This is a genomic window from Dyella sp. M7H15-1 (assembly GCF_004114615.1).
Taxonomy (GTDB): domain Bacteria; phylum Pseudomonadota; class Gammaproteobacteria; order Xanthomonadales; family Rhodanobacteraceae; genus Dyella_B.
Window position 1 is genome coordinate 342546 of record NZ_CP035300.1, and the last position, 230686, is coordinate 573231.

Below are 230686 nucleotides of genomic sequence, written 5' to 3' on the forward strand. Positions count from 1 at the left end.
ACGAAGCGAAGAAGATCATCATGCGCCGCCTGACCATCGACGCGCCGGGCCCGGGTTACATGCATACCCCCGTCGGGCGCTCGCGTGATTGGTACGACCAGCTCACCGCCGAAAAGCTGGTGACGCGCTATGTCAAAGGTCAGCCCGTGCGCGAATGGCGCAAGTCGGACAAGGCGCGCAATGAAGCTCTGGACTGTCGCGTTTACGCGTATGCGGCATTGAAGATCGCCCAGCCGAATCTGGCCAAGCGCGCCGAGCGCCTGGCCATGCTGACGCCAGGCACGCCGCCACCACGCCAACGTGCTGCACCTCAGCCGGAAATCCCGCCAGAGGCTGCGCAAGACACCGCCCAGAACAATGCGGGCAAAACTCGGCCAGCACGCACCCGCAGTGCAAAACGAAGAGCGGGGACGTGGGCCACGAACTGGTGAATCATGGCTTGCTGTTCCGGGTCGAACTCTTTTCCTGCAGTCATCGTCAGCGGTATGCCGCTGGCGCTTACCCTGATGCTCGATGCGTACGCGGCGCCCGATTGGTTGGCGCAGTGGGTGTTGCGCGGACCGCAAGCGATCGATATCGATGCGGCGCCTGACGGTCGCGCACATGTGTTCCGCGCGTCGGCGGATGAAACGGCCCCCTGGAGATCCGGGCGCTACTGGTACCGTTTGCGTATGCGCCGTGGCGAGGAACTGCGCGAGGTCGAGCGCGGCGACATCGATATCGAACCGGATTTCGCACAGTTGCCGGAAGGCTACGATGGCCGCTCGCCGTTCGAGCTGGCGCTGGCGGCAATCGATGCCGTGCTGGCCAAGCGCGCCACGCAGGATCAGCTGCGTTATCGCATCAACAATCGCGAACTGTGGCGCACACCGATCCCGGACCTGATTGCACTGCGTACGTACTACGCCGCGCGCGTGCGGCATGAATGCGCCAAGCGCAAGGGTCAGAGCCGTTTCGGGCGCAACATCGTCGTGAGGTTTTCGTCGTGAGGGTGTGGGGGCGGTCATCGGCCGCGGCCACCACCTTGGCAACATCGCAGCTAGGCGTGGCGGTGGAGCGTGCCATGCAAGCCGCGGTCGCACCGGCACCATCGCCGCCGCGCCGGATGGCGCGCAACGTCGGCCGTGTGCCAGGTGCCGCGGGCGGCATGTTCAAAGGCAGCCAGGTTGACCCGAACGACCGTTGGGCCAGCATCGCCGTATCGCCCGATCAGTGGCTGACGTGGCGCCAGCCGGTGCTGGTGGCGCGCATGCGCGAGCAGTGGTCGAACAACGACCACGTGAAGCGCTATGTGGACATGTGCCGACAGAACATCGTCGGGCCACTGGGTATCCTGCTGCAGGCCAAAGCGAAGAAGCGGGGCGGGCAGTTGGACACGGAGTCCAACGACGCGATCGAGGCGTGGTGGGCACAGTGGGGGCGTACCGGGCATTGCGATGTCACCGGCACCTATTCCTGGCGCGAGATCCAAGACGTATGCGTGGCCACCTGCGTGCGCGATGGTGAATTTCTCGCGCGCAAGATTTACGGCAAGCACGCTGGGCCAATGGGTTTTTCCTTGCAACTGATCGACCCAGCGCGCTTGCCGATTCGGTATGAGGCGTTGAAGTGGGGCGACGAGGGCGGTTTTGTTCGCCAGGGCATTGAGTTCAACCGCTACGGGCGACCGGTGGCCTATCACTTTTCCTCGCTGGATGAGCGCGACGCGTACTACTACACCCTCAACGGCAAGGGTTATGTGCGCGTGCCGGCCGAAGAGGTGATTCACGTTTTCAAAAAGGAAATGGTGGGGCAGCGCCGCGGGTTGCCGTGGGCGGCGACATCGCTGTTTGGTCTGCACCACCTGCAGGGTTTTCAGGATGCCGCCGTGCAGAACGCACGCGCGTCCGCCGCCAAGATGGGCTTTTTCGAGTGGGACGCCGGCATGGGGCCGGATTGCGACGGTGACGACGAAGGCGAAATCTACGTCGATGCCGAACCGCTGTCGTTCCACGAACTGCCACCCGGTGCGCGGTTGAAGGATTGGAACCCGACGTATCCGTCCGGCGAATACGCCGTGTTCGCCAAGCAGGTGCTGCGCAGCATCGCCGCCGGCATGAATGTGTCGTATCACTCGCTGACGGGTGATCTGGAAAAGGTGAATTTCAGCAGCATTCGCAGCGGCACGCTGGAAGAGCGCGAGCGCTGGAAGCAAGACCAGCAGTTTGTGATCGAGCAATTGTGCACGCCGGTGTTCGAGGAAGCGCTGAAGCTGGCGCTGCTCGCTGGCCGCATCACCGTGCGCGGGCGTCCTTTATCGGCGGAGAAATACGCCGAATACCGCAAGGTGAGCTGGCAGGGCCGGCGCTGGGCGTGGGTTGACCCGCGCGCGGATGTGGAAAGCGCGCTGTCGTCGATTCGTGGCGGGCTGACGTCGGTCAGCCAGGTGATCCGCGAACAAGGCCGCGACCCGCAGGAGGTGTTCCGCGAGTTGGCGGAGGATCTGGTGGCGATGCGCGAGGCGGGATTGCCCGAAGCGTTCATTACGCAGGTGTTGATCGGCAAGGTGACGGGCGGCAACGCGCCACCGGCCAATGATGAAAACGATGAGGACAACGACCATGCCGATGCTGCGTGACAAGATCGCCACCCGCCTGCAGGAAATCCAACAAAAGGGCGGCTTGTGGCGCGAGGCGGAGGTGCTGGGCGTCGATGTGGAAGCCCGCACGGTTGAGCTGTCGTTTTCCAGTGAAGTAGAGGTGGAGCGCTGGTTCGGCATCGAGGTTCTGGGCCACGACCGGGGCGAATATGACTTTGCCCGCTTGAACGACAGCGCACCGATTCTGTGGAACCACGATTTGGACGACATGCGCGGGGTGGTGGAGCCGGGCAGCGCACGGGTGGACGTGGACCGCAAGGGCCGCCTGCTGGCGCGCTATGCCAAGGATGAAGCGGGCGAGCAGATGCTGCAGCGGATCAACGACCGCATCGTGACCAAGGTCAGTGTGGGTTATCGCGTGAAGGGCATGAAGCTGGTGGAGGAACGCAACGATGTGGATGTGTATCGCATCAATGCCTGGGAACCGTTCGAGGTGTCGATGGTGAGCGTGCCGGCGGATATCACGGTAGGCGTGGGGCGGTCGCTGGTGGCACGCGGGGAGGGGCCATGGACGGACCCGGGTTTGAGGAGCGAGGAAATGCCGCCAGAGGATGCTGCTCCGTCGAGCGGGAACACTGCGCCCGTTGCAGCCGATACCGGTACACGGGCGAGAAACATCATGATTGAGAAAGTGACGCGGGATGCAAAGGGCAACCTGGTGCGTGCGCACGTTGACGAAAATGGCGCGATTGTGGAAGTGCTCGAAGTGATCGAGCCGGCCACGGATGAGGTACGCCAAGGTCAGCAGCGAGGGCAAGAGGCCGAGCGCACGCGCATGCGCTCGATTACTGAACTCGGGCGCCAGTACGGCCAGACCGAGCTGGCGCTGCAGGCCATTGCCGACGGCAACACGGCCGAAGAATTCCAGCGCATGCTGCTGCAGAAAGTGACCGAACGGTCCGGTCAGCCGCTGGGCGAGCAGATGCGCGATGCCGAGATCGGTTTGTCCAACCAGGAGGTTCGACAGTTCAGCTTTATCCGTGCGATTCGCGCGCTACTGCCGAACGCGACGGCGGACGACCGGAAAGCGGCTGCGTTTGAGTTGGAGTGTTCGCGCGCTGCCGAACAGAAATACACCAAGCGCGCCAAGGGCATTCTGGTGCCCGCTGACGTGCTCAACCGTGCGTTCTCGACCACCAACCCGGACGCCGGCCCGGGCTCCAACATTGTGGCGCAGCAATTGCTGGCCAGCAGCTTTATCGAGCTGTTGCGTAACCGTGCGTGGGTGATGCGTCGTGCCACCACACTGGGCGGCCTGGTCGGCAATATCGACATCCCGCGACAGAAGGGCGCCGCGCAAGCGTATTGGGTCGGCGAGGGTGGTGCACCCAACTCGTCTGAGCCGGCACTCGATCAGGTGTCCTTCACCCCCAAGTCGCTGGCCGCCTTCACCGACATTACCCGCCGCCTGATGCTGCAATCGACACCGGATGCGGAGTTGATTGTGCGCGCCGATTTGCTACAGGTGATGGCGCTGCAAATCGACCGCGCTGCGATCTACGGCAACGGCAGCACCAACCAGCCAAAGGGTGTGACGCTGCAAACCGGCATCAATGCGGTGCCCTTTGCCGCTGCCGGCAAGCCCACGTTCGAAGAGCTGGTGGAGATGGAAACCAAGATTGCCTTGGGGAATGCCGACGTGGAATCGATGGCGTATGCCTTCAACGCGGGTATTCGTGGTTACGCCAAGACCGCGCTTAAATTTCCGGGCACGGCGGCCAGTGGCACGATCTGGGAGCAGGGCAACACGGTCAATGGCTACGCCACCAGCGTGTCCAACCAGATTGAGCCGGGCGATGTGCTGTTTGGTAACTGGGCGGACCTGATCATTGCGATGTGGGGCGGCCTGGATCTGACCGTGGACCCGTACAGCCTGAGCACCAGCGGCGGTACGCGCATCGTGGTGTTCCAAGATGTGGACTTCAACATCCGCCACCCCGAAAGCTTCTGCTACGGCACGGCTGCGGCGGCGCACTGAGATATCGATATGACGCAGACCACGAAGGAAACCGTACGTATCACCAGCGCCATCATGCTGCTTGGCAAGCTGTGCGATGCTGGCGCTGTGATGGACTTGCCTGCGCGCGATGCGCAGGAGTTGTATCGCTGTCGCGTGGCGGAGCCGTTCAAGGTGTCACAGGCGCCCAACGATCTGCCGCCGGCCGCCGAGGTCGATGCTCAGACGGGCGAGCCTAACGCCGAGCCGACCGACACCGCGCAGACGGTGGCTAAACGCCCGCGCAAATGACCCACCCCGCCTGGGACAATCTCGACGAGTTCCTGGACCCGGACGATTTCGCCATCATGGTGACGTTCGTGTCCACGCCGGACGGCAGCGCGACCGGCGTGCAGCGCAAGCTGCCGGTGATCTTCGATGACCCCCATTACGATCAGGATCTGGGCGAGTATCTGATGAATGCCAGCGAGCCGCGTTGCACCTGCAAGGCGGTGGATGTGATCGGCTTCAAGAAGCGCGACCGGGCGATGATCGACGGCCGTGCGTATCTGCTTGAACACGACCCGCAACCCGATGGTGTGGGCATGGCCGTGGTCACGTTTGCGCCGGACCTGGACGACGTGCCGTGATTGATGTCGATATCCGTGCCGAGGGCATGCAGACGCTGATTCGCGAATTGCGCGCCACTGAATCGCAAGCGGAGCGAGCGTTGCGTTCCACCATGTCGAAAATGGCGGCGTGGTTGCGCGTGCGTTCGGTGAAGGGCCTTTCAGGCCATCTAAAGATTCAGCAGAAGGTGCTGCGTCGCCGTCTGCGCACCTATCGCATGCAGTCGAGCCTGGGTTCGGCATGGCGTACCGGCAATATGAAAGTGTGGTACGGCCTGAATCCCATCCCGTTCGCGGATCTGCATCCCAAGCAAACGGCCACCGGTGTGCGTGCCGATGGCGGCCGGGAGGTGAAGGGGGCGTTTATCGCGCGTGTGCGTGGCAGGCCGCGGGTGTTCAAGCGAACAGGCACCGCGCGCTTGCCGTTGGTGGAAGAAAAGGTGCCGCTTTACGATCCGGCCATCGTCTATATCGAGGATGTGCTGATCGGTACAGCGCTGTTCGATGCGCACTTCATGACACTTTTCGAGCATGAGTTGACATGGCGGACCTCGACACGCACGTAACCCTGGACGCCTTGCACGCGGCAATGCGCGAGCAGCTGGCGGAGCAATTTCCCGGCTTTCGCCTGGTCGCGTTTTACCGTGAGGATGAAAGCGAAAAATTGCCGGCGCCGGCATGTCTACTCGAACTAACCGAAATTGAGCCCGCACCGGTAGACGATGCCGGTACCGGCCAGTTTCCCGCCTTGCTGCGCTGGGAAGCGCACGTGGTGCTGGGGTTTGCCGACCCCGCCGTGCAGCTGGAAGTGCGCAAGGCTGCGGCTGCATTGGCGACGTGGCTGCATTTGCGGCGCTGGAAGGGGATTCGCGCCGATGCGTGCCAGGTGATCGGGTGCTACAAGGACGAGTTCAAGCCGGGCCTGGACCGCTACGCGGTGTGGACGGTCGAATGGGTGCAGTGGGTGTTCCTGGGCGAAAGCGCGTGGGACAACGACGGGGTGATTCCCGAGCACGTGTATTTTTCGTTTGCGCCGGATGTTGGCGAGGCGCATCGCGAGAGCTATCAGCCGGCCGTGCCTGATGAGCGCTGAGATTCTGGGCGAGTTGCAGCGGCGCCTGTGCAATCTGTTGCAGCAGGGCACGGTGCAGGAGGTGGATGATCAGCAGGGTTTTGTGCGCGTGGCGTGCGGCGAATTGCTCACGCCGTGGCTGCGCTGGTTTGTGCCGGCGGCCGGTGAAGACAGCGCCTGGTGCGTGCCATCAGTCGGCGAGCAGGTGATGGTGCTGTGTCCGTTTGGCGACCCCGCTTTGGGCTGGGTGTTGCGCGGGATTTACAGCGATGCATTCCCGCCGCCGGCTGATAAGGTAACGCTACAGCGCGCGCGGTACCGCGATGGCACGTTGATTACCTACGACAGCGCCGCGCACGTGTTGACGGTGGATGCTTCGCAGTCATCGGCGACGGTGACGGTGGTGTGCAAGGCCGCCACCGTGAAGGCGGACGACAGCATTACGCTGGATACGCCGAGTGTGCATTGCACGCAGGATCTGTGGGTGGAGGGCAGCGTGTATGCCGATAGCGTGGCCGCAAAAACCGAAGTCAGCGCCGGCAACGTGAAGCTGACGCAGCACGATCACGTCAGCGGCGAGCCCGGGCAGCCGACTTCGCCGCCGCGCGCTTAGTGCCGCTCACGCTGCGGCCAGTTCGATTTTTACGCGGTAACCTAGCGCTTGCGCGGCCCGGCTCAAGGTTTCCACCGTGAGCCCGGTGTCATCTTCGTCCAGCAGGCGATCCAGTAGCGAACGGCTGGTGTGCATGCGCTCGGCCAGTGCCTTTTTGGTCATACCTCGCGCTTTCATGGCTTGGGCAATTTGCCAGGCAATGACGCGCTTGATGGCCACGGCGCTGCTCGCTTCGAGCATCCCTTCTTCTGCCAGGAATTCATCGAAGTCAGAGCCGATATGGGGGTTGTGCTTAGTCATCGTGCACCTCTTGCTTGCATTTCCACTATCGGTCCAAATTGAGCCGATAGGTACAGGTTGTGCTTAGTCATCATGCACCTCTTGCTTGCGTTGCTGTGCCAGCTTCAGGTCTGCCTTGGGTGTCTTGTCTGACTTCTTAACAAAGCCGTGCAGTAGCACCATCGTGGCGCCCACGGTGGTGAATAGCACACGGGCGATGCCGTCAGAGATATGGCTGCGCACTTCCCACAACCCTGCCTCCATCTTGCGCACCAGCGGCATGCCCAGCGGCCAGCCGTACTGCACGGTTTTGATGTCCTCGCCGATCGCCTTGCGATCTTCGGCCCGCAGGCTCTTTAGCCAATCACGGACTGGCTCGTTGCCTTGGCCGGAGACGTAAAAGCGGACGGAGAGGGTTATGGATATGGGCAGGGTTGGCATGGGTGCAGTGTACCTAAAAAAGTACATTTGTCTAGCCCCCTCCACTCGCTTTTTAGGGCGCGGAAATATCGCCAGAGGCTGCCAGAGGGCGCCATTTCGATACTCCCCGCATGCTTGGTACCGACGCGAACACAGGTAAACCGCTGGAAGGGCTGGCGCATTTGCGCCAGTCCGTGCGCGATATTTTGACCACGCCGCTAGGCAGCCGGGTGATGCGCCGCGATTACGGCAGTGAGTTGTTTGCGCTGGTGGATAAGCCGCTGACGCGCTCCACCGTAATGGATATCTACGGCGCCACGGCGAAGGCGCTGGCCAAGTGGGAGCCGCGCATGCGGCTTAAGGCGGTGAGTGCCGATGTGCCGGCGCCGGGTGAGTTGGTGATTTCCATCACTGGCGTGGTGGATGGCCGGCTGGTGCGCCTGGATGGCTTGCAGGTGGCGTAATGGATTACACGCCTACCACGTCGGCCATCGATATCTCCAAGCTGCCGCCGCCGGATGTGGTGGAGCCGCTGGATTACGCGACGATTCGCGAGCAATACATCACGGACCTCTTGGCGCGTGATGTGGATTTTGATGCGCTGGTGGAGTCGGACCCGGCCATCAAGATTCTGGAAGTGGCCGCGTATCGGGAAATGATGCTGCGCCAGCGCGTGAACGATGGGGCACGCAGCGTGATGCTGGCGTACGCGATGGGCAACGACCTGGAAAACCTGGGTGCGTTGTTTGGGGTGCCACGCTGGGTGCTCGATCCGGGTGATCCGCAGCACGGCATCGCGCCCACGCTGGAAGATATCGAGGATTACCGCCGCCGCATTGTGCTGGGCGTGCAGGGGTATTCGGTGGCGGGGCCGGAAGGGGCGTATATCATCCACACGCTCAATGCCGATAAGCGCGTGCTGGATGCCAGCGCGTACAGCCCTGCGCCGGGCGTGGTGGTGGTGACGGTGTTGTCACGCGAAGGGGATGGCACCGCACCGCCGGATCTGCTGAACGTGGTCGCCGCGGCCGTCAATGGCCAGTACGTGCGACCGATGACCGATCAGGTGTTGGTGCAAAGTGCGCAGATTGTGCGCTACGCGATCGAGGGCACGGTCTATACCTACGGTGGTCCGGATAGCGACCTAGTGATGGATGAATCGCGGCGCCGCGCGCGGAAATATGCCGACAAGACGTGCCGGCTCGGGCGCAGCGTTGCCCTGAGCGGCGTGTATGCCGCCGCGCACGGCGATGGTGTGCAAGACGTTGAACTGCAACAGCCCGCCGCCAACATGCCGATCGATCGCACGCAGGCGGCGTATTGCACCGACATCGTTTTGCAGTGGGGTGGCGTGAGTGAATGATGCGCTGCTGAACAACGCGCGCGCGGTGACGAACGAACCGTTCGGTACCGGCGCCAGCCTGCTGCCGCCGAACGCCACGAAAGCCGAACGCGCGCTGGAAGCGGTACCGGCGCGCATCGACGCTATCCCCACCGCGTTTCGCGATCTGTGGAATCCGCAGACATGCCCCGTCGACCTGCTGCCCTGGCTGGCCTGGGCGGTGTCGGTGGATACGTGGGATGCGGCGTGGCCGGAGCATACCAAGCGTGCCCATGTTGCCGCGGCGATTGAGATTGCGCGGCACAAAGGCACCGTGGGCAGCATTCACGATGTGGTGGCCGCTTTTGGCGGGCGTGTAGACATTAAAGAGTGGTGGGAAATGGACCCGCCCGGCCCGCCGCACACCTTTGCCTTGCAGCTGGTGCTGTCCGGCGTCGGCGTGGACGACAGCGCCAAGTATGTGGATGACGTGATTGCGGCGATCTGGCGCACCAAGCCGGTGCGCGCGCATTTCGAATTTACCCAGCTCGCCACGCTTGGCGCGAAGGTGGGCGTAGCCGCGGTGCTGCGTCCGCTGGTGTTTGCGCGGCTGGTGTTGCAAGCGGACGCGGAGGCCGCATGACATGGCGGGTTTGACGATGATCGTGACCAAGGCCGGCCGTGCCGCCTTGGTGAATGCGCGAAGCGATGGCACCAAGGCGGTAACGGTGGTGTCGGTCGGCGTGACCGCGCAGGTGTTCACCCCGGACCCGAACATGACCACGCTGCCCGGTGAAAGCAAGCGGCTGGCGACCATCAGCGGCGGCGCGACGGCACCGGATACCATCCATGTCACAGTGCGCGACGATAGCAGCGATGCGTACGATGTGCGCGGTATCGCCTTGTATCTGGCCGATGGGACGTTGTTTGCGTTGTACGGGCAGTCGGCGGTGCTGGTCCAGAAATCGGCACAGGCGGTGATGCTGCTGGCGACGGATACACAGTTTGCGGATATCGATGCGACGCAATTGGTGTTGGGTGATACTGATTTCCAATTGAACATGGCGACGGAGCAGACGCCCGGCGTGGTGCAGCTGGCGGCCGTGGAAGAAGTGTTGCAAGGGCTTGAGGGCGACAAGGCGATCACACTGACCACGTTGATCCACGCGCTGCTGGCGCACCCGCGTTATGCGTCCGGGCAAATCGTGTGGACGGCTGGGCGGCGGGCGCTGCCGGGCACGCTGTTGTGTGATGGCTCGGCGGTTTCGCGGGTGCAGTTTGCGAACCTATTTGCCGAGATTGGTGTGACGTACGGTGTGGGGGATGGATCGTCCACGTTCAGCCTGCCGAATCTGGCGGAGGATGTGACGGTTGTCCATGCCGGCATGCCAGACAAGGTGGGTACGTTCACGGGCGGGTCGATCTTGTCGCATGGACATGCCGCAAGCGTTGGGGCCGTGACCGATCATGCCCACGTGATCACCGTGGAGGCGGGGGGCGACCATGGGCATAACGCCAACACGGACGCGCAAGGTAATCACGCGCACGTTACATGGACAGATGCGCAAGGCAGTCACGCGCACAGCGGGAATACCGGCGGGCAAAGTGTCGATCACAGCCACCAATTTGAAATGCGATCGATGGCCCTCACGTCAGGTGGCCCCAGTGTCAACGTGTTGCAGACGGGGGGTATTGTGTCGGCGAAGTGGAGTACATCTGGTGCTTCGAATGACCATTATCATGGATTCGTCACGGATTGGCAGGGCATTCACGCCCACAACATCGGCATGAGTGACGCGGGTAATCACGCGCATAACGTGTTTGTGGCCATGGGCGGCAATCATTCCCATGTGGCAAATAGTCAAGCGGCGGGTGGGCACACGCATCCCATCACGGTGAATAACACGGGTAGCCAATACAACCTGGCGGCCGGTGTGCGCATGTTGGCCTGCATCGCGTATTGAGGGCGGCTTATGAGCGAGCGCAAAGTGATCGAAGGCGGTATGTATGACCCGGCGACGCGTGAGTGGTTGGGGGCGGTGCGGTTGAAGGCGGAGCCTGACGGGCGTTATGCCTTGCCGGATAACGTGGTTGCACATACGCCGCCAGGATCGGCACCCACGCATCATGTGTATGTGCTCAATGCGGCTGGTGATGCGTGGGAGCTGCATGCGGATTATCGGCGCATTCTGCTGTGGGACACGGCGATGGTGATGCCGGTACCCAATAGGCTTGCGCTGGGTGATGACGTGCCTGCGGGATTCACCATCTTGCCGCCGCCACCGATTCCGCCGGGTGAACGCAAGCGGCATGTATGGAGCGGTGCGCGCCAGGCGTGGGATGTTGAGGACCTGCCGCCGCTGCCCATGCCTGCCACGGAAATGCCGCCAGAGGATCAGCCCTAACCCGTACGCCATGCTGCACCCGACTTGTAGCAATCGGGTGAACCATGGCGGTGGATCAGTTTCTGCACGGGGTCGAGGTGGTGGATGTCGATGATGGTGTGCGCACCATCTCGACCGCATCGAGCAGTGTTATCGGCATCGTAGGCACCGCGCCCTGGGCAGACCCGGCGGTGTTTCCGCTCAATACGCCGGTGCTGGTGGCCGGCAGCGAAGCCAAGCTGGCGGCACTGGTGGCGAACCCCGAAGCGGGTGCGTCGCGCGGCAGTCTGCCTTACCAATGCGCCAAGCTCTACGATCAGGCCAAGGCGGTGCTGGTGGTGGTGCGTGTGGCGGATGCCGGCGAATGGGACGATACCGTTCGGAATGTGGCCGGCGGTGCGGGGATGTTTGGCCAATTCAGCGGCGTGTATGCGCTGTTGCTGGCGCAGAGTGTGACAGGTGTGAAGCCGCGTATTCTGATTGCGCCTGGCTGGACGGCACCCGCTTTCGGCGTGCCGGGAATGCCGATGCTTAACGAGGTGGTTTCGGCGCTGCAGGTCGTGGCTGGCCGATTGCGTGCGGTGTATGTGCATGATGGCCCCAATACCACCGACGAGGATGCGCTCAAGCTGGCGCAGCTCGCAGCGCACCACCGCGGCTACATGGTGGAGTCGGTGGGGCTCAACGGTCGCGATGGCGAGCCGGCATGGGGCAGCACGCTGGCGGCGGGTGTGATGGCAGCCACGGACAATAACCTGGGCTGGTGGCACTCGCCGTCGAACAAGATTGTTTCGGGTATCACGGAGATTTCGCGACCGGTGGCGTTTGCCATGGGGGATACGGCGTGCTCGGCGAATGTGCTCAATGCGGGCAATGTGACGTGCCTGATTCAGCAGGATGGTTTTCGCTTGTGGGGCAATCGGGTGACGGGCGCGCAAGCGGACCCGAAGTGGAAATACCTATGTGTGGTGCGCACGGCGGACATTATCGCCGACAGTCTGCAGGCGGCCCATCTCTGGGCGGTGGATCGCGGCATTACCAAGAATTATGTGACGGACGTGCAGGAGGGCGTGAACGCGTTCCTGCGTCGCTTGAAATCCCTGGGTGCGATTGTCGGTGGCATGTGCTGGTACGACGCGGCGTTGAATACCCCCGAATCCATCGCGGATGGCAATTTCTACTGGGACTTTGATTTCACACCGACCTACCCGGGCGAACACCTGACCTTCCGCAGTCACCTGGTGAATAACTACCTGACGGAGATTGTGTAATGGGTGCTCCGCGCAGTGTGCTCAAGAATCTGAATCTGTTTGTGGATGGCCGTGGCTATGCCGGCCAGGTGGAAGATATCAACCTGCCCAAGCTCTCGTTGAAGACAGAGGAGTTCCGCGGCGGTGGTATGGATGCGCCGGTCGAGCTGACCATGGGCATGGAAAAGCTGGAGATGGATTTTTCCCTTATTTGCTACGACCGCGATCTGTTGATGCTGTTTGGCGTGGTGGAGGGCAAGCAGGTGCAATGCACGGTGCGTGGCTTTCTGGAATCGTTCGACGGCAGCACCAGCGCGGTGATGATCAATGTGCGCGGCAAGGTGAAGGAGATCGACCGCGGCACATGGAAGCCGGGCGACAAGGCGTCGCTGAAGATCAGCATGGCGCTGTCGTATTACAAGGAAGCGCACGATGCTGCGGTGATTAGCGAAGTGGATGTGGAAAACATGGTTTACAACAGCGGCGGCGTGGATCTGTTGCAGGCTGCGCGCCAGGCATTGGGGATGTGACGTGAGTGACGATTATCAGAAACCGGATTACATCGAGGAAGTGGACGGCGGCGTGGTGATTACGCTGGCGGCGCCGGCCACGATCAACGGGCAGAGCGTGCAAACGCTGTCGATGCGCGAGCCGTGCGGCCGTGACCTGAAGGCGGCGCAAAATGCCAAGGGCACGGATGCGGATAAGGAGTTTCGCCTATTCGCGAACTTGTTGGAGTGCACGCCGGCCGATGTGGAGGAACTGACGCTGCGCAATTTGCGCCGAGTGCAGGAGGCGTTCAAGTTTTTTCGCGGTAGCGATCAGTCTGAATGATCTGCGCCAGGGAGTGATTGCCCTGGCCTCTTATACCGGATGGGGGCGCGCCGAGATTATGGCGATGCCGCTTTCCGAATTGCTCTGGTGGGTGGAAGGGTTGCCGCGCGATGGCTAGCACGAAGCAATTTCATGCCAGCATAGTTCTTGGCGGCCTGGTTTCCGGGGCGCTGAAAAATGCGTTTCGCACGACCGAAAGCGCGCTGGGCAAACTCGGTACCGAACTGAAGACGCTCAGCAACCGGCAGAAGTTGCTGGGCGATTCCATCCGCACGTTCGGCCGCATGGGCAAGGACGTGGAGAGTTTGCGCAGCAAGTATGCGCAGGTGACGGGCGAGGTGGATCGATTGGCCACCGCGCACAAGCGTTTGCAGGCGGCCCAGAAGACTGCCACGGCCATGCGCGATGCGGGGCGTGGTCTTCAACATGCGGGCTTTTCGGCGGGCGTGGCTGGCGCTGCGGGGGCGGTACCGTTGGGTTTGATGCTGCGCGAATCCAACCAATACCAGACCGAGATGGCGCGCGTGCGTGCGTTGGGCTTTGGCGAGCAGGCGGGGCGTGATGCGCAGGCGTTTTCGTCGTCGTTGAAAACCGCCGGCACCAGTAAGTTGGAGAACCTGACGCTGATGCGCGATGCGATGAGCGTGTTTGGCGATGAGCACCATGCGCAGATGGTGTTGCCGTTGTTGGCCAAGATGAAGTATGGCAATGAAGCGGTGTTCGGCGCGGAGCAGGGGGCTCAGAACGAACAGGCGTTTATGAATATGCTCAAGACCATCGAGCTGCGCGGCGGTCTGGCCAGCCCGGTTGCGTTCGCCAAGCAGGCAAATATGGTGCAGCAGGTGATCGCTGCCACGGGTGGCCGGGTGAGCGCGGAGGACTGGATCGAGGTGATCAAGCGCGGCGGCTTGGCGGCCAAGGGGATGGACGATAAATCTTTCTATTACGGGCTGGAGCCGCTGGTGCAGGAGCTGGGCGGCTCGGCGGTGGGTACGGCACTCAATTCCGCGTACCAGAATTTGTATCAGGGGCGCACATCGGTGCGTGCCGCGCGCAACCTGGAAGACCTGGGGCTGATTGGCGATAAGAGCAAGGTGGTGGCGGACAAGGCGGGCCAGGTGAAGTTTCTGGACCCGGGGGCGCTGAAGGGTGCGGACTTGTTCCGCACGTCGCAATACGAGTGGATGAAACAGGTGTTGCTGCCGACGCTGGCTGAGAAGGGCATTACGTCCAAGGATCAGGTGCTGGATGCGATTGGCTCGATTTTCACCAACCGCAAGGCCGCCGATTTGTTCGGGACGATGTATCTGCAGCAAGCGAATATCGACAAGAGCGCGCGTGTTAACGCGGAGGCGTATGACATCGACCAATTGAGCAAGGAGGGCGCGCAGACGGCCGAGGGCAAGCAGCTGATGGCCATGAGCAAGCTGCATGATGCCTGGCTGGTGACGGGTGAAAAGGTGCTGCCGTTGTGGACGCGGGCGATCGAGCTGGCGTCGGGTGTGCTGGATCGGTTCAACGTGTTTGCGCAGAATAATCCGGGGACGGTGAAGGCGATTGCGGTGGGGCTAGGGCTGGTGTCGGGTGCGTTGCTTACGCTGTCGCCGGTGTTGCTTACGCTGGGTGCTGGCCTGCGCGTGTTTGCGTTCTTTCATGTGTCGGTGGTGCGGTTTTTGCCGGTGTTGCGGTTGTTGGGTAGTGCCCTGGGTTTGGTTGGGCAGGGTGTGCTGTGGTTGGGCCGCGCGTTCTTGATGAACCCGATAGGGCTCGCGATCACGGCTATCGCGCTGGGTGCGTATTTGATCATTAAGCATTGGGATGCAATCAGCGCGTTTATGGCGACGCTATGGCAGGGCATCACGCAGATTTTTCGTGGTGCGTGGGACGTAATTGCCGGCATCTTCACCTTGGATGGTGCGCGCATCAGCCAGGGCTGGAACACGATGTGCGACGGCTTCAAAAGCTACTTGTCGCACGTGTGGGAAGGCATCAAGGGCGTGTTTCAGGCGGGCATCGACTGGGTGGTGAGCAAGGTCGATTGGGTGTCGACCAAGTACCGAAGCTTCAAAAAGTTTCTGGGCATGGATTCGGGGCCAGCCGATATCAAGTGGTACACGGGAGCGCCGGGCGAGGAGGCGCCACGGTCTGGTGCCCCTGCTTTGGCACCCGTGGCGATGCGTGGCCGAGGTGCGATGACGCAGACCAATACGTTCAACATCGTGCAGCAGCCGGGTGAATCAAGCGATGCGTTGGCGCGCCGTGTGGCGGCGTTGACGAAGATGGAGCACCAGCAGTATCAGCGCACGGGCATGATGGATCCGGCGTGGGATGGGTGATGGCATGGCGACGAACTGGACAGAGCTGCGCACGGGTTTGCTGGATCTGACGATCGATACGTTTGTGCGCAACGACAGCGGCAATGTGCCGGTGTTGATGATGTTGGGCGGCTTTAAGTTCTCGATCGCCACGGCTGTGTATTCGGAGCTGTCGCGACATACGCAGTTCAGGTGGCCGAAGATGGAGCGCTACGGGAGGTTGGCCACGCGCCAGTACACGGGGCCGGATGAGGACAGCGTGACGTTGCCGGGTGTGTTGTTTCCGGATTGGCGCGGTGGCCATGGGCAACTGGATGATTTGCGCGTGCTGGCGGCGAAGGGGGAGCCGTTGCAGTGGATCGACAGTTTTGGCCGGGTGCTGGGCTGGTGGGTGATCGAGGGTATCGAGGAAAAGCAGGCGTTGCACAAGCAGGATGGCACACCGCGCAAGGTGGAGTTCACGTTGTCGATCACCCGCGTTCCAGACGATCAGATGGTGCCGGCATGAGACGCGAAGGGCTAGCCGTTGGATGCGCGCGGAATCACACGGCGCAGGATGTCGTCGTGGGTGGGCAGTGTTTTGAGATCGTAGGCGGCTTGCAGCGCCAGCCAGCTTGCGGCATCGCCGCCGAAGTAACGGGCGAGCCGCTCGGCTGTGTCGGCGGTGACGGCGCGGCGTTCGTTGACGATTTCATGTATGCGGGTGGCGGGCACACCAAGCGCCAGAGAAAGGGCGTTGACGCTCATGCTGATGGGGGCCAGGAAATCTTCCCGAAGGATCTCGCCGGGGTGCACGGGGCGCATGCGGTTGATGGGCTTGGTCATGGTGTTGCCTGCTTAGTGGTAGTCGACAATTTCAACGTGGGTAGGGCCTGCCTGGATCCACACGAAGCACAGCCGAAATTGGCCGTTGATGCGGATGCTGTGCTGGCCTTTGCGATCACCTTTGAGGGCTTCGAGCATGTTGCCGGGCGGGGAGCGCAGGAAGTCCAGTGTCAAGGCGGCGTCCAGTTGGCTGAGCTTGCGGATAGCAGCGTCTTCGAACGCCCGAAATTTGCGCGGGTGGCCGCCTTCGAACAGGGCTTGCGTGTGTTTGCAGGCGAAGGATTGGATAGCCATGTTGCGCATGGTATTGCGTGTTGCGTAATACGTCAAGCGGATAACGTGTGCGGAGGGGCGCTATGGCCGCATACGTGACGCGCCAAGGTGATGTGCTGGATGTGGTGGCGCTCAAGCATTACGGCCGGGTGTCGTCGAGCATTGTGACGGCGATTTTGGAGGCCAATTATGATTTGTCGGAGCATGGGCCGATCTTGCCCGGCGGGCTGGCCATTGATCTACCCGATATGACCTTGCCCAGCAGCGTGCAAAACGGGGTGTCGTTATGGGATTGATGCCGGCGTTTCGGGTGACGGCGAACGGCCAGGACATCACCGATACGATCCGCGCGCGGTTTGTCAGCTTGTCGTTGAACGATGCGACCGGCGTGGAGGGGGATTCGCTCGAACTGGTGTTGGATGACAGCCAGCCGGCGTGGCCGGTGCGCATCCCACCCACCGGCGCCGAGCTCGAAGTATGGCTGGGGTACGACGATACGGTGCGGCGCATGGGGCTGTATGTGTGCGACGGCGTGACGCTGCGGGGCTGGCCGGGTGAGATGGTGCTGCAGGCGCATGCGGCGCCGTGGGATGGCACGCCGAAGGGCAAGAGCGATCTGCAAAGCCAGAAAACGCGCAGTTGGCCGGATAACACCACCCTTGGTGACATGGTGACGCTTATGGCCGGCGAGCATGGTTTGGAGTCGGCCGTTTCGCCGTCGCTGGCGGAGGTGAAGTTGCCGCACACCGATCAGACCGACGAGAGCGACATCAATCTGTTATTGCGCCTGGCCAAGCGTTACGACGCGATCGCCAAGCCGGCCGGCGGCCGGTTGATCTTCGCCAAGCGCGGCGAATCCAAAAGCGTGACGGGTATTGAGCTGCCGCGCATTGTGTTGACGCCCGGTGATATCGATCAATGGGAGATGTCGCAAACCACCCGCGAGTCACCCGGCACGGTGGTGGCCTATTACCACCTCACCCGCGCGGCGGAACGCCATCAGGTGAGCGCCGGCAGCGGCGATCCGGTGACGCGCATTCGCATCCACTTCAGCGATGCGGATGCTGCCGCGGCGGCCGTGCGCGCCGAGTTGGCGCGCCGGGCGCGCAGGGAAATCCGCTTTTCCATCCACGACATGGCTGGCCGCCCGGATCTGACCGGCGAGGCGATGCTGGTGCTGCAAGGCTGGCGCGAGGATGTGGCCGGCGAATGGCTGGTATCGCACGTGCGACATAGCCTGGACACGCGCGGTTATCGTTGCGGCGTGGAAGCGGAGCGGCCGAATAGTAATCAGGAGGTGGCGGGGTTGATCAATGTGGAGGTGCGGGATGTGGTGGTTGGGCCTGAAGCGGGGTATGCGGCGGCGTAAGGCGTCTTGCGGGCTTTTTAAGCCATGCCAGCCGATGCTGACGCCAAGATACGGTGCTCACCGCTTTGATCGCTACGCGGTGCGGGCTAGCCTGCTTGTGTCGAGGGTGTTCTTCCCTCGGCAGCTAACCCTAGACCGCCTTCCCCCCTGTAGGCGGTGTAGTACCCCAAGGCCCCCGCAAAGGGGGCCTTTCTATCTCGATGAGTCAGTTTTCGACACGTAAGCGTTCAAATAGGCTCACTTGGTGAACGTCCATCATGTCCAAGCTTTCGATGTTGAAGTTGATGAAGTACTGCTGCTGTGATTCGGGAGCCGCTGCGTATTTGGGGTTGGGGACGACTTCCGGCGCGCCGTACACAAACAGGATGCAGTAGCCGCTGTCCTCTTTGACGGCCTTTTCAAGTCTTGTGGTAATGCGCTTCTTGTACGGGCACGATTCGATGATGTCATCACGCAGCAACAGAGAAGGGCTGTAAGCGGCGCCTTCTACCAGCATCTTGCTACTGAACGCCATGCGATATCCAAACTCTAGGCGGCGGGCACGTGCCTTTCCCCAATAGACGAGTTGCACCCCCGCATACCTGCTGGCGTCCTGATTGAAAATGCCCTTGAATAACTGCCCGTAGGCCAGCGTTTGCTGCACAAGCTGCACGCTTTCATCGTATAAACGCCCTTCATCGCGCAGGTGAAGCCAGCGCGATACTAGATTGCTGACCGCGTAGTGATGTCGGCGCCGGCTGCCGGACACTCCGGACGATGCCTCGGTGCGTGATCCCGCTGCGCCAGAGCTGCTGGTGCGGCTCAATGTTCTTTCCGTCGTGCGCACGACGAAATGGTCCTTGGGTCTGGCTGTATGAAATACGTCAGGTATGGCGGGGTTAAGGCTGGATGTCGGGTTGCCCTCTCTTGTCGAGCCGCTGCTGGTGGATGGCGCTTTGATATCGAATCGGCAGTCCTCGATATGGTCGCCATAGGGTCGATAATGCGGCTGGACCTTCAAGTCCTGTTCCGACGCATCCAAGTTGGCGCAGGTCACTTGTGCCGCGCAGCCGTCGCCGGGGCACCGAAAAGCGCGCTTATCATCGATGATCCCAGCCCAAAACAGCTCATAAGCCCGTTCGGCGCTGATGATCTCCCCAAACTGCATGCTGAAAGCTTCCTCAAGCCTCATCCTCTTGACCCTCCACCTGTCTATGTTGGACAGCTTGCCAGTGCCTCGCCACAAACACTCTCCCCAGCAGCGGCCACGCCGTCATCCCTCACCCCCGCACCGTGTCAGAATTCCACGGGTCCTTCCCAAAGGGGAGGGGCATGCGGGGGCCGTGACACCGCACCGTTTCAAGTGTGCGTGGCCGGTTGAAGTGGACTTTATTATTACTTCTGACTATTCATCTCCTGCAGGGCGGCTTTCACCCCGTAAAAATGGTGCCTAACTCTTTGATTGGATGATGCCCAAAGGCGCGTTTTTCCGTAAAAATAACGCGCGTAACTCTATGAATTGCCGCCAAAGTCTAACTAACTTGTAAGCGGTAGGTCGTCTGTTCGAGTCAGACTGTCGGCACCAGTATTTCCAAAAAGCCCGCTGCAAAGCGGGCTTTTTGCTGCTGATGGCCCGCTGGAAGGGTGCTGAATGGCCTCCTGCAAACGTGCCGATGGCGCTGTCGAGCAGCTAAACTTGGGGTTCTGAGTAGGAAAAATACGAGAAAAGCGGTATGAACAAGCAGGTGATTGCATTGGTCGGCGTGCCGACCGATATCGGCGCCGGGCACCGTGGCGCCTCGATGGGACCGGAAGCCTTGCGTGTGGCACAGCTTGGGGAGAAGCTGCGCCGTCGGGGTCTGGAGGTGATCGATCGCGGCAATCTGCATGGTCCGATGAATCCCTGGCTACCGCCTGAAAACGGTTATCGGCACCTATCTGAAGTGATCGCCTGGAACACGGCCGTGCACGTGGCCATCCGCCACGAACTGCAGGCCGATCGCTTGCCGATCATGCTGGGTGGTGACCATTGCTTGGCCATTGGTTCGATCAGCGCCGTGGCGCGCCATTGCCGCGAGCAGGGTCGTAAGCTACGCGTGTTGTGGTTGGATGCACACGCCGATTTCAACACCTCGCAGGTCACGCCTTCGGGCAATATCCACGGCATGCCGGTCGCTTGCCTTTGCGGCAACGGACCGCGTGAGCTGGTGGAGATTGGCAAGCGTGTGCCGGCCACCACGCCGGACGTGTTTCGCCAAATCGGTATCCGCTCGGTTGATGAAGGCGAAAAGCGGCTGGTGCGTGAGGCACAGGTGGATATTTACGATATGCGCCACATCGACGAGGTGGGCATGAAACGGACGATGGAAGAGGCGCTCGACGGCCTCGACGCCGATACCCATCTGCACGTGAGCTTCGACGTCGATTTCCTCGATCCCTCCATCGCTCCAGGTGTCGGCACCACCGTGCGTGGCGGCCCGACCTATCGTGAAGCGCAGCTTTGCATGGAAATGATGGCTGACACGGGGCGATTGGGTTCACTGGATATCGTCGAGCTGAACCCCGCTTACGACAAGCGCAACCAGACCGCGAAGCTGGCGGTCGAGCTGGTCGAATCGCTGTTTGGCAAGTCCACGCTGATGCGCGGACCGGATTGAAGTTGTAAAACGCTGATCACTTCGAAGATGCTTTACTCGTACACTGCTTGAATCGATGTCCGCGCGACGCTTGCGCGGACGTGTCATCTTCTTCGGCAGGAGCCTACTCCGCGCATGCAAACACGCGTCCTTACAGGTATCACCACGACCGGTACGCCGCATCTTGGTAATTATGTCGGTGCGATTCGGCCGGCGATTGCAGCAAGCCGCCGTGCGGATGTCGATGCCTTCTTCTTCATGGCCGACTATCACGCACTGATCAAGAGTGATGATCCGGCCCGCATCGAACGCTCGCGCCTGGAAATTGCCGCCACCTGGTTGGCTGCCGGGCTGGATCCGAACAAGGTCACCTTCTACCTGCAATCGGATATTCCGGAAATTCCTGAGCTCGCATGGATGCTGACCTGCGTCACGGCCAAGGGCCTGCTCAACCGCGCACATGCCTACAAGGCAGCGGTAGACAAGAACAGCGAAGAAGGGCAAGACCCGGATGCGGGTATAACGGCCGGCCTCTACATGTACCCGGTGCTGATGGCAGCCGACATCCTGGCGTTCAACGCGCAGCAGGTGCCGGTGGGCCGCGATCAGATCCAGCACATCGAAATGGCGCGCGATATCGCCCAGCGCTTCAATCATATTTATGGGCGTGAATTCTTCGTGCTGCCTGAGGTGTTGATCGAGGAGCAAGTGGCGACACTGCCGGGCCTGGATGGTCGCAAGATGTCCAAGAGTTACGACAACACCATTCCGCTGTTTTCCGGTGGGGTCAGGCAATTGCGCGAAACCATCATGCGTATCGTCACGGATTCGCGCGTGCCGGGTGAGCCGAAGGATCCAGACAGTTCCTCGCTCTTCACCATTTTTCGCGCCTTCGCCAGCGAGGCAGAGAGTACCGCGTTCCGTCTTGCGCTTGAGGAAGGCATCGGTTGGGGTGAAGCCAAGCAAGTGCTGTATGAACGTATCGAAGCGGACGTGGCGCCGATGCGCGAACGTTACGAGAGCCTGATTGCACGCCCTGCCACCATTGAGGAAATCTTGCGTGACGGTGCACGCAAGGCACGTGCCATCGCCGCGTCGAAGCTGTCCGAACTGCGTGAGGCGATCGGCTTGCGCGCAATGTCCTCGGTTACCGTGAATACGGGCAAGGCAAGGCAGGCTTCGAAAGCGGTGAAGTCACCGCGTTTTGCTAGCTTCCGCGATACGGATGGCAGCTTCCGTTTCCGCCTATTCTCTTCCGATGGCGACGAGTTGCTGCTGTCCAAATCTTTCCAGGATCCCAAGGCTGCTGGCGCTGTGCAGAAGAAGCTGAAAACGCTGGGAGGCACAGCCGCCACTTTGCACGCTCTGCCGCTTTCGCTAGTGCTGGAACTGGATGGCGAACCCGTTGCCAATACCCCGGACTACGTGGACGAGCCGACCCGCGACCATGCTCTTCAATACTTGCGGGGAGCGCTGGACGTACTTGCCGCACAGGAGAGTGAATACTAGAACTGCATGCGCAGAAAATGAATTGCGCGCATGCAGGCGTATCGCGATCGATCCGTGCTCTGATTAAAAAAGCGATCGCCGATGCAGCGGCGATCGCCAAGCTCATTCAGGTTAGAACGTCCGCTAAGTGCGGCTAACCGTGAGGCTTCATGGTTATGACTGAGAGGAACGGGTTGACGACACCGGGTGCTGCGCCTTGAACTGCTGCCATTGCGCCTTGCGGGCCTGGAAAGCAGCCTTCTGAGCGATGTACTGGCTCTGCTGGGCATTAGTCAGCACTGTGGTGTAGATCTGGGTGGTCACCGAAGCACGTGCCGTGATACGGGCCTGGGTGAGGCTAGCTTCAGCCTGGGCCAGGCTGGCGGCGGCGGCCTGGTAGCCCGAGGAGTTCGGGGCCAAGGCTTCAAACGCTTGGCGCTGTTGGCGGACCGCCTGGAACTGCGGCTTCAACTGAGTGAAACTCTGCCGCACGATCTGCTTGACCTGGGCCTTCTGGGCATCGGTCAGGTTCAGGCCGCGGAGTGCCATGAAACCGCCACCGTGATGGCCATGGAAGCCGGGGCCACCCTGTCCACCCGGGCCGGCGAGTGCCAGCGTGGAGCAGCCAAGGGCTGCGGCCAGGATAATCGACAGGGTCATTGTCTTGCGCATATCAAGCTCCTGCTTGTTGGGGGTTGTTGGTGACTATTGGATAGCATGGGCGCGTTTAAGATCTTTGCGGTCGTGTAAAGAAGGGTAAAGTCAAGCTTGCGCAAACACCTTGAAACCAATTGCAGCGGGTAATGAGATAGTAAGCACGTTCTTTTCCAAGGCTTGCTGCTGTCCATGTCCCGAATCCTGATTGGCGATGACGACCGCGAACTGTGCGCGCTGCTTTCCGAATACCTGCGCCGTGAAGGCCTGAAGGTGGATGTGGTGCACAATGGCGAGGCCGTGCTGGCGCAATTGCGTGATCCGGCATTGCGCCCAGATCTATTGATTCTCGATGTGATGCTGCCCGGTCGCAGTGGTCTGGATACCTTGCGCGAGTTGCGTGCGCAGCATCGCTTGCCGGTGATCATGCTGTCCGGGCGTGGGGAACCGGTGGACCGCGTGGTGGGCTTGGAACTGGGCGCAGACGACTATCTCTCCAAACCCTGCTTGCCGCGTGAACTGCTGGCTCGTGTGCGTGCCCAGTTGCGCCGGCATACGATGGAAGGTGCGGGTGTGCTCACGGCAGGTGTGTTGCGTCTTCTGCCGGGTGAGCGTCGCGCCTATGCGGGCGAGCACGAGCTCAACCTCACCGGTGCCGAATTCGCACTGCTGCTGATGCTGGTGCAGCGCGCCGGGGAGGTCATCGACAAAACCTCGCTCACACGTGTGGCACTGGGACGTGAGCTGGAGCGCTTCGATCGCAGCATCGATGTGCATGTCAGCCGTCTGCGTCACAAGCTGGCGGAGGCATCGCCGCACTCACCGCGTATCGATTCCATCCGCGGGGCGGGCTACGTGCTGTTGTCCAACGGCGGAGGGCTGACATGAATTCGTTCAAGAGCCCCTTCCGAAGCCCACTTTTCTGGCATCTGTTGATCTTCTTTTGCATCGCCAATCTGCTGGTGTTGGTGCTGGGAAGCTGGTTGACCAGCCGATTCATCGCGTTTTCGGCGGAGCAGCGCATCGACTGGCCGGCCATTGCGCAGGCGGCTGAAAATGCTTACCACACAGGTGGCGCTGACGGTCTTGACGCCTGGGTGCAACAGCAGCATGCCGAAGGTATTGAAGCGACGCTCTACGAAAATGGTCTGCCATTGCGCGAGATCCACCTGCCTCCTGCGATACGCGAGGCCTTGCCAGGGTGGCTGGCGGCGGGGAACAGCATCGAACTAAATCCGATGCATGGTTTCTACATCGCAGTGGAAGAAGTGAAAGAGCGTGACGGACAGGCACGGCAATTGGTCGCCATCAGCAGTTCACGTGCGCGCATTCCGCGTCACATGCGGGAAAAATCTTGCTTGGCGTGCAATTGGTGCTTTCGTTACTGCTGATCATTGCCATTGGTTGGTGGGTGGCGCGCAGTGTGTCGCGCCCCGTGGAGGCGATACGCGGCGCGACGCGCAAGATGGCCGCCGGTGAATTTGCGACGCGTGTCGACGAGCGCTGGAGCAGCGCGCATGACGAGCTGGGCCAGCTTGCTCGTGATTTCAATAGCATGGCCGAGCGCATCGAGGTCCTAGTTGCGCATGATCGTGGTGTGCTACAGGACCTTTCGCATGAGCTGCGTTCGCCACTGACGCGTCTGCACCTGCTTCTGGATCTCGCGCAGCACAGCCATGATCCCAAGGAGGCGGCGGCGCACTTCAAGCGGGCCGAGCGGGAGATCGCACGCATGGATCGTATGACCGCGGAAATGCTGGCGTTGTCGCGGCTTGAAGGCGATCTGCCTGGCATGGAACGGGAGTCAGTGGATTTAGTCAATCTTGCCCGGGAACGGTTGGATGCAGCACGCATCGAAGCCGAAGCAAGGAACGTACGGCTGCATTGGATCGACCATGGACCGGTGACGGTGTTGGGCAGTGGCATTTTGCTTGAGCGTGCGCTGGATAACGTGATCGCCAACGCGATCAAATTCAGTCCGGCGGGCGGCGATGTTGAAGTCAGAGTAGGTCATCATCGGGGACAGACCGAAATGCAAGTCCGCGATCACGGCCCTGGTGTTCCTGTCAACGAGCTGGAGTTGCTGTTCCGGCCTTTCTATCGCGGTACCAACGCCGTACATGCAAATGGCCACGGTTTGGGCCTGACCATCGTGCGGCGCGTCATGCACGTGCACGGTGGCGAAGTCAGCGCCAGGAATGGTGAAGGCGGTGGACTATGGGTCACCATGCGATTGTCGGGAAGCGTGACCTCGTAAGAGACGTAGCCGGGCGGTGAACTATGAAATCGTCGCCAGGCTCGCGTACGTGATGCGGTGCATGCGGCGATATCTGTTGCCTCAATGTGCTGCAAAGCAGCGGTAATAGTACGAAATTATTAGCATGTAATGTAGGTGTTTCAGTACATCGAGTGCTGAGTTTTACTCATGCCCATCTCAGAAAACCTCGATTCATCCGAGCACCACAACAAAAGCAAAATCGGTATATCGATAGATGGCTGAGTGGTAGGAAGAGATGAGCACGTCGGAAGGCAAGACGCTTTACATAGGTGAAGGATTCGAAGGTCCGGGCGTCAATCTCGCTCACATCAATGTGCTAATGGGGCCGCGCAATGGTCCGGTGGGCCAGGCATTTTCGACTGCGCTGGCGACCCCATCGGCAGGTCACGCACCGTTTGTCATCATCGCCAGGCCAGGGGTGCCGACTAAGCCGTTGACGCTGTATGTGAACAAAGCGCAGATCGCCAACGACTTTCACGGCAATGCAACGTGGGGCGCTTCGCAGGCAGGCATCGCAAAGGCTGTAGCGGAATCGCTGGAAGAAGGCGTGTTGCCGCCGGAGGCTGAAAACGACTGGGTCGTCGTGTCGGCCAACTGGGTCAATCCTGCCTGTGACGATTTGGACGCGGTCTACGAAAACAATTACCACGCCTGCAAGAACGCCATCCGCGCAGCCATGCTCAGTTTGCCACATCGCGATGAGGTGTTCGCCGCTGCGGCTGACGTCAGCAATCCGTTCTATACACCGAAAGTCTGAACGGCCGCACCCGACAGATCAGGAATCAATCGTATGGAATATGTGCGTCTTGGCCAATCTGGCCTGAAAGTATCGCGTCTGTGCCTTGGCACCATGAACATGGGCACGCCACGCTGGAAGCCGTGGATTTTCGATGAAGCGCAGAGCGAGCCGATTGTGCGTCATGCATTGGAAGCGGGCGTCAACTTCATCGATCTGGCGGATTTCTATTCCACGGGCGTGGGCGAAGAAGTAGTCGGTCGCATCCTCAATCGCCTGGTGCGTCGCGAGGAAGTCGTGATCACCACCAAGGTCGGCTACGACATGGGCGCCTATCCCAATGCGGGTGGTCATTCGCGCAAGCACATCATGGACGGTATCCATGGCTCGCTGCAGCGCCTGGATATGGACTATGTCGATATCTACATGCTGCATTTCTTCGACGTGAACACGCCCGTTGAAGAAACCATGGGGGCGTTGGACGAGGTCGTCCGTTCCGGCAAGGCACGTTATATCGGCGTATCCACCATGTACACCTGGCAGCTTGCCAAAATCATGCAGGTGTGCGAACGCAACGGCTGGCACAAGCCGGTCAACATGCAGCTCCAGCTCAATCTCGCCTACCGCGAGGAGGAGCGAGAGATGATTCCGTACTGCGCCGACCAAGGGATGGGTGTGTCGGTGTTCAGCCCGCTTGCGCGCGGATTGCTTACTGGCGATGCGAAGTCCACGCGCAACCAAACTGACTTCTTCACCTCTCAGATGTATGGCGACAAGGCCTCGCAGGAAATCGCTGCCTCGACGGCACGGGTCGCTGCGCGTCGCGGTGTATCTGCTGCTCAAGTAGCCCAGGCTTGGGTGCTGGGGCATTCGCATATCAACTGCATGCTGGTAGGCGCGGATAGCGCGGCGCAGTTCGACAGCGCACTGGCTGCCCTCGAAATGCATCTGGATGGGGATGAGCTGCACGAGCTCGAACGCAACTACACACCCTGTGACTTGATCAACGACTACACCGCAGGTCGCCGCATTCCGCGCGAATCGCGCGATGCCATGGGTGTGTTCGCGGCTGTAAAAGGAAACGCTGCATGAGCAATTTTTTACGTAACGGGAACTACATCAATGGCCAGTGGATGACGAGCAACGAAACCTATCCGGTTCGCAATCCTGCCACGGGTGTGGTGATTGTCGATGTGGCGAAAGGTGGTGCCGCCGAAGCAGAACAGGCGGTAGCCGCGGCGGCGGCTGCATTTCCTGCGTGGCGCGCGTTGACGGCCAAAGAGCGCAGTATCAAGGTTCGCCGCTGGGGCGAGCTGATGCTGGAGCACCGCGATGCGCTGGCCGAATTGCTCACGCGTGAGCAAGGCAAGCCCATCGCTGAGGCTCGCGGCGAAGTGGCCTATGCGGCGAGTTTCATGGAATGGTTTGCCGAGGAAGCCAAACGGGCCTATGGCGACGTCATTCCCAGCCCCTTTCCGCATAGCAAAATTGTGGTGACGCGCGAGCCGGTCGGCGTGGTCGCGGCCATTACACCATGGAATTTCCCGCTTGCGATGATTACGCGCAAGGCAGCGCCAGCGCTGGCGGCTGGTTGCACCATGATGTTGAAGCCCTCGGAAGAGACGCCTCTTTCAGCCTTTGCGCTGGCGGTGCTGGCTGAACAGGCAGGCATTCCCGCGGGTGTGTTCAACATCGTTTCCGGCGATGCGGTGGCCATTGGCGGCGTCATGACCGGCTCGGACATCGTGCGCAAACTGTCATTCACCGGTTCGACGCGCGTCGGCAAGCTGCTCGCCGCGCAGAGCGCCGATACGCTGAAGAAGCTTTCGCTGGAGCTGGGCGGCAACGCGCCATTCATCGTATTCGACGATGCGGATGTCGATGCCGCGGTGCGCGGCGCGATGGCGTCGAAATTCCGCAACACGGGACAGACCTGTGTCTGCGTCAATCGTTTCTACGTACAGAGTGGCATCTACGATGCATTCACCAAGGCGCTCGCCGACGCCGTTGGTAAACTACGTGTTGGCGATGCGCTGGCTGGTGAAGTGGATCAGGGACCACTGATCAACCAGGCTGCGCTCGGCAAGGTACAGGCGCACATCGCGGACGCTTTGGACAAAGGCGCCAAGGTGTTGACCGGTGGCAAGGAGAGTGCACTCGGCGGCACCTTCTATGAACCTACCGTATTGACGGACACCAAGCCTGCCATGTTGATCGCGCAAGAAGAAACGTTCGGTCCGGTTGCAGCATGCTTCCGTTTCGACACCGAACAAGAAGCGATTGTCGCCGCCAACAGTACACCCTTTGGTCTTGCCGCCTACTTCTATACCCGCGACATGGCACGCGCGTGGCGTGTTGCCGAGGCGCTGGAAAGCGGAATGGTTGGTATCAACGAGGGAATTCTCTCAACCGAAGTCGCACCGTTCGGTGGCGTCAAGCAGTCAGGCCTTGGGCGCGAAGGCTCCAAATATGGGCTCGATGAATACCTCGAGCTCAAGTACCTGATGATGGGCGGTTTGAATTGATCTAGATGCAGAGTCTTGAAGGCTCTGCAAGAAGGAGTCGTGTCGCGCGGCAAGTGAAAAAAGCGTTGCAGACAGATGATCCGTGAGCGGGTGACGCTCACTCAGGAAGCTAAGGAGACGGTATGGCAAGTGGCGACGGACAGGCAAGTTCGGTGCAAGCGTTGAGGGGCGCAGCAGCGAAACTTTCGAAGCGCGATTACACGTTCCTGGACGATGTGCCACTCAATGGCTTTCACTGCAAAATGGCAGGCCTGACCTTCGGTGCTCATTTCACCGAAGGATATGCGTTGGGTACGATAGGTTATGCATTGCCTTCATTGAGTGCCCAGATGGAGCTGGACGCGTTCTGGCATGGCCTGATCGGCAGTTCTGCGTTGGCTGGTATTTTCATCGGCAGCCTGCTGTTTGGGTGGTTGTCGGATCGTGTCGGACGGCAGAAGATCTTCCTGCTCAGCTTCCTGATCATCACCACGACGGCGTTTGCCCAATTCTTTGTTGATTCGCCGCTTCAGCTATGCATCATGCGTGTGTTGCTCGGTTTCGGCATGGGCGGTGATTTTGCCGTTGGACACGCCATTCTGGCCGAGTTCTCACCACGCAAGCATCGTGGCATGTTGCTGGGATCGTTCAGTGTGATATGGACGATCGGTTATGTGGCCGCCAATCTCATCGGTATGCAATATGGACATGTTTCGCCCGATGCATGGCGCTGGTTGCTGGCTTCGGCTGGCCTCCCCGCGTTGATCGTGCTGATTCTGCGCATGGGGACGCCCGAATCGCCGCGCTGGTTGCTGGGCCAGGGGCGGCTTGGTGAAGCGCAAGCGATCGTTCGTCGCTATTTCGGTGCCAAGGTGCGCCTGGACACCAGCAAGATGCATGAGCATGGCGAACATGCGCATTCAGGTGGCTATGCACGCTTGTTCAAGAGGGACCTGATTCGCCGCACGCTGTTCAATTGCATCTTCTTCGTTTGCTTGGTCATTCCGTATTTCGCGATCTATACGTTTCTTCCGGGCATTCTCAAGATGCTTCACCTGGAGGACGGGCACGTTGCAGATTTGCTGCTTAACGGTTTTCTGATCCTTGGTGCAGTGATTGGCATCTGGCTTACCATCGTGCTGCCACGGCGGGTATTTTTGATCACTTCCTTTTTCGCTACTGGTGTCGCCTTGCTGGCCCTCGGATTGCTACCGGAATCTTCTGCAGCGGCGCTGATCGCCGTCTTTGCATTGTTCACCCTGGTCATGTCCGCAGTGTCGAACCTGGTGGGAGTCTTCCCGCCAGAATGTTTTCCGACCGAGGTGCGTGCGTGCGGCGTAGGACTGGCAGTGGCATGCAGTCGCCTCGGTTCGGCAGTGGGAACATTCCTGTTGCCTATCGGCGTGGCGCATTTCGGATTCCAGCCGGCGATCATTGTGCTGGGCGTGATCCTGTTTGCCGGCATGGCCGTGTCGATGGTATGGGCGCCGGAAACACGCAATTTGCGCCTTAACGAGGCCGCCAGGGCCTGAGCAGCGCACCAAAAAATCGAGGCGCCCTTTGAGCGCCTCTTTACATGTCATGTTCTGGCCGGAAATCAGTTCGGCAAGGACAAATTGTCCAGCAGCGCCTTGAGGAAGCGCGCCGCTTCGCCACCGGTGGTAGCACGGTGATCGAAGGTGAGGCTGATTGGCATGCGGCGATGTACTTCGATACCGCCCATCACGGCCACCACGTCATGACTGAGCTTGCCGGCGCCAATAATCGCAACGCACGGCGGCACCACCACCGGGGTGGCATAGCGGCCGGCGAACATGCCGAAGTTGGACAGGCTGATGGTGTAGCCAGACAGTTCCGATGACGGAATCGTGCGGTCTTCCACCTGCGTACGCAGACGCTGAATGCCGGCGCGGATGCCTGCGCCATCGAGCACATCGGCATTGCGCAGGGCCGGCACGAACAAGCCATCTTCGGTATCAACGGCGATGCCGATGTCGACATGCGGATGCAGCGTGCGCGTGAGGTTCTTGCCGTCGAACCAGGCGTTGAGCGCGGGCACGGTCTTGCAGGCGACGACGATGGCGCGGATCAGGCGCGCGGTGATGTCCTGCTTGCCGATCCATGCATGCAGATCGGCATCGTCCACCAAGGTGGTCGGCACGACGTTGGCGTGTGCTTCGGCCATGACGCGGGCCATGTTGCGACGAACGCCTTTGAGTTGTTCCAGCTGGCCGCTGGCTTGCACGCTTGGCGGGGCCGTGCGCACCGGCTTGCCGGCTTGCGACATCGGCGTGCGGGCCGGTTCCGGCTGCGGCAGTTCGGGGGCGAGATGGCGTCCGGCGCTGGGCGATACCGCCCGTGCCGGTGCAGCGTCGAGCGCGGCGGTGCCTTGTGCGGCAGCGTTCTTCACGTCCTGCATGGTCACCACGCCGTCGGCGCCGGTCGGGCGTACGCGGGTGAGGTCCACCTTCAGTTTCTTGGCGAGTGCGCGCACGGCCGGCACGGCCTTCACGCCGCCCACGCTCGCGGCTTGTTCGACGTGCACATGGCTGCCGCTGATCATCGCGCCGACCACGGTGCCTTCGTCTTCGCGATCGGCGGTCTTGCCGTTGTCGGATTCGATTTCGCCGCCTTCATCGGAGGCGACCACTTTCTTCGCTTCGGGCGCGGCTTTCCTCGGGCCGTGATGGTGGCCGGTGGCTTCGGCTTCGGCGCGCTGCTTGGCGTTCGGGTCAGGCTCGAATTCGGCCAGCGCGGCGCCGGTTTCGATCACGTCGCCGGCGGCGCCGTGCAGTTTGGTGACTTTACCGGTGTAGGGCGAGGGTACGTCGACCACCGCCTTGGCGGTTTCCATCGACACTAGCGGCGCATCGAGCTTGATGCTGTCGCCTTCCTTGACATGCCATTCGACGATGGTGGCGTCGGGCAGGCCTTCGCCAAGGTCCGGCAGGTAGAACGTCTTGATGTTGGTCATTGGCTTTGAATCCGAGATTTAAAGAATGAGGTTCGTTGGCCGTAAATCGCCAATCGCCAATCGAAGAAGCGGGTTGACGGACGTTGCGGGTTGCGGCTTTTAACTATTCCCGATTTACGATTCCCGGCAAGCTTCAGCTGGCGGCCAGCGTGCGCTTCGCTGCTTCGACTACGCGCTCCGTGCTCGGCAGATACTTCATTTCGAGGCGGAACAGCGGGATATGCGTGTCGTAACCGGTGATGCGTTCGACCGGCGCGAGCAGGTCGTACAGGCATTCCTCGGCAATGCGGGCGGCGATCTCGGCACCGAAGCCGGCGGTTTTGGGTGCTTCGTGCACGATCACGCAGCGGCCGGTTTTCTGCACCGATTCGGCAATTGTGTCGAAGTCCAGCGGGGCGAGTGTGGCCACGTCGATCACTTCGGCGCTGATGCCTTCTTCGGCAAGCGCGTCGGCGGCCTCCAGCGCTTCTTTGACTTGTGCGCCCCAGGTAACGATGGTGACGTCGGTGCCGTCGCGCAGCACGAAGCACACATCCAGCGGCAATGCCTCGCCGTCATCGGGCACTTCTTCCTTGTACTGGCGATAGATGCGCTTGGGCTCGAAGAACATCACCGGGTCCGGATCGCGGATCGCGGCGAGCAGCAGACCGTAGGCGCGTGCAGGCGACGAGGGCATCACCACGCGCAGACCGGGGATGTTGGTGAACAAGTGTTCGTTCGCTTCGGAGTGATGTTCCGGTGCGCGAATACCGCCGCCCCATGGTGCACGCCATACCGCCGGGACGGTGAGGCGGCCGCGCGTGCGATTGCGCATGCGCGCGGCGTGGCAGGCGATCTGTTCCATCATCGGGTAGATGAAGCCTTCGAACTGCGCTTCAGCCACCGGTTTCATGCCTGCGGTGGCAAGACCGATGGTGACGCCGGCGATGGTGGTTTCGTCCAGCGGGGTGTCGAGCACGCGCAGTTCGCCGAATTTTTCCTGCAGTCCCTGGGTAGCGCGGAACACGCCGCCGTTGACGCCCACGTCTTCACCCAGCACCACGACGCTCTCGTCGTGGGCCATTTCATACGCAAGTGCCTGGGTGACGGCTTCGATAAGAGTGATTTGTGCCATGGCTCTTACGCCTTTTTTTCGAGCGAGATTGCAAGATCGCGTTGCTTGGCGAGATCAGCTGGAACTTCGGCGAAGTGGTAGTCGAACATCGCTGTGACCGGCTGGGTCTTGGTCTGCAGGTAAGCGTTGACCTCGTTGTCCATCCACTCGTCGCACTCGGTCTTCCAGGCTTCTTCTTTCTGATCGTCCCAGACACCCTTGGCAACCAGCCAGTTGCGCAGGCGCTTCATCGGTTCCTTGGCCCAGGCGTCCTTCACTTCCTGCTCGCCGCGATAACGACGGGCATCGTCGGCGGTGGTGTGGTCGCTCAGACGATACGTGACCAACTCCAGCACGCTGCCGCCCTGGCCGTTGCGAGCGCGTTCCAGTGCGTCTTCCATCGCCTTGCGCACGGCAATGATGTCGTTGCCGTCCACCTGGATGGAGAACAGGCCGGCGGCGATGCCTTTTTGTGCCAGCGTCGGCGCGCCGGACTGAATCTTGCGGGGCACCGAGATCGCCCACTGGTTGTTGACGATCACTGTCACCATCGGCAGGTTCTGCGCGCCGGCGATGTTGATGGCGCCGTAGAAGTCGCCTTTGGAAGAGCCGCCGTCGCCGATCGTGCACACGGCCACGCGCTTCTCGCCGCGAATCTTGAACGCCAGCGCGGTGCCGGCGGCATGCAGGCATTGGGTGGCAATTGGCACCGACCAGGCGAAGTCGTGGCGGGCGGGCTCGTTCTGGTAATCGTTGCCGCGTTCGTCGCCGCCCCAGTACATGTACACCTCGCGCGGCTGCACGCCACGGTACAACTGCGCGCCGTATTCGCGATAGCTCACCGCCAATACGTCTTCTGGCTTCATGGCGCTGCCGATACCGACATGCGCGGCTTCGTGCCCCAGGCAGCTTGCATACGTGCCGAGCTTGCCGGTACGTTGCAGAGCTACCGACTTCGCGTCGAATACGCGAGTCGACATCATCAACTTGTACAGTTCGACCATGTGGTCGAGATTCGTGACGAACTTAGGCAGGTCGTCACGGACTTGTTTGCCTTCGACGTCGAGGTATTGCAGATATTCGATTTCAAACTTGGCGGCGATGGACACGACTCGCTCCCGGGGTGGGTAAGGAAAAGATCTCTGCAGGGGAGGCGAGGCCCATCCAGTGGGGCCTGACGCACAGGGAAATCCCAAAAACTGTATTTGATAGCAGGTCGCCATGTTGCGCCGCAAGGCACGCCGCAGCATGCGAGCCCGTACGTGAAATGCCTCTGCACCGGGTAACATGCGCACTTTTGCAGGTTTGCGGGCACCATGACGGATAACCAGCGTGATCTCGAAGCGGGCATCCAGCTCGACCTGAATGGCCGGATGACCTACGGCGGTTACCTGCGGCTGGATCAGCTCCTGACCGCCCAGCAACCGCTCAGTGAGCCCCCGCATCACGACGAGCTGCTGTTCATCGTGCAGCATCAGGTGGCCGAACTGTGGATGAAGCTGATCATCCACGAGTTGAAGCTGGCGATCGCGCGTCTGCGTGTTGATGATCTGGATGCGTGCCTGAAAATTCTTGCGCGCGTGAAGCAGGTGCAACGACAACTGTTCGAGCAATGGGCGGTGCTGGAGACGCTGACGCCGTCGGAATACCTGGAATTTCGCGGCGTGCTGGGTGCGTCGTCGGGCTTCCAGTCGCTGCAATACCGCATGATCGAATTCATGTTGGGCAACAAGAATGCGCAGATGCTCAAGGTATTCGATTACGACCCGGCGGCACAGACGCAGTTGCGGGAAGTACTGGAGGCGCCCGGGCTTTACGACGAATTCCTGCGTTACCTGGCGCGTCGTGACCACGCGGTGCCAGCTGCGCGCGTAGAGCGCGACTGGAGCGAGCCGTATCAGCGCCATGACGATCTATTGCCGGTGTTCAAGCGCATTTACGAAGAGCGTGCAAGATTCTGGTCGGAGTACCACATGTGCGAACAGTTGGTGGACGTGGAAGAAAGTTTCCAACTTTGGCGTTTCCGTCATATGAAAACGGTGGAACGGATCATCGGACACCGTCGTGGTACGGGTGGTTCCTCGGGCGTGGCGTTTTTGAAGAAGGCGTTGGAGTTGGAGTTTTTTCCGGAGTTGCTGGACGTGCGCACGGTGTTAGGCGCGTAGGGGTGCAAACCCCAACATTGCCATGCGTACATGCATCCCGATGTTGGGGTTTGCACCCCAACCTACGCGTTCTCACCTGCGGCGAGTGATGGCGAGACAAGCTTAAGTTAGTGCCATTGGCTTTAACCGATGGTCCCTTCAGGGACATCGACCAACCCTCTCCTCACTCCTCGGAGCCAAGTACGTCCGTTCGCCTGCCCGAAGAGAGGCAGACAGCCAAAGCTGTCACACTACGCCCCGTTTCGGCCCAGGATCCCGTCCCGCCCATGAAGTCCCCCAGCATGCTCCGCGGGCTGCTTTCGTTCAGCAGCATGACCATGGTTTCACGCGTGCTTGGCTTGCTGCGGGATATCTCGATCAGCCATGTCTTTGGCGCCAACGTGGCCACCGACGCTTTCTGGGTGGCTTTTCGCATTCCCAGTTTCATGCGCCGCATGTTTGCCGAGGGTTCGTTTTCCAGCGCTTTCGTTCCTGTCTTTACCGAGGTGAAAGAGAAGGGCACACATGCGCAATTGAAGATATTGATGTCGCGGGTATCCGGGACACTTGGTGGCGTGCTGCTGATCGTGACGGCGCTATGCATGCTGTTTGCGCCGCAGGTGGCAACGGTATTTGCGCCCGGCTCGGTGGACGATACGCACAAGTTCACCTTGATAGTGGAACTGCTGCGGCTGACCTTTCCATTTTTGCTGTTTGTATCGCTGACCGCACTTTCCGGTGGTGCACTCAACAGCTTCCATCGTTTCGGGCTGCCGGCGTTGACGCCGGTCATCCTCAATTTATGCATGATCGCCGGGGCCTGGTGGTTGTCGCGGCATTTGCAGACGCCGATTCTTGCGCTGGGCTGGGCGGTGTTCGCAGCGGGCATTCTGCAAGTGCTGTTTCAACTGCCGGCGTTGCGCCAACTCGACTTGCTGACCTTGCCGAGCTGGGGCTGGAACCATCCGGATGTGCGCCGGATCATGCGGCAGATGGTGCCAACCTTGTTCGGTTCCTCGGTATCGCAGATCAACCTGCTGTTCGATACGGTGATTGCATCGCTGCTGATTTCCGGCTCGCAGACCTGGCTCTCGCAGGCGGACCGTTTTCTGGAATTGCCGCTGGGTGTATTCGGCGTGGCGTTGGGCACCGTGATCCTGCCTTCACTGTCACGCCATCACGTGGCCACTGATCATGAAGGTTTTTCCAAAGCGCTGGATTGGGGTCTGCGCACTACCTTGCTGATTGCCATACCAGCCATGTTCGGCTTGCTGCTGCTGGCCGAGCCGCTGGTGGCCACGTTGTTCCAGAACGGCCAGTTCCGGTCGTTCGATACCCGCATGGCCACGCTGTCAGTGACGGCTTTGAGCTTCGGTGTGCCCGCTTATGCATTGGTGAAAGTTTTGCTGCCGGCGTTCTATGCGCGCAAGGACACGCGCACCCCCGTGCGTGCCGGCGTGGCTGCATTGATCACCAACATGGTGCTCAATGGCTTCTTTCTGCTGGCGCTGTATGCGATGTGGGCGCCAACTACGCTGAAGTCCGGCCCATTGCTGGACGGTCTTTCCAAAGTACCTGGTTTGCATCTTGCCCTGGGCATGGCCAGTGCGGCGGCCAGCTATATCAATCTGCTGTTGCTGTGGCGTTGGTTGCGCAAGGCGGACATCTACCAGCGCCAGGCAGGATGGAGCCGTCATCTGGTTCGATTGGCCGTGGCTGGTGGAGCGATGGTCGTCGTGCTGCTGCTGGGGCGCTGGTACTGGCCTGATTGGACACAGATGCAGGTGCTCGGCCGCGTGTGGCGTCTGGCTTTGCTGGTGTGCATGGGTGGTGCCACTTATGTCTGCGTACTTTTCGCGACAGGTTTTCGTCTGCGTGAATTGCACCACGACTGATCGTAAACAGGTCTTACCGCATCCTCTATACTGCGCGGATGATGAAACTGTCCCGGGATGTTGCGGGGCCGTGCTTGGCCCCCGGCGGCAGTGTGGTTGCGGTCGGTGCCTTTGACGGTCTGCATCGTGGTCACCAAGCCTTGTTGAATGAAGTGCGCGAACGGGCGCAGGCCCTTGATCGCACGCCTGTCGTGGTGAGTTTCGAGCCGTTGCCGCGCGCCTACTTTTCGAAGGAGCCGGTACCGCGCCTGTCCAGCGTGCGCGAGAAGCTGCTTGGCTTCGCCGCCGCCGGTATGGAGCACACCTTGCTGATGCGCTTCAACCAGGCGCTGACCGCCATGTCCGCCGAAGATTTCGTGCAGCGCGTGCTGATCGAGCGGCTCAACGTGCGTGAAGTGTGGGTCGGGGCCGATTTTCGTTTCGGTCACAAACGCGCAGGCGATGTCGCCATGCTGGAACGGATTGGCGCAGAGCGTGGCTTCGTTGCCCACACCATGCCTGCGGTGCTGCTGGATGGCGAACGTGTGTCGGCCAGTCGAGTGCGTGCCTTGCTGGCTGCTGGCAACTTCGGCGCAGTGACGCCCTTGCTGGGCCGACCCTTCGTGATCGAGGGCAAGGTGGAATACGGCAACCAACTGGGGCGCATCCTCGGATTTCCGACCGCGAACATCCACCTGCGTGAGCGGGTGACCCCGGTTCACGGTATTTTCGCCGTGCGGGTGGGCTTGGGCGAGAGCGCTTGCAGTTGGCCCGGCGTGGCTAGTCTGGGCATACGGCCCACTATCAATGAAGTGGCCGAGCCCTTGCTGGAAGTGCATCTGTTCGATTTCGAAGGTGATCTCTACGGCCAGCGCATGGCGGTGGAATTCGTGGCCAAGCTCCGTGATGAGATGAAATTTGACGGGCTGGACGCATTGAAGGAGCAAATGCGGCATGATGCGCGTTCCGCGCGGGAGATCCTGGGAATGAACCCCGTATTGATCGACGTGAACCAGGCAATATCATGAGCTCCGGCACGCCAAGCCTGCGCACCCGGTCCGCCGCAGCGGCTGCCACGATCATGATTATTTGACGAGCCCCACCGAAGCGCGTGCGGCAAGCACCGAGGCTTCGGTCCCCTCCAGGCATCGAAGCGGAACCACCGTAAACACGGCACCCGAGCGATGACCCAGGACTACAAGAGCACTATCAACCTTCCTCAGACCATCTTCCCGATGCGCGGCGACCTGCCCAAGCGCGAGCCGGGCTGGCTGGCCGAATGGGAAAAAGTTGGGCGTTATCAGCAGATCCAGGCCAAGGTCGCCGGACGGCCGATGTTCGTACTGCATGACGGCCCGCCGTATGCGAACGGTGCGATCCATCTTGGCCACGCGATCAACAAAATCCTCAAGGACGTGGTGGTGAAGTCCAAGCTGCTGGCAGGCTTTCATGCGCCCTACGTGCCGGGCTGGGATTGCCACGGCATGCCGATCGAAATCCAGATCGAAAAGCAGTTTGGCAAAAACCTGCCGACCAGCGAGGTGATGAGCAAGGCGCGCGCCTATGCCAGCGAACAGATCGCCAAGCAGAAAGGCGATTTCAAGCGCCTGGGCGTGCTGGGCGAATGGGATCGTCCTTACCTCACCATGGCGCCGCAGAACGAAGCCGGCGAAATCCGCGCGCTGGCCGAATTGCTGCGCAAGGGTTACATCTATCGCGGCTTGAAGCCGGTCAACTGGTGCTTCGACTGCGGCTCTGCGCTGGCCGAAGCGGAAGTGGAATACGAGGACAAGACCGATATCGCCATCGACGTCGGTTTTGCTTTCGACGACCCGGCTGCGGTGGCCAAAGCCTTTGGTTTGCAGCAACTGCCAAAACCCAACGGCCAGATCGTGATCTGGACTACCACGCCCTGGACCATCCCTGCCAACCAGGCGCTCAACCTACATCCGGAATTCAGCTACAGCCTCGTCGATACGCCAAAGGGTTTGCTGATACTCGCCACCGAGCGCGTCGAGGAATGCCTCAAGACCTACGGCCTGGAAGGGCATGTGGTGGCCTCGGTGGAAGGTCATGAGCTGGGTGATCTGAAATTCCGTCACCCGCTGTATGCGGCCGATCCTGGTTATGCGCGTCTTGCGCCGATCTACTTCGGCGACTACGTCACACTGGATACCGGTACCGGCATCGTGCATTCCGCTCCTGCATACGGCGTGGAAGATTTCCACTCGTGCAAGGCGTACGGCATGAAGGATGCCGACATCCTCAACCCGGTGATGGGCAACGGCGTCTACGCTTCCTGGCTGCCGCTGTTCGGCGGCATGTTCCTGTGGAAGGCCAATCCCAAGATCGTCGAAGCCTTGGATCAAGCCGGCTCGCTGCTGCACCAACACAAGCATCCGCACAGCTACATGCATTGCTGGCGCCACAAGTCGCCGATCATCTATCGCGCTACCTCGCAGTGGTTTGCAGGCATGGATATCACGCCGAAAGATGGCGGCAAAACCTTGCGTGAGGCTGCGCTGGAAGGCGTGGAAGCCACGCAGTTCTTCCCCGCCTGGGGCAAGCAGCGCCTGCACAACATGATTGTCGATCGCCCGGACTGGACGCTGTCGCGCCAACGCCAGTGGGGCGTGCCGATGGCGTTCTTCGTCCATCGCGAAACCGGCGAACTGCATCCGCGCACGCCGGAGCTGTTGGAAGAAGTGGCTAAGCGTGTCGAGCAGCATGGTATCGAAGCGTGGCAAAGCCTTGATCCCGCCGAACTCCTCGGTGTGGATGCCGAGCACTACGAAAAAAATCGCGACACGCTGGACGTGTGGTTCGATTCCGGCACCACGCACTGGCATGTGCTGCGGGGCTCGCACGCCGATGTGCTGCGTTTCCCTGCCGATCTTTACCTGGAGGGCTCGGACCAGCATCGTGGCTGGTTCCATTCTTCGCTGCTCACGGCCGCTATGCTCGACGCCCAGCCGCCTTATAAGCAGTTGCTCACGCACGGCTTCACCGTGGATGCGCAGGGCCGCAAGATGTCTAAGTCGCTCGGCAACGGCATCGAGCCGCAGGACATCATGAATCGCTTGGGCGCGGACATCCTGCGCCTGTGGGTAGCCTCCACCGATTACCGCTACGAGATGTCCTTGTCGGAGGAAATCTTGAAGCGCGTGTCGGATATGTATCGCCGCATCCGCAACACCGCGCGCTTCCTGCTCGGTAATCTGGATGGCTTCGATCCGGGCAAGCACCTGGTGCCGGTGGAACAAAGCCTGCTGCTCGATCAATGGGCGGTAGGCCAGGCTTATGAATTGCAGCAGGCGGTGGTAGCGGCCTACGATCGCTATGATTTCCCGGAGATCGTTCAGCGCGTGCAGAACTTCTGCACTAACGAAATGGGCGCGTTGTATCTGGATATCACCAAGGATCGCCTGTACACCATGCCGACCGAAAGCCTCGGCCGGCGCAGCGCGCAGAGTGCGATGTACCGCATTCTGGAAGCACTGGTGCGTTGGCTGGCGCCGATACTGTCGTTCACCGCGGAAGAGATCTGGCAGCACATGCCGGGCGAGCGAGGTGAGAGCGTGTTGTTCGAAACCTGGTACGACGGGCTGATGAACATGCAGGGTTCCGCCGAGCAGCGCCGTTATTGGACGGATCTGTTGGCCATTCGCGATACGGCTTCGCGGGTGCTGGAAGACATGCGCAAGGCCGAGAAAATCGGCGCTGCACTGGAAGCCACGCTGGTGTTGCATGCCGATCCGGCGACCGCGGCACGTTATGCCGAAACAGCGGACGAGTTGCGCTTCTTCTTCATCACTTCCGAGGCGAGCTTCGCGCCGTTACAACCGCATCCGGCCGATGCGGCTGCGTTGCAGCTTGAAGGTGGTGGCGAAGTGTATGTATCTGCCAGCGTGAGCGACGCGACCAAGTGCATTCGCTGCTGGCATCGTTGCGACGATGTGGGCAGCAACCCGACGCATCCGGAACTTTGCGCACGTTGCGTAAGCAATGTGGAAGGGCCAGGCGAAGATCGCCAGTGGTCGTAGGTTGGGGTACAAACCCCAACATCTGGATATCCACGCATGGCAATGTTGGGGTTTGCACCCCAACCTACGTTCTATACCGATCTCTTGAGGACACTGATGCATTCCAAACCCAACGCCCTCCCTTGGTTGTTGCTCTCCGTGCTGTGGATTGCACTCGACCAGCTCACCAAATGGTGGGCACTCACCACCTTGCAACCGGCAGGCATGCCACACCCTGTCATCCCGGGCTTCCTCAACTGGACGTTGGCCTTCAATGCCGGCGCCGCTTTCAGCTTCCTCGCCCAAAGCGGCGGCTGGCAGCGCTGGTTCTTCGTGCTGTTGGCGGTGGTGATCAGCGGTGCACTGGTCGTGTGGCTGGCGCGTACCGCCCGTCATGAATGGCGCACCGCTTTGCCGCTGGCCTTAGTGATCGGCGGCGCGTTGGGCAATCTGATCGACCGCTTGCATGCCTCGCAGGTCACCGACTTCATCCAGGTCTACTACCGCGGCTGGTATTACCCCACCTTCAACATCGCCGATAGCGGTATCTGCGTGGGGGCTGTGCTGTTGATCCTGTTCGGCCTGCGTCCGCAGCATCCCTGAAGCGAGTACGTTTTGTTGCAAAATGAAAGGGCTTGCGTCGCAGCCGGGGGTGCAGCCTTCGCGTTTGAACGCTGTGGGTCACAATGAGACGCAGGTGGGCAACCCGCATATCGCCCCGCATATCGCCCCTCGCGCGATAGGAGCATGCGATCGGAAAACAGCCCGGTGGCGACTGAATAAGGCTACATGTCGAAAAAAAACGGGTATTCGAATTTTCAGGCACTTGTAGCGACAATCTCATCCAGTCCGGAATGTCCAAACACCTAAAAATGTGAACTTCATCACATTGGTGTAATTTTTGCCTCACCTATGGCAAAGGCAAGGATAGGGCCAACTTTGGAGATGGGTCGTGCCATCGCACACCCTAAAGGGGATTCTTTGAGCCATTTTATGCCTGGTTAATACAGGGGGGGGCATATGCGCATTGTCATCGCCGATAGTTGTCCGATCACACGGCTTGGTCTTCGCGCACTATTGCGTGAACAGCCAGGTGGCCATGAAGTTGTCGCCGATGTTGCGTCTGGCCACCAATTGCTCGATACGTTGGCTGCACATCCATGTGACCTATGCATCACTGATTTTTTTATGCCCGTCGTGAAAGATGAACTAGAGGTTGGCGGATTGTCTCTGCTCAGGGCCATGCTCAAGTGCGTCCCTTTGTTACCCATCGTGGTGTGGAGTGGCGTGAAAAACACGGCCGTTATGCGTAGCATGCTCAGCGAAGGTATGCGTGCCTTGGTCGACAAGGATTCTCATCCAGCCGATATAACGCGGGCTATTCAAGCCATTAAAGTGGGTCGGTGCTTTGTGAGCGAGAGCCTTCGCGAATATCTGTCGACGGTCGATCATCCGGTAACGAGGATGCCCGTTACGCCTGGTCCAGCGTTTATCTTGTCGCCTTGTGAGGCGGAGATTCTGCGCTGTCTCGCGGACGGATGGATCATTTCAACCATTGCTCGGCATTCCGGTCGAAGTATTAAAACGATCAGCCAGCATAAGCACAATGCCATGCGCAAGCTTGGCCTCACCAGCGACTATGCTTTATTTGAGTACATGCTTGCCGGAGGGCTGGCACTAGCAAGCTAACGTCAACGTTGTCTGCTTGCCGCATGACCGCGTTCACACTTGCTTAGGTATCACCCATCACTCGCTCCCCCTTGCCTTGCGGGCAAGCAAATCCGGCGCGAGCCAGGCAGAGATCATAAACGGGCTCTTAGCTTGCCTAAGCGGGTTTCTCTGCGCGCGATGCACGCACCCGGCACCATGAAGAAGACTGCGCTTATTTAACGATATTTAAATATTTGAGCCGGGTTGGTCGCTATCAACCCGGCTCGTATGTTTTCCTAGCATATAGATCATCACATAGGCGAGATATTCATCACATTTTTTTGTGAGCCTAGGACTTTTCTGATTCAAATGTCCAAATGAAGTGAGCAAGCTGTCGTCAAGACGTCAGTGCAGCATGTATGCGACGTGAAAGCGCATCCGCTCGTAGTGGCTTGATCTTCCCACATGACAAGGACGCGATGGTCGGCGAAAACGCCGACGACGGCCAAAGTGCGTCCCCCGAGTGCTCGGCCGTCGGGGATCTCTAAACGTAAGGGATCAAGGGGAAGTGGGGCGGGGCCACCGATCGCGACCGGTTAGCTGAGCCGTAGGTCGCAGTGACAAGTCAGGCATACCCGCCCGTTTTACGGGGCAGTTTTTTGTTTGCAGAAAGTGATTCGCAATCGGCTCGGTGCATAGCACCGAAGGCCTTAGGGGGCACCATTATGAACAAGATTTACAGCAAAGTCTGGAACAAGTCGCTGGGGCAATGGGTCGTCGCTTCAGAACTTGCCCATCTGGGCAACACCGCTACAGGGCAAGGTGCCACGACATGTATTGTGACGGAGCGTGGCCAAAAACGGCTTGCGCGCATGGTGGCAGTTGCCTTGTGCCTGACTTTGTCTGGGCATGCATGGGCGCAATATACGAATGGTTGCATGGGGCAGCAAACAGAACAAAATGGCGGCACCGGCAATATCGCTATTGGAAGCAACTGCCTCACTCCTGCGACGGCCATCGGGTCAGATGCGATTGCCATAGGTAATGGTGCCCAAGCACTCAGCAATGCTGCCGCCACTGGTTCGGGACCGGTGGCGCTGGGTGCCAACGCTAACGCGTTTGGCCTCTTTGCTGTAGCTGTCGGATTTCAAGCAAACGCCCAAGGCCCGACCTCCACCGCGTTGGGCGACAATGCGCAAGCTATTGGTGACTCTACGGTTGCGATGGGCGCCAATTCGGTAGCCAATGGCCTTTATGCGGTGGCATTGGGCTACAAGGCAAACGCCGCCTCGGGCGCCTTGGCACTGGGCGAACTTGCTAACGCGACGACCGTAGATGCGATCGCTCTCGGCGTTCAAGCAAATGCTACAGGTGCTGAAGCCATCGTGGTGGGCCCCAATGCGAACGCCACTGGGGATTTTTCGATTGCGTTGGGCAACCAGTCAAACGCGATTGCGACGGGTAGCATAGGGGTGGGCTTCGCTGCCAGCGCGTCGGGCTCCAATGCGGTAGCTGTCGGCGCAGTAGCAAACGCGTCGGGCTCCTCTGCGGTAGCGGTCGGCGCTCAAGCAAACGCCTTAGCGCTGAACGCCATCGCGGTGGGCACTGCTAACGCGACGGGCCCCGCTGCGATAGCTATCGGCGCTGGAGCAACCGCCATAGCCGATGAAGCTGTCGCGTTGGGCGTCAACTCGATAGCCAATGGGGCCTCTTCGGTGGCGTTGGGCCTCATAGCAAACGCGGTTGCGACGGGCGGCGTAGCATTGGGCGCGGGGACCACGGCGACGAATGCGGGCGATGTCGCGCTTGGCGAAAATTCAGTCACTTCCGCGCACTCCACTGGGCCTTACACGATCAACGGTGGCACACCTGCCGGCACGTCGGACACGACGGGTGTGGTGTCGGTGGGCGCGTCAGGCGCCGATCGTCAGATCCAGAATGTGGCTGCTGGCACGGTGTCGGCCACCTCTACCGATGCGATCAACGGCTCGCAGTTGTATACAGTGGGCACCTCGCTCAATAACCTGGGTAGCAGCACGGCCAGCGGCTTAGGGGGTAGCTCGAGCTATAACAGCAGCACGGGTCAGCTCACGACATCGCTGTCGATGGGTGGTAATACCTATACCAGCGTCAACAGTGCGTTGAATGCCGTCAACGCCACCGCCAACGAAGGTTGGAACTTGAGCGCGAACGGCGGGACAGCCGTCAACGTGGCGCCGGGTGCGACGGTGAATGTGGCGCAAGGCGCCAGCGGCAATATCGCGGTAACGCAGAGCGGGACTGGCCTGACCATCGACACCAACCCGAATCTGACCGCCACCAGCGTGACCACGGGCAATACGGTGATGAACACCAGTGGCGTGACGGTGAGTGGTGGAACCAATCCGGTGACACTGACCGACGCTGGCTTGAACAACGGTGGCAACGTGATCACCGGTGTGGCGGCGGGCGCCTTGTCCGCGACCAGCACGCAGGCGGTGAACGGTAGTCAGTTATTTGCGACCAATCAGCAAGCGACGACCACCGCGACCAATCTCAGCAACCTGGGTAGCAGCGTCGCCTCGGGTCTGGGCGGTAGCAGCGCTTACAACAGCGGCACGGGTCAGCTCACGACATCGCTGTCGGTGGGTGGCAATACCTATACCAACGTCAACAGTGCGTTGAATGCCGTCAACACCACCGCCGGCGAAGGTTGGAACTTGAGCGCGAACGGCGGGACAGCCGTCAACGTGGCGCCGGGTGCGACGGTGAATGTATCGCAAGGCGCTAGCGGCAATATCGCGGTAACGCAGAGCGGGACTGGCCTGACCATCGACACCAACCCGAATCTGACCGCCACCAGCGTGACCTCAGGCAGCGTGACCACGGGCAATACGGTGATGAACACCAGTGGCGTGACGGTGAGTGGCGGAACCAATCCGGTGACGCTGACCGACGCTGGCTTGAACAACGGCGGCAACGTGATCACCGGTGTGGCGGCGGGCACCTTGTCCGCGACCAGCACGCAGGCGGTGAATGGTAGTCAGTTGTTTGCGACCAATCAGCAAGCGACGACCACCGCGACCAATCTCAGCAATCTGGGTAGCAGCGTCGCCTCGGGTCTGGGCGGTAGCAGCGCTTACAACAGCGGCACGGGTCAGCTCACGACATCGCTGTCGGTGGGTGGCAATACCTATACCAGCGTCAACAGTGCGTTGAGTGCCATCAACACCACCGCCGGCGAAGGTTGGAACTTGAGCGCGAACGGCGGGACAGCCGTCAACGTGGCGCCGGGTGCGACGGTGAATGTATCGCAAGGCGCTAGCGGCAATATCGCGGTAACGCAGAGCGGGACTGGCCTGACCATCGACACCAACCCGAATCTGACCGCCACCAGCGTGACCTCAGGCAGCGTGACCACGGGCAATACGGTGATGAACACCAGTGGCGTGACGGTGAGTGGCGGAACCAATCCGGTGACGCTGACCGACGCTGGCTTGAACAACGGCGGCAACGTGATCACCGGTGTGGCGGCGGGCACCTTGTCCGCGACCAGCACGCAGGCGGTGAATGGTAGTCAGTTGTTTGCGACCAATCAGCAAGCGACGACCACCGCGACCAATCTCAGCAATCTGGGTAGCAGCGTCGCCTCGGGTCTGGGCGGTAGCAGCGCTTACAACAGCGGCACGGGTCAGCTCACGACATCGCTGTCGGTGGGTGGTAATACCTATACCAGCGTCAACAGTGCGTTGAGTGCCATCAACACCACCGCCGGCGAAGGTTGGAACTTGAGCGCGAACGGCGGGACAGCCGTCAACGTGGCGCCGGGTGCGACGGTGAATGTGGCGCAAGGCGCTAGCGGCAATATCGCGGTGACACGGAGTGGGACCAACCTGACCATCGACACCAACCCGAACCTGACCGCCACCAGCGTGACCACGGGCAATACGCTGATGAACACCAGTGGCGTGACGGTGAGTGGCGGAACCAATCCGGTGACGCTGACCGACGCTGGCTTGAACAACGGCGGCAACGTGATCACCGGTGTGGCGGCGGGCGCCTTGTCCGCGACCAGCACGCAGGCGGTGAACGGTAGTCAGTTGTTTGCGACCAATCAGCAGGTGACGACCAACACGACCAATCTCGGCAACTTGGGTAGCAGCGTCGCTTCGGGTCTGGGCGGTAGCAGCGCTTACAACAGCGGCACGGGTCAGCTCACGACATCGCTGTCGGTGGGTGGCAATACCTATACCAGCGTCAACAGTGCGTTGAGTGCTGTCAACACCACCGCCAGCAAAGGTTGGAACTTGAGCGCGAACGGCGGGGCGGTTGCCAATGTGGCGCCGGGTGCGACGGTGAATGTGGCGCAAGGCGCTAGCGGCAATATCGCGGTGACACGGAGTGGGACCAACCTGACCATCGACACCAACCCGAACCTGACCGCCACCAGCGTGACCACGGGCAATACGGTGATGAACACCAGTGGCGTGACGGTGAGTGGTGGAACCAATCCGGTGACGCTGACCGACGCTGGCTTGAACAACGGCGGCAACGTGATCACCGGTGTGGCGGCGGGCACCTTGTCCGCGACCAGCACGCAGGCGGTGAATGGTAGTCAGTTGTTTGCGACCAATCAGCAGGTGACGACCAACACGACCAATCTCGGCAACCTGGGTAGCAGCGTCGCCTCGGGTCTGGGCGGTAGCAGCGCTTACAACAGCGGCACGGGTCAGCTCACGACATCGCTGTCGGTGGGTGGCAATACCTATACCAACGTCAACAGTGCGTTGAGTGCCGTCAACGCCACCGCCAACGAAGGTTGGAACTTGAGCGCGAACGGCGGGACGGCCGTCAACGTGGCGCCGGGTGCGACGGTGAATGTGGCGCAAGGCGCCAGCGGCAATATCGCGGTAACGCAGAGCGGGACTGGCCTGACCATCGACACCAACCCGAATCTGACCGCCACCAGCGTGACCTCAGGCAGCGTGACCACGGGCAATACGGTGATGAACACCAGTGGCGTGACGGTGAGTGGCGGAACCAATCCGGTGACGTTGACCGACGCTGGCTTGAACAACGGCGGCAACGTGATCACCGGTGTGGCGGCGGGCGCCTTGTCCGCGACCAGCACGCAGGCGGTGAACGGTAGTCAGTTGTTTGCGACCAATCAGCAGGTGACGACCAACACGACCAATCTCGGCAACTTGGGTAGCAGCGTCGCTTCGGGTCTGGGCGGTAGCAGCGCTTACAACAGCGGCACGGGTCAGCTCACGACATCGCTGTCGGTGGGTGGTAATACCTATACCAGCGTCAACAGTGCGTTGAGTGCTGTCAACACCACCGCCAGCAAAGGTTGGAACTTGAGCGCGAACGGCGGGGCGGTTGCCAATGTGGCGCCGGGTGCGACGGTGAATGTGGCGCAAGGCGCTAGCGGCAATATCGCGGTGACACGGAGTGGGACCAACCTGACCATCGACACCAACCCGAACCTGACCGCCACCAGCGTGACCACGGGCAATACGGTGATGAACACCAGTGGCGTGACGGTGAGTGGTGGAACCAATCCGGTGACACTGACCGACGCTGGCTTGAACAACGGTGGCAACGTGATCACCGGTGTGGCGGCGGGCGCCTTGTCCGCGACCAGCACGCAGGCAGTGAATGGTAGCCAACTGTTTGCGACCACGACCAATCTCAGCAATCTGGGTAGCAGCGTCGCCTCGGGTCTGGGCGGTAGCAGCGCTTACAACAGCGGCACGGGTCAGCTCACGACATCGCTGTCGGTGGGTGGTAATACCTATACCAGCGTCAACAGTGCGTTGAATGCCATCGACACATCAGCCGGCGAAGGTTGGAACTTGAGCGCGAACGGCGGGACAGCCGTCAACGTGGCGCCGGGTGCGACGGTGAATGTATCGCAAGGCGCTAGCGGCAATATCGCGGTGACACGGAGTGGGACCAACCTGACCATCGACACCAACCCGAACCTGACCGCCACCAGCGTGACCACGGGCAATACGCTGATGAACACCAGTGGCGTGACGGTGAGTGGCGGAACCAATCCGGTGACGCTGACCGACGCTGGCTTGAACAACGGCGGCAACGTGATCACCGGTGTGGCGGCGGGCGCCTTGTCCGCGACCAGCACGCAGGCGGTGAACGGTAGTCAGTTGTTTGCGACCAATCAGCAGGTGACGACCAACACGACCAATCTCGGCAACTTGGGTAGCAGCGTCGCTTCGGGTCTGGGCGGTAGCAGCGCTTACAACAGCGGCACGGGTCAGCTCACGACATCGCTGTCGGTGGGTGGCAATACCTATACCAGCGTCAACAGTGCGTTGAGTGCTGTCAACACCACCGCCAGCAAAGGTTGGAACTTGAGCGCGAACGGCGGGGCGGTTGCCAATGTGGCGCCAGGTGCGACGGTGAATGTGGCGCAAGGCGCCAGCGGCAATATCGCGGTAACACGGAGCGGAACCGACCTGACCATCGACACCAACCCGAACCTGACCGCCACCAGCGTGACCACGGGCAATACGGTGATGAACACCAGTGGCGTGACGGTGAGTGGCGGAACCAATCCGGTGACGCTGACCGACGCTGGCTTGAACAACGGCGGCAACGTGATCACCGGTGTGGCGGCGGGCACCTTGTCCGCGACCAGCACGCAGGCGGTGAATGGTAGTCAGTTGTTTGCGACCAATCAGCAGGTGACGACCAACACGACCAATCTCGGCAACCTGGGTAGCAGCGTCGCCTCGGGTCTGGGCGGTAGCAGCGCTTACAACAGCGGCACGGGTCAGCTCACGACATCGCTGTCGGTGGGTGGTAATACCTATACCAACGTCAACAGTGCGTTGAGTGCCGTCAACGCCACCGCCAACGAAGGTTGGAACTTGAGCGCGAACGGCGGGACAGCCGTCAACGTGGCGCCGGGTGCGACGGTGAATGTGGCGCAAGGCGCCAGCGGCAATATCGCGGTAACACGGAGCGGGACTGGCCTGACCATCGACACCAACCCGAATCTGACCGCCACCAGCGTGACCACGGGCAATACGGTGATGAACACCAGTGGCGTGACGGTGAGTGGTGGAACCAATCCGGTGACGTTGAGCAGCAGTGGCTTGAACAACGGCGGTAATGTGATCACCGGTGTGGCAGCGGGCGCCTTGTCCGCGACCAGCACGCAGGCGGTGAATGGTAGTCAGTTGTTTGCGACCAATCAGCAGGTGACGACCAACACGACCAATCTCGGCAACTTGGGTAGCAGCGTCGCCTCGGGTCTGGGCGGTAGCAGCGCTTACAACAGCGGCACGGGTCAGCTCACGACATCGCTGTCGGTGGGTGGCAATACCTATACCAGCGTCAACAGTGCGTTGAGTGCCATCAACACCACCGCCGGCGAAGGTTGGAACTTGAGCGCGAACGGCGGGGCGGTTGCCAATGTGGCGCCGGGTGCGACGGTGAATGTGGCGCAAGGCGCTAGCGGCAATATCGCGGTGACACGGAGTGGGACCAACCTGACCATCGACACCAACCCGAACCTGACCGCCACCAGCGTGACCACGGGCAATACGGTGATGAACACCAGTGGCGTGACGGTGAGTGGCGGAACCAATCCGGTGACGCTGACCGACGCTGGCTTGAACAACGGCGGCAACGTGATCACCGGTGTGGCGGCGGGCACCTTGTCCGCGACCAGCACGCAGGCGGTGAATGGTAGTCAGTTGTTTGCGACCAATCAGCAGGTGACGACCAACACGACCAATCTCGGCAACTTGGGTAGCAGCGTCGCTTCGGGTCTGGGCGGTAGCAGCGCTTACAACAGCGGCACGGGTCAGCTCACGACATCGCTGTCGGTGGGTGGTAATACCTATACCAGCGTCAACAGTGCGTTGAGTGCTGTCAACACCACCGCCAGCAAAGGTTGGAACTTGAGCGCGAACGGCGGGGCGGTTGCCAATGTGGCGCCGGGTGCGACGGTGAATGTGGCGCAAGGCGCTAGCGGCAATATCGCGGTGACACGGAGTGGGACCAACCTGACCATCGACACCAACCCGAACCTGACCGCCACCAGCGTGACCACGGGCAATACGGTGATGAACACCAGTGGCGTGACGGTGAGTGGTGGAACCAATCCGGTGACGCTGACCGACGCTGGCTTGAACAACGGCGGCAACGTGATCACCGGTGTGGCGGCGGGCACCTTGTCCGCGACCAGCACGCAGGCGGTGAATGGTAGTCAGTTGTTTGCGACCAATCAGCAGGTGACGACCAACACGACCAATCTCGGCAACCTGGGTAGCAGCGTCGCCTCGGGTCTGGGCGGTAGCAGCGCTTACAACAGCGGCACGGGTCAGCTCACGACATCGCTGTCGGTGGGTGGCAATACCTATACCAACGTCAACAGTGCGTTGAGTGCCGTCAACGCCACCGCCAACGAAGGTTGGAACTTGAGCGCGAACGGCGGGACGGCCGTCAATGTGGCGCCGGGTGCGACGGTGAATGTGGCGCAAGGCGCCAGCGGCAATATCGCGGTAACACGGAGCGGAACCGACCTGACCATCGACACCAACCCGAACCTGACCGCCACCAGCGTGACCACGGGCAATACGGTGATGAACACCAGTGGCGTGACGGTGAGTGGCGGAACCAATCCGGTGACGCTGACCGACGCTGGCTTGAACAACGGCGGCAACGTGATCACCGGTGTGGCGGCGGGCGCCTTGTCCGCGACCAGCACGCAGGCGGTGAACGGTAGTCAGTTGTTTGCGGTGAGCACCTCGCTCAATAACCTGGGCAGCAGCACGGCCAGTAACCTGGGCGGTGGCAGTACGTACAACAGCAGCACGGGTACGGTGAGTGCACCGAGCTACACCATCAATGGCACCACCTATAACAACGTGGGATCAGCGCTGGCGGCGGCCACAACGCACGACTACAGCGTCCATTCTACGAGTCCCGGGACGGATACTAACTACAACAATGCCGGTGCTACCGGTGCCAATGCGTTAGCGGCGGGAGTCAGCGCGAGTGCCGCCGGTGCTAACAGCTCGGCGCTGGGGGCTTTGGCGAATGCTTCTGCGGCAGGGGCAACGGCCATCGGCAGTAGCGCAATAGCCGGCGCAGCCGATGCGATCGCATTGGATGCCAATGCGATAGCCAACGGGGTCAATTCAGTGGCGTTGGGCTATGTGGCAAACGCTTCTGCGGCAGGGGCCACGGCCATCGGCGGTAACGCAACAGCCGGCGGTGCCAATGCGATCGCTTTGGGTACGGGTTCCATGGCATTAGGCTCCAGTACCATTGCTATGTCGCTCAATAGCGATGCTCAAGGTAGTGACTCCATCGCTTTAGGCTATTATTCAAACGCAGCGGGGAACAATGCCATTGCGGAGGGACCCCTCGCTAATGCGATTGGCGCGAGCGCGCTGGCGTTCGGCAATATGGCGAACGCCAGCCAGATCGATGCTATCGCGTTGGGCGCCAGTTCGACAGCCAATGGGGTCAGTTCGGTGGCGTTGGGCTACCAGGCAGCCTCCGACGCGACGGGCGGCGTAGCATTGGGCGCGGGGGCCGTGGCGACGAATGCGGGCGATGTGGCGCTTGGCCAGAATTCAGTCACTTCCGCGCATTCCACTGGGCCTTACACGATCAACGGCGGCACGCCTGCCGGCACGTCGGACACGACGGGCGTGGTGTCGGTGGGCGCGTCAGGCGCTGACCGTCAGATCCAGAATGTGGCTGCTGGCACGGTGTCCGCCACCTCTACCGATGCGATCAACGGTTCGCAGTTGTATGACGTGGGCACTTCGCTCAATGACCTGGGTAGCAGCACGGCCAGCGGTTTAGGGGGTAGCTCGAGCTATAACAGCAGCACGGGTCAGCTCACGACATTGCTGATGGTGGGCGGCAACACCTACACCAACGTCAACAGTGCGTTGAATGCCGTCAACACGATAGCCAGCGAAGGTTGGAACTTGAGCGCAAACAGCGGGGCGGCCGTCAATGTGGCGCCGGGTTCGACGGTGAATGTGTCGCAAGGCGCCAGTGGCAATATCGCGGTGACGCAGAGCGGGACCGACCTGACCATCGACACCAACCCGAACCTGACCGCCACCAGCATGACCACGGGCAATACGGTGATGAACACCAGTGGCGTGACGGTGAGTGGTGGAACCAATCCGGTGACGCTGACCGACGCTGGCTTGAACAACGGCGGCAACGTGATCACCGGTGTGGCGGCGGGCACCTTGTCCGCGACCAGCACGCAGGCGGTGAATGGTAGCCAGTTGTATGCGACCAATCAGCAGGTGGCGACCAACACCACCAATATCAACAATGTGCTGAATGGCACAGCAGGTCCGTTTGTTTCCGACAACTCGGTGACGTCTACGCAGGCGGTATCGTCCGGTGCGAATGCGGCGGCGGGTGGCTTTGGCGCCAGTGCGACAGGCGCGGCCTCGACGGTGATTGGCAATGAAGCGACGGACAATGGCAATGCCGATGCGACGGTGGTGGGTGAAGGCGCCAGCATCGACAGTGGATTGACTGGCTCGAATGTGGCGTTGGGTCAAGACAGCGAGGTGACCACCGCAGCGGTACCGACGGCCAGCGACACGATCAATGGTGACACTTACAACTACGCAGGCGCCACGCCGGGCGGGGTGGTGAGCGTGGGCAATGCCAGCACTAATGTGCAGCGCCAGATCACCAACGTGGCGGCTGGCCAGGTGAGTGCGGCCAGCGTGGATGCGGTGAATGGTTCGCAGTTATATGCCACCGATCAAGCCCTCGATAGTCTGGGAAGCACGGTCAACGGCATCGTGAACGGTGGCGGCATCAAGTACTTCCATGTCAACTCGACCTTGGCCGATAGCAGCGCCGTAGGCACCAATAGTGTTGCCGTGGGTGCGGAATCGGTGGCTTACGGTGAGAATGCCATTGCCCAGGGGTTTGATGCGGTAGCAGGCGTAAGTGGAGGAGCACAGGCAAATGATATCGCCATTGGCAATGGTGCTCAGGCAACTGGCGGCAATTCGATTGCAGAGGGCGCGAGTGCGGTGGCGAGTACGGCCGGTGCCGTGGCGATTGGCGATACGGCCGTGGCGGAAGGTGGCCAAGCCGTATCGATCGGCCTTGGCGATGTAGCCTCTGGCAATGGGGCGGTGGCGATCGGCGATCCCAACAGCGCAACGGGTACCGGTGCGGTGGCCCTGGGTAATGACAACGCGGCTACCGGCCAAGGCGCTGTCGCGCTGGGCAACGCTAATTCGGCCAACGGACAGGGTAGCGTGGCGCTGGGTAATACAAGCAAAGCCTCCGCGGCGGGTGCCGTTGCCGTGGGTAATGCAAGCAGCGCCTCCAATACCAACAGTGCGGCGTACGGAAGCGGAAGTAACGCATCAGGTAGCAGCAGCATTGCGGTAGGTAGTAACAGTAGCGCATCCGGCAGCAACAGCACGGCATTGGGCGCCAATGCCCAAGCCACGGCGGCCAATGCAACGGCCATCGGTAGCGGTTCGGTTGCCAATCAGGCCAATACCGTATCGGTGGGCTCGGCCGGCAACACGCGCCGAATCACCAACGTCACCGCAGGGACCGAAACGACGGATGCCGCGACGGTAGGCCAGTTGAATAATGCAACAGCCGGTTCCGTGCAGTACGACAAGAACAGCGATGGAAGCGTCAACTATTCCAGCGTCACGGTAGGAACAGCGAGTACACCTGCCACCATTCACAATGTCGCCAATGGGGTTGCCCCTAACGATGCCGTCAACGTTGGTCAGCTCAATGCTGGTGTGCAATCGGCGGAGAACTGGGCGGCGCAGTATACCGACAAGCAGATCAATACGATCAATCAGAATCTCAATAATTTGAGTAACCGCGCCAATGCGGGGGTTGCCTCCGCTATGGCAATGGCGGGCTTGCCGCAAGCGTATCAACCTAATCAGAGCTCTGCTGCGGTTGCCTTGGGATCCTTCCACGGCCAGACAGGTATCGCGGTCGGCATGTCGACGGTATCAGAGAGCGGTCGCTGGGTTTACAAAGTCAACCTTACCGACGATACACGAGGCGATGTGGGTGTAAGCGTCGGCGCAGCGGTCACGTGGTAGGCGGGAAACGATCACGCCTAGAGAAACGCAATGACGTCGCGTCCGTTCCGGACGCGACGGATTTCTCCACCGCTGGTGATGTGTGCCTTGGCTGGAATGGTTGGTTGCCATGAAACACGCCCTTGCCTCTGATTCGTCGTCGCGGTTCGCGGATTCGTAGGAGCGGCCCCCTGTGGCCGCCCTTTCTCTTGGTGCGCCCGGCAGGGCGCACCTGCTAGGAGGTGAAAGTCCTCTACTCACCCGACAAGGGGAAGGGTTAGCCAGAGGCAAGGGCGTTTCGGGTGACTGGATGTCTGAAGGAAGCCCGAGGCAAAACGCTGGCTTGACGAACAGGAAGCGGATACGAGGCGACGCGTTGGGGTGAGGACAAGTTCCCTTAGTGAAAACCCCCAAGGCGATACACCGAGGAGATTGGCGCACTGGCTGAATCCGACCGGTGAGAAGAAGGTCCACTCGCTAGTGGACAAGATTTACAAGATGAAGAACCTGGAGTTGGCTTGGGAGAAGGTCAAGCGCAACCGAGGAGCGTGAGGTATCGACGGACAGAGCTTGGTGGAATTCGAAAGGGACCTGCAAGGGAACCTGAAGCGGCTCCACGAGGAACTGCGCACGCAGACTTACCAGCCGCTGCCAGTGAAGCGTCAACTGATACCCAAGAGCGGTCAGCCGGGTAAATTCAGGCCACTAGGCATACCCACTGTCTACGACAGGGTATGGCAACAGGCGCTGATGAACCGTCTGGAAGCTATCTTTGAGCCGATATTCGATGCTGCCAGTTTTGGATATCGGCGAGGGAGATCGACCAAGGATGCGATGCGCAAAATCTGGACTGAGTTGGAACAAGGACATGAGTGGGTTGTCGATGCGGATCTGAAAGATTTCTTCGGATCGGTGAACCACGACAAGCTGATGGAATTGCTCCATCAACGAGTAGCTGATGACGACAGGAACCGCCGTATGCGGAGCCGCACGTACGGTGGTGTGGAAGGGAGCCGGGTTACCGGCTCCCTATCCGATATCACATCTTTTTGTTTGCTATGTGCTAATCAGGTCTTCTTATGAATCTTCCGGGTCATAATGAGACGCGAAAGGGTAGCCTGCAGGCTGATCCTGATTCGAGGGTAAGTCATGATAGGGTCCGCAGCCTGGCTTTAATCCGGGATGGACAGATTCATGAAAATGGATAGTTTTCGATTTTTCAGTTGCTTATATAAATGATTTCATTTTATCTCTAATGACAAAACATGTGAAAATGTGAAACACATCACATTGCACGATTAATGCTATGTTTCTGACAAGGGCTGTTTGGGTGGTCAGCCTGGGGATTGCCAAATTCATCGCACACCAGAATGGAGGGAGCCTCGAGTGATTCCATGCATGGCTAATGCAGGGATTCCATATCCATCGAACTCACTTCGAAGAAGTGCAAAGCACCGATGCGCCGCACGGTGATAGCGTTGCTGATCGCGTTGTCCTTCTGCGGCGCCGGCGAGGCGGTCTGCGCTTCGACGACGATGCAGGTCACAGCGGATGCGGCTAGCCTGCTGAATCAGGCACGTGCAGCACGCGAGGCCGGCAAGCGAATCGAGGCGTTGGCCTATTGCCAAGAAGCACTGGCGCGCTGGCCAGACAATCCGGAAGCACGTCAACTCAACGTTACCTTGCTGTCCGAGCTGGGCGCGTCGACACGTGCGATGGAACTCGGCATCACACTTCCTTCGGCTAAAGATCCTGCCGTGCGCGATCGCCTGATTGCCGACTACGATGCCCACCTGGTGCATTGGGCACGCGGCGAACCGGCCGATGCACATCATCCGTATACTGAGGCGGACCAGGCGGCGGCACAGATCCAGCGCCTGGCCAATGATCCCAGCGTACCCGCAGACATCCGCCTGCGTGCCACCCTGGACATGCTGGTGGTACTCGATCAGGCCGATCGGGCTGATGATGTGCTGGCCCATTACGCCGAACTTAAGAAACAAGGCGTGTCATTGCCGCCCTATGCCGAACAAGTCGTCGCCGACGCGATGATGCAGCGGCACGACGCACGCGATGCCGTTCCACTTTACGAAGACAGCATCCGCCGCGATCCCGGTCCGTACGATCCCATTGAGAACGATCCACGCATTGGTCTGGCTTATGCGTATCTGGAAGACGGCCGCATGCACGATGCGCTGTCTAGCATCCACGCGCTGGCCGACAGTGAAGCGCGCTGGCTGCACTTGCGCAACGTGCGCGGCAACACGCAGAACCAGCGCAAGGTCGACGCCGATACCAGCGCCGCCGTGGTCGAGACGGATGAGGGCTTGTTGAAAACAGCTTACGACCGTCTTGCAGCGATGAGTGCCGAGGCGCCTGGCAATGCTGACATCCGCCGCGAGTTGGCAATGGCTGAACTGGAGCGTGGCTGGCCGCGTCGGGCGATGGATACGCTCAGGATCGCCGACACGCTGGACGAACGCGATGCCGACGCCGCGCTTGATCAGGCTACAGCCCATCAGGCGCTGTATGACTTCGCAGCGGAGGAATCCAATCTGGCACAGGCGCAGGAAGAGGCTGGTCGTAGTGGTCGCGTACAAGATGCACAGGCCGCGTGGGATCGCTATCGCGGCTGGCAATTCGATTTGACGCACGACAACGGCTGGGGCAACAACCCCGACTACGGTGACCGCGACGAGGAAACCCAAGCAACCCTCGCCAGTCCGCTGATCGACAATCACTGGCGCGTGCTTGCGTTGGCGCAATACGCCAGCGCGTCCCTGCCGGAGGGCGAGGTGTCGCGCGAGCGTGCGGGCCTGGGTGTGGAAGGCTATCTGCACGCGCTGCAGTTTTATCTGGAAGCACTGCCTTCGGCTGACCGTTTCGTAAAACGCACCGATGTCGCTGCTGGCTTCAACTGGGCGATCAGCGATCATTGGTCGTGGTCCACCGACTGGAGCAGCGCCAGCAACGACGTGCCCTTGCGCGCCCAGTACTATGGCATCAGCGGTAACTCGGTAAGCACCGCTGTGCAGTGGCGCGCCAGCGAGCTGACGTCGACACGGTTGGCGTTGTACCGCGACTGTTTCAGCGACGGCAATCTGCGCGAAGGTTGGCTTGCGGATTTCGTGCAGCGGCTGCATACCGCCCCCAACCTGACGCTGGATGGCGGTGTCGAAATTGGTGGCTCGCACAACAGCGACATCGATCGCCCGTACTTCAATCCACGCGATGATCACTCGTACGCGTTGACCGGCAGCTTGCAGAATCTATTCAACCAGTATGCAGACCGTAGTTGGACCCAGCGCATCGATCTGGCTGTCGGCGGTTACCAGGAACTCCACTACGGCACTGGCCTGATGGTCAGCGCCCGTTACGGGCAAATCTTCCAGCCGCACTTGGGCCTGCGTTTTGGCTGGGGCGTGAGCTGGCATTACCAGCCTTACGACGGACGGCATGAATCGCGCGTTGTGCTGGACCTGACTATGCATGGGGGAGAGTGACATGCGCCAGCTTCTTCTCGCCCTCTTGCTGATGCTCATGGCCGACCTGGCACAAGCGGCTGTGCCGGTGCCGCCGAAGCCTGCCTTCATTGTGCTTACCTATCACGACGTGCGCGATGATGTGGGTCTGCTGGGCGATCATGATCCGGATGCCATCAACACCGATCATCTGATTGCGCATTTCGATTGGCTCAAAGCCAATGGCTATCACGTGGTCAGCCTGGAACAAGTCGGGCAGGCTTCGCGTGGTGGCCCTGCCTTGCCGGATCACGCTGTGCTGCTGACGTTCGACGATGGCCTGGAGAGCTTCTACACGCGTGTCTATCCCTTGCTGCGTGCCTACGACTATCCCGCGGTGGAGGCGTTGGTCGGCTCATGGATCGACATGTCGCCCGGGCAGAAGATGGCTTACAACGGCGCTGAGTGCACACGCGACTGTTTCATGACCTGGGATCAGATCCGGGAGATACAAACATCTGGCCTGGTGGAATTCGCCTCACATACCTGGCAATTGCACATGGGCATTCCCGGTAATCCGCAAAATAACCAGATGCCGGCGGTGACCACGTTGCGCTACGACATGGCAACCCACCGTTACGAAAGCGAGTCTGCCTACATCGAGCGCTTGCGTGCGGACTTACGCCATAGTGTGGAAGAGATCGTGAAGGAAACCGGTCACCGGCCGCGCGCCATCGTGTGGCCTTACGGCTCGTACAACAAAATCGCCGTGCAGATTGCCGCCGAAGAAGGCTTGACCGAATCCTTCAGCCTGGACGACAAGCTCCCCGACTTGCAGATCGACAACACCATTCCGCGGCTGCTGATCAGCGGCAATATCAACGCCAACCGGCTTGGCTGGCTGATCCGTCACCCGCAGCGCAGCGATCCGGTGCGGGCCGTGCAGGTGGATCTCGATTACGTTTACGATCCCGATCCGAAGCAGCAAGAACGCAATCTTTCCATTCTGCTCGATCGCATCAAGAGAATGCAGCCGAATGAAGTGTGGCTGCAGGCCTATGCCGATCCCAAGGGTGATGGCGTGGCCGAGGCGGTGTACTTCCCGAACCGTCACTTGCCGATGCGCGCCGATCTGTTCTCCCGCGTGGAGTGGCAATTGCGTACGCGTGCCGGGGTGCGTGTGTACGCTTGGATGCCGGTGCTTGCGTTCCGTTTCCCGGATGCGCCAAACCTACCTTCACTCGCGGGCGAACCCAAGCCGGGCGGAGATCACTATCGGTTGGCGCCGTGGGATCCGCGCGTAAAGCGGCAGATCGGCGATGTCTATGAAGACCTAGCCATGCATGCCGATGCGGCGGGTTTGCTGTTCTCCGACGATGCCTACATTCGCGATACCGATCAGCTCGGTCCGTGGGCGAATATGACATCGGCACAGCGCACCGCTGCGCTAGTGGATTTTATCCATGTGTTAACCGATCGCGTACGTCGCTGGCGGCCGTCGGTGAAAACCGTGCGCAACATCTATACACGCCCGATCTTCGACCCCGCCGCGGAAGCCTGGTTCGCGCAAAGCCTGCCTGCCTTCTTGGCCGATTACGACATGACCGCGATCATGGCGATGCCACAGCTTGATCAGCAGGGCGATACCGCCCACTGGTATCGCGACCTGGTGGCACACGTGAACGCCATTCCCGGCGCGATGAATCACACTCTGTTCGAGCTGGCCGCGCGTGACTGGCGCAGCGATCAACCTATCAGCGAAGCGCAAATGCGCAACCGCATCGAACTGTTGCAGACAGAGGGCGTGCGCCACCTTGGCTACTACCCCGACGACTTCATCAAGAATCAGCCCAGACTGGAACTCATTCGGCCGTCCATTTCGATCGCCGATTACCCCTATCCGGAGCCATCACGATGAACGGTGGCATCATCTCCATCCTGCTTGATTTTGCTTTCTTCTATCCGTTGACGATGTCGCTGGTCTGGATGAGTGGGGGCCTGATCTACTTCCTTCGCTGGGAGCGTCGCGAGTCCGCACGCGTCACACCGCCATCGCTGGCGTCATATCCGATGGTCTCGATCATCGTGCCGTGCCACAACGAAGGTCAGCAAGTGCGTGAAACCATCACCCAGCTCGCCGAACAAACGTGGCCAGACTTCGAGATCATCGCTGTAAACGATGGTTCGACCGACGACACCGGCACGCAGCTCGATCAGCTCATGAGCGAGTTTCCGCAGTTGCGCGTGCTGCACTTGTCCAGCAACCAGGGCAAAGCCATGGGCTTGTGCGCGGCGACACTGGCGGCGAAGGGTGACTACCTGGTGTGCGTGGATGGCGACGCCATGCTCGACCGTTACGCGACGCACTGGCTGATGACACATCTGCTCTCCAGTGCGCGCGTGGGTGCTGTCACCGGCAATCCACGCATTCGCAATCGCTCGACCTTGCTGGGCAAGCTGCAGGTGGGCGAGTTCTCCTCGATCATCGGCCTGATCAAACGCGCGCAACGCGTATATGGGCGCATCTTCACGGTGTCGGGTGTGATCGCAGCCTTTCGCAAGGTGGCCTTGCACGACGTCGGTTACTGGAACACCGACATGGTCACTGAGGACATCGATGTGAGCTGGCGTCTGCAAATGCGTCATTGGGAAATCCGCTACGAGCCCAATGCCTTGTGCTGGATCTTGATGCCGGAAACCTTGCGTGGGCTATGGAAGCAGCGTCAGCGCTGGGCACAAGGTGGATCGGAAGTGCTGCTGCGCTATTGGGTAAAGCTGTTGCACTGGCGCGAGCGACGCATGTGGATGGTGGCCATCGAGTACCTCATCAGCCTGGTCTGGTCGTATGTGATGGCGATCATAATGGTGCTATGGATAACTGGACTCATCATTCCATTGCCTGCCTCCATACGGGTGCCGAGCCTGTTTCCACAATGGAACGGTGTGATGCTTGGCATTGTTTGCATGCTGCAGTTTCTGGTCAGCATGTTGATCGACCGGCGCTATGAGAAACGCATTGGCCGCAATTACTACTGGATGATCTGGTATCCGATTGCCTATTGGATGCTGACTACCGCCACGTCCGTCGTGGTTTTTCCCAGAGCTGTCATGAAACGGCGGGGTACGCGCGCCGTTTGGACCAGTCCTGATCGAGGTGTGAGATGAGAGCCGATCCTATTATCAGTCGTCCGGAACGCCAGAAGCCACTGCAACGGGTTCTCTTCACCGTCATCACCATGCTGGCGTGGACCTTGTGGATGTCGTTGTGGTTGCCCTTGATCACGCTGATTGCGTGGTTGCTGGGCCTGCAGGATATCTATATCAAACTAGGATTGAATCACCCATTCCGCGGAGTAAGCGATCTGGGCTTGCCATTGCGCGTAGGGATCGTAGCTGCGCTGTCGCTGGGCGCCTGGGCCTTTTATAACCGCATGCGTTTTGCCGGCAAGCAGAAACGCCGCGCCAATCGATTTATCGAGTTGGCGGAAATGGCGCCTGCACTCGAAACCGCGGTGCACACCGCGCAGCGGTTGCGGGCAAGCCGCCGCTTGGTGGTTCATTTCAATGACAACGGCGAGATGTTCCTTCCGCCCGACGAATCTTAAGGCAACACTGATCAAGTATCGCCGTCGTCACCAGTCCTGTCTGTTTGCAGGCTATCGGGCCGTCGACGCACGAGGGGACAGCACGATCGAGATCGCGCTGATCGCCTTCTTGGACGGCCAAGCGGCATCGTGTCGAGAAGGGGGCTCGGAATCAGGTTCCTGTTGAGTGGTGGAATGCGCGCGACCGGAATACACCGAAGATATCGAAGCTGAAGCAAACCGCGCGGTAGCCGATATCCGCCGTCAGTTCACCGTGGCGCGTCAGCAGCTACAGCGACGCCGGCGGCGTTACAGCGTTGGCCCCATGTTGGCGCGCAGGAGCTGATAAACGATTTCTGCGTTGATTCGTAGGATAGTTGGCGCAATAACAGATCGATCGCGACGCATGCGTCGCATACGGCGGGCTGGCCAAGCAGGCGACGGTCTATTTTCCTTCCCAAGCCGTGATGCTGCGCCGGCCACGTCACGACACATATTTCGCGAGAGTAAGAAACGACAAAACCGGCGTGAGGCCGGTTTCTTGTTGCTGCACCATTTTCGCACCAAATACTGCGAAAACAGCTTATTTTTAGCTTTCTGTTGGTGCCCAGGAGAGGACTCGAACCTCCACGGTTTTACCCGCTAGTACCTGAAACTAGTGCGTCTACCAATTCCGCCACCTGGGCAGGTGTCGCTTAGACTTTCGATCTGTGCGATCCAATTAGGGTAGGTATCCTCGGATAGGTTGTCAACTCTTTCTTCGCGGTGAGTGTCGCGGCGATGCTAATTTGGCTGGCTGTTTGCTAAAACCATTCATCTCATTACTCATCGCTGTGATACTAAGGCATGACCAAAACAAAGCATCCAGGTAAGGATAAGGCGCCGCGCAAAGCGGCCAAGACGTCCAAGGTTCGCGTGACAGCTCCCAAGAGCGGGCAGCGCGGACGTCATACGAGGGCTGCTGAAGCGCCCTCTCCGAAACGGCCCCACGACCCTTTCGCGCAACGCGAGGCGGAGCGCTACGAGCGTCCGATTCCCAGCCGCGAAGCGATCCTGTCGCTGCTGGAGGAGCGCGGGGAGCTGCTGACCGAGGCGCGTATTGCCCAAGCGTTGGACTTGCATGACGAATACGGCATCACTGCTTTAGCCAAGCGGCTCAACGCCATGGTGCGCGATGGCCAATTGCTGCTGGGCCAGCGTGGCGGCTATGCCCCGGCGCGCAAGCTGGATCTGATTCCTGGCGTGGTGCTCGCCAACGCAGAAGGCTATGGCTTCTTGCGGCCGGACGAAGGTGGCGATGATCTTTACCTATCGCCTTACCAGATGCGCAGCGTGATGCACGGCGATCGCGTGCTGGCCAGCGTGGTGGGCTTGGATCGCCGTGGGCGCCGGCAGGGTGCGATTGTCGAAGTGCTGCAGCGCCGCTCGCCACGACTAGTGGGGCGGGTGGTGATCGATAATGGCGTCACGGTGGTGGTGCCGGACGATCGTCGTTTGCATCAGGACGTGATGATCCCGCCCGGCAAGGAGCAGGGCGCGCGCTCCGGCCAGATCGTGGTTACCGAGATCACCGATCCACCGACGGCCCAGCGCGGTCCGCTGGGTGAGATCCGCACAGTGCTGGGGGAGCGCCTGCAACCCTCGTTGCTGGTGGAAATGGCGATTGCCAGCCACGACCTGCCGCATGAATGGCCACCGGAGGTACTGCGTGAAGCTGCGCAGATCGAGCCGGAAGTGACCGCCGTTGAGCGTGAGGGTCTAGTCGATTTGCGCAAGTTGCCGCTGGTCACTATCGACGGCGCCGATGCGAAGGATTTTGACGATGCGGTCTTCGCCGAGCCCAAACGCGGTGGCGGTTGGCGGCTGGTGGTGGCGATTGCTGACGTGTCGCACTACGTGCGCGTTGGCAGTGCGCTGGACAAGGAAGCCTACGAGCGCAGCACGTCTACCTATTTCCCCGGCTTTGTCGTGCCGATGCTGCCAGAGACCTTGTCCAACGGCATCTGTTCCCTCAATCCGAAGATGGAGCGCCTGTGCATGGTTTGCGATATGCAAATCGGTGCCAGCGGCGAGGTGATCAAATCGAAGTTCTATGAGGCAGTCATGCGTTCACACGCACGCCTGACCTACGACAAGGTATGGCAGGCGATCGGCCTGAGCGATGCGGATGCGCGGCACGAAGTCGCCGATGTGTTGCCGCAGATCGAGAACCTGCACGCGCTGTACAAAGCGATGGCCGAGCAGCGCCGCCGCCGCGGCGCGATCGATTTCGAAACGCCGGAAGTGAAGTTCCGCCTTGATCAGACTGGCGAGGTGGAAGCAGCGGGCGCCGTTGAGCGCAACGATGCGCACAAACTGATCGAGGAGTGCATGATCGCGGCGAATGTGCAGGCGGCGCTGTTTCTGGAGAAGCGCAAGATTCCGGCGCTTTACCGCGCGCATGAACCGCCGCCGGTCGAGAAATACGAAGACCTGCAGCAGTTTCTGCGTGAGTTCAAACTGCGCATGCCGTCGGTGGAAGAGGTGACGCCTGGCGATTTCGCCGACGTGCTGCGCATGGTGCAGGATCGCCCCGAGCGCGAGCTGATCCAGTCGGTGTTGTTGCGTGCGCAAAGCATGGCGGCGTATCAGCCTGACAATCGCGGCCACTTCGGCCTGGCGCTGGTGGCCTACGCGCACTTCACTTCGCCGATCCGTCGCTATCCCGATCTGCTGGTGCATCGGGCGATCCGTCATGCCCTGAAGGGTGGCAAGCCCGCCAAGTACGATTACCCGGAAGCGACCATGGCGGCGATGGCCATCCATTGCTCGCAGCGCGAACGCCGGGCCGAAGAAGCCGAGCGCGATGTCGATGAGCGTTTCCGCTGCGCCTGGATGGCCAAGCACATCGGTGAAGAGTTCGACGGCACCGTTACCGGCGTCACGTCGTATGGCCTGTTTGTGGAACTGGAAGAATCGAAGGTGTCGGGCCTGGTGCATATCAGCCAGCTTTCCAACGATTACTACCACTTCGATCCCGTGCGGCATTTGCTGAAGGGTGAGCGTACAGGGCTGCAGTTCCGCCTGGGCGATCATGTGCGTGTGCAGGTGCTGCGTGCCAGCCTGGAAGATCGCAAGATCGATTTCCGGCTAGTGCAGCCGGGCAAGAAGCCCACACCCGCTTCGGCCCCGACAGACAAGCGTTACGACTACGCAGCGGCTGGCGAACGTTACTCGCTGCCACCGACACACAAGACGTTGCCATCGCTACCCCCCTTGCCGGTGAACGATGGTGCCAAGGTAAAACACGGTGCCGCCAAACCGTCAAAAAAGGCTTCGGCGGGGAAAGGCCAAGCGGTGGTTGACAAGCGCAAAGGCAAGTCGGCAACCGGCAAGGCTGCCAGCAAAGCCAAGAAAGGTGCAGCCAAGGGCCGCACGCAGAAACCGAAAGGCAAACGATGAGCGAAAATTGGATCGTCGGGATCAACCCGGTCGAAGGCGCATTGAGCAACGATGCCGAGCGCGTGCGCGAAGTGCTGGTGGAAAATGGCCAGCGCAACGCACGCGTGCATGAACTGGCCGAGCTGGCCAAGTCACTGAAGATTCCAGTGCATCACCGTCCGCGCGAGCAGCTCGATCGCGTGGCCGGTGAAGCGCGCCACCAAGGTATTGTCGCGCTCTACCAGGCGCCGCCGATGGCTGGTGAGAACGATTTGCTCGGTTTGCTGGAAAAGGTGGGTGGCGATGCGTTGGTGTTGGTACTCGACGGCGTCACCGATCCGCACAACCTTGGCGCCTGTTTGCGCAGTGCAGCGGCAGCCAACGTCACTGCCGTTGTCGTGCCCAAGGATCGTGCAGTAGGTCTTACCCCGGTGGTGCGTCGAGCATCGGCTGGTGGTGCGGATCGCGTACCTTTGGTGGCTGCCACCAATCTTGCTCGCGCGCTTCGTGCCTTGAAGGATGCCGGTGTGTGGATCACCGGATTGGCTGGTGATACAGAACAGTCTATCTACGATATCGACCTAAAAGGGCCAGTGGCACTGGTGCTTGGCAGCGAAGGCGAGGGCATGCGCCGGTTGACGCGCGAAACCTGCGATTTCGTGGCGAAGATTCCGATGCCAGGCAGCATGGAAAGCTTGAATGTATCCGTGGCCACGGGTGTCGTCCTGTTTGAGGCGTTGCGCCAAAGGAGTGCACGATGACTTTTACCTGGCATGACTGGGCGGGCTATGTCGGCGTGGTACTGGTGCTGCTGGCCTTCTTGTTGCTGCAGGCTCGCAAGCTGCACGGCAACGGTTTGGTCTATCAGCTGATGAATGTGCTGGGTGCGATTGGCGTGATGCTGTCGTTGTTGTTTGGCGCGTTCAATGCTCCCGCATTTTTCATGCAGGTGGCGTGGTTGCTGATTGGCATGTATGGCATTGGGCGCGGGATGCGTTTGCGGCGTGAGGCGCGTGAAACTGGGCATAATGTAAAGCCACGATGAATGCGCAATCGTAGGTTGGGTTACCCCCGGATCAAGGCCTGTTTCTTGATCACATTTTTAGCCCGACTTTCGCAACTGGCCGCCAATTTTCCCGATTTTTCTGAGCTCGGCAGCATGCGCCGCGAATGAGATCAACACATTACAGGGGCCCGAAGGGCAAAATCGCTTGTAGTGGCGACCCTGCCTCTTCCCTTGTCCGTCGCCGTACCTACCATCGATAACCGCCATGTACCTCAAATGCAGCCGGCGGTTCAAAGACGGTAAAGAACATCGCTACTGGAGCGTGGTGGATAGTCGTCGCTGTACAGGCGGGCGGGTGGTGCAACGCCAGGTGCTGTACCTGGGCGAGATCAATGACACGCAGCGCGAAGCCTGGCTTCGTTCCATCGAAGTCTTTGATGATGTGCGTATTTCGGCCCATCGTGACCGACCATTTCGGTAACGATCGCCGAAATCCGCAATGAGGCGTAAGCGCTCGCTACACGGTGTCTTTGATGCCCCTCTGCGCATGATGTAGATCGGAGCGCATCGGTTTATCGGCAAATAGCGTCTTCCACACGCGTGGAGTCAGAGGTGCTGATTACTTAGCAAGCGGTCCAACGCCTTCAAGGGTGCCCGTACTCGCTCGGCTCCCGGCCATGCGCAGGCCATGTCCATCAATATCAATCGTCGACCTGTCAGCAGGGCGTCAACGGCTTGCATTAGCGATCTTCTCCTCAGTGTATGAATGGCCTTCAGTGAGCGACAAACACTTCCGCAATACTTTTGTCTGCGCATATGGGTCGAGCACTCTTCTTTCGGCTTCGTCACCGTGAAGAATGCGCCATGCGCGCACTGTTAGTCCATTCGACCATGATCCAAGTTGTTGATTTTACTAACTTAAACGTGGAGTAGCCTCAGGGGCAGTGCCGTAATTTCCAGGGCAGTCCAAATCGCTTGACGAGGTGTTCGTCAAAGACGGGCAAGATCAGGGCAGGAACATATCAGTCATTTACCTGATGGATAAGCGCCGAAGCGCGCAACATAATCCATCATCAAATCTATACTTAAATGAAAGTACTCATGGATATCTCACCCTCCATCAATCGTTTTCCATCCAGATCCTCTGTCGAATCGAGCAAAGAGCTCGGCGACCATAACGCATATGTAAACAAATCAAGTTCAGATCGGGGTGAGTCACTAGTAGAAAATGCAGGCAGACGACATATCACCATTATTAGAACACAGGACGGCAAAGCCACGCTGAGTATTGACCGTCCTCCGATCGAAGATCTGACTTTTTCGGGTGGTGGCAACAAGGGTATTGCTTACGGCGGAACTGTCCGGGCACTGGAAGAGACTGGTGTACTTAGTGAAGTAAAAAAGGTGCATGGCGCATCGGCTGGTGCAATGACTGCTGCGATGATCGCCTGCGGTGTTTCGCAAGATGAGTTCAATCAGCTGCTAGATGAGCTGGATTTTAAGAAACTGTTTGGTGGTGTTGTCGAGCACGGGTTCAGCGCACTCTTTGTTGGCGACAGCTTTAAAGCGCCTGGGACAAAATTTGAAGAGACGATGCGTCGTGTACTAAAGGATAGCGTATACAAGAGGGTCGATTCCTTTATAAGGTCAGATGCGTTTAACGACCTTTCCCAAGAAAGTCAGCTTGCTGTAGTCAAAATCTATACTGATCTCAAGCTCCAAGAACTTAAGGGCGTGACGTTTGGCACCCTCAAGCAGTTGTCAGAATTCATTCCCGAAATCAAAGAGCTTGCCGTGACTGCCACGGTATTGCGCGGATCCAGTAATAGTGAGCTGCTAGTACTCAGCGCAGATACCGAGCCAAATATGGATGTTGCCTTGGCTGCGCACGTCTCTGGCGCATTTCCGGGTGTTTTCAAGCCCGTGACTCTTACGTTGGCGAATGGCGAGAAAGTTAAGTGCCAAGACGGCGGCGTTCTCAACAACACGCCAGCTCCTCACACAATCAATCCTGTTGTAGAGGGGCCTATTCCTCAAAAAACGGATCTCATCTTCATGTTTGGTGAAGATGCTCGCGAACAAGTTCAGCGCTATCCAAAAGGGGGGGGCGGGTCGAGTTTCGAGGATGTGTTGACGGTTCGTCAACATAGCAGAAATGACGGTTACGTGAATGTGAGGTTATCGGAGAGATCGTCGAACATTGTGCCGGTCGCGCTGACTACCGAGCATGGCAACTACAACGGCATGCTGGGTGGAACACTGAATTTCAGTATTCCAAAATCAGAGCAGCAGGCTCTTAAAGATCAGTCATATCGCGATATGAAGAGCTACGCCGAGAATCGTCCTCACCAGGTCGAGGTGGAGTTTGACTCAGTTCCCCAGGCACTCCATGCACTTGACGACGAGCAACTCTTAGACGTTTCGAATTGCGCAGGGGGCTTCGAGGCCAGGAAGCATACTCAGCAAATCTTGCATTTCCGTTCCGTGGTCAACGAGCATCTAGAAGACCTTTCAAAAATGATCGAATACGCGGATCATAAAGGCATTCCGCTTAAATCATTACAGCTTCTTGGGACGCTATATTTCCAGAATGACCCGTTACGGGAATGGACATCACAATATCATGACGATGGCATTGATGAAACGAACATTGCTGAAAGTTCACTATTTTTTCAATTTGAAAAGTTGGCGGCGAGCATGGAGCATCTGTGTTCGCATGAGCAAGATCCCGGTGAAAGACAAGGTAAAATAGATTACATTGCACGCTGTTTGAATGATCCTAATAATCAACCGGCCAGCCGATTAATGGAAGCTCTCATGATAGAGGGCAAAGCGCGTGGTTTGGACAAATTACGCGATTTCCCTGTGATGCACGCGGCGCTTGAGGAAGCTGAAAAGCGGCAAGTGAAGGTCAAGGCGGAACGTCTTCGACTTGACGTAGTCAGCAACGCGCGAACGAATCATTTTGTCCCCGTAAAAGCAAATAGGGATCTTCTTAACGTGGTTGACCGTATGCTGGCCGGGGCAACAAAACACACGCATATCGAGGAAGCTATGAACTTGCTTTCTAACGGCTATGAACGGCATGCGGCTGGTCTTTTTCACAGATCAGATACTGTGCAAAAAGCACGTGAGGCATCGAAAAGCGCCGTGACGCAGGATGTTCGTGATGAGCGGCGTTACATGACGGGAGTAGCGAACGAGTTCTTAGATATCGTCGTCGGAAAGGCTAGGGAATTAAGCCTTAAAGACAATGATTCGTCGCGGCGCGTGCATAATAGAAATATTTTGAAGCATGTCGAGATGGTTATAAGAGAGGCACACACTAAGAGGCTTCTTACTAGGAGTGCACTTACGGCGGCACTCAGTATATTGTCGGAGGGCTATATGCCGGTATCTAAAGAAGATAACATCCAGCAAAAAATATGGGAGTATATCGGGTTACTAAACACGTAGAAGTAAGCCGGAATCCCAGGAAATTGGAGTTCCCGGGATTTAGGGATGCTCTGAACAATTTAGTTTTGGGTGTCACGTCAGGCAGTGCTGTATTCGTGATCAGCAGACGGATGCGTGCTGCCTGTGCCCGTTCAACGGCAAAAGCGTATTGATGCCGCGATCAGTTGCCGATTGGCACTGCTTACGCGATATGGACCGGCATTGGCGCCGTGGGCGCCGTTATTCTGGGCATCGTTCTGTTTCACGATCCCGCCACGCCTGCACGATTGCTGTGCGTTGGGTTGGTGTTGCTGGGTATTGTCGGTTTGAAGCTGACGGTTGACGCGTAACGGCCGACTTGCCGCTACGCGCCGACACGTGATCAATCGGGACGATCGCCAAGCTTTACCGGCTCCGGACTGGAAGTGAGGTCGCGCTTGTTGCGTTGTGCGGTCAGTGGTTCGCCCTTCACCTGGAACCACACGTTCTCAGCGATGTTGGTTGCGTGATCGCCGATACGCTCGATGTTCTTGGCCATGAACAGCAGATGGGTGCACGGCGTGATCACGCGCGGATCTTCCATCATGTAGGTGAGCAGTTCGCGGAAGTAGGCGGTATAGGCTTCGTCCAGTTCCACGTCGTTCTGCCACACCTTGTAGGCACGCTCGGCGTCGCGGTCGCGATAGGCGTGCAGCACTTCGCGCACTTCCTCGGCGGCCAGTTCGGCTAGGTGGGTCAGGCCGCTGGTGGGGGTGAGTGGCGCGGCCATCGACAAGGGGATGGAGCGCTTGGCGACATTGGCGGCGTAATCGCCGATGCGTTCAATATCGGCGGCAATGCGCAATGCCGCGAAGACGTTGCGCAGATCGCCGGCAATCGGGGCGCGCAGGGCGAGCAATCGCACTACATCGTGGCTGATTTCCTGTTCCAGATGGTCGATCGCGTCATCGTTGTTGACGACGTGCTGCGCGGCGCGTTCGTCGCGGCGGTCCACGACATCGATGGCGGCCTCGAGCTGACTCACCGCCAGCTCGCCCATGCGAACCAGTTCGCCAGTAAGGCGGATCAGTTCGTCATCGTAGCTTTTGATGATGTGTTCCTTGCTGCCGGTCATGGGTATTGCCTCGTTGGAGTTGGAGTGGAGGAGGGGACTCATGATTTGCGCATGCGGATGTCACATTGGCGCTGCTTCTCGCGAGCTTGGCCCCTCACTCTACTCTCTCCCCTATTTTTGATTAGGGATGGGGGAGAGGGGAGTAAGGTGGGCGCTTCGCGCCGTTAACCGAAGCGACCGGTGATGTAATCTTCGGTCTGCTTCTTGCCAGGCTTGGTGAAGATCTTTTCGGTGTTGTCGAACTCGATCAGCTCGCCAAGGTACATGAAGGCGGTACGGTCGGAACAGCGCGCGGCCTGCTGCATGTTGTGGGTGACGATCACGATGGTGTATTCGTGCTTGAGTTCTTCCACCAACTGTTCGATGCGGCCGGTGGCGATCGGGTCAAGCGCCGAAGTCGGCTCGTCCAATAGCAGCACTTCCGGGCGCAGCGCAATGCCTCGCGCGATGCACAGGCGCTGTTGCTGGCCGCCGGAGAGGCCCAGCGCACTCTGCTTGAGCTTGTCTTTCACTTCATCCCACAGCGCAGCGCTGCGCAGTGCCTGCTCGACACGGATTTCCATGTCGGTGTGCGAGAGCCTCTCATGGTGACGAATGCCGTAGGCCACGTTTTCGAAAATGGTCATCGGGAACGGCACCGGTTTCTGAAACACCATGCCGACCTTGGTGCGCAGGCGGTTCATCGAGTAGCCGGGATCAAGGATGTTTTCGCCATCGAGTTTGATCGATCCCTTGGCTTCCAGCTTGGGATAGATCGCGTAGATGCGGTTGAAAATGCGCAGCAGGGTGGACTTGCCGCAACCGGATGGCCCGATGATCGCAGTCACCTGCTTCTCTGGGATATCCATGTTGATGCCTTTCAGCGCATGGTAGCCGTGGTAGTAAAAGTGCACATCGCGCACCTTGATCTTGGCAGGCACCGCGGCACCGGTCAGGGGCGCCGCGGTGGCGGCGGCGAGGTCATTCATAACTCACCTTCTTGCGCGAAAACAGGATGCGGGTCAGCAGGCTCAGCGTTAGCACGAATAGAGTGATCAACAGCGCGCCAGCCCACGCAATCGCGTGCAAGGCCGGGTCCGGATCGTTGGTGTATTGATAGATGGTTTGTGGCAGGCTGGCCATCTTGTCCAGCGGATGCGCCGTCATGTACATATTGCCGAAGGCCGTGAACAGCAACGGTGCGGTTTCGCCGGCAAGACGGGCCAGCGCTAGCAGTACGCCGGTGAGGATGCCGGAGAGCGCCGAGCGTATCAGCACCTGCATGGTCAGTTTCCATTGTGGAATGCCCAGCGATAGCGCCGCTTCGCGCAAGGTGCCGGGCACCAGCCGCAGCATTTCGTCGGTGGTGCGCACGATCACCGGCAGGCCGATCAGGGCTAGCGCGACGCTGCCGGCGAAACCGGAGAAGGTGATGGCGCCTTGGGTGATGTCATTGCTGGGCAGCACCACGATCACGTACACGAACAGACCCAGCACGATCGAAGGAGCGGACAGCAAGATGTCGTTGAGGAAGCGGATCGCTGAACCCAGGCGCGTAGAGCTGGCGTATTCGGCCAGGTAGGTGCCGGCCAGGATGCCGATCGGCGCGCAGATCAAAATCGCCATCAGATCCATGATCAGGCTGCCGACGATGGCGTTGGACATACCGCCATCGGCGCCGTAAGCGGTGATCTTGGTAAACAGGCTGAACTTCAGCGCGCTAAAACCATTCTGCGCGGTGATCCAGAGGATCCAGGCCAGGAACATTAGGCCGAGCAGGGTGGCGCAACCGCTGAGCGCCAGCGCGATGATGTTGGTAATGCGGCGGCGAGCGTAGACGAGGGACATTAGCGCCCCTCCCTGCGAGCCAGTTGGCGCAGCATCAGGCGCGCGATCATCAACACGATGAAGGTCACCACAAACAGCAGGAAGCCTAGTGCTATCAGCGCGGAGCGATGCAGGCCAACCGCTTCGTTGAATTCGTTGGCGATGCTGGACGAGATCGACGTGCCTGGCATAAGCAGCGACGCGGTGATGTTGTACGAGTTGCCCAGCACGAAGGTCACCGCCATGGTTTCACCCAGCGCCCGGCCGAGTCCCAGGAAGATGCCGCCGATCACCGCCGAGCGGGTATAGGGCAGCACGATATCCCACACCACCTCCCAGGTAGTGGAACCCAGTGCGTATGACGATTCCTTGAGACGCGCGGGAACCGTTCGGAACACCTCGCGCATCACTGATGAGATGAAAGGTAGAATCATCACCGCCAGCACGATGCCGGCGGTGAGCAGGCCCAGGCCCAGCGGCGGTCCGCTCAGCAAATTCGGCAGCACGCTCAACATCAGCACATAAGACAATGATGTGCTCGCGACCAGCGCCAGGATCACCGCCACCGCGTTCAAGGCCATACCGTGAATCCAGCGGTGCAGCAGGCCATAGCACATCGGCAGGATCGGCATGAACAAAATAACGGTGCCGATGGCGATGCGCCAGAACTGTTCGCCACCGCTCAAGGATGTATTGCCAAAGTACTCGCCCAGCCAGGGTTCGACGTAGGTCGCCATGAAGGGCACAAAGATGAACAAGCCCCACATGCCGTAAATGATGGAGGGAATCGCCGCCAGCAATTCGATGGCGGTGGCTACCGGGCCGCGCATCCAGTTGGGTGCGATCTCGGTCAGGAACAGGGCAATGCCGAAGCTGATCGGTACCGCGATGAGCAGCGCGATCAGCGAAGTCGCCAGCGTACCGATGATGGGTGCCAGTGCGCCATAGCGATCGTTGACGGGATCCCATTCGGAACTGAACAGGAAATGCCAACCATCCTTGAGCAGGATGTCCTTGCCACCCCAGAGCGTGGAGAGTGCCGCTCCCAGCAGCGCGGCCAGCACGATCAACGCGCAGCAGCGGAGCAACAGTCGGAAAATGAAGTCGTGACGGGCATCGGCGCGCGAACGATGTTCGGTATCACGGGCGAGCGGTTCGGCGCTTGTCGCTTGCATGCTGAGGCGTTTCCGCAGTTGTCTTTAACAATTAGAACGACGCGCGCAACCGGCCGTTGCGCGCGTCGCAGGTTTGTCGCTTTTCTTCCTCTCCCCTTTGGGGAGAGGATCGAGGTGAGGGGACAATCTTGGAGCGGAGTTACATGGGTACACATGTATCGATTCAACCTGTTCGCAAGGCCACCCTCACCCCGGCCCTCTCCCCAAAGGAAGAGGGCGAAATAAGGCGAGATTACATCTTGTATTCGCTGGACCAGTATTGTTCGATCTGTTGCACTAGCGAGTCGGGCAACGGTACGTAGTAGAGCTTGTGGGCCGCGTCCTGGCCGTGCTCATACGCGTATTTGAAGAAGTCAAAGGCAACCTTGGTGTTCGCGGCATGCTTAGGTGTCTTGTACATGATCACCCACGACGTGGCGGTGATCGGCCAGGCCGCGGCACCCGGGGCGTTGGTCATCAGCAGGTTGAAGTCCTTGACGCTTTTCCAGTCGGCGGTGTTGGCGGCAGCCTGGAAGCTGACGATGGTCGGTTCCACCACGTTGCCGGCGGCGTTCTTCATCTTCGCGTAGCCAAGTTTGTTAGTGGCGGCGAAGGCGTATTCGACGTAGCCGATCGAGTTTCGAATCTGCTTGATGTAAGCGGACACGCCTTCGTTACCCTTGCCGCCGATGCCGGTCGGCCAGCTCACGGCGGTGCCTTCACCGACCTTCGACTTCCACTCCGGGCTGACCTTGGAAAGGTAATCGGTGAAGTTGAAGCTGGTGCCCGAGCCATCCGAACGGTGTACCACGGTGATGCGCGAGCTGGGCAGGTGCAGGCTGGGGTTGAGCTTGGCAATCGCCGGATCGTTCCAGGTGGTGATCTTGCCGAGATAGATGTCGGCGAGGGTCGTGCCGTCCAGCACCAGCGCGCCCGGGGCGACGTCGGCGACGTTGAAGGCAGGCACGATACCGCCGATCACGTCGGGGAATTGGCCCAGGCCGAACTTGGCCAGGTCAGCCGGCTCAAGCGGCTTGTCTGACGCACCGAAATCGACGGTGCCTGCCTTGATCTGCGCAATGCCGCCGCCCGAACCGATCGACTGGTAGTTGATGTGGTTGCCGGTCTTCTCGGCGTAAGCCGCCGACCATTTGGAGATGACCGGATAAACGAAGCTGGAGCCAGCACCGGTGATGTCGGTGGCCTGGGCCATCATACCGAACCCGGAGGCGGCAACCGCGAAAGCGAGCACGCTGAGGCGGGACGGGAGTTTGAATAAGGTCAACACAAAGGCTCCTTTGGGAGAGAAGTGGCGAATAATGCCTACGGGATGCCTTGAGCCATGGCGGCCGATGCGCTACGGCATGCCATATGCAAAGACATCCTTCAGTCCCGTGTATTGCAGGGTCTAGGTGTTGCAATGAGATGTGACGAATATTGCAGGTTGATGACAATCGCAAATTCTTGTGATTTTTATTCGGGAAGCGCGGCACCTACGCGCTCCAGCTCAAGCACTTCCAGTGTGCGCAAGCGATTGACGATGCGGCAGAAAAGCAGCGCCGTGCGCTCGGCGTCATACACCGCCGAGTGGGCTTCGCGCGAGTCGAAGGTGTAACCGGCGGCCAGCACGGCTTTGCTGAGTACGGTTTGCCCATAGGCTAGCCCGCTCAGAGTGGCGGTATCGAAACAACTGAAAGGGTGGAACGGATTGCGCTTGTGCCCCACGCGGCGTACGGCCGCATTGAGAAAGCCCAGATCGAAAGCCGCATTGTGCCCCACCAGAATGGCGCGTTGGCATTCATGGTGTCGTACAGCCATGCGCACGGCCTGGAAGATATGGTCCAGAGCTAGCCGTTCGTCAAGCGCGCCGCGCAGCGGGTTCTCCGGATCGATGCCGGTGATTTCCAGCGCCTGCGGATCGATGTTGGCACCAGGGAAAGGTTCCACGTGAGTGGAAACGGCGGGGTGGGGATAAAGATTGCCTTCCTGGTCCATGCCGACGGTAACGGCGGCAATCTCCAGCAGAGCATCGCGCTTGGTGTCGAATCCGCCGGTCTCCACATCCACGATCACCGGCAGGAAGCCGCGGAAACGATCGGCCATTCGGGCCGCAAGACTGTTGTTGAGTTGCTCCATCCGTAAAGCATAACAAGAGTGGGGAAGGTGGGGGGCGAGGGCGCAAGCCTGCCGTACTCGGCAAATTTCAAGCTTGCGTCCTCGCCCCCCGATCAACGAAGCACCATGAATGCGGCTACTTGGCGATCTCGATAAATCAGAGCTTCCGTAAATGACAGACCGTATGATTTGTCTTTGTTCTGTCACATAACATCCATCTAACGGTAAAGCTCCCGCTCGATGATGCGCGACAACCGCCGGCGGACTCTCAGGGGAAATCTAGAGACGCCGGCGATTCATCAATAAAGCGGAGATAACAACATGCGTTCCAAGATGCTCACGGTGGCCATCGCTGCCTGTTTGGGCTTGACCAGCGTTACGGCTGAGTCTGCCCAAACGTCCCGGAAAGTGACGGTCAGCGTGGCTGAACTGGCACAGATGAAGGCTGAGATCGCGGCATTGGAGCAGAAAGTACAGAATCTGGAGTCGCAGTCTCAGGCCCAGACGCAAGCTCAACAGCAGACCGCGCAGGCGGTGCAGACCACCCAGGCTCAGATGGCTGCCACGCAGGCACAGGTGCAGCAGGCTGCGCAGCAGGTCAAGACCGGTGACACCCTGGGTGGTCTCGGCGGCGTGAAGTGGACCTTCGGCGGCTTCCTGGCCGCTGAATCGGTGTACCGCTCGCGCGACACGGCTGATGACGTGGCTACCCGATTCACCGCCATTCCGTTCCAGGGCGGTACGAGCTCCGCGCCGATCAACACCACCAGCGGCGCGACCACTTCCTACCCTGTCACCAATGCCAAGAACGACCAGTTCTTATACAGCGCACGCCAAAGTCGCCTGAGCATCAAGGCAGAGGGCGACATCAACGACACGACCCATGTGACGGGCTACTACGAGACGGACTTTCTCGGCGGGGCCCAGACGGCGAACATGAACGAGAGCAACTCGTTCAACATGCGCGTACGTCAGTTGTGGTCCAACATCGATTGGGACACCTACGGCCTGCACCTACTGGCTGGTCAGGCCTGGTCGCTGCTGACTCTCGACAGCGTCGGCATCGCCCCGACCAAGGAAGTGCTGCCACCCACCATCGACGCCCAATACCAGGCGGGTTTCACCTGGGCTCGCCAGACCCAGATCCGCCTTGTGAAGGACTGGGACAAGATGTGGTGGTTGGGTATCTCGGTGGAAAATCCGCAAACCGCCGGTATTGGCGCCGTAGCGGGTCCGGGTACCAAGGGTTATGCAACGTCGACGGCCACCATTGCGGCCGGCAGTCTGTATGACGAGCTCAACACAGTATCGCTCAACAACGTTCCCGACATCATCGTGAAGTTCGTGGCTGATCCGGGTTGGGGCCACTACGAAATCTTCGGCCTGTCGCGCGAATTCACCACTCGCGTCACGCCGACGACCGCCCATGGCGGTCCCGAAGCGACCACCAACCAGAGCGCGCATGGCGGCGGCTTCGGTATCGGCATGGTGCTGCCGCTGGTGCCGAAGGTGCTTGATCTGCAGATCTCGGGCATGAGCGGTAAGGGCATTGGCCGTTACGGTACGACCGGCTTGAACGATATTACGTATAACCCGAGCGGCGCCCCGCATCCGTTGAAGGAAAACATGGCGCTCGGCACGCTGACCTGGCATGCCACGAGTGACCTCGATGTGTATGTCACGGGTGGCCGCGAACAGCAGGACAGCTACCTGACCACTGGGGCGAATGGCCTGGCCTTTGGTTATGGCTCCCCGCTGCTCGGCTACAACAACAGCGACTGCTTGATCTACGGCGCGCCCAGTGATTGCACGGGCCAGACCCGCCAGGTTTCCGAGCAAAGCATGGGCTTCTGGTGGAAGTTCTATCAGGGCAAGTTCGGCCGCGTGCAGTTCGGTACGCAGTTCTCGCATGCTTCGCGTCAACTGTTCACCGACAGCAAGGGCCATGCGCCGACCGCCTCGGACAATATGTTCTTCACCAGCTTCCGTTACTACCCGTTCTGATCCATGGGAAACACCACACTAGCTGCAGCAGTTATCGCAACGGAGTTCGACCCAAGGATGGAAAAACGGCGGGCTTTAGCCCGCCGTTTTACTTTTGTATGATCGCCTTTGAAAAGACATCAAACGTGAATGTTTGCCATGCTGCGCATTCATCTTCGGATGTACTTTAGCTTGCAGCGCACCATCGCGATCCGATAGCCTTGCATCATGCTGTCATGCCACCGCATTCGTTCATTGCTTTTCGTACTTTGCGCATTCATTGCACTCTTGCTGATGAATGTCGGTGCGGTTGCCAGCACGCACGTCCATACCCATGCCTCGGCGTACGACGTGACGCCGCACGCCTTGCTCGCCGACATCCCCGATACGCACGCTGTAAGCAGCGATGGTACATGGCACAAAGTGACCGATGATCTGTCGGGTTGCGGCATGGTTCTTGTTGACGATAACGATGTCGACGACGAGCCGGTGTTGCTGCTTCCGGTCCGTATTTCGTTGAATTATTTCCTCTTCGCGGTGCCTTTGAGCGCCAGCATTGCGCCTTATTCCGCGCCGGTCGCTTTCTTACTGCGGCCCCCCAAGCTCACGTGATACCTGCGGCAACTTGCTTGCCGCCGATTTTTCCATTCAGCCAATAAGCGCATCGCAACATGTCGAGGCGCGTGCCTTTGCGCGTTGCGCATATCGCGTTATTCATTCGAACGGTGGTGATAACCACCGCAATCTATTGCACTGTGAGGTTTTTAATGAAGCGTTTGATTCATGGTTTTGAGCATTTTCGCCACGAAGTGTTTCCGCAACAGCGTGAGCTGTTCAAAAAGCTCGCTTCGGGCCAGAGTCCCGGCGCGATGTTCATCACTTGCGCAGATTCGCGCGTGATGCCGGAGTTGATGTTCAACGCGCAGCCAGGCGAACTATTCGTCTATCGCAACATCGGCAATATCGTTCCACCCTACGCGCAGCACGTAAGCGGCGTGGTGGCGGCGATCGAATATGCCGTGCGAGTGCTCAAGGTCGAGCACATCGTTATTTGCGGCCATTCCGACTGTGGCGCGATGAAAGCGCTGGGTAAACCGGAGCTGGTGCGTGAGATGCCCTCGGTCGCGGCATGGCTCAAGCATGCCGATGTAGCCCGCTATGTGGTGGAACAGAACACCTCGGGACTTTCGGACGATGAATGCCTGCACTACCTGACGCGAGAGAACGTCGTCGGACAGCTTGAGCATTTGCGTACATTGCCCGTAGTGGCGGCGGCGATGGCCAGCGGCAACCTGAGCATTCACGGCTGGGTTTACGACATTGCCCATGCGGAACTTGAAGCGTTCGACGCGCAGGAAGGGCGTTTTGTCACCCTCAAGCCGGGTATGGAAGACTTGCCCGAGGCTACACCACACATGCGGTTTTCCGCATCGGCGGCATAAGGAGTCATGCCGTGATACGAGGATATGTTTCGCAAGGGCTGTTCGGCCGGGATCTGCTCGGTTCGATCGTGGTGTTTCTGGTGGCGCTGCCTTTGTGCATGGGCATTGCCATCGCGTCGGGCATGCCGCCTGCGGCAGGCCTGATCACTGGCATCGTGGGTGGCTTGGTAGTGGGGGCGATCGCCGGATCGCCCCTCCAGGTCAGCGGCCCTGCCGCGGGTCTGGCGGTGCTGGTGTTCGAGTTAGTACGTGAACACGGGGTGGTCGCGTTGGGTCCGGTGGTGCTGCTTGCTGGCCTCATCCAGATGGTTGCCGGTCTGGGCAAGCTTGGTGTGTGGTTTCGCATGGTGTCACCGGCGGTGGTGGCAGGCATGTTGTCGGGTATCGGCATCCTGATCGTTGCTTCGCAGTTGCATGTGTTGATGGATGCTATTCCCAAGGCGCGTGGATTGGAGAACTTCGCAGCCTTGCCAAGCGCCTTCATGGATGCGATGAGCGGTGAGGGCGGCAGCACGGTTGCCTTGCTGGTGGGTCTGGCGACTATTGCGATCATGCTTGGATGGGAAAAACTGCGTCCTTCATCCTTGCGTTTTGTGCCAGGGGCCTTGCTGGCTGTGGTAGCCGTGACTGCCACCGTGCAAGGGTTGGGTGCGGATGTGAAAAAGGTGGATGTGCCATCGAATCTATTTGCCGCCATCTCGCTGCCAACTTTCGATAGCTTGGTTTCGTTGGCGCAACCATCGTTGTTGGTCGCTGCATTCACCTTTGCACTGATCGCCAGTGCGGAAACGCTGCTCTCGGCCGCTGCCGTCGATCGCATGCATGACGGAGCACGCACAAACTACGATCGCGAGCTGACCGCGCAAGGTGTCGGCAACCTGATTTGCGGTGTGCTAGGTGCGTTGCCGATGACTGGCGTTATCGTGCGCAGTGCTGCGAACGTGCAAGCCGGCTCGGCCACCCGTATGGCCACCATCCTGCATGGTGGCTGGATTCTGGTATTCGCTATGCTGTTGCCGTGGCTGATGCGCATGACGCCCGTGGCCTGCCTGGCCGGTATCCTGGTCTACACCGGTATCAAGATGGTGAATCTCAAGCAGATTAACAGCCTCGCGGTTTATGGTCGTGGTACTGCGTTGATCTATCTGGCCACCACCCTTGCCATCGTAGCCACGGATCTGCTGGCCGGTGTGTTGATCGGGTTTGCCTTGTCCTTGTTGCGCCTGGCCTTGCAATCGTCAAGGCTCAGTGTCGGACTGGATCAGCATCCTGAGCCGGGTACCAAGTTGCTGCAACTGGATGGTTCGGCGACCTTTCTGAAAGTGCCTGCGCTGGCTCGCGCGTTGGAGCGCGTACCGCCGAATACGCGTTTGTTGGTGGAAGTGGAGCGTTTGAACCATGTCGATCAGGCTTGCCTGGAGTTGCTCACCGACTGGGGCCGCAATGCACCCGCGCGTGGTTGCGAATTGGTCGTGGATTGGAATGCGTTGCACCGACGCGTGGAGGGATTGCGCAAAGCAGCATAGCCATGTTGCTTGAGTTGATCGAACCCTCGAACTTCATGCCGCGTGAGTGGTGGGTGCAAGAGCGAACCCCTTCCCCAATGGGAAGGGGTATCACGTCGCGGTCGTTTTGTCCTTGTAGCGGCACAGATCTCGAATCGCGCACTGCGGACAATTCGGCTTGCGCGCCTTGCACACATAACGTCCATGCAGGATCAGCCAGTGATGCGCATCCTGCTTGAACTCCGGCGGGATCACCTTTTCTAGCTTGTCTTCGACCGCGCGCACATCTTTGCCGGGGGCCAGTCCCGTGCGATTGGCGACGCGGAAGATATGCGTATCCACCGCGATGGTGGGATGTCCGAACGCAGTGTTGAGCACCACATTCGCGGTCTTGCGACCCACGCCGGGCAGGGCTTCCAGTGCTTCGCGGGTGCGCGGCACTTTGCCGTCGTATTGCTCGACTAGGAGCTTGCACAGTGCGATGACGTTCTTCGCCTTGGCATTGAACAGGCCGATGGTGCTGATGTAGCGCTTGAGCTTTTCCTCACCCAGATCGAGGAGGGCGTGCGCGGTATTGGCGACCGGATAGAGCTTGCGAGTCGCCTTGTTGACACCGACATCCGTGGCCTGTGCGGAAAGCACCACGGCCACCAGTAATTCGAATGGCGTGGTGTAAGCCAGTTCCGTGGTGGGATGCGGATTGAGTTCGCGCAGTCGCGCAAACAGTTCGATCACATCCGCTTTCTTCACGCCTTGGGCTCCTGTTTTTTTGCTTTCGCTCGCGCCAGGGCATCCAGTACGCTCTGGCGGGCGTTTTTGGCATGTACTTGTGCCTTGCGCGCAGCCAGTTCGGCGTCACGCTTGGCTTGCTGTGCCGCCAACCTTGTCTCGCGTCGTTGGAAGTGTCGGCGTGCCGCGTCCGCATGCTCCGGATCGTTGGCTTGTTCCAGCGACATCGGTTCCAGCACGATGCAGTCAACCGGGCATGCGGGCACGCAACGTTCGCAGCCAGTGCAATCGTCGGCGACCACTGTGTGCATCAGTTTGTTGGCGCCCACGATGGCATCGACCGGGCAGACCTGGATGCATTTGGTGCAGCCGATGCAATCGGCTTCGATGATGCGGGCGAGTGTGCGCGGCCTTTCCTCGCCGTTTTCGGGGTTCAGCGGGATCGGCGCGCGGCCGAGCAGCGCGGCCAGTTTGACGATGCCTTCGCTGCCGCCGGGTGGGCATTGGTTGATCTCTGCCTCGCCGTTAGCGATTGCTTCCGCATAGGGACGGCAGCCGTGGTAGCCGCATTGTTCGCATTGCGTTTGCGGGAGCAGGGCGTCGATGCGGTCGGCGAGGGTGGGCATGGGCAGCCAAGGGGGCGGTGGATGTTGACCTTGTAGAACGCTTTAATTTTACCCCGCCGTCATTGGTGGAGTTAGCGAACAGTTGCCCCAGGCTTCGCCCCCTGATCCGCATCCAGCAGAAACAAATCACTACCGCCATCGCCCGCGGAAAGAATCATCCCCTCAGACAAACCAAAACGCATCTTGCGCGGCTCAAGGTTGGCGATAAACACCACATTGCGGCCGATCAGCTTTTCCGGCGCGCCGTATGCGGCACGAATGCCAGAGAAGATCTGGCGCTTGCCAAGCGGACCGGCATCCAATTCAAAACGCAGCAGTTTGTCCGAGCCATCGACAAATTCACAGGCGAGCACCTTGCCCACGCGCAGGTCGAGCTTGGCGAAATCGTCGATACCGATCACAGCGGCATCTTGCGTGATGGACGTTGCAGTTTCAGTCATCGGCTTGCTGTCTTTCTTCGCAGGTTTCTTGGCGGTTGGTTCAGGCTCGGGCGTGGTACCCAGCGATTCTTTGGAGGCCTCGACCATCGCTTCGATGTGCTTGGGAACGATGCGCGAAAGCAGTGGTTTGAACGCATGGATGGTGTGATTGTGCAGCGTGGCGCAGGCCGAATCGAAATCGGCGATGGGCGCGGCCAGGAATTGCTCGGCTGCCTCCACCGTCGCTGGCAACACCGGTTTGAGCAGGCCGCCGAGCAAACGGAAGGCGGCAAGCGAGAATGAACACACCTGGTGCAGCTCTTCGCGCTGGTCTTCGTGCTTGGCCATCACCCACGGGGCCTTGATGGCGATGTGGCCGTTGACCAGGTCGGCGATCAGCACGAAACGGCGCATGGCTTCGGCGAACTCGCCGCTTTCATACAGTGTCGGTACGCCTTCGTAATGCGAAATCAGCACGCGCCACAGTTCATTTTGTTCTTCGGAAAAGTGCGATGCCAGGCGGCCCTCGAAGAACTTGTGCACGAAACCCGCGGTGCGGCTGGCGATGTTCACCCACTTGCCGATCAGATGCGAATTGACGCGCTCCTCGAACGCTTTCAGGTCCAGGTCCACGTCGACCGGTGTATCGCTCAGCATGGTGGCGAAGTAGTAACGCAGGAACTCCGGATGCAAGCCGGATTCCAGGTAGGTACGCGCCTGGATAAAAGTACCGCGCGATTTGGACATCTTCGCGCCGTTCACGGTGAGATAGCCGTTCACGTGCAGTGCCGTTGGGGTGCGCAGCTTCGCGCCATACAGCATCGCAGGCCAGAACAGGCCGTGGAAGTTGATGATGTCCTTGCCGATGAAGTGATGCATTTCGGCAGCGCTGTCCGACGCAAGGAAGTCGTCGAACTTCAACCCGGCCTTGTTGCACAGATTGAGGAAGCTGGCGAGATAGCCGATGGGCGCATCCAGCCACACGTAGAAGAACTTGCCGGGTGCGTCGGGAATCGGAAAGCCGAAATAGGGTGCATCGCGGGAAATGTCCCAATCCTTCAGGCCGCCATCCAGCCACTCCTTCAGCTTGGCGACCACGCCGGCGTTTGCCACGGGTGCGCCGCCGGTCAGCTTGCCGCCGAACCAGTCGCGCAGCAGCGTTTCGAACTTGCCCAATTCGAAGAAATAATGCTCCGAGTCGCGCAGCACCGGCGTGGCGCCGGAGACTACCGAGTATGGATTGATCAGATCGGTCGGTGCGTAGGTGGCGCCACAGTTTTCGCAGTTGTCACCGTACTGATCCGGCGTGCCGCATTTCGGGCAGGCGCCCTTGATGTAGCGATCTGGCAGGAACATTTGCTTGTCGGGGTCGAACAACTGTTGGATGTTGCGCTTGGCGATAAATCCACCATCGCACAGGCGTGTGTAGATCAGCGACGCCAGTTCGCGGTTCTCGTCCGAGTGCGTGGTGTAGTAGTTGTCGTAGCTGAAGTGGAAGTCGGCAAAGTCGGCTTCATGCCTGGCGCGGATGCCTTCGATAAAGGCTTCCGGCGACAGGTCGGCTTTTTCCGCGGCCAACATGATCGGCGTGCCATGCGCATCGTCCGCCGCCACGAAGTACACCTCGCTGCCCATCATCCGCTGCGCGCGAACCCAGATATCCGTCTGGATGTAGCCCAGCATGTGGCCCAGGTGCAGCGGGCCGTTGGCATAGGGCAGGGCATGGGTGACGAGTAGGCGTCGGCTCATGGATGACGATGACTCCAGATGGGCCTTGCATTATGACACGCGGCGTCGGCTGTGCTCCGGGATGTCGCGGCGGGCTGAAGGGGTTTTGTGTGTTTGCACGTCTATATGTTTATTCGCATTCTTTGGGGTGGTAGTTGGCGTTGCTGATTGAAGTGCGTGATGGAATCGTGATGTTTTTACGCTTGTCGCGGCACGCCATTACGGCGACCGCAACCACGTCTGACTGCGACCCAGCAACGAGAAGCCGACATAGCCGCGCACATCCAGCTTCTGTCCGCCACCGCCCATGTTCAGCTTGACCTTGTAAACCGTGCCGCTCTTCGGATCGAGGATCTTGCCGCCATCCCACACGTCGCCATTCTTGTGCACGCCCCACATGATGGTCATGCCTTCCACCGGCTGATTCTTCCTGTCGCCACCACATTTTTTGCACAACGGATGGGGGCCGTCTTCGGAAAACAGCACTTGCAGCACCTTGCCTTGTAGTTCCCCGTTGTTGTCGGTGATCTGAATGATGGACTTCACCTTGCCGGTCTCGTCATCGACCTGTCGCCAGGTTCCTATTGGCGTGTCGTTGGCGGCCCAGGCGGCGGCGGAGCTGAGCAACAGGCAGGCTGCCATGGCGAATTGCAGCAGCTTCGATGCGGACAGGTGTTTCATGGTGAAGAGCTCCCTACGTTGACGTATGGCGAGCCTGCCCAGCGGTCCAGGATGGGTCAAGCTGCATTGCGCAAAGCGGTTGAACCCGGCACGACGAGGGGTAGATGAAGACATGCTGGCATAATTGAAAATCTCTACAGTCACGACACTCCCCATGACGCAGGCGAATGAAGCTCTGGTACGCCGCATTCTCGGTGACCTTACCGATCCCCATACCGGCAATCCGCTGGCTGAATCCATCCGTGCCGTGGGCGTGGATGGCGCGAGGGTGTCGGTGGATATTCAACTAGGCTATCCCGCCGCTGGGGCGAGCGAGCCGCTGGCGGCGCAGGCGAAACAGGCGCTGGAGGCCGATCCGACCATCGATACCGCCGCCATTTCCATTAGCAGTCGCATCCATGCCCACAAAGTGCAGGGTGCGCTGGCGCCGTTGGGCCATGTGAAGAACATCATCGTAGTGGCGTCGGGCAAAGGTGGCGTGGGCAAATCCACCGTTTCTGCCAACCTGGCTTTGGCGCTGGCTGCAGAGGGTGCCAAGGTCGGCATTCTCGATGCGGATATCTACGGCCCCAGCCAGCCGCGCATGCTCGGCATCAGCGGCAAGCCCGAGTCGCCGGATGGCAAGAGCATCACCCCGGTGACCGCGCATGGGCTGCAGGCCATGTCGATTGGTTTCCTGGTCGATGAAGAAACGCCGATGATCTGGCGTGGTCCGATGGTGACGCAGGCGATGATGCAACTGCTCAACGATACGCGCTGGGACATGCTCGATTATCTGATCATCGACTTGCCACCAGGTACCGGCGACATCCAGCTCACGCTCTCGCAGAAAGTGCCGGTGGCCGGTGCGGTGATTGTCACCACGCCGCAGGACATTGCGCTGCTCGATGCACGCAAGGCGCTGAAGATGTTTGAAAAGGTGGACGTGCCAGTGTTGGGCATTGTCGAGAACATGGCGACGCATATCTGCACGAGCTGCGGCCATGAGGAGCACATTTTCGGTGCCGGTGGCGGGCAACGCATGGCTGAGCAGTACCAAGTGCCATACCTTGGCTCATTGCCGCTGGATATCCGCATCCGCGAGCAGGCCGATGGCGGTACCCCCACGGTGGTGGCCATGCCGGATTCGGACTTGGCCGCGCGCTATCGCGATATAGCCCGCAATGCTGCGGGCCGGCTGTCGCGCCAACCACGCAACAAGTCGCTGGGGCTGGGCAAGATCGTGGTGCAGGGTACGCCAGCTGCATGAGTGCGGTAGGTGCTTTGCCAGAGCGGCAGCCTGCGCAGGGATGACGGACGCTGGGATAGCAGGGCTGCAAGTCTCGGGCGGGAAGCCACCTGCATATGGCAAAGAAGGCTACCAACCATGTATTTTTGACGTTTTGCGTCTGGGGGAGCCTGGCGCAGGTCCTGAAGTACGGAGTCCGTGTGAGCATCAAATCCGATAAATGGATCCGCCGCATGGCGGATCAGCAAGGCATGATCGAACCCTATGAGCCGGGCCAGATCAAGTTGCGCGACGGCAACAAGCTGGTTTCCTATGGCACGTCCAGCTATGGCTACGACGTGCGTTGTGCGCGTGAATTCAAAATCTTTACCAACATCAATTCCACCATCGTCGATCCGAAGGCATTCGACCCGACCAGCTTCGTAGACGTGGAGGCGGACGTTTGCATCATTCCGCCCAACTCCTTCGCGTTGGCACGCACGGTGGAATACTTCCGCATTCCGCGCCAGGTGCTTACCGTGTGCCTGGGCAAGAGCACGTACGCACGCTGCGGCATCATCGTTAACGTCACGCCGCTGGAGCCGGAATGGGAAGGTCACGTGACGCTGGAGTTCTCCAACACCACCCCGCTCCCCGCCAAGATCTATGCCAACGAGGGTGTTGCGCAGATGCTGTTTTTCGAATCCGACGAGGAGTGCGAAACCAGCTACCGGGACCGCGGCGGTAAATACCAAGGCCAGCAAGGTGTGACCTTGCCCCGCACCTGAACGTCAGATTCAGTGACCTCATCTACTTCTACGGGGCGGCGCTACACTTCGCTCCGCCTCACCGAAATTTGCAGGAGATCCCTATGATCCGTTTTCCCGCGTTGCCGAGTCGCGGCGCAGCCGTGCTTTTGTTTGGCAGCCTGCTGGTGCTTGGCGGTTGCCATCGCGGCGCGTCCAAGGATTCGATCCCGGCCGTGCAGACACAAAGCCAGTTCGACATGACGATCAAGGCGTACAAGAGCGGCCAGTTCCTGATCGACGGCGCGGTGCTTTCCGCACTCGATGCCGGCAGCCACTTCGCTTACCTGAAGGATGCGGGCCGACTGCCCAAGACCGTACTGCTCGTGCCGAGTGACGATTCAAAGATTCGCAAGCAGCATCTGCAGTACATGGCGCGCCTGCAGCTCGATTACGGCTTTGTTGCTTACTACGACGACGGCGGCAAGCTGGCGCGCATCAATCCGGTAGAAACCAAGGCCCGCGCGCTGGAGGACTACCACGCGCCGGTGCAGGAAAACAACGAACAGAAGAGCAAGGATGCGGGCAGCAGCCCTGGCGACATTCCGGGCACGAACTGATTCGAGTTTTTCGATGTTTGGGTCGGTGATCAGTCGATCACATCAGTGAGCTTTTCACGCACTCATTCAACCCGTGCCAATATCAGCTCTCATGTGTTGCCCAGATACGTGTCGAAGAAAGCCAAGGTACGTTGCCAGGCAAGCTTCGCACTTGCTTCGTGGTAATGGTTCGGGTCGATATCGCGATTGAAGGCGTGCCCGGCGCTCGCGTAGGTGTGGACATCCATTTGCGGCAGCATCTCGCGATGTTTGGCGACCATCTGAGGCGGAATGGACGAATCTTCCTCGCCGAAATGGAACATCACCGGCGCCTTGGCTTTTTCATCCAGGAAAGGCACATTGCGTGCGCCGTAATAACTCACCGAAGGCAAGCTAAGACGGATGGCACAGAGCAGGGCAACCGTGCCGCCCCAGCAATAACCCACCGTACCGATCTTGCCGGCCGACGCGATCGCTTCGGCCGCACCGGCTACGTCTTTCACCGCGCGATCCAGCCCCAATTCGGTCACCCATTGCCGTCCCTGGCGCATGCCTTCATCGGTGTAGTCGAGTTCAAGACCGGTTTCCAGATGATCAAAAAAGGCCGGGGCAATCGCGGTGTAGCCCGCAGCGGCGAAACGATCCGCCACGCTGCGGACATGTGCATTGACCCCGAAAATCTCCTGGATCACCACAATGCCCCCTTTGGGTTTGTCGGATGGTTCGGCCACATAGGCGCCGATGCATTGGATGCCGTCGGTCGGAATGTTGATGTTCTTGCCCATGGCGAAGGTTCCCTGATGGAAATCCCTGTCAGTCTAACCGTAGCGTATCGTTAGCAGATTTGGCGTTCAGTTACGTGTTTCTCTCAACATTTGTGTGGGAGTGAGAAAAGCGGTGGTGCGGCAATTTGCTGCATGCGCCAGCTCAGGTACACAGTGAGTTCACAAGGGACATTAAAGAATCGATCAAGTGGCCGACATTTTGTAGCGCGCCACGGGGATGCGAAAGCAGTACCATAACTCGCTTAAAAGGCATGAAGCATGGGGAAAGGGTGGTTAAGAAGCGAGTGGCTGAAGCAAATTGCGGTCGCTGCCGGGTATGTGATTGCCTATCAGGCGGTGCACCCAGTCTCTACTAACGCGCAGTTCGCATTGGGCTCTGGGCTGCGATTGATTTGGTTACTGTTCCTGCCATACCGCTTTTGGCCCACACTCGTCGTCGGCGAGTTTTTTCCGAATTTCCTGGCGGTTTACCCGTGTCTTGATCAGTTAGGACCGCTTTGGGTAGTAGTGCGGACGGTCCCTCCGATTGCCGTCATGATGCCGGTCGTATGGTATTGCCGCGAGTGGATGGGGCTTTTCCCAAGTAAGCGTCTGATCAACATCAAGGCATTGCTGACATCCATGTTGGGATCGTCGCTAGCACTGACTGCGTACAGCTTTCTAGCGATTGCGATGGCGAGCAGCGTGCCCGGCGCATTGCCTGCAACGCCATCCATCGCTTTCTGTTACTTCGCTGGCTACTACTTCGCCATGCTTGCTTTAGCGCCATGGCCACTCATGGCGCGCTATGAGCTGCGCACAAGACAGTGGCGAAAACAGATTGGCCGCGCCCTGGAAAGCAGACTGTTGCTCGAAGGCATGACGGTTATGTTGCCCGCTACGGTATTTCTCGCCATCGTGAGCAGTCGTGCTGGTGAAAGCTATTCGCAACTCGTATTGATGGCCATGTTTTTGCCTGTCACTTGGCTTACCTTGCGCCATGGGTGGCGTGCTGCTGCGCTCGGTGGAACAATTACCATTGTTTGCGCCGCAATTGTTTTGCCAAATGAGGTAGACAAGGTCGATGTAGAAGTGATCCAGACCGAGCTATTCCTTGCGGTCACTATCACCAGTCTCTTTGCTCTCGGTACGCGCATTAGCGCGCAACTCAGGGAGGGAAGGAAGTATCAACATGAGTCCATGAGTGCCAAATCTCAGGCAAGACAGGGATATTCGCAGATCGATCAGCGCCTGCGACAAACGGCACAGGCTTTGGAATACGTAGCGGGCACGCTACATGTCACTAATGGACGCTTGCTGCAACACATTCGCCGTATCTATCCGCATATTGAAAGTGAAAGCTTCTACAAGCAGGCGGTGGCCGCGCATAGCCAAGTGTTTCAGCTTGCCGAAAACCTTCACCCGATAGCTTGGCGTGAACGTGGTTTGCCGGCGGCGTTGCAAGAAACGATTGGCCGTGCTTTGGAAGAGGCTGGCATTGCGTACCAGTGCGACATCAAGGGGCGTGGTTTCACCCGGATGCAGCCTGCCGTGCTTGCTGCTGCATACCGCTCAGCGTGTGAAGCAGTAGTGTATGTTGCCTCACGCCTGGCCTGCTCAAGTCTGCATCTAACGATACGCGGTGGAGAAACCAACGGTGCGCGCTGGGTGTTTGTCGGTGTTGAGGGGGCGATGGAGAACGCAAGCGTAGTGCGTTCCATCAATGCCATCTCCGATCGCCGCCAGATTGCTGTCAAGCTTGGCGCGATGGGCTTGGACATTAGCGAACTACGCGATCATGTGCGCTTGTTTGACGGCTGCATGCACCAAAACGCAGAGGGAGAGCGCATGCGGCTCTCCATACTAATGCATGACGCACGAATGCTTCCTCGCGAGGATTTGGCACCCGTGCGTCAGTGGTGGGCGCAGTAGCTATTGTCGCTTCTGCGGAGCAACACCCGCCCCGGAACATGCTAGCTCAGGGCATGGCTGCGCCTGAGTTACGGCGAACGTGGTAGTTCCATTGACATTCTGCGTGGCTGTCATGGCCACATTGGCATCCTGATAGACCACTTGTACCGCTGATGCGGCAGTAGCGGATGATGTTAGAGCGTGCTCGGCGGTGGCGACATTTTGCGAATCAATGCCCATCGGTAGGACGATAGTTGTTCCGTTTGTGGCGGCGATGGCGGCATGGACGTTGCCATTGAGATCATTGATTTGCACGTACTTGATGTTATGCAACCAGAACACGTAGACGTGCCAGTTAGGGCTGGCACTAAGGTCTGTGGCATTCGGCCAAGCCTGTCCCAAGCCTGTCGCAGGCGTTGAAGTTTGAGCAAACGCAGTGGACGACAAGCCGAGAATAATAAAGCCGGAGAGGATTGCTTTGTGAATTCCTTTAGTTCGTGACATGGGCTTCCCCTTGTGAGTGCCGGTAGACCGCCTACCGGATGGGCGGAATTTAGCAGGGGAAATGTATGCGTGAACATGGAGGAATTGGGCCTTGCCGGCTGATTTGACAGCAGCTTGCTTTTGTCATTTTTCCTTTCACATGGACTACACGCGTCGACGCTCACCCATGCGCTGGATGCTTATGGGTGAATACATGAATCTGCTTCCTTGAGCTGGGTTAGGGTGCCGTTGTCGAGCCAATGTGCAGCTACAACGGAAGGGAGGTGGGACGGCAAGGATTTGAGCGTGCCGAAGATCAGCGCGGTATCGATCTCGCCGGCAATCGCTTCCAGCCAGACCAGCAGATCGCCACGGCCGTGCAGGTCCAGCACGTCGAAGCGGTCGAGCACCAGCAGGCGCAGGCCGGACAGGTGTGCGATGGCCTCAGCCAGCATCGCGTCCACGCGACACTGTTCCGACTCGGACAACAGGCCATAGGAACGCTCACCCGCCAACACCTGCATGTCGGAGGTGACCTTGACGGTCGACCATTCGGTGATGTCTGAGGATTTCATCAAGCGCGCGTTGAGCGGGCCGAGTGCCTCGCCTAGGATCTCGCCGGGCATGCCATCCGGTGCCAGAGCATCGGCGATCGCCACCCATGCGGCGACCGCTTCGTGCGCCAAGCGCGCTTTGGCGGTCGACTCGTCGGCGTGGTTGGCTTGTCGCTGGGTCTCGCGCAGCGCCTTGAGGCGGTTGTCGAGGGTGTCGCGTTCGGCGCAGAGTGTCGCAAGCTGCTCGCGCGCATGCCGCAGCGCATCCTCGCTCGGCGCCGGGCAGGCTACGGCTTCCCATTCGGCCAATGTGCTGGCGGCAGTCTCGGCCTCGTCCAGATGGCGCTTGCTGCGGGTTGCTGCGGGTGACAGCCAACTGCGCGCGAGCAAGGTCACGCTCCAGTGCCGAGAGTGCCGCCATCTCCTCTCCCGTGGCCTTGGTGAGCGGACCTGCATGCGCCAGCTCGCCATCCTTCATCACCGCTCGCATTCAGGGCACGGCAACGCGTTCTGGGAGAGGGCAGTGTCTCGGACGTTCTGGATCTTCGCGGTCTTCTCCAGAAGGGCCGCTTCATCGGCCTGCAGTTGTTCTGCTAGCACTTGGCGCGGACCGGCCTTTGCTCGTAGTACATCCAGGCGCTTGAGGATTTCGGCGCGGCGCTTGCTGTCCTGGTCCAACGCGCCGACGCGCTGGTTGGCGGACTCTACGTCTTTGCCGATGGCCGCCGAGCGATCCGCTAATTCAGCGAGCGCGGCGGCATCGACCTCGAGCTTCTGCGCCGCCCAGGTCTCCGCCTTCTTCTCGCCGGTGATGACGCGCCACACCGCCTTCTGATCGCGTGCTTGGTCCTGCGCAGAGGTATGCGCCACATCGAAGCCGGCACGGAGCATTGGGATCACGGCCTCGACGTAGGCAGAGGGATGGTTCTTCGCGAGTAAGCGCTTGCGCACCTCTGCGCCGCTGACCGATAGGCCCATCAGGCCGAACAAGAACGCGCGCCGGTCGTTCGGCCCAAGCTGGGCAAAGCGCTGAGCTTCGAGCACATAAGGCAGGGCTGTCGGCGTGTCCACCCCTTTGAGCGAATCACGCATGCGGCCGTTAGCAGCGACGACGACGCTGTAGGGGCCTGCATCGGTTTGCACGTCGATGCTCGCGCAGTCGGCGCCGACAGTGATCAGTTGTGCCGCTTCCTTTTCGATGTGATCACGCCACTCGGCGCCCTAGGGCGCGCCCGATGTCGCGCGCCATGTCGTCGTCACCTTGCTTCACGAATGCGATGGCATCGGCGACGGTCGGCACGCTCTGTTGCAGCAGCGATGGTGCTGCTGATGCTTCAGACGTTGCGGCCGTGACGACTCGCGAATCGTCGATCACCTCACCGGTGATCGGGTCGACGCCAGCGGGCACGGACGGATCGGAACTCACAACCTTGGCTTGCTCGATGTCGCGAGCGCGCAGCATGGCCGGCGTCACACTCGCAACAGAACCGTCAGGATGGAGATCGATCATGTCGTGCGCTTCTTCGACGCTCTGCAGGCCCATCAGCAACTCGGGCGCATAGAGCTTGCCAAAGAAACTGGCGGTGCGATAACGCAGCATGACCTCGAGCATCGTCTGCCATTTGCTGCCATTTTTCCCGTACCAACCTTCCTTGACGGCCATCTCGATATTCACGGCAGGCGATGTAATGCGTTCCCCGGTTTCCTTTTCAATCGCCCAGGCGACGCACTCCAGATTGCGCACCTTGGCCGTCATTTTGCGGACCTGGCGCTCCCGATTCACCCACTCAGTGACGGCGTATTCAACCTCCTTTTGGCCGAGGTCTTTGAGCTCGAAGCGCAGTGGCGAGAAACGTCCGCAACCGTTGATAGCGGCGATGATCCACTGCGAAGACCAAGATGGGCGACCCTCCACGATGTAGAGATTCTGCATCACCATCAGTGCGTCGGCGCCCATGCGCTGAGACATATTGAGGGCGACAACACAGTTTGCCAGCGCGTTGGGATTTTCGCCCTTTTTGTCATCGAAGGCGCGATAGGCGGCGGGTACAAGCGTGGAATTGGATAGCAGCTTCGCCGCGCGCTGCATAAGCTCGAAGGACTGCAGGCTACCAAAGCCCGGCGCCACTGCGGGCAAACTGGCCTCGCGCGAGATCGGCTGTTTCATTTCGTGAAGGGTTGCTGGTGCGGACATCACTTACGCATCCCTGATGCAATCAATTAGTCGTGGAAGTGGCAGCTCGCGTAACGCGGGCAATAGGTGGCACTGCAGAGAAGGGACTTCGGATTCGGATAGAAGCGGCCTCGGCGGAACATGTCGGCGGCGAACTCGATAAGACCGGGTTGGTCGTCGTTTCCGACCATCACTCGCTTGGCGCCCCTTATGGTGGCGCTTGCAATGTCCGGTGTTCCCTTCGTCTTGAGGCCAATGATTTCCGCGTCGTCGGTGATGGGCTGGTCGGTGGTGTGTTCGTAAAGCAACTCGTAAGTGCCTACCTGCGGGCCGTGTCCCTTCGTGACGGCAACGCCGAATTGAACGGCAGCGGTTCTGCTTTTGAGGTCCGCGATGCCGACGCCGCGTTCTGCCATGCGAACGCGTGCGCGGTCCATCGTGCCGGTCAGGCGCCGGCTGCGGTCCTGCGATGCGAGTATTTTGCCGCCGACGTTCCGCGAGAAGTGCGCCTGCGACGCCTCTCACGAGTCGGTCACCGCATGGAGACGTCCCGATACAGCCATCACCTGCGTGCGGCGAAGATCCACGTCGCGGCGTGGCTCCATATTCCGTTTGACGATCCCATGGACGAGGTGTCGGCGGAGGCCATGCTGGAGTACATCATTACTCTGGAGCGTTAAAGGAAAGATGTCGCAACCACCGCTTGATTGCGCAATTTTTTCCGGATACTCGCGCTTAGTCCGTATGGTCACTATCCCGCCAAGCGCGGGATGTTTGTTTTGCTCACGGGCTTCACGCGACCGCTACGGTCAGCTTCAGGCCCAGCGCATGAATGATGCGATCCACGGTTTCGTATTGCGGCTTTGAACCCGGTCGTACGGCCTTGTAGAGGCTCTCGCGGCTGAGCCCGGAGGCTTTGGCGATGTCGGTCATGCCGCGCGCCTTGGCAACGTCGCCAAGGGCGGACAGCAATAGATCATAGTCGCCGGTCTCCATGACCTCTTTGATATAGGCGGCAATGACTTTCTCGTTGTCCAGATATTCGGCGGCGTCGAAAGGTGTGATGTGGGTGGTCATAGCGGTTTCTCTCGTTACCCCTTGATGCTTTTCCAGAGTTTCTGGGCTTTTTTGATGTCGCGATCTTGGGAGCTTTTGTCTCCGCCAATCAAGAGCAGATAAACCGTTTTGCCCTGCTTGGCGTAGTAGACGCGGTAACCCGATCCATAGTTGATGCGCATCTCGGAGATGCCATCGAAATGCTTCACGTCGCCGAAGTTTCCTGCTGCAGCTTGTTTGGTCCTTGTGATGACTTTGGCTTTCGCTGTGTCGTCCCGAAGGTCGCGCATCCATGCCTTGAATTCTTCAGTTTGGTGGATCGTGTTCATGTCGCATAGTGTAGCCAAATGATTACATTCAATCAAGTGTCACCCTCCGCGCACGCTCGCAGACAAGGCTGAAGTCCACCCATGCAACCCACCCAAGCAGCCATCGCCTTGGTCAAGGCGAGCGAGGGATTGCACCTGACCGCCTACCAGGACGCGACGGGCGTTTACACCATAGGTTTTGGCCATACGGACGGCGTGCACCCCGGCATGCGCATCATCGAGCAGCAGGCCGAGGAGTTCCTCGCCGCCGATCTGGCCATGACCGGTCGTGCTGTCAGCGCGCTGGTCAGGGTTCCGCTGGCTCAATGCCAGTTCGATGCGCTGACGGATTTCGTGTTCAACCTCGGCCAGGAACGGCTGCGCAAGTCGACGCTGCTGCGGCTGCTCAACGCGGGACAACTTCAGGCGGCTGCGGCGCAGTTCAAGTTTTGGGTGCTGGCAGACGGCAAGCCCGAGCCAGGCCTTATCAAGCGGCGCGCTGCGGAAGCCGCGCTATTTCTTGTGCGCCCGGCAGGGCGCACCTGCTAGGAGAGGAGGTGCAAGTCCTCGACTCGCCCGTCAAGGGGAAGAGTTAGCCAAAGGCAAGGCAGTATGTGCAGCAAAGACACCGCTGGGTGGTGGACATTGATCTGGAGAAGTTCTTTGATCGGGTCAACCACGACATGTTGATGTCGCGGGTGGCCCGGCATGTGGAAGACGAACGGGTGCTCAAGCTGATTCGTCGTTACCTGGAAGCGGGGCTGATGCGTGATGGGATGATCGGAGCGCGAGAGACCGGTACACCGCAAGGTGGTCCGCTGACGCCTCGAACAATGTTGCATACTTTTCATTCCGTCGCCCGAATCATTCGAATCCTCGCTGGTGAGCGCTCCCGGCTGCGGATCAACCCTGAACACAACGACGATGTCGTCCTTGTGGATTTCGACGCGCTTGACCAGGCCCAATACGATCCTGCGCTTCGTTTCCAGGTCAAGCGTGCCAAGTTTCTTGCTAAGGGCACCTGCAAATTCCTCAAGCCGATTGATGACCAGAAATAGTTCGCGTTGTACGGCCCCTTGTTGCCTTGACTCAAGGATCTGCTGGTCAATCTGCTCAAGCCGGCCCTTCAGTTGCTGCATCTTCGGCTCAAAGTCGGTCTTATCAATGATCCCATCTGCATAGCTATCGATCAGCCTGGACTTGCCTTTTTCCAGTTGCAACCGCTGCTTTTCAAGGCTGCTCGTATCGAAGCTATTTCTTTCATTGCGCTCCATCATATCCAGTCGACGCTGATATTCGTTCTTCAATCGCTCCGGATGTCTAAGTAATTCCACTACCTGCTGCCATACCAGATCATCGAGTTTGTCCGTTCGAACCTGCAGATTGTCACAGATGCGTTGACCGCCGAAACGATAGGCGTCGGTTCCAACACAGCGATAATAGGCATAGTCTCGCGGATGGCTCTTGGACGCGGCCTTGCTCACCTTTTTCGCATAGTAAGCGTAGTGACATTGACCGCAGACTGTCAGTCCTTGCAGCAGACGCAGCGGCGCACTCTCGCGCCTCTGGCGTGCCAGCTTGCGGTTCTCGACGAGTTGTTCTTGCGCCGATTCAAACAGCGCCGCGCTGATGATGGCTGGCACCGGAATCTCGATCCAGTCTTGTGGGTCGGTACGTGTTGTTGAATGCGGTTTTTTTGGCACGTCAGCACTATGACGCTGGGCACGCACGCGCACCTGCAGGTGATCGCACGACTTCGTCTTGCCGAACGCAGCCCGCCCCATGTACGCGGGATTGCGCAATATGCCCCACACTGCGGATTTCGGCGATCGTGACCGCGTATTTCGGTTGATCGTGACCGGTCAGCGCCAGTCATTGTGCGGTGCACTCGAGTGTAACTGGACCGGTCACGATGAGGTATCGGCGGCTGGCTTGGCGGAGGACTTTCGGCGCATCGATTCGCCCTTCAGCACGATGCGATGAGAGCGGTGTACGAGACGGTCGAGGATGGCATCGGCGAGGGTGGGATCGTTGAGCCAGGCGTGCCAGTGTTCGATCGGTAGCTGGCTGGTGATGAGGGTCGATTTGCCGTTGCCGCGATCGTCGATGACCTCCAGCAGATCATGGCGCGCCGCCTGATCGAGCGGTGTCATGCCCCAATCGTCAAGGATTAGCACGTCGATGCGCGCCAACTGAGCAAGCACGCGACCGAAGCTGCCGTCGGCGTGGGCGATGCGTAGCATCTCGGCGAGGCGTGGCACACGCTGATACAGCACCGGGAAGCCTTGGCGGCAGGCATGTTGTCCAAGCGCACACGCCAGCCACGTTTTACCAACCCCGGTCGGACCGGTCAGCAACACACTTTGCCCCTGCCGGATCCAGTCGCCGCCGGACAAGGTGGCGATCAGGCGTTTGTCGATACCGCGGTCGGCGCTGTACTGCACATCTTCCAGGCAGGCCTGGGCGTGTTTGAGCTTGGCCACACGAAGTAATCGTTCCTGCCGTCGACCGTCACGCCAATGGCGTTCGCGATCGACCAGCATGCCGAGCCGATCTTCGAACGGCAGATCGTGACAGGCCGGCAACAGGCGCTGTTCTTCCAGCGCCTGTGCCATGCCGTCGAGCTTGAGGGCACGCAAGTGTTCAAGGGTGGGATGGATCAACAAGGTGGTCTCCTTTTCAGTGAGTGGTGGGTGGATCGCGGTAATAGGTGGGGCCACGCAGGTTGACGTGGTCGGGTGTGACCCAGTCGGTTTGGGCGATGGCGCTGGGCAAGGGGTGTTGATCGAGCTTGTTGTGCAGGATCGACTGCACGGATTTGCGCGTGCGCGAACCGATCGCCCACGCGCGTGCGCAGGCCGCTTCCAGGCGGTCGTCGCCGTACTGGCGCGCGAGCGCCAGCAGCCCCAGGCAACTGCGATAGCCCATCTCCGGATGCGGGCGCTCGGTCAGCAGGTGCTCGACCAACTGACGGGTTGCCGCGCCGATCGTGTCGGCCCAGTGCAGGAAGCGACCGGGTGACCATTCCCGATGCGCACGATGTGCGGCCGGCATGTGGTCGGCGACGGTGGTGTGGCGTCCGCGCGCCGGGGAGCGGACGTGGCTGGCGATGCGCTGGCCGGCATGCAGGATCTCGACGGTGGTGTCGGTGATGCGCGCCTCGACGGTCTTGCGTACCAGGCTATGCGGCACGCTGTAGTAATGGCCATCGACCTCGATGTGGTAATCGATGTTGACCTTGCACGGCTTGAAGCGCGCCGGCTCATAGGGTTGCGCCGGCAAGGGCATCAGGGCGGGACGGTCGATCGTCTCGAACCACGAACGGCGCGAGCCGTCGAGCTTCTTGAACGGCCGTGCATTCAAGTCCGTCAGCAGGTCGGCGATGGCGTGATTGAGAGCGCTGAAGGTAAAAAAGCACGGATGGCGCAAGCGCGCGAGGATCCAGCGCTCGACCACCTGCACGCCGACCTCGACCTTGGCCTTGTCCTGCGGGCGTCGTGGGCGGGCCGGCAGGATCGCCATGCCGTAATGCTCTGCACACGCCTGCGTAGCACGGTTGAGCACGGGCTCGTAGCGATCCGGCTGGGTGATCAGCGCGCGCGGATTGTCAGGTACCACCAGCGCCGGCACGCCACCAAAAAATGCCAACGCCTGCGTCAAGCCGCGCAGCCAGTCGATCTGCGTTTCGCCCGGTGTGGCGCAGGCATAGGTGAAACTGGACGCACCCAGCACGGCCACGAAGATGTGCGCTCGCCGCAGCTCGCCGGTGTCGGGGTTGACGACGCCAAGGGTGGGGCCGGCGTAGTCGATAAACAGCTTTTCACCAGCAACGTGCAACTGACGCATCGAGCGGCGCAGCGAGGCCGTGTAGTCGTGGAGGTGCTGGCAAAACTGGGTGTATTGGTACGTGAGACGGCCAGCGTTCGCGTCGCAGTATTCCTGCCACAACAATTGTCGCGTGACGCCTTTGCGGCGCAACTCCCGATGCACCCATGGCAGATCGATGGGTGCCCGCTCGCCACGCACGGCGGGTGGTGACATACACAGCTGGGCGGCAATCGCGTTGTCGTCCATGGCGGACAGGCCGGGCCAGTCCAGTCCGGCGGCCGTGGCACGTTTCACGTACTTGCTGACCACGCCCTTGGACAGACCCAAGGCCAAGGCGATGCGTTCGTGCGAGAGGTCGCACTCCAGCTTCAGTCGAAGACATTCTTTGATCTTGCGCATAGCTACTCGCGGGGTCGGCATCGCCACTCCAAAAAGCCGTGGAGGATGCCGTTGCGTTGAAGTTATGCACAACGAGGGGCGCGTTTCGGTAAGCCGTGACCGCTGATTTCGGTGACCGTCGAAAATCGGTCACGATCAACCGAAACGGGCGGTCACGGCTTACCGAAATGACCGGTCACGCCTTACCGAAATGGGCGGTCACGATGGGCCGAAATACGCACCACACCACGCTTCGATCCCAATAGGGTTTGCCTGACGCCGTCACAGTACCCGACTCGGTGAGGCGGCGTACCACGTCCCCTATGCTCAAGCGGTCCATTCCCACCCACTGGAAAATTGCCCGGACCGTCGCTGCTTGGGGTAGCTCGATCACGTACCGGGCCGGCGTTCCATCGAGCTGCCGGCGAATGTAACGGTAGCCGTAGGGTGCCCCGGACAGGACATTGACGCTGCCACGTTTTGCGCCGTGAAGCTTGCCACGGCGGTGACGTTCGGTGATCTTCGCCCGCTCGTATTCCGCGATCATGCCCTGCATCTGCAGTAGCAGTGATTCTTCCGGTGACGCACCGATGGCGTGATTGAGGAACACGACCTGCATGCCACAAGCTGTGAACTCTTCCATCAGCAATGCCTGGTGCGCATATTTGCGCGCCAGCCGGTCCGGTGACAGGATGTAGAGCTGGTCGATCGTGCTGAGCGCAGCACAGTCCCTGAGTCGCTCTAGCTGTGGCCTGATGAGCGTCGCACCACTCACGCCAGCGTCAACGAAACACATGTCATCGGCGATCTGCGCGCCATCAGCTGAAATACGCTCCTTCAGTGCAGCCAGCTGGCTTTCAATGGTGCCGCGTTTGTTTTGCTGCTCGGAGGATACCCGCGCATAGAGCGCGACCATCGTATCTTTGCTCATCGTCTACCTCGCTTGGTGGTCGCTTGCCTGGTCACTGCAGACGGCTTCGCGGACGGCTTTGCCGTGGACCGTGCTTCGATGGGATTGATTTGCTCGTACGCCTTTTGCAGCTGTTCCTGGGCGTGGCGGTTCGGCTCGAAGGCCAGATGTACCCGCCATTGTTTACGTCCTCGGCGCATCACCGCACCTTCCTGTCAGTGGGAGTGACCGTCTCAAGGACGAGGTCCACATCAACCTTGGAGCAGCTTCTGGACCACGGCGCCAAACACCCCCTTGAAATGCGCAGGCCCCATTTTAAGCGACAGTTTGCTCTGTTGTTGGTGGCGTTATAAGCCCACTCTTGATGAACTTGTTCATGCACTATGTATTCGATACCTGGATGCAACGCTTATACCCGCCATGTCCTTTCGCCCGTTATGCCGATGATGCAGTGGTTCACTGTCGCAGCGAGAAGCAGGCGCAGGAAGTCATGATGGCCATCGCCCAGAGGCTGGCCGAATGCGGACTGACGATGCATCCGGAGAAATCGAAGTCGTGTACTGCAAGGACAACAAGCGCACGCAGACCTATAGGGATGTGGACTTTACATTCCTGGGTTTCACCTTTTGTCCGCGAAGGGCGCAAAGCAGGCAAGGCAAGCTGTACACCAGCTTTTTGCCGGGAGTTAGCGAGAACGCCCTGAAACAGATGAGGATGGCGGTGAGAGAGTGGCGTCTATCGAGGTACACATCGATGACGCTGACCGAGCTGGCAAGGCAATGCAACCCGATCTTGCGCGGGTGGCTGGACTACTATGGGGCGTTCTATCAAGAGGCTTTGGGCGGGTTTTGCTGGTACATGGACCAGCGGCTTTCGCGCTGGGCACGGCGTAAACACAAACGGCTGCAAGGGCGTAAGCAATGCCGTGGCGAGTGGTTACGCAAGATCAAGATGGCGCATTCTGGCGGCGGTGGAGCAGGCAATCTTGCCTTCAGGCCGAAGCGCTAGACGAGCCTGTCCGATTCCCGAATGGCGGGGAACACGATTTCCACGCGTAAGCCGCTTTTCACGCCCGCAGCGAAGTAACGTACTTTGGCGCCATGCCATTCGGCAATGCGTTGCACGATGGCGAGTCCGAGGCCGCTGCCTTCCTCGGCACTGCCGGGTACGCGGAAAAATCGCTCGCCGAGGCGTTCGATCCACGCAGGCGGCACGCCGGGTCCGTTGTCTTCTACAGCGAGGCAGATATCGTCGCCATGACGCGACAGCACGACAGTCATCAACGCACCGTTGCCGGCGTAGCGCAAGCCGTTGTCGATGAGGTTGTCGAGCATTTCTTGCAGACGGTGACGGTCGCCATCGATCCACAATGGACCGGATGGGCCGTCATAGCCGAGATCGATGTTGGCGGCGATTGCTTCGTGTACGCGTTGTCCAGCCAGTTCTGGAATCAATATGGCGAGATTGAGTGGTTCGCTGTCGCCAGCTTCATGTGTGGTGGTTTGTGCACGGGTGAGGGCAAGCAACTGGTTGGATGTGCGGTTGGCGCGCTGGATCAATCGCTGGATGTGATGGAGTGCATCGGCGATAGTGGCTGGATCGGAGCTGGCCTTGGCGCGTTCGGCATGCACGCTCAGGCCGGCCAGAGGGGTGCGCAGTTGGTGTGCGGCATCGGCGATGAAGCGCTCGTGCAGGGCAAGCATGTCGCGCAGCCGGCCGAACAGGTCGTCGACGGTGCGCGTGAGTGGAAGGATTTCCGCCGGCACGTCTTCATCGCCAATCGGCGCCAGGTCATGTTCCCGGTTGGCCAGTTGGGTGGTGAGCGGACCAAGTTGGCGCAAACCGGTGCGCACACCGAGCCATACCAGCAGGAAGGCGGCAAAGATCAGCAACGTTTGCGCGGGAATGCTCAGTAACAGGATCTGCCGCGCTTCAGTGCGGCGGTCGTGCAGGGTTTCGGCGACGGAGACTTCGAGCAGGTCGCTCGCATCGTGCGGGTTGGTCATCTGGATGCTGGCGGCACGCAATGCGTGGTTGTCGATCTGCACATCGTAGAGCTGCGCTTCGTTGCCCTCCTTGAATAGGCCATCCGGCGGTTGTAGCGAGGGGTTGCCAGCAATGAGGCCATGCGCCCGGCTGAAGACACTGAAATCGTTGTGTTCCTGTGGTTCGTATTCCAGCAGGAATTGCGCTTGGCGCGAGACGCGTCCATCTGGACTCTCGGTGGCCATCATCTGCATCAGGGTCAGTGAGTCGTCGATGAGGTTCCGGTCGTGCACGTGATTGGCGTAGAACAGCGCGCCGACGTAGGTGATCAGGCTGTTGAGCAGCAGCAGCGCCATCAGCGGCACCATCACGGTGGTCAACAGGCGCGTGCGCAGGCTGCGCCGCCCCCAGCGCCACTGGTTCATGTCTGCTTGACCTCTTCCAGCAGATACCCGAGGCCGCGGATGGTGCGTACTTGCGTGCCGGAATCCACCAGCTTGCGGCGCAGGCGGTAGATGGCGATATCGAGGCCGTTGTCAGTGAGTTCTTCGTCCCAACTGCACAGTGCTTCGATCAATTGCGCGCGGCTGGTGACGCGGTCGGGGCGCGCGGCTAGCGCTTCGAGCAGTCCGAACTCGCGGGCGGTGAGTTCGAGCGGGGTGTCATCGACCCAGGCGCGGTGGCCAGGTAAGTCCAGGCGCAAGCGTCCCAGGGTGAGTTCGGGCGCGCCCTGGGTGGTGTAGCGGCGCAACAGGGCGCGCACGCGTGCTTCGAACTCGGCCAGGGCAAAGGGTTTGACGAGGTAGTCGTCCGCGCCCAAGTCCAGCACGCGTACGCGCTCGCGCAGACCTTCGCGTGCGGTGATCACCAGCACGGGCAAGCCGCTGCCGCGCCGACGTACGCGCTGCAGCACTTCGCTACCATCGAGATGGGGCAGGCCCAGGTCGAGTACGAGCAGATCGTAGGGGGTGTCTTTCAGGGCAGCGTCGGCGCGTACGCCATCCGCAACATGGTCGACGGCGTGGCCGCCCTGGCGCAGCGCGGCGCTGACACCTGCGGCAATGGAGGGATCATCTTCGGCGATCAGGATGCGCATGATTCTTTGGCTCCGTCAGTCCGGGCGAACTCGGGCGGTTTGTCCATGAATTTCAAGATCTTCCCTGATGCCGCATGAATGGTCCATGCCTGGTGGGTCGCAGCTTAACGCGTGCGGGGTAGACCGCACAGGTGGGCTGGTTGAAGGCCACAGAAATAACACATCGATATGATGTCGTTGATGGTGACTCACGCGTCCGTCGTCCCGGTGCAGGCCACTATTGTCCGGCAAGGAATTGCGTAAGAGAGACAAGAGGGGCTGTTTGCATGAAAAAGCGTGTCGGACAGTAGTGCGCTTTCGCCGGGATGACAGCGGTTTGGATTACATCGCCTCCGATGCAAAATCCGCCAACCTCGAACGTTCACCCCGCCGTAGCGTGATATGCGCCGAGTGCGCCCAGTGTTTGAAGCGGTCGACGGCATACGTCAGGCCAGATGTCGTTTCGGTCAAATACGGCGTATCGATCTGCTCTACATTGCCCAGGCACACGATCTTGGTGCCGGGACCGGCACGCGTGATCAGCGTTTTCATTTGCTTCGGTGTCAGGTTCTGCGCTTCGTCGATGATCAGGTAACGCGAGAGGAAGGTGCGGCCGCGCATGAAGTTGAGCGAACGGATTTTGATGCGCGAGGCGAGCAGGTCGTTGGTGGCCTGGCGTCCCCAATTGCCGCCTTCTTCCGGGTTGGCCAGCACTTCGAGGTTGTCGGTAAGGGCGCCCATCCACGGCGTCATCTTTTCCTCTTCCGTACCAGGCAGGAAACCAATGTCTTCGCCGACCGAGACCGTGGCGCGGGTCATGATGATTTCGCGATAACGCTGTTGGTCCATCACCTGTGCAAGACCTGCCGCCAAGGCGAGCAAGGTCTTGCCGGTGCCGGCAGTACCGAGCAGGGTGACGAAGTCGACATCTGGATCCATCAAGACATTGAGCGCGAAGTTCTGCTCCCGATTGCGCGCAGCGATGCCCCACACGCTGTGGTTGCTGTGGCTGTGATCGTCGAGCAAGACCAGCGTCACGCGCTGTTCGTCCACGTGCAGCACGCGTAGTTCCACGTTGTCGTTGCCGGGCAGGAACAGGCACTGATTGGGATACCAGTCTTCGTCGTCATGGCGATCGACTTTGTAGAAGGTGCGGCCGCGCTCGTTCCATGACTGCACTTCGGGATGTTTGTCCCAAAAGTTTTCTGGCAACTCGGTGGAACCGGTGTAGAGCAGGGCGAAGTCGTCGAGGGCGCGATCGTTTTCGTAATCTTCCGCATCGATGCCATAGATTTTGGACTTGATGCGAAGGTTGATGTCCTTGGTGACCAAAATCACCGAGCGATCCGTACTCTGGTCGCGCAGCTCGATCACCGAAGACAGAATCTGGTTGTCGGCCTTGCCGTGCCCGTTGCTGGTGCGCTGCTGGAAATACAGCCGGCCCACCCCGGTGCCGCGCTTAAGCTTGATGCCTTCCGGATTGGTGAGTTCCAGGCCATTGCTGATGCCGTGGCCGTTGCCGCGTTCGATCAGCTCGTTGAGAAAGCGGCTGACCTGGCGACCGTTGCGTGAGACTTCCGAGGCGCCTTTCTTCTTTTCGTCCAGTTCCTCCAGCACGGTCATCGGGATGAAGACATCGTGCTCTTCGAAGCGGAATAGTGAGGTGGGATCGTGCAATAGCACATTGGTGTCGAGGGCGTAGATGCGCTTGCTTCCGGTCATGCGGAAGGAACCTCATTCGGCAGGAGGTGAAGGGTGTGAAGCACGTTCGCGAAGGTGTATGGCGTCGAACACCGCCTGGACATGGCCGGGCACTTTCACGCCCCGCCACTCCGCGGCGAGCTTGCCGTCGGGGTCGATCAGGAAGGTACTGCGTACCACGCCCATGTGACGTTTCCCGTACAGCACCTTTTCGTGGATCACTTCGAAAGCGTTGCACCAGGTTTCTTCGGGATCGGACACCAGCGGGAAGGGTAGTTCCTGCTTGCTGGCGAAGTTGGTGTGGGATTTCACCGAGTCGCGCGAGACGCCGATGATTTCGGCGCGGTGTTTCTTGAACTTCGGATAGAGGTCGCGAAAATCTTTCGCCTCGTTGGTACAGCCGGGTGTGTTGTCCTTGGGGTAGAAGTACACCACTACCCATTGGCCTTTCAGTGAATCGAGTTTCAGCGTACTGCCGTCGCCGGTGACGCCTTGCAGCTTGGGGACTTTTTTGCCGAGATCGGGCATGGGTTCTCCAGAAGCCGGGCTTACGTTTTGCTATGGCTGGGGCGGAGACTAGCGCGAGTGAGATGACGGAAACAGCCTTGTCAGGCGAATGTCATCGGAGCATTCTAGAATTTCACTGGATCCATGATGGCGTCCAGATTTAGGGCATCGCAAAATTCAAGGAAATCGTCACGTAACGCGGCAATGTGCAACTTGTCCGGTACCCCAATCGTGAATTGCGCCTGGAACATCGCCGCGCCCGTCTGCATCGCCTGATAGCGCATGGAACTCAACTGCTCCACGCTGATGTCGTGGCGGTTGAAGAAGTCGACGATCTTCACCAGGATGCCTGGCCGGTCCGACGACACCACTTCCACCAGATAGGGCAACAAGTGCCCACTCGGCTCACGTGGGCTGGTGCGGTAGTGGGTAAGGCGAAGCTCTTCCTCACGGGCCAGCTTGGTCAGCGCGGTTTCCAGTTTGGCCACCGCATCCCACGCGCCGCTGGCGAGTAGGGTGAGCGAGGTATCCGCGCCAATAGTGGATACCCGGGCGTCGGAGAGGTTGCAACCGGCATCCGCGATACGCCGTGCCAACGCGAGCAGAGGCGTGCGCGCCGCGGGTGTCAGCGTCTGGATCAGCAGTTGGTGGTCGTTGCTGGATCGCGCGGAAAAAGGGTTGGTGGACATGGATGATGGCGATCCCGCGTCGTGCGGGATGACGACGAACGAAGCTGCAGCTTACTTGCCCCTCCGGCGGAGCCGCAAGTAACATGCAATGCCTGGTTTTGTGCGGATGGCACCATGAATATTCACGGCAGCGTCTGCGCGCTGGTTACCCCGTTCGAATCCAATGGGGCGCTCGATATGGCGGCATTCGGCCGCCTGCTCGATTTCCAGATCGCGGGCGGCACCCAGGCGGTAGTCGTCGCCGGCTCCACTGGCGAAGCCCACATGCTTGAACACGACGAATACGATCGCCTGCTGGCCTTTGCGGTGGAGCACGTGGCTGGCCGTGTTCCCGTCATTGCCGGAACCGGTGAAGCAGGTACCGCCAAGACGGTGGCGCTCACCAAACGTGCCCGTGCACTGGGCGCGAAAGTGGCCCTCGTGGTCGCACCGTATTACGTGCGTCCCACGCAGGAAGGCCTGCGTCGCCACTTCCTGGAAGTGGCCGATCAGGGCAGCCTGCCGGTGTTGCTTTACAACGTGCCTTCCCGCACCGGCTGTGACCTGCTGCCGGAGACGACCTCGGTACTGCGCGATCATCCGGCCATCATCGGCATCAAGGAAGCGTGTAGCGACGCCGAGCGCATCAGGCGGACTGCGGAACTTGTGCGGCAGGATTTCGTCTATCTGTCCGGCGACGATGGCAGTGCGGCCGACGCCATGCTGGCTGGCGCTGCCGGTACCATCTCGGTGGTGGCCAACCTCGCACCCAGGGTTTTTCGTGCATTGTGTGATGCAGCTACCGTGGGCGACCGCGCGGCCACGGCACATTGCCATGCCGCGCTCGATCCGCTGGTGCAGGCGCTCAACTGCGCACCCAATCCGATTGCGGTGAAGGCGGGCTTGTCTGATCTGGGGCTGGGAATGGCTACGCCGAGGCTGCCGTTGGTGGAACTGGAGCAGGGGGCAGCGCGTGAGCAGTTGCGCAAAGCCTTGGCAACTCTGGCATCCTTGGCGGATGTCGCCTGACCGACCCAACTACGGAACATCTACGGAATCTCACTACATGAAGAAAACGTCCCTCGCCGTTGCCCTGGCGCTCACTGGTCTGCTGCTTTCGGGCTGCGGCATGTTCCGTTCCGAACGCGCGTGGCAGAACGCCAAGCAGGAAACCCCGCTGGAAATCCCACCAGGCCTGGATACGCCTTCAGCTACCGCGGCGCTGGTGATTCCACCGGCCGGTGGCAACCAGCCGACGGCTAACGGTGCCACCGCGCGCGTAGGCAGCACTCCGGGCGCGATCACCGACGGCTTCATCCTTGCCGACAGCGTGGATGAAACCTATCGTCGCGTCGGCGAGGCGTTGGCCAATGGCGACATCGGCACATTGCAGGCCCACGACGACGCCCTGCACACCTACAACCTCAATGTGATGGCGTCCGACCAGCCGGTCGAAAAGGCGGGCTTCTTCGGTCGCATGTTCGGCAAGGGCAGCAGTTCCAGCAGCGGTCCGAACGTGGCGCCGCGGTCGGTGGTAGTCTCCATCAACAGCAGTGGCCAGGGTTCGAGTGAAGTGCGCGCGCAGGGTGAATCAGCCGCGGTGGCCAAGGTTGTCGACAGCCTGAAATCGCGGTTGGGTGGCAAGGGTTGATCGTTTTTTGAGGGAATCGAGAATCGAGAATCGAGAAAAAGCCTAAGGCGCAAGTTTTCAGCTTTACAACTTAGTAATTGGCGATAAACAAAAAGGCACTTGCGCGATAACGTAGGTGCCTTTTTGCTTTTCCCGATTCCCGATTCCCGATTCCCGATTCCCGATTCCCGATTCCCGATTCCCGATTCCCGATTCCCGATTCCCGATTCCCGATTCCCGATTCCCGATTCCCGATTCCCGATTCCCGATTCCCGATTCCCGATTCCCGATTCCCGATTCCCGGCCCCTCAGCGCTCAAGCAACTTGAACTTGTCCAGCTTGCCGTCCCATTCTTTCGCATCCGGCAGGGCATCTTTGCGTGTGACGATGACTGGCCACGCCTTGGCCAGATCCTTATTCAGGGCGGTGAAGTGTTCCTGGCCGGCTGGTACGTCGTCTTCTGGGAAGATGGCATTGGCTGGGCATTCGGGCTCGCACAGCGTGCAGTCAATGCACTCATCAGGATCGATTGCCAGGAAATTGGGGCCTTCGTGGAATGCGTCGACGGGGCAGACTTCAACGCAGTCGGTGTATTTGCATTTGATGCAGTTGTCGGTGACGACGAAGGTCATGCTGCCGTGTGCCTCTGGGGATCGGAAAACCGATCATACAAGGAGGGTGGCGCTCCCAACGAGGTTCGAACTCGTGTTCCCGCCTTGAGAGGGCGGTGTCCTAGGCCACTAGACGATGGGAGCGTATTGTTGCGAGGCGCGGTAGTATATCTGAATTGTCTCATCCGGCAATGTCCGCATACGGTGTGCCCGTATGGACTGAAACGCTTGGAGGCCAATGCCCTTGGCCCATCTTGAACAGGCCCTGACACACTCACGTGTTTGACCGAGCCACCGGAAGTTGGATACCCGCAAGGATTTCGATCGCTTGAATCCCAAAGCCAGGAACCAGCCAGTGCCGCATCGCATTCCGCGCGAGCAGCACACGATTTCCCGCAAGAACATCAGCAAGGCGGCTTTGCGTGTGCTCTATCGCCTGAATGAGGCCGGCTACAACGCCTATCTGGTCGGCGGCGCCGTGCGCGATCTGCTGCTGGGCGGTCACCCGAAGGATTTCGATGTTGCCACTAGTGCAACGCCGGACGAAGTCAAAAAACTGTTCCGCAATTGCCGCTTGATCGGCCGCCGCTTCCGTCTCGCCCACGTGGTGTACGGCAATGAGATTATCGAAGTGGCTACCTTCCGTGGCACCAGCGAGGAGCAGGGTGAAGGCGATCGCCACATCGTGGATGGCCGCATTTTGCGTGACAACGTCTGGGGCACGATCGAGGAAGATGCGTTGCGCCGCGACTTCCGCGTCAACGCCATGTACTACGACATCAGCGATTTCTCGGTGCGCGACTACGTGGGTGGTATTCAGGATCTGAAAGACCGTGTCCTACGCCTGATTGGCGATCCGGCCACTCGGTATCGCGAAGACCCTGTGCGCATGCTGCGTGCGGCACGGTTGGCGGCGAAACTCGATTTCCGTATCGATCCCGAAGCGGCTGCTCCCTTCGCCGAACTGGGACCGCTGTTGAGCAGCGTCGCGTCGGCGCGGCTGTTCGATGAATCGCTGAAGATGTTCCTGACCGGACATGGCTTTAAGAGTTTCCGAATGCTCGAGCAATGCGGCCTTCTCAAGTTCATGTTCCCGGCGACAATGCGCGCACTCATGCGTGGCGACAAGGCGCTGCGCTCATTGATTGAGCACGGTCTGGAGAATACCGATACCCGCGTTGTCGACGGCAAGTCGGTCACGCCGGCGTTCCTGTTCGCCGTGTTGTTGTGGGGCGAGGTGCGTGATCTGGCGCATACCTGGGCCACGCACGGCAAGGATGCCGGCGAGGCCTGGTCGCGTGCGGCCGCACACGTGATTGCCGAACAATGCCAGCGCGTGGCGATCCCGCGTCGCTTCATCATCACGATGGAAGAGATCTGGTTGTTGCAGCCACGCTTCGAACAGATCCAGCGCAAGAAGGTGTTCCGCCTGTTGGCACACCCGCGTTTCCGTGCCGCGTTCGATTTCCTGCTGTTGCGCGCCGCTGAGTCGACGGCCATTGGCGAACTCGGCCAATGGTGGGGGCACGCCCAGCAACTTCCGCATGAAACGCTGGCGGCCTCGTTGCCGCTGTATCACGCAGGGAGTACGGGTGATCTGGATTCCGCGCGCGCGGCCGCACCACACAAACGCAAGCGGCGGCGCAAGCCGGCGGACGGCAAGTCCGGGGCGAGCTGATGCGCGCATACGTCGCGCTGGGTAGCAACCTCGGGGATTCGCGGCAACAACTGACCGATGCCATGCATGCGTTGGCGAGGTTGCCGCATACCCGTTTGCTCGCGCATTCTCATCTTTATCGAACGCCACCATGGGGTGTGCACGATCAGCCTGATTTTCTCAATGCTGTCGTCACGCTGGAAACATCGTTGTCGCCACATGACTTGCTCGATGCCTTGCTGAAGATTGAGCGCGCCGCTGGCCGCGAACGCGATGACGGGCGTTGGGGGCCACGGATACTCGATCTCGATCTGCTGCACATCACAGGTATAACCGTCAACGACGAGCGCTTGACTCTGCCTCATCCACACATCGCGGAACGCGCATTCGTGTTGTTGCCGTTGCATGAATTGGCGTCGGATCTGGAGATTCCGGGCCAGGGGCGCGTGGCCGATCTGTTGCGAGCCGTTGATACGCAAGGCTGCGAGCTTTTGGCTTGAGCCTTTGCCGGCCTAAGCCGGATAATTGATCAGGACATCCCAAAGGAAACTGCCGTGTACGTGGAAAACAGTGGCGCTCCCGTTCGTAAGCCGGTCACCGTGCCGGGCTTGCATGCCATGAAGGCGGAAGGGCGCAAGATCGTGATGCTCACGGCTTACGATGCCAGCTTCGCCGCACAGGTCGAGCATGCAGGTGTGGATATCGCCCTGGTAGGCGATTCGTTGGGAATGGTGGTGCAAGGCCAGCGCAGCACTTTGCCGGTGACGCTTGAGCAAATGGTTTATCACACTACCCTGGTGTCACGCGGTTTGTCGGCCACCTTGCTGACGGCGGATATGTCGTTCATGGCCGGTCGCGATGTGGCGTATGCGCTGGAAGCGGGTGCCCGGCTGGTCGGCGAAGCCGGTGCGGCCATGGTCAAGATTGAAGGCGCTGCGCCGCACATTCTTGAGTCGATCCATGCATTGACCGAACGGGCGATCCCGGTTTGCGCGCACCTTGGCCTCACCCCGCAATCCGTGCACCAGTTCGGCGGCTACAAGGTGCAGGGCAGGGCGCAGGATGATGCCGAACGCGTGTTGAGCCAAGCACATGCCGTTCAGCAGGCAGGCGCCAGTCTATTGGTGCTGGAAGGCGTGCCCACGCCACTGGGCGAGCGTGTCACCAAAGCACTGGATATTCCGGTGATCGGCATCGGCGCCGGGCCGCATTGCGATGGCCAGGTGTTGGTGATTTACGACATGCTGGGCATTACGCCTGGCAAGCGTCCAAAGTTCAGCAAGGATTTTCTTGCCGGTCGCGGTTCGGTGAGCGAAGCGATTGCCACTTATGTCGCCGATGTGCGAAGCGGTGCGTTTCCTGCGGCGGAACACGGCTACCACTAACGCAACTCAGGCAGACCTCAACTCATGCAAACGGTGCAAGACGCAGCAGGGCTGCGCGCCACAATCCGTGGCTGGCGTTCACAAGGGCGCACGGTTGGCTTCGTGCCGACCATGGGCAACCTGCATGCAGGCCATCACTCGTTGGTCAAGTTGGCGAAGGCGCGAACGGATCGTGTGGTGGCGAGCGTGTTCGTCAACCCGACCCAGTTTGGTCCGAACGAGGATTTCGAGCGCTATCCGCGCACGTTGGCGCGAGATCAAGCTGGTTTGGCCGAGTGCGGTTGCGATCTGCTGTTCGCGCCGGATGTCGCGACGCTGTATCCGTTCGGGGCGGCCGGTAGCGTCAGCGTGCACGTGCCCGGTATCACCGATACCCTGGAAGGCGCCCATCGTCCCGGACATTTCGATGGTGTGACGACGGTGGTCTGCAAACTGTTCAACCTGGTGCAGCCGGATATCGCCATATTTGGACAGAAGGATTTCCAGCAGCTCATGGTCGTCGAACGCATGGTGCGCGATCTTTCCTTGCCGGTGAAGGTTATGAGGGCTCCCACTCAGCGTGCTGATGACGGCTTGGCGCTGAGCTCGCGCAACCAGTACCTGTCGCCCCATGAGCGGGCCCAGGCCGTGCAGATCTACCAGACCCTGCAGCAGATGCGCGACCTGATCGCCAAGGGTCACGCCCGCAAAGTGGTCGAACAGGCTGCGGCTTCGAAGCTGGAACGTGCCGGCTTCGTGCCGGATTACGTGGCGATCCGCCGTGCCGAAGACCTGTCCGAGCCCGCGGACGCCGAGACCGAGGGCCTGGTTGCTCTGATTGCCACCCGTCTGGGCACCACCCGGCTGATTGACAATCTGCTGTTCGACTGAGTGGGGATTGAAGGGCTGTCGGTCACACCACATGTACGGGTCGGATGCCGATGTTGCGACGCAGCGGCGGCAGTTCGATAATAGTGAGCCGCGCAGGCAGCTCCTGCTGGAATGAAGTCATGCAACTGAACATGCTAAAGGCGAAAATCCATCGTGCCACCGTGACCCACGCGGAGCTGCACTATGAGGGTTCCATCGCCATCGACGGCTTGCTGCTCGATGCGTCGGGCATTCGCGAGTACGAACAGATCCACGCGTGGAATATCAACAACGGCAAGCGCTTCGTGACATATGCGCTGCGTGCCGAGGAAGGCTCGGGCATCGTCTCGGTGAACGGCAGCGCCGCGCACCGTGCGCAGCCGGGCGACCTGATCATCATTGCGGCATTCGCCCACCTTAACGAAGCGGAGCTGGAGAAGTTCCAGCCGACGCTGGTCTATGTGGGCGAAGGCAACCGCATCAGCCATACGAGTCGCACGATTCCAAAGCAGATGGCAGCGGCCTAAGGCTGCCCTAGCCCTCTCCCCTTCGGGGAGAGGGAGTCATGTCTCGCTAGCGCCCATGCCACGTGCTCACGCACGATCTCCGATGGATGATCGCTGCGCGCGAGTAGCGCTGAACGAATCTCTTCCGACGGCGGTGCATTCCCCAGCGCCACCGCGATATTGCGTAACCAGCTTTCGTAACCGGTGCGGCGGATCGCCATGCCTTCGGTACGCTTGAGGAATGCTTCTTCGCTCCAGGCAAACAGTGCCACCAGCTTGGCGCCGTCCAGGCTATGCCGTGGCGCGAAATCCGGTTCGGTCGCATCCTGCGCGAATTTGTTCCAGGGGCAGATCAACTGACAGTCATCGCAACCGAAAATGCGATTGCCTATCGGTGCGCGCAGTTCTTCCGGAATCGAGCCTTTCAGCTCGATGGTGAGATAGGAAATGCAACGGCGTGCATCCAGACGGTAAGGCGCAACGATGGCTTGCGTAGGGCAGATATCGATGCACTTGCGGCAGGTGCCGCAATGCGCCGTAGCAGGCTTGTCGATGGGTAGGGGCAGGTTGGTGTAAAGCTCGCCGAGGAAGAAATACGAGCCCGCTTGGGCGTTGATCAGCACCGTATGCTTGCCAATCCAGCCTAGTCCGGCATTGCGTGCTAGCGCTTTCTCCAGCACCGGTGCCGAGTCAACGTAGGCGCGATAACCGAAATCGCCGATCGCGCCTCGGATGCGTTCGGCCAGCTTTTGCAACCGGTGGCGCATTAGCTTGTGATAATCGCGACCGAGCGCGTAGCGGGCGACATAACCTGCTTCGGCATCATGGATCACATCCCACGCATGTTGCGTGCCAGGCGGCATGTAATCCATGCGTACCGAAATCACCCGCTGGGTGCCAGGTTCCAATTCATCCGGGCGGCTGCGACGGGTGCCGTGGCGAGCCATGTATTCCATCTCGCCGTGATAGCCATCTTCCAGCCAACGTTCCAGATGCTGCTCATCCCGGCCAAGCGACACGCCGCTGATTCCCATCTTGGCAAAGCCGAGCTCATGCGCCCAGCGTTTGATATCGCTGGCCAATGCGGCGTAGTCGGCTAATGAGGAGTCGGACATGCGTCTATTCTAGCGACTGCCTATAATCAGACGATGCCCGTAGTCCCGCATCATCGCGATCTCTACACCGTCGAACAGGTACGTGTCCTCGACCGCCGCGCCATCGACGACCTCGGCATGACCGGTTTTGAGCTGATGAACCGCGCGGCGACAGCCGCTTTCGCCGCCCTGTGCCGCCACTGGCCGGAGGCGCGCCGCATGGTGGTGTTCTGCGGGCCGGGCAATAACGGTGGCGACGGTTACCTACTGGCGAGCCTGGCGCACGGCGCAGGCATGGCGGTGGAAGTGATCGAGCTGAGTGATGTGTCCCACGGTGACGCTGCCCATGCGCGTGATACCTGGCAACGCAGCATGGGTATCACTCGTCACTGGCAGCAGGATGCATCGCTGCCGCTTGCCGATGTGTATGTGGATGCGCTTTACGGCACGGGTCTCAACCGCGCACCGGAACCGTCCGCCACTGGCTTGATCGATCGCATCAATGCATCATCCGTGCCGGTGCTCGCGCTGGATGTGCCTTCGGGCTTGAATGCGGATACCGGTGATTGTCCGGGCACTGCCATTCGTGCCGATATGACGGTCAGTTTCATCGCAGCCAAGCGCGGCATGTATACCGGGCACGCGGCAACCATCGTGGGCATCCTGCAACTGGATACGCTTGGTCTGCCGGATAGTCTCTGGCGAGGCATGCCTGCCGATGCGAGTTTGTTGGAAGCCACGTATCTTCCGCCGCGTGCACGCGACGCGCATAAAGGCTATTGCGGGCACGTGCTCGCCATTGGCGGTGATTACGGCACAGCCGGCGCCATTCGCTTGTGCGGCGAAGCCACATTGCGCAGCGGTGCGGGTCTCGTCAGCATCGCCACGCGTACTGAAAACATCTTCGCGTTGAACAGTGCGCGTCCGGAACTGATGGCGCACGGCGTCCACGGTCCCCAGGAATTGCAATGGCTGCTCGATCGCGCCGATGTGCTCGCGGTAGGTCCCGGTTTGGGGCAGGGGGCATGGGGGCATGCCTTATGGCTGACCGCACTCGATAGCGGCAAGCCCATGGTGCTGGATGCGGATGGCCTCAATCTGCTGGCGCGCGAGCCGCAACGTTTTAGTGTGCCGGTGGTGCTGACGCCACATCCGGGCGAGGCAGCGCGATTGCTCGGCAAAAGCATTGCGCAAGTGCAGGCCGATCGGTTTGCCTCGGCGCGTGCGCTGGCACATCGCTATAACGCCATCGTGGTATTGAAAGGACCGGGCAGCTTGATCGCTCATCCAGATGGACGTCTGGACGTCTGTATCTGGGGCAACCCCGGCATGGCCAGCGGTGGCATGGGCGATCTGCTTACCGGCGTGATTACCGCCTTGCTGGCGCAGGGCTGTTCGGCATGGGATGCAGCGTGTCTGGGCGTTGGCTTGCATGCACGCGCGGGTGATCTGGCCGCACGTCGTGGCGAGCGGGGTTTGCTGGCCAGTGATTTGTTGGAGCCTTTGCGCATGCTTGGCAACGGACTTGAGCATGACTGAGCAGCATTGGGAGCTTGCCGACGAAGACGCCACCCGCACCCTAGGCGTCAAGGTCGCCCAGGCGCTGGATAGCGGTCTGGTGGTGTATCTGCATGGTGATCTGGGTGCTGGCAAGACCAGCTTTGCCCGCGCTTTGTTAACGGCGCTAGGCGTGAAGGAGCGCATCAAGAGTCCTACCTACAGTCTGGTCGAGGGCTATCAGGCCAAGGAGCGACCCGCTTGGCATCTGGATCTGTACCGCATCGCAGATCCCGGTGAACTGGAATGGCTGGGGCTGGATGCCTTGTCTGATCCCTCAGCGGTGGTGCTGGTGGAGTGGCCGGAGCGCGGGCAGGGTGCTTTGCCAACGCCGGACCTGGAACTCAACCTGAGTTATAGCGGCCTGGGGCGTCGAGCTTGGTTCCAGCCACGCAGCGTGCGCGGGGCGCGCCTGTTGGCCCGGTTGCTTTGAAGTGCGGCAGGGCTTTAAGTGTCCGTCCCGCCTGAGAAAACCGAACCAAGCAAGTGATTGGGGCTTGCCTTCGAAAAGCGTCGCTTAGGGTCAATAGCTTGAGCTTTTCTGATAAATAGGCTGCAGGTCATGGATATTTAAGGAAAAACCCCTTGCATTCAGGGAAGCAGTGCGCTTCAATGCCGCGCTATGAGGGGACTGCTTACCCGCGCCATCTGCCTGGCTGTCACCACGATCCTGACCATGGTGCTCGCCGTCGCCCTGCATGCGGCCGATGTGAAGGACGCTCGCGTCTGGGCCGGCCCGGACTACACCCGCGTCGTATTCGACCTTTCGGGTCCAGCCAAATACAAACTCAGCCAATCTGACGGCCAGATCGTACTGGAGCTAAGCGATAGCCGCGTAGCCAGTCGCCTTGCTCCGCCCGCCCAGGGCCTGTTCAAGGGTCTAGACAATAGTAACCAGGGCAGCATCTTGCGCCTTACGGCGTCAGTGGTACCCAACAGCCAGTCCAAGAGCTTCGTGCTGGGGCCTTCAGGTCAATCCGGCTATCGCCTTGTGCTCGATCTCTACCCGGGTTCCGGTGGTGTGTCCGCACCCGTCAAGGCCACGTCGATAACCCGTGCGCCAGACACCTCGACCACATCCACGACAACGGCAGCCGTCACCCAGACGGCTTCGGCATCAACCCGTGCGAATTCCGGCAACGTGCCAACACCAGCGCCTGTTATCAACGCGAGCAGCAAGCCGACCAGCCGCAAAGGCGTTACCACTCGCCAGGCCGCGGTGCTGCTCAACAGCCAGCGCCAGGTGATCGTGGCGGTGGATGCTGGCCACGGCGGCAAGGACCAGGGCGCCCATGGCCCCGGCGGCACGTTGGAAAAGAATGTGACCCTGGCGGTGGCCCGCGACCTCACCGCCCAGATCAATCGTCAACCCGGCATGAAGGCCATCCTGACCCGCAACGGCGATTACTTCATCCCGCTGCAGCGGCGCTACGAGATCGCTCGCGAGAATCAGGCCGACCTGTTCGTGGCCATCCACGCCGACTCCTACACCAGCAGCGACGCCCGCGGTTCGTCCGTGTGGGTGCTGTCTTCACGTGGCAAAAGCTCGGTGGCCGCACAGATGCTGGCCGATCGAGAAAACAGCTCCGATCTGATTGGCGGGGTGTCGCTCGCGGCCGAGAACGACAGCCTCGCTTCCGTATTGCTGGACATGCAGCAGGGTTGGGCTGTACAAGCCAGCCAAACGGTGGCGCAGAATGTGCTCAATGCCTTGTCGGCGCTCGGGCCTACCCATCGTGGCTATGTCGAGCAGGCCAACTTCGTGGTGCTGCGCTCGCCGGACGTGCCCTCGATCCTGGTCGAGACAGCTTTTATCAGCAACCCGGACGAAGAGCGCAAGCTGCGCGATGTCGGCCACCAGCAACAACTGGCCGGGGCGATCATGGATGGCGTGAAAGGCTACTTCATGAACAACCCGCCGCCCGGCACCTGGTTTGCGGCGGAAGCGGCGCGCCGCAAGGGTGTCACCCTGGGCAATGCCGGTGCCGAGGTGGCAAGTGCTGGCAAGTCCGTGGATAACAAAGTGGCCAGCGTATCCGCGCCCGCCGACACGGATGTGCGCGACATGCATCGTGTCGTCAATGGCGAGACGCTGCGCAGCATCGCCAAGCAGTATGGCGTGAGCGTAAGTTCGCTCAAGAGCATCAACGGCATCAGCAGCAACAGCGTGCGTGTTGGCACCATGCTGGAAATTCCGGAGAGTTGATCAGCGGATCCCACGGCGCTGCTAAGCTTTGCCCTATGCCCCGGATCAAACCGCTTCCCTCCGACGTTATCAACCAGATCGCCGCCGGCGAAGTCATCGAGCGGCCGTCCTCGGTCGTCAAGGAACTGGTTGAGAACAGCCTCGACGCAGGCGCCACGCGCATCGAAGTCGATATCGAGCTTGGCGGCGCGCGGCTGATTCGCGTGCGTGACGATGGCGATGGCATTGCCGCGGATGATCTGCCGCTGGCGGTAGCCTCCCATGCCACCAGCAAGATCGGCAGTTTCGATGACCTGGAGCACGTCGCGAGCATGGGTTTTCGCGGCGAAGCGCTGGCGTCGATGTCGTCCGTGGCGCGCTTTGCGATCACCTCGCGTTTGCGCGGTGAAGATCAGGCTTTTCGCATCGAAGTCGATAGCGGCCGGATGCAGGCCGCGCGTCCTGCTCAGCATCCACAAGGCAGCAGCGTGGAAGTGCGTGACCTGTTCTACAACGTGCCGGCGCGGCGCAAATTTCTCCGCGCCGAACGCACGGAGTTTGCGCATATCGACGACTTGCTCAAGTCACTTGCTCTGGCACGCAGCAGCGTTGAATTCCGCCTGAGTCATAACGGCAAGTCGGTGCGCGTGTGGAAAGCGGCGCGTGATGATCAGGCCATGCTGTTGCGGGTGGCCGAAGTGCTGGGAGAGGAGTTTCCGCAGCAAAGCCTGCGCATCGATCACGCTTCGGCGGGCATGCGCTTGTCGGGCTGGGTGGGGCTGCCCACGGCTTCGCGTTCGCAAGCGGATTCCCAGTACTTCTACGTCAATGGCCGGCTGGTGCGCGATCGCGTAGTCGCTCATGCCGTGCGCCAGGCATATGCGGATGTGTTGTTCCATGGGCGTCATCCGGCCTTTGTGCTGTATCTGGAGCTGGACCCGGTGGGTGTGGACGTCAACGTGCATCCGGCCAAGAGCGAGGTGCGTTTCCGCGAACAGCGGCTAGTGCATGATTTCTTGTTCCGCACCTTGCACGAAGCGTTGAAGGAAACACGTGCCGGCCAGAACGTGCAGCCGGAAAGTGCACCGTGGGAATCCGCTCCAACAATCGCAACGCCAGCCCCGCAATTTTCAGGTGGCCGGCCGGGTGGAAGCTGGCAGGGTGGTGGTGCCTTTGCACAAAGTCGTTTGCAATGGGGCGTGCGTGATGAGCCGCTCGCCGGCTACGCGGCGTTGTTGGGCGAAGTCGCCACAGCGCAAGTACAACCCCTTCAGCCGCTGCCATCGGCCAATGATAGTGATGTGCCACCGCTCGGCTATGCCATCGCACAGCTCAAAACCATCTACATCCTGGCGGAAAATGTGCATGGCATGGTGCTGGTCGACATGCATGCCGCGCATGAACGCATCACGTACGAAAAGCTCAAGTCCGGTCGTGCATGCAGCAATCTTCGCTCGCAGATCCTGTTGGTGCCGTTGTCGGTGCCGGTCAGTGCCAAGCAGGCTGCTGCTGCCGAGGAACATGGCGACGCGTTGGCTGACTGGGGATTGGAGCTTTCGCGAAGCGGACCTTCCGCGGTGGTGGTACGCCGCATTCCGGCCTTGCTGGAAGGCGCCGATGTATCGGAACTCACGCGCAACGTATTGGATGAACTCGCGCAGCACGGCAGTTCGCGCCAGTTACAGGAGTTGGAAAACGAACTGCTTTCGACCATGGCCTGTCACGGCTCAGTGCGGGCGGGACGGCGCCTTACCGTACCGGAAATGAATGCTCTGCTGCGTGAGATGGAAGCGACCGAACGTTCTGGCCAATGCAACCACGGTCGTCCGACCTGGGTGCAAATGAGCATGACGGAACTGGATAAATTATTTCTGCGCGGCCGGTAGGTTGGGGTGCAAACCCCAGCATGATGCGTTTCACACATGGCAATGTTGGGGTTTGCACACTGATGTATTCCCACGTTTTTTCGCTCGTCATCCCAGCTTTCGCTGGGATGACGGTGGGGTAGCTTGAAAGATGCCTGTAGGCATGAAAATTCTGCATATACAGCTGAAATTCCCGACCCAAAAACGTGGGGATACCTTAGGATTTGCACCCTAACGGTATGACCTAATCCTATAAGCTTTTTCTTTGTAGTCGCCGGGTGATGCTTGTTTCTCGCACAAATAGACGTCCATACTCGGGGTTCTTGCAATGAACGGAGCGAACCCCATGTGGCGTTATGTCCTTGTCGGACTCATCCTTAGTACTGGAGTGGTTATCGTGCATGCTGAAACGCCCAATCCCACCGTTGCGCAGGATGCCTACCAGCAGAGCATCGAAAAGTGGCGTAACAAACGCATCGAGCGGCTCACCGCTCCGGAAGGCTGGCTCAGCCTGATTGGTTTGGAATGGTTGCAACAAGGCGCTAACAAGGTGGGCAGCGCGCCGGATAACCATATCGTGTTGCAGGCAGGTCCCGCGCACCTGGGCGTTATCACCCTCGATAAGGCTGGGCAAGTGCATATCGCGCTGACCGACGGAAGCGGGGCAACCGTTGACGGCAAAGCAGTGCGTGAAGCCACCTTGATGGATGACGCACACGTCACTGGCGATGCATCGCCAACGACGGTGGCGTTCGGCACCGCCAACTTTTACGTGATCGATCGCGAGGGTCGCAAGGCGCTGCGTGTCAGGGATTCCTCCGCGGCAACGCGCCAGCATTTTCTCGGCATCGACTATTTCCCCATCGATCCTTCCTGGCGCATCGTGGCCGACTGGGTGCCGTTCAACCCGCCGCACGACCTGCAGATGGGGTCGGTGATCGGCACCATCGACATCGTGAAGGTGCCGGGCAAGGCGGTATTCACGCGTGACGGCCATACCTACGAGCTGTTGCCGTATCAGGAAGAGCCGGGCGGCGAACTGTTTTTCGTACTCGCCGACCGCACCTCCGGTCACGAAACCTATGGCGCGGCGCGTTTCCTCTATGCCGCGCTATCGGTGAACGGCAAGGTCGTGCTGGATTTCAACAAGGCCGTCAACCCGCCCTGTGCTTTCACGTCCTATGCGACGTGCCCGCTGGCGCCGCCGGAGAATCGGCTGGATTTGCGCATTACCGCGGGTGAGAAGAAGTATCGCGGCGGCCATTGATGGGGGGTGTGAATCGGGAATCGGGAATCGGGAATCGTAAGAGCGGATCACTGCAAACTTGTAAGTGACCGCTTTTAACGATTCCCGATTCCCGATTCCCGATTTACGATTCCCGATTCCCGATTCCCGATTCCCGATTCCCGATTCCCGATTCCCGATTCCCGATTCCCGATTCCCGATTCCCGATTCCCGATTCCCGATTCCCGATTCCCGATTCCCGATTCCCGATTCCCGATTCCCGATTCCCGATTCCCGATTCCCGATTCCCGATTCCCGATTCCCGATTCCCGATTCCCGATTCCCGATTCCCGATTCCCGATTCCCGATTCCCGATTCCCGATTTACGATTTACGATTTACGAGCCCTTGAACACAGCCTTACGCTTTGCAAGAAACGCCGTCGTACCTTCTCGCATATCCTCGGTCGCAAAGGCCAGCGCGAAAGCCTGGGTTTCGAATTCCAGCCCCTGGTCGATCGAGGTCTCCCCACCTTGCAGTATTGCGTCGAGAATGCCGGCGGCGGCCAAGGGCGCGGCGGCGGCAAGCTGATCGGCGAGGGCGTTGACCGTTTCGTCTAGCGCTGCCGGCGCCACCACGCGATTGACCACGCCTAGTTCGTAAGCGCGCTGGGCGGTGATGGTGCCGCCGGTCAGGCATAGCTCAATCGCCGCGCCGCGGCCCGCCAGGCGTAACAGACGCTGGGTGCCGCCAAAGCCGGGGATCAGGCCGAGGTTGATTTCCGGCTGGCCGAATGTCGCTTTCTCGCTGGCCACTCGCAGATGGCAGGCCATGGCCAGTTCCATGCCACCGCCCAACGCAAAACCTTGAATACGCGCCACTACCGGCTTGCCGAGGCGTTCGATGGTGCTCATCAGCTGCTGCCCGGTGCGCGAAAAACCTTGCGCCTGCATCGGGGTGTAGCCATTCATCTCGCTGATATCGGCGCCGGCGACAAAGGCTTTCTCACCCGCGCCGGTAAGCACCACTGCACGGACGGAATCGTCCTGGGCGGCCTGGACGAATGCCAGGGTAAGCTCGTTCAAGGTCTCACGGTTCAACGCGTTGAGCTTGTCCGGACGATTAACGATGATCGTGCGCACGGCATCGCGATGGCTGATCTCAAGATGGCGGTAGGCCACGACAGACTCCGTAGTGAATAAAAAGAAAGGCGTCATGGTAGCAGTGGGAACCTTTGTAGCCTTGTGGCTTTCTCACACAAACTCTTACGACCCTGCCGGTAGCCGGCATTGCTGCATCAAACGGCCCAACCCCTTACGATGGAGGCTTTAGCCGTATGCTTGCCGCCACGGAGAAAGTAATGGCATACCCGCGTTGGATGGTTTCAGGTTTCTTGCTGCTTGCCGCATGGGCGGTCCAGGCGCAGCAGGGGCCCGTTGCGGCCAACTCACCATCCACGCCGGTAAAGCTTGACAAGCACAAGCTTTCCTATGCGATCGGCTATCGCATCGGCACACAATTCTCCGAGGGCGATTTCCCGATCGACATGGCCGTACTGCAAAAGGCCATCGAGGATGCTTACGCCAAGCGTCCCCCGGCCGTGCCAAAAGAAGACATGTATCGGCAGATACTCGCCCTGGGCGAGCGGATGCATGAACAGGCGATGGCCGAATACAACCGCATTGCCGTGGAGAACGCGCGTAAGAGCACCGATTTCCTCTCGCGCAACGCCGCCTTGCCGGGCGTGGTGCAATTGCCATCGGGCATCCAGTATTCCGTGATCAAGAAAGGCGACGGTACGGTCAATCCGAGCATCGACAGCCTGGTGACGGTGAACTACCGCGGCATGCTCATCGACGGTACCGAGTTCGACAGTACCTGGGCGCATGGCGCGCCGGTCAGTTTCACGGTGGACCGGGTGATTCGCGGCTGGCAGTACGTGATTCCGCGCATGCACGTAGGCGACCGTTGGAAGGTCGTGATTCCGCCTTCGCTGGCTTACGGCGAGCACGGTGCCTTGCCGCGCATCGGCCCGAACCAGGCGCTGGTGTTCGATATCGAATTGCTTGACATCAAGCCGCCGAGCTCGCGGGCAGCGGGCCCCTGACGCGCCTGCGTGCTAGCATGGCGGGCGCATGTCGAATGATTCCTACGCCCCTGCGCAAGCCATCCGGAGCCCCTGTGTTGGCATCTGTCGGCTCGATTCGCGCGGCTATTGCGAAGGATGCCATCGCACCGGCGATGAAATCGCCCGCTGGTGCAGCATGAGCGAGACCGAACGCAACCATTACATGGACGTGGTGCTGCCTGCCCGCGAGCCGGGTAATGGATAACCTGCTGCGCGCCTTGCGCCCACTGTCCGAGCCACCTGCCGCACCTGGCTGGAATCATTGTCAAATGAATGAGCTGCTCGGCGACGCGCCACGCAGCCCAGCTGCTGTGCTAATGGGTCTGCGTGGCGAAGCACGGCCGAGCATAGTGTTTACGGTGCGTACCGATCATCTGAGCTCCCACGCTGGGCAGGTGGCTTTTCCCGGTGGCCGCACCGATCCTGCCGATGGCAATGCGCTGACTACCGCATTGCGTGAAAGCGAAGAGGAAATCGGGCTGGATCGCAGCTTGGTTACGCCGCTGGGGTATCTCGATTGCTTTGAAACCATCAGCGGCTTCTGCATCACACCGGTGGTTGCACGCATCGCTGAAGAGGCGCGTTTTTGTCCGGCGCCCGATGAAGTCGCCGAAGTGTTTGAAGTGCCGCTGGCGTTCTTTTTTGAACCGCGCAATGTGAAACGCTATGTGATGGACTACCGCGGCCACCGCCGTGACATGGTGGAATTCGAGCACGCTGGCCATCGCATCTGGGGCGCCACTGCCGCCATGCTGCAGAACCTGTTGCAAAGGATGGAGCGCGCATGAAAACCACACTCATCTCCGTCACCGAACTGGTCGCATTGCCACCATCGGACGTATTGATCGTCGACTGCCGGTATGACCCGTTCGACGCCGGCAAGGGTGAGCGCGATTACCGGGCGGAGCATATTCCAAGCGCCGTATTCGCCAGCCTGGATCGTGATCTTTCCGATCTCACACGCATACTGTTGGGGCTTGGGCGTCATCCCTTGCCATCGGAGGAAACTTTTTCCGCAGCGCTAGGGTGCTGGGGTTGGCGGTGTGGTTCGCAAGTGGTTTGCTATGACGCCGGCAATGGCGCACTGGCAGCGGCGCGACTGTGGTGGCTGTTGCGCTTGTGCGGCGTGCAAGAAGCGGCGGTGCTCGATGGCGGCTATGCGGCCTGGAAAGCGGCGGGTCAGCCCGTGTCCCCAGATATCACACAGCGTGAATCGACCCAGGTGTCGCTGCATTACGATGTCAGCCAGGTAGTGCTGGACCATGCAGCCGTTACCCGTTTCAAGCAGGAACTGCTGCTCGACGCACGTGCAACGCCGCGCTATCTCGGTGAAGTGGAGCCATTGGATCGGGCCGCGGGTCATGTACCGGGCGCGGCCAATCGCCCATTCTCCGAGAACCTCGAAGCGGATGGACGCTTCAAACCGTCGGCCGAATTACGCCAGGCATTCCTGGCGGTCATCGGCGCGCACAGCCCTGAACAGGTCGTGCATATGTGCGGCTCGGGCGTGACGGCCTGCCACAATCTGTTGGCGATGGAGCATGCGGGATTGACCGGTTCACGGCTTTATGCGCCGTCGTGGAGCGGCTGGGTCAGTGATCCATCGCGTCCGGTGGCGGTGGGTTCGTAAATCGGGAATCGTTAAGGCAATGTGTGCGCTTTTTCATATTCCCGATTCCCCATTCCCCATTCCCCATTCACGGCTTTTTCTTCAGCCGCGCTACCAGCTCATGCAAGGTTGCCTGCGTTTGCGGATGGAAGAACCCGTCGATAAACGCGTCGATGGGCAGGCTATCCATATCGGCATACGCATGGAGCAGATCCGCACGCGCAATCTGGCGCGTGGCCAGCATGGCGTGCCGGGGCAGGGCCAGGGTTTCATTCAACCAATGCAGGGCGCGCGTGGTGACTTCGTCGACGCTGGTGAGTTCGTCGACGAATCCGCAGGCCAATGCCTGTTCTGCGTCGATCAATGTACCGGACACCAACAGGCGTTCCGCGCGATAGTTGCCCACGATGCGACGTAGGGCCATCTGGATGCAATCGGGCGCCACCAGTCCGACTTGTACCTCGTTCAGGCCGATGCGATAAGGGCCTTGCGCCATCACGCGATAGTCGCAGAACAGCGAAAGCACGGCGCCGCCTGCCGGGCTGTGGCCGGTAATCGACGCGGCCACGGGAATCGGTGAATGCGCCAGTGCAGCACAAGTAGCGAAGAACTCGCGCCAGAATTCGCGCACGCCGGCGCGGTCACGGGTCAGCAGGGCAGGTACGTCCACGCCCGCGGAGAACATGCCTTGCGTGCCTGACAGCACCATGCCGCGCGCATCATCGCGTACCGCGTCGGCAAGTGCCTCCTGGATGGCACGCAGCAGTTCCAGATTGAGCGCGTTGACCGGCGGGCGCGCCAACTGGATTTCGGTGATGGCATCGTGCTTGATGACGTTGAGCATGATCGAGGTTCCTGAAAGGGTAGGGCGGCGAGCCGGCGTAGGTTGCCATGAAACACGCCCTTCCCCGGCAGTCAAGACTGCGGATTATCATCTGCAGTCCACGTATAACGCACCGCATAGTCGAGTGTCGCCTTGCCGTTAGCCGGTACGTCGATCTTGAACTCCAGCGTGTCGGTGGTTTGCTTGTTGGGTTTTGCACTCGACGACGTCAGCATCCATGTGCGCCAGCGATTAGGGTGCTCGCGCACCGTCACCGTACGTACAACGTCGCTCGCATTGGTCAGGGTGATATGGAATGCCTCGTCCATGGTGCGGCCATTCTTGTCCACATGGAGGCGAGTACGTTCGCGTTTGCCGCGCAGGTCGAAAGCGGAGCCCAGCGTGATCAGGGCATCGCCGCCTTTGGGTGTATCGCCGATACGGCCCTCGCCGATGAATTGCGGCACGCCGTTGCGATCCGCGGTCAGTATGCGCAGATAACCAGCCGGAAGACTGTCGAACGCAGTGAAGCCGAGCGTGCTAGTGATGCTGGTGTTGTTGTCAGTATTGACATTGCTATTGAGCATGGGTTGCGACGGTAGCCAGTTGCCGCCATTTTCGTAAAGAGCAGTACGCGCGCAAGACATGGTGCGGGTGGCATAGAGCGGTACCTGGCTGATGCTGCCGTCGGGTAGATCGACCGGCGCGGGCAGAGTGTAGCTGCGGTAATCGCCTATGGACGCTTGCTCGGGCATTGCCGGAGCTGTGGCCGCCGCAGCCATCATACGCATCATTGGGCGTGGCTCGGTGGTCTTGGCGAAGTTCGGTTCACCAGCGATCAGGGTGAGGTGGATGTCATGCCAGTCGCGGCCGCTACGGTTGCCAATGCTGGCGCGCGATTCGAATTGCATGCCGCATGCGCTGCCCGTTTGCAGGGTGGCGACATACGCCGCGCGCCAGCCGATGCCGGAAGTGGGATAGCTCAGCACTGCATCGGCCGTGCCGTTGCGCGAGGCGTCCACGCGCAGGCGCAGGCTGGAGCCGATAGGGAAGTGGCCGCCTTCCGTATGGACGGCCGCATAACGGCGAATAAGCGTTGTGCCGTTGCTGCCGCGAACCACCAGACCGTCTTCGCCAGCGCGCAGTAAGGTACCGCTGGTCAGCGGCTGGCCGTTGTCGCTGAGCACACGGATCGTGCTGCCGGTCAAACCGGTCAGCGCTGCATTCGCCCCCTGGCCAAGCAGCAAGCGTTGCGAAATCACCTTGGCCTCGCCACTCGGGAAGCCAAGTGCCATGGCTTCGGCATCAAGATAGTTCGGCAAATCGCCAAGCACCAGGTCATGCACACCGGCCTGCAGCGTTACGCTGCGCTGTTCGCGCACTACGGCATAACCTTCCTGGGTGCTGCGGTCACTACTGCTTGCATACAAGGCAGGACTATCGCTGCGATAGAGGGTGATCGATGCGCCATCGACGGCCTTCGCCTGGGAGATCCCGCTTAGCGTGGCGATGGCAACGGCCAGAACGGTTCGATGGTGGATGGGCATGACGCATTCCTTGGGCGACGAGTGGGCTGATCATAACGAGCGGCTCGCGATGGCGTATATGCTGTAACAGTCAGCTGTTCTTGCGTGCTTCAGGACGGTGGCTTGCCATGCTGCATGATGCGGCTGAACTGGCGTACTATCGCCGCCAGTGTACCTGCATGCTTGAATGCATAACGGACTCAAGGGCGGCAAATGGATGATTTCTCGCTAAGAGTAGTGCTTGCGGACGATCATCCGGCGATGATCGCAGGCATCGAACACAGCTTGTCTGCCGTCGGCACCATCCAGTTGACCGGTACGGCGGGTAATTCAACCGAACTGCTCCGCATCCTGGATACCGATTGCTGCGATGTACTCGTTTCCGACTACTCCATGCCAGGAAACGAACATGGCGACGGTATCGCATTGTTTTCGTTCATCCAACGACACTACCCTTCGATCAAGCTGGTTGTGTTGACGATGCTGGACAATCCGGCCGTACTCGGGGCGCTGCAAAGCCAAGGTATCTTATGCATCGTCAGCAAGGCGGATGCGGTCAGCCATTTGGTCCCTGCTATTTATGCGGCTGCAACGGGTGGCGCCTACTATTCGCCCATCGTCGAGAAAAGCAGGCGCACGCACGATAGGGTTCGGCGTGATAAGAACGCACCTCAGTTGTTGAGCAAGCGCGAAATCGAGGTGTTACGGCTTTATGCGAGCGGCCTGACCGTCAACGAGATTGCCGAGCGTGTCAGCCGCAGCAAAAAGACGATTAGCACCCATAAGGCGCGTGTCATGCAGAAGCTGGGCATCGAACGCGATGTGGATTTGCTGCGCTATGCGATAGAGCACGGGATTGTTGCGTCGTCATCGCCGCCACGGACCTCCGCGGATTAGGATTAAGGCAACGCTGATTATTAGGAAGATCAGTTCAACGTGTTCAAGTGTGCGATGTCGCGCACGCCGGGTTTATCGCCGCTTGCCGTACCCTTCACGCGGAATTATCAAAACGCATGCCATTGTTTTACACGCTTTCCGTCCTTGTACTCCATCAGTAAGCGTCAATCGTTTTTTTGACGTGCAGCCATGGCCGCCATTAAGCATGATGGTTTTGTGAAAGTTAGTGTGCCGATGTGAAGCCGGGATGACACGTGATTGTGTGACGTAAATCTTCCCCTCATTGCTGAAAGGATGCGTCGCCATGCAAAAGCACAACGGTCACTCCAGCGGTCATGTTTCGTCACACGCGCACCGCGTGCCGTCAAGCATGCTGCAAACCCCGCCGGGAGAGCACACAGACCCCGCCCTGGCGACCATGCCGCGTGGCGTTGAGCGCAACGATGGTCAGCAAGACATGGGGCATTCGCCACGACATCAGGATCCTCTCTTGTTCGAATGGCTTGGTCGCCACGCCGGGGATCATCCCTATCTTGATCCGAAAGCCGAAGCGTTGATGGCCTACGGCGGTGTGGAACGGTGGGTGCCTGGGACGCGATACCGTGGCCCTGCGCGGGCCTGGCGGCACGCGACGGCTGAACTCGCTTCACTGTCGCGCATCGTGCTGCAACCCACCGTCCTGAAGTCGATACCCATCGGTGACAACGGCGAGCAAGCCATCGGCCTTCACGTGCGCGAAGGTGGCGTGATGGTGCAGGTGGAACCGTGGTCACCGATGCAGGTGGGCGATCGGCTCCAATTGTTCTGGGGCGCGCCTGACGATCCGCAGAGCCCCGGCTACCCCGGCACCCCGGCTGCCGATAAAACCCTGCAGTTTCCGGAAGAACTCAACAAGGCCGTACTGCTGTCCGTACCGGAAGAGGACGTGGTCGCCGGTTGGTTCAACGTGGTGTGCCGCGTCACGCGCGCGACCACCGGTTATCAAGAACTGTCGCCACGGCTGCGCGTGCTGGTCAAGCTGGATCGGCCCGGTGGCATCGACCCGGCGCCGGACGTGAACCCGAATCTGGCCGCACCCGGCTTGCCGGCGGAAGTGATCCGCGATGGCGTGGATACGTCCTGGGCCGCGCGCGGCGTACCGGTGACGATCCAGCCGTACCCCAACATGGCGGTCGGCGACCGGATCCGCTTGTCCTGAGGCGGCGTGTTCGTGGAGAAGACGATCCTGGACGCCAGCGACGTTGGACAGATGGTGATACTGGTAGTGGACGACGCCACCATCCGCGCCGCGGGTGACAGCGATGCCCTGGTGTTGCGGTACCAGGTTTACGACATCGTGCACAACCGTTCCGGCTGGTCGCCCACCACCGACGTGGTGGTGAACGTGCAGGGCAATGCGCTGTTTCTGCCCGAGGTGACAAATGCCGACGCGAACGGCGTGATCGATCTGGCCCTGCTGGGCAGTGAGGATGTACGCGTACTGGTGACGGCGTTTGAACCCGACTTTGCGGTCGGCGACACGGTCACGCTTTACTGGCTGGGCCATACGGCGGAAGGTGTGTCAGTGCCCTACGAGGCCGCGCAATCGGTCACCCGTGGCCCCATCCAGACGCTGGAATTTTTGGTGCCCAACGCCAACGTGGCCGCGCTCGCGCAAGGCGATGCGGTGGTGTCATACGCCCTGCAGAACGACCGCACGTCCAAGCAAGTGCGAGTGACGATCGTCGGCCAAGCCGCATCGCTGCCGGCGCCCACGGTGGATGAGGCGTCGAACGACTACGACGAACTGAGCGCGAGCGTGTCGCGCGCGACGGTGCGCATCCCGCCGTATCCGGGCATGGACGCGGGCGACGTGGTGACACTGATCTGGTCCGGTACGCGTGCCGACGGCGAAGCACACCTCTATCAAGTGGAGCGCCAGATCAGTGGCAGCGCCGTGGGCAAAGACATCGTGCTGCAAATACCGGGTGCGGAGATTGCGTTGTTGGCGGGTGGCACGGTGGAGCTGTGGTACGACGTGATCATGGGCGACGGCACACCGCTGCGCCCCTCGCAGGTACGCACGCTGCGTGTAAGCAGCGGGCAAGACATCTTCCTGCCGCAACCATCGGTCGATGAAGCACCCGACGGTGTCACGCTGGACCCGGCTGCGGTGGACCTTTATGCGACGGTGCGCATCGCGCCATATGCAGGCATGGCTATCGATGATCGGGTGGACCTGTATTGGGTTGGCAGCGGCGTGGGTGGCAGCACCAGCGACTGGATCACGGTCCGTGCGGCCACGCTCAATAAGCCGCTGCTGTTCGACGTGGATAAGGCCTACGTGACGGTCAACGACGGTGGCACGGTGACGGTGCGTTATGCGGTGACGCCGAAGGGGGGGAGTCCACGGCCATCCACGCCGCTGAAACTGCTCGTTAGTCCAGCGCAAGCAATCATCCCTGTCATCACCTCGGTCAGCGATTCCACAGGAGATATCCCCGATGGTGGCATCACGCACGACACCACGGTGACCGTCAGCGGCACGGCCATCGCTGGCATGACCGTTGAACTGTTCGACAACGAAACCATCTCGCGTGGCATCGCTCCCGTAGACAACGCTGGTCTGTGGATTCGCGCGGTGACCGGACTCGCCGATGGCAATCACCGTTTCACAGCCACGGGACTGTATGGCAGCGAGCCGGTGTCTCCGGCGTGGAGCTTCACTGTTCTTGCAGCGTTGGTGGGGCTGGCGGCGCCCATCGTCACTGAGGCAGATCCCTTCACCAACACGTTGAATCTGGTCAAGCCCATCAACGGGGTCCACATCGTGATCGATTACCCGGGCATGGCGCCCAACGACGTGGTGACGATGATCTGGCAAGGCACAGAAGGGGGCGGGTCCCAGCAGCAGGCCACGAAAGTTGAAGTAGTAGGTCCGATCATTTTTACTGTCGACAACCCCACGATTGATCCCAACACCAACCGCACGGTCCAGATTTTTTATACTGTAAAACGGGCGGGTGAGCCTGCAGTGGAATCGCCAGTGCTTAACCTGGCGATTCACGGTGTCCCCAACATGGGTCTCGCGCCTTATTTCATCGGCGGTACTACCAGCTTCTACCGTTGTACCGCTCGATCAAGTATCACGATTCCGGAAGACTTACCGATCGGCGCGGTGATCGATACGACTTCGCCAATCAGCCCTAGTGGATGGACTGCTATTTACAGTTGGGCTTATCAGTCGCGGCAATATCTAAGCAATGCCATCGGCGGCGAGCCGGCACAGAACTCGACGCTCTTTTCGACCGGAATACCGGGTGTGGGATTCAGGCTTATTTTTAATGGCAGTGCGTGGCCTGCTGGGCCAGCGGTTTACCCCAGTCCGCAGGGCTATAACTCAGAATGAGGTAAGCCCCCGGCTTTGCCGGGGGACTCACCAAGGTTTGACCTATACGGCGGTCGTAGTGAACCTGAAATCTCGACCAAGAGACGAGGTTCACGATGAAAGAGTATCAAAGCTTGAGTCATGCCCGTTGGGACTGTAAGTACCGCGTGGTGTTCATTCCCAAGCGGAGAAAGAAGCAGGTGTTTGGAGAGTTACGCAAGCACTTGGGCGAGGTCTTCCACGAGTTGGCTTCGCACAAGGAATCGCAGATTGTGGAAGGCCACCTGATGAGCGACCACATTCACATGTGCATCAGCATTCCGCCGAAGTATGCAGTGTCGAACGTGGTGGGTTACCTCAAGGGTAAGAGTGCCATCACCATTGCGCGCAAGTTCGGAGGACGGAATCGAAACTTCACTGGGGAGTCGTTTTGGGCACGAGGCTATTTCGTCTCGACGGTGGGCTTGGACGAAGCGATGGTGAGGGCATACATCCGAAACCAAGAGCAAGAGGATGAACGTTACGACGAGATGAAGCTGGGCGTGTAGCCCGCCGCCTTCAGGCGGCTCACGCTGTTATCGCCCCTTTGAGGGGCTCACCCAATAAAGCCCCCGGCTTTGCCGGGGGATACTTACTATACCAATGCCAATACGACTGGAGCGATTGCGTTCGTCAAGACCGGTCCGATTGCGCCAGGAACAACGCTTCAAGCTGGTTTGCTGGCGCAATGGTTATGGGGCCCGAATCGCCTGTACGGCATGGGGTGGCAGCTGATGAACGATGTGACTTTCAACGTTGTCAGTCGCGGTTCGACCCGAAGCAAACGCGAAGCTGCGATGCCGTCTACGGCAGGTGCACTACGCATACCGTGAAGAGATGGCTCGTCCATGCCACGGAAAATAAAACGCGCGAGATGCCCGGCACGCGATGTTTCGCGTGTTGGGCTCAGCACGATTTGCTGTTCCCATCCGATGAAATTGTCTGGCTACGCGCCATCTTTTTACACGACTTTTTTTGTAATGCGTCAAGCGAAACGCATGGCAGAAACCCCAATGCAGCCTTTTCGATGACATTTGAGGCAGTCGTACAGGGCGATGCCCGGTACCGAAAGTGCTGCAGCCGCACGAACATTTGCGTATCGATGTGAAGCTGGTATGGCGCGTGGATGCGTGAATGAAACATCACCCACTCCCCTCATTGCTGATAAGGATGCGTTGTCATGAAAAAGCACAATGGTCACTCCAATGGTAATGGTCACGTCGAGTCGAAGGCTCGCAATGCACCGCCTAGCGGCTTGCAAGCGACCTTGGCCAGGAAAATCGCCCAAACGCTGGCGCAAACGGTTGAGCGGCGTAACGTCGAATACAGCGATGGGCGGTACGCTGCCGGTCAACCATGGGACGGCACGGGAGCCGCGCTGGTTGAGACAAGGGCCAGCCTGGAGGCGCTTCAAAAGTACACTGCTTTTACAACCAGTACCTACGCATCCGATTTGGCTGCTCAAGCAGGCCCAGCCAACACTGGCTCAACGGCTGTTGGGGCAAATGCAAATGCGAGCGGAACGTCGGCCACGGCACTCGGCGGTAACACCGTCGCCGGCTATAACTCCATCGCGATCGGTACGTTGTCGAAAGCCACTGGAAACGACAGCAGCGCGGTGGGTTTGGGTGCAAACGTGAGCGGCACCTATGCCACTGCTGTGGGCGCGGATTCCATTGTCAATGGCAACTTTGCGACCGCATTAGGTGGAAAGGCATCGGCTGCCGGAAATTATTCGATGGGCTTGGGACAATCAGCCAATGCCGTCGGGCACAACGCCATTGCTATCGGATACAGCGCGAAAACCAGTACGGGTTCCGCAAGTACGGGTCTCGGGAACATCGTGATCGGTTCGAATGCCCTCTTCGATAACAACGGTTCTGGGGCTGTCATTGTCGGTCGTGATGCGAAAATTTCCTCCGGCGGTGGTAACGGGTCAGTGAGCGGGGCTGGATCCATCGTCCTGGGCGATGGTGGCTACGTGTATGGCAATAATGCTGTCGCCATTGGTAGTAGTGCCAATGCAGGGCACAGCAAGGCCCTTGCGCTGGGGGCGAATGCAACAGTCACGTCGCTCGGGCCTTCCGTGGCACTCGGCGCAGATTCCCTGGCGAATGTGGACGGGACTGTTTCCATCGGCAACGGCACCACCGGCATGAGGCGCCGTGTCACGAACATGGATGCTGGCCGTTACTCCTATGAGGCGGTGAACGTGAGCCAGTTGCGGTCGGTGATCACGGCATTGGGCGGCGGCGCCTCGCTCAGTTCGGACACCGGCTCCGTGACCGGCCCCACTTACACCCTCGCCAACGGTGGCACGAAGACCACGCTCAGCGGTGCGCTGAGTGCGTTGGACAAAGCAGTGAGCGATGCGGCGGTGGGTGTATACGACAAGTACCTCGCCTTCAAGTCGGGTGCTTACGCTACCGATTTGGACGCCCAGGCGGGTAGTAGTGCAACGGCTGTGGGGATGAATGCCAATGCGAACGCCCAGTCGGCGGTGGCGCTAGGCGGCAATACGGTTGCCGGCTATAACGCGATCGCGATCGGTACGTTGTCGCAAGCCACCGGACGGGACAGCAGTGCGGTGGGTTTACAATCCATGGCAAACGCCCTTGGCTCAACGGCCGTGGGCGCCTATGCCATTGCCAGCGGTACCGATTCGACGTCAGTGGGTAATCATTCCAGCGCGAGCGGCACGGCCGCAACGGTGCTGGGTCAAGCGGCATTGGCAACCGGAAATTATTCGGTGGCCGTGGGAATTCAGGCCAATGCCGTTGGCACCGACACCGTTGCCATTGGGGTGGGTGCGATATCCGGCAAGGGTTCTCCCACGGCCAATGGCAATGGAAACGTCGTCGTCGGTGCACACGCTCTCGTCGATAACACCGGTGCGGGTGCGATTGCGATTGGCCGCAATGCGAAAATTTCCTCATCTACCGATTCGTCGGTAATCGGGGTGGGATCCATCGTCGTGGGCGATGGTGGCTTAGTGAAAGGCAACAATGCCGTCGCAATCGGTAGTAGTGCTTTCGTAGGGCACTCCAGTAGCGTCGCGTTGGGGGCTGGTGCAAGAGTCTTGTCTTTAGGTTCTTCGGTGGCACTCGGCGCTGGCTCCTTGGCGGATGTGGACGGGATTGTTTCCATGCATTGTCAACATGAACGCGGGCCTTGACACTTACGACGCGGTCAACGTGAACCAGTTGCAGCCGGTGATCACGGCGCTGGGCGGTGGCGCATCCATCGATCCGGTCACGGGTGCGGTGAGCGGCCCCAGCTACACGCTCACCAACGGCGGTGTGCAGACCACGCTCAGCGGTGCGTTGCGTGCGCTAGATCAGGCGGTGAGCAATGCCGGCGGTGAGAACGACAAGTACATCGCCATCAACAGCACCGGGCCGGATGCCACGGCCACCGGCAGCAACGCCATCAGCCTGGGCAGCGGAGCGAGCGCCGCAGGAAACAATGCGGTGGCGCTCGGCACCAACGCGCGGGCGGATGTCGCCAATACCGTTTCCGTAGGGGCTTTGGGGAGCGAGCGCAGGATCGTGAATGTTGCTGCGGGCAATGTTTCGGCGACGAGTACGGATGCCATCACCGGCGCCCAGCTCGATGCCACCAACCAGGCACTCACGGTGCTGGAGTACGCACTGAACAGCAGCGGCGTGATCGACCCAGCCACGGGTACCGCGCTGGCGGTGATCTACGACAGCATCGCCAAGAACACGATCATGCTGGGCAGCACCGGCCAGCCGGTGAAGATCATGAACGTCGCCACCGCCGTTGCACCCAACGATGCGGTGAACCTGACGCAATTGAACAACACCGTGGACGGTTTGCGCGGCGATCTGGCCGATAACCTCAACTACGTAAAGATCAATGCGACCGGTGCCGATGCCAATGCGGTGGGTTCCGATGGCATTGCCATCGGTTCGGCGGCCGTGGCAAGCGCCGAAGACACGCTGGCCCTTGGCGTGCGGGCACGTACCTCGGCGGATCAGTCCGTGGCGATAGGCAGCGACAGCTTGGCTGATACACCCTTGTCGGTATCGCTTGGCAACAAACCGGCCGGTTTGATGCGCCGTCTGGTCAACATGCAGGCCGGTGCGGACGCGAATGACGCGACCAACGTCAGCCAGTTGCAATCGGTGGTGAGTGCGCTGGGCGGTGGCGCATCCATCGATCCGGTCAGTGGTGCAGTCACCGGCCCCACCTACACGCTTGCCAATGGCGGCGTGCAAACCAGCCTCGAAGCGGCGTTGGGTGCGCTGGACCAAGCTGTCAGCGACAGCACCGCCAACTCACCGTATCTGGCCGTCAACAGTATGGGGGCGGATGCCGCGGCGAATGGGAGCGAAGCCATCGGCCTGGGCAGCCTGGCCGCGGCGACCGGTAATTATTCGGTGAGCGTGGGCAATGTGGCCCAAGCCATCGGGAGCCATGCCATCGCCATCGGGTACAACGCGAAATCCCATCAGGGATCGGGCGCGAGCGGGGATGGAAACATCGTCATCGGCGCAAGCGCGCTTGTCGACAACACCGGCGACGGCGCGATCGCGCTGGGGCGTAATGCCAAAGTCGAAGCCGCCAGTGGTTATCCAGGTGTGTTTGGAACAGGATCGATGGCCCTCGGCGACAGCGCTGTCGCCTATGGCAACGGTTCCACCGCGATCGGCATTGGTACTTACTCAGCGCATAGCGACAGCATTGCCTTGGGCCGCGGTGCAACCACGGGCGTCAGCCGCATAGGGATAGGCAACATCGCCATCGGCGCGGGTGCGCTCATCAACAATGCCGGGGGTACCGAGGACGGCAGCGGGCAAGGCAATATCGCCTTGGGTCTGGGGGCCCTTATCGACAACATCGGTGTGGGCGGCATTGTCATCGGCCGCAGTGCGACGATTCAGTCCCCTGACGGCGATGCATCCGCCATCGGCACAGGATCGATCGCCTTCGGCGATGGCGCCGCCGCGTATGGCAACGCCGCCACCGCCCTTGGCAGCGGCAGCTACGCCGGACGTAGTGGTGCTGTTGCGCTAGGTAGCGGCGCCCAGGTGCTGGCACTCGATGCGGCGGTCGCACTGGGCAAAGACACCTTGGCGAATGAAGCCATGACCGTGTCGGTGGGTAACACCACCACCGGGCTGCGACAACGGATCGTCAATATGGAGGCCGGTCGCGCTGCCAGCGACGCTATGACCATAGGCCAGTTACGGCCCGTGATCACCGCGCTGGGTGGCGGTGCGTCCATCGATCCGGCCACGGGTGCAGTGAGCGGCCCTACGTACACGTTAGCCAACGGTGGCACGCAGACTAGAGCATGTCGTCATAAGATTCTGAGCCACATGACGAGGCAGCGAATTTGCACAGCGGCAAGGAAAGAGGACAGATTCTTCGCGTAGCGTGTCGCCACACCACGCCACTGTTTCAGGTACAAAAACGCATTCTCAACCAGGTGGCGATGACGATACAGGTACGTGTCGTAGTCGCGCGGCTCTTTTCGGTTTTTACGTGGCGGAATATGCGCCTGCATGCCTTGCTCATGAGCCTGCTCAACAATGGCATCACTGTCATAACCTTTGTCGGCCATGAGATGCTCAGCAGGAATGTCTTTGATCAGTTCCGCGGCCTGCGAACAATCTGCCCGGGTACCCTCTGTAACAAGAATTCGGACTGGCATACCATGCGCATCCACGGCCAAATGTATCTTGGTGTTGCGCCCCCTTTTGTGAGACCTATGCCCTGATTGCCGCCACGAGCTCCCGCTGCATGAGGATGAACCTTGCAGTGACTGGCATCGATCATCAGCCACTCAAAGTCCGGCTCATCCATCACACGTTCCAACAGACCTTCCCATGTGCCGTTATCGCGCCAGCGACAAAAGCGCCGATGGGTATTCTTCCAATCGCCGTACTCGGGTGGTAAATCTCGCCACGGCGCTCCGGTGCGAAGTATCCAGAACACTGCGTTGATGAATTGCCGATTATCTTTGGCTACACGCCCCCATCGGCCCGCTTGACCCGGCAAATGGGGTTCAAGCAAACCCCATTTTTCATCGGAAATGCAGGCGCGTTGACGGACACCAGCACGGATGCGGTGAACGGTTCGCAGTTGTACGTGACGAATCAGGCGATCAGTGACCTGGCCGAGGCGCTGGATAACAGCGGTGTGCTCGATCCAAGCGGCAATTCGCTGGCGGTGACGTATGCCGACGCCACGAAGATGGAGGTTTCGCTGGGCACGACGGGCATGCCGGTAACCATGACGAACGTGAATGCGGGAGCGTTGACCGACACCAGCACGGACGCGGTGAACGGTTCGCAGCTTTACACGGTGGATAAAGAGCTCAGCAATCTGAAGGATGCGCTGGACAACGGCGGCGTGATCGATCCGGAGACGGGTGATTCGCTGGCGGTGACGTATGTCGACGCCACGAAGATGGAGATTTCGCTGGGCACGACGGGCATGCCGGTAACGATGACGAACGTGAATGCGGGCGCATTGACGGATACCAGCATGGATGCGGTGAACGGTTCGCAGCTCTATGCCGTCGACCAGTCCGTTAGCGATCTCAAGGACACACTGAATGAAAGCGGCTTGCTCGATCCGGAAACCGGCGAATCGCTGGCAGTCACCTACGACAGTACCTCCAAGGACGGCGTGACTCTGGGCGGCGCGAGCGCGACCACACCGGCAGCGTTGCACAACATGGCTACCGGTACGGCCAATACCGATGGTGTCAATGTGGCACAACTGACGCTGGGGTTGAGCGATCTCAAGACCGAATTGACCAGTGGCGCGATCAATTTGAAATACATCAAGGTCAATGCGACCGGCACCCAGGCCAACGCGAACGGTAACAACGCGGTCTCCATTGGATCGAACGCCAGTGCCACGGCATTTACTTCGGTGGCTATCGGTACCGGTGCTTCCGTCTCGGGCAACCGTTCGGTGGCGGTGGGTTACAACTCCGTGGCCGATGATGACGATGTGTTCTCCGTGGGATACGCGGGTTACGAACGCAAGATCATCAACGTTGCGGAGGGTGACGTCAGCCCTCTCAGCACGGATGCCGTCAATGGTGGTCAGTTGTTTGCCGTGCGCAGGGCGCTGGATGCGCTCGCTGCGACGAATGGCGTGAAGAACGAGGAGGATCCGCTGGCCGCCGTCGAAGGTCGCAGCGGGCACAACGTGGCCTCGTTGAACGGCGGCGATCCAGAGGAGTTTACGGCAGCGGCGATCGGTGTGTTCTCGTTTGCCAACGGCAGCAATGCGATTGCGATGGGTTTGGACAACGTGGCTGGCGCGGATCATTCAGTGGCCATGGGTCGCCGGGCGCGGACAGGCGCGGATAACGAGAACGCCGTGGCGGTGGGTGCGGACGTCCATACCAACGCGCCGCGCGCGGTGGCCTTCGGCACGCGGGTACAGGCCAATGCGGAGCATGCGTTGGCGCTAGGCACCAACGAGACCTGGGCGATCGGCAGGAGCTCCATCGCCATGGGCGAAGGCGTGAAGGTGCGCAGCGATAACGGCATTGCGATCGGACGTGGCGCGATGGTGGCGGCGAATGTGAATGGCGCGCTGGCGCTGGGCGCGGAGGCGAGCGTGGAAGCGGCGGCGTTCGGCGGTGTTGCGCTGGGTCACGGCGCGGTGGCCGATCGCGGCAATGCGATCTCCATTGGTGGTGGTTCGGTTGGCACGCGGCAGATCATCCATGTTGCGGCAGGTACGGAAGCGACCGATGCGGTGAACATGGCGCAATTGCAAGAGGCGATGGCCGCGATGCGGGCCGAGATACAGTTGTTGCGTGGTCAGCTTGGTGCGCGTTCGATGTAAAGCGCAAAGCTTGGCTTTATGGCTCCCTCTCCCTTTCCTGTCTCTTGATCAGATTTTAACGAGACAGACCAGTCCCCTCTCCCCTTCGGGGAGAGGGCTAGGGTGAGGGGCCGGGTTTGAGCGAAACTCCATGGCTACGCGCAAGCTTCGCTCTTTAAATCGTGCACGAAACAAGCTCTGTCGCAAGATTGGCCCCTCACCCCAACCCTTTCCCCGGAGGGGAGAGGGAGCGCCGTCGCACCAGATTTGTGATCAAGAGACAGCTCCCCTTCGGGGAGAGGGGACAGGTTTCTTCACCACTGAAACGAAGCACCCACACCCACCGTGTTGCCGTTGTTGGACAAGCCCACCCCCGCGCGAACCTTCCAGTTTTCGCCGACGCGAGCTTCGCCACCCAGCGCGGCAGCGGTGTAACCCTTATAGCTACCCACACCGGCACCGACCGAGAATGTCTTGCCGACGTCGACGCCCGGAATCATGGTCAGTGCCGTGACGCCTGCAATGCCGGAATACGCCGCGCGTGCAGTGTTGCTGACCTGGTCTTGTAGCCCATCAATCTGACCTTGCAGACCATCGATACGCCGATCGAGTTGATTCACCGCACCTTCCACGCCGCGAACCTGCTGGCCGCCGACCGTGTAAGTCGGCGTCGAGATGGTGCCGTCGTCATTGAGCTTGGCACCGCCGCCCAGTGCATCGGCTGTGCTTTGTGCTGTGGCCGCCAACTGTGAGCCGTTGACGGCGTCCTTGCTTCCCGCATTCACGGCGCCGTCGCCGACGTTGGTGATCTTGTTGCCTTGGGCATCGTAATTCCACGAGCCGCCATCGCCGACGCCACCGCCATTGTTCTCGATGTGGGTGACGCGGTCGTCGATGTTGGTGACGGTCTGGTTCAAGTTGTCGACCTGGCCTTGCAGGTTGCTGAGCTGGCCGAAGTTGACGGCGTCATACTGGTTTTTGCCATCCGCTACGTTGGTGAGAATCACCGGCGCGGCAGCCGGACCGCCCAGCGTCACCGAACCGTAGTGGGTGGAACCGTCATCGTTCAGGTCGTACCTCACGGCCTGCGAATCGGTGGCACCCGATGAGGCGGCCGCCTGAATAGCCTGCTCGACCGTCGTGTACCGGTAGCCGTTGATCACGAAAGTCGGCTGCGTAATGCTGCCGTCCGGTGCCACGCCGGCACCCGCGCCGAACGCATCCGTTACGCCTTTGAGCTGGCTGACGTTCACCGCATCCGTGAGTTGCGTGCCGGCCGCGACGTTGATGATTTGGCGTTCTGCACCGAAGGAACCAATGGACAGCACATTCGCGCGGTCGGCAATGGAGCCGGCACCCAAAGCGATGCTGCCGTAAGCGCTTGCGATCACGTGGGCGTTCGCGCCCAATGCCATCGCATTGGCCGTGTTTCTGTCGATGGTTGCGTTGGTGCCCATGGCGATGGAGTTGTCGCTGCGGCTGTTCACTCTGGCGCCATCGCCTATGGCGATCGAGCTCTGGCTAAGTGCCGTGGTGTTGTTGTTGCCGACCGCAAGGGCGTTGTCCGCGTTGGCCTGGACGTTCGCACCCAGTGCGATGGCTTGCGTACCCCTGGTAGAAGCATTCGAGCCAACCGCGACAGCATAGGGCTGATCTGCTCCGGTCGAGACCTGGCTGCCGAGCGCGACCGAGTGGTCCGAATGGGCGACGGCCTGCACCCCGACCGCGACGGCATTGCCGCCGCTGGCGTTGGAGCTTACACCCATGGCGAGTGCGGTCATCGTGGACGAATCAGCGCCGTTCAAGGAGGCATTGTTGGGGCCGCGCACACCTTCGGCAGCGAACTGCGGATCCTCCACATCCATGACGCCCACGGAGCCTCGGTCGGCAGCGTGCTGCGTCAAAGCTTGACTCGGTGCGGCGTGCGATGAGGTATCGGCGGTGGCTTGCTCGCCGTCCCCATCGATGTCGTCATCCGTCACGATGATGTCGTAGTTCGCTGCGACCGGCGCGTTGTTGCTCTCGGCGATAGCTGCGCCCACGAGGAATGCCTCCGCCAAGGCAGCGGCGATCAGGCTGCGCTGCAAAAGCCCCATGCGGCGACGCGGTGTGGTTTGGGCTGGGGATGGCGCGATGCTGGGGGTGGTGCGTTTCTGCACGTTCACGGCGTGCTCCTCATCAGGTTGTAGGGTGATGAGGAAATGCTAGAAGTCGTATGTCTTGAGATATGTCGGACGTGACCGATTCGTGCGCGACCAGTTGTAGTCCCGGTCCGAATTTGTTCGATGCGCTGTCTCAAGCGGAGATGGGCTGAACAGCATCGCGCGGTTGGTTCAGCATGGGTGGATAGCAGGGTAAGACTTTTCTCAGATATATGTCGGCAACCTGATTGGCATGACGTCCCAGTCGCGTCATTTACTTTCCCCCGTCGTCTCGGCGCAGGCCCACTGCTGTCCGGGGAAAATCACGCTGATTGATGAAGTGTGGCTTATGCCAAAGGTTTCACCGCATCAGCGGATGCGGAGACTTGCGAAACATCTGATGAGTGATTCCCTCTCCCTCCGGGAGAGGGTGCCGGCAGGCGGGTGAGGGTCCGGGCGAAGTGAGCGATTCAATTCTCGCGCAAGTCTTTGTTTTCGCGCGCTGGCCGAACCCTCACCCCAACCCCTCTCCCGAAGGGAGAGGGGCTCATGCTCTGCTCATCTGTAGGTACTCATGCCGGGGACTATTTTTCCCGGACAGCAGTGGGCCTGCGCCGGGACGACGGACAAGTATCCGATGGCGCTCTACATCATCCATTGGATCAACGTTGTATTACCCACCTTCGTGCTGCACGTTCACCATCCACGGCACGCCGAACTTGTCCACCAGCATGCCGAAACCTTCCGTCCAGAAGGTTTTCTGGAACGGCATGGTGACCTGGCCGCCTTGCGTGAGTGCGTTGAAATACTTTTCTCCCGAAGTCGCATCACTTGCAGTCACGGAAAGGCTGAAGCCGGAGTGCACCACCTTTTCCTGGCCGCACTGACCATCCGACATCAACAGATGTGTGCTGCCGATCACCAGTGCGGCATGCATGATCTTTTCGGCATGTTCGGGCGGGCTCTGATAGTCGTCGCTGGGCGGGGCATCCTTGAAGCGCATCTTCATCAGTTCCTGTGCGCCGAGTGCGTCGCGATAGAACGCGATGGCTTCCTCGCAGCGACCGTCGAAGAACAGATAAGGCTGAATTTCCATGTGCGTGACTCCGTGGTCGGGATTGAGGTGCCCCCGATTATGGCGCAGGGCGTAGGTTGGGGTGCAAACCCCAACATTGCCATTCATGCCGTTTTGCGTTTGGGTTTGGATTTGGTGTTGTTGTTTTCGAGCTTGGCGCGTGGCGCTTTCAGCGGCTTGAGATGCGTAGCGAGGAAACGGCCAGTATGTGAGCCCGGCGTCGCGGCTACCGTTTCCGGTGTGCCGGTAACGAGGATACGGCCACCACCGGAACCACCTTCCGGGCCCAGGTCGATGATCCAGTCGGCAGTTTTGATGACGTCCAGGTTGTGCTCGATCACCACCACGGTGTTGCCCTGGTCCACCAGCTGATGCAGCACGTCGAGCAATTGCTCGATGTCGTGGAAATGCAGACCGGTGGTGGGTTCGTCGAGGATGTACAGCGTGCGGCCGGTTTCGCGCTTGGAGAGTTCCTTCGATAGCTTGACGCGCTGCGCTTCGCCACCGGACAAGGTGGTCGCGCTCTGACCGAGCTTGATGTAGTCCAGGCCGACCGAGCGCAGTGTGTCCAGCTTGCGTGCGATCACCGGCACGTTCTCGAACAGCTTGGCTGCGTCTTCCACCGTTATGTCGAGCACGTCGGCAATCGTGTGGCCCTTGTACAAAATTTCCAGCGTTTCGCGGTTGTAACGCTTGCCATGGCAGACATCGCACGGTACGTACACGTCGGGCAGGAAGTGCATTTCCACCTTGATCATGCCATCGCCTTCGCAAGCCTCGCAGCGGCCGCCGCGCACGTTGAAGCTGAAGCGGCCCGGCGTGTAGCCGCGTGAACGTGCTTCCGGCACCTGTGCGAACAGTTCGCGCAGCGGTGTGAACAGGCCGGTGTAGGTGGCGGGATTCGAACGCGGCGTGCGACCGATCGGCGACTGGTCGATGTCAACGACCTTGTCGAACAGCTCCAGGTTCTCTACCGATTTGTAAGCCGCGGGCTGCACGCTCGAACCATTCAACTCGGCAGCGGCGAGTGCAAACAGCGTGTCGTTGATCAGTGTGGATTTGCCGGAGCCGGATACGCCGGTAATGCAAGTGAACAGGCCGGCCGGAATCGCCAGATCCACGTTCTTCAGATTGTTGCCACTGGCGCCTTTCAGATACAGCCAGGAATCTTTGTCGAGCTGTTCGCGCCGTTCTTCTGGTACTTTGATTTCGCGCTTGCCGGACAGATATTGACCGGTGACCGAGCGTGGTGCGGCAAGAATGTCCTTCAACGAACCTTGCGCGACCACTTCGCCACCGTGCACGCCTGCGCCGGGGCCGATGTCCAGCACGTGGTCGGCAGCGCGAATCGCATCTTCGTCGTGTTCAACCACGATCACCGTATTGCCCAGATCCCGCAGGCGTGTCAGCGTGCCGAGTAGGCGTTCATTGTCGCGCTGGTGCAAGCCGATCGAGGGTTCGTCCAGCACGTACATCACACCAACCAGGCCAGCGCCGATCTGCGATGCGAGGCGAATGCGCTGCGCTTCGCCGCCCGATAGCGTATCGGCCTGGCGATCCAGGGTGAGGTAGTTCAAACCCACATCGTTGAGGAAGCTCAGGCGTTCGCGGATTTCCTTGACGATCTTCACGGCGATGTCGCCACGCCAGCCGGTGAGCTTGAGTTTCTCGAAGAACGCCAATGCATCGTCGATGGAGCGGGCGGTAAGCAGAGGCAGCGGTTGATCGGCCACAAACACGTTGCGCGCCGAACGGTTCAAGCGCTGACCGCCGCAATCGGGGCAGGGATGATCGCTGATGTATTTGGAGAGTTCTTCGCGTACCGCTGGTGACTCGGTTTCCTTGTAGCGGCGTTCCAGATTCGGCAGGATGCCTTCGAAGCGGTGCTCGCGTGTGACCTTGCCGCCACGTTCGGTGATATAGCGGAAGGCAATCGTTTCGTTGCCGCTGCCGTTCAAGATGGCCTGCTGCACCTTGCCAGGCAGTTTCTGCCACGGTGTTTCGACATCGAAGCCATAGTGATTGGCCAGCGACAGGATCAACTGGAAGTAATGCGCATTGCGCCGATCCCAGCCACGCACGGCGCCGCCGGCCAGCGACAGTTCGGGATGGCCGACCACGCGATCGGCCGAGAACACTTGCGTCACGCCCAGGCCATCGCAGGTGGGGCAGGCGCCGACCGGCGAGTTGAACGAGAACAGGCGCGGTTCCAGTTCCGGTAGCGAGTAATCGCAGACCGGGCAGGAATAGCGTGAGGAGAACAACTGTTCGTTCGCCTTCTTGTCATCCATGTCGACCACGATCACTAGCCCGTCGCCCAGACGCAGGGCTGTCTCGAAGGACTCGGCCAGGCGCTGCTTGATGTCGTCACGCGGACGGAAGCGATCGATCACCGCTTCGATGGTGTGTTTCTGGCGCAAGGTCAGCGGCGGCACGGCATCCAGGTCGTACACCGTGCCATCCACACGAGCGCGCACGAAGCCTTGCGCGCGCAATTGTTCAAACACCTGCACATGCTCGCCCTTGCGCTCGCGGATCACTGGCGCCAGCAACATGAAGCGCTTCTCGGGATCCAGCGCCAGGGTGCTGTCCACCATCTGGCTGACGGTTTGCGCTTCCAGCGGAATGCTGTGATCCGGGCAGCGGGGCGTGCCCACGCGCGCATAGAGCAGGCGCAGGTAATCGTAGACCTCGGTGATCGTGCCTACGGTCGAGCGTGGGTTGTGCGAGGTGGATTTTTGTTCGATCGAGATCGCCGGCGACAGGCCCTCGATGTGGTCGACGTCCGGCTTTTCCATCATGGACAGGAATTGCCGTGCATACGCGGACAGTGACTCGACGTAGCGGCGTTGCCCCTCGGCATAGATCGTGTCGAAGGCCAGCGAGGACTTGCCCGAACCGGACAGTCCGGTGATCACGATCAGCCGGTCGCGTGGCAGGTCCAGGTCGATGTTCTTGAGGTTATGCGTGCGTGCGCCGCGAATGCGTATGGTGTCCATGACGCGTCGATAGTGGGGAATCATTCACTATACCAAGCTGGTCCCATCCGTCTGTTCCGTTCTCGTAAAAACATGCTGACAACGTTATGTCAGCAGGTGTGTTGAACGGCTGACTAGGCAGCCATGGCACAGACGAATATGCTCGGCTGCTATTTCCCGGTTGGAGGATGCGACATGACGGTTGGTAAATGGGCGTTGGGTATGTGCATGGCACTCGCGGCAAGCCACGTTCTGGCGGCGCAGCCCAGCGAGGCACAGGTGCGGGAATTGATGCAGGTGATGGACGTGTCGGGCCAGTTCACCGTCATGAACGACCAGATGGGCGCGATGATGAGCCAGCAGCTTCCCTGTGTGCCGGTCAGTTACTGGCAAACCTATATCGACAAAAACGGGGTGGAGCAGCTCAGCAAGGCCATGGTCCCCGCTTACCAGCACCATTTCACGACTGACGAGGTCGAGGGGCTGATCAAGTTCTATAAATCCCCGCTGGGTCAGAAGTTGGTCGCCCAGATGCCGGCGACCATGGCCGAGGCCGCCCAGGCTGGTCAGCAATGGGGTCGCCAGCGCACCGCGGACATGTTTTCGGAGCTGCAGAAGCAGGGCAAACTGGATGCTCAGGGTCGTTGCCCGGGTACGACCGACTCCGACAGCGGGGTTTTGCCGCCTTCGCCCGCGCAAGGCGGCTCGGGCCAGTCGGGCAAGTAAGCCCCGTAAGTATGGGCTGGTCAGTTGTTGACCAAAAAACGCCCTCTTCGCTATACTCTTTAGTTCGCTGTGGCCGATACCGGCCGTGGCGAACCCAAGAGAATAACGACAGAAGGGCTCTCCCATGAGTTATGCAGTCATCAAGACGGGCGGCAAGCAATACCGCGTCCAGCAGGGCGACGTCCTGCGCGTGGAACTGCTGAACGCCGAAGAAGGCGCCAGCGTGAAGTTCGACCAGGTGCTGCTGGTCGGTTCCGGTGAAACCATCACCGTCGGCGCCCCCACCGTGTCTGGCGCCACCGTCACCGCCACCGTGCGCAAGCATGGCCGCGCTGACAAGGTCCGCATCATCAAGTTCCGCCGCCGCAAGCACCACAAGAAGCAGCAGGGACATCGTCAGCACTACACCGAAGTCGAGATCACGGGCATTAACGCCTGATACAGCCGGAGTAAACAGTCATGGCACATAAAAAAGGCGTAGGTTCATCCCGCAACGGTCGCGATTCGAACCCGAAATACCTCGGCGTGAAAATCTACGGTGGCCAGGCCATCGAGGCTGGCAACATCATCGTGCGTCAACGCGGCACCCAGTTCCATCCCGGTACCGGCGTTGGCCTGGGCCGCGACCATACGCTGTATGCACTGGTCGATGGCAAGGTCGAATTCAAGACCCGCGGTGAAAACAATCGCAGATACGTCAACGTGGTCAAGGCCTGATCCAGGCGCCACGTTGCAACAGAGGCCCCGCCTTGGCGGGGCTTTTGTTTTATTCAGTTGCTCGGATCTTGGCAAGATCGCTTCTTCGCCACGATCACTACTCTACGGTCTCCATCCCATGAAATTCGTCGACGAAGCGATCATCAAAGTCCACGCCGGAGACGGCGGCAACGGCTGCGTCAGCTTCCGTCGCGAAAAATTCATTCCCTTCGGCGGCCCGAACGGCGGCGACGGCGGTTCCGGCGGTTCGGTGTGGCTGGTGGCCGATGAAGGCTTGAATACCCTGATCGATTTCCGCCATCAGCGCAGTTTCAAGGCGCAGCGTGGCGAGAACGGCATGGGCAGCGACATGTACGGTAAGGGTGGCGATGACACCACGATCCGCGTACCGGTCGGCACGGTCGTCACCAACGTCGATACCGACGAAGTCATCGGCGACCTCACCACGCACGGACAGCGTCTGCGGGTGGCGCAAGGCGGCAAGGGCGGCTTGGGCAATATCCACTTCAAGAGTTCGGTGAATCGTGCGCCGCGCAAGTCCACCCCGGGCACGCCCGGTGAAGTGCGCGAGTTGAAGCTGGAGCTAAAACTGCTGGCGGACGTGGGCCTGCTCGGCTTCCCCAATGCCGGCAAATCCACCTTCATCCGCGCCGTTTCCGCGGCCACCCCGCGCGTGGCGGATTATCCGTTCACCACTCTGCACCCGCACCTGGGCGTGGTCAGTCTTGGGACGGACCAGAGCTTCGTGATCGCCGACATCCCTGGCCTGATCGAAGGCGCTGCGGAAGGTCATGGCCTAGGCATCCAGTTCCTGCGCCATGTGGCGCGCACTCGCTTGTTGCTGCATCTGGTGGACATCGCCCCGATCGACGGCGCCGATGTGGTGGAGCAAGTGCATGCTATCGAGCACGAACTGGAGAAGTTCGATCCCGAATTGCTGCAACGTCCGCGTTGGCTGGTGCTCAACAAGTCCGACGTATTGCCGCAAGACGAGCGCCAAGCCGTCGCAGTGGACATCGTGAAGCGCCTGGGCTGGACGCAGCCGTGGTTCCTCGTGTCGGCCATCGCGCGCGAGAACACCATGAGCGTGTGTCAGCAGATTCAGCGCCTCTTCGAAGCGCAGCATGCGGTGCGGGAAGGGCGCAACGATATGTTGCCGGGGGATGTGCGGTTGCGCGGGGAGTCAGTCCATCACCCCTCTCCCACTGGGAGAGGGGACGGGGGTGAGAGTTCGGACGAAGCGCACGGGTGAGGTACTCGTGCGAGGTTCTGGCATCCTGCTCTCGATCGCACCCTCACCCCAACCCCTCTCCCAGTGGGAGAGGGGCTATCAAGCTCGGAGCCGCCGACCACGCGCCGGAAATCATCGGTCTGCTGCAAACCCTGCTGATGGATGGTGAGCGCAAGCTCAGCGCCTCCATTCTGTTCGAGCGGCTCCAGCATCAGCTCGACGCCATCAACGCTTCCGACCTGCCGCGTGAATTGCCGCGCACCGCGCAGGCGTATTACGACCCATGATCAGGACGTTCAACGACAAAGACACGGAAGCCCCTATTCCAAGGGATGAGAGTGCGCCGGTTCGTGCATTTTGAATGCCGTTGCTCGCCGCAAGTTGGTCCAGCTCAATTTCGTTGGTGTCGGCTTTGGCTGCCCAGGAAGGGGGGCTGATCGCGTCGAGCTTTGCAGCAGCCTCGCTGAAGGTGGCATCACGCCGTCATACGGTTTGCTGGCTGTGGCGCGGGATCGTGTGCGCATACCCGTCTATGCGCTGGTCCGGCCACGCGGCGGCGATTTTCTTTATGACGACGCCGAATTTGAAATCATGCGGCGCGATATCGAAACTTGCGTGCAGCTTGGATTCGATGGTGTGGTGATTGGCGCGCTGGATGCCGATGGTGGAGTTGATCCGCGTTGCCGTGCATTGGTAGCTGCCGCCGGCAGGCTGGGCGTCACCTTCCATCGAGCCATCGATGCGAGCGCGGATATGTCTACGGTTTTTACGCAAAAAAGCCGGCGTTTCCGCCGGCTTTCCATGCCAACCCTAGCTAAGCCTTAGGCCAGCTCGCGAATCTTCGCGTTCAAGCGACTTTTGTGACGGGCGGCCTTGTTCTTGTGGATCAGGCCGCGAGCAGCGTAACGATCCATCACTGGTTGGGCAGCCGTGAAGGCAGCCACGGCGCCGGCCTTGTCCTTGGCTTCGATAGCCTTGACGACCTTACGGAGGGCGCTGCGCACCATGGAACGGGCGCTGACGTTGCGCAGGCGGCGCTGCTCGGACTGGCGCGCACGCTTCTTCGCGGACTTGATGTTGGCCAAGGTAGAACTCCGGGAATGAAATGCAGGGGTGGAAAAAGGCGGCAATTATGACGGCAATTTGTCGGGTGGTCAAGCATTTAAGGCTGACGTTGGACCTACGATCGCTCCGTGAGGTAGTAGAGCATCGCCCCCGCCGGCAAGCTGAAGCCGAGCCATGCCGTGCATGCCCAGCCGAATTGCGCGAACACCCACGCGCCTGCTGCCGAGCCGATCGCGCCGCCCAGGAAAAAGATGGCGATGTAGATGGCGTTGAGCCGTCCGCGGTATTCGGACGCCATGGCGAAGATGGCGCGCTGGCCGATCACGAAGTTCATCGATACGCCGAAATCCAGCACGACCGCGGACAGCACCAGCATGGCGATACGCACCGCGAAGCCGCCGCCGGCATGCATCATCAGGAAGGACGAGGCGACGATCAGGATGGCAAGACCGGTCAACAGATGTCCCCAGCCCTTGTCCGCGAAGCGGCCCGCGATGGGTGCGGCGATCGCACCTGCCACGCCGGCAAGTGCGAACCAGGCAATGCCTGCCTGCGATAGATGAAACGCGGGGCTTGCCAGCCACAGCGGCGCCGTGGTCCAGAACAGGCTGAAGGCGCCGAACAGGCAGGCGTGATAGAAGGCGCGCCGACGCAACAACGGCGTGCGCAGAAAAAGCTGCAACATCGACCGCAGCAGCTCGCTATACGAAAGCCCGGGATCGGGGCGCCTGGCGGGCAGCAGCAGCGTCAGCACCGCGGCGAGCACCGCCATGCCGGCAGCCGCCAGCACGAACACGGTGCGCCACGATCCCACGTCGGTAAGAAAGCTCGCCGCCGGCCGCGACAGCATGATGCCTAGCATCAGCCCGCTCACCACCTTGCCCAGCGCGCGGCCGCGCGCTTCGGGTGCGACAAGATGGGAGGCGTAAGGCATCACGATTTGCGCGGCCACCGCGCTGAAGCCGATGCAGAACATCGCCAACAGAAAGACCGATGCATTGTTCGCGAGCCCGGCCATGAACAGTGCGAACGTGCAGGCTGCCAGCGCCGCAACGATCAGGCGGCGATTTTCGATCACGTCGGCAAGCGGCACCACCAGCACCAGGCTGAGTCCGTAGCCGATCTGCGTCATGGTGACGATCAGGCCTGCGGTTTGCGGCGAAAGCCCCAATGCGCCGCTGATCGGACCGATCAGTGGCTGCACGTAATAGAGGCTGGCCACAATCATGCCGCAGGCGGTGGCGAGCAGCAGGGTGATCCATGTGGGTAACGAACGGACGACTGCGGGGGAATCGGCTTGTGCGATGTATTCGGTTTGCATGGGCGGGTCTCGTTTGAATCCGTGCTTCGCTCAACTACACCGCCGCCGCAACTGGCGCCAGCGATTTCAGCATCCCGCTCCCCAGCACGCGCTCGTCGAAATCCGGACGCCCCGATTTGCGCACGATCAGCATCGCCAGCTCCAGCGACTGTTCGTAATTGAGCCGCGGATCGACCATCGACTTGTAGGCACGGCTCAAGTCCTTCTCGTCCAACGCGCGCGCACCACCCGTACACTCGGTGACGTCTTCGCCGGTGAGTTCCAGATGCACGCCGCCGAGCCGCGTGCCTTCCGCGGCATGGATGTCGAAAGCCTGTTCCAGCTCGCCGCGAATGTTGTCGAAGCGGCGCGTCTTGTAGCCGCTGGCGGTGCTTTCGGTGTTGCCGTGCATCGGGTCGGCTACCCACAGCACGCGCCGGCCGGCCGCGCGCACGGTGCGCAACAACGGCGGCAGGCCGGTGGCGACGTGCGCGTTGCCCATGCGGTGAATGAGCGTGAGGCGGCCGGCTTCGTCGTGCGGATTGAGCACGTCGATCAGGCGCAGCAGCGCATCGGGCTGCATCGACGGCCCCACTTTCACGCCGATGGGATTTCGTATGCCGCGGAAATATTCCACGTGCGCGCCGTCCAGCGCGGCGGTGCGCATGCCGATCCACGGAAAATGTGTAGACAGGTTGAACCATCCTTGCTGGCGTGGCACGCGCCGGGTCATCGTCTCTTCGTAATACAGCAGCAGCGCTTCGTGCGAGGTGAAGAAATCCACCCGCGCGCAACCGTCGATCGGCCCCGCCAGCGTTTCCATGAAGCGCATCGAATCGGCAATGCCGGCGAGCATGCGCCGATATTCCACCGCCAGCGGCGCGTGCTCCACCCAGGCCAATTCCCAGTATTCGGGATGGCGCAGATCGGCGAAGCCGCCGTCGATCAGCGCGCGCACGAAGTTCATGGTGAGCGCGGAACAGGCATGCGCCTGAATCAGCCGTTGCGGATCGGCACGCCGTGCCTGCGGCGTAAAGGCCACGCCATTGACCATGTCGCCGCGAAAACACGGCAACGTCACGCCGTCGAGCGTTTCGGTGTCGGCCGAGCGTGGCTTGGCGTATTGGCCGGCGAAGCGGCCCACGCGCAGCACGGGTTGTTTCAAGCCGTGCACCAGCACCATGCTCATCTGCAGCAAAACCTTCAACCGGTTCGAGATGGTCTCACTGTTGCAGTCGGCAAAGGCTTCGGCGCAGTCACCGCCTTGCAGCAGGAAGCTACGTCCTTCCTGCGCATCGGCCAGCGCATGCTGCAACGTCAGCACTTCGCCCGACGTCACCAGCGGCGGTAACTGCGACAGGCGTTCGCCCACATGCGCGAGTTCTTCGGGGTCGTCATAGCGCGGATGCTGCAAAGCGGTCCGCTGCCGCCATGAGCCTGGCGCCCAGTCCCTGGTCTGTAACGCGTCCACAGGATGATGCTGGGCATTCACTGTTGCGGTCGTCATGAGCTGTGCTCTCCAGATGTGAACGAACCGATGGCACTTCGCCGCTTTTTGTCGACACACTTTCCCTGTGGATGAACACGTCAACTCACCTTGGCCGCCAGCCCCGGACGCGAGGCGAGCCGCGCGGAAACCACCGGCACCGTCAGCATGGTGCTGAGCAGCGACATGATCAGCAGCGCGGTGAACGCATCGCCGCTGATGATGCCTTTGTCAAGCAGCACGTCGGCGAAGACGATGGTGATGAGCGATTTGGATTGCAGCAGCCAGCCGATGATCGCCGCCTCGCCCTCGTCCCATTTCAATATCCGACCGGCTAGATGCACGCCGATCAGCTTGCCCGCCACCGCTGCCAGCAGCAGCAGGCCAGCCACCGCGAACACCGCCGCGCCGCCGATGGACCAATGCGTCTTCAGGCCGGTGCTCAGGAAAAACACCGGCATCATCAGCAGCAGCACGTAATGCCTGAGCAGGTCGACGTGCTTCTGCTCGAACCAGCGCAGGTCGATCACCACGCCGGCGAGAAACGCGCCCACCATGAAATGCAGGCCCGACCATTCGGCCATGAAGGCGGCGACGGCCAGCCAGATGATGGCGGCGAACCAGCGGTCGGCTTCGGTCAATCGCGCCATCAGCTTTCGGAAACCTATCGCGGCCAGACCGAACGTTACGAGAAAAATCAATTGTGTCTTGAGGCGCTGCAGATCCAGCAACACCACCGCCAGCACCGACCAGATCAATATGTCGTCAAGGCTGGCGTAGCGCAGCACGCGCTGGCCGATGGGCTGGCGTAGCAGTTCCATCTTTTCCAGGAAGATGATCAGTATCGGCAGCGCCGTGATGGAACAGGACATGCCGATGGCCAGCGTGAATTGCCAGCCGTGCGCCAGCGGGCCGGCCCAGCCCGCGTGATGGCTCAACAGATAACCGACGATGGCGCCCAGCGACAGCGGCACGCCCAGCGCGAGGCCGGCGGTGATGCCGCTTTCGCGGCGGTATCGCCACACGTTGCTCAAATCCAGTTCCAGTCCGGCGACGAACACGAAAATCATCACCGCCCAGGCGGCGATGCCGTTCAAGTTTTGCGTGGTGGTCGCGCTGAACACCGCGTTGTAGCAGTTGCCGCAATACGCACCGAGCACGTCGGGTCCGAGCACGATGCCGGCGACGATCTGCACCACCACCATCGGCGCGTAGTAGTCGGTTTTCAGGTGACGCCAGAGCAGATACGGCACGCTGAAGATGATCAGCATGGCGATCAGGAAACTTTCGGGTTGGGTCAGGTGAAACGCCACGACAGGCTCCTGTCTTCGGATCATTCAACTGATGTGATAGACCAGTTTCTCCCCTGCATGCAGGGGAGAGCTGGGGGTCAGCGCTCTGAACTTAAGGATCTTCCAATCACCCAAAATCCAACTTTCGTCATTCCAGCGAAAGCTGGAATCCAGTGTTTTTCCGTCCCCAAGTCGCTGGAATGACGAGATGGGGAATTACACTTAAGTTCGGAGTATTGCTTCCACCTCCCCTGCAAGCAGGGGAGGTGCTTGCTTCACGCGTCGCCCTCGAATACGCGACGGAACCGAGGCGCTAATCGATCAACAACGGCCGATACGCCCCTGCAAAAAAGACCAACGGCCTGCCCTCCGGCTCGGCGAAGAACTTGTCGACAATGCCGATGAGCAGGTCGTGATCGCCTGCCTCCATCCTGCCCCAACTCAAGCATTCAAAACGGGCCAATGCATGCTTGACGTAGGGCATTCCGTACTCGTTGATCGCGTAATCGGCCGGGTGCATCCGATGATCGCCGGGGCGTGCGTAGCGGCTCGAAATCTCCATCTGCTGATCGGATAGCACGCTGATGGAATAGCTTTTCAGTCGCGAAAACAGCGGATAACACAGCGATTTCTGCTTGATGCTCCACTGCACCAGCGATGGCTCCAGCGACAATGACGAAAAGGAGTTGATCGTCATGCCGATCGGCAGCCCCTGCTCGCCGACGGCCGACACCACGCATACCCCGGTGGTGAACCGACCCAGGGCGTGGCGATATTGTTTTTGCTCAAGCGCCATGACGAAAAGTCCTCCGCTCAGTCGGTTTCGCACTCTTGCACCACCATGCTCGGGTGCACGTCTTCCATGTCTTGCTTCTTCATCGCGTCGTACTCGGGCATCGGCACGCCGATGCGCCGAGGGTGAACGCCGTGCATGTCCGGATAGCCGTAGCGGCGGAAGTTGAAGGGCTTCATGTCTTCGCGCAGGAAGCGGCCAAGTTCTTCCGCCTCTTCCGCGCTGACCGAATCGCGCTTGGCGTATTCCACCACCTTGCGGTAGACCGATTCGAATTTCTCCACGAATACCTTGTCGCCCGCGCTCAGCAGCAAGTGGTCCAGATCCACCGCCTTGCCCGCGCCGCCCTTCTCCAGGTAGCTCTCCGTGCCCATGAAGCAGAAGAAGCAGTAGTTCTTGAAGATCTCGAAATGCTTGAAGGTCTTGTACATGCCGTCGACCATCTTGGCGACGTGGAAGTACTCGGTCTTGATGGATTTCTCGTAATCCAGCAGCAGCTTCCGTTCAAAGCGCTTGTTCGGAAAAATCTGCTTGTCCAGCACGTCCACCAGCCGGTGGATGGACATGAAGGTGGCGGCCAGGCCGGTGCTGAACCACGCATCCAGCGCATACGCCGACGCCTGCAGCATGGCCCAGCGGTCGCCGGCCAGTTCCTTGTTGAGGAACTGCAGCCGCTTGGTTTTGATGAAGGGGAACTCGATCTTGCGGCCGCGCAGCAGCTCGGACACCATCGGATACTGGTCGATGATTTCCCAGAATTCCTCTTCGCCATTGCGGTCGTTTTCCGGATACAGGTCGATGTCCAGGTTGACGCCGACGCTGGTGATGCCGTTGTCGAAGGGAATGAACCAGATCCAGCCGCCTTCAAAGCAATGGTGCTGGGTGGCGCGTGAACGCGGCACCGGCGAGCGATCCGGATACTCGGTGCTCTTGCGGATGGTCTCGTCGAACGCGCCGATGTCCCTGAAGTGCGTGAAGATGCTGCGGCTCTTCAGCGGCGTGTCCAGCGCGTCGCCGGTGAGCTTCAGGTCGAACTTGCGGCCGATGATGGAATTGAAGCCGGTGGCATCCACCACGAAATCGGTTTCCACGGTGAATTCGCGCTCACCCTTCTTGCAGGAAAGATCCACCTTGTCCGTGCCGAACACGATGTCCTCGACCGAGGTCATGTCGCTGTATTCCACGCCGTACTTCACGGCCACCTCGGTGATCTGCTGATCCGACGCGGCGCGGTAGTACTGCGCGTCCACTTCGGATGTCTGTACGATCACTTCGGGAAACGGTCCGAATTCGTCCGGCCGGGTCTGGCCTTTCTGGTGCACGAAGTACTGGAACATCTCCTTCGGTCCGCACATCACGCCGTTTTTCGACGCGTGAATGTTGTTGTAGGTGGACAGATCGTCCAATTCCGGAATGCCGTAGGCGCGGCTGATGTAGCGCATCTTGCGGCTCAGCGCGGGCGTGCCCGATTCGCCCAGCGCAAAGCGCGGGTGCGTGCCGCGTTCGATCAGCAGCACGCTGTAGCCCAGTTTGGCCAGCACCAGCGCGCAACCGCTGCCGCCCATGCCGCTGCCGATCACGGTAACGTCGTATTTCTTCATGTGGATATCCTTGTGAACGAATGGCTGCGTGGATCCGCTCCGCCGTGGCGGAGCGGGCGGTGCTCAGGCGACCTGCGCTTGCGCTTCAAGCTGGTCGGCGGCGATCTTGCGGCTTTGCGCTTCCAGGCGGCGGCGCAGGATGCCGGCGAGAATGCCGTCGTAGACGCCGGCGCGCGCGTCCAGCATGCGCATCGCGGCGACATAGACCTTCTCGAAATCCGAACGGGAACGGATGTATGGCAGGCCGGCGGCAAACCAGCCGTCGCCGTGCGATTCGTCCAATTCGCAATGCACCACGAAGAAGCGCACCAACTTTTCGTTCAGGCCGCGGCGGCGCAGGTTGGCCAGGATGCGGCGCTGCTGCGCGGGAATCGTCAGCTCCAGCGCGCCCATGCCGCCCAGACCGTATGGCAGGCCGTCGGCGAACCAACACAGGTTGATCTTGGTGTTGAGCAGGTGGAAGGTTTCGGGATTCCAGTCGTCCTCGCGCGCGCCGCCGAAGTGATCCATCAGCGGCTCGAACAGGTTGGGATGGGCCTGCTCGAAATCGCCCTCGCCGAATTCGTCGTGCAAGTTTTCGTACAGTTCCTCGCGCATCTTGAACGGCACGAACAGACTGTAGGCGGCGACGTGCAGGTGGAAGCGCTGCATGTTCACGCGATAGTTGGACAGAAAGTAGCGAATTTCCTCGTCGCTGAGGTCGTTCTTGTCGAAATACACGAACAGCTCGTGATCGGTGACGCGGTGCTCGTAGATCCTGGCCTTGAGCCAGTCGAGGAATTCCTCGGGATCGACGATGTGCGGGGGAATATGCGCCTCGGGCAACATTTCCTTTTCCACGCTTTCCACCAGCGCACGGAATTTCCATTCCAGCTCGCTGCGCTGCGTGCCGAGGGCGAAGCCTTCGGACATGAGCTTAAGGTTCATGTGGAACAGCGTTTCCTGCAACGCACCCCACAGCGGGGAGCGCCGGTTGGACAGGGCCTCGCGAACGAGACCCTCCAGGTCGCCCAGGTATGCCATCGAACGCAATGCGTCGCTCTTGATTTGAGGATGACTAGCCAGATGTTTCATGTGTAGTCCTTGATGAAAGTGCCGGGAAATTTTTGTTGCGGCGGTACGGCATCAAGCCACTCCCAACTCGGCCGTCCGTCGCTTGGTGACTTCGTCTCGCAGGGCTCCCTTGACAACTTTTCCGGTAGCCGTCTTGGGGATGTTCGCTTCCATGGCGTGCGCGGGAACCTTGAAATCCGGAAGATGTTTCCTGCAGTGATCCAGAATGGCCGCCTCGTCGATCTGGGCGTGCGCGGCCTTTTCATAGACAAGAATGATGGTTGGTTTTTGTTGTTCGTCTTCCATGCCGATCACGGCCACGTCCTTGATGCCGGGGAACTGGCTGGCCACGTTCTCGATTTCCAGCGATGAAATGTTTTCCCATCCATAGGGCGTTTCCACGTGGATCAGGTCTTTCATCCGATCCTTGATTTCCAGATAGCCGTCCGGATGCACCACCGCCATGTCGCCGCTGTGGAACCATCCGTCGCGGAAGGCGCTTTCGGTGGCGCGCGGGTTGTCGTAGTAGCCCAGCGCCACCGTGTTGCCGGCCATCAGCACCTCGCCCAGCGTGGCGCCGTCCCAGGGCACGTCGCGCATGTCCTGGTCGACCACGCGCAAACCCGTACCGGCATGGATGGCGGCGATGCCCTGGCGCATGCGCAGGCGGGTCTGCTGTTCCCGCGGCAATGCATCCCATTCCCCGCGCGCTTCGCACATCACGAACGGGCCGAGCGTTTCGTTCAAGCCGTACTGGTGGATCAGCTCCACGCCTAGACGTTGCATGCCATCGACCAGGTCGGGCGGCGGCGCGGCGCCGCCGGTGAGCACGGTCAGCCCTTGCAGCATCGACGGCGCGAACGTCTCGTCGCCAAGCTGGCGCACCAGGCGCGGCGAGCCGGCCATGTGCGTGATCTTGTACGCCGCGATGCCTTGCCTGAGCGATGCGGGCGTGGCCTGCGCCACGTTCTGCTCCACCACCTGCTGCGCACCGGCCGCGACCGTGGCCCACATATGGCCCCAACCGTTGACGTGGAACATCGGCAGCGACCAGTAGTACACCGACGCGGCGGTGAGATTCATCATCAGGATCTGGCCCATCGCGTGCAGATAGGCAGCGCGATGGCTGTACACCACACCCTTTGGGTTGCCGGTGGTGCCGGAGGTGAAATTGATCGCGATGGGATCGTGCTCGGAGCGCAAGTAGCGGTCGAGCGGTACTAGCGAATCGTATTTATGCTGCTCGATGTCGAAGCAGCGGAACTTGCTGTCGATGTCGCCAGGGGCCGAGGCCGCGTCCAGCAGTACCACGATATGCCCGGACAGTTCCGTGAATAGCTCGCGATGCTGTTGGAGCAGCGCGGCGCTGGCCAGCACCACGCGGGTGCCGCTGTAGAGCATCTGCTTCTTGATGTCCGCCGACGGCAGCCACGGATTGAACGACACGATCACGCCGCCCGCAGCGGGAATCGCAAAGTGCGCCTCGATCGATTGCGGCGAGTTGTGCGTGAGCAGGCCGACCCGGTGTCCGTAGGCCACGCCAAGATTGCGCAGCAACGCCGTCATACGCCGGGCGCGCTTGAGCAGCGTGCCGAAATCGACGTCGCCTTCGCGGCTGCTGATCGCCACCCGGTCGGAAAGATAACGGCCGCAGCGCTCCAGAAACGTCAGCGGCGTGAGATTCGCATGGTAGTGCGTGTTCTTCATGGCGTTCCTTGACGAAAGTGAGATGTGATCTGATGCGTTTGCTCAGGATCGAGGGACCGGCAAGCGCGCCTGGTTTCCTCGTTCCCTACTACTTCCCGCTACCTGACAGCTCCGTCGCGATCGCCTGCACGCCGGCCGCAGCGCAGGCTTCATCTTTTTCTCCGCCCGGCGCGCCACCTACGCCCAGCGCGGCGACGATGCTGCCGTTCGCCTTGATCGCCACGGCGCCCGGCAGCAGCGCGATGTCCGGAATGGTGAGAAACGAAGGCTCGCTCGGTTTGCCATTGAACGCGGCGGCGGCTTGCGAGCTGCGGTCGAACTTGAAGATCGGCCCCAGCGTTATCACGGTATAAGCCTTGCGAAAAGCGGTGTCCTTGACGTGCACGGTGCTTCCGTCGGCGCGCAGGAACACGCGCAATGCACCAGCCCTGTCCACCACCGCCGCACCGATGTGATAGCCCTGCGCGTTGCAGAACTTCACGGCGCCCTGCGCGGCATGCAGCGCAATGTCGAGCGGCAGCTCGTAGCTTTGCGCGTGGACGTTGCCGCAGATGGCGACGATGGTGGCGAGTACCATTGATGCGATTTTCTTCATTGCGTTCTCCGCTGGTTTTTTGTGTTGCTGCGAGTCAACCATTACGCCGAATCAAAACGGCTCCGTATTCGCATCGATCGATTCCAGAAACTTCATCAGCACGCGTTGCGCCTTCGGATCGAATAATGGATCCTGCAAGGTCGACAGCCCCGCGCTGCGGTGATTGACGTCGGACACCACGCAGCGCAGCGTTTCGCACGCACCGTTGTGGTAGTACGGCGGCAAGCTGTAGGTGCCGAGAATGGAGGAAATGCTGAAACCCGAACCTTTGCCGTCGCCATTGAAGTCGTAGCCGAGCGCCTTCAATCCCGCGCTGTCCGTCTCCACGCCGCCGATGGCGGGAAAGTCTGCGATGGCGTTGCCGGAGCCGGGAACGTTCAGGCCATACGAATGAATGTCCTTCAGATACCGATACATGAACTGCGAGGTGTCGGCGCCGGTGGCTGCCGCTTCCGTTTCAAGGTCGCTGGCCGGCGGCGGCGAAAGGAAATTCTTGGAACTCAGGCTCCATTTGCCGGTGGCATGGCAACTGCTGCAACCCGCGCGCTGGAATAGCACGCGGCCCTCCGCAATCGCCGCGTCGTCCACGCCGCCAGATGGATCGCCGCCGCGCAGCGCCAGCTCCTGTCGCGTCATTGGCCGGTTGGGCGTGCGGATGCCGAAGTGCTGCCACTCCTTCATCGCATCCAGCACCGGCACTTCCACCGTGCTGCCCGGCAATTGCACGGTTGGCTGCGGACGTCCGCCATTGGGCAGCAGGAATGCATTCATCACACACGGCGCTTCGGCGAAATCGTGCCACTTGCCGATCACCAGGCCATGCTCGGGATCGATCGTGCTTTGCGTGATGTCGGGGTAGCCTGGCGATACCACGCACGGCAGCGGCTCGGGCAGCGGGCCGGGGCTGGATACGTTGCGCGTGTTGAGATCGGCATCTTCCACTTCGTCGAAGATCGCCGAGGCATCGATGATGCGCTGGTCGAGCGGATTGTGCGGATTGAAGGTGCCGTTGATCGCCAGCGTCTTGCGTGGTCCGGTACTGAACTGCCACACCACGCCGTCGGTCAGTCCGCCCGGATGGCAGCTTGCGCAGCTTTGCCGGCCCAGTTCCGACATGCGGTTACGACTGGAACCGATGCCCGAAGGATTGACGAAGTTGCCGCGCGAGGAAAAGAACACTTCGGCGCCGACCAGCATCTTTTCCGACTCCGAGCCTGGCGTCGGCAGATCTTCGGTGCGAATCACCTGCACCACCTTGTCGCTGCGCAGATCGACCACTGAAACGTTGCGCGATACGTAGTTCAACACGTAGGCGATGCTGCCGGAGGCATCGATCGCCAGCCCGATCGGGTTCTTGCCCGCGTTCTCGCCGCGGGTCTCCGGCACGTCCGGATCGTTCAAATCGATGTAGCGGGTGGTGGTGGCGTTATCGGTGAAGGCGAGCGCGCCGTTGCCGAGCACTTTCAGCTTCACCAGCACGTCGCTGCCGCCGGAGGCCACATAGGCGTAGCCGGCGCCGCTTTCGCTGGTGAAGGCGATGGCGTCGGGATTGGCGAAATAGAGTTCCGCCTTGCCCGCTTCCGGCACGCGCGCGCCCAGGTGCATGTTGATGTCGCCGTCGTCCGCCGGCGTGCTTTCGACGTTGTCGATGGCGTTGACGTAGGCCTGCGTATCGGTCTGGTAGTAAAGCGGACCGGAAGGCGACGCTGCCACGTTGGGCAGGTACGCCGTGCCACCGCGCACGACAATACTGCGCAACTGATTGGGGAAGGCGTAAGTGGCATTGCCTTTCTGGTCGGCAAAACCGGCGTTCTGCGGCGCCAGGCGCACCACCACCGGATCGCCCAGCGCGTTAGCGGCGTTGCTCCAGGTGTCCACGCTCAGGCGGCAGACGACACCCTCCTTACCCATGTCGTCGCGTTGCACGCCGCCTGGAGCGGTGAAAGAGAGGTAGCGCGTCACCAGCAGATAGCGACTGTCTACCGTCATCGCCAATGCGCCCGGCTGGAAATGCCGTTCGCGGTCCGGTGCGTTGCAGGCGCTGTCGCGCAGATCGTAGGTGCCGAGAATGCGCTGACTTTGCGCATCGATCCACACGATGGTGTCCTGGCTGCGGTTGGCGACGAACACGCGCCGGCCATCGGGCGAAACCACCACGCTGCCCGGTTCGGCGCCGGTGGTCAGCGCACCGTCGACACCAGCAGCGCGGTCGATGGCGGCGGCGAAGCGGTTGGGATCGCGCTCGCGCACCTTGATCACGGAAACCGTGCCATCCGCGGCATTGGCCACATAAGCATGCAACCCATCGGGCGACAGCGCGATGCTGCGCGGATCCTTGCCGACCGGAATCTTCGCGACGACGCGCCGCGTGTCGGTGCGAATCACCGTGACGGTATCCAGATCGGGATTCACCGCCCATAGAAACTGATCGTCGGCGCTGAGCGCGATCGGGCTGGAATAACTGCCTGCATCGCCGCGCTCTCGCGCCGTGGCGGCGCCTGGCGGCGTGAACATACATGCCACGACGAACGCCATCAGCGGCGCGCATGCGCGAAAAAAGAATCTTCCGAGTGCAACCTGAAGCATATAGCCAAGACCCCCCGAAACCGTCGGTTGAAAGCCGTGTATCCCAAAGACACATGCCCTGCAGGCGCGCATGTGCTCGCCCGGCCCACATTTGCTATGACGCTTTGTTTCTATTGAACGCGCTGCCGGACGGCTTCCGTTGGACGCCGCTTGATTCATCGACAAATGAACTGCATCCACACGTTGTTGCCTGGCATGGATCACACCCCTTCCGATTCCGGCGAATGCCGGAATGCGGCTGTTTGCATTTGGATCGTTCGTCCCTGATGGAATGACGCCAGTGAGACGGATCCTTTTTACTACCTCGCGTGTAACCCCTGATCGCTTCGATACATATTAATAATCGATTATTTCAATTTCAATAAACTAAAGTATCCGATTCGTTTCATTATTCATCTGAACATTGCTTTAAATAATATAAAATGTTAGCCTGCAACTGCAGTCTTAAATGTGTATTTCATGTGAAGAAAATATCACGTGAATTCACTGGTAACGGTTTATTCATGGCGGCATAACTATCGTTCTTCGAGATTACATAACGATCACTATGTTGTCAACCCAATTGATTGTCAAATGCAGCGCGAGTAGCAAGCCATGATCCAGAGGGAAGAACAGAAGAAAATGACCCGTCAACGCATCGTCGACGCCGCCGGTCGCGGGTTCCGGCGCGGCGGCTACGGCGGCATCGGCGTGGACGGCTTGGCGAAGGAGGCCGGTATGACCTCCGGCGCCTTCTACGTGCATTTCGATTCCAAGAAGTCCGCCTTCCGCGAATCGATGCTGCGGGGCCTGGTCGAACTGCAGGAAGGCGTGAATTACCTGCAGGCCGAGCACGGCGCCGACTGGTGGCCGGAGTTCGTGCGCTACTACCTCAGCGCCAAGCGCACGTGCGACCTCTCCGAAAGCTGTGCACTGCAAAGCCTGCCACCGGAAGTGGCGCGCCTGGATGCATCGCTGCGCACCGAGTTCGAAGCCGCGCTGCGCAAGATCGCCAAATCCATCGCCGCCGGCCCGCCGTCCCCCATCACGCCCGCGGACGAGGAATCCGCCTATGCCGCCTTGGCGCTGCTGACCGGCGCCGTTACGCTCGCGCGCGCCGTATCCAGCGAAAGCCTGGCGAAGAAGATCGCGCAAGGCGCGTTGCGGACGCTGTTGCCGGTGGCGACGTCCGCAGTAAAGAAGTCGCCAGTGAAGAAGGCGCCAGTGAAGAAAAAGAAATAGCAAGCCTACAAAAGCCGCAATCAGGCCTGCTCCGTGCAATTGAGCATCCACTGCACGCCGAATTTGTCGGTGAGCTTGCCGTAATAGCTTCCCCAGGGCTGCACGCCGAACGGCGTGGTGATGTTGCCGCCTTCGGCGAGCCGGCGGAAAAGCTGTTCGGTCCGCGCCAGGTCATCGATCATGAAGATCATCGCTGAGCCGCGCATCGGTTCCGCGTCATCGTTGTCCGACGCGTAGAAATTCACGCCGGGACCGGCGAATTGCGCATGCATCACCTTGCCGCGCATCGCTTCGGCGCGCACCGGCATGCCGTTGTCGCCGTGTCGCGACATGGATACCACCTTGCCGAAGCCGCATTCCGTATAGAACGCCAGCGCCGCTTCGCAATGGACGGTGAAGAACAGGTAGTTCGATAGCTGCATAAGCGCCTCGGGTCAGGAATACACGGTATACGGGTTGTCCAGGAACGGCTTCATCTTGTTCGACGTTTCCAGCCATTCCCGATAAGGATCGCTGCGCCGGACGATGCCGCTGCCAGCGTACACGCGCACTTCGTTGTGCGTCATCCTCGCGGTGCGGATCGCCAGCGCGAAATTCGCGTCGTCGTTCAGCGTGAAAAACCCGAAGCCGCCGGTGAAGAAGTCGCGCTCGATGTGTTCGTGCCGACGGATGCGTTCGCCGCTCAGCGCGACCGGTTTGCCCCAGATGGTCGCGGGCGGATAGATCGCCGCAAGCAGATGGAACACGTTGCAATCGGGCCGCAGCGTGGCGGCAATCTTGCTCTTCAGGTGCTGCACGTAGCCGAGGTCGATGATGCCGCGCGATTCGAGCTGCTGGATCGACGCCGGTTCGCACACCTGGCCCAGCATGTCCAGAAACATGCGTGCGGCGGTTTCGTGCTCCTCGATCTCCTTGCCGTCATTGAGCAGTTCCTGCCGGTAGCGCTCGCTTTTGTCCTTGGCGTCGGAACCTTTGCGCGTGCCCGCGAGTGGCTCCACCACGATATTTGCGCCCTGCTTGCTCACCAGCATTTCCGGCGATACGCCCACCCAGGCTTCGCCGTCGAGCCAGCGGAACACGTAGCGGTACTTGGCCGGCTTGCCGGAGGCCGCCATCAGCAGAAGGTCCACCGGCGACACCGCCGATTGCAGGAATAATCGCACCTCGCGACAGATCACCACCTTGTCATTCGCTTCCTGCGAGAGGCTGGCGATCATTTCGCTTAGCGCGCCGATGTAGTCACGGCATTCGGGAATATCCCTGCGCCCGGCGATCTTCAACGGCGTGCTGGGCGACACCTCGCGCGGCAGATCGCTCATCGCCTGGATGATGTCGGCGTCGCTTTCGTCGCCCAGCAAGGTGAAGACGCATGCCTCGCGCGTCACATGGCAGGCGATGCGCGGAATGGTGAAGATCAACGGCTCCTGCATTTCGTCCGGGTGCGTGCCGCAACGCCATCCGCCCAACAGCATGGTCGATGGAGGCAGCTGGTGCGTGCCCATCAGCAGCACGCGCGCGCCGTACACGAAATGCGCGGCATGGCCAAACACTTCCTCGTGCAGATCGCGTCCGGCGAGTGCATAACTGACTTCGCGCAGCACGCTGCCGCGATGCTTCAGGCACAAGTGCAGCGTATCGCCCTGCTTGCGCGATTCCACCTGGAACTCGCTGCCCACGCCAGCGATCGAATACGCGCCGTCGTCCGCGGTGTGCGCGAACAGCCCGAGGAATTCCGCCGCGGCCTGCGGATAACGGCTTTCCAACCATTGCGCGATGGCGGCGCCAACCATGCCGGTATCGCCGTCCGGATGTGGGTTCTTGAAGGTGAACTGGCGCACCGTATTCATCGCTCGCCACCCCATGCGCCGGCCAGTTCGCTGCAAACGCGTAGCGCCTGCTGAAAATCCAGGCGCCGCCTGCCTGCCACCGGTAGCTCATGCGCAATTTCCAGGCGTAGGCCGGCCAGCACACTGCCTTCGTCGGCATGCAGCAAGGCGGTGTGTTCCACTTCGGCAGTGACCGCCTGCATCAGCGCGCCCGCATCGTTGCTCGCATGTGCGGTATGCGCCCAGCACGGATCGCACATCCACACGACTGGCGCCGCGGCGTCGCGGAATGCGCCGATAAAATGCCGCAGCCTGCCAAGATCCTCACCCAGACTCGACACCAGCACGATCTTGCCGGTTTCGCGCGAAGGATTGAGCTGGCGGTAGATGCCAAGCAGATCCTCCGGTGACGAGTGCGCACTCACGCGCATGCCGATCGGATTAAGCAGGCCGCACAGAAATTCGAGCTGGCTGCTGAGCGCCGGCAACGGCACACCCTCCAGCCACAGCAGGTGCGTGCTGGACGCGTAGAAGCCATCCAGCATGCCCGCGTTTCGAACCAGTGCTTCCTCGGCGTGCAGATTGGCTGCATCGTGCGAGATGTAAGGGTGGAAACGATGCCGGCGCATCGATTCGAGCGCCGCCAACATCGCTTCGTAGTAAGCCGCGATGGTCGTGCCATCGGCCGCTGCATCCACCCCGGCGACCAGGCCCATCGACAGCACCGGCATACGCAACATTAGTGCGAGATACTGTTGCATCGATTCGAGACTGCGCAGGTATTCGCTCACGTCCGCATCGCCGGCATCTTCCAGATGCCGATCCGGATTGCCGAGCTGCAGCACGAAGGTTTGGCCCTTGGCCGCCGCCCGAAGCGCGGACCTGAGTTCCTTCACTTCTTCGGCATCCACCAGTCCGGGCATGCGCGACAGGCGCGCGGTCACGCCCAGCGGGCATTCCTCCTGCGGCGGCTGCGGCATGTGCCTTAGCGGCGCATCGCGCCATTCGCGCGGCGTCCATCGGTCAAGCTGCGATTCGTGTCTGCTCATACTTGTTTCAGCCTCCGTGGAGGAATGAAGTGATGACGCAACAGGAAAAGCCAGCCGCGGCTACAGCGTGGCCCCGCCATCCACCACCAGGTCGTGCAAGGTGATGTGATTGGCTTCATCGGAAAGCAGAAATATCACCGCCCGGGCGATGTCTTCCGGTTCGGCGATCTTGCGCAGTGGAATGCCGAGCCGGTATGCGTGCTGGTCGCCATCGATCAGCATGCGGTCGCGCTCCGCACCTTCGCCCGCCATCGCCGTGAGCATGGCGGTGTTGGTGGAACCCGGCGACACCACATTGCAACGGATGCCATGCCGGCCCAGTTCCAGTCCCATGCACTTGGTAAGCATCGCCGCGGCGGCCTTCGATGCGCAGTACGCCGCAAGATTCATCCTCGGCGTGGTGGCGGCATTGGAAGCGATCGTCACGATCGCACCCTTGCGACGCTCGATCATCCGGCGCGCAACACTGTGCGACATGAAGAAAGTGCCATGCACGTTGACGTCGAACATGCCCGACCATGCCTCTGGCGTGATGGCTTCGAACGGCGCGGGTATCAGGACGCCGGCGCCGTTGACCAGGCCGTCGATGGGCCGTCGACGCTCGATCTGCGCCACCGCCGTTTCCACCGCTTCGCGACGACTGATGTCGATCGGGATCGCTTCGCAGCATTCGGTATGCTCGTTCATGGCCGCACAAAGCTGCTGCAGCGGCTCCTGGTTGACGTCGAGCGCATGGACGAAAGCGCCTTCGGCAACCAGCATACGCACAACCGCCGCACCAATGCCCTGCGCCGCGCCGGTGACCACGATGGTTTTGCTGCTGAATCTCGACGTTGCGGGAATCACCATGTGTTTCGTCTCAGTGAAAGTGAGCATCAGGACGTGCGGCCCTTTCATCCCCCTCGACCGACACTCCCACGAAAGCTGAGGCGCTTTTCAACAGCGAAACGGGTCAATGACGGCCGAACACGGCTGGCGTACATCTTGTTCCCCGATCGCATTGCTCTGATCGAAGAGTTTCAATCCATCCTCATAAGGATTACATAACGATCGTTATGTAGTCAACAGCTCGCTCGCCAATGCCTGTTTCACCTGCATCGCCGGCAGCACTCTTCCCGAGCAATGCGCCACGAGACGCAACGCCATCTCGTGATGGGCCAGCGAAAAATCGCCGAGCGCGTCGGCCACGAAGAACGGCTGTATGTCGGCCATGAACGCGTCGGTGGCGGTCACCATACAGCCGATGTGGGCGTATACGCCGCAGATGACGAGCTGCGAACGTCCGGCCTGCCGCAAACGTTGCAACAGGTCGCTCCTGGCGAATGCGCTGTAGCGATGCTTCACCAATATCTGGTCGACGCCGGGCACCGGCTCCAGCCCCGGCACGATCGCCGTCGCTTCGTCGTCCTGCGGCATGCCTGCGCCCCAAAAGTCGAGCAGCAGGCCGCGGTGTTCCTTGCTCTGTCCGCCAGGTTGCGCGGTGTAGTAGACCGGCACGTTCAGCTCGTGGCAAAGCCGCCTGATCGCGACAATGTTGTCGATGATGCCGTGCACGAAGCGCGCGGATTCATACGGGCGCAGAAAGTAGTTCTGCATGTCGTGCACCAGCAGTGCCGCACGCCGCACGTCCAGCTTCCAAGGGAGCGGCGAACGCGAGAGCGCGACATCGGTGGGTGCGTCGTAGTGCGGAATTTTCGGAATGGCCATGGGTGTCCTCGTTGAAACGCGTCGTAGTGATCACCATTGCACGCTCGTTGTGTTTCAATCGTGCGATTCGCCGCTTCACTATTTTTTTGCAGCCAGCAGACAAGGGAAAACATGGTTTCGACATTCGAAACGGAAAAATCGGAACTGGTCGGCCGTGCGCACGCCGCCATGCGCGAGATGCTGACCGACGCGGGATGGACGGTGCGCCAGAAGCTCGCGCTCGCCTGCCGCATCCTGTTCGAGGCCGGGCACGCTTCCGGCCTGTCAGGGCAGGTCAGCGCGCGCGGTTCTGCGCATGGCACGTTCCATACCCAGCAGTTCGGCCTGGGTTTCGACGAGATCCGCGTTTCCAACCTCGTCGAGGTCGATGAAGACCTCCGCGTCATCGATGGCCACGGCATGCCCAATCCCGCCAACCGCTTCCATGCCTGGATTTATCGCCATCGCGCGGACGTGCAATGCATCATCCATGCGCATTCGCCGCACGTCATCGCCCTGTCCATGTTGTGCATGCCACTGACGGTATCGCATATGGATTTTTGCCCGCTGTACGACGATTGCGCGTTTCTTCCCGATTGGCCCGGCATTCCGGTTGGCAACGAAGAGGGCCGCATCATCACGCAAGCACTCGGCGACAAACATGCCGTGCTGCTCGCGCACCATGGTTATCTCACCGCCGGACGCAGCGTGGATGAAGCCTGCGTGCTTGCCCTGCTGATGGAACGTGCCGCCGCCGCGCAACTGCGCGCGATGTCGGCCGGCGAAATCAAGCCTCTGCCGCACGACCTTGCCCAGGAAGCCCGCGCCTGGACCACCACTGAAAAACGCCACGCGGCAAGCTTCGCCTATTACGCACGCGGCGTGCTCGGCAAGCACGCGGACTGTCTAGTGTGATGACTCAATAATAACGTGAACAATTCCACTTTCCCCGTGGGCGGCTCCCCGCCCACGGGATAACGCCGATGCCAGGCCTGGCAACGCCGGACTTGTATGGATTTACATGGGTGGAACGTCCACCTCCGTCGTCGCCATAGTGGTAAGCCCGTGGCTGTTGGTTGCGATGTAGGAAATGGTGTAGTGCTGTTCGGCACCGCTACGGTTGGCGAAATCCAGCTGGAAGTTGTAGTCCGGCTTTCCGATATGCGCGTGCAGCACCATCTTGCTCACGTCGACGCTCTTGTCGCTGTAGTCGATCGACATCAGCACCGCGTCAGGCGACGAGTCGCTGAAATCCTTAAGCTCATGATCGACGTGCACGTGCTTGAAGTCGTGGATGCCCGGTATGGACACATCGCCGAGCACCTTGGCGTACACGTTGAAGATCGGGCGCGGCGTGAAGGTCAATCCCCTCGCCTGCGACATGCCATCCTTGTTTCCGTCCGCCTCGATGCCCAGGAACTTGCCGGTGACGCGGTCATACGTCATCACCTGGTTGGTGCCGGTGCTGACCACGTACAGGTTGCTGTTGGGACCGCCGAAGCGGATCGCATGCGGATTGGAGATGCCGCCGTAACCCGGCGGTACGAAAATGTCCTTGAAGGCGCAGTGGCCTTTACCGTCGCGTGTGAAGCGAACCACCGAGTTGGTGAGCGCGCTGCCCGCATACAGATCGCCATTGGGACCGATCTCCAGCCCGATCGGTTGCTGCATATCGGCAGGATTGGGCGGAACGCAGCGATCGGTAACCTGCTTGGTCCACACGTTGTAGACGATCACCTGGTTGGTGCCGCCGGCGGCGATGTACATATAGTTCTGGTCGAATGTCTGCATGAACGGCAGAACCAGCCCGGAGGATGCGTCAGCGAATACGTCGACGAACTTGCCGTCCTGCGTATAGCGCAACATCTGATTCGAGCAATTGTCGCCGACGTACACCAGGCCATCCGGTCCGAAATTCGGCGCCGTCGGGCAATTCAGTCCGCCGTTACCCTTATCGATGAAAACGCCCTTGTATGCGCCGGTGAAGCCGTCAAAGCGCAGTACCTGCCCCGAGCCAGCGGCGGACTGATACAAATCCGCGCCGGGGCCGATCTGCGAAGCAACCGGTGCGGATACGGCCGCGACCACGCCAAGGAACTTGCCGGTGTCCTCGTTGTACATCATCACCTGGTTGGAACCGTTGCTGGCGATGAAATAGTTGGCATTGGGATTGTTGGCGTCACTGGCATGTGCTGCCTTCGGCACGGCGCACATGCCCAGCAGTGCCATAGCGGTGAGCATCTGGAAAGCTTGCTGGCTGACGGTGAATCGACGAACGTTCGACACAACTTTGAAAAGCATAAACATCACCTCCTGCACCGGGAAAAGGTTTGTCTGTTCTCTTGTGTTGGCGCACTGCAACGGCTGCCCTTACCGGCCCTGCTCTTAATTCGGTCATTCGAATAAGATTGTCTGGATGGACGCCCGTGCTGCGCGATTGATAACGATAGTGATTCAAGCTTAAATTAAGGGTCGCTATTCAGTTAACCCGGGAAGCGGCAGAAATCGGGCACCGACCCATCCCGTTGCTAAACATAGAAGGCCATTGTGACACTCACATTAAAATCCGAGCGGAAAATCGTCCAGGTGCGCCAGATCTGATTATCGATCTGCACGTTTTCTTCACGCGCTTCGTGTTTTTGCGACGTGCCGGCGCATTTTCCATTCAATAAACCCGTATCGAAGGATATCAGCATGACGTTCCCACCCATTGATGGCCCGAACGGATTTTTCCGCGCATCTGCGCGAGTCGCGGACATACATGTTTTCTTCACGCAGAGGATGCACGCCTTGCGCCGAACGATTCCGCGCTGCGCGCTATCGCTTGCCGCCGCTTCCGTGTGTTCCGGTGTGGGCATGGCTTCACCTTCCAGCTCGCACGCAAATACGGTGCCGCCGATCAGCCGCACTGTTCTTGAACGGCACTCTATCGCGGGTACCGATCGCGAAACCGAAGTGATTCTGGTGATCTATCAGCCAGGCGTGAGTGCACCACCGCACCATCACGCATCCGCGGGCTTCAATTACGTATTGGAAGGCACGGCCGAAACCGCTTACGGCGGGGAAACACCAAAACGCTATCAGGCCGGCGAGGTGTTCATGGATCAGGCGAAGGTTCCGCACACCGTATTCCGCAACGCCGATCCGCGACACGTGCTCCGCTTCCTGATCGTCGCCGATGTGCGGAAAAACCAGCCTTATACGTATCTAGATCTTTCGCGCTGAAACAAACGATTGGCGCGTCGTCGACGCGCCAATCCACCATTTGCTTGCACGAAAACCGGCACATCCTTGTGCCCCCGCGTGAGCGGGAATGATCAGTCGGAGCCGTACGCAAACGGCCACGACAGCCATAGGGAAACCGTCACGCATCACGCAAACTTATCTTTTCGCCCCAACCCGCTCAGGTACGGGGACGGTTCTTACGCCTGCCTCCGGGGAGAGGCGCCGACGATTTCAAGCGGATCAGGCGGGCACCTGGCCCGTCAGTTGCTCATTGGTCAAGGCGTGGCCCGCAATGCCCCATGCACCATCGACGGCGTGCACCACGTTCACCCAAATGCGGTCCTTCGGCTGCTTGCCGCCGGATGCCTCGTGCACGATATTGGTGGCTTCCTCGATATAGCCCTGCTGGATTTTGCGATCCGCAAAAAGGAAGGCCGGCACCTTCCATTCAACGAACACCACCGGCGACTCGACCAGGCCGGAAAACGTGTGCTCTTTTGGAATCACATGGATCGATCCGATGATGTTGGGCCTCAAGTCTTCGTTCTCGGACTGCCCGTGCCACTTGAGCATGCATTCGGAAAGGCGGGAAAACGTCTTCTTCTCGGTGCCCTTGGGCAGTACGCCTTCGGTAAGTGTCAGGGTGAGCGGCATAAGAGGCTCCTGGTTGATGGTTGGCGCCGTCTGGCGCACGATGTCCGCGACCGTCGATAACGATCGTTATCTATATTAGATAACGATCGTTATTATGTCAACGGGTGGCGTGCGATCAAATGTTTTGGCATAGGAAGAAGGGCCTTTCGGATGAAGACCGTATATTTGGCGAGTATTCAATCTGAAGAACATCCAAGGATCATAGGCTGTCAAAAGCGGACGGTGGTCGAGGAGGTGTCGACAGACGATCCACTTGTCGGCAAGGTTGCCGCTGCCATAGGGGTGGAATGGCAGAAAAAAGGCGGAAATCCCAACAGATATAAACACACATACCAATGCTCCGGAGATGCATGGACGCTGGAAGATGAGGGCGCTGAAGTTGCCAGGGATTTAGGAAAACCAGGAAGTCGTAAAAAACTCCGGGCCGACCAATATCAGAAAATCTTCGTTGCGCGGTATGCGGATGAAGACGAAGCAATTGCCATCATGGTCATAGAGATGAGGCGAGAAGACGATAACTATAAAGACGACAGACCACCTGGCCGAGAATATCTGTACATCCGGTGGCTGCTTGCAAGCCCCATCAAGCGAGGGGGCGGCTCCGCACTTGTCGCGCAGGCAAAAGTGGCTTCTGCCATACATTCAGGGGGCGATCTTCGCGTGGATTCAGCTGGGGCGGCGGCTGGATGGTATGAAAAACAGGCATTTAAAGTTCTTTATGCCGCGGCACACCACTTCAATGGCGATTGTGGCTGCAAATGCATGGCCTGGGGAAGATGAGCGTGTTGCGAGTGTGGCCTGCCGCCGGTCAACAGTGTGTGATTCTGGGGCGGTGGTGTATTGCCGCAATGTGTCGCTACCTGCGCTTGCGCAAAGCGCCGGCATTCCGGCGCATAAGCGCAATCCGGCCTCCATGAGTGAAACAGACGCCGGCTAGTTGCTCAATCTGCAGGGTCAGTCGATGGACGACCTTGCCACCGAGTGGTGACGGCCTTTGCAGGCATTGTCGCGGCGCCGGGCGAGATGCGCGTGACATGAGCGATCAAACCCAACGCAATGACACCGTCTGGCAACGCAAGCATGCTACCGAACACCCTTGAAGCAAGTCATGCCTTTCCCATCGATAGCCATCTATCGCCGGTCAATGGAATACCTTCCTGGTCCACTCAGGCACAACAGTAGCAATCCGCCAGCAATGCTGAAATTCTTGTAGAAATTGATCATCACATCGATCCGTGCGCTCGGGTTGTCGTCCACCAGCCAGTAGCGGTGTCCGAGCATTGCGGTGACCAGCGTATAGATCGCAAGCAACAGGGCTAATGGGCGAGTGTAGAAACCAAGCAGGATGGCGATGCCAACCACGAATTCCATGATCAGTGCAATGGCTGCTGCGAGTGTGGGAAGCGGCAATCCCACGGCTTCCATGTATGCTTCGGTAGCTGCGAAATGGATAAATTTGTCCCAGCCAAAAATCAGGAACAGTGACATCAGGAATATGCGGGCAAGCAGGAGTGCCTCATCCTTGCGATGCTCGAACAAGGTGTACCGCGGGATGTATCGCATGGCCATTCTCCTTAGGAGGGAGCGCTACAGGCCACGCGTCCGGCCACTCCTCAGACTTCGCGCCGGGCGCGTTGCTGGTGCTTACTATGAACCTAATGGGGGCTGCCTTCCAAGTGGCATAGTTTTCGCGTTGCGCGGTGCAGCGTGCATCGATGATTTGCTGCAAAAAAAATTAATCATCTCATGCGCAAGCTCGAAACCTTCGGGCTTGCGCCCTCGCTACTCATCTCATCCCTCGCCGCTTGATCGACGCAGTAGCATGAATGCGGTCAATTGGCGCTTTCAATCACTTACGTCAGCATGGCTGTCAGGGTGGACACGCAGATCACGACGCAGGCGGCGAAAAAGCTGTTGAGCATCAGGGTTTCGAATTTCATGATGGTTCTCCGAAGTAAGGAAGCAAGGCTTTCGCTGGATATACAGCAAAGCCTGTGCCAACTGGGGCGATCCTTTGCAAGCTGCATTCCAGAGCCATTTGTCGACGTGGTCGAAAATGCCTGGGTTTGTCCGCGGACAGTTGTTTGCGCTGTCCGGACAGGGCACGGACATGGCGCGAACAGGGAGCGAAGGTTGCAGAGTCTGGAGTGTCGCCTGATATCCGCGACAGCCTGGTTGGCGGATTATTCCAGCGTAAAAAGCTGTCTATCCGGTGTGAGCTTTCCGGCTCTTTCCTTAAGTTGGGCATAGGCATCGGAAGCCCGAAACGCTTTCATCGATACGGCTTTCAAGCCGTCGATACGGAAGTCCTGCCGTCCGCTGGCAAGCATTGCCGTCATGGCTTGCAGCATTGGATAGGCCGGCAACATGTCTTCCACGAACAGGAATTGGCCAGCCTGATTCACTTCCAGAAAATGGTAATCACCATGCCGGTCCACGACCAGGTCAATGCAACCGAAGACGAGACCAAGGTCGTGCATCAGCGCGCGTAATTTGTTTTCCATGAAAGCAGGCAGCGTGATGGCCTCGGCAACCAGTTCCGGATCGCCGCTATGCGGTCGCCAGTCGACGAACCCGCCGCTGGAAGCCTTGCGCAGGCATAGCGCGAACAGGTGTTGTCCCATGACCGTAACGCGAATATCGCAGGACTTGTCGATATAACGCTGGTAGATGCCGGGGCAGACAGCGATGGCGTCCGCAGGAAGGTCGCTGCGCTCATCCAGCAGGGTGACACCCACAGCATGCTTCTTGCCGGTTTCATCGTCTTCCCATTGGTGAATCATGAAACTCTTGAAGATGATTCGCCCCCATTTTTTCCGCAGCGTATCCACTTCGTCGACATGGGTCGTCACCACTGTTTCAGGAAATGGCAAGCCGAGCCGACGGCAAGCGCTTAGCTGGGCGAGTTTGTTTTCGGCACGTTGTGCCGCGGGCAGGGGGTTGATCCACAATGCATCGTGGTAGCTGTTGGCCAGGCCAAAAAGGTTGCGCTGAAATAGCTTCCATTCCAAGCCTGCAAACGCTTCGTCGGCTTCCGCACAGGTGGGCTGTGGATCGTGCAGGCGCCGGTTCCAGGCTGCGCTGATAGGGGTGTGGCGGGTGGTTGCGTCGAAGAAGTTTTCGCGATCGGCGTCGATATGGAACGCGTAATGAAAACCAGGCTTCGCCTGCAATGAAGGTGTCCAGGCGGCGTGGATACCTTGTTGCTCCAGTGCCCATGCCAGGGCGCACGCATGCGGGTCGGTATCGGGCGCAAGTATGAGTACGCTGTGTTGCATGACCTCTCCTTCAAGCCGAAAAAAAACGCCCCGCAAGTGCGGGGCGCATTTTTCCAGCGATGGGTATTATCCGCCGAAAATGCCGAACTCTGGTTCGGGATGGGTTGGGTTGGTGGTGATCGTCAGAAACAAACCTTCCTCGCTCTGTTCATCGACAGCCTGGGTGACTTCAATGGCGGTGATGCGAGCAAAAGCACGGGGTGTTGTCGATATCGCGTTGGACTTGGAAGCATAGCTGTGCATAGCTTGAACTCCTTAAGGTAATCACACGAATGTCTCTCGTAGGGGATGCGCGGGAGACTTTTCAAGTCTACGTGTGTTTCGATGGTAGAGCTGTCGAGAGCGTGTGACGATACCCGCAAAGGTCAGCAGGAATTCACTTCTGTGGATGTCGTGTGCTCAGGTCAATGCTATCCCTTGATCAGTAGCGGGGTTGTTGGCGATACGTCGGCAGGCATGGGGATTGGCGAAAACGCAACGCTTATCGCGCGCGATACATCTCGATTCGTATCGCGCATTATTCGATGTTGCGATGGCATATGACGTGTCGGAACGCGTGTTACGCATGCGCGTTCGCCACACAAAAAATAGCGATGCAAAGCACTGTTTTATCGCAAGCTTTTGCGGACGCAATCTTCACGACTTCTGCACATGTTTGTCTGCATGCTCGAGTAAACACGTCGAGTGAATTGAGCTTTCGTGTTGACTGGATTAGGGGAATCCAAAGTGGCTTGGGGGAGCCGCATGCAAAATCACTATTGATTGCCTTGACTGTTGGCGCACAAGCGTCCGGTGGAGAAGGCATTAGTCAGAATGGATTTATCATTGTTTGGTTCTCTTCCCCTTGGGGATGCGGGAGAGGGCAACGACAGGGGTCTCACTGCGAGTGCTTTCGCTGCTCGTGTGTGGGTAAGTTGTAGTTGTAAGTGCAAACGGCTACCGGATGGTCCGGGGCTGTAACTGTCTGCTATTGCTTCTGGGGAGAATTGCAATGCAAGCAAAGAAACTTGTGTTCGTGGCTGGTCTTGTAAGCGCCGCCCTCGTTCCTGCTGTTTTTGCGGCGCCATCCGCGAACGTCTATGGATCGCCATCAAATCAACAGGTGGGGCCGATCGAAGCGCTGGCGCGTCAGGCTTGGCGTGAAGATATCGCACAGATTGTCGCGCCGTCGGAAGGTTGTTACCACGCTTCCTATCCGAGCATTGTCTGGCAACAGGTTGCGTGTCGGACCGCTTCGGCAAACCATGTGCATCCGGTGCCTCACTACTATCTTTTTGGCTCGCCGATGACCGCGGGCAATGGCAATGACTACACCATTCAGACGGGTTCGAACCTGATCACGAAGGCCGTCGGTAGCTTCCCAACCTTTTCAGGCGAAACATCCGAAAAGAGTGTTGGGGTGGCGGCGTACGGTGATGGCGGCATCCTTGGCACGAATGAGTATTCGTTGCAGATGAATACACAATTCACGTCCACCACGACGGCTTGCAAGAACCATTCCGGTTGCACGGTGTGGCAGCAGGCTGTGTATGGCACAGACTATGATGTGAAGGGTGAAGGGTCCGTCTTTTGGCAAGACTGGCTGATCGGTTACGGCAGCAGCCGTTGCCCGAGCGGGTTTGGGAGCGATGGTGCGGGTGACTGCTACAAGAACAGCAGCCTGACCCAGCTTGCAGATATTTCTCCGGCAGACCTGGCTGGCGTTACGATGACGATAACCGTAGCGACGGGTGGCAACGATGTGGTCACGCTCGCTTATAACGGCGATGCCTACAGCGCAAGTCAGAGTGACAGCACCCTGGACATCGCGTCGGTGATGAACACTCTCGAATACCAAATTGTCGGTGATGCTGGCGGTTCGGAAGCGGAGTTCAATAATGGCGTCTCCGCCACAGTGAAAGTGGCGGTGACCGACGGTTCCACCAGCACTCCGTCCTGCGTGGCCGACTCCGGCACCACCGGCGAAAGCGTCAATCTGAACCTGGGTAACTGTACCGCTTTGGGAGGCACGAGCCCGTCGATCAGCTTCACCGAATCGAACTGATTGGCCAGGGATTTGTTGAAACGGAAGCCATGGAGATTAACCTCCACGGCTTTTTCTTAGACTTGAACGTGCTATCGATGGTTGGGCAGTGTTAGGGGCAGATCTTCTCGCAGCATGGCAAGCAAGGCGTTGCCGCAGATCAGCTCGATCGGCTTGCCGTTGGCGAAGCGCTGGGCATCGTCCGTGTATTGGCCGATGGCGATTATCTTCACGGTATCGGCATGGTGATGCACCAGCAGGCCGTACATCTCGCGCACCAACTTTACATCCACCAGCTTGGTGCGCCATTGCCGGTATTGCACCAGGGTCGTTAGGCCGTCCTTGTGCAGAACTAGGTCGATCCCATCGTCAACGCCACTGGGGCCCGTTTCGCGCACGCTATAGCCCTGGCGCCGGAAGGCGTTGGCGATGCGCATTTCGAATTCGCGCCAGTCCATGGTGCTGAGTATGCCCAGGCCGGTTTGTGTTCCCAACAGATGTTTGCGTCGCCGGCTGTCCAGAAAGGAAATAAGCGCGGCGAGCCAGCAGGCACCAAGCAGCAACCAAGCAATAGGCGCGTAGGTGCTATCGGCAAGCGAGCTGCCCAGCTCCTGATCTAGGGAGCCGCTAAAAGCGGAGATACACCAGGCCACGCCATAACGCACGGCGATGTAACTGGTTGCGCCGAGCGCGATACCCGCTTGCCAAGGCAGTCCTGAGATCATTTGGATGCTGCTGTCTTTGCGCCTAGTCACCGCGCTTCCTGAGCGCCCGATTGCAGGATGGGCGAGTCGTTGGTTTCGGCATGAAATACCTTCAGGCAAAAGGTAAGCAGGAAATGCGCCAAGCCGTGGCGCTGCGAAGCGGGGTTCCATAACTTGGCAATGCTGGTGCGTGGTGTGTGGAAGTGTTTGTTTTCACTGGCCTGGCTCGTGTTGTGGTTAAAACCTGAGCAGGAAAACGAAGCTTGATCACGTTGTCGGGCTGACTCGGGGCGTCACCTGACACAGCAGGTAAGGACGTAATCGGATGCTGTGTCAGGCCGGAGTACTCGCACTTCATGCCTTGGCGATGCGGACGTCATGGCATGCGCCCGCGCTAGACACACCTATGACATAGTCCTGCTCCGCTTGGTGATAGTCTGGATCCGTCCCCACTCAATCTAAGGAGCCGTCCATGGAAGTCAGCTTCAATAACTGGGGTGAGGCCATAGCCTTCCTTTCCGAGCGCACGGATATGGCGCTGGAAGGCGTGATGGCGCTGAGCGCGCAGCAGATGGTGGACCAGCAGGTGATTGCCGCGCTGCTGGCCTCGCATTCCCATCTGAGAGATGCCGCCGATACCTGGCGACAGATGGCATCGGCCACCTTGCCGATCACGCTTGTACGCAGCCTGCAGAATGACCAACCCGAATCCGTACGCGAAGCGTATTCGGAACGCATGGCGTATTGGGAGGACATTTTCCGCAAGGCCATTCCTGAGAACGAATAAGGCAGAACGCGGACAAGTACGCGTATGCGGGTGCATTGAGAGAGGTGGCGTGTAACCATACACGCCACCTCTGGTTTGGTTTTTCCTGCAAGGCTTGTTGAACATGCGCTATTCATTAGGACGCGTTATCGCGTCAGTCGTTTTGCTGATTGCCGCTCATGCGTCGTTTGCGCAAACACCGCAAACCGTGCAACTGCAGAACCTCACCTGGACCGAGTTGCGCGATCAGGTCCGCGCAGGCAAAACCACTATCATCATTCCCGTTGGCGGCACCGAACAAAGCGGTCCTTATATCGCTGTGGGCAAACATAATGTGCGTGCGCAATACCTTGCCGAAAAGATCGCGCAGAAACTTGGCAATGCGCTGGTTGCGCCGGTGGTGGCGTATGTGCCGGAAGGCGGGTACGCGCCGCCGACCTCGCACATGCGTTTCCCGGGCACCATTACTATTCCCGATGACGTCTTCGAAAAACTGTTGGAATCGGCGGCAAACAGCTTTGCTGTGCATGGTTTTCGAAACATCGTTTTCCTGGGCGACCATGGTGGTTACCAGAAAGACCTGAAGCGGGTCGTGGCGCAGCTCAACAAGAGTTGGGCGAGCACGAATGCCCGCGCCTTCCTGCCTCCGGAATACTACACCGCCACCTCCGACGGCTATGCCCAGATCTTGCGCCAGCATGGTTATCGCGACGATGAAATCGGTACCCATGCAGGGCTGGCTGATACCTCGCTGCAATTGGCCGTTGCGCCGCAGATGGTGCGCCTGAGCGAGCTCAAGGCGGCCCCAAAGCTGAGGGCTGCGGATGGAGTTTATGGCGGCGATCCTCGTCGTTCCAGCGCTGAACTTGGCCAGCTTGGCGTCGATGCTATAGTTTCGCACACGGTCGATGCCATTCAGAAAGATACAGTGGGGCGCTGACGTTGAACCTGTAGAAGTATGTGCTGGCGACGCCCGACTCCCCGGACTTCTAGCATTCGCTGGGATGACGGATACGAAGCGTGGGAGCGTGTGTCAAGTACTGACTGTTCTGTTGTTTTCTCTACATAAGGACACGCTGTGAAATTTGATCGTTTTGGGCTTCTAGCCTTGCGTGCCGGTACTGTGCTGGCAGGTTTGTGCGTCTGCGTCGTTGCCATCGCACAAACGGTAATCACCGTTCCCGGCATGCCGCCAGTGACCAATCCGGCTGACATGTACAGCAGCGCTGGCTACAACCTGTTCAGCCCGGCCGTGAAAGGTGCATTGCCGCGCATCTATGTGCCCAACCTGCGCTCGAACGACGTCTACGTCATCGATTCGGCCACCTTCAAGGTCGTCGACAAATTCCCGGTCGGACGCAGCCCGCAGCACGTCGTGCCTTCGTGGGACCTAAAAACGCTGTGGGTAACCAACAACGCCGAAGGCCGCACCGATGGCAGCCTCACCCCCATCGATCCGATGACCGGCAAGCCGGGCAAGGAGGTGATGGTCGACGATCCGTACAACATGTATTTCACACCCAACGGCAAGGAAGCGATCGTGGTGGCCGAGGCGCACGCGCGCCTGGATTTCCGTGATGCGCACACCATGGCGTTGAAGAGCCAGTTGCAAGTGCCCGAATGTAAGGGCATCAACCACGCCGATTTTTCGATTGACGGCAAGTACGCCATCTTCACCTGCGAATTCGGTGGCAAGGTCGCCAAGATCGATATGGTCAACCGGAAGGTGGTTGGCTATCTCCTATTGCGCAAGGGCGGCATGCCGCAGGACATCCGTGTCTCGCCCGATGGCAAGGTGTTCTACGTGGCCGACATGATGTCCGATGGCGTGTTCCTGATCGATGGCGACAGCTTCACCAAGATCGGCTTCATCAAGACCGGCATCGGCACGCATGGCATGTACCCCAGCCGCGATGGCACCAAGCTGTATGTCGCCAATCGTGGTTCGAACAAGGTACACGGTCCGCGCAACGGCCCGGGCAGTGTGTCGGTGATCGACTTCGCTACGCGCAAGGTCGTGGCCCATTGGCCGATCCCCGGCGGCGGCAGCCCGGACATGGGCAATGTCACGGCCGATGGTAAGTACCTGTGGTTGTCGGGCCGTTTCGACGACGTGGTGTACGCGTTCGACACGACTACCGGGCAGGTGAAAATCATCAAGGTCGGCATGGAGCCGCACGGCTTGGCGGTGTGGCCGCAGCCAGGCCGTTACTCGCTGGGTCACACGGGTATCATGCGCTGATCTGACTGCTCGTCGTCCCGGGTTGCACAGGGACGACGAATCTTCTAGCCATGCGTGCAAAATGTGCAGCGAGCGACTCAGGACTCGACCACATCAAAACGCACATCCGGATTCACATCCGCGTTGTAATCCACATCTTTGCGATCAAAGCCGAACAGGCGCAGAAAGTCGTGCTTGTAACCGGCGTAGTCGGTTTGCTCCCACAAATTGTCCGTCGTCACTGTGGGCCATAGCGCTTTGCATGCTTGCTGCACGTCATCGCGCAGTTCCCAGTCATCCAGGCGCAGGCGGCCTTCGTCGTCGGTTACTGGCGCCTTGCCATCCATGCGATACAGGCACTGGTGGAACAGGCGGTTGATTTGCTCGATGGTGCCTTCGTGAATGTTTTTTTCCTTCATGATGCGGAACACCATGGAGACGTACAGCGGAATCACCGGAATGGCCGAGCTGGCCTGCGTGACGACCGACTTCATCACGCCCACGTAGGCGTGCAAACCTTCGGCGGCGTAGCGCGTGCGCAGTTCGCGCGCGGTGTTGTCCAGGTGCTGCTTGGCTTGGCCGAGCGTGCCGTGCCAATAGATCGGCCAGGTGATTGCGGTGCCGACGTAGCTATAGGCGATGGTGGTGGCGTCCTTGGCCAGCACGCCGGCCTTGCTCAGCGCATCGATCCACAACGCCCAGTCTTCGCCGCCCATCACGGTGACGGTGTCCTTGATTTCCTGTTCGGTCGCCGGTTCTACCGTGGCCTGCATCACCGTGTCGCGATGGGTGTCGACCGACGATGCGGTGAACGTATTGCCGATGGTCTTCAGCGCGGAGCGCACCACTTCACCGGTTTCCGGCATCTTGCGCACCGGCGAGGCGAGCGAATAGACCACTAGATCGATTGGACTGCCTATGTCGTTCTTGATCAGCTCGATCGCGCGCTGGCGGGTTTCGTGCGAGAACGCATCGCCATTGATCGAGCGGCTGTACAAACCGGCCTGCTTGGCCAGCTTGTCGAAGGCGGCCGAGTTGTACCAGCCGGCGGTACCTGGCTTGCTGTCGCTGGAGGGTTTTTCCAGAAACACACCCAGGGTGGCGGCGCCGTAACCGAAAGCCGCCGTGATGCGCGATGCCAGTCCGTAGCCGGTCGAGGCGCCGATCACCAGTACCCGCTTCGGGCCGCTGGCGAAAGCACCGCTGGCCTTGGTGATGTCGATTTGTTCTTGCACGTTTTTCTCGCAACCGAGCGGGTGCGCAGTGACGCAGATAAAGCCACGAACCTTGGGATGGATGATCACGAAGAATCCTCACGCGACGACAAACCATTCATTATAATGGGCGGAGGGAACACTCGCTGGCGAAGGGATTTTTTTTCACGAAAAGTACATGGGTCAAGCCTTGGCGCGGAACGTCACCACCAGCACATCCCGGTGCGCCGGCTCGCCAGGAACCAGCGGTGTGACTGGCGTAACGCCATGGAACACGCGCGGGTCATGGATCAGCGCCGAATCGAACGCATGCGTCAGCGTGAAATCACCCAGCAATTTTCCATCCGGAGCGTGAATGGTGGTGGTGCCGCTGGCGATATTGTGGCGATCCACCAGCAACACCAGCACGAAATCCACGCCATCGCGATGGCTGCCTTCGGGTGTGGGTTCGCCGGCCGAATCAACACTGGCCTCGATGCGAAATTGATGAACTTCCACGTGCCAGGTCGCTATGCTTGGTGCGAGCGAGCTGAAGAAGTCGTTGCAGAAGGCGAGGATGGTGAGCAGGCTGACGCCGTTCGCCATGGCCGGGTCGACCGGCTCGAACCATCGCTCGATATCGCCTTGCAAGGTGTTGTATTGCAGTGATTGATAGTGCGCTTGATGCGGTGCGAGTGCGACGGCACCGTGTGCGCTGGCGATAAAGGTGGCGTGCCGGCGTCGGCGGAAACGGCCTTTGGCTGCGAGATAGGGATCGGGGCCCAGATCATTCCAGCTTTGCACAAAAGCCGGCCAGTCGGTGAGCTGCCTCGCCGACGTCAGTAGCGGCTGCATGGCATCTGCGGTCACGAAGGAGAACCCATCGCGCCGCACAGCATCGAACAGCGAAGAAACTAGCGAGTCGGGCGGAGTAGGCATGCAGCATTATAAGTGTTGCGCTGGTTGGAAGCATGGCGCCGAAACGATCCGGCCATGCAAGGTCATGCAAGCAACGCACTGGCAATATCATCAAAGCGATTGCACAACGTCGACAGATGCGCCTCGTGCGTATAGGTGGTTAGTTTGGCCGCGGGTATATCGGCTAGCGCTTCGCGCACCAGGGCAACAGGGACACTGGCATCTTTCTCACCGTGAAACACCTGCAGGGGCATGTGGATATCCTGCAAGCGGATGTCGAAAGGATGCACGAACAGGCGCATATCCCAGATAGGCCCTTTAGGTCCCTGGCGCATCGCTTCGCGTAGCACATAGCCGAAGGTTTCGTATCGCCCGGCACTTTCGAAGGCATCGTAGTCGGCCTGGGGCAAGATGTTTTTCATCTGCGACAGGTCATCGCCCACACGTGCAACCATGTTTTTCAGCAGCAGGCGTAGCAGTGCTGGTGCATGCTTGGTGAGTTGCCAAGTGACCCGCGTCATGAAGTGCAGGTTGGCAAGAGCACGCGGCCGGTCCATGCGCCAGCCGCCAGATACGATGACTGCGCTGTGCAGGCGTTGTGGGATGCGGACTGCGCACGCAGCGGCATAAGGACCGCCACTGAAATTCCCAAGCACGGAGAATTTTTCCAGCCTGAGCGCATTGGCCAGCGCGATGACATCCATCGGCCAATCGCCAAAACCACGGTGTGGCTGAAACGTGGAACGGCCCATGCCGGGACGGTCGGGTGCAATGATGCGCAGCCCATAACGTGCGAAGGTGCCATCGCCGATCAGCAACGGCTCCAGCCGCGACGAGGGGGCGCCGTGAAAGTAGAGCACCGGGTGACCAGCAGGTGAGCCGTATTCGGCATAAGACATGCGCCTGCCATCGGTAAGTACGACGTTGCCTTCAGTCGCCATGGTGACCCTCCGCCATCCTCCGCACGAATTGTGCACGGTGGCGATAGGCGTTTGACGGGGTGCATGTCTCGATTTACTGACGCACAAGCTGACTCGTGCGGTAAGCCAACACGCCAAGACTAGAGACAGGCATGCCGCTGGCCTTGGCGTAAAGCGGAGTTGTCAGCTCAGGTACTGGGCGAAGTGGCCGAAGACGATGCGCTGGCCGGCTTGTCTCCATGCTTTTCGTGGCCCTTGCGCCCACTCGGCGGACGGTTCTTGAACAGCTCGTCGGCCGTCTGTTTCTGCTCCGTCGACAGCACGGTGTACAGGGCGCTGAAGGCGGAGGACAGCTTCTGCATGTTGTCCGCATTGATCTGGGCGATGTTCGCGTAGGACTTCATCGAGTCGTCCGCGTTCATCATCTCCATGTTCTTGTGGCGATTCCTCAGGGCTTCGCCCATGCGCTGGGCGTTGTCGTGCATCACCTGGGCGTAGGCGTTCCACTGGCCCGATTCGGCATCGGTGATGCCCAGTGCATCGTGGTAATCGCTGATCTGCTGCTCAACTTCGTCCATACGCTTTTGCATATGGGATTTCTTGGCAGCCGGTGCGGCTGATGACGATGAGGTCGATGCGGGCGCGGTGCTCTGCGCCGCGACCGTTCCGGTCAGCAGGGCAAGCGACAGTGCAACGGGTATGGCAGCCTTGCGAAGGACAATGTTCATGATGGGAAGCTCCAATTCATGAGTGCAGGTCGGATGGTAACTACAGGCCAAAATAAGTACGGACCGAAAGCGGCCCGACAAAGGCTCGAAGTGGCTGGATTACGCTAAGGATGCTCAGTATCCCGGTGAATAGACCACACCCGGCGGCGGTGGCGGCGGTGGCGCTGACTGATAGACCACGCCGGGCGGTGGCTGCGACGCCGCGGCGGCGGAATTGGCGATGGCCGCGCCTACGGCCAGGCCGAGTACGCCCGCGACGATGGCTACGCCCGCATTGTTGCCGCCGCGATGGCGGCGATCCCAGCGAGGTGGCGGCGGTGGCGGTGGCCGGTGCCAGCCTGGGCCAGGACGATGGTAATACTGGTGGGCCTGGACGGGCATGGAAGGGACGACCACGGCCAGGGCGATGGCCACGGCAGCAAGCTGCCGGAGTACCGGGGTGCGAGAGGTGCGAGTCATCAACTTACCCTCCTCAAAATAGGCAACGTTCGTCGCATGCACCCGGCCAGTATCGCGTGCTTGCGAAATGAAAAATTCACATGGCGATATTCGATGACGATTACTGCATCTGGCGCGTCGCTATCGCTCGCCGTGGGCGCAGTCTATGACAAATTGCGGGTAGTTTTATTCAAGGCGCAACGCCGTTTGGGGATTGGTTCATCCAGTCGACATGGCGCCTGCCCAACCGTCTGGCTCTTGCCCCACCGTCTGGCTGCAAAGTGCATGGCAATCGATTGACGCCTGTCATTGGTTGGCGCGAACCCGATTCCCACAATGGTCTTGCATGACGCGGGTCGTGGGGATCGAAGGAACCTATCTGCTCTTTCGTGGCTGAACGCCATCGAATGCTACGGGCTGAACACCAGCACCAGGAACACCACGAACAAGGACAGATGAACCGCGCCTTCCAACATCGTCGTGCGTGAGTTGGAGAAGGTGATGGAGCTGAGGATCAGCGTGGAAACCAACATCACCATGCCAGATGGCGCCAGCCCCAGTAACACCGGATGACTGGTGAAAAGACTGATGCCGAGTACGGCTGGAACGGTCAGGCCCAGCGTTGAGGTCACCGCGCCCAGGCAAAGGTTGATGGCGCGTGTCAGCCGGTCTGCACGAATGGCGATCAGGGCGGAAATGCCTTCGGGTGCAAACACCAACACGGCGATCACAATGCCGCCCAGTGCGGCGGGTGCGCCGGTGACGTCAATGCCGTAGTCGAGGATCTTCGCCATGCTCTTGGCGAGTATCACGATCGGCAGGATGTTCACCAGCAACAGCGCGAAGTGAACCAGTAGGGCTTTCTTGTCGAGTGCTTCCGGACGCTGGTGCTCCATTTCCTTGGGGTCGATCGGTTGCGCGTCCGGCGCTACGAAGTAGCCGCGATGGCGGCCGGTCTGCAACCACAGGAAAATGCCGTACAGGCCGATGGTGAGCAGCGAAAACATCACTGCCTGCACCGGCGAGAGTGTTCCATCGTGGGTGGAAGTAGTGAAGTTCGGCAGTACTAGCGCGATGATCGTGAGCGGAATGATCACCGACAAATACGCCGACGCGCCCTTCAGGTTGTAGGTCTGCTCATAGTGCCGTATGCCGCCCATCAGCAGGCCCAACCCGACCACGCCATTGAGTACGATCATCAGCACGGCGTACATGGTGTCGCGTGCCAGCGTGGCATTGCCTTGCGAGGCCAGCATCACCGCCGAAATAAGCACCACCTCGATCACGACGATGGACAGCGTAAGCACCAGCGTGCCCAGCGGCTCGCCTAGCATCTCGGCCAGGGTCTCGGCCTCGTGCACCACGCCGAAGGCCACCCACACGATCACCAGGAACAGCCATACAAACAGGCTCAGGGCCATGGCGTAGTTGAGATGAGTCATCCAGCCGGCTCCGAACAGCAGGAAGACCGCGACCGTAAGCCAGCCAGTAAAAGGGCGCATGGATGTCATTGTTATCCGCATGGTGTCGTCGATCCTGTTTGTCGTGGGGATACTTAATTTAGCGTTGCCTTAAGGATGCTCTGATTTATTCCACGCACCCGGCATGACGTCCAGAAGGCCCGCAGGCTGTGCTGCGTGTCGCAGGGCAGACTGGCCGTCTGTGCAAGACGCGCGGCATAGCCTGCGGGCCTTCTGGACGTCACCCCGTCCTTTAAATTCAAGATGTTGGGGCCGCATTGTCTGCGCGTGTGGCTGCGGCCCAACGTCTTGACAGACAGCCAGTCTGCCTTCACCGTTGGGCCGCAGCCACACGCGCAGACAATGCGGTGACGAGTACGTGGAATAAATCAGAGCATCCTTTAAGCGTAATGGCACTAACTTAAGCCGCACCTCGCTCGACAATTTTGAATCAAGGCAATGCCGACCTCGCCAGTGACTTGATCCGCTCCGGATCGGTGACGCCCACCGAACGGCCGGTTTCCTTGCTGCCGCGGAAGGCGATCAGCGTGCTTTGCGTAACAATCCCTAACGCCTGCTTTTCGGTGTTCTGGTTGTCGTAGTCCAATCGCAGAATCAGTAACTTGTCGAAGGCAGGGTCTTTGGCGATGGCCTCGATGGTCGGCGCCTGTTTGCGGCAGGTGGGGCACCACGGTGCGTAAGTATCCACCAGAATGGATTTTCCGGCCGTTTGTGCGGTTTTGAGCGCAGCGATGGTAAAGGGCTGGACGGGCTGCGCCATCGCTGGTGCACTGAGTGCAAGACCAAGCAGGCAGAACGTGGAAAACACGCGAAGCGTAGGCATAGGGAACTCCCTTAGGGTGTCTTATAGCTATTTGATGGTCTGAGTGTGAGGGTTACGTTATGTAACCCAGGGAATGGCCATGGCGAATGTCAGTGCAGAAGCTACCATGCCGTCGCATGGCGTCTATTGAGAAGTCTGATCGTGTCCGGTAAACGTCATACACATTGCATAGGCAAAACAATATGAGCCTGAATCCTTGGATCGCCTATGTGGCAGGCGTGCTCACCATTTTGTCGCCTTGCGTCATCCCGCTGGTGCCGATCGTGCTGGGCAGTGCGGCGCAACGTCATCGCTGGGGGCCGTTAGCGCTCGCTGCGGGGCTCGTGGTGTCGTTTACGCTGGTGGGTCTTGTCACGGCCACGGTCGGTGCGTCGATCGGTTTGAATGGAGTCGCCATTCGTGGATGGAGCGCGGCGTTGCTGGCGGTGGTCGGGCTGATATTGCTCGTGCCACGGCTGCAGCAGCTTTTTGAGCACATTGCCAGCCCTATTGCGAATTGGGCCGCAGCGCATCAGGAAAGACTGGAGCGTTTCGGTTTGCTGGGGCAGGCGGGCATTGGTGTGCTGCTTGGCCTGGTATGGAGTCCGTGCGTGGGGCCGACGCTTGGCGCGGCGATCGTGCTGGCGGCGCAGGGCAAGGATCTTGGACAGGTGATCCTAGTGATGCTGGCCTTTGCCGCAGGCATTGCCACGGTATTGCTGGCGGTAGCATTCGCGGCGCAAGGCTTGCTTGCACGCTGGCGCAGAGGGTTGATGAGTGCAGGCGCGCGCGGCAGACAGGTGTTCGGCGTGCTCATGCTGCTGGTTGGCGTATTCATCATGACCGGAGCCGATCGACATCTGGAGACCGTATTGGTTGGCTTGCTGCCAGATTGGATGACTACCCTCTCCACATCGTTTTGACGTGCAAACACGATATTCGACCGCTCTGCCGCAATTGCGCTAGTGTGGTGTTTCGCAAGTAACGTGAATAAATTGCGAGTGGATTTCGTCGCGAGACAAGGCGCGAGGAGGAGTCATAGTGGGCACTATGGCGACGACGAGCAACGCAGGATCGTGGCGAAAGACGCCGGAATTTGTTCGCGTTAATTGTGAGACACCACACTAGATTCTAGGAGCTGTCTCACTTTCCGGTCTGGTCAGCAGCAGAGGGGACGATGGAGCATAGCCAACGCAGGCAAGTGTCGAACGGCGGGATGCATACGGATGCTGTCCCAGGAGGGCGCGAACTATCCGCCTTGCACCGGCATCAGCGTCGCCTGTTGTATGGTGGTGGATGTCTGCTCTCGCTGCTGATCCTGCTTGCGGCGGCAAGCAGCATCCTCTCGGGCATCAATCGCTATCACGCGCAGCAGCGCGCGGTTTTCCAGGATGGTCAGGGCGCCATGGATTACTTCTTCGTCCAGCGCGACAGGGCCTACGCCAGCAGTATCAATGCCAGCGATACCTTATGGGCGACACGACAGGATTTACTGCTGCAAATCGGCGCTCCGATCGCACGAGATTTTCTGGCGCAGGGACAGCGCGCGCTGGTTACAGCGTCCAACAAAGTCGCGGTACCGTGGCTGACGCTTGGCCGCGATGCGGATGGGATGCCGTCCAGCAAGCTAAGCGCCTATCTGGGCCTGATTCATGAGTACTCCGCTTACACCGCCACCACGGTTGATTTCGTGCAATCGTCAGGGCGATTGACTGTCTATGCTTATGATCCGTCTGGCGAGCTCTTTACCGTTACAGGTTTTCAGGATGAGGCAGAGCTGCTTCGTGCGCTCAAGGTTTCTACGCGGGAACAGGCATTTGCCCTGCTCATGCGTAGTGAATTGCACGGCCGCAACATGGATTCCGTTTCTGGAAAGAATGTGCAAAGCGCAAACGACGAAAGAATGGTGTCCTACTACGGCCTGAATCCTTTCAACGGCGAGCCTTCATTGATTGGATGTACTACGCTGATGGCCGACGGCAGCATCTATTTACGCCGCATCTCACTGGTGCCCGTGGACAATCTCAAGCAGCGTCTTGTTGATGAAGCATCAGGTACCTTCGCCATCTTCACGCATGAAGGCGACATGGTGTTGGAGACTGGCGTGTCCTCCTTGTTCCAGCAGGCTGATCTTTCCTCGGCACTGCAGAACCGCGAACTTTGGAAGCATCCATCCGTGGCTCCCGTGCTGCTGCGTCAACACGGCATCTATCTGGTTGTCGGTTCGTTGCGAGGGGTGGACTGGACCATGGTCCATTTGTATAGCTGGCGGGATGTGGTGGTAGCCGAGAGAGCCCACGCAACCAAGGTAGCGGCGATGCTGCTGCTGATTTTGGCCGTGTTGTGGATTTTGCTGTGGCGCATGGATCGCCGTGGTTTTGCTCCTGCTTTGGAGGGAGCTTCCCGGGTCTACGAAAGCGAGGCCTTGAATCGCACCATCATTGAAACATCGCCGATCGGGCTGTGCCTGCTCGATCCGGAATCAGGTCATCCGATTCTGCAGAACGACATGGTCCGACGCGTTGCGGGTATTGGCGACGCGGCTGAGACCGAAGCATTGCTTGGGCAGCTTGTTTCGCACGTGAAAACATTGGGTGATAGCCCGACACACGAATTTCTGTGGATGCTTGAGCTGCCTGATGGCCATTTTCGCCATTTGCAGGTGGCCATGTCGGCGGCCCATTATCGTCACCAGCCGATACAAGTTTGCACGCTACGCGATGTCACCGTGCAAGCCGAGCTGGAAGAAAATCTTCGCAGGGCCCAGCATGATTCGGAACAGGCGCGTGTTGCCGCGGAGTCGGCCAGCCACGCCAAAAGCCATTTTGTGGCGACCATGAGCCATGAAATACGTACGCCGCTCAATGGGGTGCTCGGTCATCTGGAACTGTTGGCGCGATCGTCTTTGGGTCCATCGCAGCGTGAGCGGCTTGGTCGCATTCGCCAATCGGCGGATGCATTGCTCGCGATCATCAGCGATGTGCTGGATTTTTCGCGCATCGAGGCAGGGCAACTGGATATTGATCCGGCGCCGTTTTCACTCAGATCGTTGATCGAGCAATCGGCCCTGCTGTTTGCGCCCGCTGCGCAGCGCAATGGCGTGAAATTGTACTTCGCCATCGATACCGAATTGGCGTCGACGTATGTTTCAGATGTGCATCGCATCAGGCAGATTCTCAACAATCTGTTGAGCAATGCGGTCAAGTTCACGCAGTCGGGGCGGATCATCCTGCGTGTATCGCCCGGTCCTTCCACAACCGAGGCGGAATCCTGGCTGCGTTTCCAGGTTATCGATTCAGGCATTGGCATGAACGAGCAGCAGCTTGCGCAGCTCTTCCAGCCATTCGCCCAAGCGGATGCCAGCATTGCCCGTCGCTATGGCGGCAGCGGCCTGGGTTTGGCGTTATGCCAGCAGATGAGCCAGTTGCTGGGTGGGCGCATCCAGGCTGAAAGCACGGAAAGTGTGGGTAGCGTATTCACGCTCGACATTCCTGCGAAAGCGGCAGAGGTATCGGCAGAGGCAGCTAAGCCCTTACTCGGACGTCATCTGGCATTGCTTTCAGCGGCACCGGAATGGCGAGCGGAAATCGGATCGCTGCTGACTGTCTGGGGCGCCACGGTGACGGTGGCGGCACTGCCTGCCGACTGGCCACTCAATGCAATCCATGCGGGCGATACGCTGGTGATCTTCGGTATGTCAGGAGCATGGAATCAGGAGGACGAGCAGGTACTGCTTTCGCGCTATGAATACGTGATTCGCGCTTATGCAGAAGGACCGCTTGTGCCGGAGTTGCGTGATCAAGCGATTGTCGTTTCCTGTTACGACAGTCAGGCTTTGTTGTCGGCGCTGGGAATGGAAACAGAAAACGCCGCCGCATCCGTGCAGCACGTTGTATCCGAAGGTGTTGCGGTCCGCGGCGCTCGCGGCAGAATCCTTCTGGCCGAAGATAACCCGGTCAACCGTGAACTCATTCAACAGCAGCTTCAGGAACTGGGATTCGATGTGGATGCTGCAGAGCATGGTGCGGCGGCGCTCGGCAAATGGGTGAATGGCAAGTACATGGCTGTGCTGACCGATATCAATATGCCGCAGATGGATGGCTATGAGTTGGCGCACGCATTGCGCGTGCATGATAGAGAATTGCCCATTCTTGCGATTACCGCTACCGCGTTGGCCAGTGAAAAGGCGCGTTGCCGTGAGGCAGGCATTTCCGATGTGTTGCTCAAACCACTTACGCTCGACCGTCTTGAAGAGGTGCTGAGCCGTTATGTCCCTTACGCTCCCAAGACAGAGCAGCGAATTGTTTCTGGGATCGTAACCGACAAGGTATTTCCGCTGCATGTACGTCGCGTGTTTGTGGATAGAGGGATGAGCGACCTCGTCGTCTTGCGTGATGCTATGGCCAGACAGGATGCCCAAGGATTGATCGATGTGATCCATGGTTTCAAAGGCGCACTGCTTATGCTTGGTGAATCCGATGCCGCGAGGGAGTGCTCAGTGCTGGAGTCGCGATTACATGAAGCAGGGCTGGCAGCCGTGACTAGTGATGTGTCCCACTTGCAACAAATTCTGCTTGAAGTGGTGCAGCGTTACGAGGCAGGTCTGGGCGAGTCTGAAGTGCCGGCCTCTGGTGGTTAGAGAGTCGGACAATCCGAGGATACTATTCGGCTGTGTCTGATAGCGCTATCGACCTATAAGTTTAGGCTTGCGTCATAGGTTGTTTTATTTGGCGTTAAGCGTAAACAGAAGAGTGCAAGCAAGTGAAAGAGTTTGATGAAATGGAAGTCGACTCGCTCTTGCTGGGTTTCAGCGACTTGAGCGAGATTCAGCAAGCGATGTTTCTGGAAGGCTTGAACAGATACCTGTTCGTCTCACCAAGTCGTCGGCGTCAGTTGCGCCTGCATTGGAGGAAATCCTGGCAGTGCAGGGATAAAAGTGCGAGCGAGGATATGCATGAATCCGATGTGGATTGTTCGCCCGACGATGCTCCATGAAGCGATGCGCATCACTTCTTCGGCCACTGCTGTGCACGCCTTCAACGCTTCGCGTTGACGCTGCATGTTATCCTTCACGACGTCGTGCGGCACCCACTCCGTATTCTCCGTATTCGGGTCGTCAGCCTCGGCGAGGCCTTGCTCGACCTGCACGCGGAACCATTTATCGTGTTCGACCGCCTCGTGCGTTCGCTTCAATGCTTCTACACGGTCAGGCCGCGTTCGCGCTGTCGGTCTGTCTTTCGGGTGCCGAAGCATATAGCTCCCATGACTTTGCCGCCTGTGGTGAAGCAGGGAGTGGGCGTAGAAAGAACATATCACCCCGCTCCCTAGTGCTCCCACAAACGAAAAAGCCCACTCATCGGAGTGGGCTTTTTCGTTGAATTCAATGGTGGCCGGGGACGGAATCGAACCGCCGACACAGGGATTTTCAATCCCTTGCTCTACCAACTGAGCTACCCGGCCAGGGTATTGCGTGGAGCCGCTCATTAAATCGAATGAAGGACTCTGCGTCAAGACTCTGCGTTGGGGGCTTTGTAGCCTTCGGGCTTTTTGGCCTCGTCTTCGCCGCCAAACAAGAATTTTTCCATTTCGCCGCCAAGGAACTGGCGGGATTTTGGGTCGAGCGGGTTGAGACGGTATTCGTTAATCAGCATGGTTTGATGTTTCAGCCACTGCTGCCATGCAGGCTTGGAAATTTCGGCGTAGATGCGCTGACCCAGTGGGCCGGGCCAGGGGGCAAAGTCCAGGCCTTCGGCGTCGATGCCTAGCTTGGCGCAGTGAATCGTGCGGTTCATCGGTATATCTCGTCTTTGTATTAAGGCAGCGCTGCCTTAAGTTACGACCCGACAGGTTCGGGCAAGGTCGTCAACAGGGTTCGTACGGGGGCAGGCAGGCCAAGCGAAGGCAGTTCGTTTAGGGCGCACCAGCGCAGGCTGGGATTATCCGCGATTGCGTGCGCAGGTGCTGCATGGTCGAACAGCAAAGGCTGGATCTGCAGGCGGTAATGACTGAATACATGCACGAAGGGTGTGAGCGATTGTGCGTCTTCGATTCGCGCGTTGCACTGCGCTTGGCGCCATGCGCTATCGCTGTCTTCAGCCTCGGGAAGGCTCCACAAACCCGACCATACACCTTGTAGGCCACGTCGCTGCAGCATCACGCGACCTTCGCGATCGCGAACGATCAGCATGACGGTACTGCGCGTTGGAATAGCCTTGCCAGGTTTCGGTGTGGGGAGTTGTGCGGTGAGATTGTCGCGTACGGCAACACAATCGACACGTGCTGGGCATTCGGTGCAAAGTGGTCGCGTACGCACGCAGAGGGTGGCGCCCAGATCCATGATCGCCTGCGTATAGTCGGCCGTGCGCCCAACCGGAGTGTGCTCGTCGGCGCGTTGCCAGAGTTGTTTCTCAACGTCACGTTCGCTCGGATGGCCGAAGATACCGTGGAAGCGCGTCAGAACGCGCTTTACATTGCCATCGAGGATGGGCAAGCGCAGACCATAAGCCTGGGCAAGTATCGCGCCGGCGGTCGAGCGGCCAATGCCCGGTAACGCCATCAGTGCAGCGAAGTCGCGCGGCATGTCACCGTTATGTTGCTCCACGCACAGTTGTGCGGCCTTGTGCAGAAAGCGCGCCCGGCGGTAATAGCCAAGTCCGGACCACAGTGCGAGCACAGTGTCTTCATCGGCCGTGGCAAGATCGCGCAACGTAGGCAACTGCGTCACGAAGCGCTGGAAGTAAGGAATGACCGTGGCAACTTGTGTTTGTTGCAGCATGATCTCCGACAGCCATACACGATAGGCATCGCGCGGATGCTGCCAGGGCAGGTCGTGGCGTCCATGGTCATCGAACCAGGCAAGCAGAGTGTTGGCGAACGAAGTCACGGATGCGGTGCTGCGGTTTTGGCGGAAGCGGCAACAGTACTGGCGCTGGCAGGTACGGCGTTGCCGGTCTGGATGCTCAGACCTTCGATATGCACGCGGCCTATGTCGAACGTAGCCATGTCGACCTGGCCGTTGCCGGGTGGCGTGGAAATCTGTGGGCCCTGTGGATTGGCCAACTGGTTCCACCATTGTGCCAAGGCCAACGGCGATAGCTCCAGATCTATATGGTTGTCCTTGCCCAACAGGCTGATGTGCAGCAGCAAGGGATTGTTTTGTCCGGCGGGTGTCAATAACACGGCGGCGTCGTAGTTGCTTTCGTTCGCCTCGCTGTATTTGCCATGCAACTGCAGGGAAATATCGGTGGCACCTTTCCAGCGAGCACGCCCGGCAAGATGCAGTGCAGTCGCGCTGCTGTCGGTCGCATGTACGGTGATATCGTCGAGCATCAATACGCTGTTGGCGATGCTTGGCACGATGGATAGTTCCAGTTGCAGGGGTCTGCCACGAGGTTCCTTGCCCGACAGATGGATGCTGAAGGCTTGCCCAGACATCAAGCGGCCAGTATCGAGCGAAACATCGCTCAGCCATTCATTGTTGTTTTCCATCACGCTGCCATTGCGAATGCGTACACCCGTAACGATACGAGGAATCTGGCCAGGCATGGCGGCCGATTGCGGTGGCAGCGACATTAGCCAGGCTTGTAACGCATCCAGATCCACGCGCGGTGAATTGATCTGCATGCGCGAGATCACCATCGGGCCGCCGAACACCGTACGCCAGGGCAGCACGAGCCGTCCGTTGGCAGCCTGCAGGATTGGGTAGTTCGCCGTGTTACCCGTGCCCACGCTGCGCGCGATCAGCGTGATGCCTTCCAGATGCAGCGCCGGGCGTGGAAACAGGGTGGGGCTGGCAGGGCTGGACAGGGTGAGCTGCAGGCCGGCATCCACGGCTTGCTCTTTCAACATTGCCGTAAAGCGATCCGGTTGCAGCAGCAAGTAGAGCGCTGCGAGCACCGCAAGCAGGCCGCCGCCGAGCACGCTGGCGGCGACAATCAGCAGCAGTCGCAGCGGGCGTGGCGAGGCCATCAGGTGTGCGCGAACTCAGCAGGGAGCAATCCGTCGACGTAGGCTTCCGCGTCGAATACGCGCAAATCCGTGGCGGTTTCGCCGAGGCCGACAAAACGGATCGGCAGACCGAACTCGCGTGCCAGTGCGAATACCACGCCACCTTTGGCGGTGCCATCGAGCTTGGTGACCACCAGGCCCGTCACACCAACGACCTGGCGGAACTGGCGCACCTGGTTCACAGCGTTCTGGCCCGTCGTGCCATCAATCACCATCAGCACTTCGTGTGGCGCTTCGGCGTCGAGTTTTTTTAGTACGCGCGCGATCTTGCCCAGCTCGTCCATCAGGCCACCCTGGGTGTGCAGTCGGCCCGCAGTGTCGGCAACCAGCACGTCAGCACTGCGTGAACGCGCGGCTTGCAGCGCGTCGAAGATCACGCTGGCGGCATCGGCATCTTGGCCTTGTGAAATAACCGGAACCTGGTTGCGCTCACCCCAGGTTTTGAGCTGCTCCACGGCGGCGGCGCGAAAGGTGTCGCCAGCGGCGAGCAGCACCTGGTGGCCTTCATCGCGCCAGCGGCGGGCGAGCTTGCCGATGGTGGTGGTCTTGCCCGCGCCATTGATACCCACCGTAAGCACCACGAACGGCTTGCGGCCGTTGATATCCAGCGAATGCTGCACCGGCTTGAGCAGGCCGATCAATTCTTGCCGCAAGGCTTGCAGCAGCGCGTCGGCATCGGCGAACTCTCGCTTATGCATCCGTTTGCGCAGGTTCTCGACCAGTGTCGTGCTCGCCTCGATGCCTACGTCGGCGGTGATCAGGGTGGTTTCCAGTTCATCCAGCAGGCTGTCGTCCAGCTTGGGATGGCGTGAGAACAGCGAGGAGAGGCCGCGTGCGAATACGCTGCCAGAAAGCCGCTCGCGCCAGCCGCGCTTGGCTGGTGCGTCAGCAGCAGATTCCGCTGCGATGGAGGCAACGGGGGGCGCTTCCACGACAGAAGGCGCTTCCGGCTCGGCTGTTTCCGCCGGCGCTTGGCTGATCGCTTCCTCGTTGGTTTCCCCGGTACCGTTCTCAGTGGGCTTCTTCTTCCAAAACTTGAGCATGAGCGGCTTGATTCAAAGACAATAGGCGAATGCTATCACTCCGACCCGTACTGTCCGCTGAGGGTGCCGGTACATGAAGGCCGCACCCGGACGTATCCGTATTATTGGCGGGTACTTGCGTAATTCGCGCCTGAACGTACCCGACCTCCCGGGATTGCGGCCCACCGCCGAGCGGGTGCGCGAAACCCTGTTCAACTGGCTCGCGCCAACGATTGCCGGGGTGCGAGCTCTGGACCTGTGTGCAGGCACCGGTGCGCTAGGAATCGAAGCGCTTTCGCGGGGTGCTGATAGCGTGCAGTTTGTCGAGTCGGATGCCTCGGTCGCAGACGCCTTGCGTGGCAATCTGATCCGGCTGAAAGCCAGCGGAGGCGAGGTGGCGAGGCTGGATGCGATGCGTTTTCTGCAACGCGCGGCCCAGCCGTTCGAACTGGTGTTCCTGGACCCACCCTTTGCTGCGCAGTTATGGACACCGCTGGCGCAAAAGTTGGAGGAGGGCGGTTGGCTTGCTAATGCAACTCAAATTTATGTGGAATCGCCACGTGAGCAGGTGCCCATGCTGCCCGTCAACTGGCTATTGCACCGCGAGGGCCATGCGGGAGAGGTGCGCTTTGCGCTCTATCGCCGCACCTGAGTCGATCCGACTGGTGATGACGGTGATACTTATTCAGCGTTGCTTTAAGCTAATGGTTTCCCCCGCGAAGCCGTGTTCGTGAACATTCCGCCGATCAATACTCGCCTTGCCGTTTATCCGGGCACTTTCGACCCGATTACCAATGGCCACGCGGATCTCGTCGCACGCGCGGCCCCTTTGTTCGAACGCATTGTTGTCGCCGTGGCGGAAAGCCCAAACAAAGGCAAGGGGCCGGGATTCACTCTGCAGGAACGCATTTCCCTGGCACGCCTTGCGCTGGCTGACCTGCCGAACGTGGAGGTGCGCGGATTCGACTGCCTGCTGGCCCAGTTTGTCAGTGAAATCAGTGCGGGTGTGATCATTCGCGGCCTTCGCGCGGTGTCGGATTTCGAATACGAATTCCAATTGGCGAGCATGAATCGTCACCTCATTCCCAAGACCGAAACGTTATTCTTGACGCCGGCCGAACAGTACAGCTTTATTTCGTCCTCGCTGGTGCGCGAGATCGGTCGCCTGGGTGGCGACATTTCCGGTTTCGTGCATCCTGCGGTCCAACAAGCCATGCGGCAGCGCTGGCATAAAAAGCAACCCGAAACCGAAGGGGATAACTATGCGTAAACTCACTCTCATTGCCGCTGCTCTCGCGTTGACCGGCTGCCTGGTCCTGACTGCGTGCAACAATCAGAGCACCGACACCCAACAGCAGGCAGCCCAGCCGCAGCAGGTCAGCAAGCCGACCGATCCGAATGACAGCAAGGGCTGGAACGCCTACCTGGGCCAGATTGTGCAGAACAACATGCAGGGCATGACTGCGCCACAGCCGTATGCCTACCTGGTGCCCGCCGGCGACACCGATGACGCTAAGGACGCTCGCGATCGCCAGCTCAGCAATGTGCAGGACATCGTTGCTCGCGGCGTCTTGCCAGGTAACCTGGTAGCCATCGGCGGTCCGGACTCGAGCAAGACGGCCGACCTGGTCAGCGACGCGTTCAAGGGCGCCAAAGCCGGTTCCTTGAAGGGCGTGATCATTCTGGTGATCGGCGACAAGGCCGACGAACAGCGCGTGGAGGATGTGCTGAAGCCGACCGACGCCACGATTCGCTTCGTCCAGATGTAATGCACCGCGCTTCTCCCTCTCCCCTACGGGGAGAGGGCTGGGGTGAGGGCCAATCTTGTAGTGACTGGCCAAATAAGCCACTCACCTCCGCCTCCCGGTTGGAGGGTCGCGTTGTTTTTTTTGCTGCTTCGCACAGCTCAGCGTCGGGCCTGTAAACTACTCCCGCATGTCCCTCAAGATCCTCGATACCTGCGTCAACTGCGACGTCTGCGAGCCCGTCTGCCCCAACAAGGCGATTTCGCTTGGCGAGGAGTACTACGTCATCGATCCCGCCTTGTGCACCGAATGCATAGGTCATCACGACGAGCCGCAATGCGTGGTCGTGTGCCCCGTAGAGTGCATCATCATCGACCCCTCGCATACCGAAACGCGTGAGCAGCTCGAAGATAAATACCAACATTTGATGGAGACCAAAGGATGAAGTTTGCGTTGCGTTGGCATGTGTTGTTGCTAGCTGCTCTGGTCGGTACATCTGTTTTAGCGACCACTGGCGCGTTTGCCGCCGATAGCCAGAAACCAGCCACACAGGCCACGCAGCTCGCGCAACGTCCTGGGCACGTCGGTATTGCCAGTGCCAATACGCTGGCGACGGAAGCCGGTTTTGAAGTGCTGGCCAAAGGCGGCAATGCGTTCGACGCGGCGATTGCGGTCGCCTCGACCTTGTCGGTAGTGGAGCCAGAAAGCTCCGGCATCGGCGGCGGCTTCATGGCCACCGTGCATGTCGCGTCCACGGATCGCAATATTTTCATCGATGCCCGTGAAACGGCGTCGGCAGCCGTCAATCCCAAGGATTACCTCAATCCCGACGGCACACCCAATCGCGATACGGCATTGAAAGGACCACTGTCAGCGGGCATTCCTGGCGAGCCCGCAGGGTTGGCGTGGCTGGCCAAGCATTACGGCAAGCTGCCGTTGACAGCCTCGTTGGCACCAGCCATCCGCACCGCGCGCGACGGCTTCAAGCCGGATAGCCGTCTGCTCGGCGCGATCCAGAATGAACAAAAGAATCTCGCGCGCTGGCCGGCGTCAGCATCTGTCTATCTGCCCGGCGGCAAACCGCCGGCAGATGGCGAAATTTTCCTCAATCCGGATCAAGCGCGCACGCTGGAGCTGCTCGCACAATTTGGCGATTCCGGTTTTTACAGTGGCGAAACAGCGCAGAAACTGGTCGATGCGGTGCGCGCTGCCGGTGGAAACTGGACCTTGAAGGATCTGTCGTCCTATCGCGTGAAAGAACGCACCCCGATCACCGTTGATTATCGCGGCTACAAGATCATCACCGCGCCACCGCCGTCGTCAGGAGGCGTGGCGATTGCCGAGATCTTCAACATTCTTTCCGGCTTCGACATGGGCCAGATGGATCAGGTCCATCGCGTGCACTACGTGATCGAGGCCATGCGTCGCGCGTTTCGCGATCACAATGATTACCTGGGCGATCCGGACTTCGTGAAGATGCCGCTGGATATGTTGCTGTCGCCGTATTACGCCGATGGTTTGCGCCAGACCATCCTGCCAGACAAGGCGACGCCATCGTCCATGTTGGCGCCGACCAACGGCCAGGATCCGGGCATGCACACCACGCATTTCTCGATCATCGATGCCGACGGCAACATGGTGTCGATCACGTTGACGGTGAACTACCTGTTTGGCTCCACCTTCGTGGCCCAAGGCACTGGCGTACTGCTCAATGACGAAATGGATGACTTCGCCTTGGTACCGAACAAACCCAACGTCTATGGCCTGCTTGGTAGCAAGGCCAATGCACCGGAGCCGGGCAAGCGCATGTTGTCGTCGATGTCGCCGAGCATCGTGATCGGCCCGGATCGCACGGCGGTGATCGGTTCGCCCGGCGGTTCCACCATCATTACGCAGGTGCTGCTAGGCATCCTCGCTTTTATCGATGGCGGCGACGCGCATCAGGTGGTTGCGCACAAACGCTTCCATCATCAATTCATGCCTGACACGGTCATGGTGGAGCCTGATACGTTCGATGCCGCCACCACCGGAGCGCTGACCCGCATGGGTTATACCTTCAAGAACCGCGATCCCTGGGGTTTCATGAACGTGGTGATCTGGGATCGACGCACCAACAAGCTCGACGCCGCCAGCGACCCACGTCGCTCGAATGGCCTTGGCAAGGTGCAGTAGGGCTGCACACAACACCGATCTCACATCCATGAAACGCCTGGGTGCGATAATGACGCACCACTCCAGGCACTTGCTGCGCTGGCCCATCAGCCAGGATGTAACCCATGCAGTTTTGGTCGATCAACGGAAATACGCAGAAACTCGATGGCGGCGCGATGTTTGGCAACGCGCCGAAGGCGATGTGGTCGCGCTGGATCGCACCGGATGAATTCAACCGTATCCCGCTGGCCTGCCGCTGCCTGCTGGTGAAAGATCTCGATGGGCGCAATGTGTTGTTCGAAACCGGTATCGGCGCATTTTTCGAACCTTCGTTGCGTGAACGCTATGGCGTAGTCGAAAGTCACCATGTTTTGCTCGAGTCGCTGGCCGAAGCGGGTTTGTCGCATGAAGACATCGACGTGGTGGTGCTTTCACATCTGCATTTTGATCACGCCGGCGGTCTGCTCGCGGCGTGGGCGGAAGGTAAGCCACCACAACTCCTTTTCTCGCACGCGAAGTTCCTGGTCGGTACGGCGCATTGGCAGCGCGCCCTGAAACCGCATCCGCGCGATCGCGCTTCATTCATTCCGGAACTGCAGCAACTGCTGATGCAAAGCGGTCGATTGGAACGGGTGGCTGGCGAGTACTCACAGACATTGGGACAGTCCGTGCGCTTCCATTTTTCCGACGGTCATACGCCCGGACTGATGCTGGCGGAATGCGCCGGCGTAGTTTTTTGCGCCGACCTGATCCCGGGCCGGCCGTGGGTGCATTTGCCGATTACCATGGGCTACGACCGCTTTCCGGAAGCACTGATCGAGGAAAAGCGCGCTTTTCTGGATGACAAGCTCGCACGTAATGTACGGCTGTTCTTCACCCACGACCATGCCTGCGCCATGGCCCGCGTGACACGCGACGAGCGTGGGCGTTATGGTACGACTGACGAACAGCCTGCATTACGCGGCACTATTTGACAATTCATCCTTCCGGCCGGAGGTTCGATGAGCGGCGAGCGCAAGCCACCTCTCTCAATCCGTGAGTTGCCGTGGCCCGCACTGGGTGCTGTGATTCTGCTTATTGGCGTGGGTGTTGCCGCAATCACCGAGAAAGGGCACATCGACTACCGCACGCAGATGCAGCGCCATGGCGGCGACGTGCTCAACCTGGGGAGCGACGGCCGGCCGGGCGCCGATGAACAGGGCAACATGGTGCGCGTGGTTGGCCCCGTGCAGGTGGTAGAAGAACCGCTGGATCAGCTATTCAATCAGCAAAGCAACCAGCCGGTGCTGATCCGTCATGTGCAGATGTTCCAGTGGCATGAGCTACGCTTAGGCGGTCCGGTTTCTTATGAGCTGGATTGGGAAGATCACCCGATCGATTCCAGTCATTTCGAACATGCCCAAACCCATGCCAATCCTGGCAAATTCCCGCTGAAATCGGCGCGGTTCGATGCCGGTTTGGTGCGTCTGAATGATTTCGTGCTTGATCCGGCACTGATCCATGCCCTGACCGGAAGCCGGCCGATGACGCCGGACTTGCGCAGGCTGCCGAGCAATCTCGCGGCCAGCTTCAGTTTGTTCAACAACAGTTTGGTCACCAGCGCAGTGCCTTCCAATCCGCAACTCGGCGATCTGCGCGTGAGCTGGGAAGTCGTGCCGGTTCAGGACGTCACGATCGTGGCCAAGGTGAATGGCAACCAGCTGGTACCCGCCAGCGACGCTGCGGATGGGGTGGGTTTTGCCGTGCAATCGGGCAATGTTCCGCTGGCCGATATTTTCCCGGACTTGCCGGTGCCGCCCGAATACGCGTGGTTGCGCCGCATCGGTTCGATGCTGCTCGCTACGTTCGGTACGGTGCTGCTGTTGCGCTGGCACTATCAGCGCATCGACCCGGTTCTCGCACCCGCGATAGCGGTGCTGGTGATGGGTGCGGTGGATACAGTGCTTTGGCTGGGCCATGACAACGCACGTGCTGGCTGGTGGTTCGTATTAACCTTTGTCGGTATCGCCTTGACGGTATGGCGCGTGCGCGCACTGGCCCCCGTTTCTGCGAAGAAGTGAGCCATTCCCTATCAGTCAAATAGATGGGCGTGTTCGATAAACCACAATCCGGCAAACAGCTTCGGGTCGATCGAGTAACCCTCTGCGGCACGTGCCAGCAGCCACTTGCCAACCTCCTTGCGTGGCACTTCGTGCACCACGATGTTTTCGCTCTCATCACCGCCGCCGTCGCCGATCCTGACCAAGTCATGTGCTCGCACGAAAGCGATCATCTCGCTACTCATGCCCGATGATGTCGGCCCTTCGTGCACGAATGCCATGCGACCACAGCGATAGCCGGTTTCTTCTTCCAGCTCACGTTGTGCAGCGATCAGCACGCTTTCGTTTTCACTGCCGGACAGATCACCTACCAGGCCCGCCGGCATTTCAATCGTGAATGCCTGAACTGCGACGCGGTACTGCTCGACCAGCAGAATGTTGTCTTCGGGCGTCACCGCCAGAATGATCACCGCGCCACCTGGATTATTGCGTTCGGCATATTCCCATCGTCCGCGTTGGCACAGGCTGAGCCAGCGTCCCTGGTAGAGCGTTTCAGGCTCGGCGCCAGCATCGTGGGGTTTGCGATTTTCGTGACTCATGGGAACAGTTGGCCTGATGTGGAATGAGGATGGGTGTTACACGCTGTTGAGTGCGCGCAGACGATTGCGTGTCAGCGGGCCAAAGCGAAGTTGCTCGCACAGTGGTTCGATGGACTCGGGATCGGGGCGGCGCAGCAAGGCTTCCGCCTGGCTTTCAACCGGGGCATCCAGTGCGATACGGGTAAGTTGGCGATACAGCTTTGCCAATTCACCATGCTCGCGCAGTTTTGCAGCACAACTGGCCGCGCCGCGCAGGCGCAGGAAGGGCACTTCTTCCACTCGCTCAAGCAGGGCATCAAGATTGCCAAAGTGTGCAAGCAAGGCGGCGGCAGTCTTCGCGCCGATGCCCGGCATGCCGGGAATATTGTCGACGGTGTCGCCGCACAGCGCGAGAAAATCCGCGACCTGTTCGGGATGCACGCCTAGTCGTTCAAACACCCCGGCCGGCCCCCAGCGCAGATTGCGCGCATAATCCCATTGCTCGTCCTGCTCGCCGAGCAATTGGCCAAAATCCTTGTCGGCTGAAACGATCACACTGCGAAAACCGTTGGCGCGCATGCCCCACAAGGTGCTGCCGATCAGGTCATCCGCCTCAAAACGGTGATCCATCAATACGCGAATGCCAAGTGCTTCTGTTACAGCACGGCATTGCACGAATTGTCGCTCCAGATCGGGCGGCGGCAACTCGCGATTGGCCTTGTATGGCGGATAGATGGCGTTGCGGAACGAGGTGGTCAACGAGGCATCAAACGCCACCGCAAGATGCGAGGGTTGCTCGCGTTCCAGCAACTCACACAGGAAGCGCGTATAGCCGTGCACGGCGTTGGCCGGATGACCTTCCGCGTCGTGAAACTCATCCGGCATCGAATGCCAGGCACGAAACACATACAGGCTGCCATCGACCAGATGTGCGGTGGGGTGGCTGGACCGCTTCACGTCATGCGTTCCATTGACTGAGCAGATTGTCCAGTGCAGGACGATCGCGATCGGGAATATCCGTTTGCGACGTGCCCAGGTGCACAAAGCCGATCACGCATTCGTTTTTTGCCAGACCGAGCAGGCTTGCCACTTCCGGATCATAAGCCGCCCAGCCAGTCAGCCACTGTGCGCCGAAACCCTGGGCATAAGCGCCAAGCAGGATGTTGTAGGCCACGTTGCCGGCACAGAGTTTTTGTTCGATCTCAGGAATGCCTGCATCATCGTGCAGGCGCGCAACCACCACGATCACCAACGGCGCAAAGGTGTAACGAAAGCGTTCCTTCTCGCGCTTGGATTCCGGCAATTGCGGATCGCGCTGAATCGCGCGCTCGGTCAGCAACTCACCAAACCTCAGCTTGCTATGGCCACGCAGTTCGATTAGCCGGAACGGCACCAGCTTGCCGTGATCAGGTACGCGAATTGCCGCTTCAAGCAGTGCACGCAGCGTTGTGGCATCGGGAGCCGGTTCGCCGAGCTGGCGCGAGGGGGCAGAATGACGCTGTTGAAGTAGAGCGAGCGGGCTGGACATGAGCGGGCGGTACCGAGGCAAATGCGTATCCTACAACTGCGGCCGGCGGGCCGGTAAGGAAGGTTCGCTCCGGCGCAGGCATCGGCTAGGATGGAGCGACTACTTTGCAGGGGATGGCCGATGTCGATTATCGTGTCCGCATTGCGTGAAACTGCCACAGGCGAGCGGCGTGTGGCAATCACGCCGGAAGTGGCGAAGAAGCTGCGTGGCAAAGGTCTGCGCGTGCTGCTGGAGCGCGATGCCGGTGCGGCGGCGGGTTTTCCTGATACGAGCTATGCCGATGTCGAATTTGCCGATGCAGCCAAGGTAACGAGCCAGGCCGACCTGCTGGCCTGCGTGCTGCCACCGGACGATGGTGTGCTTACCTGCCTGCGCGAGGGCAGTGTGATTGTCGGCCAATTGCGCCCGTATGCCGCGGCGACGAGGATGGCGATGCTGGCCCAGCACACGTTGACCGCATTTTCCCTGGAGTTGCTACCGCGCACGACCCGTGCGCAAGCCATGGATGTGTTGAGTTCGCAGGCTGCGGTAGCGGGTTATCGCGCCATGCTGATGGCTGCCGAAAACGCCCCGAAGTTCTTTCCGATGCTGACCACTGCCGCGGGCACCATTCGTCCCTCACGCGTGCTGGTGATCGGTGTGGGTGTGGCCGGTTTGCAGGCGATAGCCACGGCGCGTCGGCTCGGTGCCCAGATCGAAGGCTACGACGTACGTCCGGAAACGCGCGAGCAGGTGGAGTCGCTGGGTGCGAAATTTCTGGATCTGGGGGTCAGTGCGGCGGGTGGCGGCGGCTATGCGCGTGAATTGACGGCAGAAGAACGCGCAGCCCAGCAACAAGCCTTGGCCGAACATCTTAAAGCATTCGATGTCGTGGTAACGACTGCCGCTGTACCGGGGCGCACCGCGCCGAAAATCCTCACCACCGCCATGGTGGGTGGCATGAAGCCTGGTGCTTTGATCGTCGATCTGGCCGCCGAGAGCGGCGGCAATTGCGAGTTGACCCGTCCCGGCGAGCGCGTCGAACATGGGAGTGTGGTGATCCTGGGACTGCTCAATCTCGCGGCCGGCGCGCCGCTGCATGCTTCGGAAATGTATGCGCGCAATATCTACAACTTTGCCGAGTTGCTGATACGCGATGGCGCACTCAAGCCGGACTTTGATGACGAGCTGGTGGCAAAGAGTTGCGTGGTCCGTCAGGGCGAGGTCTTATTCAAGACCTGAGATAAGCGCGATTAATCGCGCACCTGCGTTGGGGTTTGCACTCCAACGTAACCAAGCTTCAGCGCCTCGGCATGCCAAATGCATGCTTGCCGGGCATCGTTGAGCGTGGCCCGATGTGTTGTAGCCATTGCCGCCGCTGTTCCGGGCTCTGTTCCTGCCACTGGCGACGCAAGGCGTCGCGCTGATCCGGTGGAAGCTGCTGGAAGCGTTTGAAGGCGTCGTGCAATTCCTGCTGCTTGGCAGGCGGCAAGGTGTCGTAGAGATGCTGGTTCTCGCGTGCTAGCTCACGTTGATCCGGCGTCATCTGCTGCCAGCGTGCAATGCGGTCGCGGATTTCCTGTTGCTTCTCCGGGGGGAGTTTCATCCAGTCCTGCGTGCGCTGGAGCATGCGTTCCTGTCGCTTGGGCGACAGGGTATTCCACTGCGACTGCAGCGGCTGGAGCATGTTCTGCTGGGCGGGGCTGAGCGTGTTCCACGGATGCGGTGCGGTCTGGTTTTGCGCATACGAAGGTGCTGCAGCCATCAGGCCAAGCATCAGGGTGAACAGCAAGGGCAGGCAGAGTCGTTGTGGCAGCATGGATCAACGTTTGGTCTGGCCGCTGCTGTCGTTGGCAGCGAGCCAGTTATAAAAATCGAGATTCTGGTACAAGCGAGGATCGTTCTTGTCGGCGCTGGGCGGCAGCTCGGTGTCGGGTTGGGCGGCAGTGGCTATCGCGGCGGTCGGTGTGTTGCTTGCGGTCTGGTGCGGCATCGGTTGCCAGATCATCAGTGCGGCCAGGGTCATGGCAGCCAGCGCGCCAACCGGCAGCAGCATGCGCGCACGATGTTGTGTTGGGGCGGGTGCTGCGGCAGCCTCCACGGCCGTGCGGCGTGCGGCGCGCAAGCGGCAGGTCGTGACCGGATCGATGCGTTGGGTCGCTTCCTGGTACAGCGCACGAGTGCGTTTTTCCAATGGCTTGTCGGACGAGTTCATCGCCACTCCTCCAATGCCTCACGCAGGTGTTGCATGGCCCGCGAGAGATGTGTTTTCACGCTACCTTCCGAGCAGCTCATCGCCTGAGCGGTTTCCGCCACGTCCAAGCCTTCCAGTACCCGCAGGATGAAGGCCTCACGTTGGCGTTGCGGAAGTTGTTTCACCGCTGCGGCCACGTCCGCGTAGGACTTTTCGCCGTGCAATTTTTCCAGTGGGTCCGGACCGGTATCGGCCGGCTCCCACACCGGTAATTCATCGTCGTCGTGGCCGCCGCCGAGCCAGCCAACCACAATGGAGCGAACCTTACGTCGACGCTGCAAATCCACAATGCGCCGGCGCAGAATGCCCCAGAACAACGGCGTCCATTCCTCAGCGGGTTTCCCGCGGTAATGCTTGACCAGCCGGAGCATGGCGTCCTGCACGGCATCCAGGGCGTCCTCCCGGTTGCCAAGGTGCAACTCGGCCATGCGGAAAGCCCGCCGTTCCATGCTCGCCAAAAAGGCATCCAGGCTGGTGGGAACCGCCCGGGTTTCCTGTGCAATAAGTTCCGCCTCAAACAACGCCGAGACGCTGTTCATTGCGTCGTTTTCCGAATTGTCAGGGCGAGCATCCCTTGGCTCCATCTGTTCGACTCTCGACATCAACGCACAAGCCCGACTGGGGTTGACCAGAGCCGCCCGTTGCAAGCTCTGCGATGGACATGGGGGCAGTGCTTTGAACTTAAGGACGACCCAGTCGCCGGAGATTCTCTGTTCGTCATCCCAGCTTTCGCTGGGATGACGATGCGCTCCGAGCGCTCCGAAATAACACCGACATGAATCCTAAGTTCGGAGCATTGGGCACGAAGGAGCCTCGTGGCATGGATCAGAACGTCCCACACACCGTATGATGAGACGAAAACCACTGACTGGCGGGGGAAACACATGCTCGACGGGTTCCTGGCGCTTTACATCTTCATGCTGGCCGCGTTCACGGGGTACGAGATCATCTCGCGGGTGCCAGTGATCCTACACACTCCGTTGATGTCTGGCTCTAATTTCATACACGGAATTGTGCTGATTGGGGCCATGATCGCGCTAGGTCATGCGCGAACCCCGTTCGAGATGACGATTGGTTTCATTGGTGTTCTGCTTGGCGCCGGTAACGCCGCCGGCGGCTATGTGGTGACTGAACGGATGCTGGAGATGTTCAAGTCCAGCAAGCCCGGGAAGGGCAGCGGGGAGGCCAAGTGATCGACGCCTGTTACTTCCTCGCGGCTCTCTTATTCATTCTTGGTCTCAAGCGCATGAGTTCGCCGCGCACGGCGCGGGGCGGCATTGTGTGGGCCGGTTTCGGCATGTTGCTGGCCGTGATGGCAACTCTGTTGCTGCCCGATATGGAGCATCGGGGGCTGATCATTGCCGCCGTGCTGATCGGCGTGGCGGCTGCGTGGTGGTCCGGTCGCAAGGTGGCGATGACGGCCATGCCACAGATGGTGGCCCTGTACAACGGCATGGGCGGCGGGGCCGCCGCCGCCATTGGGGCCAGCGAGCTGGTTGGCCACGTACAGAATTTCGCCGCACTGAATGGCGTGATGGCGCCGAATACCTATCCGTTGATGCCGGAAAGCGGGTCGCCGCTGCATGCCGCAACAGCGGTCGTGGCGCCGTTGAGTCCGGTCGCCTTGGCTCTGGGCGTTTTAGGTGCGCTGATTGGTTCGGTAAGTTTTTCCGGCTCCTTGATCGCCTTCGCCAAATTGCAGGGTTGGCTCGACCGCCGTTTCGTGTTTCCGGGACAGCGCGTAGTGAACATGCTGGTGCTGGCCGCCGCCGTGGTGATCGGCGTGATGCTTGCCACCGGCCATCTGACCATGGTCCTGATTGGCGCCTTCTTTGTGCTCGCATTGTTATTCGGCATCCTGATGACGCTGCCGATCGGTGGCGCGGACATGCCGGTGGTGATTTCGCTCTACAACGCCTTCACCGGTCTGGCCGTGGCATTTGAAGGTTATGTGCTGCACAACGAGGCGATGATCATTGCCGGCATGGTGGTCGGTTCGGCCGGTACCTTGCTGACCCAGTTGATGGCGAAGGCAATGAATCGTTCGCTGGGCAATGTGCTGTTCGGCGATTTCGGTGCGGTAGCCGGTGCTTCGGCACAAGCCATCGGTGGCAGCCAGAAACCGATCGAAGCGGCCGATGCCGCGGTGATGATGGCGTACGCCGAACGCGTAGTGATCGTGCCCGGCTATGGCATGGCCGTGGCCCAGGCGCAGCACAAGGTATGGGAGTTCGCGCGGCTATTGATCGCGCGCGGGGTGAAGGTGAAGTTCGCCATCCATCCCGTTGCGGGGCGCATGCCTGGCCATATGAACGTGCTGTTGGCCGAAGCGGGCGTGCCGTACGACCTGATCGTCGATATGGAAGACATCAATCCCGAATTCCCGGCCACGGACGTCGCGTTGGTGATCGGCGCCAACGACGTAGTCAATCCAATGGCCAAGACCGACCCGTCTTCGCCGATCTATGGCATGCCGATTCTCGATGTGGCCGACGCGAAGCAGGTGATCGTGGTCAAGCGCGGCAAGGGCACTGGCTTTGCCGGCATCGAGAACGCGCTGTTCTATGCCGACAATGCACGCATGTTGTATGGCGATGGTCAGGCCGCGGCTGGCCAGCTTGTGTCCGAACTGAAGACGCTGGACGATTGACCATATCAACGGCTTGCACCTGTGTGCATGCGCGGGCTGTATTTTACAAAAGCCCTTCCGCCTAGCATTTACAGCGTACGGCGCTCCGTCGGCCACTGGCTGAAGGCAAACACGTACATCATGATGATGTTGACCAACGGTATGAAGATCAACAGCGACCACGCGCCGTTGTAGCCGGCTTTTGAGACGATTTTCCACGCCGGAATCAATCCCAGAATAGCCGCGATCAATCCACCGAATAATGGATGCGTATGCATAAACCCCTCGCTTGCCGGTTGGCTCCCCGATCGGAGTGATGGCTAGCTTAGCGGTAACGGCGCGTAAAGTGGGTAGGCTGATACGCGATGACTGGCTATGGCCAGTCATCGCGCCGTGCGAAGACATCGCCATGCGGCCCGCGAATGCGACATGGCAGGCTACATCGTGTCTTCATGCTCCTCGTCCAGCGGCAACACATGGTCGAAGATGGTGTAATCGATCACATTGAGTCCGTTCTCGTCTTTGCGCACCAGATCGAGATAACGATAGTTCCAGCGTACTTCCTTGATGCCCCACTGATGACGGGCCAGCATGGATTGCGAAGTGGTTTCGTCGATACCTTCGATGGTCAGCAGCAACGCGGATTCGCTGGCTTCCAGGTTTTCCGGCGTAGCCCCGTAAAGTGGGCTGCTTTCATCGATCACATGCATCAGGTTCCAACTCAGCATGAAGATCGGATGCTGCTCGCGCACCAGTTTCAGGTCTTCGATGCGGCGAATCTGGAAGCCTTCCGGGCTCTGGTGCCGGCGCACCAGATGCAATTGTGCGGACGCCTGCGCAATCAGGTTCAAGCGCATGTTGGCAGCACGCATCATCAGGGTTTGTTGGCCTTCGATCATACGCACTACCGGATGCTTGCCGAACAGGATCTTGGCGCGTGGCCGCGAGAAGCGCGCGAAGATCAGGCCGGTCATCACGGCGATATTGCCCATCCCGAGGATGATTTCCGTTGTCGCCACGATATGCGTGTAAATCGACTGCGGATGCATGTCGCCGTAGCCGACGGTAGCTAAGGTTTCCACGCTGAAGAAAAAGGCGCCCGCCAGACCCTTCGGATACTGATTGGCAATGCCATTCGGATCGATCTGGTAGATGATCGCGAAGATCGCGTTGAAGATCAGGAAAACGCTGGTGCCCAGGCTGAAGAAGACCGGCCAGCTCACGGTGAGCGCGCGGTGGTAGAAGTCGTCCCAGATGCGTTCGGGTAAACCTTCCGACACAAACGGGCGGCCACCGACCTGCACGATGCGCGGCCTTTTCCGCAAGAGCTGGAATGGTTTGCCGACCATGTTTCATTTTTCCTGGTGTCTGCGCTGTCGGCTGAATTGTAGCGCTCGTGTCGTAGCCGGAACGGCCACTGCACTTGCTTTGCGGGCGAGGTAAGCTAATTCACCCAGTGAAGCTGACGATCATGCGCATGTGAATAAATCAGAGCATCCCTAAAGGTCTTCTGCGGATTCAACAATCCCAATACCAGCGATCCTAAGCGCTTCACGTGTGACCTGATCGCTCTCCGCCGTCACTGGCCGCGTCAAATCCCACAGCACATGCGCACGAAAGCCCAGCGCCAGCGCATCCTGTACTGTCCATAGCACGCACACATCCCGCGCCAGGCCCGCGACATAAACCTCATCCGCGCCACGCTCGCGCAGCCAGCCGGCCAGCCCTGTGCTGGGACGGTTGCCATTCGGGCCATGGTTTTCGCGAAAGCCGCTATACGAATCCACTTGTGGGTCGTTGCCCTTGCGCAGGATCAGGTCGACCGCCGACCAATCGATGGCTGGATGCAGCGACGCGCCTGGCGTGTTTTGCACGCAGTGATCAGGCCACAAGGTCTGCGGATGACCATAGAGCGAGATCTGCTGGAAAGGGGACTTACTCGCATGCGTGCTGGCAAAGGAGATATGGGTGCGTGGATGCCAATCCTGCGTAGCGACGGTTTGCTTGAACCGACGGCGGCGTAGCAGGCGATCGATACCGGGCACGATCGTATCGCCTTCCTGGCAGGCCAGAGCACCACCTGGCATGAAGTCCGGCTGGACGTCGACAAGGATCAGGGCGGCATGGTTTTGCATGGGAAGTGCTCGCGGGGAACCGTAAGATTCCAACGCCAATCGACGGCATAATGCAAGCGTAGGGTAAACGGGCCCTGGCTACCGGGAAAAAGCAACGATGCATTACGACCAATCGTGGATGGGATACGGCATGGTGGGCGGCCTCGAAGCCGGCGCGATCAGCGCGGTGGCGGCCTTCCTGCTGTATCTGATCGTGCATGCCATCGGCCGTCGCCAGGGTTGGAGTCCGTTGAAGAAAATCGCGATTGCCTTTCTGTTGGCGTTGCTGCTGACCGCCACGGGCGACATGTGGGATCTGTTCTACTTCAACTATGGCCAGCTTCAATCCGTGACATTGCTTAAGGCCAAGCTGGCCAGCGTGCACGACCCGGACAACATCGGGGTGCGGGTGTTCTGCGAGATGGCCGGTGCGATGGTGGGCGCATGCGTAGGCTGGATCATGCTTGGTGGCGATTGGCGCCGTGCGTTGCGGGGGGATGATTGATCCCGTGGCCGCGAGGGCGCTCAAAGAATCGGATCAAACAAGCGCGCCACATGCATGGCAAGACGTCGCAAATAAGGTGCCTTGCGATACTCCGCGCGCGTCACTTCCATGGCACGCCCGAAATCCTCCAGCAACATGTGTTCCACGTCCTGGGCAAAGGCACGATCCACGTTCAGTGTGCCGATCTCGAAGTTGAGCCGGAACGAACGATTGTCCAGGTTCATGCTGCCGACACAGGCGGCCTCGTCGTCGATCAGGATGATCTTTTCGTGAATGAAGCCGGGCTGGTAGCGGAAGATGCGAATGCCAGCACGGATGGCGTCGTGGGCATGCAAGGCGGAGGCGAGAAATACCGTGTGATGATCGGGCCGTACCGGAATCAGCACGCGCACGTCGACGCCGCGCATCACCGCCAGACGCAAGGCCGACATCACCGCCTGGTCGGGTACGAAATACGGTGTGGTCAGCCACAAGCGCTTGTTTGCGGCGTTGATCGCGGCGGTAAAGTACAGCGAACAGCTTTCCTGTGGATCGGCCGGTCCAGTCGCCGCAATCAGTGTGCAGGCTTCGCCTTGTGCGGGGCGGGGCGGCAGCAGTGGCGGCAGTTCGCCGGTTACCCAATGCCAGTCCACGGCAAAGCAGCGCTGCAGGTCGAGTACGGCGGGGCCGCTGATTTGCAGGTGCGTATCGCGCCAGGGCGCCAGTGGCGGCTTCAGGCCAAGATACTCGTCGCCGACATTGAGCCCGCCGAGAAAACCCAGCCAGCCATCGACCACCACGATCTTGCGGTGATTGCGAAAGTTGAGCTGGAAGCGGTTGCTGTGACGCTGGGTGGCGAACGGATGAATCGCTACGCCGCCCTGGCGCAGGGTCTCGACGTACTGCCGGGGCAGGGCATGGCTGCCGATGCCGTCGAACAGTACAAACACCTGCACGCCTGCTGCGGCACGTTCCAGCAATGCCTGCTGCATGCGTTGGCCTAGCTTGTCATCGTGGATGATGAAAAATTGCATCAGGATGCATTGTTCGGCCTGGGCGATGGCGCTGAAAATCGCTTCGAACGTCGCATCGCCATCGATCAGCAACCGTAGTTGCTGCCCCTCGCGGAAAGGGTAGCCAAGCATCTGGGTCAATGCCGCATATTGGGTGCAGCGCTTCGGCACGTCGATCGGCTCGCCACGCAGGGAAGCGTGCGCCAGTCGCTGTCGATGCACACGATGCAGGGTGACATAACCCTGGAAATGACTGCGTCCCAGATACAGATAAGGGATCAGGGTGACATAGGGCAGCAAGGCCAGCCCGAGCGCCCAAGCAAAAGCGCCCTGTGGGGTGCGTGTGTGCATCACCGCGTGCATCGCGGTGAGAATGCCTGCGACATGCAGCAGCATGGCAAGCAGGGTAAGAAGCTGCGCAAGGCTCATTCAGCCGGCCAGAATGTGGTCAGCCAGTTGTCGCGCCTGCTGGCGGATCTCCGGTATGGCGGTGGATTCCCACAACGTGCCGCGCAGCATGCTGCCCATGGCAAATAGCCGTGGCCACGCGGTGCCATTGTGCAGTACGCGTCCGTCCGGGGTAGTGTCGATACCCAGGCCGAAGGGGTCGGAACGGATATGGCCGTTGGTCATCATCTGCTGCAATAAGGTGTGTTGAGTGCGGCGCACATCGGTTTCCAGGCCAACGCTCTGGATGATCATGTCCGCATCGAGCACGCGTTCGGCATATTCACCCTTGGGTGCAAAGACCATCCGCAGTCCCTGCGTTGTCAACGCGATGCTGTGCATATGGCCGCGCAGGCATTGCAGGCGCCCTTCCTTTTCCAGTGCTTTGATGGAGCAGGCGACCTGTGGTGGCAGTCGGTGGCGAGCACGCTCCCAAGCCCAGCGCGCGTGACGCAGGAAGCGGGCGCGATCGTCGTGTTGCAGTAAGCCCCACAGTTTTGCCGTGTACGGACGCAGGCTATCGACGACCCTGCGCCAATCGTCGGTGTGCTCGATGGCATCGCGCAGCACGTGGATCCAATAGCGGATGTCCGGGACCTCGCGCATGGATTCCACGAGATCTTCGGTATCTTCATAAGGCAGCGAGGTGCCAGCGCGATGCACTTCCGGCAGCATACCGTGGCGCGAGATCGCCGTGAAGTGCGCCTTCGGCCACTTTGCGGCGAGCTCGACAATCACATCGACGGCGGTCAGGCCCAGACCGATCACCAGCACGTTATGCGCTTGCATGTCCGGTTGTGCATCGGCGAGAAGTTGCCACGGTAGGGTGACGTAGCGGCCACTGGCAAGCACATCGTCGTGGACGCCCGGCAAAGGGCAGGGCGTCAATGCACCGAGCGCAAGCACGGCCGCTTCGACACGCGTAGTCGTTTCGCCCTGGAGCAGCAGGGTGACGCCGTCATTCTCGGGAACCACTGCGTCGACGGCGTACGGCACAATGCGTACGTCATGGCCGTTGTCGCGGGCGCGCGCCAGTGCAGCAGCTATTTCCCCTTCGAGATAATCGCCGTACCAGCATCGGGGCAGGAAATCGGTGCCTGAGATCGACGGGTCGCGCTTTTGCATGTACTCGAGAAAACCGCCGGGGCGGTTGGCGAACATGCCCATCGATGCGGCGCGCACATTCAGCAGATGACGTTCCGAACGCGTGCCGTACGCCACGCCGCGGCCCGGCGTGGCGCCGCCGGTGTACCAGTCCAGATGCAGCGGCTGCGACACAGGGCGTTCCAGCAATTCGCTGAGCAACGTGGCTCCTGCGGCGCCGCCGCCAATGATGGCGACCCGTCGAAACATGTCTTTCCTCACCAAGGATGACCCTGGTCAATGCCACGCAAGCATTGATCAAGGCATTCATTCGTGTAGCTAGATATCAGACGCGCAACGGACCGGCAATCCGTGCACGTTGCGGCTGGCTGTGCCGGAACCGTTCGGATCCGGCGAGCTCGTACGTGCTGTAATCTTCGAGGTCGCCACCGTACACATGCAAGGTCAACGCCGTTTCCTGTCGTGAAAGGTTGCGACAACGATGCATGTGCGGCATATCCGCGTCGAACCATGTTGCGTCGCCCGGTCCAAGCCAATCGCGTCCGCGCAGTTGCCACGGTTCGGATGTAAATGTGCGCGACCAGGATTCCACTTCGAGCGCGCCATACAAACTCAATTCAATGCCCCACAAACCCGCATGGTCGTGCGAGGGCGTGCTGTATCCCGGCGGCCAGGCCATCACCAGCACGCTTACGCCAGGGTGGCTGCGGCGTCCCAACAGCCAGCGTTCGAAACCACGATGGCGTTGGCGCAGATCCGTCAGGCCATCGGCAAGTGCTTGCGCATCGCGATGCACGATGCTGCCCAGTTCACGCGATAGTGAAGCGAGGTCCGGATTCTTTTCCAGCGTATACGCGAGCGCAGCGTCGCGTAATGCTTTGAGGCTGTATCGGTATGTACGCATAAGTTCCGCGGGCGGACCAGAGGCAGCCCGCAGTGGAGCATGCCCGTCGTTAAATGGTCGTAAGGTGGTTCATGACAAGTCTGACTTCCGTAGCATGGACTGTCTGGCGCATCAGCCTATGCTTACGCCGAGCCCTAAACCTTTCATGGCCAGAGCGCATCTGAACATGCGGTTCACGTCGACGATACTTATTCAGCGTTGCCTTAAATTGATTCGACGTAAGTGGGCATCCGCTGGATGGGCTGATTAATCCGGCCAATTTCAAAAAAAACCCCGCAAGGGGTGCGGGGTTGCAGGATTACGGATATCGGGGAGGCGATATCCGTAGAACATATCCTGCCTCGACACAGCTTGAAACAGCGTGCAGCCCTCGTGATGATCGTCTTCACGAAGCCGATGGCAAAACCTTTGCCACCCTATGTCCATGCACGGAGCTTTCAGGAGTGGTCCTTATGTCCCGCACCCGGTCAAGTGGTGCTATCGCGCTAGAGCATGTCGTCATAAGATTCTGAGCCACATGACGAGGCAGCGAATTTGCACAGCGGCAAGGAAAGAGGACAGATTCTTCGCGTAGCGTGTCGCCACACCACGCCACTGTTTCAGGTACAAAAACGCATTCTCAACCAGGTGGCGATGACGATACAGGTACGTGTCGTAGTCGCGCGGCTCTTTTCGGTTTTTACGTGGCGGAATATGCGCCTGCATGCCTTGCTCATGAGCCTGCTCAACAATGGCATCACTGTCATAACCTTTGTCGGCCATGAGATGCTCAGCAGGAATGTCTTTGATCAGTTCCGCGGCCTGCGAACAATCTGCCCGGGTACCCTCTGTAACAAGAATTCGGACTGGCATACCATGCGCATCCACGGCCAAATGTATCTTGGTGTTGCGCCCCCTTTTGTGAGACCTATGCCCTGATTGCCGCCACGAGCTCCCGCTGCATGAGGATGAACCTTGCAGTGACTGGCATCGATCATCAGCCACTCAAAGTCCGGCTCATCCATCACACGTTCCAACAGACCTTCCCATGTGCCGTTATCGCGCCAGCGACAAAAGCGCCGATGGGTATTCTTCCAATCGCCGTACTCGGGTGGTAAATCTCGCCACGGCGCTCCGGTGCGAAGTATCCAGAACACTGCGTTGATGAATTGCCGATTATCTTTGGCTACACGCCCCCATCGGCCCGCTTGACCCGGCAAATGGGGTTCAAGCAAACCCCATTTTTCATCGGAGATGTCATGGCGTCGATAGGCTGCAGTCACAGAGGATTCCATCCAGCAAGATTCGATGGCGGGTAGTTAACCATATTTCAACACCTCATGACGACAGGCTCTACGGTTTTGGTGATGAACTGGTGAGCAGCGTCATCCATGGCATTGGCATCCTGCTGAGCATCGTCGGGTTGGCCGTGCTGGTTGTGCATACCGCGGTCATGATAGGCGTGCCAGGCACGCGCCATGTACCGAAAGCTGGGCTACACGTGCAGCAGCCACACACCAGCGGCGAGGGCTACCATGATGAGCGACAGCACCAGCTTCACCAGCACCCCAAACAGCAGCCCCAGCCAGGTGCCGATACCCACGTGGGCCGAGCGCAGCACACTTTTGCTGGAGAGCAGCTCACCGAGCAGTGCGCCCACGAAGGGACCAAGAATCAAACCGGCCAACCCCAAGAACATGCCCACCATCGTGCCGATCCACGCGCCCCAGATGGCGCTCGAACTGGCACCCACGCGCTTGGCGCCGAGTGAAGCCGCGATGAAATCCACGGCGATGCCGAAGGCCGCCAGCACGCCCAGGATGATCAACCAGGTCATACCCAGATGGTGGTAGTCATCCAGCGCCGCTGCCAGCAGGATGCCGCCAAAGATCATCGGAATACCTGGCAGACTCGGCAACACCGTGCCAATCAGGCCACCCACGATCAGGGCAATGGCGAGTAGGTACAGTGCGATGTCCATCATGGGCCGGTCATCCTCAGGCAGCATGGTCGCGAATCGGCCACAATAGTCCGTTGCCAGCGTGCGGTGGGCAAGCCGCATGCATCATTGCTACTGGTAGTCCTGTGCCAAATAACGAATCCATCCTGCTCAAGGCTGATGAACTGGGCTGTATCGAGATCATCGAGCGCGATGGCGTGCGAATGATCCGCCGCGATATCCGCGCGGCGCGCTGGTGGGCGCGTGCCTTTGCGCGGCGCGCCGCGGCACGCGAAGCGCGTGCGCTGGCGAAGCTGGATGGCATCGATGGCGTGCCTGCCTTGCTGGGATGGGATAGCTACGAGTTGCTGCGCGACTACATCGCCGGCCAACCGATGCAACAGGCGCAACCACGCGATCCATCTTATTACCGTGAAGCCCTGCGTCTGCTGGCGCAACTGCACCGGCGCGGCATCGTGCACAACGATCTGGCCAAGGAGCCGAATTGGCTGGTGCGCAGTGATGGACGTCCAGCGTTGGTGGATTTCCAGATTGCCTGGACGCGCGGCCGGCGCGGCCGATGGTTCCGCTTGCTGGCGCGAGAGGACTTGCGTCATTTGCTCAAGCACAAGCGCACGTATTGCAACCATGCGCTCAGCAAGCGTCAGCAAGCGATGTTGAAGACCCCGGCGCTGCACTCGCGCCTATGGCGTGCAACGGGCAAGCGTTTGTACAAATGGATTGCGCGGCGGGTGTTTGGTTATTGGGACAACGAAGGCAAAGGACGCGTGCGCGATTAAACCCATACACACCCTACTTTTCGACGAACGCGCGCTCGATCACGTAGTCACCTGGCTCACGCGTGCGTGGCGAGGCTTTGAAACCACGCGCATCGAGTAGGGCGCACAGGTCATCCAGCATCGCGGGGCTGCCGCACAGCATCAGGCGATCGATTTCCGGATTGAGTGGCGGTAGGCCGATCGCCTGGCTCATCGCGCCATCGACGATGTTGTCGGTGATGCGTCCACGATGGCGGAACGGTTCGCGGGTGACGGCGGGATAATAGATGAGTTTTTCGCGCACCAGCTCGCCAAGGTATTCGTGCTGCGGCAGCTCGTTCTGCAAGTAGTCCGAATAAGCCAGATCGTTGATCTGGCGCACGCCGTGGGCCAGCACGATCGTGTCGTACTGCGCGTAGGTGGCCGGATCGCGGATGATGCTCATGAACGGCGCAAGGCCCGTGCCGGTGCCGAGCAGATACAGATGCTTGCCGGGCTTCAGGTCCGTCAGCACGAGGGTGCCGGTGGGCTTGCGGCTTATGGTGAGCGAGTTGCCGGGCTTCAGGTGCTGCAGGCGCGAGGTGAGCGGACCATTTGGCACCTTGATCGAAAAGAATTCCAGGTGTTCTTCCCACGCCGCGCTGGCGATCGAATAGGCGCGCATCAACGGCCGGCCATCCACTTCCAAGCCGATCATCACGAACTGCCCGCTATCAAAGCGGAAGCCTGGATCGCGCGTGGTGCGGAAGCTGAAAAGGTTGTCGTTCCAGTGATGGACATCAAGAACTTGCTCGGTCGCCAAAGCCACCATGGTTAATCTTCTCGGGTTGTGCGTTAGGGTAATGCACGCTGTGCGGCACAGCGGCTTGCTCGCGGGGAGGGCTGGGGGCCATTTGCCGTACGAGCGCCGGGTGTCAACCCGACGATGAGCGACATAGATTACGCGATTCGATCCGTTTTCGCGTTAGGAAGGGGCCATTCAGGAGGGGTTGTCGCGCGTTCAACACGTTGCGGCCTTCCCTTGGCGCGCCATCTTTGCGATGGTTTATCGTGCTTCGAAAGCAGTTATGTAGGATCACTTTTTTTGAACTGTACCCAAAGACGTAAAAACTCTCTGGGTTGCGCGCCGTTATTTGACGCTACGTTGTTATACGTGACACTGCTACTCCTCTTCGATTGGTTGCTTCCCTGATCACTCATGCGCTCAATACTCTTCTCTCTTTTCATTTTTCCATCAATTGGAAAAGTTGTGGAAGTTAGTCGCGAGTGACAGGTATTTCCACAATTGATTAACGCCACCCGATCTAGCGGGTTTTTATGAAGGCCGTTGTAATAAAGTGCATTTTCGAAATCAATAATATCTCTCACACAAAAGTTGCCATCGATCAGGGCGTCTGTTAAATCGGTTTGATATATCTTATCGCCGGTTTGCGAATTTAGTATAAGGTGTGCAATCGGCATGCACTTATCCACAAGCTTATGAAAATCACGCATATCCTTTTGAGGAATTTCGCTTATGTATTTTTGAAGATCTTCTAATTCTTTGCCATTAAATGTATTGGGATCGATTATATGGCAGGCATGTTTAAACACATATGGGGTAGATATTAAACTGCCATTTGAGTCAATTTCTTTTGTTTTTAAAAAATTGAATAGCTCTTCTTTGGTTGCGGCGCGGCTCGCTTCCTGGGGTGTTGAATGAAAAATAAGTGTATCAGTGAAACCAACTACTCCGTTTGCCGGAATTCGACACAGCTTAATTTCTTCGTCCACGCCATCAGGATTAATACTTTCCGCGGCGATATGCTCTAATGCGGTAGTTGGCATATTTGGCTGGACAAATGTCTGAAAATATTTTTGATTCCAGCCTACGTGTTTTATATATTCAGGACCATCAATGGCATGATCAGTATTATATATCAAGTCCACAAAAAGCGTCGATCCGGTGGAATCCCTATGGAAGCCGACTGTATTTACGTCGGTGCTTCTATCACCATAATAATCTACGGTTATAACAGGATAAAATCCTTCTTTTATAAATGAATCAATATTATCATTTAAGTATTGAAGTTGCCCCGACTGTTCCAATACGCTTAATGTCAGCGCAACGACATTGGTCGTTGCAATGATGTCATTCTTGAAGGCCGTCTGCGTATTGAGTATACCTGAGATCGGCATTATCGACGGATTATCATTAAATTCTAGACGCAGGCCGTTATCTGTTTTAACAGTATTTATTTCACAGATGCGATGCGTTCGTTTTGAGTGATTTGTTAAGGATCGACATTTTTCGATAACGGAATCACGGTTGACTATGTCATGGGCATTCAGCGCAAATATTTTCGGCTCTGAAAGCGCCTTCAGTCCTTGAGCTTCACTATTTGTCAGTAGTGGCGAGTCATTTGATACATCTAATATTTTATTTTCATTTAAATATGGATTAACTGAATGAAGTTGTTTCATTTTATTGGGTCGTTGGTGGAATTCATGGGTAACTTGATCGGCATGAACCTTAAGTTTGGAATATTCCCAGCGCACGCCCCACCTTGGTAAACGCCGCAATCGCCTGATCCAGATGTTCGCGCGTATGCGCCGCGCTCATCTGCGTGCGGATGCGTGCCTGGCCTTGCGGCACCACCGGGTAGAAGAAACCGGTGACGTAGATGCCTTCATCGAGCAGTGCTGTGGCCATGGCCTGCGCTTTCTTGGCGTCGTACACCATCACCGGCACAATCGGGTGCACGCCGGGCTTGATGTCGAAGCCAGCTTTGGTCATTTGCTCGCGAAAGTAGCGCGTATTTTCCTGCACGCGTTCGCGCAGGTCGCCCGCTGAGCCCAGCATGTCGAATACCTTGATGGCGGCGGCGACCACGTGCGGCGGCAAGGAGTTGGAGAACAGATACGGGCGCGAGCGCTGGCGCAGCATCTCGATGATCTCGCCGTGGCCGGTGGTGAAGCCGCCCAGCGCGCCGCTGAGTGCCTTGCCCAGCGTGCCGGTGAAGATGTCGATCTTGTTCAGCACGCCGTGCACTTCCGCCGAACCGCGGCCGTGGGGGCCAAGGAAGCCGGTGCAATGACACTCGTCGATATGCACCAGCGCGTTGTACTTGGTGGCCAATGCGGTGATCTGGTCCAGCGGCGCGATAAAACCATCCATCGAGAACGCGCCGTCGCTGGTGATCAGCTTGGTGCGTGCGCCGGCCGCATCGGCGGCTTGCAATTGTTTTTCCAGATCGGCCATGTCGCAGTTGGCGTAGCGGAAACGTTTGGCTTTGCACAAGCGAATGCCGTCGATGATGGACGCGTGATTGAGCGCGTCGGAGATGATCGCGTCTTCTTCACCCAGCAGCGGTTCGTACAGGCCGCCGTTGGCGTCGAAGCAGGCGGCGTAGAGAATGGTGTCTTCGGTGCCGAAGAAGTCGGCGATCTTTTTTTCCAGCTGCTTGTGCAGATCCTGCGTGCCGCAGATAAAGCGCACCGAGGCCATGCCGAAGCCGTGCGTATCCAGCGCCTCTTTGGCGGCCTGGATCACTTCGGGGTGGTCGGCCAACCCCAGGTAGTTGTTGGCGCAGAAATTCAGCACCTTGCGGCCGCCTTCCAGCTCGATCTCGGCAGATTGCGGCGAGGTGATGACGCGTTCGGCCTTGAACAGGCCCTGTTCGCGGATGGACCGCAGCTCCTGAGCGTAGCGTGTCTGACCGGAGTAGCTCATGGGATATGCCATGTGGGGAAAGACGCACTTTAGGCTTTTTTGGCGCGAGAGGGAACCTATTGAGTGCAAGTGGGCGTAGAGATATGCATGTCTGTGCGGCGTGCAAACCCATCCGATTACACACATCTTTTTTCGATGTCAGGCCGGGTGAGTAGGGCGTGAGCCCCTCTCCTTCCGGGGTTGGGGTGAGGGTGCGGCCAGGGCGCGAAAACGAAGATTTGTGCGAGAACTGAATCGCTCGCTTCGCCCGGACCCTCACCCGTCTGCCGACACCCTCTCCCGAAGGGAGAGGGGCTTACCTATCAGATGTTTCGAATGTGTGTAATCGGATGGTGTAAACCATCTTGCAGAAGTTTTCTTTGAAGTTTTATTTGACAGTTTGAACCCCCGCCGTATGCGAAGGCGCGTCGCCGTATGAGTGCGGCCGAATTGCGAATAGTTCTATGTCCCTAAGGATTCGGGTCATCTGAAATGCTCTAGTCGAAACGATGGCAGTGCATGCAGCACGCGTTTTTTGGTAGCTGCCACACTCGCTATCGTCTGCTTCTGTGGTTTCAGCAGAACGCCTTGTTCGATGCCAACAGGCTTATGGCGTCACCTCGACCCTGGCCACTCGCGATGCCACATCCGGCATCCCCTTCGACTAGAGTTTTTGAGGAGTTTTTTTAATGAACACGATTTACAAGCTTGTCTGGAACGCGACTACCGGTTCGTTCGTTGCTGCTTCTGAGCTGGCTAAGGGCTGCAAGAAAAAGAGCCGCACTGTTGGTGCACTCGCCGCAGCCATAGTGCTGAGCCTCAACGCCGGTGTGGCATTGGCTGTGGAGGCGAAGGTGGGCAAAACACCTGCCGCCACGTGCACCGCAGACCTGACGCTGACCGATGGCGTCTGTGTCAATGACAACATCCCGGCCACTTCGAACGCTATGGCGTCTCGTAGTGCCATAGGCACTGATTCGATCAGCGTCAACACGGGGCCGGGCTATTCTGCTTCGGTTGACGGTAGTGCTTCCACAAACGCTATCACCGAAATTGCCATCGGTAATGGCGCTATTGCGAACAGCAGTGCGCATGGTAGTGCGCCTGAGGCCGCACTTGCCGTAGGTTATAGGGCAAACGCATCTGGCACCGCTACCGTAGCTCTTGGTGATAGTTCCATCGCTAACGGCGCCATCGCTACCGCCTTAGGTGGCGGCGCTCAGGCTCAAGGAGATGTCACCGTCGCCGTGGGTTCTTCTGCCCATGCCATGGTCGCCAATGCAGTGGCTGTTGGTGCCTCATCTAATGCAAGTGGCAGCACCAGCGTGGCTATCGGTGCTTCTGCTAGCGCGTCAGCAGCCAATGCCGTGGCGATCGGCGCCAACTCGGTTGCGGACCGGGCCAATTCGGTTTCCGTAGGTAGCTCAACGACTCAGCGTCAGATCGCCAACGTGGCGGCGGGTACGCAGGCAAACGATGTGGTGAACGTGAGCCAGTTGCAGCCAACCTTGACGGCGCTGGGTGCGACGCTTGATACGACTACCGGCGCCGTGACTGGTCCGTCCTATACGTTGACTAACGGTGGCACCTTCACCACGGTAGGCGCAGCGCTTACTGGCCTTGACACTGCGGTCACTAATAACACCACCAACATCAGCCATCTCACCAGCAGCCTCAACAACGGCACGGTGGGCCTGGTGCAACAGTCGGCGGCGGGTGCGAGCCTGACCGTAGGCGCGAACACTGACGGCACAGCGGTGAATTTCACCGGCACAGCCGGCACCCGCACGCTGACCGGCGTGGCGAACGGCGTGGTGTCCGCCACCAGCCAGGATGCGGTGAACGGCTCGCAGTTGCATGGCGTGTCGAGCAGCTTGGTCACCGCACTGGGCGGTGGCGCGACGCTGAACCCCGATGGTTCGATCACGCTGCCGGCCTACAACGTGGGTGGCTCCACGGTCACGTCCGTGAGCGACGCCATCACCAACATCGACGGCCGCGTCACCACGAACGCCCAGGACATCAACAAACTCGCCGATGAGATCGGCAGCGGCACGGTGGGTCTGGTGCAGCAGTCGGCGGCGGGTGCGGATCTGACCGTCGGTGCGAACACCGATGGCACCGTGGTGAATTTCACCGGTACGGCTGGCGCACGCACGCTCACCGGTGTGGCAGACGGCCAACTGACCGACACCAGCACCGACGCAGTCAACGGTTCGCAGTTGAAAGCCACCAACGATCAGGTGGCGCAGAACATCGGCGACATCAACACGCTCAATACCAACGTAAGCAACCTTTCCACCCGCGTGACGAACCTGGATGGTCGCGTGACCGTCAACGAAGGAGCGATTACGAATCTGAAAGATCAGCTCGATAACGGTGGCGTGGGTCTGGTGCAGCAGTCCGCACTGGGTGCCAACCTAACCGTGGGCGCAGCAACCGGCGGTGCGGCGGTGGATTTCACCGGCACCGACGGCATGCGCATCCTGACCGGCGTGGCCAACGGTGTGAGCGATGACGATGCGGTGACGATGTCGCAGTTGAAGGCAGCGGGTCTGTACGATCCTTCCGGCGATCCGATGACGGTGATCTCGTATGACGATCACTCGCTGGCCTCCGCCACACTGGGTGGCACGAACGGCACAGTGATCGACAAGCTGGCACCGGGCCTGATCGCGGCCGGCAGCATGCAGGCGGTGAACGGTGGTCAGTTGTTCTCGATGCAGCAGGATTTCCAGAGCCAGTACGACTCGCTCAGCGGTCAGATTGGCAACCTGGACGGCCGCCTGGGCACGATCGAACAAGGCATTGAAGACGGCACGATCGGTAATTCCGGCCCCGGCGGCGGTGATCCGGTCTATGGCCCGGGCAGCGGCAGCGGTGACAACAGTCTAGTGGTGGGCGACGGTGCGGATGCGTCCGGCTCGAACAGCACGGCGGTGGGCAATGGTGCCGTGGCATCGGGTGACAACAGCACGGCGACCGGTGCAGGTGCCATCGCTTCGGGTGCCAACAGCACCGCCAACAGCGCCAATGCCGTGGCTTCCGGCAGCGGGAGCACGGCGGTCGGCGAAAGCGCCAGCGCAACCGGCACCAACAGCACCGCGCTGGGTTCCAATGCTAGCGCCACGGGCAACAACTCGGTGGCGTTGGGTGCAGGTTCGGTGGCTGACCGCGACAACACGGTGTCGGTGGGTGCGCCCGGCCAGGAGCGCCAGATCACCAACGTGGCGGCTGGTACACAGCGTACGGATGCGGCGAACTGGGGTCAGGTACAGGATGCGGTGAACGGTGTGCAGGACTGGGCCAATCAGAAGTTCCGCCAGATCGACAAGCGCATCAATGGCATGGGCGCGATGAGCGCGGCCAGCACGCAGATGGCGGTGAACGCCGCGGGCGTGATGCCGGGTAATGGTCGCCTCTCGATGGGTGTTGGTTACCAGGGTGGCCAGTCTGCGATGGCGGTGGGTTACGCCAAGGCTATCAATGAGCGTGCGCGCTTCAGTATTGGTGGTGCGTTCAGCGGTTCGGATGCCAATGTGGGCATGGGCTTCGGCTTGGATTTGTAAGCGGTTTCATCAATAAAACTCCTTGAGTCGAATGGGGCCGGTATCGTTGGATACCGGCCGTTTTTTGTGTGCGCCCGGCAGGGCGCACCTGCTAGGAGAGGAGGTGCAAGTCCTCGACTCGCCCGTCAAGGGGAAGAGTTAGCCAAAGGCAAGGCAGTATGTGCAGCAAAGACACCGCTGGGTGGTGGACATTGATCTGGAGAAGTTCTTTGATCGGGTCAACCACGACATGTTGATGTCGCGGGTGGCCCGGCATGTGGAAGACGAACGGGTGCTCAAGCTGATTCGTCGTTACCTGGAAGCGGGGCTGATGCGTGATGGGATGATCGGAGCGCGAGAGACCGGTACACCGCAAGGTGGTCCGCTGACGCCTCGAACAATGTTGCATACTTTTCATTCCGTCGCCCGAATCATTCGAATCCTCGCTGGTGAGCGCTCCCGGCTGCGGATCAACCCTGAACACAACGACGATGTCGTCCTTGTGGATTTCGACGCGCTTGACCAGGCCCAATACGATCCTGCGCTTCGTTTCCAGGTCAAGCGTGCCAAGTTTCTTGCTAAGGGCACCTGCAAATTCCTCAAGCCGATTGATGACCAGAAATAGTTCGCGTTGTACGGCCCCTTGTTGCCTTGACTCAAGGATCTGCTGGTCAATCTGCTCAAGCCGGCCCTTCAGTTGCTGCATCTTCGGCTCAAAGTCGGTCTTATCAATGATCCCATCTGCATAGCTATCGATCAGCCTGGACTTGCCTTTTTCCAGTTGCAACCGCTGCTTTTCAAGGCTGCTCGTATCGAAGCTATTTCTTTCATTGCGCTCCATCATATCCAGTCGACGCTGATATTCGTTCTTCAATCGCTCCGGATGTCTAAGTAATTCCACTACCTGCTGCCATACCAGATCATCGAGTTTGTCCGTTCGAACCTGCAGATTGTCACAGATGCGTTGACCGCCGAAACGATAGGCGTCGGTTCCAACACAGCGATAATAGGCATAGTCTCGCGGATGGCTCTTGGACGCGGCCTTGCTCACCTTTTTCGCATAGTAAGCGTAGTGACATTGACCGCAGACTGTCAGTCCTTGCAGCAGACGCAGCGGCGCACTCTCGCGCCTCTGGCGTGCCAGCTTGCGGTTCTCGACGAGTTGTTCTTGCGCCGATTCAAACAGCGCCGCGCTGATGATGGCTGGCACCGGAATCTCGATCCAGTCTTGTGGGTCGGTACGTGTTGTTGAATGCGGTTTTTTTGGCACGTCAGCACTATGACGCTGGGCACGCACGCGCACCTGCAGGTGATCGCACGACTTCGTCTTGCCGAACGCAGCCCGCCCCATGTACGCGGGATTGCGCAATATGCCCCACACCACGCTTCGATCCCAATAGGGTTTGCCTGACGCCGTCACAGTACCCGACTCGGTGAGGCGGCGTACCACGTCCCCTATGCTCAAGCGGTCCATTCCCACCCACTGGAAAATTGCCCGGACCGTCGCTGCTTGGGGTAGCTCGATCACGTACCGGGCCGGCGTTCCATCGAGCTGCCGGCGAATGTAACGGTAGCCGTAGGGTGCCCCGGACAGGACATTGACGCTGCCACGTTTTGCGCCGTGAAGCTTGCCACGGCGGTGACGTTCGGTGATCTTCGCCCGCTCGTATTCCGCGATCATGCCCTGCATCTGCAGTAGCAGTGATTCTTCCGGTGACGCACCGATGGCGTGATTGAGGAACACGACCTGCATGCCACAAGCTGTGAACTCTTCCATCAGCAATGCCTGGTGCGCATATTTGCGCGCCAGCCGGTCCGGTGACAGGATGTAGAGCTGGTCGATCGTGCTGAGCGCAGCACAGTCCCTGAGTCGCTCTAGCTGTGGCCTGATGAGCGTCGCACCACTCACGCCAGCGTCAACGAAACACATGTCATCGGCGATCTGCGCGCCATCAGCTGAAATACGCTCCTTCAGTGCAGCCAGCTGGCTTTCAATGGTGCCGCGTTTGTTTTGCTGCTCGGAGGATACCCGCGCATAGAGCGCGACCATCGTATCTTTGCTCATCGTCTACCTCGCTTGGTGGTCGCTTGCCTGGTCACTGCAGACGGCTTCGCGGACGGCTTTGCCGTGGACCGTGCTTCGATGGGATTGATTTGCTCGTACGCCTTTTGCAGCTGTTCCTGGGCGTGGCGGTTCGGCTCGAAGGCCAGATGTACCCGCCATTGTTTACGTCCTCGGCGCATCACCGCACCTTCCTGTCAGTGGGAGTGACCGTCTCAAGGACGAGGTCCACATCAACCTTGGAGCAGCTTCTGGACCACGGCGCCAAACACCCCCTTGAAATGCGCAGGCCCCATTTTAAGCGACAGTTTGCTCTGTTGTTGGTGGCGTTATAAGCCCGTTGCTGTCCAACATCTACCTGCATCCACTGGACGTCAGGATGCGCGAACGAGGGTATCGGATGGTTCGCTATGCCGATGACTTCGTGGTGCTATGCCGGACGCAAGAGGAAGCCCAAGCGGCGCTTGCCGAGGTCAGGCACTGGGTGGAGGCGGCGCAGTTGAGCCTGCATCCGGACAAGACACGGATCGCGAACTTGAGCCAACAAGAAGGTCACTTTGACTTTCTCGGATATCGTTTCTATCTGGCCGAGGATGGCCGTCTGAAACGAACGATCAAGCCGAAGAAGCGAAAAGCTTTGTATAAGAAATTAGCGCAACTGACCCCGCGCAAAGCGGGGCGGTCGCTGACGGCCTTGATCGAGGACATCAACCCCTGGCTCCGAGGTGTGTTCGGTTACTTCAAGCATGCCGACGAGCGCGTGTTGGCCAATCGGGATGCCCACATTCGTTATCGGCTTCGACGCATCCTGGCGTATCGGATCGGTTGGCGTGGAAGCGCCAAGCATCTGCGCGCCCACCAGCGCTGGCGCAGCAACTACTTTGCGGCTTGCGGGCTGTTCTCTTCAATCACCGCTCGGCAAGCCATCCTCCACTCCCATCGAGGACACATCTGACTGGAGAGCCGTATGCGGGAGATCCGCCAGTACGGTTCGGAGGGCGGGGAGGTGAGATCCTTCCCGACCCCTATCAGTGTCTTCGATGCGCCAAAGGCGCTGGATCCCAGCTTTCGCTGGGATGACAAGGCTTTTAGTTATTTTCGTAAGACTGGCAGAAACTTTCCCTGGACAGCCATCATCGCGAGTGCCGCGCTCTGCGTGACTGTTGGGCTAGTGCAGCGTAATCCAACATTGCCAGTACTCGATTGGCGCCATCGGCACATATATTCATACCGGCATATGCATGGCGATGTTGGGGTTCGCGTGCGCTCACCCCAACCTACGCAGATCCCGCCGTTCCGGACTGACGCGCAGCACCGATCCCTGTTCGTACCAGTCACCCAGGACAATGCGTTCGGCCGTATGGCCGTCCAGATCGAAGTGGTGAATGGCCGGGCGATGCGTATGTCCGTGGATAAGGTGCCTGACACCGTTTGCGCGCATGGCATCGGCCACGGCCACGGCGTTCACGTCCATGATGGTCTCGTGCGTGCTGCCGGTATGCGCGCGGCTGTCCTGACGTGCCTTTGCCGCAAAGGCGCGGCGCGCATCCAGCGGCATCGCCAGGATCTGCGCCTTCCATTCCGGCGTGCGCACGTTGCGACGCACTGCCTGATAAGCGACGTCGTCGGTGCACAAGACATCGCCATGCATCAGCAGGGTCGGGGTGTCGTAGAGATCGTGCACGGCGCCATCTTCGAGCAGGGTGAAACCGGCGCGTTCGGCAAACGCCTCGCCAAGCAGGAAGTCGCGGTTGCCAACCATGAAGTACACCGGGACACTGGCACCGCGCACGGCGCGTGTGGCGCGGGCGATGCGTGCCAGCAAGACAGCATCGTCGTCATCGCCGATCCAGGCCTCGACCAGATCGCCGAGGATATATAGCGCATCGGCGTGGCGGACTTCGTCACTGGCGAGGTAGTGCTCGAATAGCGAAGTGATGTGCGGGCGGTTGTCGTCGAGATGCAGGTCGGCGATGAACAGCGTGCTCATGGAGACTTGGTCGACGTGCTGCCGGATGCCGATGTCGTCGAGCTGGATGCAGCAGGCGTCGCTTCGCCGACCACGTTGACGCTTTCAATGATTACCGGAGGATTGGGTACGTCGGCGGCAAACGGGCCCTGGCCGCGCGTGGGCAGGTTGGCGATCTTGTCGACCACATCCATGCCCTTCACGACCTTGCCGAACACGGCGTAGCCCCAGGTGAGACCGCTCTGGTTGCCGACATAGTCAAGGCGGCGATCGTCAACGAGGTTGATGAAGAACTGCGATGTACCGGAATTCGGATCCGCGCCGCGTGCCACCGCTACGGTGCCACGCTGGTTGGAAAGACCATTGTCGGCTTCGCTTTGCACGGGCGAATGCGTGCGTCGCGGTTGCAGTTCCTTGGTGTAAAGGCCGCCCTGGATGAGGTAGCCGGGGATCACGCGATGGAAAACCGTGCCTGCGTAGAAACCTTCGTGCACGTAACGCAGGAAATTGGCGACGCTCTTAGGTGATTTGTCGCCGAGCAGTTGCAGCGTGATATCGCCTTGTGAGGTATGCAACACAACGCTCGGGCTAGCTGCCGCCGGCGGCGCGGCAGTGGCTGCCGGCTTGGCGGTCTGCGCCATGGCAAGCGGGGTGGCGAGCAGAAAGAATGCGGTCAGCAGGTGCTTGGACATGATGATCGGGTGGCGGCGCATAGACATCCGCTCATGATACGCGGCTGAAGGTAGCTATGGCTCACATGGGCTGAACATGGATGTAGTGCTACTCCGCCGCGGACAGCGCCAGCGTCAAACCCAGCTCCGACATCGGCGTGACTTCCTGCTCCAGATCGGCCTGGCTGAGCGGATGCTGGTCCAGCCATCCGGTCGGCAGTAACAGGTGGAGTCGCTGGCTGGTGGCGGACAGGTGCAAGGGCGGCAGCGATTCTGCGCGGCGTGAGCGACGGAACAGTACGGCTAGGCGCAGCACGGCAGTGATCTGCTTGGCGAGCTGGCGATGACGCTGCGGTAGGGCGGAGAAGATGGGTTTGTCTGGCTTGCGGCGATGCGCCTGCACGATGGCGGCCAACAGATGCTGCTCTTCCCGCGAGAAACCGGCCAGGTCGGCGTTGCGCAAAATATAGGCGCCGTGATGGTGGTATTGACTATGTGCGATGGCCAGGCCGATTTCATGGACACGCGATGCCCAGGACAGCCACTCGCGCGCTTCAGCGTCGAGCTTCCAGGTCGGAGCAATTTGGTCGAACAGCATCAGCGCGGTGGACTCCACCCGCCGCGCCTGGGTGCGATCAACGCCATAGCGGTTGGCCAGGGCGTCGATGCTGGCAGTGCGCGGATCGCTGCCGCCGGCGCGGCCGATCAGGTCCCATAGCAAGCCTTCGCGCATCGAGCTTTCGCACACCTGCAGGCGCTGGATGCCCAGTGCGGCGAAGGCGGCTTCAAAGATCACCACGGCGCCGGCAAACACAGGCGCCCGTTCCTCGGCCAGCCCGGGCAGCTTGAGCGTACTGATCTGGCCCTGATCAAGCATGGCGTCGCGCAGCACGGCAACCGATGCTGGCGTTACGCCATGGTCAGACAACTTCATGGCCTGCAAGGCGGTGCCGATGGCCTTGGCGCTGCCTGAGGAGCCGTAGGCATCCGTCCAGCCGGCTTCCAGGTATTCCTCGGAGAACTGCTGTAGCAGCACGCCGATTTCGTCGCGGGCGCGTTGCCAGCGCTTGCGTGTGAGCTTGCCGCCGGGGAAGAAGCGTTGGGTGGAGGCAATGCAGCCGATCTGGACGCTTTCCGTATGCATCGGCGCAAGACCCCGGCCGATGATGAATTCGGTACTGCCGCCGCCGATGTCAATGACCAGGCGCGGTTCGCGCGAGGCGGATAGGTCGTGCGCCACGCCAAGAAAGATCAGGCGGCCCTCCTCGCGGCCGGAGACCACCTCTACCGGATGCCCCAGCGCAGCTTCCGCGGCAGTGAGAAATGCCTGCGGTGAAGCAAGTCGTCGCACCGTGTTGGTGGCCACCGCGCGTATGCGCATGGTGGAAATGCCGGCGATGCGCTGGCCGAACTTGGCTAGGCAGTTCAGCGCGCGTGCACGATGCTCGGCCTCCAGGGTGCCGTCGGCGCGCAGACCGGCGGCCATGCGCACAGTCTCGCGCAAGCGATCGATCACGCGCGGTTCGCCGTGCTCCATGCGTGCAACGACCATATGAAAACTGTTTGAACCGATATCGACGGCAGCCATCAGCTCGCCATCCTTGATCTGCATCGGGTCGCCGAGGTTCACGCAAGGCTCCTGGTCAGTGTGTCATCGCCGTCATCCTAGTGCAGGCTGGGATGACGGCTTGGAGGGGGAGGATAACTCAGGTAACAGCGATAATTTTCGCACGTATGCACCGGTCATCAACCAGCTAGTTACCAGCCGATTTGGCAAGGCTGTTGCCGCACAGGTATGTCAGCAACGTCTGCTGCGCCGAATGCGGCGGATACTCGCCGGGTGTGGCGCGTGTGTAATGTCCATCGCTGTCCAGCAGCCACGCCTGCGTGTTGTCGGCCAGGTAATTGGCCAGCGTTTCGTCATAGACGCGCCGCGCCAGCGCCGGATCGAGAATGGGGAAAGCTACTTCGATGCGGCGCATTAGGTTGCGTTCCATCCAGTCGGCGCTGGCGCAATACACGTCCGGCTCGCCGTTGTTTTCGAACCAGTACACGCGACTGTGCTCCAGGAAACGTCCGACGATGGAGCGCACGCGGATGCGTTCGGACACCCCCGGAATGCCCGGACGCAACGTACAGGCGCCACGCACGATCAGGTCGATGTCCACTCCCGCCTGCGCCGCGGCATACAACGCCTCGATCACATGCGTTTCGTTCAGAGCATTGAGTTTTGCCACGATGCGTGCCGGTTTGCCGCTGCGAGCATGGACCGCTTCGCGCTCGATCTTTTCGACGACGCTTTTGTACAGCGTGAATGGTGAATGCAGTAGCTGCTTGAGGCTGATCGACGGGCCAAGGCCAGACAGTTGCTGGAAGACCTTGTGCAGGTCTTCGCCCATCTCGGGGTTGGCCGTCATCAGGCCGATATCGGTATAGAGGCGGCTGTTGCTTTGGTGGTAATTGCCGGTCGACAGA

211 protein-coding genes, 3 tRNA genes and 5 pseudogenes (2 of these 219 only partly in view) are annotated in these 230686 nt (G+C 59.8%); 113 read left to right on the forward strand and 106 right to left on the reverse strand.

Features of this window, described 5'->3' with window-relative positions; translation table 11 throughout:
- The 9 genes in view from EO087_RS01820 to EO087_RS01860 are tightly spaced (at most 54 nt apart) and all read left to right on the forward strand, a layout consistent with a single transcriptional unit that may run on beyond the window.
- Positions 1-431 carry the 3' portion of a phage terminase large subunit family protein gene (locus tag EO087_RS01820; RefSeq protein ID WP_128897383.1) on the forward strand. The gene continues 1555 nt to the left of window position 1, outside the view, so 431 of the gene's 1986 nt are visible here — the last part of the coding sequence; its start codon lies beyond the left edge, outside the window; it ends in the stop codon at positions 429-431.
- 54 nt (positions 432-485) lie between these two features.
- Positions 486-989: a hypothetical protein gene (locus tag EO087_RS01825; protein WP_240669099.1), complete on the forward strand. Its 504-nt coding sequence runs from the start codon at positions 486-488 to the stop codon at positions 987-989.
- Entirely contained in the window at positions 986-2617 is a 1632-nt protein-coding gene (locus EO087_RS01830; protein WP_240669100.1) for a phage portal protein, read from the forward strand. Before EO087_RS01825 ends, EO087_RS01830 begins: the two co-directional genes overlap by 4 nt.
- Entirely contained in the window at positions 2601-4616 is a 2016-nt protein-coding gene (locus EO087_RS01835) for a phage major capsid protein (protein WP_240669101.1), read from the forward strand. Before EO087_RS01830 ends, EO087_RS01835 begins: the two co-directional genes overlap by 17 nt.
- 9 nt (positions 4617-4625) lie before the next feature.
- On the forward strand, positions 4626-4886 hold the full coding sequence (locus tag EO087_RS01840; RefSeq protein ID WP_128897384.1) for a hypothetical protein: 261 nt from the start codon (positions 4626-4628) through the stop codon (positions 4884-4886).
- Positions 4883-5224 carry a hypothetical protein gene (locus tag EO087_RS01845; RefSeq protein WP_128897385.1) on the forward strand — a complete coding sequence of 114 codons (342 nt, stop codon included), beginning with the start codon at positions 4883-4885 and terminating at the stop codon, positions 5222-5224. Before EO087_RS01840 ends, EO087_RS01845 begins: the two co-directional genes overlap by 4 nt.
- A complete protein-coding gene (locus EO087_RS01850) occupies positions 5221-5769 on the forward strand; it encodes a hypothetical protein (RefSeq protein WP_240669102.1) in 549 nt (182 codons plus the stop codon). Before EO087_RS01845 ends, EO087_RS01850 begins: the two co-directional genes overlap by 4 nt.
- A complete protein-coding gene (locus EO087_RS01855; RefSeq protein ID WP_128897386.1) occupies positions 5745-6296 on the forward strand; it encodes a hypothetical protein in 552 nt (183 codons plus the stop codon). The genes EO087_RS01850 and EO087_RS01855 overlap by 25 nt, the downstream gene beginning before the upstream one ends.
- Positions 6286-6888, forward strand: a complete 603-nt coding sequence (locus tag EO087_RS01860; protein ID WP_164931731.1) for a phage baseplate assembly protein V — start codon at positions 6286-6288, stop codon at positions 6886-6888. The genes EO087_RS01855 and EO087_RS01860 overlap by 11 nt, the downstream gene beginning before the upstream one ends.
- A 6-nt stretch (positions 6889-6894) precedes the next feature.
- On the opposite strand, the gene EO087_RS01865 is transcribed toward EO087_RS01860, so the two are convergent.
- A complete protein-coding gene (locus tag EO087_RS01865) occupies positions 6895-7188 on the reverse strand; it encodes an XRE family transcriptional regulator (RefSeq protein ID WP_128897388.1) in 294 nt (97 codons plus the stop codon).
- Between the two features lie 63 nt (positions 7189-7251).
- Positions 7252-7608 (reverse strand): type II toxin-antitoxin system RelE/ParE family toxin, encoded by a 357-nt coding sequence (locus EO087_RS01870; protein ID WP_240669103.1) that lies wholly within the window; start codon positions 7606-7608, stop codon positions 7252-7254.
- Positions 7609-7718: 110 nt separating this feature from the next.
- On the opposite strand from EO087_RS01870, the gene EO087_RS01875 reads away from it, so the two are divergent.
- The 10 genes from EO087_RS01875 to EO087_RS01920 all read left to right on the forward strand — a co-directional run bounded on the left by EO087_RS01875 (position 7719) and on the right by EO087_RS01920 (position 16199).
- The gene (locus tag EO087_RS01875; protein ID WP_128897390.1) at positions 7719-8051 is read left to right on the forward strand and encodes a GPW/gp25 family protein; all 333 of its coding nucleotides are present in this window, start codon (positions 7719-7721) and stop codon (positions 8049-8051) included.
- On the forward strand, positions 8051-8950 hold the full coding sequence (locus EO087_RS01880) for a baseplate J/gp47 family protein (RefSeq protein ID WP_128897391.1): 900 nt from the start codon (positions 8051-8053) through the stop codon (positions 8948-8950). Before EO087_RS01875 ends, EO087_RS01880 begins: the two co-directional genes overlap by 1 nt.
- A complete protein-coding gene (locus EO087_RS01885; protein WP_240669104.1) occupies positions 8943-9551 on the forward strand; it encodes a phage tail protein I in 609 nt (202 codons plus the stop codon). The genes EO087_RS01880 and EO087_RS01885 overlap by 8 nt, the downstream gene beginning before the upstream one ends.
- A gap of 1 nt (position 9552) precedes the next feature.
- Positions 9553-10872, forward strand: a complete 1320-nt coding sequence (locus tag EO087_RS01890; RefSeq protein ID WP_128897392.1) for a tail fiber protein — start codon at positions 9553-9555, stop codon at positions 10870-10872.
- A gap of 9 nt (positions 10873-10881) precedes the next feature.
- Complete coding sequence (locus EO087_RS01895) at positions 10882-11313, forward strand: hypothetical protein (protein ID WP_128897393.1); 432 nt, start codon at positions 10882-10884, stop codon at positions 11311-11313.
- A 44-nt stretch (positions 11314-11357) separates the two neighbouring features.
- Positions 11358-12563 (forward strand): phage tail sheath C-terminal domain-containing protein, encoded by a 1206-nt coding sequence (locus EO087_RS01900; protein WP_128897394.1) that lies wholly within the window; start codon positions 11358-11360, stop codon positions 12561-12563.
- Entirely contained in the window at positions 12563-13072 is a 510-nt protein-coding gene (locus tag EO087_RS01905) for a phage major tail tube protein (RefSeq protein WP_128897395.1), read from the forward strand. The genes EO087_RS01900 and EO087_RS01905 overlap by 1 nt, the downstream gene beginning before the upstream one ends.
- 1 nt (position 13073) lies before the next feature.
- The gene (locus EO087_RS01910; RefSeq protein WP_164931732.1) at positions 13074-13376 is read left to right on the forward strand and encodes a phage tail assembly protein; all 303 of its coding nucleotides are present in this window, start codon (positions 13074-13076) and stop codon (positions 13374-13376) included.
- 110 nt (positions 13377-13486) lie between these two features.
- Positions 13487-15712, forward strand: a complete 2226-nt coding sequence (locus tag EO087_RS01915) for a phage tail protein (protein ID WP_128897397.1) — start codon at positions 13487-13489, stop codon at positions 15710-15712.
- Positions 15713-15716: 4 nt separating this feature from the next.
- Positions 15717-16199 (forward strand): phage tail protein, encoded by a 483-nt coding sequence (locus EO087_RS01920; RefSeq protein WP_128897398.1) that lies wholly within the window; start codon positions 15717-15719, stop codon positions 16197-16199.
- Positions 16200-16210: 11 nt separating this feature from the next.
- Here the strand turns inward: EO087_RS01920 and EO087_RS01925 are convergent, their stop codons facing one another.
- Entirely contained in the window at positions 16211-16516 is a 306-nt protein-coding gene (locus tag EO087_RS01925; RefSeq protein ID WP_128897399.1) for a HigA family addiction module antitoxin, read from the reverse strand.
- 12 nt (positions 16517-16528) lie between these two features.
- Complete coding sequence (locus EO087_RS01930) at positions 16529-16810, reverse strand: type II toxin-antitoxin system RelE/ParE family toxin (protein WP_128897400.1); 282 nt, start codon at positions 16808-16810, stop codon at positions 16529-16531.
- 62 nt (positions 16811-16872) lie between these two features.
- On the opposite strand from EO087_RS01930, the gene EO087_RS01935 reads away from it, so the two are divergent.
- Positions 16873-17085, forward strand: a complete 213-nt coding sequence (locus EO087_RS01935; RefSeq protein WP_128897401.1) for a tail protein X — start codon at positions 16873-16875, stop codon at positions 17083-17085.
- Positions 17076-18158, forward strand: coding sequence for a contractile injection system protein, VgrG/Pvc8 family (locus EO087_RS01940; RefSeq protein ID WP_128897402.1), 1083 nt, complete (start codon positions 17076-17078; stop codon positions 18156-18158). The genes EO087_RS01935 and EO087_RS01940 overlap by 10 nt, the downstream gene beginning before the upstream one ends.
- Before the next feature lie 205 nt (positions 18159-18363).
- On the opposite strand, the gene EO087_RS01945 is transcribed toward EO087_RS01940, so the two are convergent.
- Positions 18364-19329, reverse strand: coding sequence for a hypothetical protein (locus EO087_RS01945; RefSeq protein ID WP_128897403.1), 966 nt, complete (start codon positions 19327-19329; stop codon positions 18364-18366).
- A gap of 541 nt (positions 19330-19870) precedes the next feature.
- Here EO087_RS01945 and rocF point away from each other — a divergent pair.
- Both rocF and EO087_RS01955 read left to right on the forward strand, forming a co-directional pair.
- Positions 19871-20794, forward strand: coding sequence for an arginase (gene rocF / locus EO087_RS01950; protein ID WP_128897404.1), 924 nt, complete (start codon positions 19871-19873; stop codon positions 20792-20794).
- Positions 20795-20908: 114 nt separating this feature from the next.
- Positions 20909-22282, forward strand: a complete 1374-nt coding sequence (locus EO087_RS01955) for a tryptophan--tRNA ligase (protein WP_128897405.1) — start codon at positions 20909-20911, stop codon at positions 22280-22282.
- Positions 22283-22435: 153 nt separating this feature from the next.
- On the opposite strand, the gene EO087_RS01960 is transcribed toward EO087_RS01955, so the two are convergent.
- Positions 22436-22933 (reverse strand): periplasmic heavy metal sensor, encoded by a 498-nt coding sequence (locus EO087_RS01960; RefSeq protein ID WP_128897406.1) that lies wholly within the window; start codon positions 22931-22933, stop codon positions 22436-22438.
- Between the two features lie 174 nt (positions 22934-23107).
- On the opposite strand from EO087_RS01960, the gene EO087_RS01965 reads away from it, so the two are divergent.
- The 7 genes from EO087_RS01965 (at position 23108) to EO087_RS01990 (ending at position 29965) form a co-directional block, all read left to right on the forward strand.
- On the forward strand, positions 23108-23803 hold the full coding sequence (locus EO087_RS01965; RefSeq protein ID WP_128897407.1) for a response regulator: 696 nt from the start codon (positions 23108-23110) through the stop codon (positions 23801-23803).
- Positions 23800-24306 carry a hypothetical protein gene (locus tag EO087_RS16560; protein ID WP_240669105.1) on the forward strand — a complete coding sequence of 169 codons (507 nt, stop codon included), beginning with the start codon at positions 23800-23802 and terminating at the stop codon, positions 24304-24306. The genes EO087_RS01965 and EO087_RS16560 overlap by 4 nt, the downstream gene beginning before the upstream one ends.
- On the forward strand, positions 24279-25172 hold the full coding sequence (locus tag EO087_RS01970; RefSeq protein ID WP_240669167.1) for a HAMP domain-containing sensor histidine kinase: 894 nt from the start codon (positions 24279-24281) through the stop codon (positions 25170-25172). The genes EO087_RS16560 and EO087_RS01970 overlap by 28 nt, the downstream gene beginning before the upstream one ends.
- Before the next feature lie 256 nt (positions 25173-25428).
- On the forward strand, positions 25429-25950 hold the full coding sequence (fae, locus tag EO087_RS01975; RefSeq protein ID WP_128897408.1) for a formaldehyde-activating enzyme: 522 nt from the start codon (positions 25429-25431) through the stop codon (positions 25948-25950).
- 33 nt (positions 25951-25983) lie between these two features.
- Positions 25984-27021 (forward strand): aldo/keto reductase, encoded by a 1038-nt coding sequence (locus EO087_RS01980; protein ID WP_128897409.1) that lies wholly within the window; start codon positions 25984-25986, stop codon positions 27019-27021.
- Positions 27018-28454: an NAD-dependent succinate-semialdehyde dehydrogenase gene (locus EO087_RS01985; protein WP_128897410.1), complete on the forward strand. Its 1437-nt coding sequence runs from the start codon at positions 27018-27020 to the stop codon at positions 28452-28454. The genes EO087_RS01980 and EO087_RS01985 overlap by 4 nt, the downstream gene beginning before the upstream one ends.
- Before the next feature lie 122 nt (positions 28455-28576).
- Complete coding sequence (locus EO087_RS01990) at positions 28577-29965, forward strand: MFS transporter (protein ID WP_128897411.1); 1389 nt, start codon at positions 28577-28579, stop codon at positions 29963-29965.
- A 65-nt stretch (positions 29966-30030) separates the two neighbouring features.
- Here EO087_RS01990 and EO087_RS01995 read toward each other — a convergent pair whose 3' ends face one another.
- The 3 genes from EO087_RS01995 to pdhA form a co-directional block, all read right to left on the reverse strand.
- Entirely contained in the window at positions 30031-31407 is a 1377-nt protein-coding gene (locus EO087_RS01995; protein WP_128897412.1) for a dihydrolipoamide acetyltransferase family protein, read from the reverse strand.
- A gap of 133 nt (positions 31408-31540) precedes the next feature.
- Entirely contained in the window at positions 31541-32521 is a 981-nt protein-coding gene (locus EO087_RS02000; protein ID WP_128897413.1) for an alpha-ketoacid dehydrogenase subunit beta, read from the reverse strand.
- Between the two features lie 5 nt (positions 32522-32526).
- Complete coding sequence (gene pdhA / locus EO087_RS02005) at positions 32527-33609, reverse strand: pyruvate dehydrogenase (acetyl-transferring) E1 component subunit alpha (RefSeq protein ID WP_128897414.1); 1083 nt, start codon at positions 33607-33609, stop codon at positions 32527-32529.
- Between the two features lie 207 nt (positions 33610-33816).
- Here pdhA and EO087_RS02010 point away from each other — a divergent pair, with 207 nt between their 5' ends.
- The 8 genes from EO087_RS02010 to EO087_RS02050 all read left to right on the forward strand — a co-directional run bounded on the left by EO087_RS02010 (position 33817) and on the right by EO087_RS02050 (position 55347).
- Complete coding sequence (locus EO087_RS02010) at positions 33817-34665, forward strand: tryptophan 2,3-dioxygenase family protein (protein WP_128897415.1); 849 nt, start codon at positions 33817-33819, stop codon at positions 34663-34665.
- A 266-nt stretch (positions 34666-34931) separates the two neighbouring features.
- Positions 34932-36539: a murein biosynthesis integral membrane protein MurJ gene (gene murJ / locus EO087_RS02015; protein WP_128897416.1), complete on the forward strand. Its 1608-nt coding sequence runs from the start codon at positions 34932-34934 to the stop codon at positions 36537-36539.
- 38 nt (positions 36540-36577) lie between these two features.
- Positions 36578-37546 carry a bifunctional riboflavin kinase/FAD synthetase gene (locus EO087_RS02020; RefSeq protein ID WP_128897417.1) on the forward strand — a complete coding sequence of 323 codons (969 nt, stop codon included), beginning with the start codon at positions 36578-36580 and terminating at the stop codon, positions 37544-37546.
- 156 nt (positions 37547-37702) lie between these two features.
- The gene (gene ileS / locus EO087_RS02025) at positions 37703-40561 is read left to right on the forward strand and encodes an isoleucine--tRNA ligase (protein WP_128897418.1); all 2859 of its coding nucleotides are present in this window, start codon (positions 37703-37705) and stop codon (positions 40559-40561) included.
- A gap of 96 nt (positions 40562-40657) precedes the next feature.
- A complete protein-coding gene (lspA, locus tag EO087_RS02030) occupies positions 40658-41143 on the forward strand; it encodes a signal peptidase II (protein WP_128897419.1) in 486 nt (161 codons plus the stop codon).
- A gap of 417 nt (positions 41144-41560) precedes the next feature.
- Entirely contained in the window at positions 41561-42229 is a 669-nt protein-coding gene (locus EO087_RS02035; protein ID WP_128897420.1) for a response regulator transcription factor, read from the forward strand.
- Positions 42230-42915: 686 nt separating this feature from the next.
- Positions 42916-54285 carry an ESPR-type extended signal peptide-containing protein gene (locus tag EO087_RS02040; protein ID WP_128897421.1) on the forward strand — a complete coding sequence of 3790 codons (11370 nt, stop codon included), beginning with the start codon at positions 42916-42918 and terminating at the stop codon, positions 54283-54285.
- A 552-nt stretch (positions 54286-54837) separates the two neighbouring features.
- Positions 54838-55347, forward strand: a complete 510-nt coding sequence (locus tag EO087_RS02050; RefSeq protein ID WP_240669169.1) for a reverse transcriptase domain-containing protein — start codon at positions 54838-54840, stop codon at positions 55345-55347.
- 319 nt (positions 55348-55666) lie between these two features.
- On the opposite strand, the gene EO087_RS16085 is transcribed toward EO087_RS02050, so the two are convergent.
- The gene (locus EO087_RS16085; RefSeq protein WP_164931734.1) at positions 55667-55810 is read right to left on the reverse strand and encodes a hypothetical protein; all 144 of its coding nucleotides are present in this window, start codon (positions 55808-55810) and stop codon (positions 55667-55669) included.
- Between EO087_RS16085 and pgaA the strand changes: the two genes are divergently transcribed.
- Genes pgaA through pgaD form a run of 4 tightly spaced genes read left to right on the forward strand, consistent with a single transcriptional unit; the run spans position 55800 to position 61330 of the window.
- Positions 55800-57767: a poly-beta-1,6 N-acetyl-D-glucosamine export porin PgaA gene (gene pgaA, locus EO087_RS02055; protein WP_164931735.1), complete on the forward strand. Its 1968-nt coding sequence runs from the start codon at positions 55800-55802 to the stop codon at positions 57765-57767. The two genes, EO087_RS16085 and pgaA, sit on opposite strands and share 11 nt — an antisense overlap.
- Before the next feature lies 1 nt (position 57768).
- Positions 57769-59643, forward strand: a complete 1875-nt coding sequence (gene pgaB / locus EO087_RS02060) for a poly-beta-1,6-N-acetyl-D-glucosamine N-deacetylase PgaB (protein WP_164931736.1) — start codon at positions 57769-57771, stop codon at positions 59641-59643.
- Positions 59640-60890 carry a poly-beta-1,6-N-acetyl-D-glucosamine synthase gene (gene pgaC, locus EO087_RS02065; RefSeq protein ID WP_128897426.1) on the forward strand — a complete coding sequence of 417 codons (1251 nt, stop codon included), beginning with the start codon at positions 59640-59642 and terminating at the stop codon, positions 60888-60890. Before pgaB ends, pgaC begins: the two co-directional genes overlap by 4 nt.
- Complete coding sequence (pgaD, locus tag EO087_RS02070) at positions 60887-61330, forward strand: poly-beta-1,6-N-acetyl-D-glucosamine biosynthesis protein PgaD (RefSeq protein ID WP_128897427.1); 444 nt, start codon at positions 60887-60889, stop codon at positions 61328-61330. The genes pgaC and pgaD overlap by 4 nt, the downstream gene beginning before the upstream one ends.
- Before the next feature lie 580 nt (positions 61331-61910).
- On the opposite strand, the gene EO087_RS02075 is transcribed toward pgaD, so the two are convergent.
- A tRNA-Leu gene (locus EO087_RS02075) sits at positions 61911-61995 on the reverse strand.
- Positions 61996-62155: 160 nt separating this feature from the next.
- Here EO087_RS02075 and rnr point away from each other — a divergent pair.
- From rnr to EO087_RS02095, 4 genes are all read left to right on the forward strand, one after another.
- Positions 62156-64750 carry a ribonuclease R gene (gene rnr, locus EO087_RS02080; protein WP_128897428.1) on the forward strand — a complete coding sequence of 865 codons (2595 nt, stop codon included), beginning with the start codon at positions 62156-62158 and terminating at the stop codon, positions 64748-64750.
- Positions 64747-65490, forward strand: coding sequence for a 23S rRNA (guanosine(2251)-2'-O)-methyltransferase RlmB (gene rlmB, locus EO087_RS02085; protein WP_128897429.1), 744 nt, complete (start codon positions 64747-64749; stop codon positions 65488-65490). Before rnr ends, rlmB begins: the two co-directional genes overlap by 4 nt.
- Positions 65487-65774 carry a hypothetical protein gene (locus EO087_RS02090; protein WP_128897430.1) on the forward strand — a complete coding sequence of 96 codons (288 nt, stop codon included), beginning with the start codon at positions 65487-65489 and terminating at the stop codon, positions 65772-65774. The genes rlmB and EO087_RS02090 overlap by 4 nt, the downstream gene beginning before the upstream one ends.
- Positions 65775-66000: 226 nt before the next feature.
- A complete protein-coding gene (locus EO087_RS02095) occupies positions 66001-66216 on the forward strand; it encodes a hypothetical protein (RefSeq protein ID WP_128897431.1) in 216 nt (71 codons plus the stop codon).
- Positions 66217-66344: 128 nt separating this feature from the next.
- Here the strand turns inward: EO087_RS02095 and EO087_RS16565 are convergent.
- Positions 66345-66564 (reverse strand): annotated as a pseudogene (locus EO087_RS16565) (IS4 family transposase); the annotation flags it as partial.
- A gap of 272 nt (positions 66565-66836) precedes the next feature.
- Between EO087_RS16565 and EO087_RS02100 the strand changes: the two are divergent.
- Positions 66837-69191: a patatin-like phospholipase family protein gene (locus EO087_RS02100; protein WP_164931737.1), complete on the forward strand. Its 2355-nt coding sequence runs from the start codon at positions 66837-66839 to the stop codon at positions 69189-69191.
- A 164-nt stretch (positions 69192-69355) separates the two neighbouring features.
- Positions 69356-69520, forward strand: a pseudogene (locus EO087_RS02105) (SMR family transporter); the annotation flags it as partial.
- Between the two features lie 32 nt (positions 69521-69552).
- Here EO087_RS02105 and phoU read toward each other — a convergent pair.
- The 6 genes from phoU to rnt form a co-directional block, all read right to left on the reverse strand.
- On the reverse strand, positions 69553-70284 hold the full coding sequence (gene phoU, locus EO087_RS02110; protein ID WP_128899771.1) for a phosphate signaling complex protein PhoU: 732 nt from the start codon (positions 70282-70284) through the stop codon (positions 69553-69555).
- Positions 70285-70448: 164 nt separating this feature from the next.
- Positions 70449-71252: a phosphate ABC transporter ATP-binding protein PstB gene (gene pstB / locus EO087_RS02115; RefSeq protein ID WP_128897434.1), complete on the reverse strand. Its 804-nt coding sequence runs from the start codon at positions 71250-71252 to the stop codon at positions 70449-70451.
- Positions 71245-72111, reverse strand: a complete 867-nt coding sequence (gene pstA, locus EO087_RS02120; protein ID WP_128897435.1) for a phosphate ABC transporter permease PstA — start codon at positions 72109-72111, stop codon at positions 71245-71247. The genes pstB and pstA overlap by 8 nt, the downstream gene beginning before the upstream one ends.
- Entirely contained in the window at positions 72111-73265 is a 1155-nt protein-coding gene (locus EO087_RS16570) for an ABC transporter permease subunit (protein ID WP_128897436.1), read from the reverse strand. The genes pstA and EO087_RS16570 overlap by 1 nt, the downstream gene beginning before the upstream one ends.
- Positions 73266-73497: 232 nt before the next feature.
- Positions 73498-74532, reverse strand: coding sequence for a phosphate ABC transporter substrate-binding protein PstS (gene pstS, locus EO087_RS02130; RefSeq protein WP_128897437.1), 1035 nt, complete (start codon positions 74530-74532; stop codon positions 73498-73500).
- 185 nt (positions 74533-74717) lie between these two features.
- Positions 74718-75380 (reverse strand): ribonuclease T, encoded by a 663-nt coding sequence (gene rnt / locus EO087_RS02135; RefSeq protein WP_128897438.1) that lies wholly within the window; start codon positions 75378-75380, stop codon positions 74718-74720.
- Positions 75381-75680: 300 nt separating this feature from the next.
- Between rnt and EO087_RS02140 the strand changes: the two genes are divergently transcribed.
- The 4 genes from EO087_RS02140 (at position 75681) to EO087_RS02155 (ending at position 80310) form a co-directional block, all read left to right on the forward strand.
- On the forward strand, positions 75681-77363 hold the full coding sequence (locus EO087_RS02140; protein WP_128897439.1) for a hypothetical protein: 1683 nt from the start codon (positions 75681-75683) through the stop codon (positions 77361-77363).
- A gap of 234 nt (positions 77364-77597) precedes the next feature.
- Positions 77598-77954 (forward strand): hypothetical protein, encoded by a 357-nt coding sequence (locus EO087_RS02145; protein ID WP_128897440.1) that lies wholly within the window; start codon positions 77598-77600, stop codon positions 77952-77954.
- Between the two features lie 155 nt (positions 77955-78109).
- Entirely contained in the window at positions 78110-78784 is a 675-nt protein-coding gene (locus tag EO087_RS02150) for a carbonic anhydrase (protein ID WP_128897441.1), read from the forward strand.
- 11 nt (positions 78785-78795) lie between these two features.
- Entirely contained in the window at positions 78796-80310 is a 1515-nt protein-coding gene (locus EO087_RS02155) for a SulP family inorganic anion transporter (RefSeq protein ID WP_128897442.1), read from the forward strand.
- Positions 80311-80400: 90 nt separating this feature from the next.
- Here the strand turns inward: EO087_RS02155 and nth are convergent, their stop codons facing one another.
- The 4 genes from nth to EO087_RS02175 all read right to left on the reverse strand — a co-directional run bounded on the left by nth (position 80401) and on the right by EO087_RS02175 (position 84472).
- Complete coding sequence (gene nth, locus EO087_RS02160) at positions 80401-81039, reverse strand: endonuclease III (RefSeq protein ID WP_128897443.1); 639 nt, start codon at positions 81037-81039, stop codon at positions 80401-80403.
- The gene (locus tag EO087_RS02165; protein ID WP_128897444.1) at positions 81036-81644 is read right to left on the reverse strand and encodes an RnfABCDGE type electron transport complex subunit B; all 609 of its coding nucleotides are present in this window, start codon (positions 81642-81644) and stop codon (positions 81036-81038) included. Before EO087_RS02165 ends, nth begins: the two co-directional genes overlap by 4 nt.
- Before the next feature lie 71 nt (positions 81645-81715).
- Positions 81716-83812 carry a methionine--tRNA ligase gene (gene metG, locus EO087_RS02170; protein ID WP_128897445.1) on the reverse strand — a complete coding sequence of 699 codons (2097 nt, stop codon included), beginning with the start codon at positions 83810-83812 and terminating at the stop codon, positions 81716-81718.
- Between the two features lie 198 nt (positions 83813-84010).
- On the reverse strand, positions 84011-84472 hold the full coding sequence (locus EO087_RS02175; protein WP_128897446.1) for a DUF2147 domain-containing protein: 462 nt from the start codon (positions 84470-84472) through the stop codon (positions 84011-84013).
- A gap of 154 nt (positions 84473-84626) precedes the next feature.
- Between EO087_RS02175 and apbC the strand changes: the two genes are divergently transcribed.
- The 3 genes from apbC (at position 84627) to EO087_RS02190 (ending at position 87045) form a co-directional block, all read left to right on the forward strand.
- A complete protein-coding gene (apbC, locus tag EO087_RS02180) occupies positions 84627-85721 on the forward strand; it encodes an iron-sulfur cluster carrier protein ApbC (protein ID WP_128897447.1) in 1095 nt (364 codons plus the stop codon).
- Positions 85722-85900: 179 nt separating this feature from the next.
- A complete protein-coding gene (dcd, locus tag EO087_RS02185; protein WP_128897448.1) occupies positions 85901-86467 on the forward strand; it encodes a dCTP deaminase in 567 nt (188 codons plus the stop codon).
- 83 nt (positions 86468-86550) lie between these two features.
- A complete protein-coding gene (locus EO087_RS02190) occupies positions 86551-87045 on the forward strand; it encodes a hypothetical protein (protein WP_128897449.1) in 495 nt (164 codons plus the stop codon).
- Positions 87046-87134: 89 nt separating this feature from the next.
- Here EO087_RS02190 and EO087_RS02195 read toward each other — a convergent pair whose 3' ends face one another.
- On the reverse strand, positions 87135-87809 hold the full coding sequence (locus EO087_RS02195) for a dienelactone hydrolase family protein (RefSeq protein ID WP_128897450.1): 675 nt from the start codon (positions 87807-87809) through the stop codon (positions 87135-87137).
- 258 nt (positions 87810-88067) lie between these two features.
- On the opposite strand from EO087_RS02195, the gene EO087_RS02200 reads away from it, so the two are divergent.
- On the forward strand, positions 88068-89720 hold the full coding sequence (locus tag EO087_RS02200; protein WP_128897451.1) for an MASE1 domain-containing protein: 1653 nt from the start codon (positions 88068-88070) through the stop codon (positions 89718-89720).
- Here EO087_RS02200 and EO087_RS02205 read toward each other — a convergent pair whose 3' ends face one another.
- From EO087_RS02205 to EO087_RS02225, 5 genes are all read right to left on the reverse strand, one after another.
- Positions 89721-90203, reverse strand: a complete 483-nt coding sequence (locus EO087_RS02205; protein ID WP_128897452.1) for a hypothetical protein — start codon at positions 90201-90203, stop codon at positions 89721-89723.
- 179 nt (positions 90204-90382) lie between these two features.
- The gene (locus tag EO087_RS02210; RefSeq protein ID WP_128897453.1) at positions 90383-91126 is read right to left on the reverse strand and encodes a hypothetical protein; all 744 of its coding nucleotides are present in this window, start codon (positions 91124-91126) and stop codon (positions 90383-90385) included.
- Between the two features lie 87 nt (positions 91127-91213).
- Positions 91214-91879, reverse strand: a complete 666-nt coding sequence (locus EO087_RS02215; protein ID WP_128897454.1) for a hypothetical protein — start codon at positions 91877-91879, stop codon at positions 91214-91216.
- A gap of 61 nt (positions 91880-91940) precedes the next feature.
- Positions 91941-92930, reverse strand: coding sequence for a hypothetical protein (locus tag EO087_RS02220; protein WP_205744413.1), 990 nt, complete (start codon positions 92928-92930; stop codon positions 91941-91943).
- Between the two features lie 26 nt (positions 92931-92956).
- Complete coding sequence (locus EO087_RS02225) at positions 92957-93325, reverse strand: hypothetical protein (RefSeq protein ID WP_343133204.1); 369 nt, start codon at positions 93323-93325, stop codon at positions 92957-92959.
- 123 nt (positions 93326-93448) lie between these two features.
- On the opposite strand from EO087_RS02225, the gene EO087_RS16090 reads away from it, so the two are divergent.
- A complete protein-coding gene (locus EO087_RS16090; protein WP_164931738.1) occupies positions 93449-93589 on the forward strand; it encodes a hypothetical protein in 141 nt (46 codons plus the stop codon).
- A 112-nt stretch (positions 93590-93701) separates the two neighbouring features.
- On the opposite strand, the gene EO087_RS02230 is transcribed toward EO087_RS16090, so the two are convergent.
- Both EO087_RS02230 and EO087_RS02235 read right to left on the reverse strand, forming a co-directional pair.
- Complete coding sequence (locus tag EO087_RS02230; protein WP_128897456.1) at positions 93702-93986, reverse strand: addiction module antidote protein; 285 nt, start codon at positions 93984-93986, stop codon at positions 93702-93704.
- A gap of 14 nt (positions 93987-94000) precedes the next feature.
- Entirely contained in the window at positions 94001-94294 is a 294-nt protein-coding gene (locus EO087_RS02235) for a type II toxin-antitoxin system RelE/ParE family toxin (protein ID WP_128897457.1), read from the reverse strand.
- Between the two features lie 81 nt (positions 94295-94375).
- Here EO087_RS02235 and EO087_RS02240 point away from each other — a divergent pair, with 81 nt between their 5' ends.
- Positions 94376-94822 (forward strand): lysozyme, encoded by a 447-nt coding sequence (locus tag EO087_RS02240; RefSeq protein ID WP_128897458.1) that lies wholly within the window; start codon positions 94376-94378, stop codon positions 94820-94822.
- Here EO087_RS02240 and EO087_RS16870 read toward each other — a convergent pair.
- The 4 genes from EO087_RS16870 to EO087_RS02265 all read right to left on the reverse strand — a co-directional run bounded on the left by EO087_RS16870 (position 94819) and on the right by EO087_RS02265 (position 99410).
- Entirely contained in the window at positions 94819-96075 is a 1257-nt protein-coding gene (locus tag EO087_RS16870) for a recombinase zinc beta ribbon domain-containing protein (protein ID WP_205744414.1), read from the reverse strand. The genes EO087_RS02240 and EO087_RS16870 overlap by 4 nt on opposite strands.
- Positions 96076-96180: 105 nt before the next feature.
- Positions 96181-96939, reverse strand: a complete 759-nt coding sequence (gene istB / locus EO087_RS02255) for an IS21-like element helper ATPase IstB (RefSeq protein WP_128897459.1) — start codon at positions 96937-96939, stop codon at positions 96181-96183.
- A 13-nt stretch (positions 96940-96952) separates the two neighbouring features.
- Positions 96953-98521, reverse strand: coding sequence for an IS21 family transposase (gene istA, locus EO087_RS02260; RefSeq protein WP_128897460.1), 1569 nt, complete (start codon positions 98519-98521; stop codon positions 96953-96955).
- A gap of 154 nt (positions 98522-98675) precedes the next feature.
- On the reverse strand, positions 98676-99410 hold the full coding sequence (locus EO087_RS02265; RefSeq protein ID WP_205744415.1) for a recombinase family protein: 735 nt from the start codon (positions 99408-99410) through the stop codon (positions 98676-98678).
- 355 nt (positions 99411-99765) lie between these two features.
- Between EO087_RS02265 and EO087_RS16585 the strand changes: the two are divergent.
- Positions 99766-99891: pseudogene (locus EO087_RS16585) on the forward strand (reverse transcriptase); the annotation flags it as partial.
- 17 nt (positions 99892-99908) lie between these two features.
- A complete protein-coding gene (locus EO087_RS02270) occupies positions 99909-100397 on the forward strand; it encodes a group II intron maturase-specific domain-containing protein (RefSeq protein ID WP_240669106.1) in 489 nt (162 codons plus the stop codon).
- On the opposite strand, the gene EO087_RS02275 is transcribed toward EO087_RS02270, so the two are convergent.
- The 5 genes from EO087_RS02275 to EO087_RS02295 all read right to left on the reverse strand — a co-directional run bounded on the left by EO087_RS02275 (position 100394) and on the right by EO087_RS02295 (position 105347).
- The gene (locus tag EO087_RS02275) at positions 100394-101800 is read right to left on the reverse strand and encodes a sensor histidine kinase (RefSeq protein ID WP_128897461.1); all 1407 of its coding nucleotides are present in this window, start codon (positions 101798-101800) and stop codon (positions 100394-100396) included. The genes EO087_RS02270 and EO087_RS02275 overlap by 4 nt on opposite strands.
- Entirely contained in the window at positions 101797-102471 is a 675-nt protein-coding gene (locus EO087_RS02280; protein ID WP_128897462.1) for a response regulator transcription factor, read from the reverse strand. Before EO087_RS02280 ends, EO087_RS02275 begins: the two co-directional genes overlap by 4 nt.
- A 321-nt stretch (positions 102472-102792) precedes the next feature.
- On the reverse strand, positions 102793-104172 hold the full coding sequence (locus tag EO087_RS02285) for a PhoH family protein (RefSeq protein ID WP_128897463.1): 1380 nt from the start codon (positions 104170-104172) through the stop codon (positions 102793-102795).
- Positions 104173-104184: 12 nt separating this feature from the next.
- Positions 104185-104679: a peroxiredoxin gene (locus EO087_RS02290; RefSeq protein WP_128897464.1), complete on the reverse strand. Its 495-nt coding sequence runs from the start codon at positions 104677-104679 to the stop codon at positions 104185-104187.
- Between the two features lie 104 nt (positions 104680-104783).
- The gene (locus EO087_RS02295; RefSeq protein ID WP_164931739.1) at positions 104784-105347 is read right to left on the reverse strand and encodes an ACT domain-containing protein; all 564 of its coding nucleotides are present in this window, start codon (positions 105345-105347) and stop codon (positions 104784-104786) included.
- 114 nt (positions 105348-105461) lie between these two features.
- Between EO087_RS02295 and dapA the strand changes: the two genes are divergently transcribed.
- Positions 105462-106355, forward strand: coding sequence for a 4-hydroxy-tetrahydrodipicolinate synthase (gene dapA, locus EO087_RS02300; RefSeq protein WP_128897465.1), 894 nt, complete (start codon positions 105462-105464; stop codon positions 106353-106355).
- Positions 106356-106392: 37 nt separating this feature from the next.
- A complete protein-coding gene (locus EO087_RS02305; protein ID WP_128897466.1) occupies positions 106393-106977 on the forward strand; it encodes a hypothetical protein in 585 nt (194 codons plus the stop codon).
- Between the two features lie 287 nt (positions 106978-107264).
- Here the strand turns inward: EO087_RS02305 and fdxA are convergent, their stop codons facing one another.
- Positions 107265-107588: a ferredoxin FdxA gene (gene fdxA / locus EO087_RS02315; protein WP_128897467.1), complete on the reverse strand. Its 324-nt coding sequence runs from the start codon at positions 107586-107588 to the stop codon at positions 107265-107267.
- A gap of 47 nt (positions 107589-107635) precedes the next feature.
- Positions 107636-107711: transfer RNA gene (locus EO087_RS02320), tRNA-Glu, on the reverse strand.
- Between the two features lie 184 nt (positions 107712-107895).
- Between EO087_RS02320 and pcnB the strand changes: the two genes are divergently transcribed.
- From pcnB to panD, 5 genes are all read left to right on the forward strand, one after another.
- The gene (pcnB, locus tag EO087_RS02325; protein ID WP_128899773.1) at positions 107896-109245 is read left to right on the forward strand and encodes a polynucleotide adenylyltransferase PcnB; all 1350 of its coding nucleotides are present in this window, start codon (positions 107896-107898) and stop codon (positions 109243-109245) included.
- Positions 109242-109724, forward strand: a complete 483-nt coding sequence (folK, locus tag EO087_RS02330) for a 2-amino-4-hydroxy-6-hydroxymethyldihydropteridine diphosphokinase (RefSeq protein ID WP_128897468.1) — start codon at positions 109242-109244, stop codon at positions 109722-109724. Before pcnB ends, folK begins: the two co-directional genes overlap by 4 nt.
- Positions 109725-109841: 117 nt before the next feature.
- The gene (gene panB / locus EO087_RS02335; RefSeq protein WP_240669171.1) at positions 109842-110609 is read left to right on the forward strand and encodes a 3-methyl-2-oxobutanoate hydroxymethyltransferase; all 768 of its coding nucleotides are present in this window, start codon (positions 109842-109844) and stop codon (positions 110607-110609) included.
- A 24-nt stretch (positions 110610-110633) separates the two neighbouring features.
- Positions 110634-111479, forward strand: coding sequence for a pantoate--beta-alanine ligase (panC, locus tag EO087_RS02340; protein ID WP_128897470.1), 846 nt, complete (start codon positions 110634-110636; stop codon positions 111477-111479).
- Between the two features lie 119 nt (positions 111480-111598).
- The gene (gene panD, locus EO087_RS02345) at positions 111599-111985 is read left to right on the forward strand and encodes an aspartate 1-decarboxylase (RefSeq protein WP_128897471.1); all 387 of its coding nucleotides are present in this window, start codon (positions 111599-111601) and stop codon (positions 111983-111985) included.
- Here panD and queG read toward each other — a convergent pair.
- Positions 111982-113079: a tRNA epoxyqueuosine(34) reductase QueG gene (queG, locus tag EO087_RS02350; protein WP_128897472.1), complete on the reverse strand. Its 1098-nt coding sequence runs from the start codon at positions 113077-113079 to the stop codon at positions 111982-111984. The genes panD and queG overlap by 4 nt on opposite strands.
- Before the next feature lie 33 nt (positions 113080-113112).
- On the opposite strand from queG, the gene EO087_RS02355 reads away from it, so the two are divergent.
- From EO087_RS02355 to EO087_RS02375, 5 genes are all read left to right on the forward strand, one after another.
- Positions 113113-114597, forward strand: coding sequence for an NAD(P)H-hydrate dehydratase (locus EO087_RS02355; RefSeq protein WP_128897473.1), 1485 nt, complete (start codon positions 113113-113115; stop codon positions 114595-114597).
- Positions 114590-115048, forward strand: coding sequence for a tRNA (adenosine(37)-N6)-threonylcarbamoyltransferase complex ATPase subunit type 1 TsaE (gene tsaE, locus EO087_RS02360; RefSeq protein WP_128897474.1), 459 nt, complete (start codon positions 114590-114592; stop codon positions 115046-115048). The genes EO087_RS02355 and tsaE overlap by 8 nt, the downstream gene beginning before the upstream one ends.
- 189 nt (positions 115049-115237) lie before the next feature.
- A complete protein-coding gene (locus EO087_RS02365) occupies positions 115238-116821 on the forward strand; it encodes an N-acetylmuramoyl-L-alanine amidase (protein ID WP_128897475.1) in 1584 nt (527 codons plus the stop codon).
- 35 nt (positions 116822-116856) lie between these two features.
- Complete coding sequence (mutL, locus tag EO087_RS02370; RefSeq protein WP_128897476.1) at positions 116857-118686, forward strand: DNA mismatch repair endonuclease MutL; 1830 nt, start codon at positions 116857-116859, stop codon at positions 118684-118686.
- A 376-nt stretch (positions 118687-119062) separates the two neighbouring features.
- On the forward strand, positions 119063-119932 hold the full coding sequence (locus tag EO087_RS02375) for a DUF1684 domain-containing protein (RefSeq protein ID WP_240669107.1): 870 nt from the start codon (positions 119063-119065) through the stop codon (positions 119930-119932).
- A gap of 355 nt (positions 119933-120287) precedes the next feature.
- Here the strand turns inward: EO087_RS02375 and EO087_RS02385 are convergent, their stop codons facing one another.
- Complete coding sequence (locus tag EO087_RS02385) at positions 120288-121070, reverse strand: enoyl-CoA hydratase-related protein (RefSeq protein WP_128897478.1); 783 nt, start codon at positions 121068-121070, stop codon at positions 120288-120290.
- A 179-nt stretch (positions 121071-121249) separates the two neighbouring features.
- Between EO087_RS02385 and EO087_RS02390 the strand changes: the two genes are divergently transcribed.
- Genes EO087_RS02390 through EO087_RS02405 form a run of 4 tightly spaced genes read left to right on the forward strand, consistent with a single transcriptional unit; the run spans position 121250 to position 123647 of the window.
- Positions 121250-121996, forward strand: coding sequence for an FKBP-type peptidyl-prolyl cis-trans isomerase (locus tag EO087_RS02390; protein WP_128897479.1), 747 nt, complete (start codon positions 121250-121252; stop codon positions 121994-121996).
- A gap of 28 nt (positions 121997-122024) precedes the next feature.
- Positions 122025-122222 (forward strand): DUF1289 domain-containing protein, encoded by a 198-nt coding sequence (locus EO087_RS16590; RefSeq protein ID WP_128897480.1) that lies wholly within the window; start codon positions 122025-122027, stop codon positions 122220-122222.
- Positions 122215-122805 carry a CoA pyrophosphatase gene (locus EO087_RS02400; protein WP_128897481.1) on the forward strand — a complete coding sequence of 197 codons (591 nt, stop codon included), beginning with the start codon at positions 122215-122217 and terminating at the stop codon, positions 122803-122805. The genes EO087_RS16590 and EO087_RS02400 overlap by 8 nt, the downstream gene beginning before the upstream one ends.
- Positions 122802-123647 (forward strand): sulfurtransferase, encoded by an 846-nt coding sequence (locus EO087_RS02405; RefSeq protein ID WP_128897482.1) that lies wholly within the window; start codon positions 122802-122804, stop codon positions 123645-123647. The genes EO087_RS02400 and EO087_RS02405 overlap by 4 nt, the downstream gene beginning before the upstream one ends.
- 67 nt (positions 123648-123714) lie before the next feature.
- On the opposite strand, the gene EO087_RS02410 is transcribed toward EO087_RS02405, so the two are convergent.
- Both EO087_RS02410 and EO087_RS02415 read right to left on the reverse strand, forming a co-directional pair.
- The gene (locus EO087_RS02410; RefSeq protein WP_128897483.1) at positions 123715-124470 is read right to left on the reverse strand and encodes an enoyl-CoA hydratase/isomerase family protein; all 756 of its coding nucleotides are present in this window, start codon (positions 124468-124470) and stop codon (positions 123715-123717) included.
- Positions 124471-124541: 71 nt separating this feature from the next.
- Positions 124542-125996 (reverse strand): DUF4139 domain-containing protein, encoded by a 1455-nt coding sequence (locus tag EO087_RS02415; RefSeq protein WP_128897484.1) that lies wholly within the window; start codon positions 125994-125996, stop codon positions 124542-124544.
- 192 nt (positions 125997-126188) lie between these two features.
- On the opposite strand from EO087_RS02415, the gene EO087_RS02420 reads away from it, so the two are divergent.
- The 6 genes from EO087_RS02420 (at position 126189) to EO087_RS02445 (ending at position 135680) form a co-directional block, all read left to right on the forward strand.
- Entirely contained in the window at positions 126189-126872 is a 684-nt protein-coding gene (locus EO087_RS02420; protein WP_128897485.1) for a response regulator transcription factor, read from the forward strand.
- A 304-nt stretch (positions 126873-127176) separates the two neighbouring features.
- Positions 127177-128070 (forward strand): hypothetical protein, encoded by an 894-nt coding sequence (locus EO087_RS02425; RefSeq protein ID WP_128897486.1) that lies wholly within the window; start codon positions 127177-127179, stop codon positions 128068-128070.
- 12 nt (positions 128071-128082) lie between these two features.
- Positions 128083-130260 (forward strand): hypothetical protein, encoded by a 2178-nt coding sequence (locus EO087_RS02430; RefSeq protein ID WP_128897487.1) that lies wholly within the window; start codon positions 128083-128085, stop codon positions 130258-130260.
- A 95-nt stretch (positions 130261-130355) separates the two neighbouring features.
- Positions 130356-130787, forward strand: coding sequence for an IS200/IS605 family transposase (tnpA, locus tag EO087_RS02435; protein WP_128897488.1), 432 nt, complete (start codon positions 130356-130358; stop codon positions 130785-130787).
- A 671-nt stretch (positions 130788-131458) separates the two neighbouring features.
- Positions 131459-133453, forward strand: coding sequence for a hypothetical protein (locus EO087_RS02440; protein WP_128897489.1), 1995 nt, complete (start codon positions 131459-131461; stop codon positions 133451-133453).
- Positions 133437-135680, forward strand: coding sequence for a hypothetical protein (locus tag EO087_RS02445; protein WP_164931740.1), 2244 nt, complete (start codon positions 133437-133439; stop codon positions 135678-135680). The genes EO087_RS02440 and EO087_RS02445 overlap by 17 nt, the downstream gene beginning before the upstream one ends.
- Here EO087_RS02445 and EO087_RS02450 read toward each other — a convergent pair.
- Positions 135605-136371 (reverse strand): IS5 family transposase gene (locus EO087_RS02450; protein WP_205744465.1). Its coding sequence is split into 2 segments (ribosomal slippage): positions 135605-136011 and positions 136011-136371, totalling 768 coding nucleotides; the frame shifts between segments, so codons are not numbered across the junction. The genes EO087_RS02445 and EO087_RS02450 overlap by 76 nt on opposite strands.
- On the opposite strand from EO087_RS02450, the gene EO087_RS02455 reads away from it, so the two are divergent.
- Positions 136351-138117, forward strand: a complete 1767-nt coding sequence (locus EO087_RS02455) for a hypothetical protein (RefSeq protein ID WP_164931741.1) — start codon at positions 136351-136353, stop codon at positions 138115-138117. The genes EO087_RS02450 and EO087_RS02455 overlap by 21 nt on opposite strands.
- 293 nt (positions 138118-138410) lie before the next feature.
- Here the strand turns inward: EO087_RS02455 and EO087_RS02460 are convergent, their stop codons facing one another.
- The 3 genes from EO087_RS02460 to uvrA form a co-directional block, all read right to left on the reverse strand.
- The gene (locus EO087_RS02460) at positions 138411-140261 is read right to left on the reverse strand and encodes a YadA-like family protein (RefSeq protein WP_128897492.1); all 1851 of its coding nucleotides are present in this window, start codon (positions 140259-140261) and stop codon (positions 138411-138413) included.
- Between the two features lie 649 nt (positions 140262-140910).
- Positions 140911-141333, reverse strand: coding sequence for a VOC family protein (locus tag EO087_RS02465; protein ID WP_128897493.1), 423 nt, complete (start codon positions 141331-141333; stop codon positions 140911-140913).
- Positions 141334-141416: 83 nt separating this feature from the next.
- Positions 141417-144311, reverse strand: a complete 2895-nt coding sequence (gene uvrA / locus EO087_RS02470; RefSeq protein ID WP_128897494.1) for an excinuclease ABC subunit UvrA — start codon at positions 144309-144311, stop codon at positions 141417-141419.
- A gap of 174 nt (positions 144312-144485) precedes the next feature.
- Between uvrA and EO087_RS02475 the strand changes: the two genes are divergently transcribed.
- The 6 genes and pseudogenes from EO087_RS02475 to EO087_RS02500 form a co-directional block, all read left to right on the forward strand.
- On the forward strand, positions 144486-145016 hold the full coding sequence (locus EO087_RS02475) for a DUF2059 domain-containing protein (RefSeq protein WP_128897495.1): 531 nt from the start codon (positions 144486-144488) through the stop codon (positions 145014-145016).
- 124 nt (positions 145017-145140) lie between these two features.
- Positions 145141-145455, forward strand: a complete 315-nt coding sequence (gene rplU, locus EO087_RS02480; RefSeq protein WP_128897496.1) for a 50S ribosomal protein L21 — start codon at positions 145141-145143, stop codon at positions 145453-145455.
- Between the two features lie 20 nt (positions 145456-145475).
- Positions 145476-145733 carry a 50S ribosomal protein L27 gene (gene rpmA / locus EO087_RS02485; RefSeq protein WP_128897497.1) on the forward strand — a complete coding sequence of 86 codons (258 nt, stop codon included), beginning with the start codon at positions 145476-145478 and terminating at the stop codon, positions 145731-145733.
- A 118-nt stretch (positions 145734-145851) separates the two neighbouring features.
- The gene (gene cgtA, locus EO087_RS02490) at positions 145852-146985 is read left to right on the forward strand and encodes an Obg family GTPase CgtA (RefSeq protein WP_128897498.1); all 1134 of its coding nucleotides are present in this window, start codon (positions 145852-145854) and stop codon (positions 146983-146985) included.
- Between the two features lie 77 nt (positions 146986-147062).
- Positions 147063-147239, forward strand: a pseudogene (locus EO087_RS02495) (DUF3375 family protein); the annotation flags it as partial.
- A 106-nt stretch (positions 147240-147345) separates the two neighbouring features.
- Positions 147346-147729 (forward strand): annotated as a pseudogene (locus tag EO087_RS02500) (copper homeostasis protein CutC); the annotation flags it as partial.
- Between the two features lie 56 nt (positions 147730-147785).
- Here the strand turns inward: EO087_RS02500 and rpsT are convergent.
- The 10 genes from rpsT to EO087_RS02550 form a co-directional block, all read right to left on the reverse strand.
- The gene (gene rpsT, locus EO087_RS02505) at positions 147786-148049 is read right to left on the reverse strand and encodes a 30S ribosomal protein S20 (RefSeq protein ID WP_128897499.1); all 264 of its coding nucleotides are present in this window, start codon (positions 148047-148049) and stop codon (positions 147786-147788) included.
- Positions 148050-148144: 95 nt separating this feature from the next.
- Entirely contained in the window at positions 148145-149350 is a 1206-nt protein-coding gene (locus EO087_RS02510) for an MFS transporter (protein ID WP_128897500.1), read from the reverse strand.
- Positions 149351-149384: 34 nt separating this feature from the next.
- A complete protein-coding gene (locus tag EO087_RS02515) occupies positions 149385-150836 on the reverse strand; it encodes a 3-deoxy-7-phosphoheptulonate synthase class II (RefSeq protein ID WP_128897501.1) in 1452 nt (483 codons plus the stop codon).
- Between the two features lie 80 nt (positions 150837-150916).
- Entirely contained in the window at positions 150917-152128 is a 1212-nt protein-coding gene (locus EO087_RS02520; protein WP_240669108.1) for a cation:proton antiporter, read from the reverse strand.
- Positions 152129-152420: 292 nt separating this feature from the next.
- Positions 152421-152903: a flavin reductase family protein gene (locus EO087_RS02525; protein WP_128897503.1), complete on the reverse strand. Its 483-nt coding sequence runs from the start codon at positions 152901-152903 to the stop codon at positions 152421-152423.
- 17 nt (positions 152904-152920) lie between these two features.
- Positions 152921-154501 (reverse strand): tryptophan 7-halogenase, encoded by a 1581-nt coding sequence (locus tag EO087_RS02530; RefSeq protein WP_128897504.1) that lies wholly within the window; start codon positions 154499-154501, stop codon positions 152921-152923.
- 63 nt (positions 154502-154564) lie between these two features.
- The gene (locus EO087_RS02535) at positions 154565-155575 is read right to left on the reverse strand and encodes an iron-containing redox enzyme family protein (protein WP_128897505.1); all 1011 of its coding nucleotides are present in this window, start codon (positions 155573-155575) and stop codon (positions 154565-154567) included.
- 51 nt (positions 155576-155626) lie between these two features.
- Positions 155627-157261 carry an AMP-binding protein gene (locus EO087_RS02540; RefSeq protein ID WP_128897506.1) on the reverse strand — a complete coding sequence of 545 codons (1635 nt, stop codon included), beginning with the start codon at positions 157259-157261 and terminating at the stop codon, positions 155627-155629.
- An 88-nt stretch (positions 157262-157349) separates the two neighbouring features.
- Entirely contained in the window at positions 157350-157856 is a 507-nt protein-coding gene (locus tag EO087_RS02545; RefSeq protein WP_164931742.1) for a heme-binding protein, read from the reverse strand.
- Between the two features lie 51 nt (positions 157857-157907).
- On the reverse strand, positions 157908-160370 hold the full coding sequence (locus EO087_RS02550; RefSeq protein ID WP_164931743.1) for a beta-propeller fold lactonase family protein: 2463 nt from the start codon (positions 160368-160370) through the stop codon (positions 157908-157910).
- A gap of 666 nt (positions 160371-161036) precedes the next feature.
- Between EO087_RS02550 and EO087_RS02555 the strand changes: the two genes are divergently transcribed.
- Positions 161037-161663 carry a TetR/AcrR family transcriptional regulator gene (locus tag EO087_RS02555; protein ID WP_128897509.1) on the forward strand — a complete coding sequence of 209 codons (627 nt, stop codon included), beginning with the start codon at positions 161037-161039 and terminating at the stop codon, positions 161661-161663.
- Between the two features lie 20 nt (positions 161664-161683).
- Here EO087_RS02555 and EO087_RS02560 read toward each other — a convergent pair whose 3' ends face one another.
- The 5 genes from EO087_RS02560 to EO087_RS02580 all read right to left on the reverse strand — a co-directional run bounded on the left by EO087_RS02560 (position 161684) and on the right by EO087_RS02580 (position 166245).
- Positions 161684-162085, reverse strand: a complete 402-nt coding sequence (locus tag EO087_RS02560) for a VOC family protein (RefSeq protein WP_128897510.1) — start codon at positions 162083-162085, stop codon at positions 161684-161686.
- Between the two features lie 12 nt (positions 162086-162097).
- Positions 162098-163510, reverse strand: coding sequence for a chorismate-binding protein (locus tag EO087_RS02565; protein ID WP_164931744.1), 1413 nt, complete (start codon positions 163508-163510; stop codon positions 162098-162100).
- Positions 163507-164538, reverse strand: a complete 1032-nt coding sequence (locus tag EO087_RS02570) for a 3-deoxy-7-phosphoheptulonate synthase (RefSeq protein WP_128897512.1) — start codon at positions 164536-164538, stop codon at positions 163507-163509. Before EO087_RS02570 ends, EO087_RS02565 begins: the two co-directional genes overlap by 4 nt.
- 60 nt (positions 164539-164598) lie before the next feature.
- Positions 164599-165387 carry a 2,3-dihydro-2,3-dihydroxybenzoate dehydrogenase gene (locus EO087_RS02575; protein ID WP_128897513.1) on the reverse strand — a complete coding sequence of 263 codons (789 nt, stop codon included), beginning with the start codon at positions 165385-165387 and terminating at the stop codon, positions 164599-164601.
- A gap of 204 nt (positions 165388-165591) precedes the next feature.
- The gene (locus EO087_RS02580; RefSeq protein ID WP_128897514.1) at positions 165592-166245 is read right to left on the reverse strand and encodes an isochorismatase family protein; all 654 of its coding nucleotides are present in this window, start codon (positions 166243-166245) and stop codon (positions 165592-165594) included.
- 111 nt (positions 166246-166356) lie between these two features.
- Here EO087_RS02580 and EO087_RS02585 point away from each other — a divergent pair, with 111 nt between their 5' ends.
- On the forward strand, positions 166357-167139 hold the full coding sequence (locus tag EO087_RS02585) for an aldolase (RefSeq protein ID WP_128897515.1): 783 nt from the start codon (positions 166357-166359) through the stop codon (positions 167137-167139).
- 102 nt (positions 167140-167241) lie between these two features.
- On the opposite strand, the gene EO087_RS02590 is transcribed toward EO087_RS02585, so the two are convergent.
- Both EO087_RS02590 and EO087_RS02595 read right to left on the reverse strand, forming a co-directional pair.
- Positions 167242-168525: a hypothetical protein gene (locus EO087_RS02590; protein ID WP_128897516.1), complete on the reverse strand. Its 1284-nt coding sequence runs from the start codon at positions 168523-168525 to the stop codon at positions 167242-167244.
- Between the two features lie 227 nt (positions 168526-168752).
- Positions 168753-169082: a hypothetical protein gene (locus EO087_RS02595; protein WP_128897517.1), complete on the reverse strand. Its 330-nt coding sequence runs from the start codon at positions 169080-169082 to the stop codon at positions 168753-168755.
- Here EO087_RS02595 and EO087_RS02600 point away from each other — a divergent pair.
- Entirely contained in the window at positions 169081-169449 is a 369-nt protein-coding gene (locus tag EO087_RS02600) for a cupin domain-containing protein (protein WP_128897518.1), read from the forward strand. The two genes, EO087_RS02595 and EO087_RS02600, sit on opposite strands and share 2 nt — an antisense overlap.
- A 240-nt stretch (positions 169450-169689) precedes the next feature.
- Here EO087_RS02600 and EO087_RS02605 read toward each other — a convergent pair whose 3' ends face one another.
- Positions 169690-170103 (reverse strand): 4-oxalocrotonate tautomerase, encoded by a 414-nt coding sequence (locus EO087_RS02605; RefSeq protein ID WP_128897519.1) that lies wholly within the window; start codon positions 170101-170103, stop codon positions 169690-169692.
- 150 nt (positions 170104-170253) lie between these two features.
- On the opposite strand from EO087_RS02605, the gene EO087_RS02610 reads away from it, so the two are divergent.
- Complete coding sequence (locus EO087_RS02610; protein WP_128897520.1) at positions 170254-170883, forward strand: hypothetical protein; 630 nt, start codon at positions 170254-170256, stop codon at positions 170881-170883.
- A 351-nt stretch (positions 170884-171234) separates the two neighbouring features.
- Here EO087_RS02610 and EO087_RS02615 read toward each other — a convergent pair whose 3' ends face one another.
- From EO087_RS02615 to EO087_RS16095, 3 genes are all read right to left on the reverse strand, one after another.
- Positions 171235-171666 carry a DoxX family protein gene (locus EO087_RS02615; RefSeq protein WP_164931745.1) on the reverse strand — a complete coding sequence of 144 codons (432 nt, stop codon included), beginning with the start codon at positions 171664-171666 and terminating at the stop codon, positions 171235-171237.
- A gap of 620 nt (positions 171667-172286) precedes the next feature.
- Positions 172287-173381 carry a hypothetical protein gene (locus EO087_RS02620; RefSeq protein WP_128897522.1) on the reverse strand — a complete coding sequence of 365 codons (1095 nt, stop codon included), beginning with the start codon at positions 173379-173381 and terminating at the stop codon, positions 172287-172289.
- A 66-nt stretch (positions 173382-173447) separates the two neighbouring features.
- Complete coding sequence (locus tag EO087_RS16095; protein ID WP_164931746.1) at positions 173448-173624, reverse strand: hypothetical protein; 177 nt, start codon at positions 173622-173624, stop codon at positions 173448-173450.
- A 748-nt stretch (positions 173625-174372) separates the two neighbouring features.
- Between EO087_RS16095 and EO087_RS02625 the strand changes: the two genes are divergently transcribed.
- On the forward strand, positions 174373-175425 hold the full coding sequence (locus tag EO087_RS02625; RefSeq protein WP_128897523.1) for a hypothetical protein: 1053 nt from the start codon (positions 174373-174375) through the stop codon (positions 175423-175425).
- A gap of 71 nt (positions 175426-175496) precedes the next feature.
- Here the strand turns inward: EO087_RS02625 and EO087_RS02630 are convergent, their stop codons facing one another.
- Entirely contained in the window at positions 175497-176129 is a 633-nt protein-coding gene (locus EO087_RS02630) for a restriction endonuclease (protein ID WP_128897524.1), read from the reverse strand.
- Positions 176130-176580: 451 nt separating this feature from the next.
- Here EO087_RS02630 and EO087_RS02635 point away from each other — a divergent pair, with 451 nt between their 5' ends.
- The 3 genes from EO087_RS02635 (at position 176581) to EO087_RS02645 (ending at position 179116) form a co-directional block, all read left to right on the forward strand.
- Positions 176581-176895, forward strand: coding sequence for a hypothetical protein (locus tag EO087_RS02635; protein WP_128897525.1), 315 nt, complete (start codon positions 176581-176583; stop codon positions 176893-176895).
- Between the two features lie 103 nt (positions 176896-176998).
- Positions 176999-177814 carry a creatininase family protein gene (locus EO087_RS02640; RefSeq protein ID WP_128897526.1) on the forward strand — a complete coding sequence of 272 codons (816 nt, stop codon included), beginning with the start codon at positions 176999-177001 and terminating at the stop codon, positions 177812-177814.
- Between the two features lie 138 nt (positions 177815-177952).
- Positions 177953-179116 (forward strand): YncE family protein, encoded by a 1164-nt coding sequence (locus EO087_RS02645; protein WP_240669109.1) that lies wholly within the window; start codon positions 177953-177955, stop codon positions 179114-179116.
- A 77-nt stretch (positions 179117-179193) separates the two neighbouring features.
- Here EO087_RS02645 and fabV read toward each other — a convergent pair whose 3' ends face one another.
- The 7 genes from fabV to EO087_RS02680 form a co-directional block, all read right to left on the reverse strand.
- Entirely contained in the window at positions 179194-180399 is a 1206-nt protein-coding gene (fabV, locus tag EO087_RS02650) for an enoyl-ACP reductase FabV (RefSeq protein WP_128897527.1), read from the reverse strand.
- A gap of 93 nt (positions 180400-180492) precedes the next feature.
- On the reverse strand, positions 180493-181227 hold the full coding sequence (locus EO087_RS02655; protein WP_128897528.1) for a 2OG-Fe dioxygenase family protein: 735 nt from the start codon (positions 181225-181227) through the stop codon (positions 180493-180495).
- A 62-nt stretch (positions 181228-181289) separates the two neighbouring features.
- Positions 181290-182147: an alpha/beta hydrolase gene (locus EO087_RS02660; RefSeq protein ID WP_128897529.1), complete on the reverse strand. Its 858-nt coding sequence runs from the start codon at positions 182145-182147 to the stop codon at positions 181290-181292.
- 167 nt (positions 182148-182314) lie between these two features.
- Entirely contained in the window at positions 182315-182854 is a 540-nt protein-coding gene (locus EO087_RS02665) for a Spy/CpxP family protein refolding chaperone (RefSeq protein WP_205744417.1), read from the reverse strand.
- A 114-nt stretch (positions 182855-182968) separates the two neighbouring features.
- Positions 182969-183313, reverse strand: a complete 345-nt coding sequence (locus EO087_RS02670; protein ID WP_128897530.1) for a hypothetical protein — start codon at positions 183311-183313, stop codon at positions 182969-182971.
- 389 nt (positions 183314-183702) lie between these two features.
- On the reverse strand, positions 183703-184794 hold the full coding sequence (locus EO087_RS02675; protein ID WP_240669110.1) for a calcium:proton antiporter: 1092 nt from the start codon (positions 184792-184794) through the stop codon (positions 183703-183705).
- A gap of 409 nt (positions 184795-185203) precedes the next feature.
- Positions 185204-185596: a thioredoxin family protein gene (locus EO087_RS02680; protein WP_128897532.1), complete on the reverse strand. Its 393-nt coding sequence runs from the start codon at positions 185594-185596 to the stop codon at positions 185204-185206.
- Positions 185597-185778: 182 nt separating this feature from the next.
- Here EO087_RS02680 and EO087_RS02685 point away from each other — a divergent pair, with 182 nt between their 5' ends.
- Together EO087_RS02685 and EO087_RS02690 are read left to right on the forward strand one after the other, a co-directional pair.
- The gene (locus EO087_RS02685) at positions 185779-186498 is read left to right on the forward strand and encodes a cytochrome c biogenesis CcdA family protein (RefSeq protein WP_128897533.1); all 720 of its coding nucleotides are present in this window, start codon (positions 185779-185781) and stop codon (positions 186496-186498) included.
- Positions 186499-186752: 254 nt separating this feature from the next.
- A complete protein-coding gene (locus EO087_RS02690; protein WP_128897534.1) occupies positions 186753-190214 on the forward strand; it encodes a hybrid sensor histidine kinase/response regulator in 3462 nt (1153 codons plus the stop codon).
- A 233-nt stretch (positions 190215-190447) separates the two neighbouring features.
- On the opposite strand, the gene EO087_RS02695 is transcribed toward EO087_RS02690, so the two are convergent.
- The 6 genes from EO087_RS02695 to ftsY all read right to left on the reverse strand — a co-directional run bounded on the left by EO087_RS02695 (position 190448) and on the right by ftsY (position 194625).
- Complete coding sequence (locus EO087_RS02695; protein WP_128897535.1) at positions 190448-190723, reverse strand: hypothetical protein; 276 nt, start codon at positions 190721-190723, stop codon at positions 190448-190450.
- A 236-nt stretch (positions 190724-190959) separates the two neighbouring features.
- Positions 190960-191035 (reverse strand) — tRNA-Phe (locus tag EO087_RS02700).
- Between the two features lie 47 nt (positions 191036-191082).
- Positions 191083-191367, reverse strand: coding sequence for an oxidative damage protection protein (locus EO087_RS02705; protein ID WP_128897536.1), 285 nt, complete (start codon positions 191365-191367; stop codon positions 191083-191085).
- A gap of 41 nt (positions 191368-191408) precedes the next feature.
- Positions 191409-192458, reverse strand: a complete 1050-nt coding sequence (gene mutY / locus EO087_RS02710) for an A/G-specific adenine glycosylase (RefSeq protein ID WP_128897537.1) — start codon at positions 192456-192458, stop codon at positions 191409-191411.
- A complete protein-coding gene (locus EO087_RS02715; RefSeq protein WP_240669111.1) occupies positions 192455-193543 on the reverse strand; it encodes a membrane assembly protein AsmA in 1089 nt (362 codons plus the stop codon). Before EO087_RS02715 ends, mutY begins: the two co-directional genes overlap by 4 nt.
- The gene (ftsY, locus tag EO087_RS02720; protein WP_128897538.1) at positions 193543-194625 is read right to left on the reverse strand and encodes a signal recognition particle-docking protein FtsY; all 1083 of its coding nucleotides are present in this window, start codon (positions 194623-194625) and stop codon (positions 193543-193545) included. Before ftsY ends, EO087_RS02715 begins: the two co-directional genes overlap by 1 nt.
- Before the next feature lie 73 nt (positions 194626-194698).
- Between ftsY and rsmD the strand changes: the two genes are divergently transcribed.
- The 7 genes from rsmD (at position 194699) to EO087_RS02755 (ending at position 200560) form a co-directional block, all read left to right on the forward strand.
- Positions 194699-195256 carry a 16S rRNA (guanine(966)-N(2))-methyltransferase RsmD gene (rsmD, locus tag EO087_RS02725; protein ID WP_128897539.1) on the forward strand — a complete coding sequence of 186 codons (558 nt, stop codon included), beginning with the start codon at positions 194699-194701 and terminating at the stop codon, positions 195254-195256.
- An 84-nt stretch (positions 195257-195340) separates the two neighbouring features.
- Positions 195341-195874, forward strand: a complete 534-nt coding sequence (gene coaD / locus EO087_RS02730) for a pantetheine-phosphate adenylyltransferase (protein WP_128899780.1) — start codon at positions 195341-195343, stop codon at positions 195872-195874.
- A complete protein-coding gene (locus tag EO087_RS02735; protein WP_128897540.1) occupies positions 195867-196373 on the forward strand; it encodes a hypothetical protein in 507 nt (168 codons plus the stop codon). The genes coaD and EO087_RS02735 overlap by 8 nt, the downstream gene beginning before the upstream one ends.
- Before the next feature lie 166 nt (positions 196374-196539).
- Complete coding sequence (locus EO087_RS02740; protein ID WP_128897541.1) at positions 196540-196794, forward strand: YfhL family 4Fe-4S dicluster ferredoxin; 255 nt, start codon at positions 196540-196542, stop codon at positions 196792-196794.
- Positions 196791-198521: a gamma-glutamyltransferase gene (gene ggt, locus EO087_RS02745; RefSeq protein WP_128897542.1), complete on the forward strand. Its 1731-nt coding sequence runs from the start codon at positions 196791-196793 to the stop codon at positions 198519-198521. The genes EO087_RS02740 and ggt overlap by 4 nt, the downstream gene beginning before the upstream one ends.
- A 104-nt stretch (positions 198522-198625) precedes the next feature.
- Positions 198626-199474 carry an MBL fold metallo-hydrolase gene (locus EO087_RS02750; RefSeq protein WP_128897543.1) on the forward strand — a complete coding sequence of 283 codons (849 nt, stop codon included), beginning with the start codon at positions 198626-198628 and terminating at the stop codon, positions 199472-199474.
- A 27-nt stretch (positions 199475-199501) separates the two neighbouring features.
- On the forward strand, positions 199502-200560 hold the full coding sequence (locus EO087_RS02755; protein ID WP_128897544.1) for a TMEM43 family protein: 1059 nt from the start codon (positions 199502-199504) through the stop codon (positions 200558-200560).
- An 11-nt stretch (positions 200561-200571) separates the two neighbouring features.
- On the opposite strand, the gene EO087_RS02760 is transcribed toward EO087_RS02755, so the two are convergent.
- The 3 genes from EO087_RS02760 to EO087_RS02770 form a co-directional block, all read right to left on the reverse strand.
- The gene (locus EO087_RS02760; protein ID WP_128897545.1) at positions 200572-201138 is read right to left on the reverse strand and encodes an NUDIX hydrolase; all 567 of its coding nucleotides are present in this window, start codon (positions 201136-201138) and stop codon (positions 200572-200574) included.
- Between the two features lie 36 nt (positions 201139-201174).
- Positions 201175-202002, reverse strand: coding sequence for a 5'-3' exonuclease H3TH domain-containing protein (locus tag EO087_RS02765; RefSeq protein WP_240669172.1), 828 nt, complete (start codon positions 202000-202002; stop codon positions 201175-201177).
- A gap of 73 nt (positions 202003-202075) precedes the next feature.
- A complete protein-coding gene (locus EO087_RS02770; protein WP_128897547.1) occupies positions 202076-202645 on the reverse strand; it encodes a nitroreductase in 570 nt (189 codons plus the stop codon).
- A gap of 120 nt (positions 202646-202765) precedes the next feature.
- On the opposite strand from EO087_RS02770, the gene EO087_RS02775 reads away from it, so the two are divergent.
- A complete protein-coding gene (locus EO087_RS02775) occupies positions 202766-203866 on the forward strand; it encodes an NAD(P) transhydrogenase subunit alpha (protein WP_128897548.1) in 1101 nt (366 codons plus the stop codon).
- A 58-nt stretch (positions 203867-203924) separates the two neighbouring features.
- Here the strand turns inward: EO087_RS02775 and EO087_RS02780 are convergent, their stop codons facing one another.
- From EO087_RS02780 to EO087_RS02790, 3 genes are read right to left on the reverse strand one after another with little or no spacing between them, the layout of a single operon-like run.
- Positions 203925-204443 (reverse strand): DUF3106 domain-containing protein, encoded by a 519-nt coding sequence (locus EO087_RS02780; protein WP_128897549.1) that lies wholly within the window; start codon positions 204441-204443, stop codon positions 203925-203927.
- A 3-nt stretch (positions 204444-204446) separates the two neighbouring features.
- Positions 204447-204839 (reverse strand): hypothetical protein, encoded by a 393-nt coding sequence (locus tag EO087_RS02785; protein ID WP_128897550.1) that lies wholly within the window; start codon positions 204837-204839, stop codon positions 204447-204449.
- Positions 204836-205417 carry an RNA polymerase sigma factor gene (locus tag EO087_RS02790; protein ID WP_128897551.1) on the reverse strand — a complete coding sequence of 194 codons (582 nt, stop codon included), beginning with the start codon at positions 205415-205417 and terminating at the stop codon, positions 204836-204838. The genes EO087_RS02785 and EO087_RS02790 overlap by 4 nt, the downstream gene beginning before the upstream one ends.
- A 345-nt stretch (positions 205418-205762) precedes the next feature.
- Between EO087_RS02790 and EO087_RS02795 the strand changes: the two genes are divergently transcribed.
- Complete coding sequence (locus EO087_RS02795) at positions 205763-206071, forward strand: NAD(P) transhydrogenase subunit alpha (protein WP_128897552.1); 309 nt, start codon at positions 205763-205765, stop codon at positions 206069-206071.
- Positions 206068-207528 carry an NAD(P)(+) transhydrogenase (Re/Si-specific) subunit beta gene (locus tag EO087_RS02800; protein ID WP_128897553.1) on the forward strand — a complete coding sequence of 487 codons (1461 nt, stop codon included), beginning with the start codon at positions 206068-206070 and terminating at the stop codon, positions 207526-207528. Before EO087_RS02795 ends, EO087_RS02800 begins: the two co-directional genes overlap by 4 nt.
- A gap of 68 nt (positions 207529-207596) precedes the next feature.
- Here the strand turns inward: EO087_RS02800 and EO087_RS02805 are convergent, their stop codons facing one another.
- From EO087_RS02805 to pncA, 3 genes are all read right to left on the reverse strand, one after another.
- Positions 207597-207785 carry a hypothetical protein gene (locus EO087_RS02805; protein WP_128897554.1) on the reverse strand — a complete coding sequence of 63 codons (189 nt, stop codon included), beginning with the start codon at positions 207783-207785 and terminating at the stop codon, positions 207597-207599.
- 159 nt (positions 207786-207944) lie between these two features.
- Positions 207945-208856, reverse strand: a complete 912-nt coding sequence (locus tag EO087_RS02810) for an ion channel (protein WP_128897555.1) — start codon at positions 208854-208856, stop codon at positions 207945-207947.
- 150 nt (positions 208857-209006) lie between these two features.
- Positions 209007-209642 (reverse strand): bifunctional nicotinamidase/pyrazinamidase, encoded by a 636-nt coding sequence (gene pncA / locus EO087_RS02815; protein WP_128897556.1) that lies wholly within the window; start codon positions 209640-209642, stop codon positions 209007-209009.
- 97 nt (positions 209643-209739) lie between these two features.
- Between pncA and EO087_RS02820 the strand changes: the two genes are divergently transcribed.
- Entirely contained in the window at positions 209740-210126 is a 387-nt protein-coding gene (locus EO087_RS02820; protein ID WP_128897557.1) for a hypothetical protein, read from the forward strand.
- 20 nt (positions 210127-210146) lie between these two features.
- Here EO087_RS02820 and cls read toward each other — a convergent pair whose 3' ends face one another.
- The 5 genes from cls to EO087_RS02850 all read right to left on the reverse strand — a co-directional run bounded on the left by cls (position 210147) and on the right by EO087_RS02850 (position 215533).
- Positions 210147-211547, reverse strand: a complete 1401-nt coding sequence (cls, locus tag EO087_RS02825; RefSeq protein WP_128897558.1) for a cardiolipin synthase — start codon at positions 211545-211547, stop codon at positions 210147-210149.
- Positions 211548-212918: an FAD/NAD(P)-binding protein gene (locus EO087_RS02830; RefSeq protein WP_128897559.1), complete on the reverse strand. Its 1371-nt coding sequence runs from the start codon at positions 212916-212918 to the stop codon at positions 211548-211550.
- Positions 212919-212994: 76 nt separating this feature from the next.
- A complete protein-coding gene (locus tag EO087_RS02835; RefSeq protein WP_128897560.1) occupies positions 212995-213573 on the reverse strand; it encodes a cysteine dioxygenase family protein in 579 nt (192 codons plus the stop codon).
- A gap of 498 nt (positions 213574-214071) precedes the next feature.
- Positions 214072-214847 (reverse strand): IS5 family transposase gene (locus tag EO087_RS02840; RefSeq protein ID WP_240669003.1). Its coding sequence is split into 2 segments (ribosomal slippage): positions 214072-214478 and positions 214478-214847, totalling 777 coding nucleotides; the frame shifts between segments, so codons are not numbered across the junction.
- Between the two features lie 200 nt (positions 214848-215047).
- Positions 215048-215533, reverse strand: a complete 486-nt coding sequence (locus EO087_RS02850; RefSeq protein WP_128899781.1) for a DUF456 family protein — start codon at positions 215531-215533, stop codon at positions 215048-215050.
- 182 nt (positions 215534-215715) lie between these two features.
- Here EO087_RS02850 and EO087_RS02855 point away from each other — a divergent pair, with 182 nt between their 5' ends.
- Complete coding sequence (locus tag EO087_RS02855) at positions 215716-216291, forward strand: RIO1 family regulatory kinase/ATPase (protein ID WP_240669173.1); 576 nt, start codon at positions 215716-215718, stop codon at positions 216289-216291.
- Positions 216292-216304: 13 nt separating this feature from the next.
- On the opposite strand, the gene EO087_RS02860 is transcribed toward EO087_RS02855, so the two are convergent.
- The 3 genes from EO087_RS02860 to kbl form a co-directional block, all read right to left on the reverse strand.
- Positions 216305-217081, reverse strand: a complete 777-nt coding sequence (locus EO087_RS02860; protein WP_128897561.1) for a ferredoxin--NADP reductase — start codon at positions 217079-217081, stop codon at positions 216305-216307.
- Positions 217082-217335: 254 nt separating this feature from the next.
- Positions 217336-218808: a hypothetical protein gene (locus tag EO087_RS02865; protein WP_128897562.1), complete on the reverse strand. Its 1473-nt coding sequence runs from the start codon at positions 218806-218808 to the stop codon at positions 217336-217338.
- Positions 218783-219982, reverse strand: coding sequence for a glycine C-acetyltransferase (kbl, locus tag EO087_RS02870; RefSeq protein WP_128897563.1), 1200 nt, complete (start codon positions 219980-219982; stop codon positions 218783-218785). Before kbl ends, EO087_RS02865 begins: the two co-directional genes overlap by 26 nt.
- 668 nt (positions 219983-220650) lie before the next feature.
- Between kbl and EO087_RS02875 the strand changes: the two genes are divergently transcribed.
- Complete coding sequence (locus EO087_RS02875) at positions 220651-223530, forward strand: ESPR-type extended signal peptide-containing protein (protein ID WP_128897564.1); 2880 nt, start codon at positions 220651-220653, stop codon at positions 223528-223530.
- Positions 223531-223621: 91 nt separating this feature from the next.
- Here EO087_RS02875 and EO087_RS16875 read toward each other — a convergent pair whose 3' ends face one another.
- On the reverse strand, positions 223622-225574 hold the full coding sequence (locus tag EO087_RS16875; protein WP_128897565.1) for a recombinase family protein: 1953 nt from the start codon (positions 225572-225574) through the stop codon (positions 223622-223624).
- A 376-nt stretch (positions 225575-225950) separates the two neighbouring features.
- Between EO087_RS16875 and EO087_RS02885 the strand changes: the two genes are divergently transcribed.
- A complete protein-coding gene (locus EO087_RS02885) occupies positions 225951-226526 on the forward strand; it encodes a reverse transcriptase domain-containing protein (protein ID WP_128897566.1) in 576 nt (191 codons plus the stop codon).
- Between the two features lie 312 nt (positions 226527-226838).
- Here the strand turns inward: EO087_RS02885 and EO087_RS02890 are convergent, their stop codons facing one another.
- The 4 genes from EO087_RS02890 to ppk1 all read right to left on the reverse strand — a co-directional run.
- Entirely contained in the window at positions 226839-227561 is a 723-nt protein-coding gene (locus EO087_RS02890) for a UDP-2,3-diacylglucosamine diphosphatase (protein WP_128897567.1), read from the reverse strand.
- Entirely contained in the window at positions 227558-228232 is a 675-nt protein-coding gene (locus EO087_RS02895; protein WP_128899783.1) for a peptidylprolyl isomerase, read from the reverse strand. The genes EO087_RS02890 and EO087_RS02895 overlap by 4 nt, the downstream gene beginning before the upstream one ends.
- A gap of 88 nt (positions 228233-228320) precedes the next feature.
- The gene (locus tag EO087_RS02900; protein WP_128899784.1) at positions 228321-229823 is read right to left on the reverse strand and encodes a Ppx/GppA phosphatase family protein; all 1503 of its coding nucleotides are present in this window, start codon (positions 229821-229823) and stop codon (positions 228321-228323) included.
- Positions 229824-229965: 142 nt separating this feature from the next.
- On the reverse strand, positions 229966-230686 hold the final stretch of the coding sequence (gene ppk1, locus EO087_RS02905) for a polyphosphate kinase 1 (protein WP_128897568.1). Its footprint extends 1400 nt past the window's final position; the window shows 721 of its 2121 coding nt (coding positions 1401-2121); its start codon lies beyond the right edge, outside the window; it ends in the stop codon at positions 229966-229968.

Excerpts from the sequence above, each read along its gene's own strand:
- EO087_RS02630 (WP_128897524.1), bottom strand. The coding sequence starts at position 176,129 with ATGATCTCAGGACTGCCTTGGCAAGCGGGTATCGCGCTCGGCGCAACC.
- EO087_RS01985 (WP_128897410.1), top strand. The coding sequence starts at position 27,018 with ATGAGCAATTTTTTACGTAACGGGAACTACATCAATGGCCAGTGGATG.
- EO087_RS02440 (WP_128897489.1), top strand. The coding sequence starts at position 131,459 with ATGAAAAAGCACAATGGTCACTCCAATGGTAATGGTCACGTCGAGTCG.
- EO087_RS01875 (WP_128897390.1), top strand. The coding sequence starts at position 7,719 with ATGCTTGGTACCGACGCGAACACAGGTAAACCGCTGGAAGGGCTGGCG.
- EO087_RS01860 (WP_164931731.1), top strand. The coding sequence starts at position 6,286 with ATGAGCGCTGAGATTCTGGGCGAGTTGCAGCGGCGCCTGTGCAATCTG.
- EO087_RS02140 (WP_128897439.1), top strand. The coding sequence starts at position 75,681 with ATGCGTTCCAAGATGCTCACGGTGGCCATCGCTGCCTGTTTGGGCTTG.
- EO087_RS02235 (WP_128897457.1), bottom strand. The coding sequence starts at position 94,294 with ATGAACACGATCCACCAAACTGAAGAATTCAAGGCATGGATGCGCGAC.
- rsmD (WP_128897539.1), top strand. The coding sequence starts at position 194,699 with ATGAAGGCCGCACCCGGACGTATCCGTATTATTGGCGGGTACTTGCGT.
- ileS (WP_128897418.1), top strand. The coding sequence starts at position 37,703 with ATGACCCAGGACTACAAGAGCACTATCAACCTTCCTCAGACCATCTTC.
- EO087_RS02740 (WP_128897541.1), top strand. The coding sequence starts at position 196,540 with ATGTCCCTCAAGATCCTCGATACCTGCGTCAACTGCGACGTCTGCGAG.
- EO087_RS02890 (WP_128897567.1), bottom strand. The coding sequence starts at position 227,561 with ATGAGCACGCTGTTCATCGCCGACCTGCATCTCGACGACAACCGCCCG.
- pgaB (WP_164931736.1), top strand. The coding sequence starts at position 57,769 with ATGCGCCAGCTTCTTCTCGCCCTCTTGCTGATGCTCATGGCCGACCTG.
- EO087_RS02540 (WP_128897506.1), bottom strand. The coding sequence starts at position 157,261 with ATGAAGAACACGCACTACCATGCGAATCTCACGCCGCTGACGTTTCTG.
- EO087_RS02610 (WP_128897520.1), top strand. The coding sequence starts at position 170,254 with ATGAAGACCGTATATTTGGCGAGTATTCAATCTGAAGAACATCCAAGG.
- EO087_RS02620 (WP_128897522.1), bottom strand. The coding sequence starts at position 173,381 with ATGCAACACAGCGTACTCATACTTGCGCCCGATACCGACCCGCATGCG.
- EO087_RS02035 (WP_128897420.1), top strand. The coding sequence starts at position 41,561 with ATGCGCATTGTCATCGCCGATAGTTGTCCGATCACACGGCTTGGTCTT.
- EO087_RS16090 (WP_164931738.1), top strand. The coding sequence starts at position 93,449 with ATGGAGACGTCCCGATACAGCCATCACCTGCGTGCGGCGAAGATCCAC.
- EO087_RS16560 (WP_240669105.1), top strand. The coding sequence starts at position 23,800 with ATGAATTCGTTCAAGAGCCCCTTCCGAAGCCCACTTTTCTGGCATCTG.
- tsaE (WP_128897474.1), top strand. The coding sequence starts at position 114,590 with ATGACTGAGCAGCATTGGGAGCTTGCCGACGAAGACGCCACCCGCACC.
- EO087_RS02895 (WP_128899783.1), bottom strand. The coding sequence starts at position 228,232 with ATGTCCAAGCACCTGCTGACCGCATTCTTTCTGCTCGCCACCCCGCTT.
- EO087_RS02705 (WP_128897536.1), bottom strand. The coding sequence starts at position 191,367 with ATGAACCGCACGATTCACTGCGCCAAGCTAGGCATCGACGCCGAAGGC.
- EO087_RS02685 (WP_128897533.1), top strand. The coding sequence starts at position 185,779 with ATGAGCCTGAATCCTTGGATCGCCTATGTGGCAGGCGTGCTCACCATT.
- kbl (WP_128897563.1), bottom strand. The coding sequence starts at position 219,982 with ATGAGCTACTCCGGTCAGACACGCTACGCTCAGGAGCTGCGGTCCATC.
- EO087_RS02530 (WP_128897504.1), bottom strand. The coding sequence starts at position 154,501 with ATGAAGAAATACGACGTTACCGTGATCGGCAGCGGCATGGGCGGCAGC.
- EO087_RS01865 (WP_128897388.1), bottom strand. The coding sequence starts at position 7,188 with ATGACTAAGCACAACCCCCATATCGGCTCTGACTTCGATGAATTCCTG.
- EO087_RS02805 (WP_128897554.1), bottom strand. The coding sequence starts at position 207,785 with ATGCATACGCATCCATTATTCGGTGGATTGATCGCGGCTATTCTGGGA.
- EO087_RS02560 (WP_128897510.1), bottom strand. The coding sequence starts at position 162,085 with ATGCAGCTATCGAACTACCTGTTCTTCACCGTCCATTGCGAAGCGGCG.
- EO087_RS01940 (WP_128897402.1), top strand. The coding sequence starts at position 17,076 with ATGGGATTGATGCCGGCGTTTCGGGTGACGGCGAACGGCCAGGACATC.
- EO087_RS01890 (WP_128897392.1), top strand. The coding sequence starts at position 9,553 with ATGGCGGGTTTGACGATGATCGTGACCAAGGCCGGCCGTGCCGCCTTG.
- EO087_RS01925 (WP_128897399.1), bottom strand. The coding sequence starts at position 16,516 with ATGACCAAGCCCATCAACCGCATGCGCCCCGTGCACCCCGGCGAGATC.
- EO087_RS02390 (WP_128897479.1), top strand. The coding sequence starts at position 121,250 with ATGGCATACCCGCGTTGGATGGTTTCAGGTTTCTTGCTGCTTGCCGCA.
- EO087_RS02810 (WP_128897555.1), bottom strand. The coding sequence starts at position 208,856 with ATGGTCGGCAAACCATTCCAGCTCTTGCGGAAAAGGCCGCGCATCGTG.
- EO087_RS02000 (WP_128897413.1), bottom strand. The coding sequence starts at position 32,521 with ATGGCACAAATCACTCTTATCGAAGCCGTCACCCAGGCACTTGCGTAT.
- EO087_RS02465 (WP_128897493.1), bottom strand. The coding sequence starts at position 141,333 with ATGGAAATTCAGCCTTATCTGTTCTTCGACGGTCGCTGCGAGGAAGCC.
- EO087_RS02675 (WP_240669110.1), bottom strand. The coding sequence starts at position 184,794 with ATGCGCCCTTTTACTGGCTGGCTTACGGTCGCGGTCTTCCTGCTGTTC.
- EO087_RS02765 (WP_240669172.1), bottom strand. The coding sequence starts at position 202,002 with ATGCCGGATGAGTTTCACGACGCGGAAGGTCATCCGGCCAACGCCGTG.
- EO087_RS02760 (WP_128897545.1), bottom strand. The coding sequence starts at position 201,138 with ATGAGTCACGAAAATCGCAAACCCCACGATGCTGGCGCCGAGCCTGAA.
- EO087_RS01955 (WP_128897405.1), top strand. The coding sequence starts at position 20,909 with ATGCAAACACGCGTCCTTACAGGTATCACCACGACCGGTACGCCGCAT.
- EO087_RS02475 (WP_128897495.1), top strand. The coding sequence starts at position 144,486 with ATGACGGTTGGTAAATGGGCGTTGGGTATGTGCATGGCACTCGCGGCA.
- EO087_RS02400 (WP_128897481.1), top strand. The coding sequence starts at position 122,215 with ATGGATAACCTGCTGCGCGCCTTGCGCCCACTGTCCGAGCCACCTGCC.
- EO087_RS02875 (WP_128897564.1), top strand. The coding sequence starts at position 220,651 with ATGAACACGATTTACAAGCTTGTCTGGAACGCGACTACCGGTTCGTTC.
- EO087_RS02885 (WP_128897566.1), top strand. The coding sequence starts at position 225,951 with ATGCGCGAACGAGGGTATCGGATGGTTCGCTATGCCGATGACTTCGTG.
- EO087_RS02410 (WP_128897483.1), bottom strand. The coding sequence starts at position 124,470 with ATGCTCAACGTCATCAAGCACGATGCCATCACCGAAATCCAGTTGGCG.
- EO087_RS02220 (WP_205744413.1), bottom strand. The coding sequence starts at position 92,930 with ATGTCCGCACCAGCAACCCTTCACGAAATGAAACAGCCGATCTCGCGC.
- EO087_RS01945 (WP_128897403.1), bottom strand. The coding sequence starts at position 19,329 with ATGAGGCTTGAGGAAGCTTTCAGCATGCAGTTTGGGGAGATCATCAGC.
- EO087_RS02265 (WP_205744415.1), bottom strand. The coding sequence starts at position 99,410 with ATGAGCAAAGATACGATGGTCGCGCTCTATGCGCGGGTATCCTCCGAG.
- EO087_RS02295 (WP_164931739.1), bottom strand. The coding sequence starts at position 105,347 with ATGTCCACCAACCCTTTTTCCGCGCGATCCAGCAACGACCACCAACTG.
- EO087_RS02770 (WP_128897547.1), bottom strand. The coding sequence starts at position 202,645 with ATGTCCAGCCCGCTCGCTCTACTTCAACAGCGTCATTCTGCCCCCTCG.
- fdxA (WP_128897467.1), bottom strand. The coding sequence starts at position 107,588 with ATGACCTTCGTCGTCACCGACAACTGCATCAAATGCAAATACACCGAC.
- EO087_RS01935 (WP_128897401.1), top strand. The coding sequence starts at position 16,873 with ATGGCCGCATACGTGACGCGCCAAGGTGATGTGCTGGATGTGGTGGCG.
- EO087_RS02425 (WP_128897486.1), top strand. The coding sequence starts at position 127,177 with ATGCAAAAGCACAACGGTCACTCCAGCGGTCATGTTTCGTCACACGCG.
- EO087_RS02515 (WP_128897501.1), bottom strand. The coding sequence starts at position 150,836 with ATGACGACCGCAACAGTGAATGCCCAGCATCATCCTGTGGACGCGTTA.
- EO087_RS02290 (WP_128897464.1), bottom strand. The coding sequence starts at position 104,679 with ATGCCCGATCTCGGCAAAAAAGTCCCCAAGCTGCAAGGCGTCACCGGC.
- EO087_RS01835 (WP_240669101.1), top strand. The coding sequence starts at position 2,601 with ATGCCGATGCTGCGTGACAAGATCGCCACCCGCCTGCAGGAAATCCAA.
- EO087_RS02190 (WP_128897449.1), top strand. The coding sequence starts at position 86,551 with ATGATCCGTTTTCCCGCGTTGCCGAGTCGCGGCGCAGCCGTGCTTTTG.
- pgaA (WP_164931735.1), top strand. The coding sequence starts at position 55,800 with ATGCAGGTCACAGCGGATGCGGCTAGCCTGCTGAATCAGGCACGTGCA.
- istA (WP_128897460.1), bottom strand. The coding sequence starts at position 98,521 with ATGCCGACCCCGCGAGTAGCTATGCGCAAGATCAAAGAATGTCTTCGA.
- rnr (WP_128897428.1), top strand. The coding sequence starts at position 62,156 with ATGACCAAAACAAAGCATCCAGGTAAGGATAAGGCGCCGCGCAAAGCG.
- EO087_RS02150 (WP_128897441.1), top strand. The coding sequence starts at position 78,110 with ATGAAGCGTTTGATTCATGGTTTTGAGCATTTTCGCCACGAAGTGTTT.
- EO087_RS02010 (WP_128897415.1), top strand. The coding sequence starts at position 33,817 with ATGACGGATAACCAGCGTGATCTCGAAGCGGGCATCCAGCTCGACCTG.
- EO087_RS02445 (WP_164931740.1), top strand. The coding sequence starts at position 133,437 with ATGAACGCGGGCCTTGACACTTACGACGCGGTCAACGTGAACCAGTTG.
- EO087_RS01855 (WP_128897386.1), top strand. The coding sequence starts at position 5,745 with ATGGCGGACCTCGACACGCACGTAACCCTGGACGCCTTGCACGCGGCA.
- EO087_RS02225 (WP_343133204.1), bottom strand. The coding sequence starts at position 93,325 with ATGGCAGAACGCGGCGTCGGCATCGCGGACCTCAAAAGCAGAACCGCT.
- EO087_RS02020 (WP_128897417.1), top strand. The coding sequence starts at position 36,578 with ATGATGAAACTGTCCCGGGATGTTGCGGGGCCGTGCTTGGCCCCCGGC.
- EO087_RS02900 (WP_128899784.1), bottom strand. The coding sequence starts at position 229,823 with ATGCAGATCAAGGATGGCGAGCTGATGGCTGCCGTCGATATCGGTTCA.
- EO087_RS01980 (WP_128897409.1), top strand. The coding sequence starts at position 25,984 with ATGGAATATGTGCGTCTTGGCCAATCTGGCCTGAAAGTATCGCGTCTG.
- pgaD (WP_128897427.1), top strand. The coding sequence starts at position 60,887 with ATGAGAGCCGATCCTATTATCAGTCGTCCGGAACGCCAGAAGCCACTG.
- EO087_RS02305 (WP_128897466.1), top strand. The coding sequence starts at position 106,393 with ATGAAGAAAACGTCCCTCGCCGTTGCCCTGGCGCTCACTGGTCTGCTG.
- EO087_RS02545 (WP_164931742.1), bottom strand. The coding sequence starts at position 157,856 with ATGAAGAAAATCGCATCAATGGTACTCGCCACCATCGTCGCCATCTGC.
- EO087_RS02795 (WP_128897552.1), top strand. The coding sequence starts at position 205,763 with ATGCTCGACGGGTTCCTGGCGCTTTACATCTTCATGCTGGCCGCGTTC.
- EO087_RS02830 (WP_128897559.1), bottom strand. The coding sequence starts at position 212,918 with ATGTTTCGACGGGTCGCCATCATTGGCGGCGGCGCCGCAGGAGCCACG.
- EO087_RS02660 (WP_128897529.1), bottom strand. The coding sequence starts at position 182,147 with ATGGCGACTGAAGGCAACGTCGTACTTACCGATGGCAGGCGCATGTCT.
- EO087_RS01995 (WP_128897412.1), bottom strand. The coding sequence starts at position 31,407 with ATGACCAACATCAAGACGTTCTACCTGCCGGACCTTGGCGAAGGCCTG.
- EO087_RS02270 (WP_240669106.1), top strand. The coding sequence starts at position 99,909 with ATGCGGACTGACGATGCATCCGGAGAAATCGAAGTCGTGTACTGCAAG.
- EO087_RS02510 (WP_128897500.1), bottom strand. The coding sequence starts at position 149,350 with ATGCAAACCGAATACATCGCACAAGCCGATTCCCCCGCAGTCGTCCGT.
- panC (WP_128897470.1), top strand. The coding sequence starts at position 110,634 with ATGCAAACGGTGCAAGACGCAGCAGGGCTGCGCGCCACAATCCGTGGC.
- EO087_RS02790 (WP_128897551.1), bottom strand. The coding sequence starts at position 205,417 with ATGAACAGCGTCTCGGCGTTGTTTGAGGCGGAACTTATTGCACAGGAA.
- EO087_RS02195 (WP_128897450.1), bottom strand. The coding sequence starts at position 87,809 with ATGGGCAAGAACATCAACATTCCGACCGACGGCATCCAATGCATCGGC.
- EO087_RS02640 (WP_128897526.1), top strand. The coding sequence starts at position 176,999 with ATGCGCTATTCATTAGGACGCGTTATCGCGTCAGTCGTTTTGCTGATT.
- uvrA (WP_128897494.1), bottom strand. The coding sequence starts at position 144,311 with ATGGACACCATACGCATTCGCGGCGCACGCACGCATAACCTCAAGAAC.
- tnpA (WP_128897488.1), top strand. The coding sequence starts at position 130,356 with ATGAAAGAGTATCAAAGCTTGAGTCATGCCCGTTGGGACTGTAAGTAC.
- EO087_RS02590 (WP_128897516.1), bottom strand. The coding sequence starts at position 168,525 with ATGCTTTTCAAAGTTGTGTCGAACGTTCGTCGATTCACCGTCAGCCAG.
- murJ (WP_128897416.1), top strand. The coding sequence starts at position 34,932 with ATGAAGTCCCCCAGCATGCTCCGCGGGCTGCTTTCGTTCAGCAGCATG.
- panB (WP_240669171.1), top strand. The coding sequence starts at position 109,842 with ATGAAGGCGGAAGGGCGCAAGATCGTGATGCTCACGGCTTACGATGCC.
- metG (WP_128897445.1), bottom strand. The coding sequence starts at position 83,812 with ATGAGCCGACGCCTACTCGTCACCCATGCCCTGCCCTATGCCAACGGC.
- EO087_RS01825 (WP_240669099.1), top strand. The coding sequence starts at position 486 with ATGCCGCTGGCGCTTACCCTGATGCTCGATGCGTACGCGGCGCCCGAT.
- dapA (WP_128897465.1), top strand. The coding sequence starts at position 105,462 with ATGAATATTCACGGCAGCGTCTGCGCGCTGGTTACCCCGTTCGAATCC.
- EO087_RS02230 (WP_128897456.1), bottom strand. The coding sequence starts at position 93,986 with ATGACCACCCACATCACACCTTTCGACGCCGCCGAATATCTGGACAAC.
- EO087_RS02275 (WP_128897461.1), bottom strand. The coding sequence starts at position 101,800 with ATGAACCAGTGGCGCTGGGGGCGGCGCAGCCTGCGCACGCGCCTGTTG.
- EO087_RS16590 (WP_128897480.1), top strand. The coding sequence starts at position 122,025 with ATGTCGAATGATTCCTACGCCCCTGCGCAAGCCATCCGGAGCCCCTGT.
- EO087_RS01870 (WP_240669103.1), bottom strand. The coding sequence starts at position 7,608 with ATGCCAACCCTGCCCATATCCATAACCCTCTCCGTCCGCTTTTACGTC.
- EO087_RS02595 (WP_128897517.1), bottom strand. The coding sequence starts at position 169,082 with ATGCCCACACCGGAACACACGGAAGCGGCGGCAAGCGATAGCGCGCAG.
- cls (WP_128897558.1), bottom strand. The coding sequence starts at position 211,547 with ATGAGCCTTGCGCAGCTTCTTACCCTGCTTGCCATGCTGCTGCATGTC.
- EO087_RS02280 (WP_128897462.1), bottom strand. The coding sequence starts at position 102,471 with ATGCGCATCCTGATCGCCGAAGATGATCCCTCCATTGCCGCAGGTGTC.
- EO087_RS02415 (WP_128897484.1), bottom strand. The coding sequence starts at position 125,996 with ATGCCCATCCACCATCGAACCGTTCTGGCCGTTGCCATCGCCACGCTA.
- EO087_RS02165 (WP_128897444.1), bottom strand. The coding sequence starts at position 81,644 with ATGCCCACCCTCGCCGACCGCATCGACGCCCTGCTCCCGCAAACGCAA.
- lspA (WP_128897419.1), top strand. The coding sequence starts at position 40,658 with ATGCATTCCAAACCCAACGCCCTCCCTTGGTTGTTGCTCTCCGTGCTG.
- EO087_RS01905 (WP_128897395.1), top strand. The coding sequence starts at position 12,563 with ATGGGTGCTCCGCGCAGTGTGCTCAAGAATCTGAATCTGTTTGTGGAT.
- pncA (WP_128897556.1), bottom strand. The coding sequence starts at position 209,642 with ATGCAAAACCATGCCGCCCTGATCCTTGTCGACGTCCAGCCGGACTTC.
- EO087_RS02585 (WP_128897515.1), top strand. The coding sequence starts at position 166,357 with ATGGTTTCGACATTCGAAACGGAAAAATCGGAACTGGTCGGCCGTGCG.
- EO087_RS02665 (WP_205744417.1), bottom strand. The coding sequence starts at position 182,854 with ATGAACATTGTCCTTCGCAAGGCTGCCATACCCGTTGCACTGTCGCTT.
- mutL (WP_128897476.1), top strand. The coding sequence starts at position 116,857 with ATGCCCCGGATCAAACCGCTTCCCTCCGACGTTATCAACCAGATCGCC.
- EO087_RS16570 (WP_128897436.1), bottom strand. The coding sequence starts at position 73,265 with ATGCAAGCGACAAGCGCCGAACCGCTCGCCCGTGATACCGAACATCGT.
- EO087_RS02735 (WP_128897540.1), top strand. The coding sequence starts at position 195,867 with ATGCGTAAACTCACTCTCATTGCCGCTGCTCTCGCGTTGACCGGCTGC.
- EO087_RS01900 (WP_128897394.1), top strand. The coding sequence starts at position 11,358 with ATGGCGGTGGATCAGTTTCTGCACGGGGTCGAGGTGGTGGATGTCGAT.
- rplU (WP_128897496.1), top strand. The coding sequence starts at position 145,141 with ATGAGTTATGCAGTCATCAAGACGGGCGGCAAGCAATACCGCGTCCAG.
- cgtA (WP_128897498.1), top strand. The coding sequence starts at position 145,852 with ATGAAATTCGTCGACGAAGCGATCATCAAAGTCCACGCCGGAGACGGC.
- EO087_RS02780 (WP_128897549.1), bottom strand. The coding sequence starts at position 204,443 with ATGCTGCCACAACGACTCTGCCTGCCCTTGCTGTTCACCCTGATGCTT.
- EO087_RS02820 (WP_128897557.1), top strand. The coding sequence starts at position 209,740 with ATGCATTACGACCAATCGTGGATGGGATACGGCATGGTGGGCGGCCTC.
- apbC (WP_128897447.1), top strand. The coding sequence starts at position 84,627 with ATGACGCAGGCGAATGAAGCTCTGGTACGCCGCATTCTCGGTGACCTT.
- EO087_RS02860 (WP_128897561.1), bottom strand. The coding sequence starts at position 217,081 with ATGGTGGCTTTGGCGACCGAGCAAGTTCTTGATGTCCATCACTGGAAC.
- EO087_RS02100 (WP_164931737.1), top strand. The coding sequence starts at position 66,837 with ATGGATATCTCACCCTCCATCAATCGTTTTCCATCCAGATCCTCTGTC.
- EO087_RS02555 (WP_128897509.1), top strand. The coding sequence starts at position 161,037 with ATGATCCAGAGGGAAGAACAGAAGAAAATGACCCGTCAACGCATCGTC.
- EO087_RS01840 (WP_128897384.1), top strand. The coding sequence starts at position 4,626 with ATGACGCAGACCACGAAGGAAACCGTACGTATCACCAGCGCCATCATG.
- EO087_RS02690 (WP_128897534.1), top strand. The coding sequence starts at position 186,753 with ATGGAGCATAGCCAACGCAGGCAAGTGTCGAACGGCGGGATGCATACG.
- EO087_RS01880 (WP_128897391.1), top strand. The coding sequence starts at position 8,051 with ATGGATTACACGCCTACCACGTCGGCCATCGATATCTCCAAGCTGCCG.
- EO087_RS02040 (WP_128897421.1), top strand. The coding sequence starts at position 42,916 with ATGAACAAGATTTACAGCAAAGTCTGGAACAAGTCGCTGGGGCAATGG.
- EO087_RS02835 (WP_128897560.1), bottom strand. The coding sequence starts at position 213,573 with ATGCGTACATACCGATACAGCCTCAAAGCATTACGCGACGCTGCGCTC.
- queG (WP_128897472.1), bottom strand. The coding sequence starts at position 113,079 with ATGTCCGACTCCTCATTAGCCGACTACGCCGCATTGGCCAGCGATATC.
- EO087_RS02605 (WP_128897519.1), bottom strand. The coding sequence starts at position 170,103 with ATGCCGCTCACCCTGACACTTACCGAAGGCGTACTGCCCAAGGGCACC.
- EO087_RS01915 (WP_128897397.1), top strand. The coding sequence starts at position 13,487 with ATGGCTAGCACGAAGCAATTTCATGCCAGCATAGTTCTTGGCGGCCTG.
- ftsY (WP_128897538.1), bottom strand. The coding sequence starts at position 194,625 with ATGCTCAAGTTTTGGAAGAAGAAGCCCACTGAGAACGGTACCGGGGAA.
- EO087_RS02285 (WP_128897463.1), bottom strand. The coding sequence starts at position 104,172 with ATGACCGGAAGCAAGCGCATCTACGCCCTCGACACCAATGTGCTATTG.
- rocF (WP_128897404.1), top strand. The coding sequence starts at position 19,871 with ATGAACAAGCAGGTGATTGCATTGGTCGGCGTGCCGACCGATATCGGC.
- EO087_RS02855 (WP_240669173.1), top strand. The coding sequence starts at position 215,716 with ATGATCCGCCGCGATATCCGCGCGGCGCGCTGGTGGGCGCGTGCCTTT.
- rnt (WP_128897438.1), bottom strand. The coding sequence starts at position 75,380 with ATGGAGCAACTCAACAACAGTCTTGCGGCCCGAATGGCCGATCGTTTC.
- EO087_RS02565 (WP_164931744.1), bottom strand. The coding sequence starts at position 163,510 with ATGAATACGGTGCGCCAGTTCACCTTCAAGAACCCACATCCGGACGGC.
- panD (WP_128897471.1), top strand. The coding sequence starts at position 111,599 with ATGCAACTGAACATGCTAAAGGCGAAAATCCATCGTGCCACCGTGACC.
- EO087_RS01920 (WP_128897398.1), top strand. The coding sequence starts at position 15,717 with ATGGCGACGAACTGGACAGAGCTGCGCACGGGTTTGCTGGATCTGACG.
- EO087_RS16095 (WP_164931746.1), bottom strand. The coding sequence starts at position 173,624 with ATGCACAGCTATGCTTCCAAGTCCAACGCGATATCGACAACACCCCGT.
- EO087_RS02355 (WP_128897473.1), top strand. The coding sequence starts at position 113,113 with ATGCCCGTAGTCCCGCATCATCGCGATCTCTACACCGTCGAACAGGTA.
- EO087_RS02365 (WP_128897475.1), top strand. The coding sequence starts at position 115,238 with ATGAGGGGACTGCTTACCCGCGCCATCTGCCTGGCTGTCACCACGATC.
- pstA (WP_128897435.1), bottom strand. The coding sequence starts at position 72,111 with ATGTCCCTCGTCTACGCTCGCCGCCGCATTACCAACATCATCGCGCTG.
- EO087_RS02420 (WP_128897485.1), top strand. The coding sequence starts at position 126,189 with ATGGATGATTTCTCGCTAAGAGTAGTGCTTGCGGACGATCATCCGGCG.
- EO087_RS01930 (WP_128897400.1), bottom strand. The coding sequence starts at position 16,810 with ATGGCTATCCAATCCTTCGCCTGCAAACACACGCAAGCCCTGTTCGAA.
- EO087_RS02570 (WP_128897512.1), bottom strand. The coding sequence starts at position 164,538 with ATGAGCAGACACGAATCGCAGCTTGACCGATGGACGCCGCGCGAATGG.
- pgaC (WP_128897426.1), top strand. The coding sequence starts at position 59,640 with ATGAACGGTGGCATCATCTCCATCCTGCTTGATTTTGCTTTCTTCTAT.
- EO087_RS02200 (WP_128897451.1), top strand. The coding sequence starts at position 88,068 with ATGGGGAAAGGGTGGTTAAGAAGCGAGTGGCTGAAGCAAATTGCGGTC.
- EO087_RS02575 (WP_128897513.1), bottom strand. The coding sequence starts at position 165,387 with ATGGTGATTCCCGCAACGTCGAGATTCAGCAGCAAAACCATCGTGGTC.
- pstB (WP_128897434.1), bottom strand. The coding sequence starts at position 71,252 with ATGAATGACCTCGCCGCCGCCACCGCGGCGCCCCTGACCGGTGCCGCG.
- EO087_RS01845 (WP_128897385.1), top strand. The coding sequence starts at position 4,883 with ATGACCCACCCCGCCTGGGACAATCTCGACGAGTTCCTGGACCCGGAC.
- EO087_RS02240 (WP_128897458.1), top strand. The coding sequence starts at position 94,376 with ATGCAACCCACCCAAGCAGCCATCGCCTTGGTCAAGGCGAGCGAGGGA.
- EO087_RS01965 (WP_128897407.1), top strand. The coding sequence starts at position 23,108 with ATGTCCCGAATCCTGATTGGCGATGACGACCGCGAACTGTGCGCGCTG.
- EO087_RS01895 (WP_128897393.1), top strand. The coding sequence starts at position 10,882 with ATGAGCGAGCGCAAAGTGATCGAAGGCGGTATGTATGACCCGGCGACG.
- rpmA (WP_128897497.1), top strand. The coding sequence starts at position 145,476 with ATGGCACATAAAAAAGGCGTAGGTTCATCCCGCAACGGTCGCGATTCG.
- EO087_RS02715 (WP_240669111.1), bottom strand. The coding sequence starts at position 193,543 with ATGGCCTCGCCACGCCCGCTGCGACTGCTGCTGATTGTCGCCGCCAGC.
- EO087_RS02785 (WP_128897550.1), bottom strand. The coding sequence starts at position 204,839 with ATGAACTCGTCCGACAAGCCATTGGAAAAACGCACTCGTGCGCTGTAC.
- ggt (WP_128897542.1), top strand. The coding sequence starts at position 196,791 with ATGAAGTTTGCGTTGCGTTGGCATGTGTTGTTGCTAGCTGCTCTGGTC.
- EO087_RS02775 (WP_128897548.1), top strand. The coding sequence starts at position 202,766 with ATGTCGATTATCGTGTCCGCATTGCGTGAAACTGCCACAGGCGAGCGG.
- EO087_RS02580 (WP_128897514.1), bottom strand. The coding sequence starts at position 166,245 with ATGGCCATTCCGAAAATTCCGCACTACGACGCACCCACCGATGTCGCG.
- EO087_RS02525 (WP_128897503.1), bottom strand. The coding sequence starts at position 152,903 with ATGGCGCTTGAGCAAAAACAATATCGCCACGCCCTGGGTCGGTTCACC.
- EO087_RS02655 (WP_128897528.1), bottom strand. The coding sequence starts at position 181,227 with ATGCCTACTCCGCCCGACTCGCTAGTTTCTTCGCTGTTCGATGCTGTG.
- EO087_RS02625 (WP_128897523.1), top strand. The coding sequence starts at position 174,373 with ATGCAAGCAAAGAAACTTGTGTTCGTGGCTGGTCTTGTAAGCGCCGCC.
- EO087_RS01990 (WP_128897411.1), top strand. The coding sequence starts at position 28,577 with ATGGCAAGTGGCGACGGACAGGCAAGTTCGGTGCAAGCGTTGAGGGGC.
- EO087_RS02095 (WP_128897431.1), top strand. The coding sequence starts at position 66,001 with ATGTACCTCAAATGCAGCCGGCGGTTCAAAGACGGTAAAGAACATCGC.
- EO087_RS16875 (WP_128897565.1), bottom strand. The coding sequence starts at position 225,574 with ATGAGCAAAGATACGATGGTCGCGCTCTATGCGCGGGTATCCTCCGAG.
- fae (WP_128897408.1), top strand. The coding sequence starts at position 25,429 with ATGAGCACGTCGGAAGGCAAGACGCTTTACATAGGTGAAGGATTCGAA.
- EO087_RS02635 (WP_128897525.1), top strand. The coding sequence starts at position 176,581 with ATGGAAGTCAGCTTCAATAACTGGGGTGAGGCCATAGCCTTCCTTTCC.
- EO087_RS02205 (WP_128897452.1), bottom strand. The coding sequence starts at position 90,203 with ATGTCACGAACTAAAGGAATTCACAAAGCAATCCTCTCCGGCTTTATT.
- EO087_RS02850 (WP_128899781.1), bottom strand. The coding sequence starts at position 215,533 with ATGGACATCGCACTGTACCTACTCGCCATTGCCCTGATCGTGGGTGGC.
- EO087_RS02175 (WP_128897446.1), bottom strand. The coding sequence starts at position 84,472 with ATGAAACACCTGTCCGCATCGAAGCTGCTGCAATTCGCCATGGCAGCC.
- rlmB (WP_128897429.1), top strand. The coding sequence starts at position 64,747 with ATGAGCGAAAATTGGATCGTCGGGATCAACCCGGTCGAAGGCGCATTG.
- EO087_RS02755 (WP_128897544.1), top strand. The coding sequence starts at position 199,502 with ATGAGCGGCGAGCGCAAGCCACCTCTCTCAATCCGTGAGTTGCCGTGG.
- EO087_RS02615 (WP_164931745.1), bottom strand. The coding sequence starts at position 171,666 with ATGCGATACATCCCGCGGTACACCTTGTTCGAGCATCGCAAGGATGAG.
- EO087_RS02750 (WP_128897543.1), top strand. The coding sequence starts at position 198,626 with ATGCAGTTTTGGTCGATCAACGGAAATACGCAGAAACTCGATGGCGGC.
- phoU (WP_128899771.1), bottom strand. The coding sequence starts at position 70,284 with ATGACCGGCAGCAAGGAACACATCATCAAAAGCTACGATGACGAACTG.
- EO087_RS02680 (WP_128897532.1), bottom strand. The coding sequence starts at position 185,596 with ATGCCTACGCTTCGCGTGTTTTCCACGTTCTGCCTGCTTGGTCTTGCA.
- EO087_RS02405 (WP_128897482.1), top strand. The coding sequence starts at position 122,802 with ATGAAAACCACACTCATCTCCGTCACCGAACTGGTCGCATTGCCACCA.
- EO087_RS02550 (WP_164931743.1), bottom strand. The coding sequence starts at position 160,370 with ATGTTCACGCCGCCAGGCGCCGCCACGGCGCGAGAGCGCGGCGATGCA.
- EO087_RS01960 (WP_128897406.1), bottom strand. The coding sequence starts at position 22,933 with ATGCGCAAGACAATGACCCTGTCGATTATCCTGGCCGCAGCCCTTGGC.
- EO087_RS02535 (WP_128897505.1), bottom strand. The coding sequence starts at position 155,575 with ATGAAACATCTGGCTAGTCATCCTCAAATCAAGAGCGACGCATTGCGT.
- EO087_RS02090 (WP_128897430.1), top strand. The coding sequence starts at position 65,487 with ATGACTTTTACCTGGCATGACTGGGCGGGCTATGTCGGCGTGGTACTG.
- EO087_RS02600 (WP_128897518.1), top strand. The coding sequence starts at position 169,081 with ATGGCTTCACCTTCCAGCTCGCACGCAAATACGGTGCCGCCGATCAGC.
- EO087_RS02670 (WP_128897530.1), bottom strand. The coding sequence starts at position 183,313 with ATGACTCGCACCTCTCGCACCCCGGTACTCCGGCAGCTTGCTGCCGTG.